The following is a 230686-nucleotide window of genomic DNA, read 5'->3' as shown; positions in this document are numbered from 1 at the left end:
ATGGTGTGATACTAATTGCTGCCTTTATTATTATCCTGACAATATTGTTAAGAGGCAGTAAAGACTTAGAAAAAGATTTAAAAGAAGGCCTACCTGAAGACGATGGCACCTCAGTCACGAAATCTCTGATTATTGCGCTAATCGGACTCACTGTATTAATAGGAAGCTCTAAGTTGCTGGTATGGGGAGCAATTGGTATTGCGACAGCACTTGGTGTCAGCGAGCTGGTAATAGGCCTTACGATTGTTGCTGTGGGCACCAGCTTACCTGAACTGGCCGCATCAGTAAGCAGTGTAAGAAAAGGCCATCATGACATAGCAATTGGTAACATTTTGGGGTCAAACATCTTCAATTTGGCCACAGTATTACCGCTACCTGCTCTTATTGCACCAGGACTGGTAGATCAAAGCGTTATACACAGAGATTTCCCTTGGGTATTAGGCCTAACAGCTGCGCTCGCCTTGGCTATCTTCATCTTTAAGAAAACAACAGGTAACAGCATCCCACGATGGGTTGGTATTCCACTTATAGCCTCTTATGGTCTTTACTTATTTATTGTCAGTACAAGTGGTTCGATTTAATGCTTTCCCTTAAGAAACTCACGCAACCTAAAAGCCTACTAATCATTGGGGCCGCTATTTTAATAGCCGCCGTAATAGGCTGGTATGGAACAGCGCCAAAAGCATACTTAGTGGAAACCGATTCACTCAGTAGCTCACCTGACTATTTCATCACCAAGGTCAAAGTAAAAGAGTTTGATAATGACGGAACACTTATTGAAACACTGGATGCTGAACAAACCCTTCATTACATTGCAAAATCCAGAACACTTTTAGAAACCCCTAGTGTCGAACGCTACTCAAAATCAGGTCATTGGAACGCAAAAGCAGATAAAGGGGTTATTGAAGATGGAAGTAATGATATTCTATTAACAGAAAATGCTAGAGCGACTAAAAAATACCTCCAGTCGGAAGATATAAAGCTCAGTGCAGATAACATACATTACTTAGACAATGACAAATCATTAACCAGCTATGGAAATGCGACACTCATCTCCACACAAGGAGAGACCTCTGCTGGCGAAATCACAACCTATATAAATTCAGAAGAAGTCGTGATGACAGGGTCTGTACGAGGAAAATATGAAACAATTCATTAACATCGGTGCGTTGCTCACTTCAGCCCTTATTGGCCAATACGCATATGCCCTACCTGATGACCTTAATAAGCCATTAGAAATACAAGCCAACGAAGCGTCATTCGATCAAAATTCGGGTGAAGCAATTTACAAAGGCAACGTTTTCGTCAAACAAGGCTCTATTGAGATACAAGCACAATACCTTAAAGTATCGACAGACCCTCAAACACGAAAATTCAACAGCCTAGAAGCGAGTGGCAGTCCAGCAAAATTCAGTCAGCAAGTAGATTGGAGCGGGAACATTGTCATCAGTAAAGGCAATGAAATTCGTTATTTAACCAGCGAATCAAAGCTAGAAATCATGGGGAATGGCTACCTAAGTCGAATGCAAAACTCCATCACGGCAGACTACATACTCTATATGATCCAAGATGGCACCTTCAGTGCCGAGAAAAAAGATTCAGGGCGCGTATCAATGACACTACAACCACAAGCGCCACAAAACGAACCAGCACCTGAGACGAAAAAATAGATGGCACTATTAGAAGCAAAACACCTTGCAAAAAGCTACAAAAAACGCCAAGTCGTAAAGGATGTATCTATCTCGGTTGAATCTGGCGAAGCTGTTGGGTTACTAGGCCCAAATGGCGCAGGCAAAACAACATGTTTTTATATGATCGTAGGCATGGTGACAAATGATGCGGGTGGCGTTTTTATTGACGGTGTCGATGTGACTGGCGATGCTATGCATACACGTGCGCAAAAAGGCATCGGCTACCTTCCACAAGAAGCATCAATTTTTCGTAAGATGACCGTTGAAGACAACATTCTAGCCATCTTAGAAACACGCAAAGAACTAACAAAAACACAACAAAATGAGCGACTGGAAGAACTTCTTGAAGAGTTTCACATTACTCATATTCGCACCAACCTAGGCATGGCATTATCAGGCGGAGAAAGACGCAGAGTAGAAATAGCCAGAGCCGTTGCGATGAACCCAAAATTCATCTTACTTGATGAACCCTTTGCTGGCGTAGACCCGATTTCGGTCGGAGATATAAAGCACATTATTAAACACCTCCAAGAGAGTGGAATCGGCGTTCTAATTACCGACCATAATGTCAGAGAGACTCTAGACATCTGTGACAAAGCTTACATTGTTGGCAATGGTTACATTATTGCATCCGGTGACGCCAATACCGTCATTAACAATGAACAAGTCAAAAAGGTCTATTTAGGTGACGACTTCCGTCTGTAACCCCTTATCATTGCTGTAGAAAGGGAGTAGTATGCACAACTCATTCCAATTCATTCAATTAGAAGAAAGAGTTGCTCTATGAAGCAGTCTTTACAATTAAAGCTCGGCCAACAGCTGACAATGACGCCTCAACTGCAACAGGCTATTCGCTTGCTGCAGCTTTCTACGTTGGATTTAAAACAAGAAATACACGAATTCCTTGAATCTAACCCGCTGCTTGAGCTAGACGACGACGAACAACTGCATAACGAAATACCAGCCAGCATAGAATCCAAAAGTGCCCCTGAGACAACCGTCGATAACAACGAAGAAGCACGCGTTGAATCAGAGTGGACTGAAAGCATCCCCGAAGAACTATCTATCGATAGTAACTGGGATGACACCTATCAAAGTTCTGCCGCTGTCAGTGATCACAATAGTTATGAAGGTGACGGAGACTTCGAAAGTCGCAACGCTCCAGCTGAAAGTATCCAAGACCATCTAATTTGGCAATTGAACTTAACTCACATGTCAGACCGTGACATTGAAATTGCTTATGCCATTATTGAATGCGTTCAACCTGATGGCTACTTAAGCATTTCTACCGATGACATTTGTGAGTCCCTTGGCATCGAATTAGAAGACCTAGAAATAGAAGAAGTCATTGCTGTGCAACATAGACTGCAACGCTTCGACCCTGTTGGCGTATGCTCAATCGACCTACGCGACTGCCTTCTAGTACAATTAGAAGCCTTCCAGAGTCATCCGCTTTATAAAAGCACATACAACCTTATTGACCATTACCTACCACTATTAGGTAATCGAGATTTCGCACAACTGAGCCGCAAAACGAAACTAAAAGACGAAGCGCTAAAAGAAGTCGTCAACTTGATTCAACAGCTTAACCCGCGCCCAGGTTCAGTGATCGACGCAGATGATACAGATTACGTCATTCCTGATGTTTCAGTGAAAAAGCGTCATGGTGTATGGCAAGTTGAGCTAAACAACGACGCCCTACCGCCAATCAAAATCAATGAAACCTATTCTGCGATGGCGAGCACAGCGGCAACTACAGAAGACGCCACTTACATCAAAACCTCTCTTCAAGAAGCAAAATGGTTCATGAAGAGCTTGCAGAGCCGCAACGAAACATTATTGAAAGTGGCCAGCTGCATTGTAAGTCGACAAATTGATTTCTTCGAACTCGGTGAAGAAGCCATGAAACCCATGGTGCTTCATGATGTTGCAGAAGAAGTGGGTATGCATGAGTCAACCATTTCACGGGTGACGACGCAAAAATACATGCACACACCAAAAGGTATTTTTGAGCTTAAATATTTTTTCTCCAGCCACGTGAATACCGCCTCTGGAGGAGAATGTTCTTCTACCGCAATACGAGCTATGATTAAGAAGCTTGTGTCAGATGAACCAGCGAAAAAGCCATTAAGTGATAACAAGCTAGCGGCTATTTTAGCAGACCAAGGCATACAGGTTGCGCGACGTACTGTAGCCAAATATCGAGAGGCGATGAACATCCCTCCTTCCAATGAACGAAAACGACTGATCTAAACGGATACCATTTTATCATGTCCTTGAAATCATTATTAAAAGCAGAACTTGTTCTCGCAAAACAAGACATTGTTAGTAAGAAACGCGTCCTTGAGAGCCTTGCTGAAGTCGCTTCCAACCGCCTTCATTGCAACAACGAAGAAATCTATGACGCACTACTTGGCCGAGAAAAACTAGGCAGTACAGGCATTGGTAATGGCATTGCTATTCCGCATTGTCGTCTAGAGTCGGCAAACCACACAGCTATCGTTGTCATGTCACTGCAAACTCCAATTGATTTTGACTCTATCGATAAACGAGCGGTCGACCTAATATTTGCGCTGATTGTGCCACCTCAAGAATGCGATCAACACCTTTCTACATTGGCTCAAATCGCTGAGTTAGCACAATCTCCAGAATCACTGGATAAATTACGTGCGGCACAAAGCAGCGAAGAACTATTCAATATATTTGACTCATTAATATAGGAAATAAGCATGCAGGAAGAGTCCGTCACAATCATAAACAAACTGGGCTTGCATGCTCGCGCAGCGGGCAAGCTGGTTGAAACAACCTCTCGTTTCTCTTGCGACATCACCATAGAAAAAGAAGGCCGCAATGTTGATGGAAAAAGCATTATGGCCATGATGATGCTGGCCGCTGGCAAAGGCACTGAAATTCGTGTCAAAACCAACGGTGAAGATGAAAACGACGCAATTAAAGCGGTGATAGAATTAATTAACAATCGTTTTGGTGAAGACGAGTAAGGAATCAATGTCAGAGCAAAACACGCTTAACCACCTGCAAACGGTCACCGAATCGCTCGAATCTGGTGCCACCATGCAAATCCGTTATTTACTTAACGGCGCTTTGCCAGCTCAGGACGTTGCTCGCCTATTAGAGTCCTCCCCTCCCAAAGAACGTAAGCTTCTTTGGGAGCTAATTGAAGCCAAAAATGAAGGCGAAGTACTGCAATATCTGAGCGAAGATATTGGCGTACAATTCATGAAAAACATGGATACAGAGCGATTAATCGCCGTATCCGAACATTTTGAAAGCGATGACCTTGCCGATTTACTACAACATTTACCAGAAAAAATAGTAAAAGAAGTGCTTGCGTCCATGACGACGCAAGACAGAACAAGAGTTGAAGCACTATTAAGCTACTCGGAAGATTCTGCCGGCGGCTTGATGAACACGGACACCATCACCATACGTCCGAATATCACCGTCGACCTGGTGTTTCGCTACTTACGCAGACACAACTCCCTACCAGACATGACAGACAGTCTACTTGTTGTCAGCCGCTCTGATCGCTTGCTAGGCACCTTGCCCCTGACCACACTATTAGTCTCTGACATCAACGCCACAGTGCGCGATATCATGGAAACAGAATTCACCGTCATTGACGCAGAAACCCAAGCCAGTGAAGTAGCACAACTTTTTGAAAAGATGGACTTGGTTTCTGCCCCCGTCATTGATGGAAAAACAAAAAAGTTACTTGGTCGTATTACCATCGATGACGTTGTTGACGTTATCCGTGATGAAGCCGAACACTCCATGTTAAGCATGGCGGGTCTTGATGATGACGAAGATACCTTCGCCCCTATCATGAAAACCACCAAGCGACGTGCAGTGTGGCTTGGCATAAACCTAATAACAGCCTTCACCGCATCGTATGTAATAGGTTTATTCCAAGACACTCTGGACCAAGTTGTCGCACTCGCCATACTCATGCCCATTGTTGCCAGCATGGGCGGCATTGCCGGATCACAAGTGCTCACTCTGGTCATTCGGGGTATCGCACTCAACCAAATTGGTTCCACCAATACCCGTTGGCTACTCAACAGAGAACTTATTGTTGGGCTCATTAACGGCCTACTTTGGGCAACCGTTATTGCCGCTCTCACCGCACTTTGGTTTGACAACATCAAGATTGCCTATATCATTGCGGGAGCTATCATAATAAATCTGCTATTTGCAGCCACCACTGGTACACTTCTGCCGATTTTGCTGAAAAAAATTGGCATCGACCCTGCCCTTGCAGGCAGCGTAATTTTGACTACCGTGACCGACGTGGTTGGATTCTTATCCTTCCTTGGTCTCGCTACTATTTTTCTAATATAGGTTCCCATGACAGACTTTGATCAATATGAAAACGAAGACGAAATCCCTAAGAGCAAAACCCAGATCAAGCGTGAAATGGAAGCCCTGCAAGATCTTGGTAAAAAACTACTTGCCTTAAGCAAAAACCAACTTAAAAAAGTAGAAATGTCTGACACATTGCGCGAAGCATTCGTTGAAGCTGGCCGAATCAAAAAACACGAAGCCATGAGAAGACACCTGCAATACATCGGCAAGGTGATGCGCACAGAAGACCACGAAGCCATAGCGCATCGCGTAGCATTGTTTGATTCCACCTCTGCAGCTTACAACAAGCTATTTCATCAGCTTGAGATAAAACGAGATGCACTAATCGGTGAAAACAGCAAAGAAGAACTGTCTCAATATTTAGAGGAAAACCCTCAAATTGAAGACATACAACTTCTTAGACAGCTCATTCGTCAATCTCAAAAAGAAGTGTCTCAAGAAGGAAACACAACAAACCGTAAAAAGCTTTTCCGCTTCTTGCGCGAGGCTGAAGAAAAGCGTCTTGGTCTGACTGAATAATCTACAAGGCACCTCAACAAAAAACCTCAGAGCCAGCATTACTAGCTAGCTCTTATGGTATCCTCTTATGTGAGAAACACGGCATTTTTTGGCGACAATCACTTAATGCCGTTTTCGTCATATTAAAAACAATATATCCCGGTTCTTCTTGTAAACTGACTAAACGTTCACCAAATGGCGAATACAGAGCACTGTGTCCGTAAGTTTGTCTGGTTTCGTTGTGCCAACCGCACTGTCCAACACCAAGAACGTAGCATTGATTTTCAATCGCACGGGCGGCTAAAAGAGTATTCCAGTGGGCCTTCCCAGTAACATAAGTAAAAGCAGCGGGAACCAATAAAACCTCTGCACCCATTTTCATTAGCTCACGATATAATTCTGGGAAGCGTAAGTCATAACAGATGCTCAGGCCGATTTTAAAGCCATCCACGTCAATGACTTTTAAATCCAACTCTCCAGGCTCAATAACATCAGACTCTTTATAAGACACTGCTTTATCGTCAACACTGACGTCAAACAAATGAATTTTGTCGTACCGTTCTAAGAAGACACCGTCAGGTCCAACAACCCAGCATGTTTGCCTAACACGTCCACTAGAGACTTGCTCACCATCTGTTCTCAATATCGAAGGATGTGAGCCAATCACAAGATAAATAGAATATTTCTGCGCTAAACCTGATATCGCTTGAAGCAATATATTTTGATCATCCGATTCAGCCAAATCCCTCATTGCCCTGCCATTGAACAAAAAAACATTTTCGGGAAGTACAACCAATTTAGCGCCGTCCAAAACGGCAGACTCAACAAGGTTTTGTACGTGACTTAAGTTTTCACGCCAATCTTTAGTACTCGTCATTTGAATCGCAGCAATGCAAAGTGAGTTCATTAATCTTTTCTCCCTATTGGCTTATAGCGAATAGGTGTCATGGTTGGGTTATTAAATGAACCTTCGACTTTGTACTGCACACTTGTTACTTTTGAAAGTTGGTCGCCTATAAGCTTATCTGTAATGTACAAAAGCCCTGCCAATTGCGGAGTTCCCCACAATAAACCGGCTAATGGCAGCGTACCAGTTAAAGGAAATGTTGCTGTCAATTTTTCATTCAAAGTCTCATTCACGATATCCGCCTCCCCAGCAACAACAAGCTCGGCAGAAGGAGCAATGATTGAAATTGGAGATACTGTTTTTAAAATACCGTTATCAAGAGAAAGTGTCCCACTGAAATCGTCGTAGGTTAATCCAGGTTCATACACATCTGAGAAATCTAATAACAAGCGTCGACTAAGAGCGCCAATATTAAAAATCCCTAATGCTTTTAAAAAGGCCGGTAACTCGTCTACCTTACTGAAGTTACCGTCTTCTGCAGAAAAGCTAATACGACCCGAAACAGATTCGCGATCAAAGTAGAATGGATGCCCTTTCCATTTCAAACCAACATCAAATTTGTACTCTTTGGAAGAAACAAATGCCTCACTAGAAAACTTTTTCGTCAACTCCGCTAAATCAGCACCGCTGGCCGCAATGGCAAGCTCAACACTTGAGTCCTCACCTTTGTCTTTCCAAAGTATACTACCCTTAAGACTGCCCGTTTTTAATTTAGATGAAATAGGATCCACACGAATAACATCACCTTCACGGGAAATAGCTAACTGCCAATCACCATAAGGGCTACCATTGAAATAAAGCTGATCAACAGACAATGTCATATTGGGAATTTGCTTGGATGATATAGGAGATTCATTTTTGCCCGAATCGGCTACCTCAGAGCCATCTTCTTTCGATGTATTCCAGCTAAGAAAACCAAAACGCAGGTCTGGTGTACCATCTTTATTAAGCAAAGAAAAATTCATTTCATCAGAACTAACAAAAAGAGATTGGTTCGTCGCTGAGTTATAAGTAACCTTAAAATTGTGCCAAGTGTTGCTGGGGTTGACCACAACCTCATCGACAATTAAATCCACTCTACTCAACCATTCAGGAACCTCTGGAACCTGAACACCTTGAGAAGACGTTGATGCATCACTAGATAAATCTGCAAAAACAGATTGCCAATCTTGAACATAAAAACGGTCAAAGTCACCGGTTAACACTAAGCCTTTAGGGATTTTGGCACTTAAAGTTTGGCTCTCACCACCATTTAAAATAATCTCGCCGCCAACAAACTCATTATTTTGCAGCAACAACCTTGCCTTAGTGAGTTCAGAATAATCAGCATCAATGACAATATCTTTTTTGTGCTGCATCACCTTAACGTGCAGAGGTTTACTTTCTACCGCAGGCTTCCCAACAGGTATTGGCAAATTAATATTCACACCAAGCAAATCACTATCAATTATCAAATCTACTTGGCCATCTTGTGCTTGGTTAACCGATAGCTGTCCAGTATAAGTCGTTTTGCCGACTATTTTTTTAAGGGCTGCATCAGGTAATTTATTCCAACGAGCGACTTGCTGAATGTCTACATCACCAGAAAAATCCCCCAAAACAGCAAGGCCACCATCTTGAGCTGCGGTAGAGGACAAAACAAGGTGAGATAAACCACCAAATGCCTGTAGGTCAAATTCAGAATTGTTGATGCCTTTATCGGAGCTGTAATTTAAATGCCCGCTATCAACTTGAACGGATAGGTCAAGATCATTTATGGCTAATGAGTTATCTTTAAGATCTAAACCCAATTGAACTTGAGGATCAACACCTTCCTTGAAAGGAATGGCAACATCAAAACGACCTTTAACCTTGCCACCCAACTGCCAATTTTCAAAAGGCTGAAGAACAGTCTCGGCTAAAGGCGTGGCTCGTAAAGTTGATAAAATAAGCAGTGCATTGTCGTTCACTTCACCCGTTAAATTTAACCAATCCGCAGAGCCATTAGAAACAGGAACCGTTAATAACAAATTGTTTATTGGTAAATCGAGCAAATTACCGGATTTTACTTGAACTGAAACGCCACTCTCGTCAAATTCAAAAAAGCCGTTTACTCTCGTTGCCGTTGGCCAATTTTTATCAAATGTCACATCAGCATCACTAACAGCCAGCTGCACACGGACATGTGGCTCAGCACCATCCGCTAACTCGCTTTGCACCAACACATCGACACTGTCTAATTTACCAGCATCAGAAAAAGCCTCTTCAATCCATGTCATTAAATCGCTACTAAGCGCTTTAGGAGGAAGATAGGTTAATCGATCAGTAACCGACATATCACGGCCATGCAAATCCAGCGCAATCCAATCAGGCTGATCATTACGCACCTCTAGACGGAAGCCACCGTTTACCGTGGCGCCATTACGCTTGACCGCCAAATCGCGACCTTCTACCAAGAAGGTATCTTGCTGCTGCCAATTAACATAACCTGATAAAAATTGAGTACGCCACGCTTCATCGTATATTGTATCAAAAGCTATTTTGCTATCTCGTCCACGAAAATCGATATACCCGCTGTCATTAGATAAGCTGAACACCGCGTTAATGTTACTCGCTTGGGGGATGCCGTTATAACCTTCAATGGAAGCAGATTGTAAATTGCTTAAAAGCTGAAATGACAAGTCATCTTTTTCACGCCAAAAGCTCACAGATCCATTTTTAGCCATACCAGTCGGATTTAACCCGCCTAGAATTTTAGAAGCATTCGTCTCTTCAGGTAAAAAGTGCGCAACGATTTTATGGACTAACCCTAAATCCGCTCTAGCAAAACTCACATTAGAACGATTCGTTACGGATGACCAATCAAATGTTAAGTCAGTTTCTGGATAACTTAAGCCATCTTGATCTTTGATTGCCATATCATGCACATCAATCCGCACGCTTGGATGCTTTTGAGAATAGCGCAACTTGACAGACGACGTTGCGTCGTATTGTTGACCATCATCAAATGCAACCTTAAGGTTTGTCGCTTCAGTCCTTACCTCAAGTTCCTTGCCAATCGTTGCGTCTAGCCAAATATCTCCCCCTATTTGAACATCAGACAGTGAGTAAGCATTCTCTTTCAACATAGTGTTTAAAGGGATAGCGAACATGGGGGCCTTAACGGAGGCTTTAACGCGATACCCCCCAAGCAAGCTACGGGCTTGATCAATACGAGCGTCTATTTGAAAAGGTGTTTTATAGTCATCTAAATAAAGTTTTGAAGTGAGCAACGACTCAAACGATTTTTGAAATATGTAAATATGAGGAATTTGCATGACATGCTTACCAAATTGCTCACTATTAACATCTAATTTGGCATCGTAGATTGAAAAGTTTTGCTGTGCAGATAAATAGTCTAAAACACGCTCTATACCCACCTCATCACCAACATTGCGTGATGGTGTCGCGCCGTTCAATCGCCATTGACCATCACTTTCTTGCAATACAACGGTAGGCCGTACAAAACGAATATAGGTAAACTGAGGGCTAAGCGTAAGCAATGACTTGACCGTATCTAGACGGACGCGCATTTCACTGACATTAATAGCCGGCTGACCGTTAGCAACGAGGTGAAAGCCGCTAACAGAAACGGTGGGATCGACACCTTCAAGACGACCATCGATGCCATCTAGCGTAACGGGGTAGCCCGTAATTTGCCGAAGGTTATGCTCTATTTGAGGGCGATAATGATCCAAGTATGGAAGAAGCTGACCAACACTCAAAGCAAAAACAGCAAGCAATGCCGAGATAGCAATTGCACCCCAAAAAGTGACTAGGATCAACTTACGTAATAACCAAGCCATTTTAAGTCCTTTTTACGCTATCGCAAAACAACATCATATTGATCTTGCGTGTATACGGAATCCACTTGGAAACGAATTGTTTTACCTATAAAAGCCTCTAGTTCCGCAACCGCCGCACTTTCTTCGTCCAAGAAACGCTCCACCACCGCACTTGCAGCTAAAACTGTATATGTTTGCGAATTATAAGCTCTATCCGCTCTTAAAATCTCTCGAAACACTTCATAACAAACTGTTTCAGGGGTTTTCACCAAGCCACTACCGCGACAAGATTTACAAGGCTCGCATAAGGTCTGACCAAGGCTCTCACGTGTTCTTTTGCGAGTCATTTCCACAAGACCAAGCTCAGAAACACCAGTAATTTTGGTTTTTGCGTGATCCGTGTCTAATATTTTTTCAAGCATCCGAAGCACTTGTCGCTTATGCTCCTCATCTTCCATATCAATAAAATCGATGATGATGATACCACCGAGGTTTCGCAGCCTCAGCTGTCGACCTATCGCCGTAGCCGCCTCAAGATTGGTTTTGTAGATAGTTTCCTCTAGATTTCGACTACCGACAAAAGCTCCCGTGTTCACATCAATTGTAGTCATTGACTCAGTTTGCTCAACCAGCAAATATCCACCCGATTTCAACTGAACTTTACGATCTAACGCCTTATGAATTTCATCTTCAACACTATACAAGTCGAAAATCGGACGCTCACCAGGATAATACTCAATACGATCTCTAAGATCAGGAATAAAATCTTCAGCGAAAGAGCGCAATTTGGCATAATTCTCTTTGGAGTCTATACGAATTTTTTCTGTCGAAAGTCCTACCAAATCACGCATAGTCCGCAAGTGCAATGGAAGGTCTTCATAAATAACAGAAGGCGCTTTGGCATTTTGCATGCGACGCTTAACAGATTGCCAAAGGCGCGTTAGGAATTTAATATCCGCTAGGATCTCTTCTTCACCAGCTCGCTCCGCAGCCGTTCGTAATATATAACCACTATTCTCATCAGCATCCGTTAGCGCTTCCGATACCAATGACTTAAGCCGCTCACGCTCCACCTCATCTTCAATTCTTTGACTAACGCCCACATGAGCCTGATCAGGCATGTAGACTAGATAACGAGAAGGAATAGACAAATGAGTAGTTAAACGCGCGCCCTTAGAGCTAATAGGATCCTTAGTAACCTGAACCACCAATGATTGCCCTTCACGCAAATAATCACCAATTTGATCACTTGGGTTAACCGCATCACGATTAACTACTTCCGATACATGAATAAAAGCAGCTCTTTCAAGACCTATATCAACAAAAGCCGCCTGCATACCCGGAAGTACTCGAACTACCTTACCTTGGTAAATATTGCCAACAATTCCCTTACGGCTCGATCGTTCAATATAAACTTCTTGCAAGACACCGTTTTCAACTAGAGCTACACGAATCTCCATAGGAGTAACATTAATGAGTACATCTTCACTCATGAGACATCTCCTCTAGAGAATGAATTCCAAATTGGGCCAGTAATTGCGCAGTCTCAAAAAGCGGCAGACCAACAACGGCAGAATACGATCCCGAAATAGAACGGACAAATACAGATCCTAAGCCTTGAATGCCATAAGAGCCAGCTTTGTCTTGAGGCTCTTTGGTTTTCCAATACTGGGCTATTTCAACATCTGAGATTTCACGAAAAAGCACTTCGCTGATAACACACTGAGTAGCGATATGTTCTTGCTCTAAATTACAAAGACAAAGTGAGGTGATAACTTGATGGGATCGGCCAGAAAGCCGTCTTAGCATTGACCGAGAGTCTTCAAGCGAAGTAGGTTTGCCAAGGATATGACCATCAACCACAACACTTGTGTCTGAGGCCAAAAAAACAGCAGAGGAATGGGCGCCAACTTGTTGATGGTATTTAATTGAAGCCGCTTTGGCTTTTTCAACAGCCATACGAACAACGTACTCTTCTGCCTTTTCTAGATGATTTGGAGTTTCATCTATGTCGGCAGGCTGTATCTCAAACTCTTTCACCAATAGGCTAAGTAGCTCTTTTCTTCTTGGCGAAGCTGAAGCCAAAATAAGCATAAGTTTTCCCTAAAAGCGGCCTAATGAATAGCATAAATACGCCGCACACTACGTAAAATAATAAATGACCAAGGCCACAATAGCCCAGTAATAACTGCCGGCATGAAAATCATTAAGGTCGGCTCTGCATGGCCAAGGTAGTGATCAATCCAGAAGTCGAGCAACTGGTTAACACTTACCAGCATGCAGATAAAAAAACCTTGTTGCCAGCGATGATACATTCGCAATCGTTTATAAAATACAGCACATGTATAGGCAATAATCACATACGTTAACGAGTGTTGACCTATTATGCCACCTTGCAACAAATCTACCATTAACCCTAGAAACCAAGCTAAGCCCACTCCCACACGAAACGGCAGAGCAATCACCCAATACAAAATAACCAACAATGCCCATTCTGGGCGGAACCAAACAAGCTCTTCAGGAAAAGGCACAGCCTCAAGCATTAAAGCAGTCAACAGAGTAATACAAAAAACAAAAATGGGTTTCATTATCGCCCTGCCTTCGGCTTTTCAATGAGCATGACATGGCGACTGCGCCCTAATTGAGCCAAAGGAACAACATCCACATCAGCATACGCTTTACCTTGCGTATACTTAACGCTCCTAACAACACCAACAGGATAACCACTAGGAAAGCGCTTATCCAAGCCGGAAGTCGTTAGAATATCCCCTTTTTTGATATCAACAGATCGAGGAACGCTCATTAATTCTAAACGCTTCAAACTTCCTGTCCCTCTCAATATGCCCCTAAACCCAGTTCGAGTAAGCTGCACAGGAACAAAATGACTTGCATCAGCGATCAATAAAACTCGACTGCTGTAGGCAGCCGTTTCCACTACTTGCCCCAGCACTCCTGTCGCATCTAATACTGGCTGCCCCACATAGGCACCAGAAGAAAAGCCTTTATCTATCATTAGTTTATGGCTATAGGCGTTCTGATCAAAACCAATAACTTCCGCCATAACGATCTTCTCATCAACGCGCTGAGACGCGTCTAGGAGCTCACGTAAACGAACGTTTTCGGCTTGTAGTGAATCAAGGCGCTGTTGACGACTTCGCAGCAATAGTATCTCTGACTGTAAGGATTGATTTTCTCTTACCAATCCCTCCCTACTCGCAAGATGCTCTCCTGCCCAATTAAGCACTTTCTGAGGAGTGTTCACCACAACCTGAATAGGCGTCACAAGCAAGGTCAAATAAGGCCTTACTTGTGAGAAAACAGAATAACGGACATCTGCAATAATCATCGCCATAGACAAAATAACTAACACTACAAAACGAGTGCTAGATATTTTACCAGTAGAATGAAGCGAATTTTTAATGGTGCGCTCCTAACGTTTACTCATTATCTGCAGTAAATAGCTCAGATGCGTGCTTATCCATTAACTCTAGGGCCATACCGCCGCCACGAGCAACACAAGTCAGTGGGTCATCAGCAATAATAACGGGCAAGCCAGTCTCTTCGCTGATCAAACGGTCGATTTCACGTAACAACGCGCCACCACCGGTTAACACCAAACCTGTTTCACCAATATCAGCTGCCAATTCTGGGGGAGATTGCTCTAGAACACCTTTGATAGCTTGAACAATCTGAGCTAGAGGCTCTTGTAGCGCTTCTAGAATTTCAGTGCTGCTCAAAACAAATGAACGAGGAATACCTTCGGCTAGGTTACGACCACGAACATCAATTTGTAACTCTTCACCAGTATGGTAAGCCATACCTATTTCTGTCTTAATTCGCTCTGCAGTTGCATCACCAATTAAGCTACCGTATTGACGACGAACATAGGTTGTAATAGCTTCGTCAAAGCGGTCACCACCAACACGAATGGATTCGGATGTCACGATACCATTCAAAGAGATAATGGCGATCTCAGTCGTACCACCACCTATATCAATAACCATAGAACCTGATGCTTCAGCAACAGGTAGACCTGCACCAATTGCCGCAGCCATTGGCTCTTCAATAATGTAAACTTCGCGAGCACCAGCACCTAACGCAGACTCTTTGATAGCACGACGCTCAACCTGAGTTGATTTACATGGCACACAAACTAAAACTCGTGGGCTAGGCTTCAAAAAGCTATTTTCGTGAACTTTAGAGATGAAATATTGAAGCATTTTTTCTGTGACATGAAAATCAGCGATAACGCCATCTTTCATTGGGCGAATAGCCGTAATATTACCTGGAGTACGGCCTAACATACGCTTCGCATCGGTACCGACTGATGCTACTGTTTTTTGATTCCCATTATGGCGAATGGCAACAACTGACGGTTCATCAAGCACAATTCCGCGGCCACGAACGTAAATAAGGGTATTTGCCGTTCCTAAGTCAATGGACAAATCGCTTGAAAACATTCCCCTGATTTTCTTAAACATGAATTCCTACACCCTGATAATACGATACGAACAGCGTCAAAATGTAACAATCACGAGACCAATGGGCAAGTTGATTCCGCGTAAAACTGAAAAAAATATCCATGTATTTCGTTGTTTACTAAAAAATTTTTAATAAATAAAAAATAAGCCTTATTTTCCTACCTCTTTGCTTTATAGCATCACAACTAAGAGATACAATGGCGGGCATTTACGATAATCAAAACATTTAGGTGGAACATGTCCATAGACAAACAAGACGTGCAAAAGATTGCACACTTGGCACGCCTCGCCCTTACCGAGGCAGACGCCGATCAATACCAGCACTCTCTTTCAAGTGTTTTATCCCTTGTTGAGCAAATGCAATCCGTTAATACCGATGGTGTTGAACCTCTTTCTAATCCACTTGAGATGACGCAACGCCTAAGAGAAGACATAGTCACCGAAGAAAATCGTCGTGACGCATTCTTAGCAAACGCACCTCAGACCGAAGCAGGCCTTTTCCTAGTACCGAAAGTGATCGATTAAGAGAGACAAGCATGTTCGAACAAAGCATCTCGACATTAGCACAACAATTGCGTAACAAAGACATTTCAAGCGTTGAGTTAACTCGCCTATTTCTAGCGCGTATCGCCAAACTTGACCCACAACTAAATAGCTACATTACCGTTAGCGAACAACGTGCACTAGAACAAGCTGCAGCAGCAGATACACTTCTTCAAAACGGCAACGGCACTAGCTTGACTGGCATCCCTATTGCCCACAAAGATCTATTCTGTACGGAAGGCACACTAACCACATGCGGCTCTAAAATGCTGAATAACTTTATTCCGCCATACGAATCAACCGTGACCAGCCGCATCCAACAAGCTGGTGCCGTGATGTTAGGCAAAACCAACATGGACGAGTTTGCCATGGGCTCTTCCAACGAAAACAGCTTTTACGGTGCCGTGAAAAACCCATGGAACCTAGACATGGTTCCGGGTGGATCTTCTGGCGGCTCTGCGGCTGCGATTGCCGCTGGACTAGCCGTTGCCGCAACAGGCACAGATACGGGCGGTTCCATTCGCCAACCAGCTTCTTTTTGCGGCATAACTGGCCTTAAACCCACTTATGGTCGAGTATCTCGTTTCGGCATGATTGCCTACGCATCCAGCCTTGACCAAGGCGGCCCAATGGCGAAAAGCGCAGAAGATTGTGCGCACTTGATGCAAGCAATGGCTGGCTTTGACGAAAAAGATTCTACATCTGCAGATACACCTTCAGAAGACTATCTAGCTAACCTCAATACTCCGTTAACAGGCTTAAAGATCGGCTTACCAAAAGAATACTTTGGCGAAGGTCTAGACTCACAAGTCGCTGACATCATTATGGCGGCGGTAAAAGAGTTCGAAAAACTGGGCGCGACAGTAAAAGAGATTTCTCTACCAAACTTACAGCTAAGTATTCCTTCATATTACGTAATTGCTCCATCTGAAGCCTCTTCAAATCTGTCTCGCTTTGATGGCGTTCGTTTCGGCCACCGCTGCGACGATCCAAAAGACCTGTTAGATATGTACATGCGCTCACGTGCTGAAGGTTTCGGCACTGAAGTACAGAAACGTATAATGGTTGGCACTTATGCACTTTCTGAAGGCTACTACGATGCTTACTATCTAAAAGCACAAAAAATTCGTCGCCTGATTAAAGAAGACTTCGTTAAAGCACTTGATGAAGTAGATGTCATCATGGGACCTGTTGCACCAACTACCGCATTCGGTCTTGGCAGCAAAACAAGTGATCCAGTTGCCATGTATCTTGAAGACATTTACACCCTATCCGTTAACCTTGCAGGCATCCCTGCTATGTCTGTTCCAGCAGGCTTTGCCAATGGCATGCCGGTTGGACTTCAAGTAATGGGTAACTATTTTGCCGAAGCCAAGCTTTTAAACGTAGCGCATCAGTATCAACAACACACTGATTGGCACATACAAACACCAACTATGGCAAAAGGAGCATAAGCATGAACTGGGAAGTTGTTATTGGCCTTGAGATTCATACTCAGCTCTCTACAAAATCAAAGTTGTTTTCAGGCGCCGCTGTTGGCTTTGGCGCAGAACCAAACACACAAACCACACTTGTTGATTTAGGTATGCCTGGTGCATTACCTGTGTTTAACAAGGAAGCGTTACGTATGGCCGTTATGTTTGGCCACGCCATCAACGCTGAAATTGGCATGTCATCTGTTTTTGCTCGTAAAAACTATTTCTACCCGGATCTTCCAAAAGGCTACCAAACCAGCCAAATGGATCATCCTATTGTTGGTAAAGGCTATCTAGATGTCATGCTAGAAGACGGCACTACTTCTCGCGTTGGCATCACTCGCGCTCACCTAGAAGAAGATGCAGGCAAGTCTTTACATGAAGATTTCCAAGGCATGACAGGCATAGACCTGAACCGCTCTAGCACACCTTTGCTTGAGATCGTGTCTGAGCCAGACATTCGCTCAGCGAAAGAAGCCGTTGCGTACGTTAAGATGATTCACTCTATCGTCACCTACCTTGGCATTTGCGATGGCAATATGGCAGAAGGCTCTATGCGTTGCGACATCAACTTGTCACTGCGCCCTAAAGGTCAAAAAGAATACGGCACACGCACCGAAATAAAAAACGTCAACTCGTTCCGCTTTATCGAAAAAGCAATCTACACCGAGATCGAGCGCCAAGCAGACATTTTAGAAGATGGCGGTCGCATCATTCAGGAAACTCGCCTGTATGACCCAGAAAAAAACGAAACTCGCAGCATGCGCTCTAAAGAAGACGCCAACGATTACCGCTACTTCCCATGCCCAGACCTACTTCCGGTAGTACTGACGCAAGAATACGTTGACGGCATCAAGTCAACGCTGCCAGAGCTACCAAGCCAAAAAGCAGCGCGCTTCCAAAGCGAACACGGTCTAAGCGAATATGACGCTAACGTGCTTTCATCCTCTCGCGCCATGGCCGACTATTTTGAAACAGCCAACAATGTCGCTAAAGATGCCAAATTAACGGCAAACTGGGTAATGGGCGAGCTAAGCAAACTCCTTAACCAAGAACAGCTAGACATCGAAAACTCACCAGTTAGCGCCGAAGCATTTGGTGGACTGCTAGTTCGAGTCAAAGACAACACCATCAATGGCAAAACAGCAAAAGACGTGCTGCAAGCCATGTGGAACGGTGAAGGTTCGGCAGACGCTATTATCGAAGCCAAAGGTCTAAAACAAGTCACAGATACTGGCGCTATTGAAGCCATGATTCAGACTATTTTAGATGCTAACGCAGCACAAGTTGAGCAATATCGCGCCGCCGACGAAGACAAGCAAAAGAAAATGATCGGCTTCTTTGTTGGACAAGTCATGAAGGCATCGCAAGGCAAAGCCAATCCAGGACTTGTTAACCCAATACTGGCTAAAATGCTGAAAGGCAAATAGATTAACATTAGCGATTAAATCCACTGTAAAAAGACAAACGCGGCCTAGGTCGCGTTTTTTATTTTCCACAAGAAGAACGAAAGATGACCGAACGAACGGAATTTGAAACAATGATCCATGGCGAAGCGTTTAACGCCATCGACCTAGACCTTCGCCTGCGCAGAGAAGCGGCACGTCTTGCCTGTGCTAAGTTCAATGCGCATCCAAGCAAGGGCAACCTTCGTCATGTGACACGTTTGTTTGCTGAGTTTGGCAGCGTGGTGATTGAACCAGGCTTTCAATGTGACTATGGTTCGCAGATTCATCTGGGCGAACGTGTTTTTATTAATTTCCAATGCATATTCTTAGACAGCGCCAAGATCCATATCGGCGACGATGTATTAATCGGCCCTGGTGTTCACCTTTATACGGTGGATCATCCTAGAGACGCTGAACAGCGCGCCTCTGGCGAGTGTTTTGCTCGTCCGATTACTATTGGTAACAAAGTCTGGATTGGCGGCGGTGCCAAGATTCTTCCCGGCATTGAAATTGGTCATAACGCGATTATTGCCGCTAATGCGGTTGTGACTCGAAATATCGCTGACAACGAGCGCTACTTTGGCTAGGCTTGGTCAGTAATATTTGTGCATAATTTCACCAAAAAACACGCTTTACAGCCTTAATTAGAGTGGATCTGAATACTTCATTCAACTAGGTAAGCAATCGGCAATTGTGAAGGAAATGCCTTTCCAAGCCCTCTCATTGCGTCTATTTTCTATATACTGAATGGAAATTAGCGAATAAAGAGGTCGCCCTATGAAAACTTGGATTATATTTTTAGCTAGCCTTATGGCGCTAAATGCTAGCGCCTCAGACGCCATTACAGATAACTCCTTGGAGGTACAAACCGTCACCCAGTTTGATGGTATCCCTTGGGGTATTTCTATCCTAAATGATCAGGAAGCCATTGTTACCGTCAAAAAAGGCTCCGCTTATAAGGTCAATTTATCCACGGGTAAAAAGCAAGCACTGACAGGTCTTCCAGAAGTCGATAACAGAGGCCAAGGCGGTTTGTTGGATGTGGCAAAATCACCAGAGTTCAAAGAGCAAGGCTGGCTATATTTCACTTATTCAAAGCCAACGGATGAGGGAGCAAAAACCACGTTAGCCAGAGCAAAACTAAGTGGTAACAAGCTGACTGCATGGCATGATTTATTAGTCACAGATTCTGCCACCAGCGAGTCTAAACATTATGGTGGCCGCATCGCCTTTGACGACAAAGGACACGTTTTCTTCTCGGTCGGTGATCGAGGTGTTCGTGATAACGCTCAAGATCTGACAAACCATGGCGGTAGCGTTATCCGTTTAAATTTAGATGGCAGCGTGCCTGCGAACAATCCGTTTGTGACTCATGCCAATATACGCAATGAAATCTGGAGCTATGGTCACCGTAATCCCCAAGGTCTATTTTACGATACGGATACAGAAACACTTTGGTCTAATGAACACGGCCCAAGAGGCGGTGATGAAATAAATCTAATTCGTCCCGGTGCCAACTACGGATGGCCGATCGTGTCTTATGGTAAAGAGTATTGGGGACCAATTAGCGTAGGCGAAGGAAACACAAAAGACGGCATAGACAATCCAGCTAAAGTGTTTATTCCTTCTATCGCACCAAGCAGCTTGATTCGTTATAAAGGCATGTTGTTCTCAAATTGGAACGGAGATTTTCTATCTACCGCGCTTGCACTGAGACACTTAAATAAAATCAGAATTGATAAAAATGGCGAGACTACCGAAACGCGTTATCTGCAACATTTAGATGAGCGTCTTCGTTCGATGGCTCAAGACTCTACCGGAATATTGTACTTAGGCACAGATTCTGGAAAGCTGTTGAAAATATCACTCGCTGTCGTGATAGAGGTAAAAAAAGCAGGCTAGGGAATACTTCCTAGCCTAGCTATATACAGGCAATAAATTACTCAGACTAACTGCTCTCTGCAGATTCATCGCCCCAGCTATCACTTGCTGATTCATCGCCCCAGCTGTCACTTGCTGATTCATCACCCCAGCTGTCGTCAGTAGCATCATATCCCCAGCTGCCGTCTTCAGGAGTCGCATTTTCAGTCGCTGTCTTTTTCTGAGGTGGATTGCCATCGTACACTTGGTAAGCTCGGTTTTGCAGATAGACATCTCTAATAAAGCTGTATCTGTCGCCGACTATCATACCTTCAGCATTTAGGTAGCGGGCTCTTGTTTCAACTACGTCTAGCGCAAAGAGCTGTAATGTCTCATCACTATCAAGGTTCAACATTTCTTTATCATCTAAATAAGCATATTGAACCACCAAACCAGAACCATCACGCACAGTCGAAGGGCCTAAAAATGGTAAAACCAAATATGGGCCAGATGACACTCCCCAATACCCTAAAGTCTGCCCAAAGTCCTCATCCTTTTCTTTTAAACCAAGCTCGTTGGCCACATCAAAAAGTCCAAACCAACCCGCGGTACTGTTAATCAGAAAACGAAAGGTAGACGATGCTGTCGCGTCCCACTTCCCTTGCAGAAGGTTATTGGTAATGTTTCCAATTTCACCTAAGTTAGAGAAAAAATTACTCACGCCCTTTTGTACTGGCGTTGGGGTAATGGCTTTGTACCCTTTGGCAACAGGCTTTAAAACAGCCCCATCTATCGCATCATTAAAGATAAACATGGAGCGATTGAAGCCTTCCCATGGATCTTCTTTGGTTTCTACTGGCACCTGCGCACAAGATTGCACAAGCAATAATATAGAACCAAAAAGTAAAGTGCCCATTACTTTAAACATTTTCACAATCCTTAACTTGTAAGACTTCACACACTGCGTCTGACTAAAAACATGATGTCTTTTTAGAATCAGACCAACTTTTTAACTTCTTGCCACTGTTTAGACAAGCGCTTATCTGAAATTGGCTCTAATGTACCAACCGACTGCGCAAATAAAGAAATACGGTATTCCTCTAACATCCAGCGATATTTAATCAACTCTGGGTCGTACAAGGCTTTTTCGTCATGAGCTTTTTTCTGTCTAGAATAGATCTGCCAAAGGCTTTCTAATTCAGACACATATTGGTTCTCTTTGTTCAAATGATTCTGAAAACGCTCTAAGCGCACCTCAATTCCTTTGAAATAACGCGGTAATTGTCCCAGCCAAAACAGCGGTGTATTGCCAATAAAGCCAGGGTAAATAAGCTGTTGTAATTGCACTTTAATGTCACCATAAACCCGCGTCCAAGGTAAAGGAATGCTGCCCTTCATTCGCTTTGCGACCCCCTGATAAGAGGACAATACGCGATAAAGCTGCCCTGCCATATCATTCGCAACGCTTACTAATTGCGGTTTATGATTAGTGACGCAGCTTTCAAATTCCGCTTTAGTACGCGGCAAAGCTCGGCCATCTAAGAAAACCTTATCTAAAACCGCATTAAGTAAATCATCCAGCAAGGTTTCTTTTTGCCCTAATGGCGAGAATATCAACATCGACTCTCTTAAATGTGGCAAGTTCTTTTGTAAGTAACGCATCTCTTTGCTCAAGGTTAGCTTAAGTAAGGTGATCACACCTTTTCGATGCGTTTCTAATGCGGTATTTTGATCATCAAACATTTTCAATGAAACATGATCGCCTTGTGCTACCAAGGCGGGAAATGCCGTGACCTTGATGCCAGCTTGCTTGATCTCTTGGCGTTCAGGAATACCCTGCTCCGGCCAAGACGTTAAACCTTCTTGTTCATGTTGCTTGGTACCAAATTTCGCAAAACTCTCTTCAACCAAGTCACTAAACTGAGCCTGAAGCTGCGCCAAGTTTTTACCCACACCCAGCACTTTGCCGCGTTCGTCCACCACCTCTAGATTCAAGGTTAAATGAGAATCCAGCTTATCGGCATTCCATTCATTAAGCGGAATATCAATCAAGGTTTCGCGTTTAATCTGCAAGCTAAGTTGCTCAAGCAAATCGCCTCTGTCTTTTGACAAATTTGGGTATACGCGATCAACAAACTGCGGAATCGGTACAAAACGACGGCGTAGCGCTTTTGGCAACGCGCGCAGCAAGGCTTCACAGCGCTCTTTGATAAAGCCGGGGACGGCCCAACCTAGATCTTCTAAGCTCAACTGACGCAACAACCCAACAGGGACCTTTAGAGTAGCACCGTCGGCTTCTTGGCCAGGATCGAACTTGTAATCAATAGGTAGCGCAACACCGTTTAGACCAAAAGAATCTGGGAAAGCATGATCATCAACACTCACATCCTGATTGATCAAATCGTCACGAGTCATCAACAGAGCATCAGGCTCGGTTTTAACGAAATGCTCTAAACTTTTAAGGTTGCGCACGTGTTCTGGCAAGCGAGCATTATAAAAAGAGAATACCGTTTCATCATCAACCAAAATATCGCGTTTACGTAATTTAGCTTCTTGGGTTTCTAACGACTCAATCAAGGCTTTATTCTTGCGATAAAAAGCCTGCTTGGTGCGAAGTTCACCTTCCACCAGCCCAGATCGAATAAAGATCTCGCGCGCTTCTTCAGGATTCACATGGCCGTAATCAATGCGACGCTTCGCCACAATAATTAGGCCATAAAGCGAGACTTGCTCATGGGCCATGATACGGCCTTGGTTACGCTCAAAATGCGGATCAAAGTATTGGCGTTTTACAAACGGTGCGGCATATTCTTCGATCCAAGCAGGGTCGATGCGAGCCGTCACTCGCGCGTACAGCTTGCTCGTTTCAACTAACTCCGCCGCCATAATCCATTGTGGTGGTTTTTTGAATAGCATGGAGCCTGGGAAAATCGCCAATTTGCGCGAACGACACCCAAGCATTTCCTTGCTGTCTTCCATTTTATTGGCGACTTGCGTAAACATCCCCGCCAGCAAAGAACGATGAATCGCTTCATAGTGACGTTCTTCATGATGCGCTTCTTTAAAACCAAGCTGCTTACAAGCAATCATGATTTGGCGATGAATATCACGCCATTCGCGTATACGCATAAAGTTCAAAAATTGCTTACGGCAATATTGGCGTAATTGATTCTGTGACAAGGCTTGGCGCTGCTCTTCAAAGCGCTCCCACAAATTCAAGAACACAGCGAAGTCAGAATCTTCGTCTTTATCGACAGCATGAGCTTGGTCGGATTGCGTTTTCTTGTCTTGCGGACGCTCTCGAGGATCTGGAACCGATAACGCACTGACAATAATCGCCACTTCTTTGAGAACACTATGTTGCTCTGCCGCAATTAAGATACGACCTAATTTCGGGTCAATTGGCAACTTAGCCAACTGACGACCAATCGGCGTGAGTCGTTCTTTATTCAGCGCCCCCAGCTCCGTCAAAGCACGATAACCATCATTGATCATGCGCTTTTCAGGCATTTCAACGAAAGGAAACTTCTCAACAGCACCAAGCTTCAAGTTGGCCATCTGCAAAATGACCGACGCTAAGTTGGTGCGGAAAATCTCCGGATCGGTAAACTCAGAACGATTGTTAAAATCATCTTCATCATACAAGCGAATACAAATACCATCCGCTACACGACCACATCGCCCTGCTCGCTGATTCGCACTGGCTTGGCTGATTTTTTCAATGGGCAACTGCTGAACTTTAGATCGCACACTGTAACGGCTAATTCGAGCTAAACCCGGATCTATAACATACCGAATGCCCGGAACGGTTAACGAGGTTTCTGCGACGTTGGTCGACAATACAATACGACGACCTGAATAGGATTTGAAAATACGCTGCTGTTCACTGGCGCTCAATCGCGCATACAAAGGCAATACTTCAGTGCCACGCAGTTCAGCACGACGAAGAATTTCGGCGGTTTCACGAATTTCTCGCTCACCGGGCAAGAACACCAAAATATCACCCGCACCACGATAGCCAGACTGACGCTCTTCCGCGATCAATAGCTCGACCGCATCTAAAACACCTTGCTCCATGCTTTGATCTTCGTCTAGCTCTTCCGAGTCAGACTTACTTAACAAAGGCTGGTAGCGAATTTCAACCGGATAAGTTCGACCAGATACTTCGATAATAGGTGCGTTTTCAAAATGCTGGGAGAAACGTTCAACGTCGATGGTCGCAGAAGTAACAATGACTTTTAGATCTGGACGCGCTGCCAACACTTGCTTTAAATACCCAAGCAAGAAATCGATGTTTAAGCTACGTTCATGAGCTTCATCTATGATAATGGTATCGTATTTATACAGGCGCTTATCTTGCTGAATTTCGGCCAACAAGATACCGTCGGTCATCAGTTTAATCAGGGTTTCTTCATTACTTTCGTCACTAAAACGAACTTGAAAACCCACTTGTTCACCCAAGCTTACCTGCAACTCATCACTGATACGTTCAGCCACGCTGCGAGCGGCGATTCGTCTTGGTTGCGTGTGCCCAATCAAGCCCGCGATACCGCGGCCAGCCTGCAAACACATTTTAGGCAATTGCGTGGTTTTACCAGAGCCTGTTTCACCGGCAATAATCACCACTTGGTTTTCTTGAATCGCCTGGATAATTTCATCGGCGCGAGCAGCAACCGGCAAGCTTTCATCGTAGGTAATTTTTGGCATGCGAGATAAACGAGCTTGATGCAAGGTCTCAGACTTTTCGATGAGTGCATTCATTTCAGATTGCATACGGTCAAAAGGCAAACCTTCCTTTTGACGCTTGGTAAGCTGTGCTTGTTTTTGGTCAATTAGATGACGATCGCGCGTCATTAGGGCATTTGTCGGCATGATAGGTAAACTTGTATCCTTTTTACGTGGCGCAAAAAAAGTAGTGGTAATAAATAACGCGCCGTTTGTATTAGAAGCTTTGGTACAGAGCTTCAAGCGAAGCTAAGTGGTTGTACGAAAACCTCTATCTATATAGTTGTAAATTCTAACATCAATCCCAACCTAAGGGTTATAGTGAACAACATTCACGGTGCATCTAATACGATGTTGCTATTACTCTCTAAAGACCAATTAACTACAGATCAACCACAAAAAGGAAATGGTATGTCTCATCAAATCTTTGAAGATAACTCTCTTACCATTGGCAATACGCCTCTTGTACGTTTAAACCGCATCGGTAATGGAAATATTTGGGCCAAGCTCGAATCTCGCAACCCTGCTTTCTCAGTAAAATGCCGCATCGGCGCCAACATGGTGTGGGATGCAGAAAAGAAAGGCATTCTGAGCAAAGGCAAATCCATTGTCGAAGCGTCTAGCGGTAACACAGGTATTGCTTTGTGTTTCGTTGCGGCGTCTCGTGGTTACCCGATTACCATCACCATGCCATCCAGCATGAGTGTGGAACGTCGCCAAGTGATGAAAGCCTTAGGTGCGACTATCGTGCTAACAGAACCCGCGAAAGGTATGAAAGGCGCTATTGCCAAAGCCGAAGAAATTGCCCAAGACGACAAGTTCGTATTGCTGCAACAATTCGAGAACCCAGCCAACCCAGAAATTCATGAAAAAACCACTGGTCCAGAAATTTGGCAAGATACCAATGGTGAAATCGATGTATTCGTTGCTGGCGTGGGTACTGGCGGCACCATCACAGGCGTCAGCCGTTATATTAAAAACACGCAAGGCAAAGCCATTATCAGTGTCGCGGTGGAACCAACCAGTTCACCAGTTATTACGCAAACCATGAAGGGTGAAGATCCAACGCCATCACCACATAAAATTCAAGGCATAGGTGCGGGTTTCATTCCGAAGAACCTAGACCTTTCGATTGTGGATCGCGTTGAGCAAGCGTCTAACGAAGACGCCATTGCCATGGCAAAACGCCTAATGCGCGAAGAAGGCATCTTGTGTGGTATTTCTTGTGGCGCAGCAGTCGTTGCGGCAGAACGATTAGGTCAATTGGACGAATTTAAAGACAAAAAAATCGTTGTGGTATTACCTGATTCTGGTGAGCGTTACTTGTCTACCGCTTTGTTTGAGGGTGAATTCACCGACAACGAATTGGTTCAATAATTCATTATCATTGATAAAACCTCGCTTCTCCCCCTCATTAAGGGGAGAAGCGCACAGTTTCCCTTCCCTAGAGCACCATCCATATATCTCAAACCATCAAGTATGGAATCACCATTTTGTTATAATGTAACATTATGATATAAATACTTATTATCGATCCGGATAAAAACTTCTTAGAAAATAGAGAGAAGCATGAAAGACATTAAAAAGGTGTTTCGCAACCTTGAACAAACTTTACGACAGTCCAGCTGGTTTAACGACGGTTGGGAAATTTATAATCGCGGTCCCTATATTCAGCTCTACAAAGAAACATGGTACAACCATAATCAAGGAGGCGTTCATTTTGAGACCTACATTGAAGGCCCGCAAATACAAAAGAAGGCCTTTCCAGTGTGTTTGCACGCAGAAGAAGACTGCCCAAACCAACAAGCATTTATTCAAGCCTTCCTCGCACTAGAAGAAGAACGCATAAGTAATTGGAAAGACTACAAAGTGATCGGCGAAGGCCATGATATTTGTTACCGCAGCTTACCTTTGAACTTTAAAAATCTAGAGCAACGGCTTCTTGAAGAATTCAATAGGCTGCGTCAGCTTGAAACCAGCATTGAGAATGCATTGCGCCAAGTGGCCTAATGCTATCGTCACACATAATTATGAGATAATGGCCAGCTCGAACGGCAACGTTACTTTGGCCACACGTTATCCCCGTCATAGCCGCCAGACAAACCAAAAAGGGACACCATGAAGGATCATATCAAAACCATTCCAACTAACATCATTACTGGTTTTCTAGGTGTTGGTAAAACCACCGCCATCAATAGCCTTCTTGCCAACAAACCCGAAAGCGAATCATGGGCCATCTTAGTGAACGAGTTTGGTCAAGTAGGCATTGATCAAGAAATGATGCCAGAGCAAGAAGGGCTGTTCGTTAAAGAGCTACCTGGAGGTTGCATCTGTTGTGCTCTAGGCTCCGCTTTAACTCCCACTTTAAAAGCACTGATTGAGCAAACTCATCCTGATCGATTAATCATTGAGCCAACGGGGATCGGTCACCCAGAAGGCATTATAGATATCTTGATGAGCGTAAGTTTTATGGACAAACTCGATCTACGCGCTACTATTTGTTTGCTCGACCCACGTTCATTGGAACAGCAAGAAGTGCTCGACAGCGAAACGTTTCACGACCAGCTTAACCTTGCAGACGTGATACTAATCAACAAATGCGACCTTGCTGAAGAATCCCAGATCGAAGTAGTCGAAAACAGCCTCAACCAGATGTTTCCACCGAAGCAGCATATTGCCCGCACTACTCGCGGCGTAATCGACTCGTCGTTATTGGACATTGTCCGTAATGGCCAACTCAAAGCTCAGTTTCCAGAAGCTCATGCTCATCACCATCATTCCCACGAGCATCAGGATAACGCGCTCCCAGAGCCACACAAGCCGATCCGGAAAACAGGCCATGGCAGCGGACTCTTCAGCTGTGGCTGGGTATTTCACCATGAGGACTGTTTTGATTACTGGGCGCTAGAGAAAATATTAAATGGATTGGAAGGCATCAGCCGAATCAAAGGCGTCATTCGAATCGGCCACGCTTGGGTGTTCTTCAACCGCGTCAAAGATGAACACGATTTCGATAAAGTTGCTTACCGCCGCGATTCTCGTATCGAAATCATCTGCCCACGAGAACTGGATTGGGAGCAAATCGAAAAAGACATGCTGGCCTGTCAAATTAGTTAAATTCACCGACAACGAATTGGTGCAGTAAAATAACCCAGCTAGAAAACTAAAATCCCTAATGTCTTCAAGGTGAGGTTCAGGAGGTCATTTCTTAAAGAAGAAAAGTCTAATTAATGCGGTTTTTTAGTACCGTAACGAACCATGTCTTTGCCATTCTCAAAGACTTCGGTCGTCACATAACGCCCTAACACCAACTGTTGATTATCATCAAGCACTGCCACAAACGGACGACCATTGGCATTGTTTGTCGCCAACGCCACACCCGATACGTTATCAAGGCCCAAACCACCAACCTCAACCAAACGTAAAAACGTCTCAAGCTCGTCTAAGGTTTCGATCACATCGTTATCATTAATCATTCTTACTACTCTGTTACACCAATAATGGCGCTAGGATAACAGTTCTGAGAGCGAGAGAAAAATGGGAAGCCCATCAAAAGTGCCGAGCACTAGCAATTCCTAACAACCGATTTAAGACTTTTTCTACTACTAGTAAGCATGATTTTTTGGAGGCCCTAGATAAACTCTAAGTGCCTGACAATACAACCACAGCAATCAAGTAACATCGAGCTACGCTTTATTATTAACCTAGGACCACTCTTCTTTCTGATTATTTACTTATTTTAACCACAAAACCTCAAATAAATTTAGTTACGGTGAAGGTGTTATATAAACAAAGTCTATTTTCCATAGGAGAAGTTTATGAGTTTTGAAAATAAAGTCGTACTAATAACAGGTGCCACTGGCGGTATTGGTATCGCTGCTGCAAAAAAGTTCGCTGCCGCTGGCGCGCATCTCGCATTGGTTGACTTATCAAAGGCAGCCTTGGAAAAAGTCTCAACAAATATCAATGGAGAAATACTACTAATAGATGCCGATGTATCTAACGAAAAAGATGTTGAAAACTATGTACAAAATACGCTAGATAAATTTGGTAAAATAGACGTGTTTGTAAACAACGCAGGTATTAATGGCGATTTCGCAAATATTGTTGACCAGACCGTCGAGAACTACAAAAAAGTCATGAACGTTAACCTAATAGGCGCCTTCCTTGGACTAAAATATGTGATGAAAGCAATGATTGAGCAAGAAAGTGGTGTCATTGTGAACACAGCATCAAATGGTGGTTTATTAGGAGCTCCTGGCATGAGCGCCTATGTATCGTCTAAGCACGCTTTAATCGGCTTAAGCAAAACCGCTGCACTTGAAGCGGCGCCTTATAATATCCGGGTCAATTCCGTAGCCCCTTCTGGCGTAGATACCGCAATGATGCGCTCCATTGAGACAAACTCTGCGAAAGGCCATGAGAATGAAGCGAGAGAAGCATTCGAAGCTGCAGTACCATTGAAGCGTTATGCAAGAGCTGATGAAATAGCCAACTTGATGTACTTCCTAGCGTCTGACGAGGCATCTTTTATCACTGGCGCCTACTACCGTATTGATGGCGGTGGCGGCGCGTCTTCCGTTTAATTCTACTGCCCAACAGAGTAAATACTGAACTAAAAACCCACTGAATGATGTAATCAATCATTATCAAAAACATTGAATACCCAAGCTTTCGGTGGATTTTTTATTAACACCCTACGCACCCTTTCAAATCTCTGAGTAACCCCCCATTAACAATGACCTATAACCCACCCTTTTTAATAAAACTAAAGGTGAAATATGTAGCATTGTATTGGTGTGTTTAATTATCTGCCTAAGTTATAGAAAAGTCAGTGCTGGCAGCTTGCATTAGAGTCGCTTTGTATATGCGTGGGGCTTGGTTAGATCGATGTTGGAGTCGAAGCACCACTTTGTTTATCCACTATAAACCTCAATGTTTCCATCAGACTCTTAGATATCTTGTAATTTTATGACATAATGTGGTGCATCAGTCGCAGGGGGTTATTTCCTTATGTCGCGACGCTTTTTTGAACTTATTCGATAGTAGAAGAATGTCACTAAATAATGGGTCTAACCCAGTAAATTCAAGCGCAGAGCTTGATCGTCGATTTTCCATCGCACCCATGATGGATTGGAACTACTTTAAAAAAAATCTATTACTTTCAATAAATTAAATATCATTAATTTTCTTTTTAGCACTTTTTTAGCATTTCATAAAAATTTTATCTCTTTTTTTTAGCATTTCGATTCAAAACGCCCTTCTGCTATGTAATGATTAATCACGTTCAAGGAATGGACGAATCCAACGTCAAGGAGACAACATGGAACAATTACAGCAACTTCTCACCGATCTAGAATGCATTTCCCTTGCTGATATCTCAGCGATACCAGAAGCCAATCAGCATGTAATAGCAGAGCGTTTAGAGCAGTTACAAGACGACCTCAAATCCGTGTTGAGCAGCAATGATGGATAGCTAACAAATCTTTTCAATTCTGTAACCTAACATTCAACAACACTGCCCTACAATCTAACCAAATAATCAATATTTAGAGGTTGGTATGTGGCGCGGTGTTTTTTTGTTTCTTATGTTTGTCTCGGTTTATGCATCGGCGGGATATTACGATGGTACAGAAGGGTTAACGGGGGAAGCACTAAAGACAAAGCTTCACACTATTATCGATGGTCAAAAGGCGCTTAAGTACACACAGAGCGGCAATACAGATTGGTATGATGGTGTGAAAGTAGATGTGTGGGAAGCTCTGGTTTACACCGATTCTGCTTGCCCTGATGACAAGCCTAAGTGTGGTTTAGTGCAAATGCTCTACCTAGATGATGTAAGGCGCATTGACCAGGCAAACAGAGGCAAGAGCAAAGACGATGCTTGGGATAGAGAACACGTATGGCCAAAATCACGCGGTTTTAGGAAACAAAGCCAAGATGGTTACACCGATCTGCACCACTTACGCCCTGCTGACCGCAATATAAACGGCGCGCACAGTAACTATGGATACGGCATGGGCGGCGAACCGGTATATGACGAGCTGGCCGACGGCAGCAAAGTGCTGTCTGGCGCCTACCTAGACAAAAACAAAGAATCCTTCGAACCAACCGACCGCGCCAAAGGCCAAATCGCCCGTATGGTGTTCTACATGGCCACCCGCTACGAAACAGGCGACAACGCCTCACCAGAAAACATGCCTGACCTGCACATCGTGAAAGGCAACAGCAAACAAAGCAAAGAACCGACCATAGGCGATCTATGTACACTGGTGAAATGGAATGAAGAGTTTACCGTCACTGACTTTGAAAAACGCCGTAACGACCGAGTGCAGGAAATACAGGGCAATCGAAACCCCTTTATCGATCATCCTGAGTTTGTGGATGTGATATGGGCAAATAAGTGCTCATAAAAACATTAAGGATGAGGGTCAGATGATACATTGCTAATTTTCATCTGACCCCAAATTCTCAAATTCTGTCGCCTCGGGCGGTGTATCAGCTGTAACTAGAGCTCCCGTATCTTTCCACCACTTGCTGAGTTGTTAACATTTATGTATGGCATCAACTCAGACTGCACCCAAACCTTTGCGCCAGTACCAGTTAGTTTCAAGTTGATTTTTTGGCCACGACTAATATAAATCGTACTTTCAGCATTTGTACTACTGACTTGAGCTCCTGAAAAAGGAGCGTCATCAGGCCCTATTAATATTTTTACTTCTGCACCAGTACCAGATACCAATAGTTCAGGGTTAGGTAATAATGATTGATAAAATGATGTTAAATTACTTGAAGCGGTATCAACGACACTGCTCGATGATGCCATGGGGAAAAGCCAAGTACCTAACGCAACAATTATGCTAGTAAACCAAAACCAAAATTCTTTCTTTTTTATCACTCTAAACTCCATGAGATATTGCACTTTTGTTATTCCTTGATACTAAGCACTTCCCCCCCTTCTGCCAATTAAAATCCCTCAAACCACCTCACTAGCCACAACCGTACACCGATACCCTGCTTTGCTGTCGCCTCTTGCGGTGACTTTGTCGATGGACCAGTTGCCTTTCATTTCGGGTGGGAAGGTGTCGTTTAGGGTGAGGATGCCTTCTGCGACGAGTTGGGTTGCCCGTACCTAGTCAATAAGAGCGTCGAGGGTTACGCTGGTGCCTTGGCGTTGGCTTTTGATGAGGTCATCTTGGCAGGCTTGTTGGGCGGTGGTTGGGTTGTCGTAGCTTTAATCTATTTGTGTAAAATGAAAAACTAATCTATTTTTCATCTGCCCCCAAATTTCTTATTAGTTTTTTCGATGCCAAACATAACAATCTAGACCCATCCCATCTAAACTATGAGTTACTTCAAGCATTTTAGAGCAACCATTGCACTTACATATATACTTAACTGAGCCACCAATTGCTTTTGAAAGCTCCGATATCTCTATTAAGCCATCATCATTTTCATTTAAAGGATCAACTTCTAAGTACTTATACCGAACGCAATAGCATTTATGTTCATTAAGATCATTCAAATATTTATTTAAATAATCCATACATCCCAATATGCTTTGCCTGTCTTCACTCGCTGCCCAAGTCTCAGGCAACGATAACTTTTTGAATGAATCAATGTGTTCACATAGAGATTTCAACACATCTATATCCGTTATACTTATTATTTCATAAGCTTCAATTTTTTCAGGTTCAATCTTAAATTCATCAGATTCACCTTCTTTCAGAAGCTTTATGAGTTTATCTGTATCCATAACTTTTCTTATAGCCTAACATTCTAATAATACACATGCGCATTTAATCTTTTATCTACAGCCTGTTATTTCTAGGCTATAAACCCTTATTCCTTGATACTAAGCACTTTCACACTTTCTGCCAACAAAAAATCCCTCAAACCACCTCACTAGCCACAACCGAACACCGATACCCTGCTTTGCTGTCGCCTCGTGCGGTGACTTTGTCGATGGACCAGTTGCCTTTCATTTCGGGTGGGATGGTGTCGTTTAGGGTGAGGATGCCTTCTGCGACGAGTTTGGGGTTGCCTAGTAAGTCGAGGGTGACGCTGGAGCCTTGGCGTTGGCTTTTGATGAGGTCGTCTTGGCAGGCTTGTTGGGCGGTGGTTGGGTTATCGTAGTCTATTGGGGTCACATGAAAATTAAGCTATTTTTCATCTGACCCCAAATTCGCATGAAAATTAAGCTATTTTTCATCTGACCCCAAATTCGAACAAAGTTAAGGGCTATTTTTCATCTGACCCCGAACTCAATGTTGTTGAGCAGTTGGTACTTGTCGGTTTCCGCTAGTGCTAGGTTGTCTGTGGTTGGTTTTGCCCGTGGAGCTGTTTGGAGTAGATGAAGACTAGGTGCTATTTTTCATCTGACCCCAAATGCCGGAGTTCAGATTGCAGGCGCTTATTAAGTGCTATTTCCAGAACTGCCACCATTTTTTAGTAGCCACTTCACCGAATAAGTCACCTTTAGTTATATCTTTGAATATTCCAATTTCTTCATCTTGATCGTCATATACCATAGATATGCTAGAACCAACTAAAACTCGATACACGATACCGGTTCCTTCAAATTCTTCCCCATTGGCTGACTGCATCATATTTTTCTTTTCAGCGCCTACATGAAAAGCAATCTGAGGACAATTTTCACCATCAATATTCCCTGAGCTGATAGTGTGATAACCACCATAATCTTGTCCGATTCGTTTACATATCTCAGTTATAAATAATTCCGTTTTAGCTATATCTAACACTTTCAACTCCTATCTCGGCACTTAGCGCCTCAAACACCGGCTTGGTAAAGTTGGCGACTTTTGCGCGCTAAGCGGAAAAGGTGACAAGGTTTGCGCAAAACTTTAAGACTAGGCACTATTTTCATCTGACCCCGAACTCCATTTTTCCGCTAGTGCTAGGTTGTCTGTGGTTGTTTTTGCTCGTGGAGCTGTTTGGAGTAGATGAAGGCTAGGCGCTATTTTTCATCTGACCCCAAACCTAAATATAACGTAGTTATACTAAGCTTTATTAGCCCGTACTTCCGATTTAGGTCGATTACTATTTTCAAAAGCATCTTTTACGATGATGGCATCATTAGAATTAGATACAACCTTCAAATCCCACAACCTATTTTCTAACAGCACCATTCTATTTCTTAAATCAGAATTTTCTTTTTCCAATTTCTTAATATTCTGCATCAAAATAATATCGTTGCTTTTTGACTTTTCTATACTCTTTGAATGTTGGGTTAAAGATTTTTTAATCGAACCAATAGTTTCTTCTAGATTACTCCAAAGTTCACCTTTTCTGAATATATCACGAATTGATATTCTCATATGCCACCACCATTTTGGGGTGACCAAGAAGAAAATTCAGAAGCAAGAATGGCGAACTCAGCATCTAGTGAACGCTCCTTCATCAAGAATTCATTGTGATCTTTATCAATAGCAGTTTTCATTTCATTGATATTTAGTACTGCTGCACGATATTCCTGCTCATCAATAAAATCGTAATCATCTTCGTTTTGCACCAGTTGTTTTTTATATGGATGTCTTACTTGAAATGTGAGCACTTTTTCCGTATCTGGTATATTTTGTGATGTATGCCTTCTTACAAATAAGGTTTGAAAATTTACATTAGGGTGATCAAGTAGGTTCCATGTATCATTTTCACTTATTTCTTTAGATTGGGTGGCATCTATCCATTTAAAGGAGTGCTCTTCATTTTGATCTTTTAAAGAGCTATTTTTTTCAATTCTACTTTCTTCAGGATCATGTTCTTGCATAATTATATCCCTGTCTATAAATCTAAACTAATATTAAAATAGTGCACATATGAATTTATAAAATTCCAAAAAATTCTGTTGTGCACCGTAAGTAACTAAATCAAAGTTACTTTATTAAATCACTCACTGAAGCTGAAAAATCGGGCATGCGCGTTTACACATTCATTGATACTAAAAGACTTTCTCGATTCCTACCAGTCTAAAAAGCAACTAAAGCCCACTAATCTGTGGGCTTTTTGTTAACCACTGCTTAGAAGTCTACAAAGTTGCGTTGGGCGATGTCTTTGACGCGGGTGATGTTGTCGTTTACCCAGTCTGGTGTTTGCAGTCGTGCTATTTGCTGTTGGTACATGCGGATGGCTTGGATTAGGTCGATGAGTTCTTTTGATGGAACGACGACGGGGTCGCTTTGTATCTGCATGGATTTGACGATGTTGTTGAGCAGTTGGTACTTATCCTTTTCCGCTAGTGCTAGGTTGTCTGTGGTGGCGGGAAGGTGTTTTTGCTCGTTGAGTTGTTTTTCCATTTGGTTGAAGGCGTTGATGTAGGCTTCTTTGAATTGGGCGGCTTTGGTGCCGGTGAAGCCCATGGCCAAGAAGACGAAGCCGTCGCGGGTGATGCGATACATAGGGCGAGTCTTGTCTTGTTCATCTTTGTATTCAGCCAACGCAAAATTGCGTTCGCTGAATTCTGCACTGCAACCAAGGTTTTCTACGCGACGTAATATGTCTGCATGTCGTTTGCCAAAATGCTTGGCGAGGTCGGTCGAGGTGGTGGTGATTTGATCGTTGGTGATTTGTACAACGGGTGCGTCATTGCTTGAGATAATGTCCATAGCCATGTTTGGCCTCCTGTGTATGAAGTTAACCACCTCGTGAGGTTCGAATCTCAATAAGGTGGTGGATCTAAATCAGGTTCGAACTACCGCCACAGGAACGGCCAACCCGAAGGTTGCCCAACAAAGACCCACCATAACAGGCAAATCTCGGCCACAAAAAAACACGCTCTGCGTGTTTTAGGCCGCTGTGTAAACGGGGTTCGAATCCCGGCACTGGATTTTGCCAGTGCAAGGAGAATGTTAGATCAAGATGCGGGTGGGGTCAATGTATACAGGATTAGTAATTTGATGAAAATAGAAATTAATTGGACTCTTTATTCCATTTTATTTTAAAAGCAACTTTATCTCCATCTAGCTTTAAAAACATAGATTCGTGAATTTTAATCTGAGTACCTATAGAATATTTTGCTTTCTCATCTATAGCTATAAAAATTTGTTTTTCTGATTCACTATAAATAGATATCAATCTTTCTAAAGCTGGAACATCCATATTCTTGAACAATATACTATCGTGAATCAGACAAGGAAGAATTGTATTTTCTAGATAGGTTAGATCTAAGCAAATCATATTAGAATAACCTTTACCCGTACCCCTATCATCTCCTCTGTGAAAAATATAATCTGTCTTCCCAAAAGAAATCTTAGGTTCAATCGGATTATTCAAATATATTCTTTTAATAAACCTAGCCATTCCCTCATTAATAATATTCTCAATGCTTTCTATTGAACTTGATATCATATGATGGATATCATTTTTAATGTTTTTTAAATCTTCATTGGCATCATCAAGCTTCATTTTAAAATCATTTTGCAACTTAAGCTCTTTATCAAAATTACCAAGCTCCATCAACCTCTCTAAAAGAACAGCAGTTTCTTCTTTAGAGCCTGCTACTTTAAGAATCTCCTCATCAATGCCTTTAATTTCCGAATCACAAAGATTTTTACTAGCAATCACCCTTTTCTTTTCTTCTAACAACTGATTCTTAAGTATTTTTGTAATACCATTATGAAACCCTTCAACTTGAGATAATTTTTCTTTGCTTATTTCAGGGAAAAATTCAATAACAGAGTTAAAACTATCACTATTTCTTACAATATTATCTGATAGATTTGACTCTAGCCTTTGTAATGTAAGGTTGAAATCATTCTTTAATTCTACCAATCTATCTTTTTCAAGTTTTAAAAGCAGATTTCTTTCATTGATAATTGATTTTATATCTGTAACATTTGACTTTAAGGATGTTTTTATTTGTTCGATTTCTCTTGAAAAGTCGTCAAGTTTCAAAAAGTTCTTTTTTAATTCAGTCTTATTAAGCTTTTTAACAGCACCTGATCTGAAAGTTCCCTCTATAGATTTCTTTTCATTTACAGCTTTAGTTTTCTTATCCTCAAGTTCTTCAATAATTTTAAATTTTCCAAATATCTTTAGCTGACGCTTTCTAATTGCCTCCCAGCTCTCTTTTCTAACTATGTCTAATGGTCGATTGTCATTGTAGTTATCTCTTTGGTAGATTCTAAAAAAACCACTTACACACTCCCTAAATGAAGCGTCTCCAAGATCATGAAGATACTTATCCTTAAGAAACGTATTATATTGTTTATTAGTTATATAATCTTGGAATTCTACTCTGTAAATCTGATCTAAGTTGTCAGTATCTCTTATAAATGAATAAACTTTGTCAAATTCGAATTCTATACCAATTTTAAAATGCCCAACATTACGTATTACATCATCGCATTTATTTGGAAAATCACTTCCACCAAAAGCAAAATCAATAAGCATAAGAATCGAGGATTTTCCAATGGAGTTGTGTGCATCATCTGCGCCCACCACAGAATTAAAACCTTTTTTAAAAACTATAGGGGTTTTAATTAACTCTTCACAAGAAATCGATTTAAGCATATTTAATCACCCCATTATCCTTATCCAAAACTATCTTCCCTAAAACAAACAACAAATCCAATACATCAATAAAATCTGACATATCTAAAAACAATTTCTTTTCCACCTCATAAATGTCTTCAACAGAAACACCATCGTTTAATCTAGAAAGTAATAATGAGGCTCTATAAACACAGCTATCATTTATTGAAATAGTTTTATTCGGAACAAACATTAGGAATAAACCTCACAATTCTGGATAAAATATGAAACTAAAACCTCAGCTTTAGATCGGTCAAAAATCCCTGTATTAGTCATAAACCACTCAGTCATTTTATCAAAAATCTGATCTTGATTAAAACCTTTCATTTCCAAAATAGCATAATAACTTTTCACTTGAGAACAAATAACTTTAGACTTAGCTTTTTCAAGTCTTTCAAGATCTTTTAGTGTTTCTTTTATTGGAACATAAAAACCAACTATATAACTAGAAACTTTCATTTCATTTATATAGCTAAATGTATCATCTTTTTTTTCATCAAGATTCAATGCATCATATGAAAGCTTAGTACTTTCAATATCTTTTGGACTTAAAGAACCAATTTTATTTGAAACAATCAAAATATCTTTATGTAAGGTCTGATCATTCCACAAAGTAGAAAGCTCTTTTATTTTATTTAATTCTTTTTTTATACTAACTAACTGTCTATATTCTTCGACTGTTTTTTTAGTATCATATATCTTGTGACAAGTTCTACACAAGACAATGAAATTCTCTTCACAATCAATATTATCAGAAAGAAGCTCTTCGTCTTTAAGGATTTTCATCTCATGTTCAGTTGCATGAAGAGGGTAAATATGTGCTACATCAAAGACCCTAACATCCTTATCATTTTTTTTTGCAAGCAAATTCCTTCTGCAAAGAGGACATGATCCATGAATATCACAAAGCAAACTCATTTTTACTGTATCGCTTACATTTGCACGCCTTGTTTTTACTGACAAACTCCAAACTCCTTCTGTAGAGCGTTATGAACTATAAATTAAAACAGTAAATTAAAAAAAGGCGTCATCTAGGCCTTTTTACTACCATAAAAATAATTTATTAACCGATAAAAATAGATATTAGTATAAAATCATTTCTATTTTATACTAAAGCCCTTCCTCCTCCAGCACCAGAAAAACCTTACAAATCACTGACAAATCTCATCACTATGAATTCCACTTATCCGTCAAGCTCCCATCGGCCCTTGTGGCAACGTCCATGTTGCCCATCATTCCCTGTACAAATTCGGCTTTGAGTCTTTCTATCACTTGGTCGCTGAGTTGTTGGTCGTATTGAGTCGATTTTTTAGATCTGCTTACATTGCACGCTACAGTTGTAGCCGCTGCGCTTTGTGATTTCGTGCTCTACTCGATCGATTAGCCATTTGGCGTTGATGCCGGTACGAAAGCCGCTGACGTTTATTGCACCGCCTGCCACCAGATACGGATTACCAACCACAGCCAATTCGAGGCGTTGCTCATTACGTTGGGTGCGTTTGTATTCTGCATCCGCAGCGGCTTGGGCTTCGTCTTGTGTCGCGTAGGTTTTGGTGAGTCGCTTGGCGGGTTCGCCTGTGCCGACTTTTATTTCGAGTGTTTTGGCCGTTTGAATGTCGCGATAGCGCGCAATGACGCTGCCCGATTTAACGCGACGGCTGATCAACAATCGGTGACCACCTGTTTGCTCGCGCGTGTAGTCCACATCAGGAATGCTGGTGCCTGTTGCTGTTGTAAGCTCGCCGCGCTTTGCGAATACGAGATAGTCTCCGCTTGGCTTGGCGATGGCGTCGTATTGTTTGGCTAGTCGAGTGAGTAACGCCATGTCGCTTTCGTTCACTTGATCGATGTGCGGCAATACGATGGTGGCCAGTTCGACGGCTATTGTTGCGATTATTCCGTGCTCTACGCCAATGATACGGACGAGATCACCCAGTATGGTTTTGGCTTCCCATGATCGCGTTTTCTGCGTCGTCATGAGTACTTTCGCGCCTTGTACTCCTTCGGTTTGCACGACTGCCCTAGCACGGATATTGACGGTATCTGGTGCGCCGCTGATCTCGATCTCGTCGATAATGTATTTGCCCATGTCAACGAGTGTACCGTCATAGCCGAGCGAGACTTGCAGCTCTGTTCCGGGGTCGGGTATTTCAAGGGGCACTTCGCCATGGTCAGATAATGTAATATCCACTTCATCGGCGCTGTCACCTGATTCGTCCGTGAGTCTTAGGCTGATTAATCGCTCGTTTATCTTGCTTGTGATGTCTGCGCCGTTGGCTTTGATTGTAAAGCTTGGGGCAACGTCTACACCGCCGATCAACATGTCGCTGATTAGGTCCATAGTCGCACCCCTTGCTTAGTCGTTGTTAATTCAAGGTCAGGAAGGTTAATAAGTACGCCTGCTGGCAGGACGAGGGGCTGGCGTGCAAGATGCGGATTGGCGTCAAACACTCGCTCCACCACGCGTGCTGTCTGTGTGCCGTAGTGTTTCCAGACGATGTAATCGACTGTGTCGTTTTCGACTGAACTATAAGAAGCTGCCAAAGCTCAAGCCCTCGTGATAGCGACGTAGTTCCATTTTGAACGTCTGTTTGCGCGGTGCTCCGCGTTCAAAAAATGGCCCCTGCTCTTCTTCCACTGATAGCACGACCCATTTACCCATCGGCACCCCAGCACCGCTGACCATGAGCTGCGGCAATCCGCTGTCGCCGATCGCGCGCAATGCTGCGAGTTGCACGGGGCCGCCCGCGTAGTGCGGATACACTACGCCCTCTAGGGAAATCACCTCTTCCCCCGGCCCCATGTATTGCTGTGCATCGCGCTGGCCGATTAAAGCCTGTGTTTGCCAATCCCACGATTTACGGCGGGTAAGCGATTGATACGCGGCGGTATCAATCGAAAATGGGAATACTCCCAGAACCATCATGATGTCCATTAATACGCCCCGCTTGGTAGATCTGATAAAGAGCTACGGCTCTTTTGTTTGAGTACACGATCAATCTCTGCGGCGAGTTGACGAGCGTCTTGGCCGGGCTGCTGATTGACGACAATTTGATTTGAGACTTCGTATCGGTTTTCTGTCTTCGTTGCCATTGCGTTGTTGGTGTTGTTGAAAGACTGGGCGACCTCTCGTGCTTTGTCGACGCTTGGCGCCACGGCGGGCTCTTCATCATCGCCGCCCCAGCCAAACCAGCCACCGCTTTTCTTTTTGGACTCTGGCTCATCGTCACCCATACCGAAAAAGTCGCCGACGGATTTGCCCATGTCGACAACAGACTGGAATTTCGCTTTGATGTTATCGACTACCGCCCCAACGCGAGCGGGGATAGCGTCGAAGAAGCTAACAATGCCCTCCCAGACCGATGCGACTGTATCGCCGATGTAACGAAACGCGCCATCAACGGCATCGCGGAACCATTCGACGTTGTCATACGCCAAATAAAGCGCCGTACCGATACCGACGACCGCAGCGACTGCCAAACCAATGGGGTTGGCGAGCGCTGCAAATTTGCCGAACGCAAACACGAGCTTGCCAACTGTGAACAGCGTCGATACAAGGCTGGCACCGAACGACATCACGGATACAATCGCTTTTCCTGCAAATACAGCCCCCACGATCATGCCGAGGTTTTCATAGCCGCCAACCATGCTAGCAATGGTGCTTGTCACTGAGCCAATCGTCTGAGCTGTTGTCGTTAACCCTTGGATGACTTGCCCGATCACTGGGATTGCATCTCGTAAGCCTGATGCCAGGCGCTGGGAGAATGCAATCACTTGGCCGCGGTTTTCCCGCATCCATGCGGACATTTCGCCCATCATGTCGGTAATCACGGGCATGATTGCAGAGCCAATTGTGTTTTTAAAACCGTACATGCCTAACTTGGCATTGAGTAATGAGTCTTGAAACGCCTCGGCATCCCGCGCCGCTTGTTCGCTGAGCACGTAGCCTGTGTCTCGAGCGTCTTTGCGTAGTTGCTTTAGCCCTGCGCTGCCGTCCTTGAGCATGTTCACCATGGAGACGCCTTCGGAGTCGAAGAATTTGAAGGCGAGGCGCACACGATCAGACTGACTTTCCACGCCTTTTAATGCGTCTGCGATTTCGTTCATGGCTTCGTCGGGCGTCATGCTCGCGAGCGCTTGAGACGACAATCCCAGTTCGTCTATTGCGTCTTTTGCCGCGCCAGTGCCGTTTTTGGCTTCTGCCAAGCGTCGCACCATACGCTGCATTGCCATGTCCATGGTGTTAGATGACACGCCAGAACGTTCAGCAGCGTAGCGTAGTTCTTGCAAGGCTCCGACCTGCAAGCCAAGTTTGTCAGCGGTTTTTGCGGCTTTGTCGCCGAGTTCGCTCGTTGAGTTCGCTATGGCGAAAAGACCACCGCCAACAACACCAAGCCCAATCGAGGTATTTCTGGCCAATGTGCCAACACGGTGAGTCATGTTGGAAAAGTTGCTGCCTACTTTACCAATCTGTTTTTGGGTGCTTTGTAGGGCTTCGCTGCGCTTGCGAAGTCGCTCGGTCTCTTTTGCTAGGTTTTTGGTATCAATCCCCTGTTTACGCAGCTCATTTCTTGCCTCTTTTGAGGCGTTGCGTTGTTCTCCAAATTGTCGATTGAGCTTTGCGGCTTCATTACGAGCGGCAAACATTTGTGATTCAAGGCCGCTCGTTTCCCGTTTAGAGTTTTTAAATTCTTTTTCTAGTCGGGATGCCTCTTTTTGAGCTTCTCTAAGTTCATGAGCTAGCGCACCTGTTGGATCATCAGCACATTTCATGGATGTAGCTAGTTCGCTTACTCGATCCGATGCGCGTCGATAAGCAAGTCCCGCTTGCTTCGACGCTTGGATGCTGGCCTCTATTTCATTCGATAAACCAGAAATGCGATGCTTCACATCTTTGAGCTTATTCCTAGTTTCCAGTAGTCCCTTGATTTCAAACCGACCAATTTGGTCCTGTTTGTGTTTGATGGATTTTAAGGCGTTGCCTATTTGTCCACTTGCTTTGTTCGTCGCTCCGACAAGCGAATTGGATACGGAGCCACCGATCTCTATGATGGTGCTAAGTTTCTGATTTAGTGCCATGCGGGAGACCTTCAACAAACCATATAAATTCGGAGACAGGCATGGCTTGGATATCACTCCAAGTCCAGCCTGTATGATTCGCTAACGCGAGTGATAGTGATCTGATGTCGTTGCGACTTAGTCTAAAAAACCCGAAAAGGCTTCTTGTAAACGTGTGTAGTTAGAAAGCGTTAAATCCATCACGGCATCAGACGAGATACCACAAAGGTTGGCGAAAAGCTGGACTTCATTTTGAGCGGGGTTGTTTGCACTTTGTGCGAGCACTTGATCACGTACCGTTGGCTCTCGCATTTCAAGTTCTTTGTATTCAACTCCATCTACTGTAATTGGTGATTTCAACGTAATTTTTTTAGTTTGCATTTTATAACCCCAGCGCTGTGCGCATTCCTGCTAATTGGTCCACACCGTTAATGATGCGTTTACTGCCTTTTACATCAATTTCAATAACCACAGTCGAGCCGTGAGTAACTTTGAAATATGGTAATGATGCTGTGATGACTACCCCTGATTTTTCACCAGCCTTCCATGTTTCCTGTTCCATCTTAGTAACACGCGCACTCATAGTATGAAGAAGCGTTGTAACAACCCCGTCATCGTTTTTAAGCGCACCGCGCGCCACAATTGGCACAGTCGTTCCTTGAGCTACTCCCCACAACTTCATAATTTCGATGTCATAACCATTCATTTTGAACGTCACTTCCATCTTCGCCATGCCCATATCAATATCTTCTGACGCGTCCATACCGCCGCCGCGAAATTCTTCTGTAAGCAGCTCTAACGATGGCGGTGTATATTCATCCACCAAACCAACTTCGCCACGCCCATCAACTGAAAGCATGAAGTTTTTTAAAATATCCATTAGACAATTACCTCGCTGGCATAATCATTCACTAGCGTTGAGCGGAATGTAATTCGCTCTGCTGGGAAGGTTGGTGTGAAATCAAAATCAATGTAGAGCTGGCCGCTCTGGATAGATTCAGGGGTGTTGAGTTCGGCATTGCCCCAGCATTTACCGCCCAAGATTTGCCCTTTGGTCGTCATGTCGCGCAACACCGCGTTTACACCTTCCACCACGTCAGATAGCAGAGTCGTCGTGATGCCACGATCAACAGCCCACAAATGTGAAACTCGCAGTGCGTCATTGATCACGTCAGCTGTGCGACGCACACAGAGATATTTCCATTTGACGTCGTCAGACAGGGACATATTGCCCCACAGGCGGTAGCCGTTTTGATAAACGATGGTGGCGACTTTTTGTTCGTTAAGCAGGTTCGCGCGTGAGCTCGCATCACCCAATTTAAAATCGACAGGGCGAGCCGTGCCGGAAATGCCGTTAATTAATTGGTTAGATGGCGAACGATGGAAACCCATTTCGTAATCCGTACGCGCAATAACGCCTGCGACACGAGCGGATGCTGGCTCTGAAACGACCACACCGTTGTCATTAAAGATTGTGACCCACGGATCAACAACATAAATGCGGTCTGATCCAAAATCGCTGGCGTACTGCACAGCAGCATCGTCGTTAGTGTTGGGACCATCGGCAATAATCACAGCAGACAAACGTTCAGCAATGCTAATTAAATCAGCAACGATAGGGTTCACTGTTGGATTGCCGTCGCCATCAAGCGGCTTTTGATGTGTAAAGCCAGGCGCACAGAGAATACGAGGCACTTTGCCATTCACCGATTCGGACGCCAATAATGCATAAGCACCTTTGTACTGCCCCGTGGCCGAATCAATACCGCCACGCACGTTGACTAATGTGTCCGTTTCCTGCGTTTCTTCTTCAACTCGAATTACTACGACCGTTGCGCCAATCTGATCAAAGATGCCTTCTAGTGCGGCTGGCAAAGTGCCGCCGCCTGTACCATCGGTCGTCAAATCCAGCTTGGCCGCTTCATAGCGGGATCCTGCCACGACGACTGGTGTATTAAGCGGGAATGCGACAGGGTCAGCACCCGGCGCTGTCCCGACGATCCCAATGATTGACGAGCTGACTTGCTCGATCGGGCGTACACCGTTTGCAATTTCCGTGACTTCAACACCATGGAGAAAACCGTTACCAGCCATTTTGGCCTCCTGAAACGAAAAAGCCCCGCAGATGCGAGGCTTGTTAGTGAAATTTAGGTACAAAAAAACCGCTTTCGCGGCCTGTAGAATTAGTTAGTGAATTAAAAAGTCTTGTGGTCCGAGCTTATCGACGAACCAAGCGTAAATCGGACGTAGCGGAAATTGATCGCGCTCTAGCACGTCGTTAAAAATCTTAACAACCGCTTGTTTGCTGATCGTTATTTTGTGGCGGAACTGGCACAGCACGTCATGAATCAAAGAAGCGTAATACGTCCATGGTTTGCCTAGGCGCAAAATGCCATCTGGCACACCAACCCACCAAACACCAAGAAACGAGACTTTCGGTGTGCAGCCGTCCCATGCGTAGTTAGCACGGATCGTAAGTGTACCGTCGCGGATCATGCACCACGCGTTTTCAAACTCGATACCATCAAATAACGCATGTTTGTAACTGTAATCATGGTCTAACTGATAGAGCCATGGTTTTTTTATGATTAATTTAGAGCTGTTCATGCGCTAGTTTCCTCGCGTCATATGCATCGTTAAACCGTTGCTCAATGTCCGCTGTTTGCAATGCTGCATAGTCCATCTCTGCGAGCTGTTCACATACATCACGCTCAGCACCAAAGCAATAAATACTGACATGCTCCACAACGGCCCGAGCAATTGGCTCAAGTTCGTTGATCGTCATTTTGCTCCAGCCATCCGCGCCCTTAAAATCTATCTCTGTCACCAGATTATTCTGCAGAGATGAGTACGCAGAGCTAATGCGATTTTGATCATCTGTCGCTGTCATAATATTCGCTCCGTTCGACAAGGCAATGCCACCCGTTTCGATGCGATAGCGCACTGACGCCGCTTGATCTTCGCTTTGCTTTAGCAGCTTTTCATGCCGTGCTTGCATTTCCGCTGCTTTATCAGCGTCGAACTGTTCTTGCGTGATAACTTCAATCCAATCCGGTAAATCATCACGATCCGTTGTACCGTAAAATATGGGTTCGGAGGTTGGGTATTGAGACTCCAACGCATACGCATAGTCGATACCAACGGGCATGGCTGGGCCATTTCGCATGGGCGATTGAGTTGCTGGGACGCCTGTTTTCGAGTCTATTTGAGTGTAAATAACGTGTTTAATCATGTAGACACCTTTTAAATAAGGATTCTGCGGACGGCTCGGACATGAGCCTCATAGATCCTATTAAAAACTCTTTGCTGACCATTTTGGAAAGACTGCCACCAGTGCAGATGCACACCTGCCCCCCCCTCTGTACTCGACCAATACATACCTGAAGCAAAATACTCAAATCCACCAAATTTAAATTCTAAAGCCACAGATTGCGCAGGTTCCACGCTGGTATATGCGATACCCAAGGGATCACTGTTTGAGTTCTCCCCCTGATTATCGCCTCCATCTCGCGAGCCTAAACTATTATTCAATGTATTTGATTTTAAGTTTCGATATAAAAGCTCCAACTCATCGCGAGCAGGAAGATACCAATCATTGAAGCCACCAATATTTAGGTTTGAGCAAAACTGTGCTGCAGGATGAAATGCGTCATTAATGGCTGCCGTGTTTGATTTACCATCCCAATGCGATAACGCACCAAGATCTTCGGTATCCGATACTTTATATTGTAGAGATTGATTCGAATGACCCGAGGATCTCGGCGCCACGATTAGAACGTATCGCAATGAACCGCTATCAATAATGCCTGCGTAGTAACCGCCACCCCATGGCTCGCCGATAACGCTTGGCAAGTATTGATCGGCGGTGGTAAACCCGACAAGAATAGACGGCTCACTATCACCAAGGATTTCACCTTCTTGCATGACATCGACATAAAAAGTCGTTGCTTCTGGCAGCACATCGGCAGGAATCGTTATAGACGTCAAATTCACAGTGTCATTAGATGATTGCCAAATTACATTAGTCATTGCGGCGTCTGTCGCGACACGCCATGTTGTTGATACATGAGTATCCGAGTCCGCTGGGTAGGTTTCAAAAGCCGATGCAACAAGTGTTGGAGTCTCTCCAACATCTAAAGCATTATGATTTGGCGCTGTTATAGAGGGTCGAAGAATCTCCATAAATCGACTCTTTGTGACAAACGAAATCACCTCTGAATGCGCGCTGCTACCGATTGCCGTCCCGCTATAAAATACATCGACATAGTATGTTGTCGACTCTTCCAGTACTTCACGTGGCAGCGTGATCGCGGTCAAATTCACCGCATCATCTACTGATTCCCAAATCACGTTTGTCATCGCGCCATCTGTCGCGAGGCGCCATGTTGCAGTTATTTGCGTATCCGCGTTCGCCGGATACGTCTGAAATGCAGACGCGGTAAACGTTGGTGTATCGCTGATGTCTGTCGCGTTGTGCTCTGGCGAGGTAATTTGTGGTTGAGCGATCGTCTGCTCACCCAGCGCGATGCTAAATGACATCGCGCCATCGTTGCGCTGCACAGTCAGAACAATGCCGTCATTTACTGCAGCATCAGCAGGAACATCGAGTGTAATCACGCCGTTTACTCGTGTTGCTGTACCCACATTGGTAGTAACAACATAATTAGAAAAGCGATCGTAATCTGTGATCGTATAGTGATTAGACGAGCCCTGATACACAAGATCGGGGCCATCAAGCGAAACACGCGCTAGTGACGCCGTCCCAACTTCTTCGTTATTGATGAATTGGACTTTATCACCATCGGTTAACGCATTATCAAGTACAACTTGCGACCCGCCGACGGCTGACCAATCACTATTGGGAAGACGCAAGCCGTTGACGTAAACCGCTAAGCCATTCGTTAGCGTTTTAGATAATGCAAAAGCTGTTTGGCCTTCAACAGCTGTGCGCTCTTCCGAGACAGAATGTATACGTAGTTGCACACCCTCAGTTGGGTCGTACCATTCATTGTCGCCATCTGTGTTGCTCGCGCGGCGAAGCTGCATTCCCACGGTGCCGCCTGTTGGCAGCACATAAGGGCGTAATTCATCGACATCAGATTTTGTCGCGTGAACGAGATAGTTATTAATCGTTGCAGTTACGTTTGATGCGTTGCCCACTACGGTATAAAGATCAAACGTCATTTCGACGATGGTCGCACCGCCAAACGCGGGTAGATAATCCGTGTATCGATCTACATTTGAGTAGCTGTACAGTATTTCAGTGTCAGTATCAGGGTCGTTAGCAAACACGCCAATTTCACGGATAAAGAAGCCTTCTGCGACATCTTTGTTGGTGAGCAAAACCTCTAGTTTTGATGTCCCGTCACCCAAAAGCTCAAATCCTGCCAAGCCGAGAGATTTTTTCTCTGCGACCAATGCTGTCAGCGGATCGAAATCATCCGGCATCGCACCATCGCCGATGGCTGCACGTGTAAAATCTAGCTTTACGCCCGTTTGTGCTTTTGCTTGCAGGTCTCGCCCTGCTGCTGTCATTTGTAATCCGGGAAAGTCAGCCATCTAACATTGCTCCAATAGAGTAACTCGCGCTGTAATGCACAGCTGTTGATATATAAAGTGGTTGGGGTTCTACGATCGCGCGTATTTGATGCTGAACTTGCGTCTCTGTCAGCGCGTGTACTGCTGTGCCAAAAAATGGGGTTTGCACACCCTTTTTTTGGACATGCAGTGAGAAAAAGTTTGAACGGGCGGCTTTGGCACTGTTGACCATTCTTACAAGTCGGTCAAAGTGCGCTTTGCTCTTGATGCTGCCCGTGTCTTGTACTCGCAGACGAAATGAATGCGGTGGCGCTTGAAATTCGCGATGCTGATCGAGATCCGCGACATCAAGAATCCATCGGGCAATTTCGAGAATTGCGCCCTTTGTGCCTTTTCGACGATGGTAATCCGCGCTTTGCGCTATCATGTCGCGTTTTTCTTGCTCTGTGAGTTCGTCGTGCCAACCTTCGACACTCAGTGCCCAAGCAAGCCAAGGCAAGTGCGTTTCGGGGCAGGTTTGCGGGTTCCAAAGCGTTCCGATCGGCACCAGCACATCACTGATACGTGACATAGATTGCTCTAAATCACGTTCGAACTGCGTGCTGTTGGGGGGTAGTAATGAACTCATTCAGCCACCCCTCCATAATCAAGGTTTATGTTGGTACAGTAGGCCGCTTCGCGCTTACCGACGATGATGTTTTCTGTGGGCGCGTGAAGCTCAACACGCTGTACGCCCCCTTGATGCAAGGCAGCATAAATGCCAGATAACGTTATGTCATAGCCCAAACGATGTGACGCTGACACATATGCATTCAGGGCTGCCGTAGCATTGGCGATGGCTTCTTCTGCACCCAAATCTGCGTAGCAATACAGCGTTGCGGATACGTCAAATTCGATAATTTGTGCGGATCGAACAAACACGGTGTCGGTCACCGGTGTTTTGTCATCTAGCGTATCTTTGACTTGATCACACAGCGCTTGATCTACTTCACCCGTTCCCGTTCGCCCCATTAGCGTCAGCGCTACATCACCCGGTTGCGGCGCAGTTAGCCCGGCGTCGTATGTCGGAACCAATACGATGGCATTCTCTGGTAAGTGCGGTACAACCAACGGCGGGACCGCGACATAATCAAACCGTGGCACATCGACAGAAACACTTTTAATCTCGCCCGAGGCATTCAGCGCATGAGCGATATATTCGTTAATTGGCCCCGCGACGGTGGCCGTTTCAAATGCGAGTTGTGTGCGTATGAGTAGTGACGCGTCGCTTTCTAATACCGCTTCAACTGGCGGATTAACCGTTAAATCGGCCTCTTTTATGATCGCGCGCGCTATGTTGAATAGCGCTGCGAGATTGTCGAGATCCGCCCCCTTTGCACTTGGCAGCATAACCGCACGAGCGTCGTCGTTGATGTTTTGACGAATGGAAAACTCACGATACGCCGCGACTTCGAGCAAAATCCACGCGGGGTCACTTTCGGCTAAATTGCCGTAATCTTCGTCTCGTGCTAAGAAATCGGCTTTGATTTCGTTAAATATGGTCTGAAAATCCAGCTCGCGCACGACGTTGGGCGCGGGCAGTTTTGTAAAATCAATCGCGTCCAGTGACATGCTATACCTCTAAATTTTCTATCGTGACCCGCTCACCCGTGGGCGTATATCGCCCCTGTAAATTAAGCGTTAACGCGCCCTGCTCGTACCGAACCAAAGACACTTTTTCTAATGTGTAGCGCGGCTCCCATTTGTCCAGCGCTTCAGCCACAGCTTGGTAAATCAACGCCTGCGTAGCGGGGTTAATGGGCTGATCAATGAGACTAAAAAGACGTGATCCATAGGTACGGTTCATCACGCGCGAACCAATTGGCGTGGTTAGTACACGCCGAATGCTCTGGCGTAAATGTGCGACACCATCAAGCTCTTTGCCCGTTTGTTCGCTCATGCCCATGTTAGCCTCCGGCGAATACGTTGGCAGAGCCTGCGGACACAACGTCGCCACAATCAATCGGGTCGCCAATACGCGCGAGCTGTAGCCCTTCGCAATACACGCTTGATGATCCAGTCAACACAGAGCCAACGTGACACGCAGGGCCGACACAATGCGGCGCGTACGTATCTGTTTGACGTAATGCGGGGATACCATTTACAAAGACTGTGCTGGCACCGCTAACACTAGGCACTGGTGCATAACCACCGTGACCCGTTGACGTTTTACCCATTTGCGCGACGGAAAGCATCGACATACTCCAGTAGTTTTAGTTTGCCAGGTGTCCAATCATGTTGGACTGTCATAGCCAGTTGTGTTGAATACACTGCGCCCGACGACGTGGTCGCAGTGACCGTTAATGTGTAGGTAAATGTGCGTAGCGTACTGGGACGAAACTCGACGATTTCGACACCCATCGGCACCTCATGCCAGAATTTAGCGAATACAGACTCGCCATCTTGCAGATAGTGAACAAACTCAATGGGAAAGAAGCCTGCTAGTGACGGAGCCGTTATTTGAACACCTGTCGCGCTGGCGGTTATGTTAAATACATCGAGTGGGTAGGCTGGGCTGATCGAGTAGCTGCAGCTGACAACAAAATCTGTTCCATCGCCATCAGAAAGCAGCGTCACATTTGCGCTGATGTTTTCCGTGAGTTCATCGTAGTCAAACAATATGCCAGTAGGCATATCCTCACCGAAGTACCACGCAGGGCTTGAGCTGTACGAAAAGGTAAAGGCCATAATCAGTTGAAATCGATACGTGAACCGTTAATTTTGACACCCGTTGAATCGAGCGTAATGCTGCTTGATCCATGGGTAAGCTTTAACTGTGACGCATTCATCTCAACAGATGCGCTACCGCCAAAACTGGCTTTGATTTCATCTTTGCTTACCGTGACATTTTGCTCTGCAACGATGATCTCGTATGTTTGATTTTCACTGTCGTAGCGAAGCTTTGAGCCGTCGTTAAACTCGGTCACGTCGATATGTTCGCTGGTTTCTTCTGGCGTGATTTCGTTGCTGTAGAGCATGCCAATGATGGCCGCTTGAGTCAGATCCCCCGCGTGTGACGCGAGCACAACTTGCTGACCAACGCGCAATGGCCGCCAGCGAATAAAATTGCCGCCCACTTCCGCTGGCCAAGGAAGCCAAGCGGTCAACATGTCACCATGGATACAGCGTAATTTGCGGGTTTCGTAATCCAGCTCGTCAATGTTGGCGATGATGATCACAGCCGCGATCGCTTGTTCTATCTCGCGAGTGTTCATATCTGCGTACCGCTCTCAACAGATTCGTAAGAGTCGATATGATCGGGGCCAACATGCGGGACCCACGCCGCAAGCGCGTCGCCTTTTGGTATTTCTGGCTCGTCGGGCAACTCGCCCAACTTTATGTTGTCGATCTGGATTTGTACTTCCCAAACGACATGGCTTGATAGCTCATCAAAGCTGGCATCTTCCATAACTTGCACTGGCGAGGCGTCGCCGCCTTCGATTTTGGCTGCACTGAATAAACGCGCCACATGCACCGCCAGTTCGCGCACTTCGCGGACAGGCTTGCGGCCTCGGACGAAGGGATAAAACACGAGGATCGAAAACGACACGGATACTTCATCAATGCCGTGATATAGCTGGCCACCATCGCTAAAATCGACGCTTTCCAACTCGACCACGCATTCTTTGCCGCTTGGCTTGCTTGTGTTTAGCTCGTCATGCACGTTGCGAAACACACCCAGCGTCTTAACTCGGTCTATGACAGCATCATAAAGGCCGTCGATTGTCGTGGTCTTCATAGCTTCGCTGCCTTTTTGGCCAATCGGCCTTTTATATCTGTTTCAAAATGATGTCTAAAAAGCTCGACAATATCGTCATAAAGCTGGCGACGAATTGCTTTTTCTGCATCGTCTTGGATTGGCGCTTTTACTTCCGAAAGCGACATACGATCTTTCGTGCGTCGAAGCCAAGCCGACTTTTTACCATTCGGCATTTTGGCAATAAACGCTTTTTCAAAGCGCTGACTACGAAACACCACGCCGTTGCTGACTTGCTTCATTCGCCCCTTTAGAGCACTGACAGGCAAATCATTCAAGCCAACAAACAGCGAGAACTTACCGCCGCGGCGTTTTAAAACGATGCGACGGCGCATGGCCTTACTATTCTTGGTTTCCAGCTCTTTAGACAGCACTTTGAGCACGTGCCTTTGTACTGCTTTCGCTGTGCGTTGGTACGCGCGATGAGCTGCTGCGTTGATCTCTTTCTGAGTCAACTCAACAGCCCCAAGCGCTGGCAAAATTTGCTTTGTATCGATATCAATTTTGATCATAAATGCGACTCACTTGGATTTCAGACCAGCCGTGAATATCTGTTTCGGGATCACGGTTAACACGGTAACGCGCGCCTTTAATCTCTAGCTCGTGATCTTGCGTGATCCAATCAATGCCTTTACCGCCTAATTTTGGCTCGCTGGCATTGATCGTCACATCACCGGACATAAGATCCAGAAAAGAGTCGTTAACATCGACTTTGATCGGTGTGACATTGCCCTCTAAATCCGTAGCGGTCCCAGCCATACCAAAATGCTCGACAACCGCGTCATCGAGCATTGCGAATGGATCACTCATCGTCTTTCGTTGGTAGACGCGCAACGCCTGCTTTTAATGCCAGTTCAGCATGTTCGTCTACGTTTTGAAGCTTTGGTGACGCGATAAACTCGACGCGGTTACCATCGCTGTCTTGTGTTCGAAACGTCTTGGTAACGATCAGATTTTTGACCACAGGCGCTTTTTCTTGCGTCTGCCCCTTGTTTTGCTCGTTTTGCTTAGCCGCATCGGCTTTTGCTTGCTCTTCAGCGGCTTTTTTCTCTTGTACAGTGGCCATGGTTTCGGCTCCTAAAATGGTAGAATTCAGAAACAAAAAAGGCGCTCAATGCGCCCTCTTTTGTGATGGTTTGGCTAGCGGTTACACTGGACCGTCGACTTCGATGTACACCCATTCATTGGCATCAGGCATGATCGGCAGTGGAGATGACTGCTGAGTCATGTATTCCATTGACGGATCATCTTCTTCGATGATTTTCGGGTAACGCTTGGACTTCACCATGCCATTTTTCATCGCTTTGATATCTTTGATCGCACCGTATGCGAACAAGCCATCGTAGTTGTAAGGGCCGATCGCCAAGCCTTCAGCTGGGAAGTAAAGCTGCTCGTTACCATCTTCGTCGTCATACTTGCCGTTGTAGACGTAGATTTCGTATTCACCCAAGAAGCCCTTGAATTGCACACCTTCTTCTTTCTTTTGCTGAGGGGAGAAAGTAATGGACGCCTCACCATTGGACTTGGTTTTATCCATCAGCTCTTTGACTTGATCAAAGCGGCGAAGATTTGCGAATGCCGTCTTGCCCATAAAGAACGCATCAGGCAGACCGCTAGACAGATCAATGTACTCTTCCAGTTCTGACATGATGTTGTAATCTGCTGGTAGCTGAGGCCAGCGAGCCGCACCGATTAGCTTGATTGTATTCGCCTCATCACGACCATAATCAAGCTCGAAAGCACCGTGCAACTCACTTTCTGCAACTTCACACTTACCCATCACAATCAAGTCAGCACACATTTTCTCTTCGGCGCGATCAATTGCCTTGTGCTGATCTTCGTTGATAATCATCACTGTTGCGTTGTAACGCTGCGCTGGCGTTAGCGGCGTCCCCAAATCTTCACCAAAAATACGCTCTGCATACTCTTCTGGGTCGATTTCGGTTTTTTCCTTAATGTAGGGAGGCGTCACAAGGCGCGTCTCAAAGCCATCTTGGCGACGAACTTTGCCCGCCACTTTAGGTGACACAAAAACCGCTTTACGCTTATTTGATGTCATTTTATCAATAGCTACTTGAGATTTATCGCTGTAACGCTCACGAGAAAAGAGCACGCGACGGAAAAATGTGGTGTGCGGCTGGAAGACTTTCTTCGCCGCAATCAGCTCACGAGATGTATACATAGCTTTCCCCTACCGAGTTAACGGCATAAAAATTGATTCATAATTTGAACGGATTGGGTGAGTGTTAGCGCACGACTGAGTGGCTAATAGGCGTACCAGCGAATGCGGCGGCTTTCTGAACTGCGGTCATGCCGTCCGGCCAATTGATCGCGGCTTCATTGAAGTAACCGCCTTTGATTACTTCTTTTTGAGCTGCACCAGCGGTGGTATCCATTGCCATGGCAGATAAGAATAGCGCTTTTTCAGCACCACCCGAGCCAGCTGGCTCCCAAACCACGATTTGAGAATCTGCGGTGCGTAATGCAAGTGGGGTAAGTTTCGGACATGTCACCCCGCTAGTTACCTGACCATTTGCAAACGTGGTCGGCTCGCTGCCTGCGGTCGTTGGGATATTTTGCTTCTGATAAACTTCAGTCACGTTTGTCTCTCCTAAATAGAGTTAGTAAATGACCGATTAGGTCGCAGTGGTGTAGGCGTAAGCTGCTGTCAATTGACTTACCCCATCATCTGACGATGCAGACTCTTCCACATCATCAGTGATCGTTGGGTTACCTTCTGCAGACATTAACTCGTCGAGTTTGTCGGCGTGGGCTTGCGCACTGGTTAGATCAGGCGCTTGTGCTGTCGGTGCTGCGGCAAGAGCCGCTTGTGCATCTTCTACACTCATGTTCGTGTTGTACGCGAAATGCTCGGCAAGTGTTTCACGGCCTGTGGCCGCTTCGCACTTCATGATACCTTTGATGCGATCACGTTCGTTCATCTGCGGCGCGGCCAATGTTGTTGACTGTGCTGCAGGTGTCGTTGGCGTGGTTGCCGCTGACTGATTTGTTTCTGTCGTGGCCATGGTCACTCCTGAAGTAGTTGATTTAGGTTGGTTGAGGTAGTCGGCAAAGATGGCGATTGCTTCATTGCCGTTAACAAGTTGATCAGCGAAACCAATATCAATGGCTTCTTGACCGCGATAGGTTTTGGCTTCAGTCGCCAGCACCGAATCGACCGATAGACCGATATGATCGGAAACTAAAGTGGCGAACTCTTGACGGAGCGTGTCTGACTTGGTTTGAAAAGCTTCCAAAGCTTCAACGCTTAAATCTTCGTACGGATTACCATCGACTTTATGCGCTCCGGAGTGGATCAGCGTCACTTTGATACCGTCCTCTTTTAGCTTGCTCGCGTAAGACTGGTGAGCCATGACCACGCCAACGGAACCCATCACAGCACTTTGTGTGATTAGGCGGTGGTCTGCGGCACTGGCAATCGCCATGCCTGCACTACACGCCATATCATCGGCAACCGCCCAAAGTGGCTTCCCGCCTTCTTTTGCTAACGATCGGATTGTTTGCGCCGCGTCAAAGCAGCCAGAGACCTCTCCCCCTGGTGTGTCCATATCGAGCAAAATACCCTTTACTTCTGGGTCAGAAATAGCCGCTTGAACGCGAGTAATAATGCCGTCGTAACCTGTCATTCCGGAATAAGGTTGAACATGGCCGAACTTATGGACTAACGTGCCAGATACAGGCACCAGTGCGACACCGTCGATCACTTGATAGGGTCGCTGACGATCACGAGAGTTCATGAAGCTGGACGCTTCAAGGTGCATCTTCTCGCCCGTCATTACCTCGCCGTTAGCGTCCACCATTTGAGTGATACCTAAGCGGTTTGATAACGCTGAAAAGAACGTGCGTGCGTATCCCGGATCAAGTAACAGCGGTTTATCTAGCGCACGGCTCGCAATGTGTTTTAAATTGGCTGACATGGTTAGGCCTCTTGGGGTTGTTCTTGTGGAGCGAAGGCTTCGACTTGCGCCCAGATCGGCGGCGTTAAGCCGGCTTTGCGGCGCTCTTCGGTTTCACGTACTTGCTGAGCAAAGACTTCTTGGTAGTCCTCACCCATGTTCGCGAGCTCTTTTTCGTAAGAGGAAAGCCCTGCTTCAATACGCAAAATGGCCTCTTTGACTTCCTTCACACCGTCAATGGCCATGCGACCCGTGCCGATCCATGTGCAATTTGTCCAAGCGGCCAGAGCGTCGTATAAATCCATCTTTGCACGCGGCAAGCGAAGCTGACCGCTAAGCACCATTTCTTCAAACCACAAACGAAAAATCATGGTGGCATCACGGGCCGCGATGATCTTGCGGCGACCTTTGTAATAACGCCAGCTCACGAGCATAGATGCGCGGTTTGAACTGTAAGAGCTCTGTCTGAAGTCGCGGGATAACTCTTCGTAAGACGAGTTGGTACCCGCTGCTAACGTACGCAGCAAACTCGATTCAAGCTCAACATAACCATTGTCGACATTGCCGGAGGTTTGCATATTGAGGTGAGTATTGGGCAACAAATGGGGGACATTGACGCCGCCCAGCTTTAAATTCACCTCGTCATAATACTGCGTTTGTTTAGATAGATAGTTTGTCATTGTGGTGCTGGCTTTGCCTGCACCCAGCATTTCGAACACCTCTTTAGAGTCCAAATCGCTTTCAACGGTTGCGGCGTACATAGCGCTCACAATGGCATTTTGAAGCTTTGTTTTTTGCATCTTGGGCATCATTTGCATCTGCTCAAGAACATTTAAAAACTGATTCGCTCCACGCGTCTGGCCCTCGCCAAACGGTTCGAAAATATGAATGAACTTGGGGCGGCCCCACCGGGTAAAGCGCGGTATACGCTCCCACTTGTAACCAAGGCCGCTGCCTAACCCGTACTCGCTTGCGTTACGCAGATGATAGGCCAAGGCTGCTCCGTGCCTATTCTGTTCAACTCCACCTTTTATACGAGGCGTATCCATGGTGCCGTCAGGGTTGCTGACGCGCTGCGGATTGATCGTTTTGATCGCGGTTCGAATAGGAGAGTCAAAGCTATCCGTCCAAATTGGTACACGCATGATTTCACCCACGCGCGTATGTGTTCCAACCCCCTCACGAATCATCATCGTAAATGTGCGTTTGCGCTCGGCATCGAGATAACAGCCCGGATCTTCTGCGATTTCATTCCAAAGCATCTCTACTTCGCGAGCAAAAGCGCGGGCTTCTTCTTCCGGAATGCCGAGGCGCTTCCAGTTAGGTTTGTAACTTAATCGAAACAAGTCACCGACAATGTTGTCGATGTGCAATTGCACGGCGTTAGCGCCGTAAGCATTGTTACGCACCACGTCTTCAGCACGGGCATTACCCAGCTCAAGGTCTGGCAAAAGTGCGGCATCGGCGGTTCGGGCGCTGGGCGACCAGCCTCGCGTCTGCCCTGCCATTCCATCGCCTGCGCCGTCATAGCCACCGGCACTTGCGATCGGGCGGTTGTTGTGGTCGTAGAACTGAATAGCTGGCCGGGTCATTGCGATACTCTCATTGGGCGGCGTTGAGTGCCGCTTATTTGCTGTTTCAATTCGTTTATGTAACGGCGTAGATCACTCATATTAGCGGCAGTAAACTCAAGGTTTTTTCCGCCGCGACTGATCTTGGCCACGCGCTTACCAAGGGATAGCTCGTGTAGAGCGGTCTCGGCTTCTTCAAGCTTTTGCTGTGGAGTCATAAATTACTTCCGACGCCGCATGATATCGGCGATAGTGGGCGTGTTGCTTTCGTCATCTTCAACATCGTCCTCTTCGACGATGCGCTGATTATTTTTGTACTGTGACAAGTCAACGCCACGGCGTTGCTGTAGTAATCGAATGGCAGCAAGGTTGTATACCGCCAAATCCCATGGCTCGTTGCGTCGACCGCCTGCGTCCCAAACAATCTCCGGACGACCTTTGATATATTTCAGCTTGCGGCGCTCGTTGAGTAGCTGCTCGAAATATTGTTTCGGGTATTCATCAGAGACAGGCCAGTGGAACATGCCAGCTGCGTGAGCTGTTTCCGCTTCAACAGTCTGAACCAAACGAGAATGCAGTGTTTCTTTCGCGGTATCCGTGCCGATCATGGCGAGATACACGCCGTGATCGTTTCGATTTTTAGGCCATGTAACGATCGGCTTACCGCTTTGACTGGCACCCTTGATCGCCACAAACTCGCGAGAACCCGACTCTTTACAGAACTGATACACTTGGTCGGTATAGTGACCACCCGAGTCAATCATGCGAATCGAGGGGTCAATAAGTGAGCCGTTTGGCGTGGTGAATGTACGCGTCAAACGCTTATATAATTGATTCCAAATGTGCGGCTGTGTCAGATCACCATAGAGTTTTTCGTAGCTGACCGAGTAGCGCTCTTCACCCTCAATCCATGCCACTGTCTCAATCTCAAAGCGGTCGTCTTGCGTATCGACTGCTTGAGTAATGATGCATTCGTTGAATGGCACCTCGGCGGCGTAGTGTTCACGACGGCGGAATAAGTCTTCGTAATTTAGCCCGTCTTCTTCGTCCACCCACACTTCTCCAAGCGTGGTATTGATAAAGGTTTTTAACCCCTCGCGGGTGCCGTGGTAACGAATCCAATCGCGTACGATCTGAGACCATGGAGAGTCATGGGAATACGCTGACCAGCAATGAAATGATATAGAGCGAGGCGCCTGTACTATTTCACCATGCTCATCAAAGAACACATAACCATCAAAGGTTTTAAGGCCGTCTTCACTAGCCCAGAAGCCTTTCTCGTCTGCTGCTAAATAGTCTTTGTAATAAAAACGCTCCTGGCATGAATGACAAACGTAGTGAACCGATTTTGCGCGCTCTTCAACCGACCCTTCTGCGTCGAAACGCAAACCCTCGCTTCCACCCTTCCCCCAGATCAGAACTTGGTGCGTATCGCAGTGCGGACAAGGAATGTAGCGGCGCATGTAGTGATCAGCTTTGCTGGCTGCTTCATGAATTAAACATGGCCATTCATCACTAATATGCTCGGATGGTGTGCTACCGCGGATCGATTTACGAAATACAGAGCCCTCTAAACGCTTATCACCCAGTGATAAGGGCGAGCCCTCTTTCTCCACGTCATTGTCGAATTTGGACAACTCGTCATAGATGCCGACATCGACTGAGATTTCGCGGAAGTTCTTGGCGGCTTTACCACCAAGCAAATAAATCTGGTTTTGCGTCTCAAATACTTTGGACGCGATTGTGTTGTTTTTGTGCTTAGCGTTGAACCAAGGAAATATCGCTCGAACCGGTTTTACATCTCGAATCATCGAATCGATGTGTTTTTTACTAAACGAATCGCGCGCCCCATCATCGGGCTGCCAAAGCGCGATATTCCGCCCTTTGTGTTCAATAAAGTAACCGATCACCGCGACAATAAGCTTGGTATAGCCAACCCGTGCGGACTTCTCCCAGTTCACCTCTTCAATATCCGCATGGCCCATCGCATTCAAGATAGCAACTTGATATGGACGCGTTTGCCATTTTCCCTTGATGTAACTAGATTCTGCGGAAAGGTAAAAGTATTTGTCAGCCCATTCAACAGCGGTTAAGGGTGATTTAATTTTGAAAAAGCTAAAAGCTCTTTCAATAGCATCACTTAATTTTGCCCTCTGCTGTGGCGACAAGATCTTCGATTTTGTCATGTAGTTTTTCCTCAAGGGTCGCAGCCACAGCACTCATCTGAGCAATCGCCTTTTGGATCTGCTCTATAACATGGCTAGGTAAATCAGAGTTATGACGCTTAATCAGTAAAGGCAGCGTCTCAAGAATGGTGACTTGCTCGGTGACGATCGAAGAAAGTACGTCAAAGACAATGTCGACTGGCATCGACTTAGATTCGAGAATGTCATTTTTAAGGGTCAGTGCTCTGATTTCCTCTCGGAGCTTCTCTGCTCGTAAAAGGTCCTCATCTAGTTGGTCTAATTGCTCGTTTTTAGCCCCTTTCTTGGGGCTGGTTTTCTGCAGGTTTTGGGTCGCATTTTCGATACGGTTTTGCACCACATCAAATACAGCATAAAAATTCTCTCGCCCCCGCTTCTCACGGGCATTGACGCCCCATTTGTCAAACGCCTGAGAACTAATTCCAAGGCTGCTGACGAGGGTGGTTTTATTGACGAGCCCAAGCTCTTTTTTAGACTTAGACATACCAAATACACCAACTTCGCCAACCTAACAAAACAACAACCAAGGAATTCAAAAATTTCATAAATACTGAGAATCTGCGGTTAGCATACCCGTAACGGTCTAAACCCGCATAAGGACCCGCTCTTATTGATAGTGAACACTAACCAAATAGGCTCATTACCCACGCAGCAATAGCTGATGTCATTGGCTCAGGTAGAGCCACGCCAGTAGCCGCTGTAACAGCCAAACCAACCACAGTTGTGATCAACTTATTCTTAGCCGCAACAGCGACCGCTTTCTTACCCTGATCTTTAATACTCATGAGACATTCTCCAGTGTTAATCCGTACAACTCAGCCGGAAAGTTTTTGACGAACTGAGCAACAGTGCCAGCCCCTTTGAAAGTGTTGTAATGCTCTTTCCAGTATTCAGCTAACTCATTGATATCATTAGCTTCTGGAAGCGTTTGAGGCTTACGCCAGTAATGAACACGGCACATCGCCACAGCGTATTTGATGTTACTCATCAGCTCTAATTCGTCCGGTACGCCACACACTTCGAACACGCTATCGGCTTCACCACTAAGCAAGGCACGAAGATCATCCTGCAGTGAGGATTTGTACTTAATGAAATTGCGCCATAAGTCCGCATGCGTTGCTGGCTCCATTTGGATCAGGCCAAGTGCTGGACCTGTGCCAAGCTGCTTAAGATGCGTCGCTCGTGACTCTTGCGTGATTGTCCCCATAACCAGCTGTTCTGCGGCTTCGCTGTACATGCCAAGGTTTGAAAGCGTTGGTAAAACGACATACTCACGCAATTGTTCTAGGTTTAAACTCATGACAGGCTCCGCTTAAATCGATTGATAAATAGTTTGATTGCTTCATCACCCATAAGCCCAGCTACGCCGGACATAAAGCCCGTCATAGCTGGCGGCATGTTCATCGACGTACACAAAAAGAACGTCAACATGCCCAAGAAGCCGCCAGTAAAAACCGCGATAAGCATATGAATTAATGAGAATTTTTTAGAATTTTGCTGAAAGTCACGAAGGTATTTCACAGCTCCACCCAGCACACCGACCATGACGAATGCCGCTGTTTGTAAAAGCTCATCCGGTAGGAATTTCATAAGGTGCGTCCAGTCCAGAAACGAAAAAGCCCCGCAAAAAGCGAGGCCCAGAAATGACAAAGCCCCGCACTTGGCGAGGCCTGATAAGTTGTGTTGCCGTCAGATACAAAACTAACAGCGTGGAGAAACTTTAACGCCTAATTCCCTGCCTCGCAAGCCTTGCGCGCGCAAAAACAAAATGTCGTTCTCTTCTTATGAAAGCGACATTTTATGGTTAAAGCCTTGTACTTATTGGCTAGAGCAAAGCACTTGATCAACTCAATGGCGGCATGTTGGCGGCAAATCACAGGTCTTTTATGATGAAAACGTTTTGTTTAGGCACAAAAAAAACCACCCGAAGGTGGCTAACAATAAGAAATTAATTAAATATAAGGTGTCGATTAATACGAGTATCAAAAGGTTCTTGAAGATTGCCATACAAATCATGATATTTAATAAAAAATTCTATTCTAAGAATCTTATCTCTCATAAATTTGCTGTCTGTTTGCTGATCATCTAGTTTAATTTCAAAGATTGGTGATATGTTTTCAACTGTTATAGCTTGTCCTTTCATAAAATTTCCAGAACCAATATCACATTTAACAATTTCTAGTCTTTCTAACGCTATATAAATATTGCTTTTATCCTGTTCTCCTTTGATTTCATTCCCATCAAGAAAAACCTTAAATTCATCAATAATAGCGGGACCTAAGCCAGTATTTCTGAACCTTGCACCGCATAAACCCTCATGAACATCATTGTAAGTTGAAATGGATAATAGAGGTTTCACACTCATCACCGCTGTTTCTTTTGCTAGTGCTGCAGCTTCCTCGGCTGTTTTCCTTGTAAATTCAGCTGTTTTCTTTGCCAGCTGAGCATCTTTTCGGCTTTGCCACCAAACCAACACAGCAACCAATAAGCTCAGCAACGCGATTGAGTTGGATGCAGCAAACCCAAACAATGCCATTAAGTTTGCGGAAACAAAATCCCATAACTCCGTACTAGTCACTATGTCATTCCTTAATTTTCAAAATTAAATCGAATATACAACAACTTACAGGCCTTCACCAAACCTTTGGCAGTTCATCCCATCTGGTCGTGTAGCCTGGCGATAGGTGTTCGCGTTTCATTGACCATTGTGGTGATACACCTTGCGAGGCGAAGAAGACGTTGCCGAGGCCGCTGTGGTTAATTTTGTCCACGACGTTCATTAGGGCTTTTGAGTTGATTTTTGTGTTGTCGGCTCTGAATAAATCTTGTTGAAAGGCGCCATGTTCGTAGAAGTCGGCGAGCATTACACCGCCTTTGGCGTAGCGATAACCGGCACGATAGATGCGACGAAACAACACCTCGGCCACTTCTAATAAGTCTCGCGTGTCGTCGGTTGGGTTGGGCAGTTCTGCAGACAGGGTTTTCGAGTACTGCGGTTCGTTTGGAATGAACGGACTGGTACGAACGAACACACTCACCACACGGCAAAGGCGTTTTTCTCCGCGTAGTTTCTCGGCCGCTCTGGTTGTGTACTTGGCGATGGCTTCCCGCAATTCTTGCTTGTCTGTCACTTTATGACCAAATGACCGACTGCAAATGATTTGCTGCTTTGTTGGCCTGACCAATTCCAGATCCAAACACGACACGCCATTTAACTCTCGAATGGTTCGCTCCAACACCACAGAAAACTCACTTCGAATCGATTTAGGATCAGCATTCGCCAGATCCAATGCGGTATGAATTCCCCTCGCCTTTAGCTTTGCCGTGGTGCGACGGCCAACGCCCCACACGTCACTTACTTCAACAATTGCCAATAAACGCTTTTGTCTGTCTGGGTCCATCAAATCTACCACCGAACCGGTGGCTGGGTATTTCTTCGCCGCGTGGTTGGCCAGCTTCGCCAGCGTCTTGGTTGGCGCGATGCCAACGCCTACCGTAATGCCTGTCCATTGATCGACCTTCGCCTTTACTCGTTTGCCAAACGCTAGCAAATCCGTCACGTGATCAACACCGGTTAAGTCCATAAAGGCTTCATCGATGGAATACACTTCCAGCCGTGGCGCTTCCTCTTCTAAGATGGTCATTACCCGATTCGACAGATCCGCATACAGCGCATAATTCGACGAAAAGCACACAATACCGTGCTTTCTTATCTCGTCCTGAACCTGAAACATCGGCACGCCCATCTTAATGCCAAGCGCCTTTACCTCTTTGGAACGCGCGACAATACAGCCATCGTTATTCGACAACACCGCAACAGGCGTGTGCTTTAAATCTGGCCGGAACAACTTCTCGCAACTGGCGTAAAAGTTATTGCAATCGACCAAGGCAAAGACTGTTTTATTGCTGCTCATACAGGCGAACCGCCCTGAGCCGCCAACTCGAACACACCAAGATAAGTCACACGCATGATCAACACCAAAATACTGTATGGATATACAGTATAGTTTTAGGCAGCGGGAATGACCAAGTGAATTTTTGTTACAGTAAAGATTTCCTACTTTTCGACAGGAAATGAAATGAGGTCAAATAATTTATGCTATCTTGACAACTTGTGTAAGTGACCAGCAACAGGATAAAACAATTACGGCATTTCAAAAGGACAAAGTATGTCGACACTGCAACAGATACAAAGCTTTTTAGATACATTAAGACAATTACCGAAACCAAATACACCAGAGGCCACTATTTTCAGCATCGGTAGTCGTGGATATTATGAAAACCCAACCACAGATATTTTAGCATTTTTCTGCAATAACAATGGCGAACATGGTTTGGGTTCACTAGTGCTAGAGGCTCTTGTCGATATATTGCCAGAGAAACTTCAATCGATTAGCTGCTCATTATCAACACCGCCAGAAAGAGAAGTAATAACATCGTCTAACAAACGTATAGACTTGATTTTTGAAAGTAAAGACTGGGTAATGATAATCGAAAACAAGATTTTTCATGAACAAAATAACCCGTTTGATGACTATCAAAACCATTTCACTAAAAACGAAGAAAAGCGCTTTAAGAATAAAGAAGCTATTTTCATTGTCCTTTCTCCTTCAGGAGCAACACCAACCGACTTCGATAAATGGATAGGTATTAGTTACCCACGTCTTATCGACTCGATCAAGCACAGACTCGCTGAGTATTTTTTTAAGCAACCACTCAATAAGTGGACAGTTCTGCTACGTGAATTTCTATTACATCTGGAGAGTATAATGAGTACTTCCTCTTACCCTGAAGAAAACATTGACTATGTTATAGCCAACTTATCTCGATTTAGAGAAGCTCAACAATTACAAGATCAATCATTAAAAGCATTTCAAGAGCAACTACAAATTCAATTAAGTACTGAGTTAGGCGTTATAATTAACGTCAAAGCAGACAATTGGGACGGCTCTCCAGTAATGAGGTTTGCTTACCAATCATGGATTTCAAACTCAGATATTGCCCTATCTTTTGGGTCTTCAGAGGATAATGAAAACCGTTACCGTATATCTTGTTATGCCGGTAACATAGTAAATGAAGAAGATCGCAATCATGCAGACAGCATCTTAAATACGAATGATTGTGATATTGCTCCATGGAATGAGCTAAAAAACACTTTTAGATGCTATAGAACGTATCTTGAAGACTTCGATAGAAAAGAAATTCTAAAAAATTTAGTCGAAAAATTAAAGCTCATGGATAGCTTTGAGAAAAGATGATCTAAAAACACAAATAACCAAGGGGCTTACACCCCTTGTCTTTCCCTGCTCTAACCCTCTCCGAAGTGTCGGCCTGTGGCGTTTTTGACGCGTTCTATGGTTTGGTCGAGCTCCGATTTTGCGACCAGAAATGAGGCAGAATCTGAGAGGGGAAAAAGTAAGTTATTTCATCTAGCCACAAATGTTTTTGAATCAAAAAGACGACCTTATGATCGCCTTTTTGGTGGAAAGATTTGGTAAGTTTTTACAAGGCCGCTACTGTTTCTCTAAGTCTTCAATATCTTCTGCGATCATTATTGCTATCCCTTCAATAAACGCATCTTCATCTGACTTGTCTCTCAACGCAAAACTGGCAATTTGCAATTTCATCATCATATTTCCAAGATAATTCAAACCGCCTTTTGATTCTTCAGTTAAAACCTTACCATCCTCTTTAACGATGATTTTATAACCAAAACTAGGATCACGAAGAGAGTCAGAAGGAAACGGGGTAGCGTCACCACCAAATTGTCTATGGTATGTTATCTCAACACTCAACGAGTTCTGGGAGCTATCCAACGTATATAAATTGTCTTCTTTTAAGCGTTCTATAAGACTATCTTGGAAGATTTTTTGCATTTCTTCTTGTGAATAATATTCAATATCTGGCTTAACGGACTCGGTTAGCGTAAGCGAAACATTCTGAAGATATAGCTGATCCGTAGTCTTAATCATCGGGCTAGAATCAATATAAACCGTACCACAACCAACTAACCCAACTACCAGCAAAGAAGCGGTAACGACTTTCAACATGACTTTATGCATTGATCATTCCTTTTATCAAACTTTCACAATAATTAAAAAAGGAAAAATAACATAAATTTACATTTATTTACATTAAATTTAACAATGCACACTCGTCAAAAACTTTGAAACACTGACTTCTTAAGATGCTTATGTACATTAATGTACAGTGGCGGGTGGAGCTTTGATTTTCCGACCAGAAATAAGGTGGGATTTCAGGAATGATGAACGTTAGGGTAAAGTAGCGAGATCAACTATTTACACACGGAAGACGCCATGCTCAAGACAGCCAAGAACACAATAAAGAAAGCAGTTAAAGACCAAGTCGAGTTTTTCCTAGTGTTACTCACAGGCGTGTTTGTAGGGTCGATTTTTACTTTGGCATACATCAAATACTGGGACACAAGCAAAGTAACCTTTGCTGACATAGGTGGAATGCTGGCGGGCGTAGGAACAATTGGACTTTTGATTCTAGCTTGTATAACCGTCAACTCTTGGAAGAATCAACTTCTTTACCAAGAGAAGCGTAAACTCGTTTCTGACTGGTATGTCGAAGCACTCAAATTAAATAGGCACATGAGCTTTCATACCAAAAAATTTGCTAAGTTCTATAAGTTTGACAAAGAACACAATGAATTAACCAATAAAACAGAAAAACTGAATGAGCAGTTATCTATTGAAGAGAATTCTGATGAACAGAATAAAATTCTAAAAGAGATAAAACGAAACAATCAAAAAGAACTAGAACTTCTCCAAATCTGGGAGAAAGAGTGCCCAGACTTTGAAGATGCATTTGAAAAAATGATGGACATAAAATTCCCTTTAGAACGCACGAAAAAGCTCATAACTTGGTCTTTCAAAAACTCTAAGTCTATACAAGAAATTTCATATATTACTGACTTGAGTATGCTATCAAATAAAGTAACCGATGCCCAATCTATCAACGATTATGAGCATCAGCTTAAACTTTATTTCGATAGACACTACTTAACTATCGAAAGGGTTTTTGATCGACTTATGAGGGAGCTAACCTAACCCTCCCCGAAGTGTCGGCCTGTGGCGTTTTTCACGCGTTCGATGGTTTGGTCGACCCATGCGGGGTTGGTTTGGATTCTGGCGAGTTGTTCTTGATAGTTTCGGATGGTTTGGATCATGGCCATGATGTCGGTGGCGGATACGACGGCGATGCTTTCTGTTATGCCTAAGGATTTGGCGACGTCGTTAATGAGTTTGAGCTTTTCGTCGTCTTGGATGGGGGCGGGTAAGGATTGTTGCACTGGTTCGGGTTCTGGCTGTTGGGCTTGGTCGAAGGCGCGGATCACTTCTAAGTTGAACTTGGGGCTGATCCACATGGCGTAAGCGTAAACCAGTTCTTTGCAAACATAGGTTCCAACACCCTGTTTTGCTTTGATAGCCGGAATTCCGGCTATTTCAATTTCAACTATCAACTCTTTCGTTTGTTGATTATTCAAGAAGTAATTTGGACGATGCTTTCTCTCTGCACCAGCCGCTTTATGAAGATCATTAAGGGAATACAATCCGTCGAGTGTGCGAATGTCTTTTGAAGAAATAATTAAATGAGCCATCTATGGCCTCCTATAGTCATATTGACCACCAGAACCAAGGTCTCAATCTCAATTAAGGTGGTGGGTCGAATAACAGGTTGAGACTACCGCCCATAGGATACGGCCTAGCCGAAGCTAGCCTGAAACCGACCCACCATAACAGGCGAATCTCGGCCACAAAAAAACACGCGGTGCGTGTTTTAGGCCGCTATGGTAAAAAACGGGGTCTCAATCCCGACACTGGATTTTGCCAGTGCAGGGTAATGGTAGTATTACACTTAATTCATTTCAAGCATTAAGCCCATTTAATTAAATAGTGTATATTTAACGGCATTAAAATTAATACGGCTATTACAGCCAATAGACAATTATAAAAGGTATGCAAAACATGAGTTTCAAGGACGTGGAATGGTGGGTATGTTGTGCTTTCATCATCACAATCAGCTACACATTAGGCACATTGACAGGCTTTCCAGCATGGCCTGCTAATACTGACAAGCTTTCAGTTGCGTTTGATTTAGCTACAATCATTGCAAGCGTAGCCACTTTTTTTGCTGCTATCTATGCCTATAAATCATTTGCAACAGGCCCAACCAGACAAAGGCAGCAACATAAACTAGAACGATCTAGTGAAAGCCTCAAAGAGCTAAGCCGAGCATACGAACAAACAATGCTTGAACTTTTTAGGTTCTGTAAACAGACGGTGAGCACTCAGGCAGCTAAAGGATTTGCTAAAAGTGGCGGACATTTTATAGGAAAATATCTGAAGCAATACGAGGAACTCATTGAAGTACAAAACAGGTTTATGGATAACCTTTCGCCATATAAGTCTGCCTACACTAACCATAAATGCATTCTTGGCGAAGATACTATTGACGTATACAGTGATAAAGAAATCCTAACCTTTTACGAGGATTTAACCAAAGAAAAAAGGCAATTTAATGATGATGATGCTCAGCGCATCACAGAGTTTCATAACAAGGGAACAGCTAAGATAGAGGCATTATTTAAAGAGCTTTACGCTACCACCTAAACAACATCATCCAGCTTGCCATTAATCCAAGGCTCAACAAATTGAGTGTACAGGCTCGTAAGATAAGCGCGCCATTGAGCATTGTTGTGGGCGTCTGGCCCTAGAATAGTTAGCAACAGGTACTTTTCTTCAAAATCATCAAAGGCATAAATCAGCCAATAGTCATTATCAGGATCCCCCATTCGGGTAGTCCGATAATAAATTTGATCAATTCTAGGGTGTCGTTTAGCCCAATGATTGGCTAGCTCTTGTGTTTGAGCGAGGTGTATATGGTGAACATGAGGGTGGCTTAATGATGCGTCACGACCATAAAAATCTGGCTGCTCACCATTAAGCTTGTAGGATTCAAAAGTATTTTTGTGAAGCTCCCAGTCAGGAGCCATTCTAAAAATAGAGGCTGTCTGTACAATCGCCAAGTTACGCCTTAGCTGGTTGCAGTTGCTCTTTAGAAGTAGGAAACTTGCCGTGCTTTTGGAAGTAAGCAAACACAGCGTCACCAACGGCAGCAGCAGACTTAACGTCTTTCGCGGTCGCTTTTGGCTTTTCTTGTCTTGCTTTAGGTAAAGGCATGATTACAATCTCTTAAATTGAGAATTTATATATAACAATACGTATAATAGTAAAACATGCTTTAGTTTGATAATGATAAATTTCTATCGGTTAGATTCAATCAATAATATTATAAAAAAGCCGCACGAATGCGGCTTTCAACACCTAACCAGAAACCATCTAACCCAGCGAATGGATCAAGATGGTCAAGCTATCCACTAGCTCATTGAGAAGCAAAAGCGCCTCAACTGCTCTTTCAAGACAAAGCTGTAACTTCATCATAGATATTCCTTCTATAACGTACAGATTAATGAAAAGGCTTCGCTGGCGTTAATAGACTCTTGAGATCCTAACCTGAGTGCGCTAGGATCTAATTTGTATTTCGTTGAGCCTGTCTCAGCAAGTGCTGATTGCTTTGGCGAGCAAGATTGCACATCGAAGCCGCTTTTTTAGTTCGCTAAAATAAGCGGTTTTTTTATGTCTGTTTCATATCAAACTCCTCTATAAAAAAATCAGTTTATCACACTCACAAAAGCGAAACCCATGATCACTAAGTATAGCCAGCGTGCACATAAGAGCTTGACCCACTCGTCAACTGAATCAAGAAAGAAATCAACTCAGTATTGAATATTTTACAATAGTCTCGATAAAGATAGCAAATCAGAAAAAACTGTAAGTTACTGTTTTAATTAAAGTTACTGCAACATGTATGACAATATTTATTGCAATAACTTTGATTATCTAATCAAAAAAAGACCTCCCCCCACTCCCCCAACGCTTTGCGCATCTGTTCTCTCGAATGGGTGTGCATGTAGCGTTTATCCAGTCCGTCCCGTTCGTGGTTGAGTAGCATTTCCCCTATTACCCAGTCGATGCCCATGTCTTGCCAGCTGTCGCGGGCGAGTTTGCGTATGTCGTGGCTGGTGAACTTGATGCCCACTTCGTCGCTGAGGCTTTGATACCAACGCTCTATGGTGCGTGTGGTGATGGGCTTAATGCCTTTGACGCTGAATATGTAGGTGCCTCGTTTGGGCAGGCTGTTGATTAGGTCCATGGCGTGTTGGGTAATGGGCAAGCGGTGCTCGGTGCCGTTTTTGGTGTTCTCTGGCGGTAGATACCACTCCAGTTGATTGGGCGAAAAGTGCTTCCATTCGGCAAGGCTGGTTTCACCCTCGCGGGTGGCGTGGAGCAGTTGAGTCATGAAGAAGACGCGGCGTTGCTTTGGTTGCTTGTGGATGACGGCGAGTAATGCGGGTAAATCGTGGGGTTTGAGTCGCCCTGGTTGGCTGTCGGGCTGGGAGGTGGTGAAGCTGCTAAGGGTGATGTTTTTGGTGGGGTTGCTGGCAATGAGGCCGAGTTCATGGGCGCGGGTGAAGGCTGTTTTCAGGGTGCCAAGCACGCCTTTTATGGTGGATAGCGCGTAGTCGCTTTGCATGGGCATGTAGAGCTGCTTGTATAGTAAGGGCTTGTCGATGTCGTTGAGTCGCACTTTGTCGAGCTGGCTCAGTAGATGGTTGCCTATGTAGCTGGACGAGGTGGAGACGTAATCCGCCGAGTAGGTTTTGTCGGCGTCGATGTGCTGCATGTACCAGATTAAGACTTCACCACCTGTTTGAAAGGCGGACACGGTAAGGCTGGCTTCCCGATCGGCCAAGGCGTTGGCACGTATGGCGGGGAGTTCGGCAAACAGGGTTTTGGCGGTGACGGCTGGCCATTTGGCAAGCTTGGTGCGCTGGCGCTTTTTGCCTTTGTAGACGACATCGTAAAAGGTGCCACCCGTCCGCGCCGCGTTGATGTGAAATTCAACACGGCGAGAGTCGTAGAGGTAACGCTTGTCGGTTTTCAGGGCGGCTTTGATGGTGGTGTCGGTTATCTTGGTGGTGCCCTTGGTCATGCAATGGCCCTTCGCTGTTCCTCTGTCAGTCGTGCGGCCAGTTCGGTTTGTAGCTTGAGCAAGAAGCGTTTGCGCCCTTCTGCTATGTTGTTGGCAAAGGTCTTTTCGCTTGGCGTGGCATGGGCGGGGCCAAGGCGTAGTTCAGCGGCGAAGGTAGGCAAAGTGGCAGCTATTCGGGCGTTGGTGAGCGGTTTGCCTTTTATGGTTTTGCGCCCTTCTGCCAGCACCGCAGCGAATAAGCAGAGCTTTTGCATGCGTGACAGGTCACAAAAGAGCCAATCAAAGCCTTTGTCTTTCACGGATAAGGCGCGTATTTGTTTGATCATCGCGGCGTTGCTGTCGCCACCACCGCCAAAGGTTGGCGTGATACCCAGTAGAGCGGACTCACAAATTCGCCCTGTGTTGCCAACGCCAGACCAACCCGCATCGGCTGAGCTGGATAGTAGGTACGTTACTTGATCGTTCACGATCCGCCATCCTAGCGCGCCTAATGTGTTGGGTTTGTCTCGGTTTAGCCAGCGCATTGTTTATTGATTCCTATATAAAACGTGTTTGGGTGGTTTGAAACCTATTATTATTTCTTAAACACCCATAGGTCGTGGGTGTGCGTTTTTCATAATTTCTGTGATTCGAATAGGGTTGGTGATTTGCTCCCATTCATGAAACTCAACATTAACTAATTCCCACAACCCTTGATCATTCACTTTTAGGAAAGCGTAGGCTCCCTTAAAAAAGTAAATGTAATTACAGTCACGTGGGGCATCACTCCAGCTCGCGGTGATCTCAGAGCCATCATCGAAGTGATAGCGAATTAGGTTTTCTGTGCTCATGTCGCGCCCCTTAACAAATCTTTCAACTGACAAACTCTTCCACGGCCAATCACTCGACGATTGAGCAATTCCTGTTCGCTTATTTCCTCGCCGTATTGCTTGGGTTGAATCACGTCTCGTTTGAATCGTTCGCCACGCATCCACGCTTTGCACACGTCCTTGTAAACTTTGGCAAAGGCTCGCTTGCCTGCTCCGGTGTCGCGGCGGCGTAGCTTGGAAAACCCGACTCGTCGCCCTGCTTCGTAAACCGTGTCATGGCTAGGCTTCCAGTGCGCTAGGTCGTGGGCGTTGTTGGCGGCTTCGAAGTACGCCGCGTCGGTTGCTGGGAATTCATCAAACAAATCGTACATGGTTCGCTCCTACCAATCTGTGTCGTGAATGTCTGTCAAGCTGTCGCTAACTTGCTGCTTGGCCACGGCTGGCGGCGTCGGTCGCTGTGCGGCAAACTTCATGGAATTTCGCATCCACAACCTCCAAGCCGCGATCCAATCAAGCATCTTCGAGCCCTTCGCTCGGTGATAATCTAAAAACTTATTCGTCTCGATCCGCCAATCGTTCGTGATTTGATTCTGCGCCAGCCAATCGAGCATTCGCTGATCGACCAAGAACTCATCGGGAACGCCAGAAGCACGTTTTGTTTTTTTGGGTTTGGGAGATTCGACCAAAGATTCATTGACTGATTCATTGACTGATTCAAGAGAGTGACTGATTCCGGGTGCAGCATTTGCACTACCCCCTGGTGCAGCATTTGCACTAGGGGGTGCAGCATTTGCACTACCTAGTGAATCTCCTGCACTAGGGGGTGCAGGATTTGCACCCCCATTGTTTGCTGGCTTTGCGTCGAAATTCAGCACATAGACGTTAGACGAATTGCCTTTCACGCCCTTACGCACTTTCTTCGAGAGATAGCCCGCTTCTATCAACGTATCAATGTGATTCATCGCCGTGCGTTTGCTTATTTCACACTGATCCGCAATGTACTGATAGCTTGGCCAGCACTCGCCTTGATCATTCGCGTTATCTGCAAGTTTCAACAAGACCAATTTACGAAGAGGATTACCCACCTTCGTTTTCATAGCCTTGACCATCAATTCCATACTCATTGGATGTCTCCAATACTCAACGCTATCGCCATTGGTTTAACCCAAACAGGTGCATTGGAAAGCAAAAAGGTCTCGCCTGATCTAGCCAATAAAATGGTGGTACCCATGACTTCGGCAATCGCTTTTGCTGCCGAGGGAGGAACCGCATTTCCAATACGTTCACGCCATGCTTCATCATTCAATCCATCAAGTTCTAGGTACTCTTCTGGCTCAATAAGTGATTGAAGAGCGGCAAGCTCTAGAGTGGTAAAAGGTCGGTGCCATGTACCGTCTAAAGAGCGAATGACAGCAAGGCATTTTTCAGTCGCTTTAGGTAAGCGAGGGTCGGCAACAGACCAGCGGCCATTATCATGAGAGGCAGCCGCCGAAACCGCGCCGCATGAACTATCCCAAGGAATGACACCATAATGACCACCGCCGTAATAACTGTCTCCTTTCTGACGCTTCATACCAGGGCGAGGATCAGCCACCGCAAAAGCACCCTGTCCCGTTGTACTTCCCGCAATAACAGTTCCTGAAGATCGATCAAAATGCGTTACGGCATATTTACTCGCGAAGCCATTGCCACGAGGATCAGCAACCGAAAAATTCCCGTTGGTCGGTTTGCTCTTTCCAGCAACGGTGCCCATGGATTCATTCCAGTCATTTACACCCATATAGCCATTTCGGTGTTCTGGCATGATTACGTAATCACGCAAGTGACCGTCTTCCATTGCTAGGCGCTCAAGGCTTCGCCAATCTTTGCCAGCTTCAACAAACGCTAGTCTTACCCATGTTTTCCATTGAAGACGCGGGACTCGATGCATCGCGCCACCGTGCTTGTCTCCTGGCAATGGCATGCGATCCAGAACAGAACCCACACTTCTTAAGCCTTTATAGGTTGGTTGGTATAAAAAAGGCGGTACTTTTTCAATATGACGAGCGACCAATAAAAAACGCTTACGGCTTTGAGCCAAACCACCAATATCACCACAATCATGGGTTGTTTCAGAAACGGCATAGCCTGCAAAAGAAAGCAGCTGATTGATTTGATCTAACAAGTGACGGCCACGAGTCGCCAAACGCGGCACGTTTTCAAAAACAATCAGATCAACAGGGTCATCTTTCCATGCTTCAATCATTAGCCACACACAACGAAGCGTCAGTTCATTAAGAGCCTGATACTTAGGCGTTACCGACTTTTGCTGAGACAGCAAGCCACTTGCTCCTTTACACGGAGAGCTAATAAACACCACATTTGGCGTTTGGTTCTTTGCAGCCTTTCGAATGTCGGCAGGCGTGGCTTCTTTCCAGTCTTTACAAGGTTCTTTGCCATGAAAACGGGTGTACTGATCACGAGTAAACAAATCCATCAAAGTACCATCCACACCTGTTAATGTTTTGAAGTCTCGAATAGCCGAAGGCTCAACATCAATGCCACCCAGGCATTCAAACTTACCTTCTAAATTACCAACCTTTGGGTTCGCTTGGTTAAATCCTTTTGCACCGGCACCAAGGCCACAGCAAAAATGAAAGTGCGTTATCGTTTCAGTCGTCATGACTCACCCCTTAATCTGTTTCTTGCTGTGTTCAAGCACGGCTTCACGAAGATCCATCAGCGCTTCGATGGCTTCTGTGATTTCGCGCTGGCATTGCTCTTGCTCACGCATGGATAACCTGCCGTCTTCCATGGATTTATGAATCACCGTCAATACATCGCCATGCTCTTTACCGGCCTTCAACACCGATTCCAAAATACCCAGTGGCGCGGCTTGCTTCGCCTTAATGCTTAGCTCCATGCCCATAGCCCGATAGATGGCATGATTGCCAGTTACCAACTGGATTGCCACGGCTTCACGCAAAGTCATTTTGTGCGTTTCAGACTGGGGGTTTGCCTTGTTGAGCAAGACTTGATGACCAGTCCCAAGTAAAGGCGCAATTTGCTTCGCGGAAAGATCCGAGTTATGCACCGTGTCGTAAATGGCTTGGTCAATGTGATCGCTGTGATCCATTGTTTTCTCCTGGAATAATTAAACGTGTTTTGATTCAAAAACGTTCGCTAAGCTGGTTTGGTATAAAGCGCTGGGTCGTACTTCAATGCGCCATTGGTCAGCTTTTCGATTCGGAGGGCTTGTTTCTCGGGGATCACATCGCCCCATTGGGAGACAGAGCTTTGTGAAATTTTTAAAAACTCAGCAAGTTTCGTCCCGCTACCAAAGTGATCAATCAATCGTTGTTTGAGCATGTTTCGTTCAATCCGCTATTTAGGTTTTCCTAAGTTTAATGTCTTAGGAAAACTTAAGTCAAGATAACTTAAGATTACTTATATAAATAATTTAGGATTCCTTACATGAAGACCTTAGGATTACGAATTCGCGAAAAGCGTAATGAGCAAAACATCACTCAATTGCAGCTATCAAAATTAGTTGGGGTTTCTCACGTCACGGTTTCTCAATGGGAAAGCGACACAACAGCACCGAAGGGGGAAAATTTATATAAGCTGGCCCAGACACTAAAAACACAAGCCAACTGGTTGATATCAGGGGTTGACTCAGTGCATGAAAGCAACGTCATCGCTCCGCCTATTCAGCAAAAAATGAAAAAGCTACCTGTTATAAGCCATGTACAAGCTGGCGCTTGGACAGAAGCTATAGATTACCAAGCACTCGGTGATGAAATTCAATGGGAAGAAGCCCCATCTTCAGTAGAAGAAAATGCTTTTTGGCTTAAAGTCATTGGTGATAGCATGACTGCTCAGAGTGGCATTAGTGTTCCTGAAGGGAGTTTGATACTAGTAAACCCCAACATACCTGCAGAGAATGGAAGTTTAGTCGTAGCTAAGCTCGATGGTACCGATGAAGTCACCTTCAAAAAACTAGTGATTGATGCTGGCCAAAAATATCTAAAGCCACTAAATCAAAGCTATAACCCCCTTGCGATCAATGGCAATTGTAGAATCGTAGGTGTAGTGACCGAGTCAAAATATAAATTTTAAAAATAAATTCAGGGATGAATAATGTCCATAATATTCGAGCTTTTCAGATTTCAATTACTCCCTAAAAATCGGTTTGCCCCACAAGTAGATTGGCTCAACGAGTTAATGTCTGTTGAGGAGTTAATCGCAAGAAAAAATGAATTCTTTTTTCAGAGCCTTCTTTCCGTAGTCTCCGACAAACCCTCACTAAAAAATATCAAAATAAAGTCACTATATTGTGATGAAGATTTCATGATTCTAAAATTAGCCAGATCTAGGCAAATTGAACGTGAAACAGAAGACTTTAAAGGAGAGGTTTTGGATGACTGGCCTTCGACTTTAGTCGTGATTTGGAACCATCCAGATAGACAATTAATAGCAGTTCAAAAAAGGCGTAAAGCATTCAAAAAATGTATATATGCCGTTAATCTATTGACAACACACATTAACAAAAGGTTAGCTACACGCCAATTGGTCTCTGAATTTGAACCGCTTTTTGAAAGTAACGAGTTTTGGTCTCTTCTAAAAAGACATGAAGGAAAAGTTACAAACGTGGAGTTTGAATTTATAACTCCTAACATGGCTAGCATGTCAAAAAGCCTTAGCGAAGATATTAAATCTTTCTCAAAGGCAACAAATGCGACTAAGAGCAAGCTAAAATTTGAAGCAGACAAAGATTCAGCTCTTCTACTAGAAAAAGACAATCCTATGCTTAGCGGTCTAGTCGACTATCATAGCAAAGGTGGCGGTAATATTAAGATCAACGTAACTGGACTTAAAAAAACACTTAGCACCTCAGATACGGTTAGAGAAGTAAGCCTAGAAGGTCTTGAAATCGAAGGGAATGAAGCTAATGTTATTAACGCTCTAAAAGAGTTAATAAATGATTAAGGATATTCTTAAAACAGCATTAATTTCTTTAGCTCTAGGGTTTCTCTTAGAGTTGTCTGGTATATGGCTCAAAACAAGCTTTCTTCAAGAGTTTTTTAAAAATAATCTAGTCACGATTCTGGTTGCTCTACTTGCAATAAATGCCACAACTATGGGCATTATCCTCTCAAAAATTAGAGACCTGATTGATAAACATGGCGGTGACGAGTTTTTTAAAAACACCAAAAAAAGCATGCTTATCAGCATACAAGAACAAATTGGACTTATAATTGCGGCGACTATTGTGCTTGCTGCCAAAAGCTCAGAAGTAATCAAACAAATTGACAATCTTCCCCTGTTACTAAACTCAATAACTACTGCAATATTCATCTATGCCCTTTTAGTGCTCTACGATATAGCTAAAGGCGTACTCATTATCGTCGAATACGATATCCCATCCGACAAGTAAACCTCACGACATCGATAGCTTTTCAGAACAAATGATTTAAGTTTTACTAAATTTGTTTGACATTAAACTTAAGTTTTACTAAGTTACGACTTAAGCAAACTTAAATAAACAAACCAAAGGATAGGAATCATGTTAATTCTAACTCGCAGACCACAAGAAGCCATCTACATTGGCGACACCATCAAAGTCACCATTTCCAGCATCAAGGGCAACCTAATCCGCGTTCGTACCGCTACACCAGAACTCCTTGTCGTCACTCGTAAAGTGGGTGAACCCATCAACATTGGCAAAGACATCAGCGTGACACCTCTAAGAATTAAAGGAATGCAAGTGCGTTTAGGCATCGAAGCACCAAAAGACATCAACGTCCATCGCGAAGAGATCTACAACGTCATCCAAGCAGAGAAAGCCCAACAAGCAACGGCCAACGCGTAAGGCAAGGAGGTCACCATGAACACAGAGTCAATAAGCTGGAACAGCGACCAAGTCGCAGGACACGACGGCAACAGCAACCCAATTACCGTGGGTGAATTGGTCGCAGCTATAGAAGGATACGAGCTACTTGTTTGCATCGCATCAATGCCAGACAGCATGCGTGACAACTTAGCCCGTGCCGCTGGGGAAAACTACCGCGTCAAAAGCAAAAACGAACAGCTAGAACGCACGGTGAAAGAACTAGAAAACCAGCTCAACACCTCTTTCTCACGAATCAGCGACTTACTGGCAGAGCGTGCAGAAGTAGACAACAGCAAGCTACTGGAAGCCCTAGCCAAATACGCCAACCCAAAACACTGGCGCAACCCATACAACCAACACGGCGAGCTAGACACGCAGCAAAGAAGCGTTTTCGCCCATGGTTACCACGGCTTTGAACTTGCCATGTCAGTACTTAAAGACAAACAACAAGCCGCTTAAGGAGAAGGATGATGAGTTCAAAAACACTATTTTTACTAATGGCAGAATTTGAAGGACGAGCAACGGTAAAGCTTGAAGATGTGTTGCACTACACCAACTTCAAAACACTGGCCGAAGCCAACAAAGCAGCGAATGCAGGTGAACTAATGATACCCGCATTCAGAATGGCTCAATCTCAGAAAAGCCCGTATCTCGTCCATTTGGAAGACTTAGCGGAAGCAATAGACATAGCAAGACAAGAAGCGAAAGAAAGAGCTCTACTACTAAGCGGTAGAGCGCCTGTCATGATCAAAGAACCAAAGAAACAAACGGTAGAGCAATCTGGGCCACTGCGACGTGGCCGACGCACTCAGCGAGAGGCTATATCGGCTTAACCAAGCCGGCCTCTCCAAGGTCCTTCACTGGTTCAAAGTCCGCGTATTTATCAAACTGCTCTAATTTACTTAAATGCGTATATCTCGATAAATTGCTCCAAGAGCGATGCCCCGAAATCATGCTTACTTGTGGAATTGAATAGCCAAGTTCAAATAAGTGACTCACACCTTCATGGCGCAAATCATGAAAGGTTAAATCTTCGATATTTGCTGCTTTGCAAGCCCTTTGAAATGCTGCCCCTATGGTACGTTCTGCATAAGGAAATATTCTTAACTCCCCGTCTATTTTAGGCTGGCGCTTTATTAGCTCCATAACGCGACCAGGTAAATGCAGCGTCATGTTGTTGCCCTTCTTTTTTCGAGGGTGTTTCATGTCTTTAATTTCGACTTGAGCTTTTTCAAAATCAATATCAGGCCATTCAATGCGGCATATTTCACCAAGGCGTCGAGTAGAAAAAATAGCAAACAGAACAATATCATCTAGGGGGGTTGAAAAAGGCGTATTTCTTCCCTGTCCATTTTTCTCTCTATGTTTGTAAGCACAAATATCACTCAGTTCATCAAGCGAAGGTCGACGTGTTCTAGCGGCTGAACGATCAATAATGCCCATCCTTCCGCCTAATTCTAAGGCGTCTTCTATCTCTTGTAGGTCGATAGGAACAGACCAAGCAACCCTAGCGTACTTTGCCAACACTCGAATAAAACATATATCTTGATTCACCGTGGCAGGCTTAGCACCATCTTCATGGTAACGCTTGCGAAGATACTTCATTAAATCTGCCGAAGTCATTTCAGATAAAAGAACACCTTTTAAAAAAGGCTCCTTACTCATCAGCAACATGGTGCCACGCTTGGTTCTGCCTAATGGATTTGGTGCATCTTCATGCTCAAACACATAACGCGCCATACCCTCAGCAACTGAAAGTTGAACAAGTGACTTGCCACTATCTAGTTTGCGCTTAACTTCGGCTTCGCGGGCATTTGCCCATATCTCAGCATTTTTCTGAGCATTACGCCCCTCGAAGGTCTCGCTTTCACTAAAGACAACTTGCCCTAATTTTTTAATGCGGATTTGAGCATAAACCACGAAAGTTCCATCTTTCTTTTGTCGTTTCCTGTAACTAGCCATACCATGAACCTGTAATTTTATGACATAATTGAGCTATTACTTTTTAAGTGCATTATTTGGCGATTAAAACACCAGTGCTAAAAAATAATTTTCAGCACTTTGTTAGCACCGTACCACCTAAAACGCCATATTTTAACCCAAAATGACCATATAAATGCTAAATAAAATCACAGATATTATAGGCGCTAAGCCAGCAAAATCAAAGGATACAGTGGATAGACGCTTTTCCATTGCACCCATGATGGACTGGACTACATCCGATTACCGGGTTTTCGCTAGAACACTTAGCAAAAATACGCTGCTTTATACCGAGATGGTGACGACGGGCGCGTTGCTGCAAGGTAATCATCCTGAAAGATTCTTACGTCATGATGGTTGCGAGCACCCTATTGCCTTGCAATTAGGTGGATCTGACGCGATTGCCTTGGGAAAATGCGCAAAAATGGCGCAGCAAGCTGACTTTGATGAGGTTAACCTTAATGTGGGTTGCCCAAGCGACAGAGTACAAAACAGTTTAATCGGTGCATGTTTGATGGCTTACCCTGATAAGGTAAAAGATGCCATGCGCGCGATGCAGGATAACTGCGATATTCCGGTGACGATCAAACACCGCATTGGTTTAGACGACCAAGAAGATTACAGCGTGGTGCGGGATTTTGTCGGCGATGTGGCGACAACTGGCGTGACGACCTTTATTGTCCATGCTCGTAATGCAATTTTGGAAGGCTTGAGTCCAAAAGAGAATCGTGAAGTTCCACCGTTAAAATATCATTATGTGCATCAGTTGAAGAAAGATTTCCCTGACCTTGAAATCATTCTAAACGGTGGCATAAAAACACTAGAAGAATGCGAAGAACAATTAGTGCACGTCGATGGTGTGATGGTTGGCCGCGAGGCTTATCACAATCCTTGGATTTTAAGCCAAGTCGACGAAGTATTATTTGGCGGTCAGGCCTTGGTTCATGATCGCTACGAGGCACTAGACGCTTTCGTTCCATATGTTGAACGCAAGCTGGAAGAAGGCGAACGCTTGATGCACCTCACCCGACATATTTTGGGTATTTTTCAGGGCGAAGCCGGCGGCAAACAGTTCCGTCGCTACCTATCTGAAAATGGTCACAAAGCTGACGCAAAGGTAAATGTATTATTAGAGGCCATTGAATTGGTCAAAAATCATCAACGCAAAGGATAAGAGCAATGAGCAATAAGTTATCTCAATTAAAAGAGTTCACGACCATTGTGGCCGACACCGGTGATATCACGGCAATCAAAGATTTTTTACCACAAGATGCGACAACTAACCCATCTTTGATGCTTAAAGCGGCACAAATTCCAGAGTATGCCCCTTTCCTTGATCAAGCGATTGCTTGGGCAAAAACACAAAGTAACGACAAAGATCAGCAAATTTTAGACGCTGGTGACAAGCTTGCCGTTATTGTTGGTACTGAAATTCTAAAATATGTACCAGGACGTATTTCTACTGAGGTTGATGCACGTTTGTCTTTTGATAAGGAAGCAACGCTAGCAAAAGCGCGCAAATTGATTGCGCTTTATGAAGAAGCTGGCGTGTCTCGTGACCGCGTTCTTATCAAAGCTGCGTCTACTTGGGAAGGTATTAAAGCCGCAGAAGAGCTAGAAAAAGAAGGCATCAACTGTAACTTGACGTTGCTATTCTCTTTCGCTCAAGCACAAGCGTGTGCTGAAGCGGGCGTTTACCTGATCTCTCCATTCGTTGGCCGTATTCTTGATTGGTACAAAAAATCTACTGGTCAAGAATACACAGCTGAGACTGATCCAGGTGTGGTTTCTGTGACTGAAATCTACAACTACTACAAACAGCACGGTTACAACACTGTTGTGATGGGCGCGAGCTTCCGTAATATCGGCGAAATCGAGCAACTTGCTGGCTGTGACCGTTTGACTATTAGTCCTAACCTGCTTGAAGAATTGAAAAAAGACGAAGGCAAACTTGAGCGTAAATTGGTGCCAACGACAGATGTGAAACCAGCTCCTGCAGCAATCACAGAAACTGCATTCCGTTGGGCAATGAACGAAGACGCCATGGCCACTGAAAAACTGTCTGAAGGCATTCGTAACTTCGCAGCGGACCAGGCTAAACTAGAAGTCACTTTGGCGTCTATGCTTTAGGTGCTTTAGGTGCTTTAGGTGCTTTAGGTGCTTTAGGTGCTTTAGGTGCTTTAGGTGCTTTAGGTGCTTTAGGTGCTTTAGGTGCTTTAGGTGCTTTAGGTGCTTTATAATGCCATAATACAAGCCTAAAATGCGACATAGATCGCGCTTTAGGCTTACACTAAAGCCCATAATTCAATCCCTCCCCACCTCAAACTGAATATACAATTGATATAATTAATTCACATACCAAATATTTTCTCCTACGAACTCACCGTGCAATTTATTGTCATACTCTGCAACGATAAGACATGACATACTTTATATCGATAACGTCCATCATAGTGACAGGAGAACAAGCCTTATGAACAAACCATACAACAAGCTGACCCCTGCAGAAGCCAGTGTCATTCTTGATAAAGGCACAGAGCGTCCCTTTACCGGAGAATACACAGACAAAATGGAAGGCGGCCTCTATGTTTGTCGCCAATGTGACGCCCCCCTTTATACTTCAGAGCACAAATTCATTTCTCATTGCGGCTGGCCAAGCTTTGACGATGAGATCCCTAATGCGGTAAAACGTGTCCCCGATGCCGACGGTCGACGCGTAGAAATCGTCTGTGCCAACTGCGAAGGCCACCTAGGGCATGTATTTGAAGGTGAAAGACTCACTGAAAACAACATCCGCCACTGCGTCAACTCCATCTCTATGAAGTTCGTTAGCCAAGGCTGATTGCTTAGCCCAAAGCACTAAACAATAAAACCGTCTTCTGGGCGGTTTTTTTTGCTTTTCTGGCTAAGTTTTTTTAAATTGCAACATAGCCCAAACAAAGAATATTAAGCTACCACAATATATCTTGACCTATATGTATGTATGAGCCATCATTTATACTAAATCACGTATAAAAATTTAATCCAGTAACAATGAGCGACAATGCCATGGAAGAATTACAATATACAAATATTTTTGATGCGATTACCGATGATCCAGCAGAGTCTGCAGACCTCGAATTTCGTGCAGATATGATGCTTGTACTGAAAAATTACTTCCAATCAAAAAATTGGACACAATCAGACATCATGGCTAAATTAGAAATCTCTCAGCCTAGAGTAAGTGAGCTATCAAGAGGAAAGGTAGATAAATTCTCTTCCGATAAACTTATTGGCTTTCTAGCAAAAATTGGCTATACGATCAAACCAACCTTTAAACTAAAGGACGATCGAACGCCCATTTTCGAATGCACTACACGGTCGCTAAACGAAGTATAATCCAATTAAAAATAGAAAATCACAGCCTTTCTTTTTTGACAATATCCATCATAACTTTATAACGCTGTTTAGCCGTATTCATAGCCTTTTTGTCGACACCATTTGTCGTTTTCACAAAGGAGTGCAGTAAAAATATTGTGTTTCCAAACTTTGCGCAATAAACAGCCCGATACGCAGGACTGCCATTCTCTATAAGCTCTACCGCCCCTTTTCCAACGCTACTCGCAATATGCTTAAAATCAACTAAGGGATCTTGCTCTTGAGCCACTGCATTTAAACTCGTCGCAAAAAGCAATTGCACGTCTTTTGGCAACTTACCAAACTCACGTTTCGCAGCAGCATTTACAAACCTAAAACCTTTCACGCAATTTCCTCCCTAACGCTTTTTATGAAATCCTTTTCCAATAATCTTAATAGACCCTAAAACCATCAATAACGGCCGGCCCGAGCCCATTTTTTCAATAGTTGCTATATATTTTTGATGGGGCTCTATATGTGGCTATAGATAAATAAGGTTTTACAGACATCACTGCTGTATCTTTTGTCAGCTTTGCAGCTTCCTCAGTGGCTTTTTTTGTAAATTTAGCTGTTTCTTTTGCCAACTTTGCATCTTTTCGGCTTTGCCACCAAACCAACACAGCAACCAATAGGCTCAGCAACGCTATTGAATTGGAGGCAGCAAAACCTAACAACTCCATTAAGTTTGTAGAAACAAAACCCAATAACTCCTTACTAGTCACTATGCTATCCCTTAACTTAAAAAATGCGATCGAATATGCAACAACCTTCCTTACTCACCAAACCTTGGGTAGTTCATCCCACCTAGTCGTGTACCCTGGCGATAAGTGTTCGCGTTTCATTGACCATTGAGGTGAGACGCCTTGCGAGGCAAAAAACACATTACCGAGACCGCTGTGGTTTATTTGATCGACTACACTCATAAGCGCTTTGGAGTTTACTTTCGTACTATCCGCTCGAAGCAAATCTTGCTGAAAGGCGTTATGCTCGTAAAAATCGGCAAGCATCACACCCGCTTTCATATAACGAAAACCGTCACGCCAAAGTCGGTGAAACAACACCTCCGCCACTTCCAATAAGTCTCGAGTGTCGTCGCTTGGGTTGGGGAGTTCAGCGGAAAGGGTTTTCGCGTACTGCGGTTCGTTAGGAATAAAAGGACTGGTACGAATAAACACACTAACCACACGGCAAAGGCGTTTTTCGCCACGTAGTTTCTCGGCAGCTCTGGTCGTGTACTTAGCAATAGCCTCCCGTAGTTCACGCTTTTCTGTCACTTTATGACCAAATGACCGACTGCAAATAATCTGCTGCTTTGTTGGCCTGACTAACTCTAAATCCAAGCACGATACCCCATTCAATTCTCGAATGGTTCGCTCCAACACCACAGAAAACTCACTACGAATGGATTTAGGATCGGCATTCGCCAGATCCAACGCTGTGCTGATCCCCCTCGCCTTTAGCTTTGTCGTAGTACGACGACCAACGCCCCAAACATCACTTACATCCAACAAAGCCAACAAGCGCCTTTGTCGCTCTGGGTCCATTAAATCCACCACCGAGCCAGTCGCTGGATATTTCTTCGCCGCATGGTTGGCCAACTTCGCCAGCGTCTTGGTTGGCGCGATGCCAACACCTACCGTAATGCCCGTCCACTTATCGACCTTGGCTTTTACTTGTTTGCCAAACGCCAGTAAATCCGTCACATGATCAATGCCCGTTAAGTCCATAAAGGCTTCATCGATGGAATACACTTCCAACCGTGGCGCTTCCTCTTCTAAGATCGACATCACCCGATTAGACATATCCGCATACAGTGCATAGTTCGACGAAAAGCACACAATGCCGAACTTTCTTATCTCGTCCTGCACCTGAAACATCGGCACGCCCATCTTAATACCCAGCGCCTTTACCTCTTTGGAACGCGCCACAATACAGCCGTCATTATTCGACAACACAGCAACAGGCGTATGCTTTAAATCTGGCCGAAACAGCTTCTCGCAACTGGCGTAAAAGTTATTGCAATCGACCAAGGCAAAGACCGTCTTCATCAACTGCGCTCATACTTACGAACCACGCCCATCACCACACCGAAGATCTCCAGCTCGGACTCTTCGGTAATCTGAATCGCTTTGTAGGCTTTATTCTTCGGACGAAGTAACACATTGGGCTTCAACTCTAACGTCTTCACCGTCATTTCCCCATGAATGCAGGCGATGACGATGTCTCCATGACGAGCCGTTAACGAACGATCCACCACCAAGACATCACCCGAATAAATGCCCGCCTCTATCATAGAATCACCCTGAGCACGCACGTAAAACGTGGCGTTCGGATGGGCCACACAGAACTCATTTAAATCTAAGGATTTTTCAACAAAGTCCTGAGCGGGAGAAGGAAAACCCGCCGACACAGAATCCACATAAAGCGGGATTCGCACACTATTGGCCGCGATAAACGCCGCCGACTCAGACACACCAAGATAAGTCACACGCATGATAAACACCAAAATACTGTATGGATATACAGTATAGTTTTAAGCAACACAAATGACCAAGTGAATTTTTGTTACAAGCAAGAAAAGCTGTCTAGTTATAAATTACCAATTTTAAAAAATAAAAAAGGACACTGTATAAATACAGCATCCTTTTAAGTGACTAGCATTAAGGTACGACTCTTCTATGGTTTAGAAGAGTCAAAGCCTGACTAGCAAAGTGTCTTTATTTCGCCGCTTTCTTGGCAGCTGAAATCCAGCCATCAAACGTCGATTGATTGGCACTAATCCAATTATCCGCATGAATAGCAATATCACGCTGAGAATCTTCACCATCAGCAATCAGCATATTCTCGGCACTCACTGCATTAATCGGTAGTTTCATGATCTCGAATAATTTTTTAGCCGCTGGGTTTGCTTCAACAAACGCTTTATTCGCGACAATTCGTTCACTATTGATATCAAAACCGTAGTTTTTGCCATTCGGTAGAGCCGTATCAGTACCATTTGGATTAGAAGAATAAGGCACTTCTAACCATACAACGTCACGACCGGGAACAAGCTTGCCAGATACCCAGTATGGCGTCCAAGTGTAATAAAAGATCGACTCACCTTCATTGAAACGAGCAATGGTGTCAGAAATAATGGCCGCGTATTGACCCTGATTATGAGTGATTTTATCACGCAATCCGAACGCATCTAGCTGATGTTCAATAACACCCTCACAACCCCAACCAGCCTGACAACCAGTTAAGTCAGCGGTACCGTCTCCATTAGTATCAAATAAAGCGGCAATTTTCGGATCTTTGAAATCGTCGATATTAGTAATATCATATTTATCAGCGGTTTTTTTATCAATCAAATAACCTTGTGCCGCTCCATCTATGTAATTACCGCCGCGAAAAAATTTGTCATCTCCACCCGCGTTTTTGTACATAGAGTTATGAAGTGGGTACCAGTTCACTGCAAGAAACTGCGTATCGCCATTAGCAACAGACGTATAGCCAGCACTGTAGTCTACTTCTTTAATTGGCTGCACATCGTAGCCTAATTTTTCTAGCGCTTTGTTAACAACAACAGTCTGAAACGTTTCTTCTGCGATTGGGCTTTGTACTGCTGTGACTTTTACACCCTCGCCTGGCAAGTGACCATCGGCTAAGACAGCACCGCTAAACAGTGTGGCAAGTGAAGTTAGTGTAATTACCTTTTTCATTGGAACATCTCCTTTGAATGAGTTTTTTGTAACCGTTTTGATTTTCATTTTTTAAACGCAAGTAATAAGCCAATTGGTCCGGTTTCATACCAATGGCGCGTACCACGCTGACGAGCATCTTGACCAAGCGACTGCGTCATGCGATCTAAAATAACCGCGAGAATGACAATACCGATACCACCAATAGTCGCGAGACCAATGTCTAATCGACCGATCCCTCGCAGTACCATCAAACCTAATCCACCAACGGAAATCATTGATGCAATAACCACCATGGATAAGCCCAACATTAACGTTTGGTTAACGCCAGCCATAATAGTCGGCATAGCAAGTGGTAATTGAACCTTGAACAACATCTGTTTCTTATCCGCACCAAACGAGTTCGCCGCCTCTATTAAGTCACTGGGTACTTGTCGAATACCAAGGTTTGTTAAACGAATAACCGGCGCGACCGCAAAAATAATGGTCACAATAACCCCAGGCACATTACCAATACCAAAGAGCATAACGATTGGGACCAAATACACGAAAGCGGGTGTCGTTTGCATAATATCCAAGATCGGGCGAATCACTTTTGCAGCACGATCACTACGCGCCATCGCAATCCCCGTAGGAATACCCAATACAATACAAAACAACACGGACGTTACAACCAAAGCCAAGGTCGTCATGGACTCTTGCCAAGCACCAATAGCACCAAGCACAAACAAGCCTATAACAGAACCTATTGCTAGGCGCTTCCCAGATAATTGCCAAGCAATTAAACCAAACAAAGCAATAACAAAAAGCGGCGGAGCGGCATTAAATGCACTATCGACTGCAGTCAGCGTCGCGTCTACAGGGGCTTTGACAGCTGTAAAAAAGGGACGAAAGTTCGTCACCACCCAACCGACGCCACTTTCGATCCAGTGATCAAGCGGAATCCAAACATCTTGGAAAGGATGAAGTAAACTAAAGTCAGTTTGCTCAACAGGTGTACCACTGGCAGACATGGATGCAGCATCTGAACCTTGCGTTGACGCAGCCCCACCCCAAGGATTACTAGCCGTTGATTCCGCGGCCCCAGTATCATCCGGCGCGGTTGTCCATGGATTTGATTCAGTACTCATGCGGTAGCCTCCCTATCCAATGTTTCTAGTAAACGCGCTTTACTGACAACACCTACGTACTTTTGCTGGTCGTCAACAACTGGTACAGCACAGGGGGAGTGAGCAACGATCGAAATAATGTCCCTGATCGACGTATCAGCCGAAATAGCCTCCACATCATTAATAATAGCCTCAGCAAGCGTCTGCTTATTCTTAATCACATCTTGCAGTGAAATAGCAGATACCACTCCTAAGAAGCGCTGGCTTTTATCAATCACATAACCATAGTCACGCTCATTTTCATTTAATAATTTCAAACCAGTTATAAGCCCCTCACTAGAATCTTTCTTAATGAGAGTGAGGCTAGATCTAGAAGCAATATCTCTAGCGCAGAAAACATTACTAACATCAACGCCTTTAAAGAAGGAACGGACATAATCATTGGCTGGGTTATGCAAAATATCATCGGGCGTTCCGACCTGAACAACTTCACCGCCCTGCATGATGGCAATTCGATCGCCTATTCGCATGGCTTCATCAAGGTCATGGGAAATAAACACTACCGTGCGCTGTTGCTCAGACTGCAAACGGACCAATTCATCCTGCATTTCTGTTCGAATAAGAGGATCGAGGGCTGAAAATGCCTCATCCATAAGTAGAATATCAGGGTCATTGGTTAACGCTCTGGCCAAACCAACACGCTGCTGCATGCCGCCAGACAATTCATCAGGATAACTGTTTGCGTGCGATTCCAAACCAACTTGAGCCAATGCGTCACGTGCTTTTTCGTGACGTTCTTTTACGTCGACACCAGAAAGCTCTAAACCAAAAGCTGTATTATCAAGCACATTCATGTGAGGCATTAACGCAAAGGACTGGAAGACCATACTAATTTTGCTGCGTCGAATATCGCGTAATGCCTTGTCATCCACTTTTGTAATGTCATGGCCATCAATTAACACTTGGCCTTGGGTAGGTTCAATAAGACGGTTTAATAAGCGAACAAGTGTGGATTTACCTGAACCAGAGAGCCCCATTACAACAAATATTTCACCCTCTTTAATCGCCAAACTGGCATTCTTCACACCAACAGTCTGACCCGTCTTTTTAAAAATTTCGTCTTTGTTTATACCTTTGTCTAGCATCTTCAATGCTTTTTTCGGATGCTCGCCAAAAATCTTGTATAGGTTCTTAACTTCGAGTTTTGTAACCATAGCGGCTCTCTGTTGTGAAACATAATGCGTAAATCGTTATCAAAGAACGACTTAACGTTTATTTAGCATAGAGACTATCTTTATTGTTTACAAGTCTAAATGTTTACGGTTTATTTAATATTCAATAACCTTGCCAACGCTAAGCGCACCCCATATAGCAATCAGAAAACACCTATGATTTGCGTTTTTTTTGCTTATATTCATGCAAAAAAGACCAGAAAACACACATAAAGCTTTCTTCAAAGAACACACCCCAAAATATTGATATATAGAGCTGTAATAAAAAATGCAAAGCGATGGATCACTGATTAGTCGTTTGCACCAAAATTGCCCACCATTATTCTGAAATTTTTAAGGAGTAAAGCTTGGTATGTCGCTTTGAAATGACACTTAAGCAAAGCGACGACAGGATCGATTTATATGGATTTGATGGTGTTGTTATGCAGCTGAAAGCCTTGAAGGAAATAGCGGCTATGGCAGTGCTCTCTGGGCGTGGGAAGGTGTTTTTATTCATTGAGTTGTTTGGAGCAGAGGAAGCTTAGGCGCTATTTTTCATCTGACTCAAAAATGCAGCCTTTCGTAAGACGCGCCTTCGTGGAGCGAAAAGACAAAGCCACCGAGCAGCATCTTTTGGCGCATGATTACGCCTTATAAAATAGAAGAACATAAACGAAAAAGCCCATCAAAGATGGGCTTGGGTAATTAAGTTTGAAAAGAATTAAGGTGTTTATTTTGTCTCTTTTAAAATTTCTAAGTCATTTTTAACGTTGTAAGTCAAAGCTTTATAAACGGCCGGATTCATAGCAGATATGTGCATTTGACTTACAACTCGTGGCGCATAATCCACAAATAACTGGCAACTTTCAGTAACTGACAATCCATTTTCTGAAGCGATGCCCTTCATGTCTACCCCCACAACCTCCATCATCTGAGGCTCCAACAGTTGATAAAGCTCCTCAATATCTGATGAATTATATGCACGGGCCTCTTTAGCTATTAGATATTCATTCCAATTCGATTTTTTAAATAAGCTTGAAAATGGAGCGATATTAACGCCCAAATCTAGACAGTACTCAACTCTAGACTTAACATTTATCAAATAGAAACCAAAAAAGATATCTGCTGCTTTTTTACGCTTATCTTCAAAAGTTTTTTGATTATTTAAATCGTCTTCTGAACGACTTATAGCAACTTTTTTCATCGCCGCCATTTCTAATTCGTCTGGATAGCTCTCTCTAGCCTCTTCTTTAATGGTATCAAGCAACTCACCTGCCATCTTTGAAGCCAAGTATTTATCATAATATGCAGCTCCATAATACACAGTACAGAACATCACCAATAATGATAAAACTAACAAAACAATTCCCTTTGGTTTCATATATAACTCCATGCTATCGCCTACTCTTTTGCTATATCCAATATATAGTTAAAGAACGTGCTTCCAATAAAAAACACTTCAAAATTATCCTTTTATCTCAATGAAAACAATAACTAAAGGCAACTTAAATAGGCTTTAGTTACCTCTTGCTTAGAAGTCTACAAAGCAGCACTTCATGTGATCGACGTTGTCATTTACCCAGTCGGGTATTCGAAGTTGGGCGATTTGAGCCTGGTACATGCGGATGGTATGAATTAGGTCGATAAGTTCTTTTGGGGGAGCGACGACGAAATCTATTAGGGGCAGATGAAGAATGGTTTGCACCCACAAAAGAAAGCTGCGCTTTCACGGCAGATTACGCTTCGCTTATCGTGCCCTACAAGTGATGTTGTTTATGTTCAGCAGCGAGGGGCAAGTTCGAGTCGGTGTGACAGCATTTCAAGACGTGAATGTACATCGTGAAAATGTTTATAGAAAAACAAAAAGATTGAAATAAGTATTGGTGTAAAAAAGGAGAGTTTAGAACTTTGGGGAGATTAAGGTGGCATCTCTACCAGCCGCACCTCGGCACACAAGTCCACCGCTGTGGCTGCTTCCTTCCGGACCTGACCAGATTAACGGTTTATCGTTGCGAGGGGACCAGCAGAGACACCATAAAGGAGGCTTGTTGACCTTGGGGCGCAATTATACGCAGCCAAATCGAAATATCAACCGCCTTTCTTATGTATTTTCAAATACTTATCAATTGCCGCTTATCACTGCCCTTTTCAACTCATCCTCTACTCTTTTGCTTCTTAGTATCGCGCTATAACGCGGCTTCTATTTACGGTAAGATACGCGCCATTAAGAATCATAGGAGTAGCGAGTTGAAGCTATTTGTTAAAAACCTAACCCATGTAGATTTTTCCTACTTTGATGCCACACGTGGTTTGTTGGGTGAAAGCTGGCAGACAGACATTGTTCTGACCGGCAAGTTAAACGATGAAAGCATGATTTGTGATTTCAGCATCGTTAAAAAACAAATCAAGAAATGGCTCGATGACCACATTGATCACATGCTGGCAATTCCTGCTGAGCACAGTGGATCAGCAGTCACACCATTAGCAAATGACCGCGTGTCATTTCATTTTGACCACAGCAAAGAAATCTCTAGCGACAAGCGTGTATTTCAGTGTGATGCACCGACTCAGGCAATTTGTGTATTGCCAATGACAGAAATCACGCCAGAAGCGGTGGCTAAATGGGTTGAGTCGCAAATTCTCAATCTGCTGCCTGCGGAATTAGAAGCGGTTAGCGTGCACTTTACTCCAGAGCACATCACAGGCGCGCAATATCAATACAGCCATGGTTTAAAGAAGCATGCAGGTAATTGTCAACGTATTGCTCATGGACATCGTTCTACGGTTGAGATTTACGCCGATGGCACACGAAATGCGGCAATGGAACACGATTGGGCAAAGCGTTGGGAAGACATTTATTTAGGCACTCAAGAAGACTTGCAGAATGAAGTCACAGAAAATGGCGTGAACTATCATTTTTTCAGCTACACCAGCCAGCAAGGTTTGTTTGAGCTAAAAATCGACAGCAATCAAGTTTACATACTGGATTGTGATACGACGGTTGAATCCCTTTCTGCACACATTGCCGATGTATTAGCAGAAGAGAATCCAGGTGTGCATATAGAAGCCCACGGTTTTGAGGGCATTGGTAAGGGCGCAATTTCAGAAAAACTTAAGGCAAGAATATGAGCTTAAAAGAATACGAGAACCTCGCCAAAGGTGAAACACTCTCTTTAGACACGGTATTAGCTAACCTAAAAACAGACGAACATGGCTTGATCGCCGCTATTGCACAACAACATGATACTGGTGAAGTCTTGATGTTGGCGTACATGAACGAGAAATCCATTCGTGAAACCTTAGAAACAGGCCAAGTGTGTTACTGGTCTCGCTCACGCCAAACTTATTGGCGTAAAGGCGAAAGCTCGGGGCACCGCCAAACATTAGTGTCTATGTCGTTTGATTGCGATGGCGATGCAATACTTATCCAAGTAGATCAAAAAGGCCCAGCTTGCCATACTAACCGTCGTGACTGCTTTTTCTTCACCGTCGAAGGAAATGAAGTGGTTATAAAATCCGCACCACAATAGATCACTCTTTCTCGCAATTTGCGCACTATATCGGTGCGTAAATTCAAATTACTTCTGTACCTTTGCTCCCATTTCACGCTATCTTAAGAGCTGGCCGCTTTTCTTGCACATTTAAGACAAGAAAAATGAGCCAATACATGACACAGAAATGACCCAATCAGTATCACTACGCCCTACTTTCTTAAATTAGTACCAAAAGCAGAAAAATACGTACCAATACATAGAGAGCTATAAGCAGGCGTTATTTCTGTAAAGTAATGTAATGGCATGACTATTGCTCATTAATTGCCATTCTCTTCCACTCTTAATATTGGATTCGCTATGATAAAACTGTCCGTGCGCACAAAAATATTGTCGCTTATTGTATTGTTCTCACTGGTTATTGTAGGAATTAGTATCAGCTCCGCTTTAACCAGTAAATCAGTCTCTTCCGAACTACAAAGCCTTTCCTCTAAAAGCCTTTTGCTGGTCAAAAATTTAGAAAAAAGCCGCCAGCTGTTACTACAACAATCCGTCGAATTTGAGCGGGGTTACTTCCAAGTCTCTATTGCAAAAACAATTGGTGGCTACGGAACAGAGTTAATAGAAGAATCAGCAGATAAATTCAAAACCTACACTGGCGAGTTAGTCACCAGTATCGAAAACGTCAAAAACATCCTAGCTACCATGCCAGCAAACGATGGCCTGAACGATCTATTAAAAGAAATACATGTACTTGAAGAAGAGCAAGCCGTTTTTCTAGAAGCCAGCACAGAAACTTACAGCTGGTGGGTAAAGCTAAACACTATGAAGGCAAACAAATCACGCCGCGTCGCTGATGCAAGTCTCATAGAGGTAAATAAGCACATGGAACAAATCATAACGGCCATCAACGAATACAGCAGTACTATTGCCGATAAGCAAAACCACAAGCTAGACCAAACTATTTACGCTAGCGGTATATTGGCAGCGGTACTTATTGCGATAGGTTTAATTGTGAGCATCATCATTGTGAATGGTATTTGTAGACCGCTGATTAAAGCCGTTCGACGGGCAGAAGACATTGCCTCTGGCAATTTAACGCAATCTAAAATCGCCAGCACACGCAAAGACGAAATCGGCATGCTAGAAACTTCCATGGACAAATTGGTCATTCAGCTTAGTAGTATTTTGCACGATGTGGCGGAATCCAGTTCCATGCTGACCAATGCGGCCAATGACCTAAATCGAATTACCGATGAGTCCTCAGAAATGGTGGATCGTCAACAAGAAGAAACCAACCTCATTTCTCAGGCAATACAAGAAATACAATCCACGGCAGTTCATGTTTCTGAGTCAACTACAGACGCAAGCCAAGCCGCCCACAATGCTGAAACAGCGGCCAATGAAGGCACAGCGATTGTGACAAAAACCATTGCCAGCATTCAGGAGCTAGCGAGCGAAATTGCCAGTTCTGCCGATACTATTAATGAACTACAGTCTAATACTCAAGAAATCAGCACCATTCTGAATACTATCCTAGGCATTGCCGAACAAACTAACCTACTTGCACTAAACGCGGCAATTGAAGCAGCGCGAGCAGGTGAGCAAGGCCGAGGCTTTGCCGTGGTAGCCGACGAAGTGCGTCACCTGGCACAGAACACGCAAAACGCCACACAAGAAATCGAGAAAATGATCGCCCTATTACAAAGCGGCACCAGCTCGGCAGTGAAAGCCATGACATCCAGCCATCAACGTTCTACGGATGCGGTAAACCAAGTGAAACACGAAGAAGACTCACTGCGTCACATCAACCAATCCGTGTCCAAGATTCGCGATATGAACGACAGAATCTCAGCGACAGCCGAAGAGCAAGCGTCAGTAACCGCTGAAGTCAGTCGCAATGTTGAAAACATTACCGAGATTGCCTCACGTACGACGAAATCGATTCACTCAATTAGCAACTCTGCAGAGCAATTAGCTTCATTGGCCACGCAGTTGTCGACAAAAATCAGCTATTTCAAAGTATAGCGCTACAGGGGTATACTTTTTTAGATTAATACCTCAGGGGAAGTTACTCACTTCCCCTTCATTCCTAGGAGAAGACCATGTGTCGTTGGATGGCGTATCAAGGTGATGCCGTTTACCTTGAGTCATTACTTTTTAAACAAGAACATTCTTTAATTCATCAAAGTTTAAGCGCCAGAAAGTCGGAAGTCACAGTAAATGCGGATGGGTTTGGTCTTGGTTGGTATGATGAACGCGAGGAACCAGGCCTTTACCATGAAGTACTACCAGCTTGGAGTGACAGCAATTTAAAAAGCTTAGCGAGACACATAAAAAGCGGACTATTCTTCGCTCATGTCCGCTCTTCCACAGGCACGGAAACCAACCGCTCTAACTGCCATCCGTTTAGTTACAAAAACTGGTTATTCATGCACAACGGACAAATTGGCGGCTACGAATCGTTGCGCTGGCAGCTGGATCGTTTAATTCCAGAGCACCTTTATCCGCATCGCCACGGTGCAACCGATTCAGAAGTGATCTTCTTATTAATGATCGCCAACGGCTTAGAGACGAATCCAGAGCGTGCGATTGAAATAACCTTGTCGCAAATTATCGACATGATGAAAGCAAAGAATATACAAGACCCGTTGCGCTTTACCGCCGTTTTTTCAGACGGAGAAGAAATCACCGCGATTCGATTTTCCAGTGATGAACAAGCACCCAGCCTGTACTACAAACAATTTGAAAAGCACATCGTCATTGGCTCAGAACCACTCGATCACTCGAGCGCCAGTTGGGCTCAGGTCCCAGCTGGTCATATTGCCAAAATCAAAGATCAAAATTATCACATTCAACCTTTGTCTGGTTTATTAAAAATGACCGCCTAGCGGTCATTTTTAATATTTGATAAGTATTTTATCTTTTATATCATTAGCGCACTTTCTTCCCATCCTTGACCTACACTTGACCTACATCATGTAACTTAATCGCTTGACTGTTAACCTACAAAGGTAAGTTATTCAATTGCATTGATTCAACTAAAGGGAGCTAACATGATCAACTACCAATTAGACAACAAAAAGGCCATGGTAACAGGCGGTGCATCAGGGATTGGGTTGGCCTGTGTTGAATTACTCGCCTATTCTGGTGCAGACGTTGCCATTTGGGACTTACACGATGACGCACTGGAAAAAGCCAAGCAGTCTGTCAGCAAATACGATGTCAAATGCATCACCATAAAAGTCGATGTCAGCAACCCAGAATCCGTAAAGGCAGCCATGGATGAAACGGTCAAGCAATTGGGCAGTTTAGACATCGCCGTCAACAACGCAGGCATTGGTGGCCCTGCTTGTAAATCTGGAGATTACACCACAGAAGATTGGTTGAAAGTGGTCGATGTGAACTTCAATGGCGTTTTTTATTGTCAGCGCGAAGCCATTGCAGCCATGCGTAAAAACGGTTCCGGCAGCATCATTAATATGGCCTCTATTCTCGGCCAAGTTGCCTTCCCAAATTCTCCAGCGTATGTCAGCGCCAAACACGGTGTTGTCGGCATGTCGAAATCTGCAGCGGTTGAACACGCCGACGAAAACATTCGTGTAAACGCAGTCGGCCCCGGCTTTATTCACACACCTTTGGTCGATGAACATTTAGATGCCGACACACTAAATATGCTCGCAGAAAAACACGCACTAAAACGCCTAGGCACACCCGAAGAAGTTGCTCACCTTGTCGCTTGGTTAGCCAGTGACGGTGCATCTTTTGTCACAGCGTCTTACTACCCAGTCGATGGCGGTTACCTAGCACAGTAATGTTTTTTCATTAGGCATTCAGTGTAAAAGTATTCGCAAGGCTGTAAAAAAGTCCCTTCGCAACACTCTTTGTTAGCCGTGTCGCGAAGGGACTTTTTATTTGAACCGAATATATTGGAACATATGAAACTCGTCTTACGCTTTTTCTTTCTCTCGATAGGCGTAAGTCGCATCAAAGCGTGACTGAATCCAGTCGCCACTCAAGATCCCATCGTATTTCGCAGGTTTGTCAGCGGTCGCACAGCTTGGCACACACTCGACGTTCGTTTCGTAGTCTGGTTCCACAAAGAACGGAAACGAGTAACGATGCACATCTGGCAAAGACGCACGCACTCGGTGCGCGGTGGAAACGTATTCGTCGTTAGTCCAACGCTGCATCAAATCGCCGATATTCACTACCAAAGCATTGTCTATTGGCGTAGCATCCACCCATTCACCTTGACGGTTTTTCACCTGCAAGCCACCAATCTGATCTTGCAACAACAAGGTGACACAGCCGTAATCTGTATGCGCACCCGCGCCATTGTCATGATCGTTCGCTGGACGCGGTGGATAATGAATCATACGCAAAACCGTCACGTGATCTTTAAAACCACGAACAAAGAAGTCGTCTTCCAAAGACAAGGCTTGCGCCATGGCAGTCAGCAGCTTCTGCGCCACCTGGAAAGCCTCTATATAGTATTCTTGCAGCACTTCCAGCGTAGTAGGATTGCTTGGATTTTGATTAGGGCCATAAGCCGTTGGATATTTAATCGCCAAAGGATGATCTTTAGGAAAGTCCAACGCCATATCAAAGGTTTCTTTCCAATCTCCTTGGTTCACTTCGTCGAGCTGCTCTTCGCCAATATTGCCGTAACCACGATGGTTAATGCTGTTTTTTATATCGATGGCGTTTTTTACGTCTTGTGGCTGGTTGAAAAAACGCTTGGCTTCGCGCATCAGCGCGGCCATCAATTCTTTTGGGATGCCTGTGTTGGTTAGGTAAAAGAAACCAATTTCACGACATGCCTTATCTAAGGCTTTAATTTCGCTCTGACGAACCGATTCGCTTTCATGAATCAGCTTCGACAGATCAATTAAGGGTATAGACATTACGTATTCCTTAAGCTCTGGAAGATACTTTAATAAGTTGTGTATGCTTGGGATTAAAACGCTTTAGACCCACTTCGCCAAAATCCACAAAAATCATTTGTTTGTCGTCGCGTTCTTGTCGTACAACAACACCCTGTCCGAACTGGTCATGACGAACTTTATCGCCAGGTTGCAGCAGACTTTTCCCTTCCACTCGATGACGAAAGGTCAGCGACGGAGAAGGATCAACCGCGTTCAAGTAACGCTGAAAAATCGAACCTTTTTCCGTATCAATTGGCGTGCCAACATTTTCAACATACCAAGCTTCGCAAATACGACTCACCGCATAAGGCTGCGCTTCAAACACAAAACGTGACAAGGACAAACTCTTCAATGCGGCGCGAGGGATATCGCCCTGCTTCATGCGTTTATGATCGTCGGCACTTGGGGATTCAAGCAATACTAGCTTCTGTTTGGCACGGGTGATCGCCACATAAAACAAACGACGTTCAGACGCCAAATCACTGGCCGCTTGCTTATCAATGACGCTCAAATCCTCGTCATAATACGGGAAGCGCCCTTCTTGTAAGCCAGACAACAATACTTGGTCGAACTCCAAACCTTTCGATTTATGGATCGTCATCAGATGCACGCCGTGACTATCGTCGGTTTGTTTTTCATTCAAAGTCGCAAGTTGTTCTAAAATCGATTTTGCATCACCGCCCACTCCACGCACATACGCCATAAACGCATCGCAAGTGGCTATCTTTTCCTGGGTCTGAATATCTTTACTACTGGTACTTTCGAAGTAGCGATAAATACCCAACTTTTCCAAAGTATGCGCCAAGCCTTGCCCTGGATCGGTGCGATAAATGTCAAGGCTGCGCAACCAATCAGCACGCTCGTAGAGTTTTTTCGCGCGCCAGCCCTCCGTAGCGTCGGCCACAGACTCGATAATCTGTGGCAACAAATGCGGTGACTGTTTTGCTTGTTGGATCAAGGTTTTGCGCTGCGCCATAGAACCACCAAGGCTCGGCACCGTCAGCAAGTATTCAATATCGTCAGGATGAAAGAAGGTGTTCGACGTTTCCAAACCACCAGCAATCACCGCGAGATACGCCATTAGCATGCGAATTTGGCGATTTTCCAACAATGGCGAATCACCATGCAATTGATACGGCACGCCTTTGTGCATCAAGGCTAATTGCACTGGAACCATGTCGCTGTACAAGCGCACCAACACCGCGGTGTCGCTTAATGCACGACCTTCATCAACCCAAGATTTTAGCTCGCCCAACAGAGCTTTACCTGTCTTCGGAGCGCGAGCAAAAGACACTCGCGTACGTTCGCCAGCGCCAATCACCAAGGCATCAGGATCGTTTTCACTGATCACGCTCGACGCCATTAACCCGACGGCATGGCCAAAGCGGAAACTGGTACTCAATGGATAAGCTGCTACATTGGCAAAATCTTGGTCAAATTGCGTCGCCATAATGTCTGGACTGGCGCCGCGCCATTCATAAATACATTGCTGCACATCGCCAACAATCATCCATTGACAAGGCGCAGGATAAAGCAATTTTAGTAGCTCGTATTGGCAAGGGTTGATGTCTTGAAACTCGTCAATTAACAAGTAGCGGAAATCTGGCACCAAGCCACGCACTCTCACACGTTCAGCTTCGTCTAATTGACTGATTAAATCGTAAGGGTCGCTAAGTAAATCGGCAAAGAAACGAATGTTATTGCGTTTGCGTAGCTTCTCCAATTCGTCATAAAGGGCAGGAAAAAACTTACGCTCTTTCGACCAACCCAAGGCTTCAAAAACAATCTGCGCAGCTTGATCAGAGGCTTTGACTTGATCGACAAATAACAACACGTCTTCCAGCCAATCTTTCTCGGCCAAAATCGCAATTTTCTCACCACTTCGAACCAGGCGCTGCAAGGCCTCGCGCAACATCTTCACCAAGCTAAAATCGTCGGTAACCAGCTTCGCAGGAGCCAACCAACCTTGCTGCTCCAAACGTCGACAGAACTTCATACCAAAGGCATGAAAAGTCATCACACTGGGGGAACGCAAATGTCCGGCCGTCATGAGTCGCTTACTTAAACGCTCGGAGAATTCTTCCTGGGCGCTTTTGTTAAACATAAACACGCCGATATGAGACGGGTCCACGCCCTGACCTAATAAATGCTCTATACGAGAAATTAAGGTGGTGGTTTTGCCTGCGCCCGCTACGGCGATTACTTTTGCTGGCAACGAAAGATCGTGATGAACAACGCTTTGCTGCTCATCGGTTAACGAGGACGTCACGTCAGTATTAGGTTGAGCTTGAATCAAAATAGTTTTGCCTTGTAAATCTTCAAAGCGCTAGTCTTCAAATAGATGGCCAATTTCACGAAACGCAAGATGCTCTCTGCCAGCGATCTTGGCAATAGATTCGCCACATACGACTAAACGTCGTTGCACTCGGGCAAAAAAGACACCATTGGTTCGCGCAACAAGAGGATAACTGGAGGTTTCCACGTCATCGTCCATTAGGTTTACCACTTCGCCAATCACCTCGCCAGCTTCCACTTCTTCGCCAATGGCTTTGTGATAACAAACAATGCCAGCACACGGCGCTTTGACTAGATCCATGGCATCCAACGGATAGTATTCCACTTCACTGTCGTTGATCGCGGGCGCTTTTCCAGCGACTACCTCTCGCAATACCAAGTAATCGAACAAAGCTTGTGCGTCTTGCTCGGCAAACTCATTGGATATGTCATTTTCGCCGCGTAATTCTACCGTTAAAGAGCGGCTTCCCCAAGGAATCAAATGGGCATAATGGGCTTTTAAATCGCGCCACACGCTGACATTGGTTTCGTCAAACGAGGCGGCACCGGTTTCTAATTCAGACAAACCGACTTTTGCACCCAACAGCGCCAATAACGGTTTAAAGTGACTTTCAAATTCTTGTGCCACATAGGCGTGCATACTGGCTTCACCCGAACAATGTAGGTCGAGCACTTCGTCTGCGTCCATAGATAGAGCCAACAAATTTTTCTTCATGCCTTGCAGTTCTGTGGTTTCTGGCAACAACACCAACTCATCGTGAATCGCTTGACGAACAATGTCTATATTGCTTTCTATATCACCCGTTATATCGCCCTTGATGCGTTTTTCTACTTTCGCACCTAGCTGAGGCCAGTTGCGGTTAAAATTACCGCCACCGTCAGAAAACGCAAAACGTCCAGGAATATAGCCGTGAAAGTTCTGCGCCAGACCAATCGGGTTCGCCACAGGCACAATCACTATCTCCCCTTGAATCAATCCTGCGTCGTCAGCTTTCTTTAATTTTCTCAGCAAGGTGTTAAGCACCAAAAATCCCGGCCATTCATCGGCATGCAATCCCGCCTGAAAATAGACTTTAGGTCGCGCACCCGCTTCACCAAAGTGATGGGCTTTTAACACACGTTGAGTGCCCGGTGTCGCGCTCGGCAATACATGAGAGTAAATTTGGTAAGACATAACACCTCGAAAAAAGCAGTAAAACATTCGACCAATTTGAGCCTGCAACATGGTACGCTAAAACCGATTCTTAATAAAAAACAATTCCTTAAATATAAAAGTTGTAAGAAACAAAGATCTATTTACGTCTAAGCTTTCGTACAGATTAAAAACATCAGGAGAAAGGAATGAAAAAATCGTTACTCGCAGCCTCCATCGCTGCCACGTTTGCGTTTACCAGCTTATCCACTCAAGCCAGCACAACTGAGACTTGGCAGGACACGCTCCAACAAGCCAAAGGCCAAACCGTGTATTTCAATGCTTGGGGCGGTGCCGACAATATTAACGATTACATTCAATGGGCCGCCGATCGTGTTAAAGAAGAATACGATGTGACGCTAAAACAAGTGAAACTGACCGATACTTCTGATGCGGTCAATCGTGTCTTAGCTGAAAAAGCCGCAGGCAAAAACACGAATGGTTCAATCGACCTCATCTGGTTAAATGGCGAAAATTTCCGCGCCATGAAAGACAACAACCTATTATTTGGCCCATTTAGCCAGTCACTGCCAAATTACATTACGTACGTGGACGAAAATGCTCGCCAAAGCTTAACCCAAGACTTCGGCACGCCTGTTGATAGCATGGAATCCCCTTGGGGCATGGCGCAGGTCATCTTTATGTACGACACAGCGACCTTGAGTAATCCGCCAAAATCGATTGCCGATTTACTCACTTACGCCAAAGCGCATCCTGGACGAATCACCTATCCTGAGCCACCGCAATTCCTAGGCTCGACCTTTTTAAAACAAGCTTTGTACGAATTAACACCTTACCGCAAAGCGCTGTCGCAACCCGCAGACAGTGTGGATTTCGACAAGATTACCGCACCTTTGTGGGCCTATTTAGATCAGCTTCATAAGGTCGCATGGCGCAATGGTCAAACCTTCCCATCCAGCTCAGAAGAAATGATGCGCCTGCTGGATGACCAAGAAATTGACGTGGCATTAAGCTTCGACATTTCCGCTGCATCGGTTCAAATCGACAAAGGTAATTTGCCAGACACGGTGCGCTCTTACGTTTTCACCAACGGCACCATTGGTAATACACACTTTCTAGCGATTCCCTACAACAGCGGCGCAACAGCAGGCGCACAAGTGGTTGCCAACTTCATGTTGTCACCTGAAGCACAAATTAAAAAACAAACGCCAACCATTTGGGGCGACTTAAGTGTTTTATCTTACGCAAAATTGCCAGCGGCTGAACAAGCCAAATTCGACGCTTTACCTCGCGGCATCGCAACGTTGAGTATTGAAGAGCTAGGACAAACGCTACCGGAACCACACAGTAGTTGGGTGGGAGCGTTAGAGAGTGAGTGGCGTAAGCGTTACGCACAATAAGGTTTGAAGGTACGAAGTGATTCCCGCGATGAGACCATCGCAATACCCCCTCCCAGCCTCCCCCTTAGCAGGGGGAGGAGCAGACTGTTTTAATTCCCTCCCCTTGTGTCTTTGAAGGGGAGGATTAGGGTGGGGCTTTAGGGCTTAATAAAGGTCTACAAAATTCGCTTAGTACCTTTAGCGACAAGCTCAAAGGCGGGAATGACAGACATTAGTGGCTATGATTATTACCCCACCAAATATATTAAGAAGCAAGATGCCGTTAAAACACGCGAAATGGATCACTGGGATAATTAGTCTGTTATTGGTATTTCCCATTGCCATTGGTTTGATCGGCACCTTGCTTCCTGCGTTTGCGTATTTCCCTCCCCTTGGTGAATACGACCTTTCCTTCTCTCCTTGGCGTGACTTGTTTACCCAAGGGGAATTTTACGCCAGTTTAAAACTCACTCTCGTGACGGGAATTGCCGCGCCTCTGCTCGCCCTTTGGTTCGCTCTGTCGCTGTTGGCTTGGGGTTATCAACGACCATTTTTCCGTAAAGTTGAAGTACTGTTATCACCGATTCTGGCGATTCCTCATGCGGCCATTGCCATTGGCTTGTTGTTTCTATTGAGTCCATCTGGTTGGTTAGTTCGGCTGTTTAGCCCTTGGCTGACAGGGTTTGATCGCCCGCCCAACTGGATTAGTGTACAAGATCCTTATGGCGTTTCGTTGATTCTCGCCCTGGTGATAAAAGAAATGCCTTATCTTTTGTTTGTTATGCTCGCCACCATGAAAAGCATCAAGGCGCGAGAAAGCTTACAAGTTGGCCAAGCTCTTGGTTACAGCCGTTTCACCTTATGGCGCAAGGTGTTAATCCCTCAACTCTATCCGATCATTCGCCTGCCTATTTTTATCGTCATTGCTTTTAGTTTGACGGTGGTGGATTTAGCTTTGGTGATTGGCCCCAATACACCGTCAACACTGGCAGTCACTTTATTGCGCTGGTTTAACGACCCAGATTTATCCATGCGATTAATGGCCAGCGCGGGCGCAGTCACTCTTATGCTCGTCATTGTTGTTGTATTGGCTGGCTGGGAACTCTCGCACTTGTTGTTTAGCCGCTTAACTCGTGCCGAACGCAGCAATGGCAAGCGCTTTGGCTTAACCGACAGTGTGCTCAAATTGGGTGTTTTTTTGGGTATGTTCGCCCTACTGAATGCCTTTGTGGCTCTGGCTTTGCTACCGATTTGGTCGCTTACTCGACGCTGGCGTTTTCCCGATGCATTACCAAGCCAATGGACATGGGATAATATCGACCGCGCCACACCACTGCTGATGGAACTCACCTCAAATACGCTGACCATTGCCTTAGTCGCAACTATCATGGCGTGCACGATTAGCCTTGTGATGCTGGAAACCAAACGTCACAACACGACAGGTGCAAACTCAAGTAAACCACATGTGTTCGATTGGCTCATTTATGTGCCGATTTTATTACCACAAATTGGCTTTTTGTTTGGTTTGCATGTGCTGCTGATTTACTCGAACCTAAATGGCGACTTGTGCGCCATTATTGCCCTGCACCTAATGTATGTTTTGCCTTATGTTTATCTAACCTTAAAAGGCCCCTATTTGGCCTACGAAGAAGAATACTTACTGCAAGCTAATCGACTTAATCATCGCCCTTGGCGTAATTACGTCTTAGTGAAAATCGCCATGTTAAAACCAGCAATATTGACGGCTTTTGCAATTGGTTTTTCCGTCAGCATCGCCCAATATTTACCAACTCTTATCGCCGGTGAAGGCCGTTACAGTACGTTGACGACAGAAGCCGTGGCACAAGCCGCATCGGGCGACAGAAAACAAGTGGGCAGCATGGCAATGCTGCAAGCCTTTTTCCCCATCATGGTATTTTGGCTCGCACAATTCATCCCACCACGTTGGACTAGGTGGCGATTGGTATTGAAAAATTTGTTTAGCAGAAGGAATACATAGTGCTCAGTGTAAATGCGTTTTCTTTGACATTGGACGGCAAGACACTTATCAAAGATTTGAGCTTCGAGATCGCCGATGGTCAAGTCTTGTCCATCATGGGGCCAAGCGGCATTGGTAAATCCAGCTTACTGCATTTTCTCAGTGGTTCTTTATCACCTAACTTAACCACTACTGGCGAAGCCTTTTTAAACAACCAAGCCTTGCACACAAAGTCTACCCAAGAACGAAAAGTCGGCTTGTTACAACAAATGCCCTTGTTGTTCCCTCACATGAGCATCATAGAAAATCTACTCTTTGCCATCCCTGCCGATATCAAAAAATCTGCACGCATCGACATGGCGCAAAACGCCTTGGAAAAACTCGGCATTCCCGACAAAGCCAACGCCCTACCAAAAGATCTTTCCGGTGGACAACAAGCCCGCGTCGCCCTGCTTCGCACACTGCTTTCCCAACCCGACTTCTTACTGCTCGACGAACCCTTCAGCAAACTCGACCCAGCCCTAAGACGCGACGTACGAGCTTTTGTATTAAACGAAATACGCAGTGCGAATATACCTGCACTGCTTGTCACCCACGACCCTGAAGATGCCAAAGCCATGGAAGGAGAATGTTTGGAGTTGGGGGTAAAAAGCCCTTTTGAATAAAACAAAAACACAGATAAACTGTTAGCAAATACCAAAATCAACAGGATGATTAACAATGAGCAAAGTCGTAGAAACGGAACTTCCTAGCAACAGCCTTCTTAGTGATCGTATCCAGCAATCTGATTTCATCGATTGCTACGCTGTTCAATCCAATTTATCACCTCGCGAAGCAGCTGAAATTATTACCGACTTTCCCGGATGGGCACGTTTTCTAGTCAGCATACGAAACTCTGTCGTTTCTAAATTTGGTTTATCAAGCGATACATCAGAAGGGACTGACAAAACAGGCTTCTTCCCTATTGAGTCTGAAACCGATCAAGAATTGATCGCTGGGTTTAATGATAAACATTTAGACTTTAGAATCTCTGTCATGTCTAAAGATGGCCAAGTATTTTTATCGACTTGGGTTCATCCCCATAATCTTGGCGGAAAAATTTACCTTAAAACCATTCTGCCCTTTCACGTTTTGATTGTTCGTAATGCACTGGCTCGCGTTCGGACGATAAGTTTGTTTACTAATGACTAAAATCTCTTATACAAAAGAATAAACAATTTCAGAAGGATCGCCGCACTTGTACCAGTTATATTATCACCCGTTAAACGCCAGTATGGCTCCTCATTTCATACTTGAAGCCTTACAAGTTGATTTCGAGTTGACCCTTGTCGATAGAAATAGCAAAGCCCAAAAGTCTCCTAGTTATTTAGCACTAAACCCCGCTGGACGCATTCCTACTTTAATAGATGATGGCTTCGCCATTTTTGAAAGTGCAGCAATCTGCATACATTTAGCTGAATCACACCCAACATCTAATTTGATGCCGCCAATAAGCGATAAAAACAGGGCATTATTTTTTCAATGGCTGATGTATTTAACCAACACCTTACAAGCAGAGCTGATGATCTATTGCTACCCAGAGAAATACACAACAGAGATTAATAGCGTCAGCGGCATTCTCGCCGCACAAGAAACAAGAATCACTGAAATACTAACGCTGCTTGACCATGAGTTGGAAAGCAAAAGCTTCCTGGTAGGAGAAACAATCAGTGTCTGTGATTACTTTCTTTTTATGCTGGCCGTGTGGGCAGACGAACTAAAAAAACCACCTCTATCCTTCAAGAACCTTTCTCGATATCTACGCCAATTGGCTCAACATAAAGCGATCATTAGAGTCTGTCAAAAAGAAGGCCTAAACCTTGCTGACTATCACTAAAGAAGGAAGCCAACATGCCAGAACTCAAAGCAGAAAGAACCATCGCGGAAAAGTTCCTCAAGGAAATGCTGGAAGCAGATGACACAGGCAACTATGATTTGTTTGTTAAACATTACGAAGTGCAAGATCTGGTCGATTTCTCTCCAGAACGTTTTGAGGATGACATTAAGCACATGCAAGCCAGAAATGGCAGGAACATGGGTTACGAATACTTTGGTGTTTTGAAGGGATATCACAATGGTAAGCGTGACGCTTGCTATCGATTCGTTTGGAAAGGCATTTATGAAAAGCGTGAAGCCCTAATTACCATTGGCATTCACTGTAAAGATGGTACTTGGCATGTCAATGAGTCGACTGTTCGCTAGAGTTAAGCGAAATACAAAATGCAGAGAATCATTCAATTAATCAAACAAGACGATATTCGTGTAAAAGCACTTGAATGCGTTTCTTCTCTTGGCTTGCCCCAATGCTACATAGCAGCTGGTTTTATCAGAAACTTAGTATGGGATTCGTTGCACAACAAGCAAACACCAACGGCGTTAAACGATGTTGATGTTATTTATTATGACGCTAACGGAAATAACCAAAATAAGTATTTAGAGTATGAAGCTCGTTTGTCGGTCTTGATGCCAGAACTAAACTGGCAAGTTCGCAATCAAGCTAACATGCATTTAAAAAATGGCGATAAGCCTTATCTAAGCTCAATCGATGCTATGAGCTATTGGCCTGAAAAAGAAACGGCCTTGGCGATTAGAAAACTCGAAAGCAAAGACTATGAATGCGTATCAGCCTTCGGCTTTGATTCACTATTTGACTTAAAGCTAAGTCACAACCCCAAACGCACGAAAGCCATATTTGAACATCGAGTCACATCAAAAAAATGGCTAGATTATTGGCCTAAGCTAACGCTTGTATCATAGTGAACTCGCAAGCATTTGAATGATGAAAAGGAGCCTTTCATAAAAATGGACTATCGACGCAATATCCTTGTTATTGATGGAATAGCCGCCTCTATGGCAGGCATTGCGATTTTGTCATTCACGAAATGGTTACAAGATTTGCATAAGCTTCCTAGCGAATTATTAGTATCCATAGCCTTAATCAATCTGCTCTACGCAATCTATTCACTCAGTCTCTCAGTACTTAAAAACCGTCTTATGATTTTGGTCACTGTATTAGTCATAGCAAATTCTATTTGGGCCATTAACTGTCTGAGGTTAGCTTTGAACTATTGGGATACGGCTAGCACATTTGGGTTGCTGCATTTGTTTGGAGAAGCTATTTTCGTCGGAACACTCGCCTATTTAGAATGGAAATGGCGCGATAGCTTAGTCAATAAACCACTACCCTCTTAGCAACTTTATATTATCGCTTTTATCACTTACCACGCCTTTAATTTAATTCAACACCACCCTTTTCTTTTATACGTAGTAAAACAATAAAGAAATAACACTACAACACTAATTGTTAGATATATAATCTTTAGTTCAACAAAACCTTACATTACTAATCATTAGACATGACACATATTTATAATTACTAATTTTAAGCTAAACGCCTATTTTCAGGGCGTTAACGCGCATTTTTGGAGCGCTTAAAGGCGTTCAATCTATTGATTAAAATGTGAATTTTTATATTTTTTTGATTTTTTTGCATATTTCTCTATGTGTTTGTTTTGAGCACTTTTTTTGATGCTTTTATCTTTTATTATTCGTCTTTTGCGCTTTTTATTGATGCTTTTTCTATTTTCCTCTATTGCAACCCATCAAATATTTAATTACTACTGTATGAAGTTTTTCAAATCTTACAAAGTTTAACGGGCTTTCAGGGAGGCGTTTATGAAACAACAATGGCAAGACAATATTCTCTTCGCTGAAAAATTGCGGAAGCAGTTACACGCTCATCCAGAACTTAGTTGGCAAGAAAATAACACCGCGTCTTTGGTGCGAGGCCAACTCGATGAATTAGATATTCCATGGCGTGCTTGTGCCGGTACAGGCACTGTGGCTTGGTTGAACAAAAACGGCGAAGGCAAAGCGATTGCTTTGCGTGGAGATATGGATGCCTTACCCATTGACGAACAGACAGGCAAGGAATGGCAATCAGTCAATCAAGGCTGCATGCACGCTTGTGGTCACGATGGCCATACAGCAACACTGTTAGCAACGGCACGTTGGTTAAAACAATTTGAAGATGAGTTACCTCAGCCCGTGGTACTCATCTTTCAGCCAGCCGAAGAAGGTTTTCACGGTGCACGTGAAATGATCAAAGACGGCGCGCTGGAAAATGTTGGTGAGATTTACGGTTGGCACAACTGGCCAGCTCTGCCTTACGGCACAATCGCTTGTCCTGACGATATTGTCATGTGCGGCAATGGCACTTTCAGCATGGAATTCAAAGGTCGTGGCGGACATGCCAGCCAACCAGAACTGTGCGCTGATCCATTATTGGCAGCAAGCGCTGTAAACGTTGCATTGCAACAAATCGTCAGTCGACGCATTGCGCCTCAAGCCACAGCGGTGATCAGTGTCACGCAAATACACGGTGGAACCGCGCCAACGGTGATTCCAGAAACAGCGACACTAAGCGGTAGCATTCGTGTTCCCGACGAAGACACTCGGCAAAAGATCAACCAGCAGATTTCTGAAGTAGCCACCTACACCGCAGCGGCCTACGGTGTGAAAAGCACGATCGAGCATGACATGCGCTATCAGGCAACGATTAACCATAAAGTCCAAGCGACATACGCGAGAGAAATTTGGCAATCCCTTTATGGCGAGCAAACACTTAATCATGGACAAGCCTTGCCTATCATGGCGTCGGAAGATTTTAGCTATTACCTACAAGCTATTCCCGGTGCGTTTGCTCTGATTGGCAGCGACGATGGCGAAGGCCATAACGTGTCTTGCCACAGCCCACATTACGATTTCAATGATCGCTTGATTGCTGATGTCTGCCGTTGGTTTTGCCAACTTGCCGGCCTTACCGATCAATCACTACCAAAGCACTGACTGCAACAGTAACAACCCAAAAACCCGAACCAAAGGTCATAGAGATAAGACCTTTTGAGGAGACGTTATGACTATTTTCGAACAACGAGAATCCAATATTAGAGCTTACGCTCGCACGTACCCAACGGTTTTTGTTACGGCAAAAAACGCTCGCCAAATTGACGAAGACGGCAAGGAATACATCGACTTTTTCGCCGGCGCTGGGGTACTGAACTTTGGTCACAATAATCCACACATGAAAAAAGCCATGATCGATTACATGCAAAATGATGGCGTGCTTCACAGTTTGGATATGCAAACCCAAGCCAAAGCCCAATTTATGCAGAAGTTTACCGACGTTATTCTTACTCCAAGAAATATGCCTCATCGCATGCAATTCATGGGGCCAACAGGCACTAACGCAGTAGAAGCCGCGATGAAGCTGGCGCGTAATGCAACTGGACGCCACAATATTGTCGCCTTTAGCCAAGGCTTTCACGGCATGACCTTGGGTGCGTTAGCAGCGACCGCCAACGAATATTTCCGTCAAGCTTCCGGCGTGCCTTTGCTGCATGTCAGCCATGAATTATTCGATCAAGAACACGATCAAGAAACGTCACTTGCGGCGTTAGATGCACTAGCGAGCCAATACCGCGACCCATCTAGTGGTATTAAACCACCAGCGGCCTTCATGGTAGAAACCATCCAAGCGGAAGGCGGCGTCAATGTTGCTAGTAAAACGTGGATGCAAAAGTTGGAAAAACTCGCCAAAGAGTTTGGCTCAGTGCTGATCGTTGATGATATTCAAGTCGGTTGCGGCCGGACAGGCTCTTACTTTAGCTTTGATGACATGGGCATCAGCCCAGACATCATTACCTTGGCCAAAGGCATTGGTGGCGCAGGTACACCGATGGCAATGAACTTGGTGCATCCTGATTTGGACAAACATTGGTCGCCGGGCGAACACACTGGCACCTTCCGCGGTCAGAACTTGTCCTTCGTCGCCGGTGAGGTCGCATTAAGCTACTTTGAAGACGATAAACTGATGAAAGAAGTCGTCGATAAAGTCAAAACCGTTCGTAGCGCACTAGAACCCTTAGTAAGCGAGAACAGCGCCAAAGAACTGCGCGGCAAAGGCCTGATTCTAGGTTTGGATATGGGCAGCGGTGAAGTGGCCGCCAAAGTAGTTCAACGTTGCTTCAAACAAGGTTTGATGCTCGGCGCCTGTGGTAGCGGCGGTCGCGTCTTGAAAATCATTCCACCATTAACCATCCCTGAGGCTGACTTGATAGAAGGCTTGGATATTTTAAAAGACGCTGTCCGTTTTGTAATGGAGGAAGCCGCATGATTGAACGTGATGATATGACCTTTACCTTTGCTGAATATCAGCGCCGACTAGGTGAATTACGCGCTCGCATTGCTGAGCGCCGCTTGGATGCAATTGTGATCACAGACCCTGAGAACATCGCGTATTTAACGGATTATCAGACTACTGGCTACTCCTTCTTTCAGGCGTTAGTGATTCCGCTCGAAAAAGAGCCTTTCATGATCACCCGAGCGTTGGAAGAATCTAATATATTTGCTCGCACATGGGTTGAACTCACTCGACCTTATCCTGATACAGGCGATGCAATTCAAATGCTAGTGGATGCGCTGCGAGAATTTGGTTTGGCAGACAAACGCATTGGCTATGAACGCAATAGCTACTTCTTCCCAGCTTACCAGCAGGACTGTATTCACACGACATTGAAAAACGCCAAGTTAATGGACTGTTTCGGCATCGTCGAAGAAGGCCGAATCTGTAAGTCTCAAGAAGAAATCATGGTAATGCGCCGTGCTGCATTGGCGACAGAAGCCGGTATGAAAGCCGGTATTGAGATCTGTCGCCCAGGCATTACGGAAAACGAAATTGGTGCAGAAATCGCGGCGGCCATGTTCCGTGCGGGTGGTGAAACGCCTGCAGTCATGCCCTACGTGACTTCTGGGCCACGAAGCATGATAGGTCATGCTACTTTCGAAGGTCGAACGGTTCAACCGAATGAACACGTCTTTTTGGAAGTCGGTGGCTGTTATCGTCGTTATCACACCGCCATGATGCGTACTGTGATTCTTGGCGAATTATCCGATGCCATGTATCAATCCCAAGAAATCATGAAGCGCGCGCTCAATGAAATACATCGCGTGGTGCAGCCGGGTATGACAGTGTCGGACGTGGATAACATGGTACGAAACATCATTATGGACAACCAAGTCGGCGCCAGTTTGATCACTCGCTCTGGCTACTCCATCGGCATCGCCTTCCCACCAAGCTGGGATGAAGGCTATATCATCAGCTTGAAACAAGGTAATTCAGCGGTACTAAAACCGGGTATGACCTTCCATATGATTCCATGGATGTGGGGCATTGAAGGCGATAAAACCTGCGGTATTTCCGATACTATCGAAATTACCGAAGATGGCTGTCGCTCTTTCTTTAACATGGATCGTGACTTTACGGTGAAATCCGGCGTGGCAGTGCCTCAGGAAAAGAAAGCTATTGACCTGTCCAGCACCTTGCCAACAAAAGAGGAAGTCAAAAAGTCCAAATCGAACACCAAGCAAACCGAGAAAGCGGCGAGCTAATTAGGAGGTGACTATGTTAACAGCAGCCAAACTAGAAACTGCAGCTCTTGAAAGCATTAACCCTACAACAGGGCAAGCCTTACCTTCATGTGCCGCGTTGTCACTTGATGAAGCACGCTCCGCCATCGATAAGGTGGCGGCAGGCTTCTCGGAATGGAAGGCGAAAAGCTTTCCAAAGCGAGCGGCTATATTAAAAGCCGTTGCCGCTTCGATGCGAGAAAACAAACACGAACTGGCCGATTTAATGGCGCTTGAAATGGGTAAGCCAATTAAAGAAGGCATAGCTGAAGTCGAGAAAAGCGCTTGGTGCGCAGAATATTATGCCGACAACGGTGAAGCATTTCTAACACCTGAAAGCTTAGAGTCGGACGCGAGCCACAGCTATGTGCAATACCCTCCTCTTGGCACGGTGTTGGGCATCTTGCCTTGGAACGCACCGGTTTGGTTGGCATTACGCTTTTTGGCACCAGCCTTAATGGCGGGTAATACTTGCGTGCTAAAAGCCGATCCAAATGTGCCTGCCACAGCCAAAAAATTGGTGGAATGTTTTTATCAAGCTGGCGTACCCGAAAACGTCGTCGCAAACTTAGCCGTCGACAACTCGGTGGCGAGTAAAATGATCGACCATCCGCAAGTAAAAGCCGTGTCTTTTACCGGCTCAAGTAAGGCGGGACAATCCATTGCTTCACAAGCGGCAGCGGGATTAAAACCAGCCGTCTTAGAGCTTGGCGGTTCTGATCCTTGCATTCTGATGGCCGATGCGGATTTAGAAAAAGCACTCGATATTATAACTCTCTCGCGCATGATAAATGCGGGGCAATCTTGTATCGCCGTAAAACGCCTGTTTGTCGAAAAATCGATTTATAACGAAGTCTGTGAAGCACTGCGTGAACGCTTTAGCAAACTTAAATGTGGTGATCCAAGAGACGAAAGTAATAATCTAGGGCCATTGGCGAGAGAAGACTTACGAGATCAATTACATCGCCAAGTATCTGCAAGCATCGACGCGGGTGCACGCTGTTTAACTGGCGGCGACTTACCTTCTCGTTCGGGCTTTTTCTATCCGCCGACGTTATTGGTTGATGTAAAACCTGGCATGACAGTATTTGAAGAAGAGACCTTTGGCCCAGTGCTCAGCGTGACGCCGATTGATACGATAGATCAAGCGCTGGAATTGGCGAACGACACAGAATATGGCTTAGGCGCCAGCATTTGGACGAGCAACCAAGTGGCCATAGATAGAGCCATTGAGACCCTAGAGTCAGGCCAAATTGCTGTGAACGGTATCGTAAAAAGCGACCCAAGACTGCCATCTGGCGGGATTGGTAAGTCTGGTTATGGTCGTGAACTTGGCCCGCAAGGCATACGGGAGTTTGTTAACGTACAGCAGATTTGGATTGCTTAACACTATATTGCTATTATGTTTAACACTCAGTAAAAGAGCCTCACTTGAGGCTCTTTTTGTATATGAGTAACCCTTAAACAAGTAACAAGAGTAATGAGCATGGAACCGCTGCCATATTTAAAAACAATCGAACTTAAACGAGATTTGATCAACTCATTTGACGTTTATCCATTCTCTATCCCAGCGGTGAAAGAACTGGATTTTATTGAGTTTGATAAAGCTGTGACTATTTTTGTTGGGGAAAACGGCAGTGGCAAATCCACCTTACTCGAAGCCATTGCAGTCAGTCTTGGCTTCAACGCAGAAGGTGGCACCAAAAACTTCAACTTCGGTACACGCAGTACTCATTCGGATCTACATAGCTACCTTCGCCTTTCGAAATCCTTTAAACGCTACCGAGACGGCTTTTTTCTTCGAGCAGAAAGCTTCTATAACGTGGCTACCAATATTGATGAATTAGATGAAGACCCCTCGCCAGGACCATTTATTAAAGATAGCTATGGCGGAAAGTCGCTGCATCATCAATCCCATGGTGAATCTTTTCTAGCTCTTATGTTGGAGCGTTTTGGTGGAAATGGGCTTTATCTCCTTGACGAGCCAGAAGCCGCGCTTTCACCAACAAGACAACTTGCTGTATTAAGTCGAATGCACCAACTGATAAACCAACAATCTCAGTTCATCATAGCAACACATTCACCCATTCTGATGGCGTATCCGGGTGCGAAAATTTACCAAATCGATAAAACTGGTATTTACCCAGTCAAATACGAAGACACCGAACATTACGGAGTGACAAGGGCCTTCCTAAACAACCCTGAGCCAATGCTGAAAGAGCTGTTTTCAAATTAATAAATGCTTAAACAAGAGCTTTCAAGGACTCCGAACAGGCTCATTGCAACAGCTTGTCCGGAATCCTAAACAGATTACTCTTTTACATATTGTCGAAAGGCCGCCAAAGCGCCTTTTGCATCAACCTTTCGATCCGCTACCGAATCTAACCAAACTTGATCAATGCCTTTCGTCAACTTGCCCATCTCAATGACACGCGGATCATTTTTATCCAAGGTAACCACGTTTACGCCGTTTTCTTTCGCATAGGTAATTCCCTTGGTTGCATCTTCTTGCCAAGCTTTACCCGCCATACGCGAAAGCTTCTCTCCAGATACGCTCATAATCGCTTTTTGATCCTTTTCACTAAGCTGATCAAAAGTATATGGATTCATCACAATACTAAACACAGTGGTATAAAGACCATTCGGGAACAGCGTTAAATCACTTGTGACTTCCGCTAAGCGATAAGATTTTTGCTCCCCCGTTGGCAAAAAAGTGCCTTCTACTATGCCTTGTTGCAGCATTTCATAAGACTTACTGGCTGGGGCGATAACAGGTGTCACATCTAAGCGTTTAGCAAGCTCATTGACCATACCGCCACCAAGCCTGATTTTCTTACCCTTTAAATCCTCTAAACTGTTAACAGGAAAAGTGGTTTGCATCTGCCCCGGTGCGTGAACAAACATACCCAGTAATGTCAGGCCATCGTATTCATTTGCAGATTTAAAGTATTCTTGCTGAACACGCCAAAGGGCACTGGAAGCGGAAGCCGCATCAATCGTTTCGCCAGGAATCTCGGCAATACTGGTCAGTAAAAAGCGCCCTGAAAGATAGGCATTCACACTAAATCCCACGTCGTAAATGCCATCTTCAACGCCGGAAAAAATAGATTTTGGATGGCCCGTGTAATTGATAATTTCTACATCCACCCGTCCTTCCGTTGCCTCTTTTACCCATTTCGCCCATGTCGGCCAAACCACCGCATTTTGTGGATTACTGTTTGGTGCCCAAGTCGCCACTCGTAATGTTGTCGTGCTCTGAGCAAGAACAGCACTGCTCGCAACGCAGCCTAGCGCCAAACCCAAAAGTGTTGTTTTAATTTTTGACATTCGATTTTCCTCATTTTTTTATTGTTGTTTTACATTCCGAAATTCAAGACGTCTTTTGTCTATTCACCTCTTATTCTTCGTAATAGAACTCAGGAAAGATGGCATTGTCATTTGGGTACTGCCCTGGTTCAACTCGGACTTCACTGGCGTTAACGCTTGGGTCTGTACCTGGTCTTGGGTCCCAAATGGCATCATCCCCTAACCAGCGAGTAGAAAACGCCAACCTGTCTTGGCTAGCTGATTTGTTACCTGGTGCACCATGTAGCGTCCAAGCCGAGAATATCAATGCATCGCCCGGCTGAAGTTCGTAACTGATGATGTCGAAGCTATCGCGGTCGGCTTCTATATCAGGGCAAGGAACGCCCTCGCCTTTTCCCGTCCAGCCAACATTGGCATTTTTGTCAGACGTTCCAAATGCCTCAGGCAAATAAAACACATTGTCATTATTCGAACCTCTGACAAACTCTAAGCCGCTGCCTTCCAGAGTCACGGGCGTTAAGGCCAACCAAATAGACGCAATCTGCTTGCCTCTAAAAGGCCAATACGGCACATCTTGGTGCCAAGGTGTAGGTGTGTTTGATTGAGTGGTTTTGATAAGAAGGTGATCAAAATAAAAACGGCTGGAGTGACTTTTCATCGCCTGGGCGGCAAGACGAGCGCAGCCAGAATCTTTTGCGTAGCGATACACAAGATCATTGGAGCGCCATAGATAACGGTCGGTAAACATACGACCGGTTTTCTGGCCGGGGTTAGCGTCGTTCGCCAGTTGACTTGGATTGTCTATTTGGAATTGACCAAACGCCGCCAATTGTTCAATCCAAATAGGATCTACTGCGTTACGCACACACACCACACCGTCTTTTTGGTATTGTGCAATCTCTGCACTCGAAAGGTTTCTATGGCTCATAATGTTTTCCTTTGTTTTTATTGTTGACCAAAATATAACCTAAGCCATATCATCAAATAACCTGATAAATTTGATATGCATTATGGAAAATTTTGATTCCGGCTCACTGAGCCTTAAAAACCTAAAGACACTCAAGCTCATTTACGAGCTGGGTTCGATAACGGCGGCGGCCGCAGCGTTAGAGCAAAATCAACCCACAGTGAGCTACACATTGGAGCAGATGCGCTTAGCATTTGCAGACCCGCTGTTTGTTCGTTCCGGCCGAGGCGTTGCACCCACCAGCCGCTGCCACCAAATCATGCCGCACATAGAAAACCTACTTAAAGGCATGACAGAGCTGTTTCAGCCAACCGATTTTGTGCCCAGCCAAGCAGAATTAAACATTACAATTTCGTGCAATCTTTACGAACTACAAGTGATCATACCCACCTTAGTTGAAAGACTAAGCACGCTCGCGCCCAATATCCATCTGATATTTATCCAATCGAATGTAAATGGTCATAAGCAACTTCAGCAGGGATTGTGCGATATATTATTGTCTCCGGTGACCCACGATTACGAGACGCTCTACAAACGATCTTTATACAAAGATCGTTATGTATGCTTGATGTCCCCGCAACACGATTTAGCTGAAAAAGACATTACGCTAAGTGACTACACCGCAGCAAAGCACATAGAGATTAGTTATGAAGGTGGCTGGAAACCGCTTTATCTGAGCATGCCAGAATTACAAGGCGCGAACCTCACCATAGCGCTTCGCCTTCCAAGTGTTTCCAATTTTATTTCAAGAATGGCGGGCAATGGGCTAGTCGCCACTCTACCAGAGCGACTTGCTCGTATTATTGGTGGTCCAATGGTTGTTAAAGATTGCCCGTTTGAAAGTAAGTTTGAACTTAGCCTTTACTGGAATAAGCTAACTCATCACTCCCAAGCCCACCAGTGGCTAAGAAGCCAAATCATTGATATCTGCTCGGAGCAACCCAAATGGTATACCTGCGTCAATTAAGCGATCTCATTTTGTCTGGCTGCTTTTGGTGAGAAGATTAAATCAGCATTTGATTGCTGATTTAATAGATTATTTTCGGTCTTTGGAGAATTTAGCAATGGATTCGATCGGCATCCAAAGTTTGGAGGTGTGCTCTTCCTTCTGAAGGAAGATGAAGCCGTGATTCTGATAGAATGTGACGAGGTCATCGATCAATCCAATTCAGTCAACTTGTTGCCATAATGGAACCAAAACTAGTGCAGCTCGGCTGTTTTGCTATTAGTAATTGATACATACGGTCGGCTCGGACTCTTGAGCCAATGAGATTTTTAAGGGTGCGGAAGATGGAGCAGTTTGGTTTGAGCAGGAATTTAACGGATTGTGGGCTGTTGCTTAGGTAAATGGCTTAAACTGTGTAGCCCTTATTGCCTATTAACGTTTCGCAATAAGGGCTATAGAAGATCAGACAATCAAAAAATGTCTGTCTGAGATGTTAAAGTGTTGCGGTAAAGACTTTAGAGAAGCTGGTTTTTTCTTGAATATCGATGTTCAGACGCAGTCTGCGCGAAATATCACTGGCTGAGAAAATACCGCGAATCTTGTGATTCTCACGATCCATAACAAGACAGTGACGTTCACCATCATTTTTAAGGGCGGTGATGACATCAGAAATGCTGGCTTTGGAAATATCCTGCCAATCCAATGCTTTTAGATTCTTTTTAGCTGTCATTAGATCAGCAACGACGATTTCAGCTCGCTCCAAACCTTCCGATACTTTTTGAACAATTTTTCGTTCGATCAGATCATCTGCACTAACAACACCAATAAAATGCTTATTCTCGTCAATGACAAATTTTAAGCGCACGTGCTCTTTTTGCATCAGCTCTTTAACGTTTAATACAGACCAAGTGGACTCAACAATCAAAGGTTTGTTGTTTTGAAAATCAGTAAAAAAACTCAGTGCTGGGGAGTCGATGGTAAGATCGTAGTTTTCTTCAGGCCAAGCCAATTCGTCGATGTCAGTTGTTGGGTAAAAATCAAGTTTTTTCATATAAAGCCGCTCCGAAGTTCTCTCTTGTAATAAATCTAATGTAGACGGTGTCTGATAACCATATCGCAATCATTATGCATAAAGTAATAGATAAGTACTAAAAATAACAATTACAAGCCTAAGGCCCGTCTTTAAAGGCAATTTTGTACTATTTCTGTCGGTTTCTACATTCAAATCATGTTGAGCTTGGTCTTTTTGTCATTGGCTATAGTCGTGCTTCGATCATATTTGCTAGGATCAAGTCATGGTGAATTGGCCAAATGATAGAGAACGTAGGACAAACGATGACGCAGCCTGAGCTTTCAATAAACGACCTCATGAATGATGTAATGACTCAATGTGAGCAATTTTATTATCAAATGGGGCCATTTAGTGCAGTAACTGAGTTCGAAAAAGCCAGTATTGAACGAGACATTCGAGTAAAAATCAGTCATCTAAGCGAGCTGTCTAAAGGCTACAGTTACGTGGCAATGATGTATTTGCAAGTCGCTCTGGGTAACCAGAAAGAATTGAGCAAAGCGTTTTTTGAAACACTGAACTATTTAGACAATGCCACTATTTATACTAACTACGCCTCCCACCTTAACAGCCTAGGCTTTCCCAAAATGGCGGTTCAGGTGCTAGAAGATTACCTAGCATCCACTCCGGCATCCATGAGCGTAATTGTCACGCTAAGCAATCTTTATAAAGGCATGGGGGCATTTGCGAAAGACGCCAAATTAATGGAGACGTATTTAAAATCCAACGTCCCTCAAGAAAACGCATTGCAAGAGTTTCTTATTAAGCACGATATTACGCCAGAAGAAACCGAAGAATATTTCACGCTTGTGAGTAATTATTTTCTTGCTCAACGTATCAAACATTACAAGATTTCACGTCACATCGAAAAAAACCATGACGGTAAAGATTGTATTACCACAGAATTCCAGATTGAAGACGATTTAAGCCCAGATCAAATTCATTCAATCAACCTAGGGCTTTCAACTTTGTTAGCCGACAGCGACCTGCCCAAAAAAGTCGCTGAACATTTCATCACCCGCATTTATCAAGTATAAAGTATCCAACAATACAAACCGTCAAATCGTTATACATAACAACGAGGTAAGAATGAACGCAGTACAGAAACAGTACCAGATGAAAGGCATGCAGATTACCGAATACGAGTTAGACGTCCCTCTGGACTGGACTTCCTGTGATCAGGACTCCGTTAATCATACTACTGGAAATACCCCAACGATTACGCTGTTTGCTCGCGAAGTGGTGGACATAAACCGCGCCGATGAAGAGCTTCCTTTATTGCTATTTTTACAAGGCGGACCTGGCGGCAAATCCCCTCGCCCAATGCCTGGTTCCCCATCTTGGATGGCGGAAGCGTTGAAAACCCATCGGGTTATTCTGATAGATCAACGTGGCACTGGCCGCAGCAGCCGAATTGATAGCAACTTGATTAGCAAGTTATCTGCTGAGGAAGGTCGTGATTATCTACTTAAATTCCGTGCTGACAGCATTGTTGCCGACTGCGAACATTTAAGAAAAACCGTTTATGGCGGCCGTTTGTTTGAAACCTTGGGACAAAGCTACGGTGGCTTTATTACGCTGGCTTATTTATCCCAAGCGCCGGAAGGGCTAGCGGCATGTTATGTAACGGGTGGATTGGCTGGGCTTGAAGAATCAGCAAAAGAGGTTTATCAGCTAACTTATCAGCGCGTGATCGAGAAAAACCAAGACTATTATGCGCGTTACCCAGAAGACGCCAATACCATGGCAAAAATCGCTCAATGCCTTACTAACGAAACGGTACTGTTACCCGATGGCGACCAGCTCACATTAGAACGCTTTCAGAGTATCGGCATTCTCTTGGGCATGGGTCCTGGAATTGATCAAGTACACTGGTTGGTGGACGAAGCCTTTGCTGGCAGTGACAAAACGCGACTCAGCGATGTATTTTTAGAACAGGTAATGAACATCACCAGCTACTATGAAGGCCCGCTATTTGCGGCGATTCATGAAAGTATCTATGGTCAACCCAATGAAAAAACCAACTGGTCAGCCCAACAACTGCGTGGGCAATTTAGTGAATTTGACGAATCACACTCGCCTTTGATGCTTACTGGCGAAATGATCTATCCGTGGATGTTTGATCAAATTGCCTCACTGCGCCCTTTTGCGGATGCAGCAAACGCCCTAGCGGAATACCAAGACTACGCGCCACTTTATGATCTCGAAAAACTTGCCAAGAACAAGGTGCCCGTTGTCGCCGCTGTGTATCACAACGACATGTACGTGCCCCGTGAATTGTCGCTAAAAACGGCGAGCCAAGTCGGACACTCTCAAGTTTGGATCACCAATAGCTACGAACACGACGGAGTTCGTCAATCGCCAGAAGTGTTCTGCAAATTACGTGAATTACTATTAGACCAAGGCGGCCCTTTAAAAAGCTAACAACACGCATAACATTAATTTATGCAATTGCTTCGCATTTCAACCAAGCATTAAACGCTATGCTTAAACGGATTTTTCGAATTGATTTTTATCATCTATAAGGGGGTTACATGAGTCACGTATTAGATTTGACAGTTAATGACATCCAAGGCAAAAGTGTTGATCTATCGACTTACCAAGGCAAAACCGTTTTGGTGGTTAACGTTGCGTCTAAATGTGGGCTAACGCCACAGTACGAAGGCCTTGAAGCCTTGTACAAAAAATACCACGAGCAAGGTTTAGAAATCCTAGGCTTCCCTGCAAACGATTTTGCAGGTCAAGAACCAGGTAGCAATGAAGAAATTCAACAGTTTTGCAGCCTTACCTACGATGTAACCTTCCCAATGTTCAGCAAAATTACTGTCACTGGCGAAGACAAACATCCTTTATACAAAGGCTTGATTACAGCGGCACCGGTTACACCAAATCGCGATGCTATGGTTAACATGTTGGCAGGTCATAAAATCGAAGCGACAAATGCACCAGAAGTAGTTTGGAACTTTGAGAAGTTTTTGATCACCAAAGATGGCAAGGTTGGGCGTTTCTCTCCCGATGTAACGCCAAAAGACGACGCACTTGTTGCATCGATTGAAGCCGATCTATAAGCGTTAAAGCAAAGTTTAGACAAAAAAGAGTCACGCCAATAACGTGACTCTTTTTTTTGCTATGAAGACCGGATTTGTCTAAGTATCTTCATGCGGTTCCATTTTTGTCTATTCAGTTTTTTATATATCCATAAACAGCCAATATCGAAACCAAAATAAAACACGCTAATGCCACTCGGCGGATTACTACTCGCAATGAAAGGCACCTTACCGAACCAGGTGTCGGGCCAAAACCAGCACTGGTAATAAGTTCCCAGTAATTCCAAATACACCACCATGAAAAACATGATAAGAAAAAACAGCTCATTGCCCGTTTTCTTTCTTAACAGCAGCACAATCACCAACATACAAAGGAAGCCAAATACATCCTGGTCGAACAGCAGCCAAAGGCTTGAATAGGTAATCATTGCCCAGTACAAGATCGAAATAATACGTGCCTTATTACGCTGGATAATTTTTTCTTTTTGGATATAAAACACAGCGGCATAAATAAGACTGTGACCAAGAGGCACATAAATAGGGACATTCTCAAGCCGATATTCATACATTCCCAAAAGAAGGGAAAACACCACCTCCCCCAGCAAAGCCAACGCAATGCCATACAACATCAGCTTTTTGATTCTTGCCGTAACACGAGAATAAACCCAGGCAAAACAGATCAATACCAAGAAATTAGTGATCCATTGATTAAACGGAATGTGCTCTGCCAATGCTTTGCTATCGAGGAAAAGCCCCAGCCATAACACAAGGAAGACAGGCAGATAAATAGCGGTAAATTGCAGTTTTGATTTCATGCTGGAATCATAGCAAACTTGACTATAGGCACCATCAAAAATAAGCCCGTTAGCGTAAGAACCTGCTTTTCATAAAACGCTTTGGCGTAATACCGGCGATTAACTGACATTCACGTGTCATGTGGGCTTGATCAGAAAAACCGTATTCGACAGCGAGTTCAGCCAGTTTGACATGATTTTCTTCCATTTTTAGAGCCAACAAAACCGCTCGAACTCTTCTCAAGCGTTGGAAGTATTTTGGAGACATACTCAAACGAGTTTGAAACTGACGCTCTATTTGCCGCTGACTAAGAGGAAGGCTATCTAACAAATCAACTCGGGAAGATTGTTGAAGCAATTCTATGGCTTTCACTACTGGGTCATGATCATATGTCGATCCTGAAGTAACGTGATCGAAAGCCTTATCCAATAAATTAATACGTTCTTCTACACTTAAAATACTTTTTAACTGAACCAATAAAGATTGGATAAATTCAGACGATTGCCATGAGCCAATATTGCCTTCCAGCGCAGCTAACTCCGTCTGCAACAAGCCACCCATTCCGGGCTGAAAACGCACACCAACTAAATTAGCACCAGTGGGTAAATGAATAATATGCGCCTGCCGATTGGTTGATTGAAATATCACTGTTTCATTCCAAACTTCTTGATCAACCCGTATCGGCTCTCCAAGATTGAACAATATTCCACTACCTGCATCAGCAACCAAGCGACGCGTAACACCCTGTTGATCCATTGGGATTTGTGCCGACCAAATAGCCTGCAACCACAAAGAAAGTCGCCCTTGTGGAAAGTGAATATCAAACAACAAGGGCGACAACATGTTAGTCCTCTCATTTACTGGTGTAAGCAAACCGCTTGTTCAGCGAAAGCTACCAACTTCAGGTTTATATACTTTTACCATTCTGTTCCAACTAGAAATAGCGTTTATTGCAGCGGTTAAATGAGTTAATCCAGATTCACCAAAATTTGCCTGCATTTCTTCATAATGACCGTCCCCAACAGAATGACCTGCGATAAGATGCTCCACCCAAGCCAAAGCCTGACGTTCTTGCTCAGAAAATAGCGGTGAATCTTGCCATGCATTCAAGGCTATCATTCGCTCGTACGTCTCACCCATTTCAAATGCTTGCGTGCTATGCATATCCAAACAAAACGCACATTGGTTTATTTGTGAGACACGAAGCTTCACTAATTCCAATATAGTTTTACCTAAGCTTGGTATATCCGCAAATTGTTTGCCTAAAATTTCTTCTTGCTTGAACAACAGCTCGAACACTTGTGGAGCAGCAGCATAATAGTTGATACGTTTTAACATATTGAGATCTCCAAAGAATAAATTTGAAGCCCAATCCTAGCGGTAGCTGATCAGCATTAATTGAAGAAATTCGACATTTTGAAGGGAAATATAAAACACACCAAATTAATGTAAAAAGGTCAATTCGGTGTGTTTTGCTTTATTTTTCTATAACTCTCTATTACCAATAATTTAACGATAGTAGAGCAACAGTTTACTGACTACTGAACAAACTGCTCAGCCCAAAATGCTACAGGTGAAGCAATGAGAATCGTTAAAGCAACACGCTGATACCAAACAATCAACATTTGTTTAATATTCAATGGGATCTCGGTCGACAAGATACAAGGAATCGATGCAGAGAAGAAAAGTATGGATGAGATAGACACTACACCAACGACAAACTTCACAACAAACACGCTTTTCGCTGCGATTAGCGCCGGTAAGAACATTTCAGCCAAACCAGTAGCCGACGCTGTCGCCACCATCATTGGATCTGGCAACTGGGCGATCCATGCGAATGGGTAAAACAGGTAACCAATCCACTCAAACACTGGCGTGTATTTCGCCAATAACAAGCCACACAAACCAACCGACATAATAGAAGGCAAAATGCTCATTGCCATTAACATGCCTTCTTTGATGTTTTGTAGGATATTACGACCGATAGGCGCGGCGTTTTTCGCCACATCCAACCCTTCCAATGCCGCTTGTTTGAAGCGCGAATGCTCGAACTTTTCGACTTCACGACTTTCTGCCGTGTCGTCCATTTTGCTAAGCGGAAAAATGCGTACTGTGATTGCTGTCACCACAAAAGTGATCAATAAAGTGGCCCAGAAAAAGACGTTCCAAACATCCATCAAGCCCAGTGTTTTCGCCACAATCACCATAAAGGTTGCCGAGACGGTAGAAAAACCAGTCGCAATAATCGCCGCTTCTTTCGCGGAATATTGACCAGATTTATAAACGCGGTTGGTAATCAACAGACCAATAGAATAACTACCAACAAAGGACGCAACCGCATCAATCGCTGACTTACCTGGCGTCTTAAACAGAGGCTTCATAATCGGCTGTAAAAGCACACCGGCAAATTCAAGCAAACCGTAACCAATCAGAAACGCTAGAAACACTGCACCAATAGGTACAATCAAACCAACCGGCACCACCAACTTGCTAAATAAGAACGGCAGCATGTCTTTTTCGAACAAGAAAGCAGGCCCGACGGAGAAAAACGCCATTATCGCAGTGACGACGCCCAAGACTTTAAAAATAGACAACACCGTTTGCGTTTTACTGGCTTTCCAGTTACCCGAGATAAAAGGATAAGCACCACCGGCCAACACAACCAAAATAGCGTAAACCTCGGCCATTTGACCGTAATCATTACGGAGCCAAGACACAATATGATCAAGCGGGATGGTTTCTTTCCCACCGATATTGATCGGAATGAAAAAGACAAAAAGGCCAATGCAGCTATAGGCAATGAGTTTAAGAAGAGACAGTGGAGACACCGCTCCTGACTTTGGATCTGTAGCATTCATATGAAGACTTCCTATGAGAAGGTTATTAATCATAAGCTAAAAAGCAACATACATACCAACATGTATATACATATTAAAATGACGTGAATTTGCTCTTCTTTCTTACGATTAAAGTGAATTTGTTTTTATTTTTAAGGCATCAACCATAGGAATATCGCACAAAATAGGCGCAATATAAAGCATTACGCGCCATTTTGATTCATAAATAATGTAGAGAAAAACAGAAACAATAAGTGCTTGATAAAATACAGATTAGCCAAGTTGTCTATACATAATCAATTTGACATCCGTGCTGATCAATAAGCTCATCATATTTTTTTAGTAAGTTTTCGGCTTGGTAATGGCTAACATCTGGCGCTTTCACATCATCCCTAACAACACGCAGAATCAAGTCCACTGCTCGCTCGGCTTCGCTCTGAATATCCTTCAAATCGCTTTGATAAAGATACAGCTTTTCGTTCAGGTGATTGCCAAACAGCTCTGGATAAACCTGTCGGTCTGGCAGCACAGGCACACAACCAAGCGCGACCGCTTCCAGCACAGCAAGACCTTGGAATTCATGTAACGCCGTCGACAGAACTATGTCTGACGAAGCAAGGAAAGCGAGATAATCCGCCCGACTTGGCGCGAAGCCAAACTGTGTGATTCGATGAGTAAACTTGGCTTGAATCTGATCAAATTCTTTTGGAATAGAACGAAACTGTTCGCCAAGAATGGCAATTTCATAGTCTAGCTTGCGGCGCTCTAATTCTTCTAACATAGCCAGCAATCGATCAGGCCCTTTGTCAAATTCCCAACGCGCCGACCAAACCAATTTAATTCGCTCTGATGCTTTGCTATTCACGCCCTGCTCGTCAGGCATTAAAACATTTTTTGCTAACTCATCTTTAGAAGTAGGCATATCCAAAGGCACAGCAAGCACTTGAGCTTTGGCTTCTATATCATTTAACCAATCTGGCGAGACATAATCAGGCAGTTTCTTTAGTAAAGCCCGCGCCCCACCAAAGAAAGAGTCTTTATTGAATGCGCTATTAAACACGCACAGGTCAGCAGCCAAGGCGCTGTACAAGGTGACCATCTGCATTTCCACCAAACCTTGCTGTTTATCACTGGCCGGGTAAGCAAATTGATTTTCATGAAAATACAGCACCCAAGGAATGTTCTGTAAGTTTGTGCAAAAGGCTTTTAAACCGACACAGTCTGTCATCGACGTCGCAATGACCAAATCGTACTCTTGCTCTATCTGAGGTTTAAATTGCGGATCAAACGCAAAACTCATGGCGTTACCGCGAATCCGCCACGCAAAATGTCGAGCAGGCAAAGACAAGTAACTCCATTCATGCTGACCTAAGCCACTCATCAAGGTATTTGCCCAGGCCTTATGGCTGCTGGCTTCGTAAGCACTGATCAATAAAATTCGCACGATTTCTTTCTACTCGTTGGTTAAATTTGGTTTTTTATCTATTTAAGAGCTTTTATGTCTATTTGGAAGCTTTGCGGCTGGCTCATCTCGGTTGGGTCGAATATCATGTAGGAAAATTACGAATTGCTTTAAGGAAAACCATGATCATTCAACGTCACGATCAAGATATTAACACGCCAACAGGCACCATGCGCTGTACGGTTTATCGCCCTCAAGCAGAAGGTCGCTTTCCTTGTATCTTTTTCTACTCTGAGATTTTCCAACAAACCGCACCAATTGCCCGCTCTGCTGCCATTATGGCTGGCCATGGTTTTGTGGTGATTGTGCCAGAAGTGTTTCATGAACTTAACCCAATCGGCACAGTGTTGGGCTATGACGATGAAGGCAAGGACAAAGGCAACGCGGACAAATTCACCAAAACCCTAGAAGCCCATGACAGCGACACCGTGGCTATGCTGGAATATTTCGAACAGCAAGATTATTGCACGGGGCAATTTGGCACCATGGGCGTTTGTTTGGGTGGGCATTTGGCGTATCGTGCGGCGTTAAACCCTCGCATCCAAGCGGCTTTTTGCTTGTACGCAACAGACATTCATTCGAATACCATTCCTTGCGATGAAGGCAATGACTCTTTCACTCGCACAAAAGAAATCCAAGGCGAAATCACTATGGTGTGGGGAAAACAAGACCCGCATGTTTCTACGGAAGGACGCCAGAAGATTTACCAGCAATTGATCGATACTGACCGCTTATTCACTTGGCATGAATTCAACGGCCAGCATGCTTTCATGCGCGACGAAGGCGATCGTTACGATCCGGCCCTAGCCTTAGAGTGTTACAACAAAGCCGTTGCGCTGTTCCAACGTACTTTGCACAAGGCTTAACACTGTAAACTGCACATTGTTGTGGTCGAAGGTGAGCTTATTGCTCGCCTCGCCACATAGGTGTCATCTGGCATTCGCCTAGCTCACCAGAAATCCACATTTCGCTGTCTTGAATGGTGACATTCAATTGCATAGAGCGAGTACAGATCTTCGCTAATGCTTCAACTTGAGCTTCTGGGAAACGCAATACTCGCATGTTATCAAAACGGCTGTTCTTGCCTTTGTTTTGTTCCCACCAAATATCAGACTTATCGTTGTAATTCACTACAACGACGTTTTGAGCGCGACCACAGGCTTTGCGCAAACGCTTCTCGTCTGGCTGACCTAACTCGATCCAAAGCAAAATTTCGTCTGAGTAATTTTTCTGCCAAAGATCTGGCTCGTCTTCAGTGCTAATACCTTTACTGAAACTCAATTGCTCTCCACCTTCTTTCTCATCAGCCAACAAGGCAAACGCCGCCAAACGCACCATCATGCGCTCTTCGGTTTCAGAAGGGTGTAATGCCAAGGTCAATTCATAACTTTGGTAGTGGTTTCGATCCATATCGGACACTTGAACCGATGCTTTATAAATTGTTGCTTTCGTTGCCATGAGGTCACTTACTACATTTGTTAACTATAAAAAGAGCACAGGAAAATCGCGAGGAATTGTACAGCAAAACACACACACAATATCGCTACATTCAGACTGTTTTTTTGACATTCAAAAAGTATTTATGCCAATTAAAAAAAGAAAAGTTATTTCAATATAAGTGATTGACATAAGTCACGAAAAAAGGCTCAATTGAGGAGCTCAAACGAGCAAATATTACACAATGCATAACGCAATCAATAAAACCCAAAGTTAAGGAGAAGCAAAATGACAATTTATACGCTAAATCATTCTACTTCTTCCATGGCGACTCGCTGTAATAATCGAGTAATTAAAACTTTGTCCACGCGTTCAATGCCTGTGTAATACACCATTGACCGCGGAATTTACGCGGTCACCTCTGTAAGAAATCACCCCGTAAGTTCCGCCAAAACACACTATTAAATGTATATTTTGGAGAAAACTTATGAGTATCATCGCCCTATTCAACGCCGCTAAAGAATACTTCGAAGCTCGTCGCACCAATCAGCTGTTTCGTCAGCTTGATGACCATTACTTAAAAGACATTGGTTTCTACCGCGACAACGGACAAATCCGCCCTTTGGCTGGCAAGCAAGACCTAGAAAGTCAAAGCAACGAGAAAGCCCAAATACCACCGGGAGAACAACCGAGTGACGGGTGACCAGATTGTCACCTCAGAGGGCTCTGAGGTGACGGTAAACCACTAGGCCGGATGGCCAAACACGCCTTTCATTATCAAATAGTGAAAGGCGTATTTTTATTAAATTAAAAATCAACCGCGCTCTAGTTGACGCACAACACTGGTGACAACACCAAACACTTCCAAGCTTGGCGCTTCACTTTCTACAACGGGCGTGACGGTCGCCGCATACGCTTTATTCTTAGGGCGAAGCAAGACATCGGGCTTCAATTGCAACGTCATTACGGCCATTTTCCCACGCTCAAACGCAATCACAATATCACCATGTCGCGCAGCCAAGGATCGGTTCACCACCAGCACATCACCGGCATGAATGCCTTCCTTGACCATAGACTCACCTTGAGCACGCACAAAAAAAGTCGCCCCTGGGTTAGGAATACACAAGGTATTTAAATCCACAGGCTTCTCTTCTGACTGTCCATTAAGATCAGAAATTGCCATAGATTCAGAATAAAGGGGAATTCGAACACTATTCGCCGCAATGAAAGCAGCAGACTCGGAGGTACCAAGATAAGAAACGCGCATAAACAAACATCCAAACTGTATATTCGTACAGTATGTTTTAAAGCATGCGAATAAACTAGCCTATTTTTGTAAAGATGAGAAATTAACTACCACGACAAACGTCAGGTTCATGGTCCTTAAGCAATTCACTTTCACTAACTTGTCCATTTGTCGCCAAAGAAATTCGCCGTATGTATTTTGCTGGCGAACGTTTATGAATGTGTAACCAGTTCCAAACGTGAGCTTGCTTAACTCCTAAGATGTGCGCGAGTGCAGTTTGGCTTCCTACAATTTCGACTGCTTTTGCAATGGCTGACATATAACCTCCTTAACAACCTTTACTGTATTTGATAACAGCTTTTATTGTTTGTCAAATACAGATAAAGTTGTAATTATTCACCTTATGAGCATCTCAGAACGCGTTAAACAAAAACGAACCGACCTTAGACTAACTCAATCAGAGCTAGCCAAGCGCGTTGGCATTTCACAGCAGTCTTTGCAAAAAATCGAAGATGGCAGAACACAAAACCCGCGAAAGCTACTCAATTTAGCCAAAGCGCTTGATTGCGACGCAGAGTGGCTGTTACTGGGCACAACAAATGAAGTAAGAGAAAACACCTCTCACTACATCAATGATGATCAAGCCTCACAGCCCTTTAAAAATAACCTAAGACCCATCATCACAGCCCAACAAGCTGCACAATGGCCAAACATAGGCGAGTTAGAATCTTTAGAGCTAAAACACCTAGAAGTACCAGATACGGTATCTGCAACGGCATTTTGGCTAAAAGTGATTGGCGATAACATGATGTCATCGTCTGGCATTAGTGTCCCAGAAGGGTATTTTATTCTTGTTGAACCTGCCTTAACGGCAAATAGTGGTGATTTGATCGTTGCGAAATTAGCAGACAGCAAAGACGTAACCTTTAAAAAATTTGTTGTAGACGCAGGTCGCACTTACCTAACACCACTAAATTCAAACTACAGGCCTATTGAAGTGGCTAATGATCTAGAGGTCGTAGGGGTTGTGACCCAAGCCCGAATAATGTTCTAAACTATGTACAAACCAACCTCTTCATAATAACGTAGAGGTTTATCTTTACAATAAAAACAACTTAGGCTGTTGACTGACAGACAATAAAAACTGTAATTTAAAATAGTCGACAACAACCAAAGGATAGGAATCATGCTAGTCATAACTCGACACCCAGGTGAAACGATTAATATCGGTGATGATATGGAAGTCACGGTATTAGGAATACAAGGCACGCAGGTGCGCATTGGCATCAAAGCGCCACAGAAAGTAAGCGTTCACAGGGAAGAAATATACAAACGCATTCAAGCCGAAAAATTACAGCAATCGAAAAGCGAGCAGCTCAGTGAAACTGAACCAGCTTAGTGCTGTATCACTTATTATCTGAATTTAGGCCTAAAATCACTCGAACAACAGCGGCTAATAAAAAAGCCCAATGCTCTAAATAGAGCATTGGGCTATTAACGTATTTTAGGACGAGACATATCAACTAAGATCAAACTCTATAGACAATATGGTGTCTATGTCATATGACCCATTAAACAGCTCAAATATTTTACCGTTTAAATCTTCTCTACTCAGAATATATAAAATTGATTTAGCAACATCGGCTCGTGGAATCTTCATTTCTTTTATGGTGGTTGGTCGTCGAGTAGTAATCTTCCCTTCACCTGCATCATTCGTTAATGGGCCGGGACGAACAATGGTGTATGGCACACCAGACGCCATCAGATATTGATCCGCCATGTGCTTAGCCACTAGGTACGGCTTAATATCAGACTCCATGGCATCTGGATCGTCAGCACCAATACTGCTCAACATAATAAACTGTTTAACATTGTTTTTTTGTGCATAGTCGACGGCTTTTTTAGCAGCCCACAAATCAATCAGCAAGGTTTTATCCGCACCTGTTGAGCCACCAGAACCAGCCACAAAAATCACATTATCAATACCATCAAATGCATGACTAAAATCTTCTTCAAGATCAGCCTCGACTATCTCCAGCTCACTGTCTTTAAATTCATCCAGCTTACTTTTATCTCGCACCAGAGCACGAGCAACTTCTTTTGACTCAACAAGTGTCTTCGTTATCAACTGACCAATTTGACCACTTGCACCTATAACGAGAGTTTTACTCATAACCTGCCTCCTTCTACGTTTCAAGGAACGAGACGCGAATATTAAAACGCCACGGCCTTTTAAAGTCTTATCTATTACTATAAGGGTATGACGCCAAGATAAAACCCCAAACGACAAGCTTGCATATTTACTGGATATTAGAGATTGATGCTTTGGAAAATGGAATGAATTACTAGATAGATGTAAAAAGGTGTCATTATCAGATCAGATTTTAGCTTCCTTCCATATCAGAAAGAATTCTGTTTTTACCTGCAAGCTTTGCTTTTTGGGCTAGCTGACCAGCCCTTTGAATTGACACTTCAAATTGATCCGTTCGCTGACAAGTTATTCCCACACTAAATGTTACGGATATTTTTGCCTCGGTAAACTCTTTCTGACGAAAAAGAACCAAAAATGCGTTTAATCTATCAATTAAATTCTGACTACCTGCAGTGGATATAATGCAAAACTCATCACCACCAAACCGACACACCAACATATCTGAAAAAGCAGCCTGAATTTCTTGCCCTACCGCCCCCAACAAACTATCACCAGCAAGATGACCATATGTCTCATTAATACTTTTAAAGGCGTCGAGATTCAATACTGCCGCTACAATTTCAACAGAGCCGTCTCGAAATAGTAACTCCCCTTGGTCAAACAAATAGCGCCTATTCTTAAGCTTAGTAAGCGGATCAATGCTCGCCAAATCACGAATGGTCTCTAGCATTTCTTGCGCCTCAAGGCTATGCACCACACGGCAGTGAAACTCTTCATGATAGAAAGGCTTTTTAAGAAAATCGTTAGCGCCTGCCTTGATAAACTTGGCAGATAAGGCATTATCCCCTTCAGCAGATAACCCTATAATCACCAGATCTTGAAAGCGAGAGTTACACCTCAACATTCTCACCAAATCATAACCGCTTACCAAAGGCATATTATGATCAGCAATAAGCATCCTAATCTCAGAGTCTTCTTCAAGCTTAGCCAAAGCCTCTTGACCATTTACTGCTTCTATAACGTTGAAGCAATACTGCTCAAGTAAAATCCTAATGAATAAACGACTTGTTGACGAATCCTCCGCCACCAAAACCTTGAGCCCTTGATTCTTATTTAGTCGCTCAATCACTTTGATGACATTATCAAATGAATATCGACTGTCTTTTGTGATGTAATCTAAAACACCTTTGTTTAAAAGACTAAGTCGCAACTTATCATCAAAATTAGCAGTCAAAACCACACATGGAATTTTTTTCGACAATACTAGATCTACAATTTCACCACTTTCTGCTTCAGGTAAATCTAGGTCCACAATAGCAGCAAAAAAAGCCTCGTCTGACTTGGCCAGTTCATCTTGCGCTTCTTCATAAGAAGCGCACAACACTGGTGTGAAAATAGAATTTTGGGAAAGCAAATGATGAAGGATCCTCAATACAACAGGACTATCCTCAACCACCAATATTCTTTTCTCTAGTACCATGAGTAAAACTCCACCCTAAAAAGTGACACCTGTACTTTTTTAACTATATTTACAATTATCCCCTATGACCCACGATTACGATACTCTAAAATGACGATCAAAATGCTGGTTTGTAAATAAACAGCAAAGTTTACAACATTAACATTACATTCAATCATTTTAAGCAAGGCTACCAATTATGCAATGTCGGTCAGGTTGTGGTGCATGTTGCACAGCACCTTCCATTACCTCCCCCATCCCAGGCATGCCTAATGGAAAGGCGGCCGGGGAGCCTTGCATACAACTACTAGAAGACTACCGTTGCGCTATATTTGGCGACCCTGCGAGACCAATTGTATGCGCAGATTTTACGGCTGAAGAATATATTTGCGGCAATAATAGAGAAGAAGCCATCAATATATTATCCCATCTTGAAGTTGCTACAAGCCCAATAAATACCCGTTCATTAAAAAGGAAATATCAATGACATCTGCGAAAAAACTACTCCCGCTACTTTGTGTCAGCTTGATACTCAGCGCTTGCTCTTCATCTGGCTCAAACAAACAGTTTGTTGTCGTACCGCCAAGCGAATCACAAATAGAAAGTAGTGTAAAAGATCAGGTGTCACTAACTCTAAACGCCTTTACTCCAGTTGCTGGACAAGCTCTCCCCAATCAGAGCGTTCTTGAAGCCTACCAAAATCGTGACTATGACCCTATATGGATAAAAGACAAAAAAATAAACATGTCTATATACAAACTGGTCGACATACTCGAACAGTCTTATACTCACGGACTTAATCCGATTCACTACCACGCAAACATTATCAAAGAATACCTAGCTCTAAAACAGCCAACACCTCAACAGCTTGCCGAAATGGATGTTATAGCAACGATCGCTTTAACCAGTTACGCACATGACTTAAGTAATGGCCGCTACGAACCATTGTTAATTGACCCTAATTGGCAGCTAGATGCCCCAAACAACAATTGGAAAGACCTGTTGTATATTGACTCGGCAACAAACATGGTTAATTCATTACCATTATTAGCTCCTCGAAGCCCTCAATACCAAGTTTTACAAAAGTGGCTAGTGTATTACCAAGATTTAGCTGAAAAAGAAAAAGACATTTTTGTTAGCGCCGGCGTTCCGCTATCCGCAGGCGATGAGGGCCCACGAGTAGCACAACTCAGAGCAAGATTAGTTCAACTCGGGGACATTCGCTTTTCAACTCGAAAAGTAAATGAAGAGCAATTTGATATACGCCTTAAAGATGCCCTAATGCGCTTTCAACAACGCCATCATATTACCGCTGATGGTGCTGCCGGCTCTAAAACGATCGAAATGCTCAATGTTCCACTAAAAACCCGCGCAAAACAAATCGCTTACAACTTAGAAAGATGGCGCTGGCTACCAAGCGAACTGGAAGCAAACCGCATCTGGGTTGATCTCACCAATTATACGGTCAATATGCACTTAAATGGCGAGCTCACCTCTATGAAAGCGGTTATCGGCAAGCCAGATAGAAAAACACCGGTATTCAAAGGCCTGATGACATATATGGTCACCAATCCAACTTGGCGTGTACCGCACCGCATCGCTAGAGAGAACCTACTCCCTAAACTACAGGTAGATCCAAATTATTTGGTTAAACATGGCTACAAGCTTTACTCAAGCTGGAGCATTGGCGCAAAAGAGCTTGATTCTACCAAAATCAACTGGAAAGAAATCCGCGAAGACAAGCTAGCCTATCGCTTCGAGCAAGAACCTGATGAGGGTAACGCACTTGGGCAGTACAAATTTATGTTTCCAAACAAAAACGAAATTTATTTGCATGACACACCGTCAAAACATCTATTTCGAGAGGAAGACAGAGCCTTTAGCTCTGGCTGTGTACGACTAGAAAACCCAGCGGAGTTTGCAAGAGAAATAACTAAAGGCAGCAAACAATTTAATGATATGAACCGCTCACTTAAAACAGGAAGCAATACGGTAATCACCCTACCAACTTATATCCCTGTTTATTTGGTTTACTTCACGGTGGTGCCAAATGCAAATGGCATGCTGGAATTCCGTAACGACATCTACGATCGAGACACTCTTATGGAAGAAGCAATGGGATATTCAGCCTTTAGCTATAGAGATTCAATCTAAGCCAAAATACAATTCCCCCTTAGAATCAGCACATAAAAAAACCCGATAAACTTTGTTTATCGGGTTTTTTAAGCAATAAAGAATAGACCCGTTCGTTATTTAACCATGATACAAACAGTCACTTCTTCTCTGTCATGATATAGATGCTTCACTTGATACTGATAACTTACACCCGCTTTTCTCAATAAATCTTCAATCGACTGTAAACACAAAGCAACTTCTTGATAGCGCTTTTTCATTGGTAGCTTTAAATTAAAAATAGCCCTTCTTGTCCAGCCACTTGCTAGCCATTTAGCCATCAATTCCGCTACTTTGATTGGACGCTCAACCATATCGCACACCAACCAATCTACGGTATAAGGCGGTTCGTATTTAAAACCATCCGCCTTCTCATGCTCAACTAAACCTGTAGACATCAGTTCTTTTTGCATTGGCCCATTATCGATTGCGATAACATGAATGCCTTTTTTAACAAATTGATAAGTCCAACCGCCGGGCGCCGCCCCCAAATCAACAGCCGTCATTCCTTCAGTCAAATCAGCTTCAAGTGTACGCTCAGGTACAAACTGTAAAAAAGCCTCCTCAAGCTTAAGTGTTGATCGACTCGGACCAGCGGCCGGAAAACGCAGACGACGAATGCCCATAGGAAACTCGCTACGGCAGGCAGCATAAGACACGCCCAAATAGGCTGCCTCGCCATCCAACATAAATACATGGTGACGAACACCTACCGCCTTATTTCGCAATACACCAGATTTTTTCCAACCCTCTCGCAAAGGCTTTTCCAGCTTTTTAATCAAGCCAGACAGAGCTTTGGCCTCATTGGTATCAGCCGTTTCAATCCAAATTTCTTCTGCTAATGGCAATTCCCTAGCCGCCTCGAGCAAAGACTCTACTCGACCGCCTTGCTCCAATTCAATAACATCATTAACAGCAATAATCTGACGAGCAAAAATCAGGCGATTAAAATTCAACTGCTGAATTAATGTTTCACCAGCATCCGATTGATCAAGGTTATACACAATGTAACCTGCATCAGGAACGACCTTAGCGTAACCATAAAAACCTTTACTACTCGCCACTTCTGACAATTCCGCCGCACAATCTTTTTCGAAACCCTGACGACAGTAAACCAAAACATTTTTCATTCAAATTCCTTCTCAACCAGAACAATCGTCTGCTGAGCTATATTAATTACTTTTTAGCAGGCCATTTCAATATCGATTCATCAAATTGAGTTGCCACAAATTCAGACAACTCAGATGAAAAGTGCTGCCCATACGTAGGAAAGCTGAGATACTGCTTCATCTCACCTTGCCAATTAAACTGCAAAGAGTAAGCATGCAAATACCCTCTGTCAGCCTCTTCTCCGCTGTACCTAAGATCTCCTAAAATAGGCGACCCTAAACTCTTCAAAGCGACACGAATTTGGTGTGTTTTGCCTGTTAAAGGCCTAACAAAAAACACTCTAAAACCTTGAAAATAATTAGAAAAAAACTGCGTAACAGCTAAATTCTCTTTGTCTTGGGTAAGTTTCCACTGACCTCTTCTACTAGGTGCCATTCCACCCGCTATTGTACCTTGCTTCTTTTTCGGTTTTTTAGAAGACAATGCCAAGTAACGCTTTTCCATTTCATGGTTTTCGAAAATAACCCCAAACTTAGCCGCTGCAACTGCATTACATGCAACAACCAATAAACCCGACGTCATTTTATCCAAACGATGAACAGGATAAAAAGTATGGCCAGGATAAGAAGCCGCGAGCGACTGCATCACTCCCAACTCCTCAGACTCGGCATGAAAACTCATACCAGCAGGCTTTTCAACAACCCAGTAATCTACTGAACGAAATAATATCTGGAGCAAACAAGCCTCATCACAAAAAATAAAGAAAAAATGGATTAGCCAACAAGTTTATCCACAGAGAAAGTGGACAACTCATATGTCAATACGGAGAAGTAAATATATTTAAGTTTGATAGTCAGATTGCACAGAAAGTCGATTTCGGCCATTACGCTTCGCTGCATACAAGCCTCTATCTGCTTGCGCTAAAATTTCCTCATATCGCGAAACAGTAGGCGCAATAGAAGCCAAACCGATACTAATAGTAACGGGAATAACAATGCCGTGTTCTGTTTCTATCAGCAAATCCTCAACAGACTGCCTCATGTGCTCCATAACAACTTCCGCTTCTTTTAAAGTAGTATTGGGCATAATGACTATAAACTCTTCACCACCATAACGACCGATTTCATCCTGAGGGCGTATAACCGACGCCATCGTCGTCGAGACTTTAGACAACACTAAATCTCCAGCCTCATGACCAAATGTGTCATTAATCTTTTTAAAATGGTCCAAGTCTACGATCGAAAAAACGCAGGACTCTCTATTAATAACCGAATCGGCAAAAATATTAACCGCATCAGCCAATACTTTTCTGCGGTTCGACAGCCCTGTTAGCTCATCTCTTTCAGCGAGTGTTCGTAAATGCGTATTAACTGATTTCAATCGGCTCATCACCAAATTAATGACCATGGCAAAATTAAACGAGAGCGCAAAAAACACAAAAATAATGACCACGCTTTGATCAAACGTCGTTAAATACATCCCTCTGGTATTTAAAAGCTCACACAATAAGAACAAAGCAATAGAAATACCGACTACCCAGCACTTGATAAAGCGCTGATCAGCCCTAAAAACCACAAAGGAATAAGCAATTACATTGACAAAAAACCAATGAAAGCCACTTTCAGTACCAAAGTAAAATAAGCTAAGAATAGATACTTGAGAAATTTTAAGAATAGGCATCAATAATTGAGCACGAGAAAAGTGCCCAATATAATTGTAGCGTAAACCAACAATACCAATTAACAGGCCTATCAATGAAAAAATAGCAACCGAAGACATCTGACGAAACGAGAACACCACAAGCATCAACAAACAACTTGCACAGAACATCATGTAAGAAAAATTCACTACATGCTTCTGATTGAGATCATTTCCAAACTCATCATCAAAGCCAATATTCAGTAGCTTATTTATGGTTTTTTTAATCATTGAAAACACAGTACCCTGCACTTATTGTCTGCACTAAAAATAATCAAGCTTGAATCGCTATATTTCCCATAAAAACAGGGCTTCTAGAATGCGGAGGCTAAACGCATTATTCTACAGAATATCAACCTCATTTCCTAGAAATTCAAACAAGGAAATTCTCCCCGCTAAATACCGCTTACAAAACATCAGCTATTTAAAAACTACGTTCAGATAAAGACAATCACTCTAAATTTACGTACTCTTGCCCACCACATTAAATCACTTCATTGGCATGAATATTGATAAACAAATCTAGTATATCTAGAAGATAATCATTTTTTTAACTAATCGGTCAAATATATCTAAAGCACACTGAACAAGCGCACAAAAAAAGAGCACAACCAAATCCAAAACAGTGCAAAAAAAACGCTCCTAGGAGTGTCAAATTTTATAGAAAAAAATGACAAAACAGCTATTCGTTAACCCAACCTATAAAAATAAGGTGCCAGAACATTGAAAAAACATAATTTGGTATCACGCCTTGAGCTTGCCAATATCACCAAACAATATCCAGGCTGCCTCGCTAACGACAACATCAGCCTTACACTGATGCCAGGGGAAATTCATGCGCTATTGGGAGAGAACGGTGCAGGAAAAAGCACTTTAGTAAAAACCATTTACGGTGTCGTTGCTCCGGATAAAGGTGACATTATTTGGGATGGTAAAGAAGTCAGTATAAAATCACCATCTATTGCCCGAGACTTAGGTATCGGCATGGTTTTTCAACATTTTTCTTTATTTGAAACACTCACAGTTAGCCAAAATATTGAACTTTGTTTGAGTAAAACCCAATTAAAAAAAATAGATAACTTAGCAGAAAAAATCACTCAGCTTTCTGAAGAATACGGATTAAACGTCAATCCAAGCCGATATGTTCACTCACTTTCCATTGGCGAAAGACAACGAGTCGAAATTATGCGCTGCCTAGTACAATCGGTAAAATTACTGATCTTAGACGAGCCAACTTCCGTTTTAACCCCACAAGAAGTCGCTGGATTATTTGATGTATTGCGTACGCTATCTGAAGAAGGCTGTAGTATTTTATTTATCAGCCACAAGCTTCACGAAGTGACTGAAATTTGTCACAAAGCAACGATTTTACGCGGAGGAAAAGTCGTTGATACTTGCGTGCCTAATGAGGAAACCCCGGCCTCCATTGCTAAAATGATGGTTGGCGACCTCGCTGAACAAGATGCAGGCTATGTAAAAAGAGAAGGCACACAGCAAATGTTCCATGTTCAGAATTTGTCACTTCCAGCTAAACAGCCTTTTGGCACTTCATTAAAGAATATTAATTTTGAATTGAAATCTGGTGAAATACTCGGCATTGCGGGTGTTGCTGGCAATGGTCAAGACGAATTGATGGCTATAATCAGCGGCGAAGATGAACGTAATGTAAAAAACAGCCTGTCACTCGACAATTTAAATATTGGTCATTTGCATGCTGGAGAGCGACGTAAACTAGGTATGGCCTACGTCCCCGAAGAACGCTTAGGTCGAGGCGCAGTTCCGGACATGAGCCTAACTGAAAATACCCTTTTAACGCACAGTGAAGGCTTTATTAAAAACGGCCTAGTCGATTGGCAGAGCATAAAAGATTACACCAGCGAGCTGATCGCCAAATATAAAGTGAAATGCCACGGTGAATTTTCCGAAGCGAAAAGCTTAAGTGGCGGTAATTTACAAAAATTCATTATGGGGCGCGAAATTGGGCAGAACCCTAAAGTGCTTATCTGCGCTCACCCTACTTGGGGAGTCGACGTTGGAGCAGCTCTTGCCATTCACCAAGCTTTACTGGAACTTCGCGACCAAGGCGCTGCTATTTTACTTATCTCGGAAGACATTGATGAGCTATTTTTATTAGCCGATCGTATGGCGGCCGTTTGCGACGGCTATTTATCCCCAGTTGTTAAAACTGGAACAACTAATATAGATCAAATAGGACAATGGATGGCAGGCACTTTTATAAACAATGCGTCAGCCTCTAACGCACAAGCACAAGAGGCAAAAGCATGATCCGTATCCAAGCCCGTACTGAGCCAAGCTCACTCATGAAAGTCGCCTCGCCATTGCTAGCCATTGCATTAACGTTAATTTTCGGCAGCATTCTCTTTTCTGCTATAGGCAAATCGCCGTCACAGGCATTGCATGTACTGTTAATTGCACCATTAGCAGACAGCTACAACATTGGAGAAATGTTTGTCAAAATGGGGCCACTACTGCTCTGCGCTGTTGGATTATCTTTGTGTTACCGAGCCAATATGTGGAATATTGGTGCAGAAGGACAACTACTAGCAGGCGCCCTAGGTGGGTCAGCAATAGCACTTTACTTTGTTGATTCAGAATCAGCGTTCGCCCTGCCTATCACATTATTAGCCGGCATTGCGTCTGGCATGATTTGGGCAGCCGTTCCTACCTTCTTAAAATTACGATTTAACTCGAACCTCATTTTAACCACCATCATGTTTAACTATATCGCCCTATATCTGCTGATTTGGGCTGTGCATGGACCTTTGCGTGACCCTCAAGGTTTTGGTTTTCCAGAGTCGGCAATGTTTGCAGATTCCACATTATTGCCAACTCTATTTGAAAGCAGCCGAATCCATCTTGGTATTGTATTCGCGATTATCTCGGCTTTTATTGCTTGGTTTATTCTAAGTAAATCCCATCTTGGCTTTCAGGTTCGTGTTTTTGGCGCCGATGAACCAGCAGCAAGGTATGCAGGTTTCAGTAGCAAAAAACTCAGCTGGTTTGTCATGCTGTTTGCGGGGGCACTCGCAGGCTTAGCTGGCGTCAGCGAAACAACAGGACCAATAGGACAGCTTGTACCCAATGTGTCTCCAGGTTATGGCTATTCAGCCATCATTGTGGCGTATTTAGGGCGTTTGCATCCACTTGGAGCAATTATTGCCGCCATGTTTATGGCAGTGCTTTATATGGGCGGAGACCTAGCCCAAATTGAAATGGGCATTCCCGTTGCCGTAGTCAGTATGTTTCAAGGCGTTTTATTGTTCTTTCTTTTGGCTTGCGATTTTTTCATTAACAATCGCCTCGCCTTTTCTAATCAAGCGACAAACTAGGAGCCTATTTTGGACTCAGATCTAATCGTACAAATATTGTTTGCCGCTGTTAAAACCGGCACACCTCTTCTTTTTATTGCCTTAGGCGAAGTCATTTGTGAAAAATCCGGCGTACTCAACCTTGGCCAGGAAGGCATGATGCTAATGGGCGCTGTAGTTGGCTTCCTAGCGGCTTACGGCACTGGAAGCGCTGGTTTAGGCGTACTTTCCGCTATGCTAATGGGTTGTGTAATGAGCTTAATCTTTGCGGTTCTTGTTCTTCATCTTGGTGCAAATCAAGTAGCCACAGGGCTTGCCTTAACCATATTCGGCACAGGGTTGAGCGCCTTTATTGGCTCAGGCGTGGTTGGTCAGACAATTCAAGGATTCCAGCCTATTGCCGTGCCATTACTGTCTGACATTCCCTATCTGGGCAAAATTTTATTTAGTCATGACATCTTGGTATACGCCTCTTTTACGATGACCTTTGTGCTCATGTTTGTGGTGAACAAAACCCGAATTGGACTAACCCTTAAAGCGGTTGGAGAAAACCCACACGCAGCCAATGCCATTGGCATAAAAGTGCTAAGAGTCCGCTATCTAGCCGTTATGTTTGGTGGTGTGATGGCAGGTATTTCTGGCGCTTACATGTCCTTGGTTTATACCCCAATGTGGGTTGAAAACATGACGGCTGGACGGGGCTGGATTGCACTCGCCCTGGTTGTTTTCGCTTCGTGGCGCGTTGGTCGAATTATGCTAGGTGCCTATCTATTTGGCTTGGCAAGCATTATGCATTTGGTACTTCAAGGCTTGGGATGGTCAATTTCGCCGAACCTATTGGCCATGTTGCCATATGTCGCCACCGTCGTGGTCATGGTGATTATAAGCGCAGATAAATTTAAAGAGAAATTACTGGCCCCTAGGTCATTAGGAAAACCTTTTGATCCAAGACAAATGGCCTGATCTTAAATAATAATTTAAACACTACATAAAACGCCCCTACACGGGCACAAAAGGAGCAAACAATGAAACTGAAAAGTTTATTAGTAAGTCTAGGGCTTTTAGCTGGAGCAAGTTTTGTCCAAGCTGAAGAGCCACTCAAAGTCGGTTTTGTCTATGTTGGCCCAGTGGGCGATTTAGGCTGGAGTTATGAGCATGATAGAGGTCGTAAAGGCATAGAAGAATATTTTGGTGATAAGGTAAAAACCACTTACGTTGAAAACGTGCCTGAAGGCGCGGATGCTGAACGAGTGATCACTCAACTAGCCAAAGCCGGTAACGACCTTATTTTTACTACTTCTTTTGGTTTCATGAACCCAACAGTAAAAGTGGCAAAACGCTTCCCTAACGTGAAGTTTGAGCATGCTACTGGCTACAAACTATCTAAAAACTTAGGCACTTATGTACTTCGTACCTACGAAGGTCGTTATATCTCAGGCGTCGCTGCAGGCATGATGACCAAAACCAATACCATTGGTTATATTGGTTCATTCCCGATTCCAGAAGTTATCCGAGACATCAATGCTGCTTACATGGGCGCAAAAAGCGTTAACCCAGATGTGAAAATGAAAATTGTTTGGGCGAATACTTGGTATGATCCAGGTAAAGAAACCGATGCAGCAAACGCGCTAATGGACCAAGGTGTTGATGTTATGCTGCAGCATACAGACAGCCCGGCTCCGCTGATTGCGGCTGAAAAACGCGGTTTACGCGCTATTGGTCAGGCGTCAGATCAAAGTAAATTTGCGCCAAATGCGCACATTTTCTCTGTTCGTGATGACTGGGCACCTTACTATATCAAACGAGTTCAAGCCGTAATGGATGGCAAATGGGACTCTAAGGACTTCTGGGGCGGCTTCCATGAAGATATGCTGTCTCTAGCGTCTATTAACCCAAACCTCCCTAAAGATGTGCGTACAAAGATTGATGCCACTCTAGCTTCTATTAAGTCTGGCGAATTCAAACCATTCACAGGCCCTATTAAAGATAACAAAGGCAATATCGCTGTCCCAGCCAACCACTCACTAACAGATCAAGAACTTGCTCAAGTTAATTGGTATGTGGAAGGCATTACCGACGAAATTCCTCGTTAAGTCCTACCATGCTTATATACAGCCAGCGCCGCTGGCTGTATATTCTGCCGTTTTTTCTAATCACTATTCTTAAACACAGCCAACCATTCTTTTTCATCCTCGGTTTTATCGCTATATTTAAGAATCAAAGGCAAAGCAACGAAAGGTAACCCCATGGAAACACTAATCGAACTATCAAAGAAAATGCCCAAAACAGAACTTCATCTACATATTGAAGGCACCTTTGAGCCAGAGCAGATGTTTGCCATAGCCCAACGTAATCAGGTTGAATTGAAATACAGTACGGTAGACGCGTTGAAAGCGGCCTATCAATTCAACAATCTACAAGATTTTCTAGACCTTTATTACCAAGGCATGTCTGTACTGCTTCATGAAGCCGACTTTTACGACCTTACCATGGCGTACTTAGAAAAAGTCCACAGCGAGAATGTCGTCCATGTAGAGATTTTTTTTGATCCTCAGGGTCACTTATCTCGTGGCGTAAGTTTTGAAGTGCAAATCAAAGGCATCTATAACGCCCTTCAAGATGCAGAGAAAAAATGGGGCATGACATCCCAGCTCATTATGTCTTTCCTACGACACCTGAGCGAAGAAAGTGCCTTTGAAACGCTTGAGTCAGCAAAACCCTATCTAAAATGGATTGACGGAATTGGGCTAGACAGCTCAGAAGTAGGACACCCACCAGAAAAATTCTTGCGCGTTTTTGAAGCCTGCAAAAACCTCGGCCTAAAAGTAACCGCCCATGCAGGCGAAGAAGGGCCGCCAGAATACGTTTGGCAAGCCATTGAGCAAATCGGTGTTGATCGAATTGATCATGGCAACAGAGCACTAGAAGACGACAAACTTATTGATACGATAATAGAGCGCAATTTAACTCTGACGGTTTGCCCACTTTCTAATTTAAAACTTTGCGTCGTTAATGACATGAAAGATCATCCTATCAGAAGCATGTTGAAACTTGGGCTAAACGCTACCGTCAATTCAGATGATCCAGCCTATTTCGGCGGTTACATGAATGATAACTACGCGTCACTTATTAATGACACAGGCATTAGCAAAGAAGAATTATTTCAACTCGCTAAAAATGGCATTATCGGCAGCTGGATGGAAGAACATCACAAAGAACAGCATTTAAAGCAATTAAATAGCCTATTTGCATAAAGCATTTTATCAACCACATTGATGACAATAAGTGTTTGAATTGGTCACTCTTTTTGGTCAATGTGGTAAGATGCCATTTTTTATATTACCTAACTGAGCCGCTCCCATGTCAAACACAATCCTTCTTGATGATACCTTCTACCGCTTACCTAGCAGCGAACGCTATGATCACGTTTTAAACCTCGTAAAGAAAGGCGCATCTGTATGGACGCTGGCTGACTCAGAAGGCTGTTTAATCATTGATCTTGGTAGCGATAAAGTACTACCAATTTGGCCAGCGCAAGCCCTAGCAACCGCTTGGGGCGAGAAAGATTATCAAGGATTTAACAGTTTAGAAATTAACGCTGCCGATTGGGCCGAGAAATGGCTTCCTGGTATGCAAGGTGATGGCTTCTCTGTTGGTGTGGCACCAAATCTTGCTGGCGAATGCATTGTTTCTTCTGCTGAAGAACATGCTGCTGACTTACAAAGCTAATCCAGAATCTTTGACTTAAGTTAAACACGCTTTGCACTTTCAAATAAAGACCCCTACTCAAAATGGTCGTCTATTAAAGAGCAATCCAAATAAACGCACGCAACTTGCTGTGTGCGTTTGCTTGTTTGCTGTTTTTCTTATTTATTTTGGCCCGCTGTTCTCGCAAGTAAGCAATGCACTTTCATCCCAACCAACCACGATGCAAATGTCGATGGAAAGTATGGATATGTCAGGGCACGACCATGCAAAAATGTTTTCCGAGCAAGCAAGCAACACACCGACAAGCTCAGCACACATTAGCCACCATGGTCATCACGGTCACGGTGAAAGCGCCAATCTCTTAGAGGCTTGTGGCTATTGCTCTCTGCTCTTCCACTTAAACTGGATCGATGCCAAAACTTTTGAGTTAATCCCCCTTACTCAAAGCCGTTACCCGAACATAGTAACGGTGACTATTTCGCACAAATACAATGTGCCCTTCACCTCCATTCTCCCCAGAGCACCACCCGTCACTCTCGTTTAAATAGAACAAATAAGTACGACGCGGGCATCCCTGATTCTCCACGGATCAGGTACTTTTGCATGCGTCATTTATGATGATAGAAAAGTGAGTTTTTTTACTCAGAGGCGTTGTTTTGCTCTTTTCTATAAGACGAGAAATTACTATGTCGACAAAAACCAACAAGACTTCCGAGTCTTCATCAAATGCATTACTGCTGCTGATTACACGATTACACTTTTACATTGGCCTGTTTATTGGACCTTTCATCTTTGTTGCAGCCCTAACCGGCACCATCTATGTGATCACGCCACAACTTGAAAACGCCATCTACAAAGATGTATTAACAACACAAAGCGTGGGTGAGAATAAACCTCTTTCCCAGCAAATCGCAGCCGCAAAATCACAACTAACAAGCGATCTGACCTTATTCGCGGTTCGCCCTGCGCCAGAGCAAGGCGATACAACGCGTATCATGTTTCTTGACAAAGAAGCTGAGTTGACAGGGGCCAGAGCCTTATTTATCGACCCTGTGACATTAGAAGTAAAAGGCAACCTGCCCGTTTATGGTACAAGTGGCGTATTGCCACTTCGAACAACCTTAGACTTTATGCATCGCCAGCTACTTTTAGGGGAAGTGGGGCGTTACTACAGTGAACTGGCAGCCTCTTGGCTTTGGATCGCGGCACTTGGCGGACTTTTCCTTTGGTACAAAGGCGGCAAAAAAAATAAAGCGGAGTTTGCTAGCAGAACAGAGCATCTACGCAAGCGTCGTCGCCATTACCAAGTAGGACTGTGTCTGTTTGTCGGTTTGATCTTTGTTTCTATCACTGGATTAACTTGGTCTAAATGGGCCGGTGCCAATATTGGCACCTTGCGCTCCAGCATTGGCTGGGTCACTCCTTCCGTAGACAGAAATCTTGCTAAAGACACTCAAACAATAGCGGCTTCAGGCGAGCATGCTGACCACCTAAATCATGCGAGCCACCAAAATCCCCCAGAAAAGCAGCCTGCAGAAAAGTTTGAAAATATCGACTTACTCTTTGATGGTGTATTAAAGGCAGCCAGAGGCGCCGGCATTGAGGCTAATAAAATTGAAATAAAACCGTCGACTACCAAAGATAAAGCTTGGTTTGTTCGAGAAATTGATCGCTCTTGGCCAACTCAAGTCGACAGTGTAGCCGTTGATGCCAGCACCATGACAGTAACCAGCCAAGCAAACTTCGAAACTTTCCCGCTGATAGCCAAACTCATCCGCTGGGGGATTGATGCTCACATGGGCATTCTATTTGGTGTAGTAAACCAAATAATATTGACCGTATTTGGACTCTCTTTATGTTTCATGATTATTTGGGGCTACAGAATGTGGTGGATTCGTCGCCCACAAGCAGGTTCAACATCCAAGCCTCTATTGCAAGCATGGTCTAAACTGTCTGCAGCCCAAAAAGCACTTACTCTCATTGTCACCATCGCACTGGGCTTAAGCCTGCCTGTAATGGGTGTGAGTTTATTAGTATTCTTATTCATTGACGCACTTCGCTGGAAGCGCCAATAATAACTCCACAAAAATCACCGAGCTTTACTTATAAGCTCGGTGATTCCTTCTATCCCCCTCAATCTAAAAGCTTTATTCTTTCCGCTTTCTTCTGGCCTCTCGCCTAGTAATCAGTAAAATATGCGTCTCATTTAATTACCCTCAAAATGCTATTTTATGACCCCACAAGCTCTCACTATTTTAACTGATCACGTTTTTAATCAGCTAGCACTGCAACCAAATGGCGCCAAAAGGCTTTTTCATGGTCGAGGACGCCGCTTTCCTGACCTAGAGCAAATCACTGTGGATTGGCTAGAAGGGCAAATTCTCATATCTCTTTTTAAAGAACCCTCTTCCGACGAATTAGATAAATTAAATAATAAAATTATCAATTGGACGATTCAAACAAAATGGAGCGACTTCAATGTACAATCCATCCTACTCCAGCATCGGAGTCGAGAACGCAGCCCGACCGAATGCCTTTGGGGACATTATCAAGAGCAGCAAGTTGTTAACGAAGATGGGCTTCTATTCCAATTAGACCTTGGCAAAAACCAAAACTCTGGCCTTTTTTTAGACATGAGATACGGGCGACGCTGGGTAAAAGAAAACAGCCAAGACAAACGTGTACTCAATCTATTCGCTTACACCTGCGGTTTTTCAGTCGCCGCTTTAACTGGTGGAGCAGACTTTGTCGTGAACCTAGACATGGCCAAAGCCGTACTGAGTCGAGGACGAGAGAACCATCGCCTGAATCAACACGATTTAAACAGCGTTAAATTTTTTGCTCATGATATTTTCAAATCTTGGGGGAAAATTAAAAAATATGGCGAATATGACCTTATCATCATTGATCCACCAACCTTCCAACGGGGCAGCTTTGCTCTAACAAAAGACTATCAAAAAATATTACGACGCCTGCCCGAGTTACTGACAGAAAATGGACAAGTGCTTGCCTGTGTTAATGACCCAAGCATTCCAGCACAATTTTTAATTGATGGCATGCGCGAAGAAGCACCTACACTCGAGTTCCAATATCGACTGGATAATCCACCCGAATTTATGGATATTAATATCGAAAGCGGCCTGAAGGCCCTAATATTTACGAAAACACCTGATAACACAGCAAACGAAGGAAGCCAGCATGTCTAAAACAACCGTTACATTCGAATACGAAAAAGAAACCAAAAACAGCGTACGCTACCAAGAAATACCAGAGGAAGGAAAAGCCCCAATCATGGGAACGCTGTATGTACAAAAATGGTTTGCTGGCAGCAGTAAGACGCTAGAAGTAACGATTGAGAAGAAAGACTAATCTATCATATAGCTAGGTAGTAATAAGCCATTATTACTACCTTCATTGGTTATTTTTCTCACAAAATTGGTCGTTTAATAGGGAGCACATTACCTATTATTGTTCCTAGGCAAATACAGATCAAAGCAACCACCAATCCTGTTGTCACCTGCTCACCAAATAAAGGAATTGCAAGCGTACTAGCCAATAAAGGCACCATTGCCATCAGAGCCCCCATCTTGGTCGCTCCTAAAATATGTACTGCTTTTCCATAACAAACAAACTGAACGGCAATCGCCATTATGGCCTGATAAAAGGCCTGCAAGGCTATCATTTCACGTGGCACACCTTCAAAAGCGTGTGATAGCTGAGTCAGATAATAGGGCACAAACAACACCGTGGTTGCAGTAATAACGCCTAATGTTGCATGCCATGGTGCAAACTTCCACCGCCTTAATAATACGGTAAAGATTCCCCAAAAAAGACAGGCGAACACAAAACTAATATCACCTATCCAATAAGATGCACTTGATAACAAGGTTTCAAATAGCAATATGATAATACCTAAACTGCTAACACCAATACCCGCCCAAGCAAATTCTGAATGCCTCTCACCAGCTAAAAAATAGGCAAGTATGGCAATCATAATGGGCATCAACCCTGGCAATAACAGTGCGGCATGTGTCGCTGGAGCTGATTGAAAACCATTAAAAACAGAAAGTGAATAAGCCAAGCCACCTATTACACCTAACAGCATCATCCTCCACTGAAAAATAGTCTTACGCTGCATCCAGATAAAGGGGAAAAACACACAAAATGCCGTGCCGAAACGAACAATCATCATATCGGCTAAAGATAAGGAGGCCAGAGCACCAGCTCTTGAAATCAAAATAAAACCAGTCCAAACCAGAATAGAAATAGAAGCAAAAATGTACCCTTTCACCATAGATACTCGACTTAATGATGATTGATATTGCATGCTTATGAAGCCTTATAGTGAAAAAAAACAGTATATCGATGAACGCCACACAGAAATAGCCAAATGAAATGGCTTATAGAAAAATTAACTAAACCTGTTATAACCCTCCAAAACAGCTTTAACAAATAGATCTCATTTCTTTTTCATGCTAAATTTGCCCCACTACGGTGCACTTTTTATGCGCAATCTACCTTTCTTCAAAGAAATATTCCGCAAAGTAACGGTGATCTTCCCCACAATCGCTGCACTCTAGTAAAAACCATAACAACTAATAATGCTCTTAGAGCGAATCATATCGAGGTCTAATTATGCAAGAATTCATTGATTTCTTGAACGGAATCATTTGGAGCCCTGCCCTAATTTATTTGTGTTTAGGTGCTGGCTTGTTCTATTCAATACTGACGCGTTTTGCTCAGGTTCGTCATTTTAAAGAAATGTGCTCTCTGTTGTTCAACTCTAACGAATCAGACAAAGGCATTTCTTCTTTCCAAGCGCTAGCTGTTTCTCTTTCTGGTCGTGTTGGTACAGGTAACATTGCAGGCGTTGCCGCTGCCATTGGCTTTGGTGGACCAGGTGCCATTTTCTGGATGTGGGTTGTCGCTTTCTTAGGTGCTAGCACCGCTTATGCAGAGTCTACCTTAGGTCAGCTTTATAAAGTAAGCGAAGGCGGCCAATACCGCGGCGGTCCAGCGTATTACTTCGAGCGCTGTCTTGGCTGGCGTTGGCTGGGGGTTTTATTTGCTTTGTCATCTATTCTTGCTTGCGGTGTTTTCTTACCAGGCATTCAAGCAAACTCCGTTGGTAATGCCGTAACGCAAATTTTTGGTGAAGGCGTTATTGTATCCAGCTCTTTTGGTGACGTTGGTTCAACTAAACTGGTTGCACTAGCGGTTATCCTAGTCGTTTTGGCGTTCATCATCTTTGGTGGCATCAAACGTATTGCAAACTTCACGCAAATCATCGTGCCATTCATGGCGCTTGGTTATATTGTGATGGCGTTGATCGTTGTTTTCCTAAACCTAGACAAAGTGCCTGGTATTTTCCACCTAATCTTCACTGATGCATTTACTGCACAAGCAGGGTTTGGCGCAGCAATCGGTTGGGGCGTAAAACGTGGTGTATACTCTAATGAGGCGGGTCAAGGTACAGGACCTCATGCAGCAGCTGCAGCAGAAGTTCAACACCCTGCACAACAAGGTCTTGTTCAGGCGTTCTCTGTTTACGTTGATACTTTGTTCATTTGTACAGCGACTGCGCTGATGATCTTGATCACGCAACAGTACAACGTACAAGGTTCTTTGGCTGATGGTCAGTTCATCGTACAGAATGTAGACCCTTCTACCATTATTGCATCCCCTGCCTTCACACAAATGGCATTGGCAAGCGTTTTTGGTCACACTGGTCCAATCTTTGTTGGTATCGCACTGTTCTTCTTCGCATTCACCACCATTTTGGCGTATTACTACATTGCGGAAACCAACGTTGCATACCTACGTCGAGCATTAAACATTAACGTGTCATTAACCTTCGTGAAGCTGCTTATCATGTTCATGGTAGCTTACGGTACGGTTAACACCGCAGGTTACATCTGGAACCTAGGTGACGTTGGTGTAGGCTTAATGGCTTGGCTAAACATTGTAGGTATTATCACAATCTTCTTCATGGCAAAACCAACCATGAAAGCATTACGTGATTATGAAGACCAAAAAGCCGCTGGCGTAAAGGATTATACTTTCAACCCGAAAGCCCTTGGTATCAAAGGCGCTGAGTTCTGGGAAAAACGTTACGACAAGCAACAAGCTGAAAAAGCAGCGGATAAATAACCAAAGCTTCACTCAGTAGAATACGCTGATATAAAAAGGGTTAGTCGAAACGACTAACCCTTTTTTCTTTTGCCAAATCACTACCTTTTTTATCCAAAAATACTCCCTACTTTCTAAAACACCTGACAATTCAATGTAAAATGCAAAACTCAGTGCTGGTAAATTTGAGTTGAAAGCTCTATCGTTTAATAATCTATACAAATCATTGTGATAGAGAATAAAGCACTCAAACGATGTCTCACTATTCTCTGCCCACTAAACGAAATACACAGAGAGCCGCGATATGATACAAAAGGACTTTCGAAAGTTAGGCTGCGCAGAATGTTCAACTGGGTGTGACTTAGGCTTTGATTTCACAATGGCGTTTCAGCCGATTATTAATAGCCGGACAAAAACGGTCTTTGCACAAGAAGCTCTGGTACGCGGCTTGAATCAAGAGAGTGCATTTCAGGTTTTTCAGAACGTTAATGAAACCAACCGATATCGCTTTGATCAAAGTTGTCGAGTGAAAGCCATCAAGCTTGCAGCAGAACTAGAAGTTCACAAACACAGCTTTCTTAGTATTAACTTCTTACCTAACGCGGTTTACAAACCAGAACTTTGCATACGAACCACGCTAAACGCCGCAGAAGAGTATCAATTTCCAAAAGAAAAGATCATTTTTGAATTCACTGAAAACGAACAAATTACGGACAGCAAACACTTAGAATCCATCATCCAGCATTATCAGCAACAAGGTTTTTTAACCGCTACTGATGACTTTGGCTCTGGATTTAATGGTCTAAACCAACTTGCCGACCTTAAAACAGACATCACCAAAATCGATATGGCGCTCGTAAAGAACATCGACCAAGACAAAAAGCGCCAAATCATCGTACGAAACTTGGTAAACCTGTTTAATGAACTGAATATGATAATCATCGCAGAAGGCGTTGAAACACAAGCTGAATACCTCACATTACAAGATATGGGCATTCATCTTTTCCAAGGCTACTATTTTGCTCGACCAAGCTTTGAATCACTGGCAGAAATTAACTGGGACTAGCTAGCAATATTTATTGATAAACAACCTTAAAGCGCTCTAACACCAACGGCATATCTTCCGTTGGCTCAATGCCTAACTCTTCGCACTCCGCAGAGAAAAAAGCCCAGTGCGCTTCACGCCACCAACCTAACGTTTTATCGCCCTCACCTTCCGCGGCGGCAAACTCAGCGTTTACTTCACAGTATAGACACTCGCTAACTGAAGTAATTTCGATGATACACATAGGTTTGCCGTCCCAATTTGTCACGACTTGTAAATGACCAACCTGAGGCATGGCTTCACCTTCGTGGCTGTACCAATGTTTCATACTACAAGAAGCTTGTTTTTCACCTTGCACAATTAAATCAGCACAAACGTTGGCATTAAACTCATCAGCACAATAATAGTCGGCACTAAAAGACGTATATTTTTCGGCAACATCTATCGGTAAGGAATGAAGAAAACTCTCCAAATACGCTTTACTTCTTTCTTCCATGACTCATTCAACCTCTTTTGCCATTTCACTATATGCTAGGGAAGGTGCGAATAAGTCTACTAAGCCTCAGTCTTTCAGAGAAATCGTCAAATAAGGCGCGACTCTGAAGGAATGTAGGTACCTTTCAAAGAGTCGCAACGACATGTGGCATTTGCTCTGAAAGACCCGCAGGGCATGGTCTAAAAGCCTGTATTCTTTGTTGAGCACCTCGAAAATAGAACCACTATTCACATTCGGCACTCGCCTCGAACAACAGGCTTTTATCCACATGCTGATTCCTACATGGATGTAGGTTATTAGGGTAATGCAGGAGCAATTACCGAGACAAGAGGACTTGTTCGCACCTTCCCTAAATATTAATAATTATTTCAATCTGGTAAGACCCACTAAAATACAAATAATCCCCCCTACCATCCCGACCCAAGCTTCTACAGGTGTCTCACCAATTATTGCCCGTGTCACTTGCGAACTAGCCGCATCGTAAATGTTATATCCCCATACCGCCAAAGCAGCACCAGCGATCACTAAAATAATACCGATAACTTTATTGTTCATCCTGACTCCAAAAGGCTCTAAATTCAGTTAAGTAAAATTGATAATGGCACATATCACAGCACAAATTGAAATCATTTAACTCTACCCCTTAAATGATTTGCACTTTGTCGTTAGAATGACGCTCATTGACCCCCCTAAATTGATTTAAGCTTTAAGAACAAGTGAGCGTTTACATGAAAATACTGATCAACTTCATCCGTAATCTACTAGGCTACATTATCATCGCCGTTGACCTTGTAACCCGCGGGAGCAAGCAGAAGCGCGCGCCAGAAAAGCAACAAGAGATCAACCAAGAGCTGAAAAACATCACTCTGTACCAATTCGCTGCCTGCCCATTTTGTACTAAAACACGAAGAGCTATGTATAAATTAAATCTACCAATTGAAAAGCGTAATGCGCCAGAAGGTTCAAAACATCGCGCTGAATTGCTAGAAGGTGGCGGTAAAGTAAAAGTACCTTGCTTACGCATTGAGCAAGACGGCAAAGTCGAGTGGATGTATGAATCTTCAGACATCATTAGCTATCTTGAAAAGCGCTTTGCTTAAAGCGAATAGAGAGATTTCTGATGACAAAACAAAACGGCTTCTGCAATAGAAGCCGTTTTTTATTGGCTGAAAAGCCAACATCACTCACTAGGTACTTGAACATAATCTCGCCAATTATGGCGCTCAATAAAGCCTAGTACTTCGCGAATTTTACGATTCGAAAACAAGGCCTCATGCTCGCCCATTTCTCTGGTAAATGGCACACTTGGAAAAAAACGCTCAGCTAATTCTTTAGCCGGAATAATTGCGCCATTGTGATCGTTTCCGGCATTAAATACTTGAAAACCTAAGCCGTCCTTTTGCAAACACAAATCAATGATTTGTCCAAGATCACGTGCATCGATGTAACAAAATGCATTTCGACGACGTACCTCCGGGTGTTTAAAATAATTCGGAAACAACTCAGCGTATTCATGGGGCTCAACCACGTTACCAATGCGCAGCGCGTAAATATCAATTCCTGAACGACGCTGAAAACTGCGTGCTGTTTTCTCATTAACTACCTTAGATAATCCGTAGCTATCCATAGGATCAACATCGTAATCCTCTTCTAATGGCAGAGAATGAGGATTGGTTTGCCCATCAGAAAAACAAATACCGTAAGTCGTCTCGGACGAGGCAATAATGACTTTCTTAATACCAAGTTTTACTGCCGCTTCGATGACGTTATAAGTCCCTACGGTATTAACTCGAAAGGTTTCATTATCTGGATTAATTAAGATTCTTGGCACCGCAGCAAAGTGAACGACAGCATCAAACGTTGGCACTCCGGTTCCAGGCTCTAACTCATCAAATCCGGAGTATGACGTCATCGCGTTAAACATCTGACCGGAATCAGTAATATCTGCGATTAAGTTATCGACTTGAGGATGATCGAGTGGCGTCAAATCTACATTAAGTACTCGATAGCCCTGCTCCAGTAGATACGCAACTGCATGCTTACCTGCTTTTCCCGATCCACCTGTAAATAATATACGTTTTGCTGTCATAAACTAACCTCCATGAATTTTAATTGTTATTAAAAGACTCTACTTCACTTTTGGACAAATAGCGCCATTGTCCGGCGTCGAGATCTAAGCAAACCTCGCCTATTTGCTCTCGATGCAAACCAACCACACGGTTCCCAACCGCTGCGAACATGCGTTTTACCTGATGAAACTTACCTTCAGTGATGGTTAAAAGTACTTCTTTTGGAGTGATAATGTCTAATTTAGCCGGACGAGTTAAACCTTGCTCACCTTGGAGTTGCAGTCCTTGTTTAAACTCAGTGACAAGATCACTACTCCGTTCTGAAGGAATGGCTTGGGACAATTGAACTCGATAGACTTTACGGCAATCATTACTTGGTAGAGTAATATTAAAAGACCAGCGCCCGTCATCGGTGATCAGCACCAAGCCCGTCGTATCAGCGTCCAAACGCCCTGCAATATGTAGCTCAGAGACGTTATCAACCTCTAGATAATTAAACAGAGACGGATACACTTCATCAATATTCGAGCACACCGTGCCCGCTGGCTTATTCATCAAAATGTAGCGAAAATCACGAGCTTTTAGCCTAATACCATTCAGTAATACCCTATTGTTTTCATGCACCTGAGTCGCTTCGCTTGTCGCAACCTCACCATTTACGAAAACTTCACCAGAATGGATACATTGGATTGCTTCCTTTCTGGTTAGCTCAGTGCTTTTGCAAACAAATTTATCAAGGCGCATAACAGGCAACATTAGATAGTGAAAGAGCCAGACATTATCCTTTCTGAGCAATAATTATCAACGCCTGACGGATTTTCGCCAATGTAGAAACACTTTTTACGTTATACTGCACCATCTTTTCTTTTCGATACCCCTTACGACAATCTGTCAGAGCACCTTATGCCATTTGCAAAACTAGGATTATCCAGTCCTCTTGTTCAAGCTATTACTGAACTGGGCTACAAAACCCCTACGCCAGTCCAAAAACAAGCGATTCCCGTCATTCTTTCAGGTAAAGACCTAATCGCTACCGCGCAAACTGGCACAGGCAAAACTGCCGCGTTTGTTCTACCGTTATTAGAGCGTTTTACTAAAGCAGGAACCCTACGCGGCAAACGCATTCGAGTACTAATTCTTGTGCCAACTCGTGAGTTAGCGGTTCAGGTTGAAGCAAGTGTTGCTCAATACGCTAAACACACTAAGCTAACGTCTATGGCCATTTATGGCGGTGTGGATACTGAAGCACAAAAAGAGCGTTTAATAGAAGGCGTAGATATTCTCGTCGCCACTCCAGGCAGGTTGCTCGACTTGGCTCATCAGCGTGCGCTGCACTTTGATGAACTGAAAGTCATGGTGTTGGACGAAGCCGACAGAATGGTCGACATGGGGTTTGTTGGCGATATCAACAAGATCATGGAGCGCTTACCTGAAAACCGTCAGAACTTATTGTTCTCAGCAACGATGACAGACGATGTTCGCGCCCTTGCCTATAATTTTTCAGACAGCAAGATGACCGACCTAGCAGCTGAAATCTCCATTTCTCCAAACGTACGCGCGGCTAAAAATATCAAGCAATGGCTAATCACCGTTGATAAAGACACCAAGTCTGCCCTATTAAGTCATTTAATTAATGAGCAGAAATGGGACCAGGCGCTTATTTTTATCGAGAAAAAACACGGAGCCGCCAAGCTTGTCGATCAGCTCGCCAAACGTGGCATAGTCGCTGACTGTATTCACGGTGATAGAAGCCAAGCTATGCGCGAAAAAATCCTAGCACAATTTAAATCTGGCGAACTAAAATATCTAGTCGCAACCGGCGTCGCTGCGCGGGGTTTGGATATCGGAGAATTAAGCCGTGTGGTCAATTACGACTTGCCGTTCAAACCAGAAGAATACATTCACCGCATTGGTCGAACAGGTCGTGCTGGTGCTTCTGGCGAAGCCATTTCTTTCGTTGCTATGGGTGACTTTAAAAACCTTTGCGCCATTGAAAGTCGACTAAAACACATCATCGATCGCAAAGAAATTGCAGGCTTTCCGGTCAGAAAAGTCGTGCCAGTTTCTATTTTAAATTACGTCCGCAAAGCAAATCGTTAACATCGCGTCTTTCTATGTTTTGTTATAGAAGATCCGCTTTAGGTAGAGTTTTATACCTAAAGCGCCTCCCTTTACATAAACCTGAAATATTTATGCATAAAAACAGCACGACTGCATACAAAAGTTTACAAAGCTAGCTGCTTTGCTGTATATCTAAGTAATGAATTATGATGTTGGTAAAAAAGTAAAACGATGAAAGACAATATAACGGTATCCATTTCTTCAGTTGATGGAACAAAGCATTTTAGTTTCGGAAAACGATCACGTCATACATTCAAGTTTATCAGCTATATTATTTTTCTTGGGCTCTTAGTGACTGGTGGCATTATCTACTACTTAGTTACTGATGCTGAGTCTTCAAAGCTCAAACTGCTCGAACTAGAAAATAAATCCTCTTCTTTAACCAAAGAAATCACCTCGCTTACCGCTCTAAAGATAAGCTTGGAGCAGGATTTAACGGATCGAGAAGAGCGAATGCAATTAGTGTCTGATCGATTAAACGATTTAGAAAAAGTTCTTGGTATGGATGATCAAGACAGTGTCGAACTTGAATCACGTTTAGATACAGCAGCAATGAACTCATCCTTACGAGTAGCCATGCTGACTCAGATTCCAAGCGGACCGCCAGTAAAGAATGCAAGAACCTCTTCTGGTTATGGTAAAAGGCAGCACCCTGTTCTAGGCATAACAAAGTTTCATCGCGGCCAAGACTTTGCTGTTAATACAGGAACGCCAATTTATGCGCCAGCAGATGGCACAGTAGAAGTCACTAGACCCAGTAAAAAAGGTTCAGGAAACTTCCTGCGCTTATTACATGGGTATGGATTTTCTAGCTCTTACTCTCACATGAGTAAGTTCGCGGTTAATAAAGGTGACTTTATTAAAAAAGGCGACTTGATAGGTTATTCAGGTAACAGCGGATTAACCTCAGGACCGCACTTACATTATGAAATACGGTTCATTGGACGAGCACTAGACCCCAAACCATTTATCGCTTGGGATGTAGATAATTTTGACACAATTTTTGAAAGTGTAAGAGGTATACGATGGGAATCTTTGGTGGACAAAATAGAGTTAAGAGTCAGTCAGCAACTACAACTCTCATCGCAGAAGGCTGCACAATTAACGGACACATAAAAGTTGCGAATCATCTACAAATTGATGGCACTGTCGAAGGCCAGATTGAAGCAAAAAATCAAATCAAAATTAGCACCTCAGGTACTGTGCAAGGCGAAATCACCACAGAACGCTTGATTATAAATGGCAATTTTGAAGGTATTTGCCATGCTACTTACATTGAAATCTTAAGCTGCGGTCGCGTCAGTGGCACGGTGTACAGTGATAACTTAAGCATTGAACCCGGCGGCAAGTTTATGGGCATTACCAACCCTTCTGACCAAATCGTAGAAGAGCAGGAACACCATGAAAGCTTGAGCAGCCTTGATGAGCTAGACCATCAAAAGGAAAAAGTGGTTTTGATTAATAACGATAAAAACGTTTAGTCTAAAATCAATTTTTAGGTTGAACGCCAATAACCAGAATATTGTTCTGGGTTGGTTGAGTATTTCTAATGATACTCAACCATAGGACAAGTCAGTCGCTTGATAATTTAATGAACAACAACCCTATTTCGGCCACTTTCCTTCGCCTCATAAAGCGCATTATCCGCTCTCTTAATCACCGTCTCTATCGTATCGCCTTGCATGGAAAAGGTTAAACCGAAACTCGCAGTTTTGTGCTCAATACCTTGAAAATCATATTGCGAAATTTCAAGCCTAACTTTTTCTATTATTAACCTAACATCGTCAATGCTTGATTCAGGAAAAATAATAATAAACTCTTCCCCACCATAACGACCAACATAATCCGTCGCTCTCAAACTGCTTTTTAAAACATCAGCAAACTCGACGAGAACACTATCACCACGCTGATGGCCATATTTATCGTTAACTTCTTTAAAATGATCAATATCCAGTATCGAAAGACAAAAACCCTGCTTCGCATGACTAGCTTTATCAATTTCAGCCTGTATAAGATTTTCTAATTTTCTCCGATTAAACAGTGCCGTCAGGTTATCGGTCAACGCCAACCGGTTCAGCTCTTTATTTTTTTCTTCAATATCCTTTTGAGCCTGTTTTAATAACCTGTTAGCTTGAGCTATTTTCCTATTCCAATACATTATAAAAGAAAGAAAAATCAAAATTCCCAGCACTATTTGCCATACAATCTTATAATTAACATCTTGTTCGTATTTTATAGGAATCCATTTTGTAAAGATGGTCCTATGGCGCTCATTCGTGATGTTATTAACCACTTTTTGTAAAACGCCTAACAGAATAGAGTCATCTTTTCTTACGGCAATAGATAACTGTAAACTTTCAGATATTTTCCCTGCTATTTTCAACTCACCGAAATATTTACTTTGAAACTCATAGCCAATACTGGCTAGCGTATCAACAAAAGCAAAAAGACTGCCGTTTTTCACCTGATCTAAACCATCATAAATATCATCTACTTCAATTATTTTTAAAGAAGGATATTTTTCACGTAAAATCTTAACAAAAGCATCCCCTTTTATAACCCCAATATTTTCACCTTCCAAGTCTAAAATCTGGTTTATAAATGGAACATCAACTTTAGTGGCGACAACTAAAGGAACATCTAAATAGTGACTTGTGAAATTTAAATATTCTTTCCTTTCCGGCGTCTCCATGCCTAAGGCAAGCATGTCACATTTTTTCTGTTTTATATATTCTACAGATTCATTCCACGTATTGGTTTTGACTAGTTCAAACTTGGCAGAAAGCATTTGCTCAAAAAGCCGATAGTAGTCTGAACTCATTCCAATGTGCTCGCCATCTTCACTTAGAGCCTCAAAAGGTAAACCACTTGGGTTAATGCAATATTTAATAGTATGAGTATTAAGATAATTTTTTTCTGAATCACTAAGGTCAATGTGCCCACCCGGATACTCTTTGATAGATCCTATCCACTTATCGCTCAAAGCTTCCATTTCTCGATTCGACATAGAAGCAAGAGTTTTTTGCATAATGGATACCAGTAAACTGTTTTCGGGCTGCAACCCGAAGCGCAAGTCTTCTCTTTTTGTATTTGGTAAAATAAGCTCACTTGCTAAAGTGATATTGTCATAAAGATTCTTTTTTATAAGATAGTTTATATTAGGTAAATTTTGCATTAGGGCATCAATTTCCCCAAACACTAACCCTTTTGCTAGCTCAGCATAACTATCATAAAAGACCAAGTTCATCGTCCCTAAATCTTCCAGCTCTTTAACGTAAAAAACCTCTTTCAGAACGCCAACTCTTTTACCAGTCAAACTTTTTAGACCATTATACTGACCAAAATTATCTCTAACAAAAACCATAATGGGTATATTGTAATAAGCACTCGTAAATACAGTAAATGGCTCACGATATTTTTTATAAGAAATGCTGCCTATCATATCGATTTCTTTATTTTTGAACGCATTATAAATAGTCATCCACTTATCAATATGCCTTTCAAATTTCAAACCGGTTTTCTTAGAAATAAGATCCAATAAATCATGCTCAAATCCAATTGGCTTACCTTCTATATAATACGAAAAAGGAGTGAAATCCGGCATTAGACCAACTGTCACAACTGGATTTTCTTTAATGTAGTTTTTTTCTTCTTGCGTTAGTTCCAAAGGTTTTGCAATAGACGTGGCTGAATACAGAAATAAGAAAATCAGTGATATAAGTAGTTTTGTCATTTCTGCCTCAGTAAAACGTTAAAAAGAAGGTTTGAATCAACCCTGAAATCTATAAAAAATCATCAAAAAAATACCAATCTTTTTAAAAAGCCTTATGTTTTCATCATTCAGTAGGTGAAAAAGCCTTTAATAAATCCGCATTGGTTGGGTATTCTTGCAACAAATCAACCAATTTTTGAGCACCATAAGCGGGCTTAAGGTTTGTTAGTGAACGACGCAAAGCACGCACTTTCTCAAGATCTTTTACATCAATAAGCAATTCCTCACGACGCGTGCTGCTTTTCGCAATATCAATAGCGGGGAAAATGCGATGACTCGCCGCTTCTCGTGATAATACAATTTCCATATTGCCCGTGCCCTTGAACTCTTCAAAGATCACCTGATCCATCTTGCTGCCTGTGTCCACCAGGATAGTCGCCAGAATCGTTAGCGATCCGCCGTTTTCTATTTTTCTCGCGGCACCAAACAGCTTACGAGGAATTTCTAAGGCTCTGGTATCAAGGCCACCAGACATGGTTCGGCCACTACCTCGTTGTTCCGCATTATGAACTCGTGAAAGCCTTGTCAGGGAGTCAATCACAATCATCACGTCTTGACCTTCACCAGCTTGCTTACGCGCAGTTGCAAGCAGCGCATCGGCCACACGAACATGTTGCGTATAACTTTCATCAGAAGACGATGCATGCACTTCAGCCGATACGCTGCGTTTAAAGTCTGTCACTTCTTCAGGCCGTTCATCTATTAATAAAGCATAGAGCTTGATGTCTGGATAAGCCTCAGCTACCGACTGACAAATATGTTTAAGCATAGTGGTTTTGCCCGACCCTGGCGGTGCGACAATCAAGCCTCGCTGCCCCATGCCAATTGGTGTGATCAAGTCCATCGCGCGAACTGTCCGCTCTGAAGAGCCAGATGCCAATTGAATACAAGGGGAAGGATGAATGGCAACGCCGTTTAAAAAACGTTTTTCAGGATCATTCGGATATAAGTCCTCGGCCACCTCATCGACAGGATTCACGTCAGAAGCGCGCTTACCTTTCAAACTTAATATTTTTCTCGTCATAATGTGGTCTTATAGTCTTGGGGGATTTAAAAATCAGTATCTTAATTTGAACACACTGATGTTACAGATCACTATTTTTTCTTTTTAAAGATCGGCCTCTCGGCTCATCGCCTTCGTACAGCACAATATCAGAATGCAAGAATTCGGCCGCTTCGGCGGAACCTTCAACTTTAACCGCGCTGCGTTCTAACATTTCGGCTTCAAATTCGGTTAATACACTTGCTCGAATACCCGCTTCGCGCCATTGGGATTTTGACCAGCAGCCTTTTGAAATTTCGCGTGCCAAAGACAGCGCATCTAACAAAGCCTGATTCGCACCCTGTCCTTTAAATGGGCTCATTGGGTGAGCGGCATCACCCAGCAAGGTCACTTTATCGCCTTTTTCCAAACGTTCTGCTGTGAGCAATTCTCGATCATACACCGGATAGCCAGACACATGAGTAGCCTGTGTCGCTGCTAAAATCTGCGGAACAGGGTCATGCCATTGTGTTCTGCGACATGCCTCTCCTTTTAAAGCCTGAGTGCCTTGGGCGCTCAATGCCTTAGCATCCTCTTCTGCCATAGGAAAACTAAGCTGCCACATCACAGAATCTGCATCATAAGGCATGATATAAATGCGTTCATTACCATTGGCAGTTTGAAATACTGTCGCTGAATCTAACAATTCGCTTTCCATGCCGTTCAGATCTGATAAAGAGCAAATCCCTAAAATGACAATACAACCAAGATAGCGTAATGGCGTCGTGTCCTCACCAATCAACAAACGGCGTACTGCGCTGCGAATACCATCCGCACCAACAACTAAATCCGCCTTTGCGTGCTTTAACTGCCCATCAACCAAAAAGCTAAGGTCGACATCATCACCCTCTTTAAAGTCGACTAACTGATGTCCCCATTGTACGGCATCGCGTCCACCCAACTGCTCAAGCAAGGCTAAACGCAACGCTTGGCGAGCAATATGAATGTTCGTTCGCTTGGGTGATGTTGTTGCGTCAGACTGCATCCACTTGCGCATGCCCCATTCACCCACGACTTTTCCTTCTGTGGTATGAACCACATGTCGTGTTGAAACAACGCCTTTTTCTAACGAAAAGATGCCAAAGCCTTCAATGGCTTTACTGGCTTGCTGCAAGGTCAATCCATAACCTTGCGAACGAGCATCAAAGCCGTGATCACGTTCATACAGGGTAAAAGGAATCCCGCGATGTAGGCAAGCAACGGCTAAAGCAACACCACCGATGCCGCCACCAATAATGGCAACATGAGGATATTTTTCAGTATCAGGTTCTGCAAAACGGGCAGATTTAATCAACCCAGAACCAAGGCAATGCAAACAAGACTCAAGATGACCTTTAGGACGAACCGGAGCTTTCCCTTCGCCCTTTAATTTTTCAAATTCGCTCAACTCTTTTAAATAGAGCAAGCGCACTTTCTTACGTAGCCTGCGGCTTCTTTTGCCTCGACCTTGGCACTCAGGACAAACCACCCAACACGCGTTTTCATTTTCCAATTTATTTACTTCTTTTTCATGTGACCTGATTGTCATTTTCTCTTTCTGTTGGGGGATATTGTAACCAATTTAAGCAATACTGCGGCGCATAGTACCCTTGTAGCGATGCTTTTTACTATTACCCCAGAAATTTAATGCGAAAAAATTAAGGTTCTTTTCTATCGACATGCCCATTTTGTGCTTTAACACGACCGAGCATTGGTACCGCGTGTTCGTCTAAGTAAAAAAGGGCTGCTACACTATTTTCACATTGATCTATGTTTTCAACACATCGCGACAGAGGATTTTCAAGACATTCATTTAAAGGACTCTAATAATCAAAGGGGAAAAAAATGAACAATAGTTTCGATACCCAACAACAGATTACTGTTAATGGCGAGCCATTTCAGATTCACTCCTTAAAAGGCTTTGGCGACAAAGCCAAACGTCTGCCATTTTCGTTAAAAATATTACTCGAAAACCTACTCCGTAACGAAGATGGCGTTAATATCAAAGAGCAAGATATTCAAGCATTATTAGATTGGGACCCAAAAGCCAAGCCCACATCCGAAGTTGCTTTCACTCCTGCTCGTGTTGTCATGCAAGACTTTACCGGTGTACCCGCCATTGTCGATTTAGCTGCCATGCGTGATGCGATGGGAAAACTAGGCGGCGACCCTGCAAAAATAAACCCGCTCTCCCCTGCCGAACTGGTTATTGACCACTCAGTACAAGTCGACGGGTACGGTAATCCGGGAGCGTTTGATTTAAACTCAAAACTGGAATATGAACGAAATAAAGAACGCTACGAATTTTTGCGCTGGGGCCAAACCGCTTTTAATAACCTAAAAGTCGTACCACCAGCCACCGGTATTGTTCACCAAGTCAATTTAGAATATTTAGCCCGCGTTGTATTTAACGAAGACCATAACGGTCAAAAATTTGCCTATCCTGACACGCTAGTAGGAACAGATTCACATACCACCATGATCAACGGCTTGGGTGTGCTGGGCTGGGGGGTCGGCGGCATTGAAGCCGAAGCCGCTATGCTCGGCCAACCCATTAGTTTGCTTATCCCGCAAGTTATTGGTGTGAAGTTAAGTGGCCGGCTACCAGAAGGCACGACAGCAACCGACCTCGTTCTTACTGTCACTGAAATGCTTCGAAATCATGGTGTGGTTGGGAAGTTTGTCGAATTTTACGGCGATGGGCTTGCCGACTTACCACTTGCCGACAGAGCCACTATTGCGAATATGGCACCAGAATACGGCGCAACCTGCGGCATTTTCCCTATTGATGATGAAACCATTAATTATCTTCGTCTAACAAACCGCGATGAAACACAACTTAACCTTATTGAAAACTACGCAAAACACCAAGGCCTATGGCGCAATGATGGCGACGAAGCCAACTATACTGATCACCTTGAACTTAAATTAAATGATGTTGTACCTAGTCTCGCTGGCCCTAAGCGCCCACAAGACAGAATAGCTCTTGATAAAGCGGGTGATATTATTCGAGATCATCTAAAAGGCTTTCAAGACGAACGCATGGCTCTCACTATTAAAAGCACAGAGGATCAGACTCGTATTGAAGGTGAAGGCCCCGTCGTACACCCAGATGAATCCGTTGATGAAGCGCCCATTAAAGGCGCCGCCATCGTTAATTTTAAAGATCAAGAATTTGAATTGAACGACGGCGCCTGTGTTATTGCCGCCATTACCAGCTGCACCAACACCTCGAACCCAAGTGTGATTTTAGCCGCAGGTTTGGTCGCTAAAAAAGCAAAAAAACTGGGAATCAATGTCAAACCTTGGGTAAAAACCTCATTAGCACCCGGCTCTAAAGTTGTGACAGACTACTTGGAAAAAGCAGAATTAATGGATGATTTAGAAGGTCTTGGCTTTAACCTCGTCGGCTATGGCTGCACCACCTGCATTGGTAATTCAGGCCCATTAGCGACGGAAATATCCGATGCCATCCAAAGAAACAAACTCATTGTTAGCTCTATTTTATCGGGTAACCGAAACTTCGAAGGACGTATTCACCAAGACGTAAAAATGAACTTTTTGGCTTCGCCACCTCTCGTAGTCGCCTATGCCATTGCGGGACGAACCGATATCGATGTCTACAAGGAGCCCCTAACTCAAGACGCAGATGGCAAAGATATTTACCTAAAAGACATCTGGCCAAGTGTTAAAGAAGTCAGTGATCTAGTAAAAGAAATTGTCACTAAAGACATGTTCGCCAAAAGCTACGCCAACGTATATAAAGGCGACAAACATTGGCAACAAATTCAAATCCCAGATGGTAAACTATACGACTGGAACGACGCCTCAACCTATATTAAAAAAGCGACCTTTTTTGATGGCATGAGTATCGAGCCTCCGGGCATTCCAACGATTAAAGCCGCGCGCTGTTTAGCCAAACTAGGAGACTCCGTCACTACCGACCATATTTCTCCTGCTGGTTCTATTAAGGCCGATTCACCCGCCGGCTTATACCTGCAAGAACATGGTGTAGAAAAAGCCCACTTCAATTCTTATGGCTCTCGTCGAGGCAACCATGAAGTCATGGTGCGCGGTACTTTTGCCAACGTTAGACTAAAAAATTTACTGGCTCCAGGCACCGAAGGCGGTGTTACTCGTACTCAACCTGACGATAACCTAGCCAGTATTTACGATGCCGCAATGACCTATCAAGAAAACAACACACCGTTAGTCATTCTTGCAGGTAAAGAATACGGTACGGGGTCATCACGTGACTGGGCGGCTAAAGGTTCGTTGCTGCTTGGGGTAAAAGCCGTAATAGCACAAAGTTATGAGCGAATTCACCGTTCTAATTTAATTGGTATGGGCGTTTTGCCCTTGCAGTTTAAAGATGGTGACAGCCATGAATCGCTTGGCTTAACAGGGCAAGAGCAATTTGACATCAATGATCTACACGACAAAACCGATGAAGTCACCCTTGTGGCAACCAATAGCGAAGGTCAAGAAGTACGCTTCAGTGCAGATGTACGAATCGATACGCCCAAAGAGTGGGATTACTACAAACACGGCGGTATTTTACAGTACGTATTACGCGGCATGCTCGACTAACTAACCTAAGTTGCAGCTCTAACTTTGCTGTTTTTTTATTTAGTAACAGAACCCATCAGCCTAGCTTAGAAATGAGCTAGGCTGATTTACTTATCTGGTTTGCTTATAAAGCAGATAACCCCTTCTCCCCTTTAAAATCTATAATTGCACCTTCACCTTCAGGCCTTTCTTTCATTACCAAAATGCGTGTCCTCTCTCAGTCCAGTTGGCTTTTATACTTCTTAATCAAAAGTGGATTCGTTATAATCTGCGTTTCCCCATATAAAAAACATATAATTTTAAAAGAGACTAGCCTAAATGAAATTTTACCAAGCAGTAATCGGTACAGCCCTTGGTTTGGCCGTGACACAACTCAGCTTCGCTCAAAGTCAAATCACATTTAAATCTGCCAAGACTAGCTCTTCTTATTATCAAATGGCGGTGGAAATTGCTCAGGCCGTAAAAAAAGATACTGATAGCAATCTGATTGTCACAGTCGAAGAAAGCCAAGGTTCCGTGCAAAACGTCATGGAAACGGCCTTTCGTGGTGCAAATTATGTCTTCACCACGCCTCCTGCGTTAGTTAACTTAGCGCAAAACGGACAGGCAATGTTCAAGAACAAGAGCAACCCTAAATTTAACGACATTCGAGCTTTGTTCCCCATTCCCTCTTTAGCCATGCATTTTGTTGTCTCTGACAAAAGCGGCATCAATCAGTTTTCAGACATAGCGGGCAAAAAAATCTTACTAGGCAAAGGCACGTTCGGAGCAAATGAGGGTGCAAAATATATCAAGCTGTTTGGTTTAGACGATAAAATTGATCTTGCTCAAGTCGAGCTGTCGAATGCCGTTCCAGCATTGAAAAATGGTCAAATTGATGGCTTTGTTACTTCTGGTTCTTTTCCGGCACCTAACGTCATCGAAGCCTCCGCGGGCACTAAGGTAAAAATTCTATCCTTTAACGATGAGCAAATAGCCCAAACAAAACGTACCAAATTGACTATTCCAGCCGGCACATACGCAGGACAAAACGAAGACATCACCACAACATCATTGCCTGTTGTCGTTTACACCAGCACCGCAATGGATGATGAAACAGCATACACCTTGACCAAAGCATTTTGGGATCAAAAGAAACAAATGTCAGATTCCTCTGCTTGGTGGAAAGGCGTCACCACTGACATGCTAAGCAACATCGATGGTAAGATTCATCCAGGCGCGGCAAAGTATTATCGTGAAATGGGCGTTACTCTTAGTGAAAAACAGCAATAATCAAAGCGTTTAATACGTATTATCAGACGTTAGAATCATGACGCATTCTTTTTCACGCATTAAAAGCAGAATCTACTAACTTGTGGATTCTGCTTTTGTAATGGTGACTGGCGATAAACACGTCTTACCCATCCAATTTTTAAAACAGGCCGTACTTTATGCCTAGTAAATATTTTTGGGCCAGCTTTGGCTTCATTAGTATCATTTTCCACCTAACGCTTATTTTCTCAGGCTTAGTGCCGAATTTAGTCAGTCGACCACTTCATATGGCACTGGCGCTACCTTGGGCGTTTATCTTCCTCAGCAATACAAGCTTTCAACGCGTTACAGGCTATGTGTTTACAGTGCTTGGTCTAATTGCCACACTCTGGGTGGCTTACAATGCCGATCAACTAGTCGATCAATACGGTTATATCAGTCAAAATTATCAACTCTGGATCGCCAGTATTTTACTTCTGAGCGTTTTAGAAATGGCAAGACGTTGTATCGGTTGGCCCTTGCCTCTCGTTGCGGCTATCGCACTTTGCTATGGGTTGTTTGGACAATACATTCCAGGAGAATTTGGCCACCCAGGAACACCCATTGGCAGTTTCTTGGGCACTTTAACCATCGCGGAAGGCGGGATTTGGGGCAAACTTACTGGCGTTTCAGTCAGTATTGTCGCTATTTTCGTCATCTTTGGCGCCGTGCTAAACGCAGGAGAAGCAGGACAAGGCTTTATGAACCTCGCCATGGCCGCGGCTGGAAGGCTTCGCGGTGGCGCCGCCAAAGTATCCGTTATCTCCTCTGCTCTATTCGGCTCTATTTCCGGTTCAGCCTCTGCTAACGTGGCCTCTACCGGTGCGATCACCCTGCCTGCTATGACAAAGCTTGGTTACCCCAAGTCTCTCGCGGGCGCGACCGAAGCAGTGGCCTCTTCTGGAGGGCAAATCATGCCTCCTCTAATGGGTGCTGGGGCTTTTGTCATGGTTGAACTAACAGGCATTCCATACCAAAGCATTATGATGGCGGCCATCTTGCCCGCTATTTTATACTTTTGGGCTGTTTGGGTTGGTATTGATGCCTTTGCCTTGCGCTATGATCTGAAAGCCGTCAGCAAAGACCAGCAGCCCAGCCGTCGACAACTGCTGATTACCTGCAGTTTCTTCATGATCCCGTTTGCGATTCTACTATGGGGGATGTTTGGCCCTGCTTATACGCCACAATTCGCAGCCAGTATTGCCATCTTTGGCGCGGCTATTTTGCTCTTCTTTAACTCGAAAGGTGTAGCAAATAAAAAGCAGATTTTTGAGCGTTTAGAAGACGTTGGCATTAACGCTGGCAAACAAATCGCTATGATCGCGGCCATTATCTTGTGTGCGTCTATTGTGGTTGGCGTTTTATCCATCACCGGATTAGGTGTCAAAATCACCTCACTGATTATTTCCGGATCATCAGGCATGCTTTGGCCAGCTATTATACTGACCGCTATTGCTTGCTTGATATTGGGAATGGAAGTACCGACGACGGCAGCTTATGTCATCTGCATTTCAGTTGCAGGCCCAGCTTTAGCTCAGCTCGGCTTATCGTCACTACAAGCACACTTATTTGTGTTCTGGTTTGCACTGCTTTCAACCATTACACCGCCTGTATGTGGCAGCGTCTTTATTGCGGCTGGCATGGTGAAGGAAAACTGGTTAAAAGTGGCGGGCGTCGCCATGATGCTAGGTGTCGGCTTGTATTTAATTCCACTGGCAATGATCGCTAACCCATCATTAATCCAGTTAGGGACAAGTCCACTACTTGCTATTGCTAGCGCCTGTAAAATCGCCCTCGCGCTGTATTGCATTTCAATGGCCTTAATTGCGCCTTTCAAGATTATAAAACGCGCACTGTATTTGTCCGTTGGGCTAGTATTAATTTTCGCGCTTCCTATCTAATACAAAGGGCTCCTAACGAACACAAACGCTAGGAGCCCTTACCAAAAAGAAAGCAATACACGGAGCCCTACTAAAATGAAATAGTCTGATTATTGCTGCAAAGTGGCTTTATGAAGAATACCCACATGCACCAGACTGATTAGCTTAATGAGGGGTTTAATAATAAGTTGAGCACTGCCAACCACGAATAGCCAAGTCCCGCTTTCGACCAATGAATCATTGAGAAAAAAGAAGCTGCCAATCAAAAACCACACAGCAATCATAAGATCGTTAAAAGCACCAAGCGCTTCATAGCGCCGCTGCACGACAATATGTCGACTACCAATGTCTATGTCTAATTCTCTTCCGTTCACTTTTATCACTGTTATTCCCACTATTGCTTAAAATATCGTGATAAAAACCCTAACCAATCGTTTTATGTTTAACAACCTTCAGACAAGACTAAAAACCTAAATGCGCTTTTAAACCTCATTAAATGGTTCAAATACACAAAATGTCTTCCCATCAATCACATCTCAGTTGGGTCAATTTTCTTCACCATGTTAATGCTCACTGTTTCATAACCCATTTCAGCATACAGTTGTTTTGCAGCGTCATTATGAGAAAACACATGCAAACCAATATTGACGATATTATGAGTAGCCGCGAAGTCTTCGATTTCTTTTAAAGCAAGCTTGGCATAGCCTTTTCTTCGATGCTCAGCCTTGATTTCTAAATCGTAAATAAACACAGTGCTTGTAGTGCTACTGCTCTCTAACGTCAGCCATACCATTCCCACTGTCTCATTGACATCAGGCACTTTTAGTTCAAAAAAGTGATTGTTGTCTGTGTCTAATCCGCGCGGTAAAAGCCTTTCTATATCACGACGAGATCGAGTTAATGAGCCTGCTTTTTGCCAACGGCCAGACTCCACATTCTCTCGTGCGTATTGAAAAACCAACTCTTCAATATAAGGTGCAAAAAACGGTTTAGACATAGGAACCAAGAAAGACATTAAAACTCCATTTAATTGAGGCAGAAGACAGTCTTCTATGAAGACCTAAATATTAACCAGCACAATAGTCGGTACGGAATTTCTTTTCAATAAAAGGCGTATTTTTTAACTCTTAATCACTTAATTTGAAGTCAGCTGTTATAAAATGGTGGCAATCAATATTTACCGCACTTTAGGATACTCTAATCATGTTCAAAGAAATCGATAGCCAAGCCTCTCCTTTAGGTGAAATATCCCTGCGCAGACGACGTATTCCCGCCTTTGGTGACAGAGACATCTATGAAGTAAAACTAGGTGAGGAATTTCTGATGTCGAGCATGTTTGTCGATGCGGAAGAAGCCTTGTCGACTCTTGGCTTAGCGCAGGTACAAGGCGAAGATTTAAGTGTCGTGGTCGGTGGATTAGGCCTAGGTTACACCGCCGTAGCGGCACTAAAAGACGAACGAATTGCAGAATTACTTGTGGTCGATGCGTTAGAAACCGTCATCAGCTGGCACCAAAAGGAACTCGTTCCACTGGGTAAAATACTCAACGCAGACAAACGTAACCGTTATGTGCTTGGTAGCTTCTTTGACCTCGCCACAGACCCAAGTACGGGATTTGACCCAAGCCATGCCGGTAAAAAGTTCGATGCCATCTTGCTAGACATCGACCATTCCCCAACCGAATTCCTTAATCCAAGCAACGCAGGTTTCTACACCACAAAAAACCTAACGCGCATGGCAGAACAACTGAAACCAAACGGCGTATTCGCCATGTGGTCACAGAACCCACCAGAAGACAACTTTATCGAATTGCTTAACACCGTATTCGCAAGCGTCGACTCCCACCTAGTGACCTTTGATAACCCGTTTCAAGGCGGACAATCGACCAACTCGGTTTATGTTTGTGTGAAGGGGTAAAACACTTCTGACGAATGGCATGACGGCTGAACTCTGCCAATTGCCGTAGCTTGTTAGAGGTATTTATTCGGATTACAATGAAAATACAACAGTCTTTAAGGAAGCCATATGTCTACACCTGCACTTGATCAGTTGCGATCTCAAATTATGATACTCCCAGAATCTGAGCGAGCTGAATTAGCTCATGATTTAATTAAAAGCCTTGATACACCAAATGACAATAGTGTTTCTAATGAATGGGAACTTGAAATAAAAAACCGTATTGCGCAAATTGATGCAGGAACCGCTAAATTTGTTGATAGAGATACATTTCGCGAGCGTATGATGTCGAAAATCAAAGGACAGTGATTTGCCAATAAACATCTTAGAAGAGGCGCTAGAAGAAGCCGCATAAGCTGCTGGCTGGTACGAACAAGAGTGCAAAGGTCTAGGTTACGATTTCTTTAATGCTGTTGAAGAAGCATTTGATGTCATTGAAGGTCACACCTTGCCTCTCAGCCCTATGCCCAACGAAATAAACCTAGTAGAAGTGAAACGTCTAATTCTAAAAAGATTCCCTTTCGACATCATTGTTTTAGAACGCCCCACTAAAAAAACCGTTATTGCCATCGCTCACCATTCTAAAAAACCTGGATATTGGCGGGTTCGTATTATTCCTTAGCGCTGCCAATATCAGAGATCCGAAACTTCAGTTCACCTTGCACCCGCCCTCCCCAACAAATTCAATAACCCTCTCAGAAAATTTCGTAATTGAAGCTATCGCCTAAAAAATCAATGATTCAGGAAGTCAAAAATAACAACAATCAGGAGTTCATGATGAGCGAGATTTTCCAAAACATCCCTTTTGTAAAATACGAAGGCGCAAGTTCAAACAACCCTTTTGCTTTCAAACATTACGATGCGAACAAGATGCTGATGGGTAAAACCATGGCGGAGCATTTACGCATGGCCGCATGCTATTGGCATAACTTCTGTTGGCAAGGTAGCGATGTATTTGGCGCCAACACTTTTAATCGCCCTTGGTCCAAGCCAAGCAATGAGATGGAAGCGGCGAAAATGAAGGCAGATGCAGCCTTTGAATTTTTCACTAAAATGGGCATTTCTTACTACAGCTTTCACGATGTGGATATCTGCCCAGAAGGCTGCTCGATCAAGGAATACATTAATAACTTTGCGCAAATGGTCGAGGTTCTACAAGCAAAACAAGAAGCCACTGGCATGAAATTATTATGGGGTACAGCCAATGCCTTTTCCAACCCAAGATACATGTCTGGCGCAGCGTCCAACCCGAATCCTGAGATCTTCACTTACGCGGCGACTCAAGTGTTTCACGCGATGAATGCCACCAAAGCACTCAAAGGCGAAAACTACGTTCTATGGGGCGGCCGTGAAGGCTATGAAACCCTATTGAATACCGATCTAAAACGCGAGCGCGCGCAGCTTGGTCGATTCATGCAAATGGTGGTTGAGCACAAATACAAAATTGGTTTCGAAGGCACTTTATTGATCGAGCCAAAACCCGCAGAACCTACCAAGCATCAGTACGATTACGATACCGCGACGGTTTATGGCTTTTTAAAAGAGTTCGGTCTTGAGCAAGAGATAAAGGTCAATATTGAAGCCAACCATGCCACTTTGGCAGGTCACAGCTTCCACCACGAAATCGCCACAGCTTGCTCGTTAGGTATTCTTGGTTCCGTGGACGCCAACCAAGGCGACGCGCAACTTGGCTGGGACACTGACCAATTCCCTACTAGTGTCGAAGAATACACACTCGTTACTTATGAAATTCTAAAATCAGGCGGTTTCAAAACTGGCGGCTATATGTTCGATACCAAGCTACGTCGTCAATCGATGGATCTGGAAGATTTATTCCACGGTCACATTGGCGCGATGGACACTTTAGCCCTATCGTTAGAACGCGCAGTTAAGATGATCGAAGACGAGAAATTGGCCAACCTTGTTGATCAGCGTTATGCAAAATGGAACGATTCTTTAGGTGCAGACATTTTGGCGGGCAAACACTCATTGCAAGACCTTGCGGAATACGCTGAGAAAAACAACATCGACCCTAAACCCGTTTCAGGTCGCCAAGAAATGCTAGAAAACATGGTGAATGGCTACATCTTTAAATAAGAGTTCACATAAGCCGTTAGATAAAAATCAAGTAGCTTAAAAGCAAAAAACACAGGCCAACGAAAGCTGACCTGTGTTTTTTAGTGTTGCATTCTACTAATTGATATTAAGAAAAGATCACACCTTTCTTCAATAAAAAACAGCCGTAACCTCTTGCTTCACCCGTGACGACAACCGCGAAGGCTTGTTTCGCTGTTTCATAAAACGCAAAACGCTCTAACGATCCCATTTCAGCATTGTCACTATCAGCGGATTTCAACGCTGCCGCGAATTCTTGCTGAACTTCTGGCATCACAGATTCGTCTTCACCCACCACTTGCATACGCGTCACTGGTTGATCAACAAAGGTATCCAGTGGCAACACTGATAAAATCGCTGTGGCCGCTTGAATGACATTCACACCATCTAAACGAATCACTGGTTTTCCAGCCGCAACAGATGCAGCAGGAAAATTACGATCAACCAGAACTATGTCATCGCCGTGGCCCATTGTGCGCAGTACGTTCAGTAACTCACCACTTAGCAAAGGATCTATATTTTTTAGCATGTTTTTTCCCTAATCACAGATAGGCTGAAAGCAAATATTGATAATCTATTTTTGCTGCACGATGGCGGCTTTATGCTGCAAGCGACTTTGTTTTTGGTCGATGATGACAGCAAGAATAATCACCACGCCTTTAATCACCATTTGCCAAAATTCACTCACACCCATCATCACCAAACCATCGGCCAAAATACCAATAACGAAAGCACCAATCAGCGTCCCCATAATGGTGCCGCGACCACCAGCCAACGAGGTTCCGCCCAATACCACGGCGGCAATGGCGTTCATTTCAAACGCTACACCCGTAGCTGGATGACTCGCAACCAGCTGTGAAGAAACAACGATGCCTGCAATGGCCGCACAAAGACCCGAAATGGTGTAAACCCATACTTTGACACTACGCACTTTCACGCCAGACAACTCGGCAGAATGTTCGTTGTCACCAATGGCAAACACATGACGGCCAAATTGCGTTCTTTTCGCGATGTAGGCAATCACACCAGCAAGGATAAACATCATCCAAATTGCGTAAGGCAGACCCAATAATTTCGCAGAACCAATCAATTCAAAACCCGTATTGCCAAGCTGCTCATTACCAGACAAGCCAGTAAAGGTTTCACCACCAGACAACAACATAGCCGCACCACGAACGATATACATGGTGCCCAAAGTACAAATAAAGGGGGCGACGTTATAGCGTGTTATCAAGACGCCATTAATGGCACCGATCAAACCACCGATCACTAAAACAATAGGTACAACCAACCAAACACTTGGGAAGATAGCGATGCCAAACATTGGCAATACAATCCCTTTTGTAATCAACCAACCCGCGACCATGCCACAAAAACCTAGGATCGCACCGATAGAAAGGTCGATACCTGCGGTAATAATGACGAAGGTAATGCCAAGCGCCAAAAAGGCGTTAATGGCAATGTGCTTCACCATAATGACGACACTACTTGCTGCCAAAAAGCCCGGCACCATAAAGGTGAAAAACGCCAGAATTAAAAACAACGCAATGAATGTGCGCATTTTTAACGCTAATAACAACAGGCTTTCGCCAGAGAAAACAGACGAGTTTTGAGATGCTGTATTTTGAGAAGTTTTCATATTAAAGTCCTTGTGCGCTTGCTGACACAAGTGCAGATTCTGTTGCTTCAGAGCGAGCGATATTGGCGGTTAATTTGCCTCCGGACATCACCAGAATGCGATCAGATACGGCCATTATTTCTTTGAGGTCGGAGGTCGAAAACAACACTCCAATCCCCTGCTCAGAAAGCTTCACCATCATATTAAATACGTCACCTTTGGCACCGATATCAATGCCGCGAGTTGGCTCATCCAATAACAAAACCTTCGGACTGGTTAACAAAGTTCGTCCAATCACTACTTTTTGTTGATTGCCACCACTCAATGCGCGTATTTCAATATCAGGAGAAGACACCTTGATAGACAAATCACCAATGGCGGACGTTACCGCTTCCGCTTCGGCTTTTTCATCGATGGAAAAGCGATTTTTGAGTCGACGCCATAAGCTAGAAATCGTCATGTTATTACTCACTGACGAAATCGGGAAAATACCATTCTTTTTACGATCTTCAGGAACAAGACAAATTCCATAACGGATGCGTTCACTGGTGTCCATTTTGGCGGGCACTTTATGCTCCGCGATTTCTACATCGCCTGAATATTCTTGCAAGCCAAGTAGACATTCCATTAGCTCGGTTCGACCTGCGCCCATGAGTCCGTATACTCCAACGATCTCGCCGGATTTCACATCCATAGATACATCATCAACCAAGGTAAGACCCATTTCATTGATCAATTTGATGTTTTTTACGTCTAGTACTGGCTCGCCAAACTTACGGCCCGGTTTCAAGAAGTTAGAAACAGGGTCGCTACCCAGCATTTCTCTGACAATCCACGGAACGTCGATGTCTTTGACTTCCGCTTCAGACTGGAAGTTGCCATCACGTAAAATCGTAATATGATCACCGATCGCCATCAGTTCTTCTAAACGATGGGAAATATAAATAATAGAAACGCCCTGAGCGGTTAAGTCTCGAATAACTTTAAACAGCAACTCCACTTCGGTTTTACTTAATGCCGAAGTAGGTTCATCCAGAATCAACACATCCGCTTCATCGGCCAAGGCTTTGGCGATTTCAATCAACTGCTGTTGACCCACTTTCAAGTTAGACAGCAATTCAGATGGCTTAATGCCTTGGTCAAGACGGGCCATTAGTTCAGCGGTGATTCGGTGTTGTTCCGCGGTATCTAGCGGCATCAGACCATGCTGTTTTTCGCGACCCAAGAAGATATTTTCCGCCACCGTTAAGTTGCCAAACAGATTAAGCTCTTGGTGAACCATGCCAATACCTTTGGCAGCGGCATCACGAGTATGCTGAAAAGAGACAGCTTCATCGTTGAGATAAATAGTGCCTTTACTGGGCTGTTGAACACCCGCGAGAATCTTCATCAAGGTGGATTTACCCGCGCCATTTTCACCAATGATGACATTCACTTTGCCGCGGTAAACTCGGTAATCTACTTCGTTTAATGCGATAGTGCCTGGGTAAATCATGGAAATTTTTTCGGCGCGAATGACGACGTCAGCGTTAACTTGGCTCATCATTTGCCTCCAAGAGTAATCTGCATTGGTACAGCATCACTGATGGTGTTTTGATCAATGGTAATCGCAGCAATAACCGTGGCTTTTTTGCCTACCCAACTAGAATCTGGTTCGCCAACAGACGCCATAGCGCGATGATTAAACTCTCGTGAGATTTGAGCAAAACGAATCTGGTTCTTGAAATCATCAAATACAACGTATTTGGACGCATCACGAATTGCATTGCCTTTGATAATACGTCCCACTTGAAGATTAATATTGGTATCGCCAACTTTAATCGTTATAGCACCTCTCATTTTGCCTAAATTAACACTGTCGATGGTGCCATCTAAACGGACAAAGAAGCTTTGCTTAGTGTTAATTTTCTGTGCATCCAGCTGGGATTTAATGCTTTCCCATGGAGTGAACGCTTGCGTTGCTTCTGGGAAGACTTTTGGCTCCCAAAGCTGATCGGCCACTTCAGACAAGGTGAAGTCTGCGAAGCTAACGACGGCATTAGGATCTTTAGGAATAATAGGATTGCCATCAGCATCTAAGTCCGTAACGGTACAGGCTGTCAGCAAATTAAGGCACGCAATGAGCCCGATAAATTGAAAGAGTTTTTTATAAGACATAATGATACCCAAGGAGCCGAAGCTCTCGAAAATGAGAGCTTCGAATCAGGTTGTTATTTTTTTAGAGCGAAGTTGCTTAGATTTTTCGCATTAGAACTATCAATCAATACACAATCCATGAGTTGTTTTTCTGGCAATCCTGTTGAGCCAGTACGAATGTATAGATCTGCCTGTTCAGCAACGCGCTGTGCTTGAGCATAAGCTGGCTGCATTACAGTTGCCTTGATGTTAGAACCTTTGATAATAGAATCTCTAACGTAATCTAGACCGTCAAAACCCACGATGAAAACGTCTTTACGACCGGCGGCTTGCAATGCTGCTTCTGCACCCAACGCCATAGAATCATTCCCCGTGATCACGCCTTTGATATTTGGATTCGCTTGTAGAATCGACTCCATACGGCTAAACGCTTCAGTTTGGCTCCAGTTAGCTGACTGACGAGCCACCATTTTGAATTCTGGGAAGTTATCCAGAATGTCGTGGAAGCCTTCACTGCGCACTTGCGCATTGGTGTCTGACTCAGGTCCTAACAACTCAACGTACTCACCACCGTCACCCATCAACTCGGCAAATTTTTCACCTGCTAACTGAGCACCTTGAAAGTTATTCGATACGATTTGAGTCACAGCAATGCCAGTTTTATTGATTTCACGATCATATAGAAAAGCGGGGATACCGGCTTTTTTCAAACGCTCTAATGAACCAATACTTGCGTCCGCGTCAGCATTATCCAAAATAACCGCTTTGGCTTGACGAGCAATCGCCGTTTCAATCAGTTGGTTTTGTTTGTTCACATCACCGTCATGAGAAGCGACCAAGGTGTCATAGCCCAATTCTTTTGCTTTCGCATCCGCGCCTTCGGCACCGGCTTTAAAAAATGGATTATCGTGGGATGGCGTGATGATGGCAATCAAACCGTTACTAGCCATAACACTGGTGCTCGCTAAGGTAAGTAGCGTTGCTGCAAAGCAAGATTTCAGGAAGGTATTTTTTTTCATTGTATGTCTCCAGTGTACTTATTTTTATTAAAATATTTGAAATAGCAAACGATTGCGTAATCGTTTGCTATTTTTATATTAAGCACATGGAAGTTGTCAATGAATTCTTGACCATTCATAAAAAAACCATATTTATCAGTCAGTTACAAAGAAACACGGCAGATAACTGGTGTAATTTAACAACAAAACACCAAGCGTCTGAATTATAAGAACTTTTTCCAAGAAAAAGCCTTACAGCCAACCTTAAAAACGAGTTCTTCACCTCGTTTCTAAGAGAATCATCAAAAAGCTGAAAGTAAAATACACAGAAAATAACAAGAAATAGAGTTAGTCTGCAGACACAAAGGCGACTGATGAACGAACCACCAAATTAGGCTCTAACATGATCATCTTGCCCTCTTGGCGTGGGTTCTCAATACGTTCAATCATGGTGCTGATCGCCAATTCCGCTAATCGCTCTTTAGGCTGGTTGATGGTGGTTAAAGGTGGGCTAAAATAGGCAGAATACATGCAGTTGTCATAGCCGATGATAGACAATTGCTGCGGGATTTTGATACCAGACAATTGCGCTTCACTCATAGCCCCCATCGCCATGGCATCATTACCAACAAACACGGCACTAGGCAAATTCTGACAGGATAATAATTGGCGCATTCCCAGCTTTCCACCTTCAAACTCGAAGTCAGATTCAATGACCCAATCCCCCTCGATGGCTAAACCTGCTTGATCCATGGCTTCAATAAAGCCTTCTAAACGCTGCTTCGCTGGCAATTTTTCTAACGGCCCACCAATATAAGCAATACGTTTATGGCCTTGCTCAATAAGATGTTGTATCGCCAAATGTGCGCCTTTGACTGAATTATCTTGAATACGATCGACATAATCGTCAGACGGGCCCCAATCCATCACCACCATTGGCAAATTACGCTGACCGATTAACGAACTAAACAACGAGTCGTCATAAGCGGTACACATCACCAAAATGCCATCGACCCGCTTTTGCGTCAGCATTCTTAAATACGAATTGGTTTTTTCAAGTTCGCCATCGGTATTACAAAGCACAAGGTTGTAACCTTCTCGGTAACAGCACTTCTCGACTTCATTGACCAATTCGGCAAAAAAAGGATTCAAAGTAGTGGTGACTAACATGCCAAGGCTTTTGGTATTCTTTACCTTTAAACTGCGTGCTACGGCGCTAGGAGCATAGTTCAGCTCTTCGGCGGCTTGCAAAACTCGTTCTTGCGTCGTTTTTGCTACAAAACGCGTTTTATTCAAAACATGAGATACGGTTGTTGTTGAAACTCCAGCCCGTAACGCTACGTCTTTGATTGTCGCAGACAAACTTGCACTCCCCTTTCATGAATTGTGTTAACTGACTTTCTTCGCAGCCAATTTATACAAACAAAGACAAATAGATCAATCGCTTACGACTTGCCTTTGTTTGCAAAAAAACGGCGTAGAATTCAATACTATTGCAGGAAGTATACTTAACGACATTATAAAAATGCATCAAGAGTTTTTTATAATGTTTGATTTACCTATCTTACTGGGCACTATTTTTTGAAAAATAGCTCTTATGAGTCTTTACTCATCCGCGATGAAACTCGATATTCCCCCGGCGTCATACCCAAGTTTTTTCGCGAAACCGTGTACATGTATTGCACTGAGGGATAGCCACAGGTTCGGGCGATTTCATCGAACGGTAAATCTGTTGAAGTGATCAATTCACAGGCTCGATAAAACTTGGTCATGTGCAGTTGTTCGTGCATTGAGCAGCCAATTTCGTCGATAAAGCGAGTTTCTAGGTTGGTTCTTGATATACCAATGTAATCGACAACTTGCGCCACTTTCACACCTCGACAGGCATTATGACGAATAAAATGCATGGCTTGAATCACATAAGGATCATGCAAGGCGCGATAATCAGACGATTGTCTTTCTGCTACACCTGTAGGGTCGACCACCACCAGCGAGTTCTCTGCAGAATAACCTTGCAACATACGATGCAACATTTTTGCCGCTTCATAACCCATTTGCTTGCTGCCCTGCTCAACAGAAGACAAAGCGGTGCGGTTTAAGTACCTTGCCATGTTCTCATTATCAATCCCTACAATGGCGACTTGCTCTGGCACCAAGATATTCAAATGATCACAGACTTGTAATAAATGGCGTGCTCTGGAGTCGGTGACGGCAACAATACCAATCGGCTTAGGAAGTTCATTAAGCCAAGTCTCTAGCTCATGCTGAGCAGTTTCCCACACATCTGCAGAGGTACAGAAACCTTGATGAACATGAGGTTCAAATCCATCAGAGCGAACTTGCTCAACAAAAGCATGCTCTCGCTCACTGGCCCAACGACTGTAAATCGTACTTGGCATCCCATAAAACGCAAACTCAGGTAAACCTTTGCGCTTCAAGTGTTGATAGGCACAACGCACTAGTGCAGCATTGTCTGTTGCCACATAAGGTAAACGTGGATAATCTTTTTTGTGAAGATATGAACCACCAACCGCTACGGTAGGAATCTTGCTGTCTTTTAAGATTTCTTCGACTTCAGGATTATCAAAATCAGCAATGATGCCATCGCCTTTCCAGTGTTTCAGGTCATCAAGGCGAAAGCGAAAATCGTCTTCAAAATACACATCCCAGTCACACTGAGCCGCTTGTAAATATTCACCAATCCCTTCAATCACTTGACGATCGTAAACCTTATTCGCATTGAAGACTAAATTAAGTCGATAACGTTTTTCAAACATACAACAGCATCTCTAATTTTTATTATTACTTGATCATACTCTTGTTGATATTGCAGGTTCTAGGTAATGATAAAAATCAGAAGGGAAATAACAGAAATCGTAATGAAAGAAAGTTGGCAATAAGAGCGGCGTATTGCTGCACCGCTCTTGCTTATTACAAGCCTTTTACTCTTTGGTATAACTCCTGAAAGCGCCTGCGTTTCTCTGTATACCAAGCGCTATTTTCTTGATTAGGCAAATAACGTTTAATGAGCGCTGGCTTGGTACAAATTTCGTTTAGCGCGCCTTGGCCTTGATCGCCAATAGCGGCTAATCGAGCCGCCCCCAAAGCAGGCCCAACTTCACCACCTGCACGGTAATCCATTGGCACATTAAAGACATCAGCTAACATTTGTAACCAATAGGTACTTTTGGCTCCGCCACCAATCACGTCTATTCCTTCGCTGATACTTTGTGCCGAGCGCACCGCATCCAATCCATCCAGCAAGGCAAAGCTCACTCCTTCAAGCACAGCATGAACCAAATCCGCTGGCGTCGTTTCGTGGGTCATCCCCCAAAAAACACCTTTTGCATTGGCATCGTTATGCGGTGTTCTTTCTCCGCTTAGATAAGGCAAAAAAGTAAGCTTACTATCGTGATCCATACGATTCTCGGCCGCCAATAAAGCCAGCTCCACACTGCTAAATTGTGCCAATTTCGTGACCCAATCAATGCAACTCGCGGAACTCAACATCACCGACATAGTGTGCCAAGTATTCGGAACCGCATGACCAAAACTGTGCAAGGCAGCAGAAGGGTTCGCTGTAAAGCCATCACTTACCGCAAAAATCACCCCTGAGGTGCCAAGTGATAGCATAGTTTGTGTAGATGAAATAATGCCCATGCCGACTGCGCCAGCGGCGTTATCACCACCGCCCGCGACCACTGGTATAACTGGCAAAGACCAACGTTTTGCCAACACCTCGTCGATCGTGCCGGTGATTTCTGAGCCTTCATATACCTTTGGCATTTGCTGTTCGTTTAAGCCTGTTGCTTGCAACATGGTCTCGCTCCAAGCGCGTTGCTCCATGTTCAACCAAAGCGTTCCTGAGGCGTCTGACACATCGGTTGCGAAATCCCCTGTCATGCGAAAGCGCAGGTAGTCTTTTGGTAACAGCACCTTGTCGATTTGTGCAAATACCTCTGGCTCATGTTGCTTCACCCAAAGTAACTTAGGCGCGGTAAAACCTGGCATAACTAGGTTCCCCGTAATAGCTTGTACTTCTGGACAGCGTCGTTGCAATGACAAGCATTCTTCGTGGGAGCGGCCATCATTCCAAAGGATAGCCGGACGCAATACTTCACCCTGCTTACCAAGCAAGGTCGCACCATGCATTTGCCCAGATAAACCTATGGCTTTCACGCCTTGCAGATTATGCTCTGAAGCAAGCTGCAACATTGCTAAGTCAGTTGCTTGCCACCAGTCTTCTGGGTTTTGCTCCGACCAAAGGTCAAAAGGACGCGACACAGAAAGAGGCGACGAACAGCTTGCCGCAACGCGTCCGTTTTCATCCATGAGAATTACTTTAACGCCAGACGTTCCGAGATCTATACCGATATACATACAATACCTATAAATAAATTCGACTTGATGAAATGCTGTTTACTGCGATTTTTTGGTTTTCACGTCCAGCCAAACGGCAAGCAACAAAATCATGCCTTTAACGATTAGTTGCCAAAACGTAGGCACATCCAACATGCTCATGCCATTGTCCAAGCTCGCCATAATCAGTGCGCCCATAATGGCACCAAATACCGCACCAACACCGCCAGCCAAACTGGCGCCGCCAATAACACAGGCTGCGATGGCATCCAGTTCAGCCATATTTCCCGCCGCAGGAGAGCCAGCACCCAGTCGAGATGTAAGTATTAGCGCAGCCACCGCGACCATCATGCCATTGAAACCAAACACCAACATTTTGGTACGTTCAACATTAACACCTGACATGCGAGTCGCTTCGATGTTGCCACCGATAGCGTAAATTCGACGACCAAACGATGTTCGTTTTGCTACATAGGTGGCGATTAGAATCAGCCCGCCCATGATCAAGATTGGCGTTGGAATACCGCGATAACTTTCCAAGATAAACAACAAGCCCATCAACACGGCAACAGCAATCGTTGCTTTGGCGTATTCAAACTTAGCCGACTGGTTTTCCACTCCGTGCTTTTGTCTTGCTTTACGTCGAGCATAAACTTTTGCCACCAAACCAAGGCACAACAAGGACACAACGCTGATCCCCCAACCAGACGGAATGTAACTTTGCCCAACAATCGCCAGAGAACTAGACGTAGGCGCAACCGTTGCCCCGTCGGTTAACCCAACCAAAATGCCACGAAACGCCAGCATGCCTGCCAAGGTGACAATAAAAGACGGCACTTTTTGATAGGCAACCCACCAGCCGTTAAACAAGCCCAACACCAAACCCGAAGCGACCGTGATTAAAACGGTGAGCATAATAGGAAAGTGAAACCAAACATCCAGAATCGCCGCAATCCCGCCCAACAAGCCCATCATAGAACCAACCGACAAATCGATTTCGGCGCTGATGATGACAAACACCATGCCAATAGCAAGCACGCCCACAATGGCTGTTTGACGAATCAAGTTCGAAATATTCCGTGGCGAAATAAACGCTCCATCGGTCGCGATAGAAAAGAAGACGACAATCAGCAGCATCGCCGCTAACATCGCAAACAGTTGTAATTGACTGGTTTTAATTGTTTTAAACATTTGCTACACCTTCTTTGATCGCGCAATTCATAATCATTTCTTGGGTCAAACCTTGATGGTCAAATTGCCCTTTCAAGCGTCCTTCGTGCATCACCAAGACTCGGTCACTGATACCAATCACTTCGGATAATTCAGACGACACCATGATGATCGACATTCCCTGCTTGACGAGCGCGAACATCAGCTTATAAATTTCGTATTTCGCGCCCACATCAATGCCACGAGTCGGTTCGTCTAGTATCAAGATCTTTGGATGCGTTAATAAACATTTGGCGATGATGGCTTTTTGTTGATTACCACCACTCAGATTTTTAATAGACAATTCAGAAGACGCGGTTTTTACTTTCAGCTGGGCAATATAACGGTCAATATCTTGGCTTTCTTTATCTTCATTCACTGCGCCAAACCAAGAAGAGTATTGCTTCAAAACCGACAAGGTAATGTTCCGTCCAACACTCATAATAGGCACAATACCGTGGCGTTTTCGGTCTTCCGGCACCATAGCAATGCCCGCTTCCAGCGCTGTGCGCTGAGAACGAATTGTTAAAGATTTATCATGCAATTCAATGTTCGCTTCGTAATGTCCGTCGTAAGACCCGTACAAACATTGCATCAGCTCCGTTCGACCTGACCCAATCAAACCGGCGATACCTAGAATTTCGCCCTGACGCAATTCGAAACTAACATCGTCTACCTGTGCTCGCGAGGCACCGGCTTGCTTCGCTGTCGCATGATTTACCTTCAATACGACGTCACCAATATCGTGCTCTTCACGTGGGAAAAGCTCATCCAGTTCGCGCCCAACCATCATGCTGATAATGTCGTTTTGCGTTAGATTATCGACAGGTCGGGTGTCTATATGGTCACCATCACGAATAACCGTGACCCAATTGGATAAAGCCAATACTTCTTCCAATTTATGGGAAATGTAAATGCAAGCGATGCCCTGCTGTTTCAGCTCGCTGACGATATTCAATAGGATTTCGATTTCTGTGGTGGTCAGAGAAGATGTCGGTTCGTCTAATATCAATAGCTTCACGTTTTTGTTTAACGCTTTGGCGATTTCGACCAATTGCTGCTGGCCCACACCAAGCTCTCGGATTGGCGTATCCGGTAAAATATCCAATTTGACTCGCGCCAACAATTCCGACGTACGACGGTGCATTTCTTCGTCATTCAGCCTCGCAAACGAACCAAGCTCATTACCCAGAAAGATATTTTCTAAGACAGTCATTTCTTTAACAAGCGCCAATTCTTGGTGAATAATGACGATCCCTAGCGCTTCGGTATCTCGAATGCTGGATGCTTTAACAAGACTCCCTTCAAAGTAAATTTCACCTTCGTAAGAACCAAATGGCCAAACGCCGCTCAGCACCTTCATCAAGGTTGATTTGCCTGAGCCATTCTCGCCACAAATGGATAAGGCTTCACCAGGTTCAAGCTGAATGCTGACGCCATTTAATGCACGGACACCGGAGAAACTTTTTACAATCCCACGCATGTCCAATAAGGGTTGCTTCATGTTTACGCCTCTTTCTACATCTTTTTTTAAACCAGAAAAGCAAACAGCACCCTTTTTCAGGTGCTGTTTATAGGAATGAACTAAGGGTTGTAAACAGAGCTACGTGAGTGATAACCATCGGCAATAACGGTGGAGTCTAGGTTATCTTTATTGACCGAAATAGGCGTTAACAACACGGCATCGACATCTTTTTTGCCGTTGTTAACAGAGCCATTCACCTTGATACTTTCACCACGGGCCAATTTTACGGCCATTTCCGCACTGGTTGTCGCCAGTTTAGAAATCGGTTTGTACACCGTCATGGTTTGGGTGCCCGCGACAATACGACGCATTGCGGCAAGGTCTGCATCTTGACCAGAAATAACCACTTTACCACTCAAGCCTTGAGCCGCTAGCGCTTGTACTGCGCCACCCGCCGTCGAGTCATTGGAAGCAACCACCGCATCGATTTTATTGGCGTTCGCCGTTAGGCCGTTTTCCATGATGTTCAATGCCGCTTCTGCAGACCAGCCCATAGCCCATTGGTCACCCACCACTTTAATTTTTTTAGAATCAATGGCTGGTTGAAGAACGTTCATTTGCCCCTGACGGAACATCTTCGCATTGTTATCGGTAGGCGATCCGCCCATTAGGAAATAATTGCCTGTTGGTTTACGCTTCAACAAGGCTTCGGCTTGCATTTCACCAACACGAATGTTGTCAAAAGATACATACAAATCGATATCTGCAAATTTGATTAATCGGTCATAAGCCAAGACTTTGATGCCTTCCGCTTTGGCTTCGGCCAACACATTGCCTAACACTTCACCGTTTTCAGGCACGATAACCAGCACATCAACACCTCGAGAAATCATGTTTTCGATTTGGGATATTTGAGTGGTGACATCACCGTTTGCAGATTGGGTATAGACTTTTGCCCCCATGGCTTCCGCCGCTGAGGTAAATAAGTCTCGGTCTTTCTGCCAGCGCTCTAGACGTAAGTCAGACATTAACAAACCAATCTTTTCGCCGTCTGCTAAAGCAGGAAGAGACGTTGCCGCACAGAGGGTTGCCAACAAACTCATAGAAACGATTTTTTTCATCTTTTCATTCCTTATTATTTTTATGAAGTGAACGATCTCCTAATGGAGTTAGACGAATGTAAATCGATGGTTTATCGAACGGTATTATCTTTTTTTGTTTCGGTTTAGCGTTTTTACAAAAAAAGCCCTTTGAACATCCATCCAAAGGGCTTCGATAAAACATATAAGCATTTTATTTATAAGTTAAGCGTTTATGCAGACTATTCTTCAACTTGATTAATAAAAATAAGCACTAAAAATAACACAACAATAAAGCGAAATGCAGAAGCTTGACCGTTCCAAATCTGCGACTGCCACATTAAGAACCATTCAGCACCAATGGTCATAAACCCAGTAAACCAAAGCAACACCCCAAGAGCTAAACCAAAATTTGCCAATGTTTTTGCGGCATTAAATTGCTTTTTATCCAGTTTTCTCTTTTGCCACATCTGCCATGCGCCTAATGCACAAAAAAGACCGACTAAAGCTTCAACCAAGATAATTAACCAGTAGAATCCATGATGCAGAGCAGGCTCGTTGACAGCTCGATATTTAAGTTCATTCCATTCAAACGTCGTATCCATGGTTAAAACATGCTGAACAAACGCAAAGTTAGACCCATAATCCACAACGTTATTAAAAGCCACCAAGCCTGCGAACAGAGCAACACAGCCGACTAACACGATTTTGATTGTTCTTAAATGACTCATCAGACCTTATCCTTATGATGTGATAAAACAGTTTTGTAATCTTAAATGCTTTTTGTTTCATTTAACACAAGCTGCGAACTTTCCCCACGTTCAATAACGAGTGAGGGTCGTTTTGCTTTTTGCTCGTTAAAATTTCGTCACTTAAGCAGCCACCATGCTTACCATCTTCCAGAGTATAAACATGTGGATTATTGATTTTTATTCCTAAACTTTGATGAATAGAAATCAGCTCCATTAGTCGTTCTGAAGATGAATAATGGACAAGTGGCAAACCTGTTACAAAAAGCGAAGAGTCCGCGCTTCGAATAAACTCCAAATGAACACCGACCTCATCGCCCACTTGCTCTCGAATACCAGCCAATTGCTCTAGCAGTTTGTCTGCTTGGTAATTCGCTTGCAAATACGTTAAAGAATCGTCTTTTTTAAGAGCATGCAAGGTTGAATGATTCCAACAATATTCCATCAAAGTATGTTGGTTTTGTTGCATATCCGCGGCAGTCTGACACCAGGCAACACGGCCATGTTTTTCTTCCAACAACTCTAACATGGGCTCTTTTGAATTTGACGAAACTATGGCAATGACCAAATGCTCGCCAGCTTTCAAATTTTCACTGGCTTCGGAAAAATGCGCGGCACTTTGAGCATCAAACACAGCGATATTTCGTTTATCAATGGCAACACTGTTGGTCATTGATTTAGCAAAGTTAACAGCATGGCTTAAATCCGCAAAAGCCAGCATATATTCGTCCCACTGTCTCGCAGGCGCAAGCGCTACCTCTAACTCAACCAGAATACCATTAGTGCCGTATGTATGATGGAAATTAAGGGTTTCATACCCTCGCAGCGCTATGATTCTAGGTGGGTTTTCTAGTGTCATTACACGTGCACCGAGCACATTTCCTGAAGCCGAAACGGGTCCATAATTAATAGATCCAATGCCACCGAAGCCGCCTGAAAATAAGCCACCCACCGTCGCCATTTTATACGTCGATGGCATACAGCGTAGCTCCCAGCCAGATTCTCGAGCGGATTCTTCTAGGCTGCCAAGCTTCATACCAGGTCGAACACTTGCAACACCGTCTTTTATCCAGTTGAGCTGATTAAAATCTGTCATATCAATAATGACACCGCCATTTAAAGGTACGGATTGACCATAGTTACCCGTTCCACCACCACGAACAGTAACTGGGATATTTAAACGAACGGTTTCACAAATAAGTTGTGTCAATTCTTCTTCACTGCGAGGACGTACAACTAAATCGGCCTTTTTGTCGGCTAATTGCGCTTTCAAAAGCGGGCTAAACCAGTAAAAGTCTTTTGATAGTCGCTTAATATGAATAGGCGATGTCAGCCAATTCAGCTCCGGTAGTGTACGTTGTAATTCTTGGGTACTTTCAATTGTAGTCATTGGAAAAACTCACATTAATCATAGTAAAATCAAACAAGACGTCGTTTCAAACTGAGAGGTTAGTTTTCACTTTCATGCCAATGTCCTATTGCCAGCTTAGACAAAATAGACATAGCCATAAACAACACGACCCCAGTTAACGAAATCAAAATCAAGGCCGCAAACATACGAGGGATATTTAGCTGATAACCGGATTGTAATATTTGATAAGCCAATCCTGTGTTACTTCCTCCTGTTCCAGCCACGAATTCAGCAACCACAGCCCCTACCAAAGACAATCCACTGGCAATTTTTAATGCAGCAAAAAAATACGGTAATGCAGAAGGAATACGCAGCCGCCAGAGGACCTGTAATCGACTCGCTTGACGTAATTTAAAATACGCCAGTAGATTTGGTGAGACACTCCTCAAACCCAAAGTGGTATTAGAGATAATGGGGAATAAAGCCACCAATGTTGAACAAACAACCAAGGCTAATACTGTGCTGTCGATCCAAATAATGATTAATGGCGCTATAGCAACAATTGGAGTGACCTGCAACAAAACCGCATAGGGGAAAAAGGCCGTTTCTATCGCTCGACTTTGAACAAATAAAAATGCAATAACACAACCAACCACCGTCGCCATCAAAAACGACAGTAAAGTAATTTTCAAAGTAAACAACAAGGATGGCCCTAATAACCCCCAATCCTCATACAAAGTATTAAGAGTGACCAAAGGGGACGGAAAAATATATTCTGGGACTTTTCCAGCGGTCACCACAGCTTGCCATAGTAGTAACAAAATCACGGCAATTGCCGCAGGCACAATAACCTTACGAATTCTCGGATGAGACAACCAAGGGCGTTTTGGATTTGGCTCTATAGTATTATTCATAGCTCATCCTCCGCTGAAGCGCTCACCAAGCAATCATGTAATTGCATGGCGTATTCCGTGAAGCGCGGCTGCATACGAAATTCTGCTTTGCGAGGAAAAGGCTCTTCGATTTTTATATCTGCAACGACTCGTCCTGGTCTGGCTGCCATCACAATGACACGCTGAGATAAAAAAACGGCTTCATGGATAGAATGTGTGACAAAAATAACGGTCAAGCCATTCTGTTGCCAAAGGTCCAACAAATCACTGTCCAATTTATAACGGGTAATTTCATCCAAAGCACCAAAAGGCTCATCCATTAACAAGAGATCTGGTTTAATAACCAGACCCCTTGCAATAGAAACCCTCATTTGCATACCTCCAGAAAGCTCCTTCGGTAACGCTTCAGAAAATTTTTCTAATCCAACCAGCTTAAGTACTTTTTCAACCCGCTCATCCGCCTCTTTACCTTTAACCCCTTCTAACTCAAGAGCAAGACGAACATTCTTTCGTACGCTATGCCAAGCCATCAAAGAGGCTTCCTGAAAAACAAAAGACAAAGTACGGCCATTATTAGCCAGCTGATTGATAGGTTTTCGCCATAACAAAAGTCGACCATCACTCGGTTCTTCAAGACCTGCCACCATTTTTAGCAAGGTACTTTTTCCACACCCAGAAGGCCCCAATAAGGTGACAAACTCCCCTTGTTTGATTTTCAAATCCACTGGCAATAAAGCTCTAGTTCCATTGTTATAAACTTTATCGGTAGATAACAATTCAATGGCGGGAGCGGCGCCATGATTTTGTGGATGCTCCTCAAGCATTTGCTCTGAATGATCAAATGCTCTGATGGCTGCATTTATACTCATGGCATCACTCTCACTGCATCAACAAATTCAGTGGTATAAACGTCTGAAAGTGTTACTTCTGAAGCACTAAACAGATTATTTTCAACCGCCATATCCCAGGTTTTTTTCATCCGGCTGTCGCTGATATATCCAATCCCTTTGGTTTGAGCATCGCCACCCGTTACGATTCCAGAGCTATTTAATAAGTTCACCGCGTATGCAATTCGGTCTTCTGTCATATTAGGGTTATCTTTTATGATTAACTCATTACCTTTAGCTGGAGAAGCCAAATACGATTTCCATCCCTGCATAGAAGCGTAAATCAAAGCTTTTATTTCTTCTGGGTGCTGCTCAATAACCTCAGTCCGACAAGCAATCGAATTTCCATAAGGTGGGTAACCTTCTTTACCAATCAGGAAGCTTTTAAAGTCTGCCCCTGCTTCTTGCATGGCATAAGGTTCAGAGGTCATATAACCTTGTTGGGCAACGGTTTTATCAAGCATAAATGGCTGAATATTAAAGGTATAAGGGCGGGTCATAGCGTCAGTGAAGCCATATTTTTTCTTTGCCCATGGCCACCAGCTCGATTGTGAACTGCTAGCAATAAGTACAGTGTGCCCTTTCAGATCTTCTAATGTATCAATATCACTGTGGGTGATAACAACCGTTGGATCAAACTGGAAGCTTGTCGCGACCATTTTTACCGGAATGCCTCTTTTCTGAGCCATCATCACGCCAATATCATCAACAATCGCACACTGGGCTTTACCGGCTGCAAGCAGTTGTAGGTTATTGACTTGCGGACCACCCATACGAATCGTCATATCAAGGCCTGCCTCTTTATAAAATCCCTCAGCAAGAGCCTGATAATATCCACCATGTTCAGCTTGAGCATACCAATTGGTTATAAAGGTAAACTTCGTCGGCGCTGCCATCACATTTGTCGTGCAGATAGAGGTAGATACTAGCGCGGCAACAGAAAGTACATTAGAAACAGATTTCTTACTTATCTCATATAAACTCATGGTTCTCTCCTGATTTCATGCTTGATAACACAATAAAAAATGATCTTACTTTCGACTCTCAATATGACCTTGATAATGGCCTCGGCCCCAAGAAACTTCTTGGCGCTTAATCCAATCTGCTTGATAGATTTCAGTGATTGCCTGCGCCCACTGCTCTCCTAATTGCGCTAACAATTGTTGGCCCTGCTCCAAAGTCGCCTTAGTAGGATCACCAATCACGCCAGTAGGGCCAAAATCATAACTAGCCCATGCCGCAGCAGGTCTTCCAGTGGTTAACGTCGGACACGGGAATGGGGGCGGATAACTTGCTTCGGCTCTTTCCATCTTCACTGAGTCTGGATCCAATGCCATCATGATGGCAGTCTCACCGTGCCCTGCGTGCATAGACAGCTGCTTCTCTTTATCTGAAAAGAAACTACTATCATGGGCCACACTCCATGCAGAACGGGCAATCACCATATAATCACCATGACGCAAGCGCAGCTCCCGAGCGGCCATTTCCAAAGGTTGAGGCTGACCGCCATGCGCATTGACCATGAGTAATTTTCTAAACCCTGCACGATAAACAGACTCTCCTATTTCTTGCACCATGTGCAGAAGCGTCTCTCCATTCAAGGTTATTGTCCCAGGGAAATGAATATGCTCATCTGACTTACCATAGATAATGGGAGGTATACCGTAAGCAGGGATGCTGTTAGGTAAAAGTGATAGCGCTTTTCCGGCCACCCCAGCAGCAACAGTGGCATCAACAGAACATGGAAGATGCGGCCCGTGCTGCTCAATAGCCCCTACTGGCAAAACAATCACAATATTTTCTTTGTCTTCTAGTGCGTCTATATCAACCCAACTCAAATAGGGTAAAAAACGCTCTTTTGGAGTAAATCCGTGTAACATAAGACACCTCTGTTTATTAACCTGCTATATAGCTTTCGTTCTTTAAATGGGTAAATAAGCCGTAGCTTCTACTTCGATCAACATCTCTTTGCTTGGCAACATGCCACTCACTTCAACAACGGTAGAAATGGGTAATTCATCCAAAAAAAAGTGTTTACGAACTTGGCTGTAATAAGGAAAATGATCTAGATTTTTAAAATACTGAACCAATTTAAATACATCCTTGATGCTTCCTCCTTCACGGATCATGTGCTCGTTAATCGCATTGAGCACATACCAGCTTTGTGCCAAAATCGGCCCCTGTTTGAAATCCGTAGAAAACTCACCTGTACGACCAATCAAGTCAGCCGCTTCAGCTGGAATGTCATCAAATCCATTCACAATAACTTGTGCTTTTGGATCTACTGCAATCACACCGGAAAGAAACACAAAGTCCCCTACTCGCTTACTGGCTGCATATTTTGCCAATGGCGCACCACCGGCTGATTCTGCTTTATCTTTCATCATTAACCTCTTTATCTTGATCATTGAAATGGGTATCAAAACGACTATGAAAAATGGATGTATTAGTTATGAACTGACCTTTTCGCATCACTAATCGCGTAACATTACTGGGCCAACTTGAGACGTTCTTAGTATCAAAAATGACGAAATTAGCCTCTTTACCTACCAGACTAAAATTTTTATCTGTCGCACTGTTCAACCAATCAAATCGACAAATCGATTGAGACCACACATCAAAAGCATGTTGTAAATGTCCGCTGTACACTCCAAGCTGAAGGGCTTTGACTGGGTCGTATTCGCCTAAATGACAAAAAGCGTCCTGAACATTATCAGTGGCGACCATGGTGGGAATGTTTCGCTGCATCGCTTCATTAACAAGCGTTAGGCCTCTATTTCGGGGTGTTCTTCCAGTATTCGCGTCTTGAAGTAGTAGATTTGTCGCAGGAAGAGTGACTAAAGTGATAGGGTGTTTTGCTACTCGATCCAATAATCTCAATGCAATGGATTCGTCTGCACAGCTTAAGGCGCAGACATGCCCACAAACGATTCTGGAATGAAAGCTCTGCCCATCCAAAATGTCTAATAACGCGGGTAAACCTTGAGGTTCATCAATGAGTTCTTCATCAATATGAAGATCTAGAATCAAGTTCTCGTTGGAAACCGCCTCAATTAAATTTTTTAACCCAATGTAAGTAAAATTACTACTATGAATGAAGCCCCCCATTTGACTGTCATCAGACAATCGAATGGTGTTAGCTATCTGCCGACTCCATGCCTTATTTTCCAACAAGCCAAGAGGAATAAGCGCCACTCTTTGAAGACGAACACGAGACTGCCATTTTTTCGCTAAATCTCCGAATACTTCCCATGCCAATGGTGTATGTTCAGACACCCAATCCACATGAGTACGTAAAAATACGACACCATTTCGATAAGCTTGCTCTAAAGCTTGTTCTGCTCGATTAAATAAATCTTCATACGTCCAATTCTTTTGATCCGATTTCATTGCCTGAATGGCATTTAACAAGCCCGGCTGCAACTCACCTAAACGATGTACGGTAAAGGTTTTATCTAAATGTGCGTGGGCTTCAACCAAACCAGGTAAAACGAGACCCCCAGACAAATTCGTTCCAGAATCATCTTGCACAGAAGGGACTACGCTATGAACCTTTCCCTCAAATATGTGAATAGTCGCCAAAGCAGGTGCCATTCCCTCCATTGGCCAGCCTGAAGGTAAAAGCCACTTTGGCAGTCTTGCATAAGTAAGGTATTGATTCTTTGTCAGTGCCATAATCAAAGCTCCAAAGTAAGACTAGAGGAGTTGCATCCAGCACAACACAAAGCGACGTATTCATCTCGCTCGTCAGGCTCCAGACATTCATCACGGTGAATAGGATTACCATCACGCCATCGCACCAGACAGCTTCCACAGATTCCCTGTTCACAAACACTTTCAACATGGATGCCAACATTTCGCAGCGCGCTCATCATGGTCATGTTTTCTTCAACAACAACACGCTGATCGCTTTCACTCAGATACAACTCAAACTGATTACTTTTTATTTCTCCGGTCTCTGCTGCGAACCTCTCCTCATGCCAATGTGCTCGCGCCAACACTTCACAGTTCTTTTTGGCCATGGACATCAGCCCCTCAGGCCCACAACAATATATATGTGGATCATCGGGCAGTGAGGACAAAATGGTGGTGAAATCAATAGACTCACGACCATTTAAGAAGTAATGGATAGGCCAAGGAGAGTTATTCAAGATGTCGAAGAATGGCAATTTTTCGCTGCAGCTAGCACAGACAACCAAGGTGAATGGTTCACCTTTAGCGTGCAAGCTGTACGCCATCGACAACATAGGCGTTAAGCCAATTCCACCAGCTATTAATAAATGATGAGAGGCTCTAGCGGCCAATGGGAAAAAGTTTTTTGGCGGACTAATGCTAAGTTCTGTCCCCACGAACACAGAATTATGCATTGACTTAGAGCCACCACGGCCAGTGTCTTCAATCTTGACCGCAATACAGTAATGAGTCGAAGCAAAAGTTGGATCACTGCAGAGTGAATAAGCGCGTGTAAATTGTGCGGAGATGTGCACTTCAATGTGTGAGCCTGCAGAAAATGAAGGCAAACTTAAACCTTCTAAAGGCTCAAGCTTATAAAGAACAATATCCTTTGTTAAATACTCACGGCAACTTACTCTAACTTTTATTCTTTCATCTAATCTCATAATCAACCAACCGGTTTGTCCAATCGGTCTAACTTTGCATTTAGTATGCCAATATTCATTATTCTTAATGAATCATTGCATAAGTAACCTTATAGGAAATGAAAAAAGAAGGGGTACTAAAAACGCTTAATCGTATTAATAATTAAAGCCCACACCCCTTTAAAATAAGGGTCGTCACTTCATTTACTAAACAGTCTTGAAGATCAGATTCATCCAAAGACGCCGACATGACTAGCTCTGCTTGGATTCTGTAATCTGCGTAATACTGTGTTAATGCCCAAATATTCATCATCAATAAACGGCCATCCAAAGATCGTATTTTTCCTTGCTGCACCCAATTATTAATTACTTCAGCATTCAATTTAGTGTTATGTAAGGCGCTTGGCCAAAATGGCGCTAAACGTTCACCACCAGATAAAATTTCCATCGTAAATACCCTTGATAAATCAGGATATTTTAAAGCAAACTGTAATTTCACATAGATGTAATGTTTTAATATTTCTGCGGGTGTTTGACTGTCGCTCTTCAGCTCAGAAAGTCGTCCCCAAGCTCTAAAAAGCTTACTAAGCACCTGATTATAAAGGTCTTCTTTATCTACAATGTAATAGTGTAATTGAGACTTTCTAAGGCCAGCCCGTTCAGCAATAGACTGAGTTGAAGTACCAATAAAACCATGTCGACTAAATTCATAAATAGCCGCCTGAAGGATATTTTTTTGAATCTCCTCTCGGGTTAATTTTACTTTCTCTACACTTTTTGTAACCTTTGTCATTTTTGCACCATACTGTTCTTTCTGATGTTTTTTTGCACACTGAGTGTGCGTTTGTTTTGATTTATCCGCTAGCAAACTAATCACTTCAGTAAGTCGCTCCCCACGGCCCACATTTTCATAGCGCTCCAAGCTAATTAAAAAAAAGCACTGTGACAAGAAATTTAGGACTTTAGATTACTGTTCATCTATAGAAGTATCACTCTTTTCTTTAATCTCACCGCTTCGCAAAAATGTGACCGTGTAATGACAGAACGCTTTCGATGAATCTAAGCAGGAAATACGCGGGGTGGTTAATATTTGGCATCTTGGTCTGATTCGCAAGTATCTCCATTTAGAAAACTCTGTCGAGAGATGCAAGGCTTGAGAAATTTTGGTTAATGGCAATTGACGTAGGCGATTTGTTTTTTGCAGAATCAAAAGGCAAGTAGATGACGTACGTGTCACCTAAAAATCTATCTTAAAGCGCTGACGAATAGGCAAAAACAGTGTTCCGTCCTGCCTGTTTAGCACGATATAAACTGATATCTGAAAGCTTAATGGTTTCATTAAAATCAACATCGGGTGAGGTTTCACACAACCCAATACTTAGAGTAATAGAAATACTAATAGTGTCATGTTCGAACGGTGTTTTCTCTACACATTCACGAACCGATTCCAACAATTCGATAGCGTCTGCCTCACGAGTATCGGGAAGCAAAAGTAGAAACTCCTCACCTCCCCAACGTGCTAATGAATCTTGCGAGCGGATACATTCACTCAGCACTTTACTCGCATGCTTTAACACCAGATCCCCCATCTCGTGACCAAACTCATCATTGATAGCTTTAAATTTATCAATATCCAAAGTGGCTATCGTTGAAACGCTATTGCTAAGCTTTCTTTGCTGATGCTCTTTATTGAGTATTTTTTGGATTCCCCGACGATTTGGCAAAAGTGTTAAATAGTCAAACTGAGCTTGATGTTCATACTTCTCTTTCATCGACTTTAGCCGCATAAACGAGTAATAACGAGCCGCTTCATAAACCCCAGATAAGGCGACTATAGTTAAAAACACATACATCAAACGCGTTTTAAATTCATAAGAATATGTCGTAGCCAAGAGAGCATCACTTGGAAAAAACAGCAAAATAGATGAAAGAACAAAAAAGACGCCATTCGCAATAACGCCCAGCTTTAAACCTAAGAATGCAAATGTCACCGAAGGAATGATATAAATCCATAGCGGACCACTGTTATTGATCCCACCAGAATGGATCAAATAAAGACCTAAAGAAAATAATCCCAGCAGAGCTATACAGCGCGAAAGATTATGAAAGCGCTTATATGTAGAAGATTTGAGTATAAGAAAAGATAGCAGCAATAAAGCGCTTACTAAAAACAAACAGATAGCTAAACTATAAAGCTGAATAACGAAACTATTTAATGCAGTAAAAAAAGCAATGATGGAGCCCATCAAACCAAAAAAACCAGCCAAAAAGCTTTGTTGATAGCCATCTTCTGTGTTCAAACTTTTATCAACTTTATACCTGTAATAACGAATCAATTTTCTTAAGAAAAACTGCATGCCTTAGCCTTTTCCTTGCTTGATGGTAGTAGCACAGAAAACATACTATGAACCAACAATACGACATTTTATAAATTATGGAAGATCATCTATACAAAATAACAATGCAAATAAGTCTAATTAATATAACTACAATATTGATACTCTCATAGCATTGAAGAATCAAACAATTAGTATAAAAAACAGTCAACTTATGCTAATGGTCAAAAAATCAACTTCGTTAGGCATGTAATAAATAGCACGCATAGCCTATTGCCGATCACCCATAGATGTATCACTATTTAGAGCTCACCTAGACGCTTACAAAAAATGCTTTAACGTAAGGACACTACAAACTCAATGAAACTCCTCAAAAAATACACAGGTTGGTTTGTACTTGGTACTTTAGTCTTTTATCTTTTTTCTGTTGCTCATTTAACCCCTGTGTTAATGCCTACTCTATTGGCGTGGGGAGCCAATATCGCTATGTGGCATACCTTAGCACGAAGTGCAAAACGACAAGTCACTTGGCTTATGGGGATAGGAATAGCGGCTCTCGTCTTTGCTGGTGCGAAAGGTACGTGGATGACTTGGCAGCAAATTTTTGCGGTTAACTTGCCTATGCTGGCAATGTTTGTGGCTGTTTCATTTTTAGATTTAACTGGCTCTAAAGATGAAAAACGCCCTTTACCAAAAGGATTAAGCGCTATATTTAATACTGCGCTTGGCGTACAAGTATTAGGCGCAGTGATTAATCTATCTGTGATTCTGGTCTTTGCAGATCGTATAAAAGGCACGATAAAATTAACGCCTGAACAGCAGTTTATACTGACTCGTAACTTTTCCGCGGCGGCTTGGTGGTCACCTTTCTTTGTGGCAACGGGCGTCGCAATTATTTATGCACCAGGTATGCAGTGGCAACAAACACTTATTCCAGGCATTGCAATGGGATTAGTTGCCATCATTTTTTCCAGCACAGAAGCGTATAGACGCACTAAAGGCGACTTCAACGGCTACCCGATTCGCCGAGAAAGCCTTTTAATCCCAATACTTCTTGCCTCTTGTGTCATATTTTTTCATTATATTTGGCCCGATATCAGCATACTGGTGCTCATTTGTGTTTTAGCACCTAGCGCGACACTATTACTAATGCGTACAGCTTCTAGAAAAACAAGCTTGCTGCATTTCGTGAACCATAAGCTGCCTCAAATTGGCAGTCAATTTGCTTTATTTCTTGCCGCGGGGATATTTTCAAACGGCATTAGCGCTATTATTCTTAGCTATCCGCAATTCTTTAATTTAGACAATTTTACATTCAGTCCGACCCTATTTTCATTTACTCTCGCCATTATGATTACTGCTGGCATCATTGGGATACACCCCGTTGTGAGTATTGCGGTAGCGAGTCCAATGCTGTTGTCATTAAATCCAGACCCAACCCAATTAGGCTTTTTGTTTCTCAGTGCTTGGGCTATTTCTGCAGGCAGTAGTGGATTAACGGGGCTTGGACTATTAATGACCAGCCGCTATCACATCCCGACTAGAACCATAGTGTCCAACAGCTTGCCTTACGCCATTTTCATGTGGCTGCTTTGCAGCTTGGTCAATGGAATATTTTTGTAAAACTTTATAAACCTATTCGATGATCAAGATGGTATTTTGCATTCTAAGCGTTCTCCCTTTAGTGTGGTAATTAAAACCAAGTTCGATTTTTAATTATACGAAAAAGGAAACAGAACAATGAAAACGAACACCACTCATAAAAATAACCAGAGCATCGCTAACTTTGCCGCGATCAAAACAGCCATCGCCAATAATGAAGAAGCATTACTCAAAGAGTTACTTGCTGATCAAGCTATACCTGAACTCGAAAAAAAATACCTCATCGATCTAGCCGATCTCAGCAACAACCCTGCAATTTCACAAATAATCAAAGACATACCTGTGGAAAGATAGGCGTTAACAGGTCGATGTCGCTTATTCGGTCATCCGTTGTGGACCTGTGCCCTTTGCGCCTAATTCATCGTATGGGTTAAGAAGCCGACATCTTTCCAGAGAAAGGCAACCGCAACCAATGCAATCGGACATCATGTTTTTTAGTTCCGTTAATTGAGTGATCTTCCTTTCCAACTCGCCTTGCCATCTTAGCCCCAGCGCCTCCCAATCTTCTAGGGTGACGCGAGTTCGATTTGGCAAACCTTCAAGCTCCAATAAAATATCTTCTAAAGAAAACCCTGTCCGCTGAGCAACCTGAATAAGAGAAACAATCCGAATGACATGCTTTGGATATTGCCTATGATTAGAGGTATTTCTTTGACTCTTGATCAAGCCTTTTCTTTCATAAAAATGCAAAGCCGACACAGACACGCCGGTCCTTTCGCTTAACACACCCACTGAAATCCACTCAGGCATTATTATTTTTCGCATTTTACGCTTGACCTCAACTTAAGTTTAGGTAGCAGAATAGACACAAATCCAAGTGAACTCAAGCTCAGCACGGGAGAAAGCACTTGGAAAAATACTGTATATTTCTAAAAAGAGAGCCTTAATGAAAATCAATCTATTAGAACCCAGAGCACTTTGCCTGCTACTGATTTCCACGCTAACGGTAATGTCCAACGCGACTATTGCCCCTGCATTACCTGGTTTGGCCAATGAATTCTCAGGAACACCTTCTGCCGATTTCTTGGTAAAAATGCTATTACCTATTCCAGCTTTGTTTGTCGTAATTTTTGCTCCAATACTTGGCTGGACAGCCGATAAATTCGGCCGCAGAAATCAAATAATCATTGCGACTATCGTCTTTGCCATCGCAGGTGCAGCTGGTGCACAACTACAAGAAATAGAAGCCATTATTATCAGCAGAGCCATTCTAGGCATATGTGTTGCTGGGCTCATGACTGCTATAACCGCGCTAATAGCCGATTATTTCTCAGGACCGAAAAGAAGCCAATTCATGGGACTGCAACAAGCCTTCTCTAACGTTGGGGGCATTCTTTTCATCGTCACAGCAGGCTATTTAGCCAGCATCAGCGCGCGACTACCTTTTTATATTTACGCCATTGCTATTCTGCTAATTCCGCTCGTGTTTCTATCTATTCGTGATACTGAGCCGACCAAGCAGCCAAGCGATAGCCAACAAGACGATATCAACACCCACTGGAAACTACCGCTCATTGGCTGCTCTCTTCTCCTTTTTTGCCACTTGATCGTCTTTTATATCTTACCAACACAAATTCCATTTTTTATGGCAGATATCGGCATCGCTGATCCAAGCAAATCAGGCTTGGCAATCGGAATGGGTACCTTAACAGCGGCCATAACAGGCGTATTTTTTGGAAAATTAGTCGCTAAAATTCAAAGTTATGGCGTGGCACTTATTGGCTTCATCGCCATGAGCATTGGTATGCTCGTACTATCACAAGCAAACTCGTTCGGCTTAGTTATCCTTGGATGCGGTTTAATGGGTGTTTGTATGGGGCTGGTGATGCCTAACTTCATGGTAAAAGGCATGGAACTCGTTCCAATCAATAAGCGTGGGCTTGCGTCCGGCGTACTCACCAGTAGCATCTTCATTGGCCAGTTTGTTTCACCCTTCATCACCTCGACACTTATCGCCAAGCTTGGTTACAGTGATTTTTACTTATTAGCAGGGGCTTTCACACTTGCTCTCGCCCTTATCGGCACCGCTACCCTTAAAAAGCAATCTAACCTCTCTACAAATCTAAACATAGGAAACTAAAATGAAAGTACTTACTTTTAGCACAAGCAACAGCAAAAACTCCATCAACAAAAAACTGGCTTTTTATGCTGCACAGCAAATAAACAACGCAGACGTATCACTAATAGACATTAACGATTTCGAAATGCCGATCTACAGCGAAGACAGAGAGAAAGAATCAGGCATTCCACAACTAGCACACGACTTTTATAATGCGATTGGCACAGCCGATAGCATCGTTATGTCATTCGCCGAATACAATGGTTCTTATACCTCGGCTTATAAAAACTTGTTCGATTGGACATCTCGAATAGACATGAAAGTCTTCCAAAATAAACCCGTAATAATGCTGTCTACTTCACCCGGCCCAAGCGGAGCACAAAGTGTTTTAGCCGCCGCACAAGCCTCAGCGCCCTACTTTGCAGCGAACGTAATCAATGCAATATCACTACCGAGCTTCTTCGATAACTTTGATGCAAATAAAGGTGTCGTAACTGATGAGACATTTAACCAGAACTTACTTACAGCAATCAGCAAACTCTAAGCTTTAAGAAAATGTATTGCGCCACGCATACTTAGATCATTAAGGGTATGCGTGGTGCTTATTATTAAAAAGCAAAAGAGTTATCATTTTCACCTAAACATTTTTAATTACTTTTATTCCGACTTGGTTCGTGAGCAACATAACGAGGTAAATTGGCATCAAAATCATCCCAATTAGCGCTTGATGACACAAAGTTATGCGATTGCGGTCTTTCATCAATATCAGAATCTAAAATACCAAGACGTAAACGCAGTTGATTCGGTGATTGTTCGTTGCTACTAAAAATTGGGGAAGCACACACCCTGCAAAAGTGACGTTTTTTCCCAGGCGAAGTCTCATAAAATGCAACCAGCTCCTGCCCTGTTTTTATCACTAACTCTTTTGTAGCGACAAACCCATTCGTCGCATATGCAGTGCCGCAGCTTTTTCTGCACTTAGAGCAATGGCAGTGAATAATGGAATCAATACCACCATGAATTTCTAATGTTACCGCCCCGCATAAACAGCTCCCGTGATACATAGAATTCCTTTTAAGCAATTATTGTGGTTTTAATTTATAGCAAAAAACTTAGAAAAATTGATCAAATGATAAAAATTCTTCGTTTGTTATGCATAAAAACACCTTAGATATCACTTTCAACTGTCACTAACGATAAACAGGCTGGTTATTATTCACAGATATATCAAATGGTGGTGGTAAGACAATCATATCGCTGATCGTTAAGTTTCGTTGACGAGTTAGGATGTACACAGCAGCATCCATCACTTGGCTTCATTAGACAGGGAACTAACGACCTTCGAACGGATGTACCTAAGCAATTAAAAGTGGCATCAGATGAGCGACTATCACGAAACAAAATAAACTATAAATATAGTATTACTTTTAGCGAAGCTTTTGAATTTAAAATATGGTTGAGGGAGTCAGTTTTCTTGATAAGAAAGGGAATCAACGAACTTTTGAAATGGTTGCGGGAGCAGGATTCGAACCTACGACCTTCGGGTTATGAGCCCGACGAGCTACCAGACTGCTCCATCCCGCGACAAGTTAAACTATTGATATAGCTTACTTTTTAGTAATGTATTTCTGAATATTTGTATGACCAAATCTGATATTTGGTTGCGGGAGCAGGATTCGAACCTACGACCTTCGGGTTATGAGCCCGACGAGCTACCAGACTGCTCCATCCCGCGACAGATTAAACTATTGATTTATATAGTTTATATGCAGAAATTAAAGATAAAAATATGTCAAGATAACTAAATTCACTTGGTTACTGGAGCCCTTTTATTAACTAAAAAGTGAACCAACGACCTATAGTAAAATGGTTGCGGGAGCCGGATTCGAACCAACGACCTTCGGGTTATGAGCCCGACGAGCTACCAGACTGCTCCATCCCGCGACAAATTAACTTTCTTTACATCACTAACAACTTCATTTGATTAGTTTTGGCTGGAGCCCTTTTCTTAATTAAAAAGTGAACCAACGACCATTTTTTAATATGGTTGCGGGAGCCGGATTCGAACCAACGACCTTCGGGTTATGAGCCCGACGAGCTACCAGACTGCTCCATCCCGCGACTAATCATCGTTAACAACAAACATTCATCAATGTCTGCTGGCTAAGCTAATTTGCTCAACCCTTGCCAACGAGGTGCGTATTATAGGTAGATTTAACTGAGAGTCAAGCACTGCAAGAGAACTAGATCGGATTAGTTGAAAAAAAATCTTTCTGCCTCATTATCTTACCTATACCAAACAGACTCAGCCTCTTATTAGATATAGAGAAGCTTAAATACTTGTATCCTACGCTACCGCAAGGTAAAAGGTAGCCATCCAATATTTTCGACCAATAGGTTAGGAGCCAAATATGCCCAGCAATATTGAAGCCATTCTTAAAAAATCAGCAATTCCCTCTGAAGCCGACGCCCTACCCGGCAGAAGCACACCTTTAACAATCTCAGGGGTACACGCTGTCAACAACGAACCTTTTGTCCGCGATGAAAATCCCAATGAAACCGAAATCATTCTAGGAATGGGTTGTTTCTGGGGGGCCGAACGCAAGTTATGGAATACCCCTGGCGTTGTAGTCACATCTGTAGGTTATGCAGGCGGCTTTACACCCAATCCAACCTACGAAGAAGTATGCTCAGGGCAAACAGGTCACAGTGAAGTGGTTCAAGTTGTGATTGATACCTCTGTCATCTCGCTAGAAGGCGTGCTTAAGGTTTTTTGGGAAAACCATGATCCAACCCAAGGTATGCGCCAAGGCAACGACATAGGCAGCCAATATCGCTCTGTTATCTATACAACCAATGATAAAGATATGGCAATCGTGGAAGCTAGCAAAGCGGCGTTTCAAAAAGAGCTACTCGGCGCAGGCCACGGCATGATCACTACCGAGATTGAACCACTCGATACCTACTACTTCGCTGAGGAATATCACCAACAGTATCTTCACAAGAATCCAAATGGATACTGCGGACTCGCCGGAACTGGCGTGAGCTGCCCTATCGGCTTAGGCGTATAGCTTTTAAGTAATTGAAATAATCACTTTCTAAACTAAACAAGTTACAAAAACGAAAAGGCCGAATCGTAAAACGATTCGGCCTTTTTAGTGGTCTATATCAGAGCAAGACTAGCCATCAATATTGATGTTGTACTCATGATCATTGTAGATGACTTTGATAGAATCAGCACTTGAAGCAGAATCTAAATTTACAGTAGCACCATGACCACTACCATCACTAACAGTTAATGAACTACTACTATCTTTAGATACATGATCTTTCAAGAAATCTGCAATAGCATCCTCAGATGCATCAGCCCCAGGGCTATCTTCTGCACTTGATAAAAGATCGGTCAAGTCAAGAATATCGTCATTGGTATTAAAGTCAGTAATAGTATCGTTTGAATCATCATCAAGAACAAATCGATCCTGACCTGAGGTACCAATTCGATCACCATTATCACTGCCACCAATTAACGAGTCATCACCAGTTGATGAACCACTAGTTGAAGAGCTATCACCTGCGCCCCCAATTAACGAGTCATCACCAGTTGATGAACCACTAGTTGAAGAGCTATCACCTGCGCCCCCAATTAAAGAGTCATCACCAGTTGATGAACCGCTAGTTGAAGAGCTATCACCTGCACCACCAATTAACGAGTCATCACCAGTTGATGAACCGCTATCACCTGCGCCACCAATTAACGAGTCATCAGCAGCTGTGTCGTCACTGGTTTCATCTTTCGATGAAGAGGCTATAGCACTAACTCTCGCTATCTCATCAGGTTGACTGCTGCTTGACTCTGCGACCATCTCCCCCGATGCATATACAGTAATATTCATTGTATTAACGATAGAATCACCGTCTTTATCAACCACGGTATATTCATAGCTGACAACTTTAGACTCATCCTTAGCTAAAGAACCAATAAGTGCAGCACTGGCAGTAAAGACATAAGTTCCATTTGCATTTGTGACAAAGGTTCCATGGCTGTCAGTAGTAGTATCCTCTAAGACTTTATCCAAACCATCAGCACCAGCATCAAGCTCTACACTACCTTTAAGGACATTTGAGTCATTTGTATTATCGACTCTCACACTTGCAACGATTGAATAAGTCTCTGAGCTGTTTTCTGGAGTGGAAATATGCTGAGTGATCTCACCATTATTTCCTGCTCGAAAACCATCTAATGCCACTTTATAAGTCACACCATTCACTTCAACAGTCTGACTTACTGATGTAAGGTTCACGGTGTCATCAGATGAACCGTTATTCGACGTTTCATCATGAGCAATAGGAACATCAAGTTCAATGGTCTTATCCACTCCCTCAATCGTTATGTCAAAACTAATCGACATAGTGACAGTTTCAAGTGACTTAGAACCACCATCAAGAGAAGTATTATTATGGGTAAACTGCCCTACAACAAAGGATGAATTAACTTCCCCCCCTGCTAACGTAGATTCTGATGTCGAATAATAAGAACCCTCAAGAGGGGCATCCTTTGAATCAGCTCCCCAATAAATAAGATCTTTACCACCATCACTATCAAGATCCTTAACGCCAGTATTCCCTGAACCGTTTGTGAAATCAGCATTATTAAAGTTAACTAAAATATCACCTATAGAAAAGCTACTATTACCAAGAGTTAAGTCAGCCGTTGTTGTCACTGCATTAGGTGAATCATCTTCAATAACAACCGACACGCCTTCTGTTGTCGTGACAGTGCCATCGTTTACAGCGATACCAAAATTAATACTAGCGTTATCTTCTGACGTCTTGTCAGTATGGTCGACAGGACCACTCAACGTAACCACATAACCATGCTGACCCTCTGTATCGGTAAGGGCTACGCGAATAATCTCAGCATCACCGGCTTTCGCTACCAAATTACCGCTACTATCAGTTGTCCAAACTAGGACTACACCATCTGATTTCATTACGTCAGTTGGAGCAACAAGTGACACTGTCAATGTATCGCTACTATCAACATCACTTATAGTAAAGACACCAGAAGCAGTCACACTGTTGGTTGTATCAGAATCACCATCAGTATCTGGATTACCATCAGCTAAACCTTCTTCGGAAATAACGGCAGAATCAGAACCATCTACAAACGTTAACTCAGGAGCAGTATTCACTCGCTCTGTTCCAGGTCCGAACACAGTAATATTAATCGTATTAACGACAGAATCACCGTCTTTATCAACCACAGTATATTCGTAACTAACTACTTTAGAATCATCCTTTTCTAAAGAGCCAATAAGTGCAGCACTGGCAGTAAAGACATAGGTTCCATTTTCACTTGTGACAAAGGTTCCATTGTCGTTAGTAGTCGTATCCGCTACTACTTTATCCAAGCCATCAGCCCCAGCGTCAAATTCGACACTACCGTTAAGAACATTTGAGTCAAGATCGCTTGAACCAGCAACCTCCACACTAGCAACGATTGAATAAGCCTCGGTCCTGTTTTCTGGAGTAGAGATATACTGAGTAATCTCATCATTAGCTCCTGCTCGGAAACCATCCAATGTCACAGTGTAAGTCACCCCATTCACTTCAACATTCTGACTTGCTGGCGTAAGAATCACGGTATCATCATCAGATGTACCGTTATTCGACGTTTCCTTATGAACGATAGGAACATCAAGACTAATAGACTTAACTTCTCCGGCAATCGTTATGTTAAAACTAATCGACATAGTGGCACTTTTAAGTGTTGCATCATTACCAGAAAGAATGTCGTTTTTATGAGTAAACTCCCCAACTACAAAGGATGAATTGATTCCAACACCTACTGACGCGCTAGACTCTGTCGTCGAATAATAAGATCCACTTTTGTTTGATGATAAGAATCCTGCCCCCCAATACACACCATCTTGATCACCATCACCATCAGCATCCCAAACGCCTTCACGGCTCCAGCTCCTGCCATAACTGAAATCAGCACCTTTAAAATCAACTGAAATACCATCAATAGCAAAATTACTCTCAGAAGCAGCATTACTAAGAGTTAATTCAGCCGCTGTTGTCACCGCATTAGGTGAATCATCTTCAATAATCACTGACACGCTTTCTGTTGTTGTGACAGTGCCATCGTTTACAGCGATACCAAAATTAATACTAGCGGTATCTTCCAACTTCGGATCAGCATGATCAACAGGACCACTAAGAGTGACCACATAACCATGCTGACCCTCTGTATCGGTAAGGGCTACACGAATAATTTCAGTATCACCGGCTTTCGCTACCAAATTACCGCTACTATCAGTTGTCCAAGCTAGGACTACACCATCTGATTTCATTACGTCAGTTGGCGCAACAAGTGACACTGTCAATGTATCGCTACTATCAACATCACTTATAGTAAAGACACCAGAAGCAGTCACACTGTTGGTTGTATCAGAATCACCATCAGTATCTTGGTTGCCAGCAGCTAAACCTTCTTCGGAAATAACGGCAGAATCAGAACCATCTACAAACGTTAACTCTGGAGCAGAGTTACCGTGCTCGGTTCCAAGACTCACTACTGTTGTAACACTGTCTCCATCATTGTCGACGGCCTTAACAGTAAATTGAATATCTTTAGTCATCTCTTGATACTGCAGAACATCCCATTTACCAGTGCCTTCGCTCATTTTAATTTCAAAAACAGGTTTATTATCGGCATCCACCGCTAAAAGTGTGTGGTTATTGTCACTAAGCGTCACGGTATAACCTAAGTTATCAACCAAACCACTTAACTCAAACCCTTTAACACCATCTGCAGAATTTGCGTCTACTTGCCCAGTTGCGCTTGCTATCGGCTGAGTGGAATCTGCCCCGACAAAAGAAATTGACTGAATAGCAAAATCACTATTAGAAGCATTCGATGAGCCAGTACCGTTATCTACAGCAACAAAACGAACTTCATCAAAGCCACCAGGTATAGACGTTAAGTCTGTAGTTAAATGGCCACCAGATGAATCAGCAATAAAATTAGTAGTAGAACCAACTTCTTCACCATTACGATAAAATACTGCTGTTGCGATTTCATTATCTGTATCACCTTGTTCACCACCGATAAAAAGAGAGCTTAATTGTGCATTAATGCCAAATGCCAAATGCCCAGGTTCAAGTTTAAATATAATTTCCTCAGATTTACCATTTCTAACTGATATTTCACTTGGCAACTCTTTAATAGAAGATGAAGCATCAGGACTGTAGACAGACAAACCACGATAATCTGTTTGGAAGACTTGCGCCTGGGTTAGGTTCCCATTTGCATCAAACCCAATAGCTTGAATAGTGAACCCATCAGCTTGATATATAGATCCATTAACAGCATGTCCTGAGTTCGCAGAATCGGAAGGGCTCCATGCCGCACCAGCTACCGCGAAGCTATAACTACCAGTGACAACTTGTGTAACTCCTTCAGTCGAAACATGATAACCCTCTTCTGGCACACTATTTTGAGAAATACTTATACCATCATCTTCAAACTTGAGATGTGCACCAAGATCTATTTTTGTCGTAGCAGTATCAGCTTCCGACGTGTTGCCATCCGCATCCGTCACCGTCACTTGCAACTTAACACCTAGGTTTGCTAACGAAATTTCTTCATTATCTTGAGTGCCATCAGGATGAGAAACCGCCTCATATTGAGTCATTGAGACCTTACCATCAGCATCAAGAGTCACTTCAAATACTTTAACCCCACTTCCTGTCAAGCCAATTAATTTACCGTCATCCAAAGACAAACTAATCGCATCGCCCGTTTTAGACATGGTGAAACCAGTAGCAACAGAAGAGTCTTCAAGTATTATTTCGTAAGTAACATCGCCACGACCATCAGTGCCGTAGTCAAAACCAAAGACCGATGAGAAATCAACTACAGAAGAAACAGACTCTTCAACAGCTCGAAGGTCAGAGTCATCCGTCGATACATTCAACTTAGCAAGACCATCATCATCAACAGTAATAGTTGGGACAGTATCCGTATCAACAAAATTGGCTGCAGCAAATCCAAGAGCGCTGCCCCCACCAACTTTCTCTGTTGACGTTGCCTCTGCTCTAATAGTGAACTCATCAGAATTTTGTGTCACAGTCACTTTCAGCTGAATTCCGGTTAGATCTTTTCCATCCGGGTTACTAATAACCCAACCCGTATCACCATGAGTCAGAGTAACGCCATCTCGTGCTTCAACAAGCTCAACATTAACACCATCAGGAATGCCAGTTAGCGCAATACCAGAAAGCGTTTCACTACCATCGGTATCAGTAAGTTCAGCAGATACATCAACCAAAAACTCTTGGCTACCTGATACCGTTTTAGTTGTTGTGTCCTCCTTGTTTGGTCCACCGAGCGTTCCATTTCCGTAGATAACCCCTTCAATTTGGTTACTACCGCTAATTAATGTTTCGTTATCATATTTAACGACAATACTATCGATGGTATTAAAATTACCATTTCTATTATTTGGCCCGAAACCTACATCAAAACCAGCAGTATCACCAGATAAGAAAATGTAATCCTTCATTGCATCAGAACTCTGCTGCGAAACAGTACCACCTAAAACAGAATTAAGATCTCTTAACTCCTCAGCCCCGCCCCAGTCAGACTGAGTGTAAAACCAACCACTATCTGGATGAACAACAAATATGTCGGCATAATCTGAAGATCCATGAGGATTGCCATCACTGTAAAACTCTACTACGCCTGGGTTACCAGAATCAGGATTTGCAATTTCAGGAACAGGATCACCCTTAGTCAACCAAACACGAACACCATCACCAACTTTGACAATTTGTCCGTTCTGAACGTCAAAACCACCAGGTTGACCACTACCACCGTTTACGAGAGTTGTCTCAGTAGTACTAGAGCTACCATTCGATTCTGAAGCAGTTATAGTAAGCTCAACATTAGGTTTATCTGCAACAGGACGAATATCAATGGCCAATGTACTTTCGTGACCTTCTGTACCATTACCATCGACAGTTTTAAAAGTAATACGAGCATAGTCAGCCTGCTGATTGCCAATACCATTGCCGCCATAACCATCAATACCAGATTCGTTAGTATCTGGTGTAAAGATAAACTTACCTTGATCAATATCTTCCTTAGTAACTATCCACCGTTGTTCGTCACGCCTGTGCCGAACGTCACGTTCGACAGGTCTGTGTTGTAGTCGTCGCTGCCCGCCGTGCCGTCTGCCAAGCTAAACGTGAACGTTTGAGCCGAGCTGCTGGCGTTGCTTAGGCTCACGGTGAACACCGCGCCTTCGCCTTCATCCACCGCGTCGCCATCCGCATTCACCGCTTGGCTCACGTTATCGATCGTCGGTGCATCGTCGTTGTCTATGATCGTTGCTGTGCCGCTCGCGCCAGTCTTGCCGCCAACCGTCAACGTGAACGTTTCATCCGCTTCGTCGATCGTGTCATCGGTCGTCGCGACCGTCGCCGTGAACTCCGTCACGCCCGCATCGACCGTGATCGTGCCGTCACCGTTGTTCGTCACGCCTGTGCCGAACGTCACGTTCGACAGGTCTGTGTTGTAGTCGTCGCTGCCCGCCGTGCCGTCTGCCAAGCTAAACGTGAACGTTTGAGCCGAGCTGCTGGCGTTGCTTAGGCTCACGGTGAACACCGCGCCTTCGCCTTCATCCACCGCGTCGCCATCCGCATTCACCGCTTGGCTCACGTTATCGATCGTCGGTGCATCGTCGTTGTCTATGATCGTTGCTGTGCCTGTCTTGCCGCCAACCGTCAACGTGAACGTTTCATCCGCTTCGTCGATCGTGTCATCGGTCGTCGCGACCGTCGCCGTGAACTCCGTCACGCCCGCATCGACCGTGATCGTGCCGTCACCGTTGTTCGTCACGCCTGTGCCGAACGTCACGTTCGACAGGTCTGTGTTGTAGTCGTCGCTGCCCGCCGTGCCGTCTGCCAAGCTAAACGTGAACGTTTGAGCCGAGCTGCTGGCGTTGCTTAGGCTCACGGTGAACACCGCGCCTTCGCCTTCATCCACCGCGTCGCCATCCGCATTCACCGCTTGGCTCACGTTATCGATCGTCGGTGCATCGTCGTTGTCTATGATCGTTGCTGTGCCTGTCTTGCCGCCAACCGTCAACGTGAACGTTTCATCCGCTTCGTCGATCGTGTCATCGTCGTCGCGACCGTCGCCGTGAACTCCGTCACGCCCGCATCGACCGTGATCGTGCCGTCACCGTTGTTCGTCACGCCTGTGCCGAACGTCACGTTCGACAGGTCTGTGTTGTAGTCGTCGCTGCCCGCCGTGCCGTCTGCCAAGCTAAACGTGAACGTTTGAGCCGAGCTGCTGGCGTTGCTTAGGCTCACGGTGAACACCGCGCCTTCGCCTTCATCCACCGCGTCGCCATCCGCATTCACCGCTTGGCTCACGTTATCGATCGTCGGTGCATCGTCGTTGTCTATGATCGTTGCTGTGCCTGTCTTGCCGCCAACCGTCAACGTGAACGTTTCATCCGCTTCGTCGATCGTGTCATCGGTCGTCGCGACCGTCGCCGTGAACTCCGTCACGCCCGCATCGACCGTGATCGTGCCGTCACCGTTGTTCGTCACGCCTGTGCCGAACGTCACGTTCGACAGGTCTGTGTTGTAGTCGTCGCTGCCCGCCGTGCCGTCTGCCAAGCTAAACGTGAACGTTTGAGCCGAGCTGCTGGCGTTGCTTAGGCTCACGGTGAACACCGCGCCTTCGCCTTCATCCACCGCGTCGCCATCCGCATTCACCGCTTGGGCTCACGTTATCGATCGTCGGCATCGTCGTTGTCTATGATCGTTGCTGTGCCTGTCTTGCCGCCAACCGTCAACGTGAACGTTTCATCCGCTTCGTCGATCGTGTCATCGGTCGTCGCGACCGTCGCCGTGAACTCCGTCACGCCCGCATCGACCGTGATCGTGCCGTCACCGTTGTTCGTCACGCCTGTGCCGAACGTCACGTTCGACAGGTCTGTGTTGTAGTCGTCGCTGCCCGCCGTGCCGTCTGCCAAGCTAAACGTGAACGTTTGAGCCGAGCTGCTGGCGTTGCTTAGGCTCACGGTGAACACCGCGCCTTCGCCTTCATCCACCGCGTCGCCATCCGCATTCACCGCTTGGCTCACGTTATCGATCGTCGGTGCATCGTCGTTGTCTATGATCGTTGCTGTGCCTGTCTTGCCGCCAACCGTCAACGTGAACGTTTCATCCGCTTCGTCGATCGTGTCATCGGTCGTCGCGACCGTCGCCGTGAACTCCGTCACGCCCGCATCGACCGTGATCGTGCCGTCACCGTTGTTCGTCACGCCTGTGCCGAACGTCACGTTCGACAGGTCTGTGTTGTAGTCGTCGCTGCCCGCCGTGCCGTCTGCCAAGCTAAACGTGAACGTTTGAGCCGAGCTGCTGGCGTTGCTTAGGCTCACGGTGAACACCGCGCCTTCGCCTTCATCCACCGCGTCGCCATCCGCATTCACCGCTTGGCTCACGTTATCGATCGTCGGTGCATCGTCGTTGTCTATGATCGTTGCTGTGCCTGTCTTGCCGCCAACCGTCAACGTGAACGTTTCATCCGCTTCGTCGATCGTGTCATCGGTCGTCGCGACCGTCGCCGTGAACTCCGTCACGCCCGCATCGACCGTGATCGTGCCGTCACCGTTGTTCGTCACGCCTGTGCCGAACGTCACGTTCGACAGGTCTGTGTTGTAGTCGTCGCTGCCCGCCGTGCCGTCTGCCAAGCTAAACGTGAACGTTTGAGCCGAGCTGCTGGCGTTGCTTAGGCTCACGGTGAACACCGCGCCTTCGCCTTCATCCACCGCGTCGCCATCCGCATTCACCGCTTGGCTCACGTTATCGATCGTCGGTGCATCGTCGTTGTCTATGATCGTTGCTGTGCCTGTCTTGCCGCCAACCGTCAACGTGAACGTTTCATCCGCTTCGTCGATCGTGTCATCGGTCGTCGCGACCGTCGCCGTGAACTCCGTCACGCCCGCATCGACCGTGATCGTGCCGTCACCGTTGTTCGTCACGCCTGTGCCGAACGTCACGTTCGACAGGTCTGTGTTGTAGTCGTCGCTGCCCGCCGTGCCGTCTGCCAAGCTAAACGTGAACGTTTGAGCCGAGCTGCTGGCGTTGCTTAGGCTCACGGTGAACACCGCGCCTTCGCCTTCATCCACCGCGTCGCCATCCGCATTCACCGCTTGGCTCACGTTATCGATCGTCGGTGCATCGTCGTTGTCTATGATCGTTGCTGTGCCTGTCTTGCCGCCAACCGTCAACGTGAACGTTTCATCCGCTTCGTCGATCGTGTCATCGGTCGTCGCGACCGTCGCCGTGAACTCCGTCACGCCCGCATCGACCGTGATCGTGCCGTCACCGTTGTTCGTCACGCCTGTGCCGAACGTCACGTTCGACAGGTCTGTGTTGTAGTCGTCGCTGCCCGCCGTGCCGTCTGCCAAGCTAAACGTGAACGTTTGAGCCGAGCTGCTGGCGTTGCTTAGGCTCACGGTGAACACCGCGCCTTCGCCTTCATCCACCGCGTCGCCATCCGCATTCACCGCTTGGCTCACGTTATCGATCGTCGGTGCATCGTCGTTGTCTATGATCGTTGCTGTGCCTGTCTTGCCGCCAACCGTCAACGTGAACGTTTCATCCGCTTCGTCGATCGTGTCATCGGTCGTCGCGACCGTCGCCGTGAACTCCGTCACGCCCGTGCATCGACCGTGATCGTGCCGTCACCGTTGTTCGTCACGCCTGTGCCGAACGTCACGTTCGACAGGTCTGTGTTGTAGTCGTCGCTGCCCGCCGTGCCGTCTGCCAAGCTAAACGTGAAACGTTTGAGCCGAGCTGCTGGCGTTGCTTAGGCTCACGGTGAACACCGCGCCTTCGCCTTCATCCACCGCGTCGCCATCCGCATTCACCGCTTGGCTCACGTTATCGATCGTCGGTGCATCGTCGTTGTCTATGATCGTTGCTGTGCCTGTCTTGCCGCCAACCGTCAACGTGAACGTTTCATCCGCTTCGTCGATCGTGTCATCGGTCGTCGCGACCGTCGCCGTGAAACTCCGTCACGCCCGCATCGACCGTGATCGTGCCGTCACCGTTGTTCGTCACGCCTGTGCCGAACGTCACGTTCGACAGGTCTGTGTTGTAGTCGTCGCTGCCCGCCGTGCCGTCTGCCAAGCTAAACGTGAACGTTTGAGCCGAGCTGCTGGCGTTGCTTAGGCTCACGGTGAACACCGCGCCTTCGCCTTCATCCACCGCGTCGCCATCCGCATTCACCGCTTGGCTCACGTTATCGATCGTCGGTGCATCGTCGTTGTCTATGATCGTTGCTGTGCCTGTCTTGCCGCCACCGTCAACGTGAACGTTTCATCCGCTTCGTCGATCGTGTCATCGGTCGTCGCGACCGTCGCCGTGAACTCCGTCACGCCCGCATCGACCGTGATCGTGCCGTCACCGTTGTTCGTCACGCCTGTGCCGAACGTCACGTTCGACAGGTCTGTGTTGTAGTCGTCGCTGCCCGCCGTGCCGTCTGCCAAGCTAAACGTGAACGTTTGAGCCGAGCTGCTGGCGTTGCTTAGGCTCACGGTGAACACCGCGCCTTCGCCTTCATCCACCGCGTCGCCATCCGCATTCACCGCTTGGCTCACGTTATCGATCGTCGGTGCATCGTCGTTGTCTATGATCGTTGCTGTGCCTGTCTTGCCGCCAACCGTCAACGTGAACGTTTCATCCGCTTCGTCGATCGTGTCATCGGTCGTCGCGACCGTCGCCGTGAACTCCGTCACGCCCCGTGAATCGTGCCGTCACCGTTGTTCGTCCCCTGCAACGTCGTTCGTGAGTCGTGCCGTGCCGTCACCGTTGTTCGTCACGCCGTGTGCCGAACGTTCACGTTTCGACAGGTCTGTGTCGTAGTCGTCGCTGCCCGCCGTGCCGTCTGCCAAGCTAAACGTGAACGTTTGAGCCGAGCTGCTGGCGTTGCTTAGGCTCACGTGCCGGTGAACACCGTGCCTTTCGCCTTCATCCGCCCGCGTCGCATCCGCATCAACGCTTGGCTCACGTTATCGATCGTCGGTGCATCGTCGTTGTCTATGATCGTTCGTCGCATCGTCGTTGTCTATGATCGTTGCTGTGTCTTGCGCCAACCGTCAACGTGAACGTTTCATCCGCTTCGTCGATCGTGTCATCGGTCGTCGCGACCGTCGCCGTGAACTCCGTCACGCCCGCATCGACCGTGATCGTGCCGTCACCGTTGTTCGTCGTCACGCCTGTGCCGAACGTCACGTTCGACAGGTCTGTGTTGTAGTCGTCGCTGCCCGCGTGCCGTCTGCCAAGCTAAACGTGAACGTTTGAGCCGAGCTGCTGGCGTTGCTTAGGCTCACGGTGAACACCGCGCCTTCGCCTTCATCCACCGCGTCGCCATCCGCATTCACCGCTTGGCTCACGTTATCGATCGTCGGTGCATCGTCGTTGTCTATGATCGTTGCTGTGCCTGTCTTGCCGCCAACCGTCAACGTGAACGTTTCATCCGCTTCGTCGATCGTGTCATCGGTCGTCGCGACCGTCGCCGTGAACTCCGTCACGCCCGCATCGACCGTGATCGTGCCGTCACCGTTGTTCGTCACGCCTGTGCCGAACGTCACGTTCGACAGGTCTGTGTTGTAGTCGTCGCTGCCCGCCGTGCCGTCTGCCAAGCTAAAACGTGAACGTTTGAGCCGAGCTGCTGGCGTTGCTTAGGCTCACGGTGAACACCGCGCCTTCGCCTTCATCCACCGCGTCGCCATCCGCATTCACCGCTTGGCTCACGTTATCGATCGTCGGTGCATCGTCGTTGTCTATGATCGTTGCTGTGCCTGTCTTGCCGCCAACCGTCAACGTGAACGTTTCATCCGCTTCGTCGATCGTGTCATCGGTCGTCGCGACCGTCGCCGTGAACTCCGTCACGCCCGCATCGACCGTGATCGTGCCGTCACCGTTGTTCGTCACGCCTGTGCCGAACGTCACGTTCGACAGGTCTGTGTTGTAGTCGTCGCTGCCCGCCGTGCCGTCTGCCAAGCTAAACGTGAACGTTTGAGCCGAGCTGCTGGCGTTGCTTAGGCTCACGGTGAACACCGCGCCTTCGCCTTCATCCACCGCGTCGCCATCCGCATTCACCGCTTGGCTCACGTTATCGATCGTCGGTGCATCGTCGTTTGTCTATGATCGTTGCTGTGCCTGTCTTGCCGCCAACCGTCAACGTGAACGTTTCATCCGCTTCGTCGATCGTGTCATCGGTCGTCGCGACCGTCGCCGTGAACTCCGTCACGCCCGCATCGACCGTGATCGTGCCGTCACCGTTGTTCGTCACGCCTGTGCCGAACGTCACGTTCGACAGGTCTGTGTTGTAGTCGTCGCTGCCCGCCGTGCCGTCTGCCAAGCTAAACGTGAACGTTTGAGCCGAGCTGCTGGCGTTGCTTAGGCTCACGTGAACACCGCGCCTTCGCCTTCATCCACCGCGTCGCCATCCGCATTCACCGCTTGGCTCACGTTATCGATCGTCGGTGTGCATCGTCGTTGTCTATGATCGTTGCTGTGCCTGTCTTGCCGCCAACCGTCAACGTGAACGTTTCATCCGCTTCGTCGATCGTGTCATCGGTCGTCGCGACCGTCGCCGTGAACTCCGTCACGCCCGCATCGACCGTGATCGTGCCGTCACCGTTGTTCGTCACGCCTGTGCCGAACGTCACGTTCGACAGGTCTGTGTTGTAGTCGTCGCTGCCCGCCGTGCCGTCTGCCAAGCTAAACGTGAACGTTTGAGCCGAGCTGCTGGCGTTGCTTAGGCTCACGGTGAACACCGCGCCTTCGCCTTCATCCACCGCGTCGCCATCCGCATTCACCGCTTGGCTCACGTTATCGATCGTCGGTGCATCGTCGTTGTCTATGATCGTTGCTGTGCCTGTCTTGCCGCCAACCGTCAACGTGAACGTTTCATCCGCTTCGTCGATCGTGTCATCGGTCGTCGCGACCGTCGCCGTGAACTCCGTCACGCCCGCATCGACCGTGATCGTGCCGTCACCGTTGTTCGTCACGCCTGTGCCGAACGTCACGTTCGACAGGTCTGTGTTGTAGTCGTCGCTGCCCGCCGTGCCGTCTGCCAAGCTAAACGTGAACGTTTGAGCCGAGCTGCTGGCGTTGCTTAGGCTCACGGTGAACACCGCGCCTTCGCCTTCATCCACCGCGTCGCCATCCGCATTCACCGCTTGGCTCACGTTATCGATCGTCGGTGCATCGTCGTTGTCTATGATCGTTGCTGTGCCTGTCTTGCCGCCAACCGTCAACGTGAACGTTTCATCCGCTTCGTCGATCGTGTCATCGGTCGTCGCGACCGTCGCCGTGAACTCCGTCACGCCCGCATCGACCGTGATCGTGCCGTCACCGTTGTTCGTCACGCCTGTGCCGAACGTCACGTTCGACAGGTCTGTGTTGTAGTCGTCGCTGCCCGCCGTGCCGTCTGCCAAGCTAAACGTGAACGTTTGAGCCGAGCTGCTGGCGTTGCTTAGGCTCACGGTGAACACCGCGCCTTCGCCTTCATCCACCGCGTCGCCATCCGCATTCACCGCTTGGCTCACGTTATCGATCGTCGGTGCATCGTCGTTGTCTATGATCGTTGCTGTGCCTGTCTTGCCGCCAACCGTCAACGTGAACGTTTCATCCGCTTCGTCGATCGTGTCATCGGTCGTCGCGACCGTCGCCGTGAACTCCGTCACGCCCGCATCGACCGTGATCGTGCCGTCACCGTTGTTCGTCACGCCTGTGCCGAACGTCACGTTCGACAGGTCTGTGTTGTAGTCGTCGCTGCCCGCCGTGCCGTCTGCCAAGCTAAACGTGAACGTTTGAGCCGAGCTGCTGGCGTTGCTTAGGCTCACGGTGAACACCGCGCCTTCGCCTTCATCCACCGCGTCGCCATCCGCATTCACCGCTTGGCTCACGTTATCGATCGTCGGTGCATCGTCGTTGTCTATGATCGTTGCTGTGCCTGTCTTGCCGCCAACCGTCAACGTGAACGTTTCATCCGCTTCGTCGATCGTGTCATCGGTCGTCGCGACCGTCGCCGTGAACTCCGTCACGCCCGCATCGACCGTGATCGTGCCGTCACCGTTGTTCGTCACGCCTGTGCCGAACGTCACGTTCGACAGGTCTGTGTTGTAGTCGTCGCTGCCCGCCGTGCCGTCTGCCAAGCTAAACGTGAACGTTTGAGCCGAGCTGCTGGCGTTGCTTAGGCTCACGGTGAACACCGCGCCTTCGCCTTCATCCACCGCGTCGCCATCCGCATTCACCGCTTGGCTCACGTTATCGATCGTCGGTGCATCGTCGTTGTCTATGATCGTTGCTGTGCCTGTCTTGCCGCCAACCGTCAACGTGAACGTTTCATCCGCTTCGTCGATCGTGTCATCGGTCGTCGCGACCGTCGCCGTGAACTCCGTCACGCCCGCATCGACCGTGATCGTGCCGTCACCGTTGTTCGTCACGCCTGTGCCGAACGTCACGTTCGACAGGTCTGTGTTGTAGTCGTCGCTGCCCGCCGTGCCGTCTGCCAAGCTAAACGTGAACGTTTGAGCCGAGCTGCTGGCGTTGCTTAGGCTCACGGTGAACACCGCGCCTTCGCCTTCATCCACCGCGTCGCCATCCGCATTCACCCTTGGGCTCACGTTATCGATCGTCGGTGCATCGTCGTTGTCTATGATCGTTGCTGTGCCTGTCTTGCCGCCAACCGTCAACGTGAACGTTTCATCCGCTTCGTCGATCGTGTCATCGGTCGTCGCGACCGTCGCCGTGAACTCCGTCACGCCCGCATCGACCGTGATCGTGCCGTCACCGTTGTTCGTCACGCCTGTGCCGAACGTCACGTTCGACAGGTCTGTGTTGTAGTCGTCGCTGCCCGCCGTGCCGTCTGCCAAGCTAAACGTGAACGTTTGAGCCGAGCTGCTGGGCGTTGCTTAGGCTCACGGTGAACACCGCGCCTTCGCCTTCATCCACCGCGTCGCCATCCGCATTCACCGCTTGGCTCACGTTATCGTCGGTGCATCGTCGTTGTCTATGATCGTTGCTGTGCCTGTCTTGCCGCCAACCGTCAACGTGAACGTTTCATCCGCTTCGTCGATCGTGTCATCGGTCGTCGCGACCGTCGCCGTTAAACTCCGTCACGCCCGCATCGACCGTGATCGTGCCGTCACCGTTGTTCGTCACGCCTGTGCCGAACGTCACGTTCGACAGGTCTGTGTTGTAGTCGTCGCTGCCCGCCGTGCCGTCTGCCAAGCTAAACGTGAACGTTTGAGCCGAGCTGCTGGCGTTGCTTAGGCTCACGGTGAACACCGCGCCTTCGCCTTCATCCACCGCGTCGCCATCCGCATTCACCGCTTGGCTCACGTTATCGATCGTCGGTGCATCGTCGTTGTCTATGATCGTTGCTGTGCCTGTCTTGCCGCCAACCGTCAACGTGAACGTTTCATCCGCTTCGTCGATCGTGTCATCGGTCGTCGCGACCGTCGCCGTGAACTCCGTCACGCCCGCATCGACCGTGATCGTGCCGTCACCGTTGTTCGTCACGCCTGTGCCGAACGTCACGTTCGACAGGTCTGTGTTGTAGTCGTCGCTGCCCGCCGTGCCGTCTGCCAAGCTAAACGTGAACGTTTGAGCCGAGCTGCTGGCGTTGCTTAGGCTCACGGTGAACACCGCGCCTTCGCCTTCATCCACCGCGTCGCCATCCGCATTCACCGCTTGGCTCACGTTATCGATCGTCGGTGCATCGTCGTTGTCTATAATCGTTGTCGTTGCACTATCAAAGGCGACAACTCCTGAAACGCCCTCTACATTAATAGTAAATTTCTCGTTACCTTCATGAATAGAATCTTCAATAGTGGGGACATTTAATATGACTTTAGTAACGCCAGCAGGAACAGTAAGAGTCCCATCAACATTGATTGTTAATGACACTGTACCGCTGTTTGAGTCTTGGTAGCTTGCTGTCATAGTACCAATATCATCAGCACTTGCCGTATCAAAAGAAGTAGAAAGCTTAACAGTAACATCCGCTAGAGAAGCTTGATTAAGCGACAGGGTGAAAATTGCATCTTCGCCTTCAGGAGTGAATCCATTATCATCAAGACTTGCAACTACCATACTTTTATCTTGATAAACTCCATCTGTGGAACTTGATGTAGCTGTGAACTCATTACCAGCAGCATCGGTACCGGTCACGCTTGCCTGTACAATACGGTTATTAACTAAGTCACTGCCTTCAACATCGATACTATAAACTAACCTACCACTTTCATCTGCATTAACTAGACCAGTGTATTTTGAACTGTCACCATTAATAGTTAAGGTAACTGTGTCACCAACTGCAGCATCACCTGTGACGATTCCAGAAATCACGACAGTACCACCAGCTTCTAATGCACTAAGCACATCATCACCAGCAATCGTATCAATGGTAATTTCTGCATTTGCTATAGTATCTAGCGTAACAACAAGAATATCTGAAGTCGCTGTATTGCTTGCAGCGTCAGTCACTTTAACAGTAAGAGAATTAGCCTCTTCCACCAATTGCCCATCAGCAGCTGTAAAACTCCAACTACCATTTTCGGCTTGTATTGCATCACCTAACTTTGTCGTACCGTTGAATACTTCAACAAGAATTACATCAGCATCAATATTCGAAAGGCTAAACGTCGAAGTTCTGTCATTGGTGAGGTTATCTGTTGACTCATCACCACTGTCGCTTTCCGATACTAAATCAATGATTGGCTTATTAATTGAAGTATCAGCTGTAGGTGTTGGCCCAGGTGTTGGTGGCTCTGGCGTTGGCTCTGGCGTTGGCTCTGGCGTTGGCTCTGGCGTTGGCTCTGGCGTTGGCTCTGGCGTTGGCTCTGGCGTTGGCTCTGGCGTTGGCTCTGGCGTTGGCTCTGGTGTTGGTGTTGGTGTTGGTGTTGGTGTTGGTGTTGGTGTTGGGTCTACAGTAGATGAGTCCCGAGAAAGGCTTTGTGCGGTTTCCGTCGGTACAAATTGCTCACCATTATTTTCACTATCATTACCAAAGGTTGGAAGCGTGAAGTCGTCATTTCGTTCAATATCAACATCAACACGATTTTGCCCATCCAATTCTTCACCCGCTGCCGGTGCCTCTTGAATTAAGGTAGGATCATCGCCCGCCAAAATAGCCTGTTGCAGTGCATCAAAATCTGTAGAGGAGTCTGCGACTAGGGAATCATTGTCATTCGTATTGTAAATTTCATCGGTAATTTCAACAACCGAGTTATCACCTATCTCGAGCTCCGAACCATCAACAAAAGCAATTACCACACTGCCATTAGGACCAGTCAAAACCGTCTCACCAAAGAATATCGGATCACCGATTTTTACCACGCGTTCTTGACCATCAATAGATTGAATCATCACAGAACCAGTTAACTTAGTGATAAAGCCGATCGTATTACCTGTTGTTGCAAATGGTACTTGACTGTCGCTCATGATACGTTCCCTAAAAAAAGAAGACTAAAAGTAAGTCGTAATAGTTCTATAATTACTTCCAAGATAGGGCAAAAAAGACAAGGCAGCTATTGTACCTTGGTACAGTCCAGCCCTTTTTTTGACATTTCTTACCCTTTTTTATGCTTTTTTCTAGCCGCCTCTGAATACACCTGTATCTTCTGCCCTATTGTCATTGCCATGCATAAGTCAACTCTTTATAATTTGCGCACTTTCGGGCACAGATCTTAAGCACTTAAGAGTGAAACGCTGCTCGATGTCTCTTTCAGAGTCTCTGACTCACTCAATGCGCCTATGGGGAGTGTTTTGCACCGTCCTTGTCATGGCACAATATTCAGAACATATTTTTATAAAACGGCTAACAAGATAAAAGCCCATAAAGCAAACTGCTAAAAATAGCGTCTGCCTATTTGCTCTAATTTATTCAGAAGGTAATACATGATCGACACGATAAAACGAGACTGGTTCTCAAACATTAAAGGCGACTCTCTCGCCGGTACAGTGGTTGCGCTTGCTTTGATTCCAGAAGCCATTGCTTTTTCCATCATTGCAGGTGTTGACCCTAAAGTGGGCTTGTATGCCTCTTTCTGTATTGCCGTTGTCATTTCATTTGTTGGCGGTCGCCCCGGTATGATTTCGGCAGCAACCGGTGCCATGGCACTGTTAATGGTGACCTTGGTAAAAGAGCATGGCTTAGAATATTTACTTGCTGCCACCTTACTTACCGGTGTTTTTCAGATAATAGCGGGGTATTTAAAACTCGGGGCTTTAATGCGGTTTGTCTCACGGTCTGTTGTAACTGGCTTTGTAAACGCCTTAGCCATTTTGATTTTTATGGCACAGCTACCAGAACTAACCAATGTCACCTGGCATGTCTACGCGATGACGGCAGCCGGCTTGGGCATTATTTATCTGTTCCCTTTGCTTCCTGTCATCGGTAAAGCCCTTCCTTCCCCATTAATATGTATCGTCGTACTGACAGCCTTCGCAATGATGTATGGCTTAGACATTCGAACTGTGGGTGATATGGGCGAACTACCAGATACCCTACCTATTTTCCTTTGGCCTGATGTACCGTTAAGTCTAGAAACACTGATGATTATCTTGCCTTATTCACTTGGGCTGGCAGTAGTAGGTTTGTTGGAATCCATGATGACAGCCACTATTGTGGATGAGTTCACTGACACAAGCAGTGATAAGAACCGCGAATGCAAAGGACAAGGTGTTGCCAACATCGCATCAGGTCTGTTGGGCGGCATGGCAGGTTGTGCCATGATTGGACAATCTGTTATCAACGTAAAATCCGGTGGTCGTGGTCGTCTTTCTACTTTTATCGCTGGTTTCTTATTGTTGATCATGGTGGTTTTCTTAGACGACCTGATTAGTCAAATCCCAATGGCCGCTTTAGTTGCCGTGATGATCATGGTATCGATTGGTACTTTCTCTTGGGAATCTGTCATCAACCTGAAAAAACACCCACTATCAACTAATATTGTAATGTTGGCGACGGTTTCTATTGTGGTTGCCACACACAACTTAGCAATCGGTGTTTTTGTCGGCGTGCTGCTGGCATCTTTGTTCTTTGCCAATAAGATCGGCCGCTTTATGGTTGTGAAGAATGAACAAGGCACACAAACAGGTCATCGAACTTATAAAGTAATCGGGCAAGTGTTTTTTGCGTCGTCAGATCAATTTAATGCGTCTTTTGATTTTAAAGAAGCGGTTGAAAGCGTTACGATTGATCTAACCGAAGCGCACTTTTGGGATATAACCGCTGTATCCGCTTTGGATAAGGTCGTGATCAAATTCCGTCGCGAAGGCGCCGAAGTTGAACTGGTAGGAATGAACGAAGCCAGCGCAACCGTTGTCGATAAATTTGGGGTTCACAACAACCCTGAGGAAGTCGAAAAAGTCATGGGTGGCCACTAGAACACCCTAGAATAATAACAAGGAGTGCAACATGAATAATGTAATAGCTTGTATTGATGGTTCTTCTCTATCTGAGTGTGTCACCAACGCATCCGTGTGGGCAGCCAAGCAAATGGGCTCACCATTAACCTTGATGCACTCCTTAGAAAAAGAAACAGCTAGAACCGACGAAGACCTTTCTGGCTCAATTGGCCTAGGCAGTAGAGAACATTTACTAGAAGAACTCGTTGCTTTGGACACCCAGCGCGCCAAGCTAGCTTTAGAGCATGGCAAACTGGTACTTGAAAACGCAAAAGAGTTTGCTCATAAAGCGGGCGCTAAGCAAATTGAGCTATTGCAGCGCCATGGCGACCTTGTCGAAAACCTCATAGATCTTGAGGAAGACACTCGCCTCATCGTCGTAGGGCGTTGTGGCAGCGGCCATACTCAAAGCGCCCACACTATTGGTTCGCACATTGAGAGAGTAGCACGCACTCTTCATCGCCCAATCTTAATTAGCGTCGATGAATTTAAAGCGCCAAAGAATTTTATGATTGCGTATGACGGCCGAGAAGCCGCAGACAATGCTATTGAGCGTATTGCACAAAGTCCATTATTACTTGGTCTGCCTTGCCACCTTGTAATGGCTGGCGAAGCAACACCAGAAAAACGCGCCAAGCTCGAAGAGGCACACCGAATACTTGAAGAAGAAGGCTTCGACGTCACCGCCTCTATCATACCGGGTAAAATTTACTCTGTATTAACCCAATACCGTGAAGAAAATCAGATAGAGCTTATGGCAATGGGCGCCTATGCCCATTCTAAAGTTCGTCAATTCTTCGTTGGTAGCAATACCAGTAAGATGATTATTGAGAGCGACATCCCTCTCTTAATTTTGCGCTAGAGCATTCGACTTTTATCAAACAATGCTCATGAAGCAAGATACATCAAGGGCGAACTCTTCGGAGTTCGCCCTTTTTTATTACCACCAGACCTTTCCACTTAAAACCAAACCCTAGATGAACTTTTTGTTAAATGTTTAACAAACTGGACATGTGGTTTTACATATATACGATTTTACATATACACTGCAATTATTATTCACTGATGCGCTTTTAAACATGACCCCCGATACCTTCTATAAAGCTCTTGCCGACGACACTCGCTTGCGTTGCTTGCTATTAATCACCCAATACCAAGAACTATGCGTTTGCGAGCTAACCGAAGCACTAAACGAAACGCAGCCCAAAATATCTCGCCATCTTGCTCAATTGAGGAAAAACGGCCTTTTGAGCGACCGAAGACAAGGACAATGGGTGTTTTATCAACTACACCCCGAACTAGCCAATTGGTCGAAGAGTGTTCTACAAACCACGTTAGACAACCAAGTTTTGTGGTTAAAAGACAATGTAGATCAACTCGAAACCATGGGCGGCCGCCCAAAACGCACAGGCAGTTGCTGTTAACGCATTTTTATTAACCAATAGGAATTCATAACTATGACCATAAAAGTAGGAATAAATGGCTTTGGCCGCATGGGAAGACTGTCGTTTCGCGCCGCCTTTGACTGGGACGATGTGGAGTTTGTGCAGATCAACGACCTAAAAGGCGATGCTGCCACCCTCGCTCACCTAGTCAACTTCGATTCAGTTCACGGCCGTTGGCACAATGAAGCAAGCAGCACTGGTAATACCATTGTTATCAACGGCAAAGCCATTGCCTGCACGCAAAACAAAAACATTACCGATACCGATTGGTCACAATGCGACGTGGTAATTGAAGCCTCTGGTGTGATGAAAACCAAAGCCTTGTTGCAGGCTTATTTAGATCAAGGCGTAAAGCGTGTTGTCGTTACCGCTCCTGTAAAAGAAGATGGCGTACTCAATGTTGTGATGGGGGTTAACGATGGCGACTACGATCCTAGCCTGCACCCTATCGTTACCGCCGCTTCATGTACCACAAATTGCCTTGCGCCTGTGGTGAAAGTGCTACAAGAAACTATTGGCATCAAACACGGTTCCATGACCACCATTCACGACATTACCAATACCCAAACCATTATCGATGCGCCACACAAAGACTTACGCCGCGCTCGCTCTTGTGGCACTAGCTTGATCCCAACCACTACTGGTTCAGCCACCGCCATCACTCACATATTTCCAGAGCTAAAAGGCAAATTAAACGGTCACGCCGTACGTGTACCTTTAACCAATGCTTCGCTTACCGACTGTGTGTTTGAAATGAACCGCGCCACGGACGAACAAGAAATCAATCAATTGTTAAAAGCTGCTAGCGAAAGCGGCCCACTAAAAAACATTCTGGGTTATGAAGAGCGCCCTCTCGTGTCCATCGATTACAAAACAGATCCGAGATCAAGCATTATCGACGCTCCTAGCACCATGGTCATTAACGGCACTCAAGTAAAACTCTACGTGTGGTACGACAACGAGTGGGGCTACGCCAATCGCACAGCGGAATTAATGCGTAAAGTCGGCATACTAGACCAAATAATCTAAACAAACAACAAAGCAAAGCGGAAACACACATGCTGTCACAACTTCCTAAAAGCGTTCGTCAGTATCTTATTGTTACTGGCAATTATTGGAGCTTCACCCTCACCGACGGCGCACTGCGTATGTTGGTTGTGCTGTACTTCCACCAGCTAGGTTATGGCGCACTAGACATCGCTTTGCTCTTCTTGTTTTACGAATTTTTTGGCGTCATTACCAATCTTTTTGGTGGCTGGCTTGGGGCCAAATGGGGCCTCAACCGCACCATGAATATTGGCCTTGCCATGCAAGTCATTGCTTTATCTATGCTCCTACTACCCACTAGCTTTTTAACCATCCCTTGGGTGATGGCAGCACAGGCTTTGTCTGGTATTGCCAAAGACCTCAACAAAATGAGCGCCAAAAGTGCCATCAAAACACTCGTTCCCAAAAACGCCAGCGGCACCTTGTACAAATGGGTTGCCCTACTAACTGGCTCGAAAAATGCTCTTAAAGGTGTGGGATTTTTCTTAGGTGGTTTTCTACTCAGCACCATCGGCTTTCATAACGCTATCCTAGCCATGGCAGTAGCTCTGGCCATCGTATGGCTCGCCAGTTTGTATCTACTTCGAGAGGATTTAGGCAAGTCGAAGAACAAGCCGAAGTTCTCACAAATGTTTTCCAAGAGCACTGAAATCAATATTTTATCGGCGGCACGTCTCTTCTTGTTTGGTGCTCGGGATGTATGGTTTGTGATTGCTGTTCCGGTGTATTTATCCAGCCAGTTTGACTGGGATCACTGGCGCGTCGGCAGCTTCCTCGCCTTGTGGGTCATCGGCTACGGCATAGTCCAAAGCCTTGCACCACACATCACAGGAAAAACCAAACAACAAACACCGACAGGCACACAAGCCAAATTCTGGGCAATACTACTCACCGCCATTCCTGCAGCCATCGCCATTGGCTTAACAAACGTAGATCAAGGCTTATGGATTCTGTTGAGCGGGCTCATAGTATTCGGTGTAGTGTTCGCGATTAACTCTTCGCTGCACAGCTACTTAATCGTTCATCATGCCAGCGAAGATGGTGTGTCTTTAGATGTGGGCTTTTACTACATGGCCAACGCCATGGGACGGCTCATTGGCACGATTTTGTCAGGCTGGATTTACCAAGACTTTGGCTTAATAGCTTGCCTTTGGGTGTCTTGCGGATTTCTTGTTCTAACCAGCGTTATTTCTTTCTGGTTACCACAGAAAGCCACCAGCACAGAAAACACCAATTAACGTCTGCTCGACCAATAGTCTGGATTTTTACTGTTATGCATAATGGCAACAACATACAGGTTACCAGCGTGAATCTGATAAATAACCGAGAAAGGGAAACGAGATAGTAAAAATCGATGATGGTTTGCGCCGAACTTAGGTCAAGTTCGAGGAAGTGACTGGATAGTTTTGAATGCAGATTCAAGCTCTTTCATAAAGTCATCACCAAGCCCTTTGGCTTGAAATTGATACCAATTATAAGAAAATTTAATTTCCTGACTGACATCTGGGTGAAAGGTTAAATTCAGCATCTTATTTTACAACTTGTGCCTTAATCTCCTCCCAACTTACTGCTTTTACATCACCAGATAACAAAGCATTACTGCGCTCTTCCGCTAATGCCAACCAAGCAGACTCAACATCATCACTCGGCTCACCTTCAAGAGAAGACAAAAGACAATGAGCTGCCAAAGCTTTTTCACTCGGCGTTAAATGCTCCATATTATCCAATACGGTTTTTAATGCGTCAGACATATGCATCACTCCTATTCACGTTACCAGCAAGTCTATCACTGAATGTTAGCTTTTGCCTCCCATCCAAATCCATAAAAAAACGCCAAGCATGTTCGGCTCTACAACCGACACTCTTGGCGTTTCTTTGATCAGGATCTAAAGAAGTTTACTTAGTGCTAATGGCTTTGATATGCAATTTACCTACTTCTGCTTCAGTAACTTCTACTTTCGTTCCAGCTTCAATGAACTCGTCGCTTACCAAAGACCATTCAATACCAGAATACTGGTATTTAGGTGACTGAGTGGGTGACACAGGCTCTTGCAAATAAAACTGGTGATCGGTGAATTCACTTTTGGCTTTTTTTGTACTCACCTTTGACTGCATACGCTTCAATGGCTTCCACAATACTAACGCGGCCAATATAGTCATTACGCCAGTACTCAACAAAGCACTCAGCAAACTATTCGGCAGTATTCCAACATAAACCAAAGCGCCTGTAGCCATAGCAGCCAAGCCAACGAAGAAGAGTACAAAAGTTGCAAAACCCAGCACAGTCACTTCGACGACCAATAGAATCAAACCAACAATAAACAAGCTCTGAGCCAGATTATTGGCAATGATATCCATACTTAGCTCCCTTTTGTCATTTGCTGAATAATGGTCATGGCTTGTGCTACCACCGCAGACGGCTCTGTCGCGCCATCAGGCAACAAGACAACAGAAGACTCTTTAGCAATTGCACGTTTCGCTTCAATTGCCTTGCTTGCAAGATCAAGCTGAATGGCTTTTTGACCTTCTTCGGTCGCCGCTGCTTCACCAACCTGACGAAGTGCTTCCGCTTGCGCTGATGCCACAGCAACGATGGCTTTTGCTTCACCTTCTGCGCGCAACACTTGCTCTTCTTTATCCGCTTCTGCCGCCAAAACCACAGACGCTTTTTGACCTTCGGCACGGTTAATCGCAGCTTGACGATCCCCTTCCGATTCCAAAATCTGCGCACGCTTAACACGTTCCGCTTTCATTTGGGCTTCCATTGCTTCCATCACAGATTGTGGTGGAACAATGTCTTTTATTTCATAACGCAACACCTGAATACCCCAAGGACCTGCTGCATCATTGATCGACGCCACAATATTGGTGTTGAGCACATCACGCTCTTCAAATGTTTTATCCAATTCCATTTTACCTAACTCAGAACGCATAGTAGTTTGCGCCAACTGAGTCACAGCGAAGACGTAATCATCCACACCGTAAGTCGCTTTGTACGGGTCTAATACGCGGAAATACAACACGCCATCCACATGCAAAGAAATATTATCTTTCGTAATCGCACTTTGTTCTGGCACATCCACCGCTTGTTCTTTTAAAGAGCGATCCGCAGAAATACGATCAATAAAAGGCAGAATGAAGTTTAAACCCGCCTCTTTCGTCGATTGGTATTTACCAAAACGCTCAATAACGTATGCCTGATTCTGCGGCACAAACTTAATCGAACCCTTTAATAAAAAGATAACCAGTACGAGAACCAGCGTTTGTACGCTCAAGATATAGCTAAGTAACTCTTCCATAACAATGAATCCTTAATTTTCAAAACACACCCAACTTATATTTTCACCAAGATGTTATGAATCACCACGCACAAAAATACAAGCAGAACGACTATTTTATCGCTACCATAGTAAGCACTGTTAAGGTGCAAAAGTCACCAATAAAACCAGATTAATTGAAGAAGCAGTGAGATCTTTACACAATGCCGAGCGATGACTTTTTTCACTACCAGCACATTGAAGAACTACCCGGCGTGGTTATTAGTGAAGCAAAGCTCACAGAGTTTCATTTTCAGCCACACTACCATTTGGATTACCATATAGGGCTTGTTACTCAAGGCTCGCAACACCAGAAAGTTCAACATAAAACTCTGGACTTAGTTCCAAAGCAAATTTGCCTAATGCCACCTGGCGAAGTTCACGATGGATCAGGACGAGACAATACAACACGCCACTTAAAAACCTTTCGCATTCCAACAGAATTAATGCAAGCCGCGCTGCTCGACAGCCAAGCCCGAGACACCAATCTTCTGCTTGCCCCATCGATAATCGATCAGCCCGCGCACAACCGCTCGTTTTTACAGCTTGCTCAAGCATTCGATCCAAACCAATACGCCAGCCAGCTTCACAAAGACAGTTTATGGACCAATGCACTATCAAATTTACTGCTGGCGGCAGAGAAAAAGCCACTAATCCAAGAAACATTTGCTCTAACAAATCAGCAACTAAAACGCGTTAGAGAATATTGTGAAGCCAATCTATCCAGAAAAATTTCCTTGAATAACCTAGCAGAACTTTGTGGATTAACCCGCTTTCAATTCATTCGACGCTTCCAAAAGCAAACCGGACTGGCGCCGCACGCTTGGCTAATGCGCCTAAGATTAGAACGGGCTTGCACGCAATTAGCCAGATCGAATGCGATGATTACCGACATCGCGGCCGATGTCGGTTTTTATGACCAAAGCCACTTTAATCGAGCCTTTAAACAAGCCTTTGGCGTTGCACCATCAAACTATCGCTGTTAGTTAAAGTTCCTCGTAACAAAACTATTGTGCTGCAAACGCTTTCGCAGATGCGATAAAGGCTTCGACACCCTCTTTTGGAGTTCTGAACGACGTCACCAATCGAATGACGCCTTCTTCCCAGCGCCCACCGTAAAAGCCAAAACCTTCTGCCTGCAAATGATCAATCATCGGCAATGGCAAGGTACAAAACAACATATTGGCCTGAGCGGGCGTATTGATTTTCACACCCGGAACGGTTTTCAAACCGTCTTGCAACAGCACCATCATAGCATTGGCATGAGTCGCATTTGTACGCCACAAATCATCCGTTAAATAAGCAATCATCTGCGAAGACAACAAACGCATTTTGGAATGCAAATGCCCGCCACGTTTGCGACGATAACCGAGCTCTTTTGCTACCTTTTCGCTAGAAATCCCTTTATCTTCCAAAGCTTGTTTGAATACCACAATGGCTT

239 protein-coding genes, 4 tRNA genes and 1 other RNA gene (2 of these 244 running past the window's edge) are annotated in these 230686 nt (G+C 44.5%); 95 read left to right on the top strand and 149 right to left on the bottom strand.

Translation table 11 applies throughout. The annotated features are described in order from the left end of the window. The 9 genes from KDW99_RS09235 to yjgA all read left to right on the top strand — a co-directional run. A protein-coding gene (locus KDW99_RS09235; RefSeq protein ID WP_370646888.1) for a calcium/sodium antiporter crosses the window boundary here: on the top strand, window positions 1-581 show its 3' portion. 400 nt of this gene lie to the left of the window's left edge; only the last 581 of its 981 coding nucleotides appear in the window; its start codon lies beyond the left edge, outside the window; the stop codon is at window positions 579-581. Continuing rightward, on the top strand, window positions 581-1159 hold the full coding sequence (gene lptC / locus KDW99_RS09230; RefSeq protein ID WP_255829010.1) for an LPS export ABC transporter periplasmic protein LptC: 579 nt from the start codon (window positions 581-583) through the stop codon (window positions 1157-1159). The genes KDW99_RS09235 and lptC overlap by 1 nt, the downstream gene beginning before the upstream one ends. Continuing rightward, window positions 1143-1670: a lipopolysaccharide transport periplasmic protein LptA gene (gene lptA, locus KDW99_RS09225; protein ID WP_255829009.1), complete on the top strand. Its 528-nt coding sequence runs from the start codon at window positions 1143-1145 to the stop codon at window positions 1668-1670. Before lptC ends, lptA begins: the two co-directional genes overlap by 17 nt. Then, the gene (gene lptB, locus KDW99_RS09220) at window positions 1671-2396 is read left to right on the top strand and encodes an LPS export ABC transporter ATP-binding protein (RefSeq protein ID WP_255829008.1); all 726 of its coding nucleotides are present in this window, start codon (window positions 1671-1673) and stop codon (window positions 2394-2396) included. Between the two features lie 78 nt (window positions 2397-2474). Then, window positions 2475-3944 carry an RNA polymerase factor sigma-54 gene (locus KDW99_RS09215; RefSeq protein ID WP_255829007.1) on the top strand — a complete coding sequence of 490 codons (1470 nt, stop codon included), beginning with the start codon at window positions 2475-2477 and terminating at the stop codon, window positions 3942-3944. A gap of 17 nt (window positions 3945-3961) precedes the next feature. Further along, entirely contained in the window at window positions 3962-4411 is a 450-nt protein-coding gene (ptsN, locus tag KDW99_RS09210) for a PTS IIA-like nitrogen regulatory protein PtsN (protein WP_255829006.1), read from the top strand. 9 nt (window positions 4412-4420) lie between these two features. Beyond that, window positions 4421-4690, top strand: a complete 270-nt coding sequence (locus KDW99_RS09205; protein WP_255829005.1) for an HPr family phosphocarrier protein — start codon at window positions 4421-4423, stop codon at window positions 4688-4690. A 7-nt stretch (window positions 4691-4697) separates the two neighbouring features. Further along, complete coding sequence (gene mgtE, locus KDW99_RS09200; protein ID WP_255829004.1) at window positions 4698-6050, top strand: magnesium transporter; 1353 nt, start codon at window positions 4698-4700, stop codon at window positions 6048-6050. A gap of 6 nt (window positions 6051-6056) precedes the next feature. Beyond that, window positions 6057-6593, top strand: a complete 537-nt coding sequence (yjgA, locus tag KDW99_RS09195) for a ribosome biogenesis factor YjgA (protein WP_255829003.1) — start codon at window positions 6057-6059, stop codon at window positions 6591-6593. Window positions 6594-6645: 52 nt separating this feature from the next. Here the strand turns inward: yjgA and KDW99_RS09190 are convergent, their stop codons facing one another. The 7 genes from KDW99_RS09190 to KDW99_RS09160 form a co-directional block, all read right to left on the bottom strand. Next, complete coding sequence (locus tag KDW99_RS09190; protein WP_255829002.1) at window positions 6646-7479, bottom strand: carbon-nitrogen hydrolase family protein; 834 nt, start codon at window positions 7477-7479, stop codon at window positions 6646-6648. Further along, on the bottom strand, window positions 7479-11303 hold the full coding sequence (locus KDW99_RS09185) for a YhdP family protein (protein WP_255829001.1): 3825 nt from the start codon (window positions 11301-11303) through the stop codon (window positions 7479-7481). Before KDW99_RS09185 ends, KDW99_RS09190 begins: the two co-directional genes overlap by 1 nt. 17 nt (window positions 11304-11320) lie before the next feature. Continuing rightward, on the bottom strand, window positions 11321-12775 hold the full coding sequence (gene rng / locus KDW99_RS09180) for a ribonuclease G (RefSeq protein WP_255829000.1): 1455 nt from the start codon (window positions 12773-12775) through the stop codon (window positions 11321-11323). Beyond that, window positions 12768-13376, bottom strand: coding sequence for a Maf family protein (locus tag KDW99_RS09175; protein WP_255828999.1), 609 nt, complete (start codon window positions 13374-13376; stop codon window positions 12768-12770). The genes rng and KDW99_RS09175 overlap by 8 nt, the downstream gene beginning before the upstream one ends. Before the next feature lie 20 nt (window positions 13377-13396). Continuing rightward, entirely contained in the window at window positions 13397-13870 is a 474-nt protein-coding gene (gene mreD / locus KDW99_RS09170) for a rod shape-determining protein MreD (protein ID WP_255828998.1), read from the bottom strand. Beyond that, window positions 13870-14652 carry a rod shape-determining protein MreC gene (mreC, locus tag KDW99_RS09165; protein WP_255828997.1) on the bottom strand — a complete coding sequence of 261 codons (783 nt, stop codon included), beginning with the start codon at window positions 14650-14652 and terminating at the stop codon, window positions 13870-13872. Before mreC ends, mreD begins: the two co-directional genes overlap by 1 nt. Before the next feature lie 67 nt (window positions 14653-14719). After that, complete coding sequence (locus KDW99_RS09160; RefSeq protein ID WP_012069640.1) at window positions 14720-15763, bottom strand: rod shape-determining protein; 1044 nt, start codon at window positions 15761-15763, stop codon at window positions 14720-14722. A gap of 237 nt (window positions 15764-16000) precedes the next feature. Here KDW99_RS09160 and gatC point away from each other — a divergent pair, with 237 nt between their 5' ends. The 5 genes from gatC (at window position 16001) to KDW99_RS09135 (ending at window position 21131) form a co-directional block, all read left to right on the top strand. Further along, entirely contained in the window at window positions 16001-16288 is a 288-nt protein-coding gene (gene gatC / locus KDW99_RS09155) for an Asp-tRNA(Asn)/Glu-tRNA(Gln) amidotransferase subunit GatC (RefSeq protein WP_205114911.1), read from the top strand. 11 nt (window positions 16289-16299) lie between these two features. Next, a complete protein-coding gene (gatA, locus tag KDW99_RS09150; protein ID WP_255828996.1) occupies window positions 16300-17760 on the top strand; it encodes an Asp-tRNA(Asn)/Glu-tRNA(Gln) amidotransferase subunit GatA in 1461 nt (486 codons plus the stop codon). A 2-nt stretch (window positions 17761-17762) separates the two neighbouring features. Then, entirely contained in the window at window positions 17763-19211 is a 1449-nt protein-coding gene (gatB, locus tag KDW99_RS09145) for an Asp-tRNA(Asn)/Glu-tRNA(Gln) amidotransferase subunit GatB (RefSeq protein ID WP_255828995.1), read from the top strand. A gap of 83 nt (window positions 19212-19294) precedes the next feature. Continuing rightward, window positions 19295-19816 (top strand): sugar O-acetyltransferase, encoded by a 522-nt coding sequence (locus KDW99_RS09140; protein ID WP_255828994.1) that lies wholly within the window; start codon window positions 19295-19297, stop codon window positions 19814-19816. 190 nt (window positions 19817-20006) lie between these two features. Further along, a complete protein-coding gene (locus tag KDW99_RS09135; RefSeq protein ID WP_255828993.1) occupies window positions 20007-21131 on the top strand; it encodes a PQQ-dependent sugar dehydrogenase in 1125 nt (374 codons plus the stop codon). A gap of 46 nt (window positions 21132-21177) precedes the next feature. Here the strand turns inward: KDW99_RS09135 and KDW99_RS09130 are convergent, their stop codons facing one another. Continuing rightward, complete coding sequence (locus KDW99_RS09130) at window positions 21178-22017, bottom strand: MlaA family lipoprotein (RefSeq protein WP_255828992.1); 840 nt, start codon at window positions 22015-22017, stop codon at window positions 21178-21180. Window positions 22018-22085: 68 nt separating this feature from the next. Further along, window positions 22086-25961 (bottom strand): ATP-dependent RNA helicase HrpA, encoded by a 3876-nt coding sequence (hrpA, locus tag KDW99_RS09125; protein WP_255828991.1) that lies wholly within the window; start codon window positions 25959-25961, stop codon window positions 22086-22088. Between the two features lie 264 nt (window positions 25962-26225). Between hrpA and cysK the strand changes: the two genes are divergently transcribed. From cysK to KDW99_RS09110, 3 genes are all read left to right on the top strand, one after another. After that, on the top strand, window positions 26226-27191 hold the full coding sequence (cysK, locus tag KDW99_RS09120) for a cysteine synthase A (RefSeq protein ID WP_255828990.1): 966 nt from the start codon (window positions 26226-26228) through the stop codon (window positions 27189-27191). Between the two features lie 192 nt (window positions 27192-27383). Beyond that, window positions 27384-27824, top strand: a complete 441-nt coding sequence (locus KDW99_RS09115; protein ID WP_255828989.1) for a hypothetical protein — start codon at window positions 27384-27386, stop codon at window positions 27822-27824. 108 nt (window positions 27825-27932) lie between these two features. Continuing rightward, window positions 27933-28931, top strand: a complete 999-nt coding sequence (locus KDW99_RS09110) for a CobW family GTP-binding protein (RefSeq protein ID WP_255828988.1) — start codon at window positions 27933-27935, stop codon at window positions 28929-28931. Between the two features lie 110 nt (window positions 28932-29041). Here the strand turns inward: KDW99_RS09110 and KDW99_RS09105 are convergent, their stop codons facing one another. After that, entirely contained in the window at window positions 29042-29290 is a 249-nt protein-coding gene (locus KDW99_RS09105) for a hypothetical protein (protein WP_255828987.1), read from the bottom strand. A gap of 342 nt (window positions 29291-29632) precedes the next feature. Here KDW99_RS09105 and KDW99_RS09100 point away from each other — a divergent pair, with 342 nt between their 5' ends. From KDW99_RS09100 to KDW99_RS09090, 3 genes are all read left to right on the top strand, one after another. Continuing rightward, window positions 29633-30400: an SDR family NAD(P)-dependent oxidoreductase gene (locus KDW99_RS09100; RefSeq protein ID WP_255828986.1), complete on the top strand. Its 768-nt coding sequence runs from the start codon at window positions 29633-29635 to the stop codon at window positions 30398-30400. 737 nt (window positions 30401-31137) lie between these two features. Next, entirely contained in the window at window positions 31138-31290 is a 153-nt protein-coding gene (locus KDW99_RS09095; RefSeq protein ID WP_255828985.1) for a hypothetical protein, read from the top strand. 85 nt (window positions 31291-31375) lie between these two features. Continuing rightward, complete coding sequence (locus tag KDW99_RS09090; RefSeq protein ID WP_255828984.1) at window positions 31376-32227, top strand: endonuclease I family protein; 852 nt, start codon at window positions 31376-31378, stop codon at window positions 32225-32227. A gap of 95 nt (window positions 32228-32322) precedes the next feature. Here KDW99_RS09090 and KDW99_RS09085 read toward each other — a convergent pair whose 3' ends face one another. The 42 genes from KDW99_RS09085 to umuC (KDW99_RS08880) form a co-directional block, all read right to left on the bottom strand. Further along, window positions 32323-32712, bottom strand: coding sequence for a hypothetical protein (locus KDW99_RS09085; protein ID WP_255828983.1), 390 nt, complete (start codon window positions 32710-32712; stop codon window positions 32323-32325). A gap of 396 nt (window positions 32713-33108) precedes the next feature. Next, window positions 33109-33570, bottom strand: coding sequence for a hypothetical protein (locus KDW99_RS09080; protein ID WP_255828982.1), 462 nt, complete (start codon window positions 33568-33570; stop codon window positions 33109-33111). Between the two features lie 136 nt (window positions 33571-33706). Next, a complete protein-coding gene (locus KDW99_RS09075; RefSeq protein WP_255828981.1) occupies window positions 33707-33964 on the bottom strand; it encodes a hypothetical protein in 258 nt (85 codons plus the stop codon). Window positions 33965-34237: 273 nt separating this feature from the next. Next, window positions 34238-34576, bottom strand: coding sequence for a hypothetical protein (locus tag KDW99_RS09070; RefSeq protein WP_255828980.1), 339 nt, complete (start codon window positions 34574-34576; stop codon window positions 34238-34240). Between the two features lie 258 nt (window positions 34577-34834). Beyond that, window positions 34835-35152: a hypothetical protein gene (locus KDW99_RS09065; protein ID WP_255828979.1), complete on the bottom strand. Its 318-nt coding sequence runs from the start codon at window positions 35150-35152 to the stop codon at window positions 34835-34837. Beyond that, window positions 35149-35601 (bottom strand): hypothetical protein, encoded by a 453-nt coding sequence (locus tag KDW99_RS09060; protein WP_255828978.1) that lies wholly within the window; start codon window positions 35599-35601, stop codon window positions 35149-35151. The genes KDW99_RS09065 and KDW99_RS09060 overlap by 4 nt, the downstream gene beginning before the upstream one ends. 250 nt (window positions 35602-35851) lie before the next feature. Further along, window positions 35852-36442 (bottom strand): Rha family transcriptional regulator, encoded by a 591-nt coding sequence (locus KDW99_RS09055; protein WP_255828977.1) that lies wholly within the window; start codon window positions 36440-36442, stop codon window positions 35852-35854. A gap of 298 nt (window positions 36443-36740) precedes the next feature. Next, a complete protein-coding gene (locus KDW99_RS09050; protein WP_255828976.1) occupies window positions 36741-38342 on the bottom strand; it encodes a DUF2326 domain-containing protein in 1602 nt (533 codons plus the stop codon). After that, window positions 38335-38556 carry an ABC-three component system middle component 7 gene (locus tag KDW99_RS09045; RefSeq protein WP_255828975.1) on the bottom strand — a complete coding sequence of 74 codons (222 nt, stop codon included), beginning with the start codon at window positions 38554-38556 and terminating at the stop codon, window positions 38335-38337. The genes KDW99_RS09050 and KDW99_RS09045 overlap by 8 nt, the downstream gene beginning before the upstream one ends. Next, the gene (locus KDW99_RS09040; protein WP_255828974.1) at window positions 38556-39326 is read right to left on the bottom strand and encodes an ABC-three component system protein; all 771 of its coding nucleotides are present in this window, start codon (window positions 39324-39326) and stop codon (window positions 38556-38558) included. The genes KDW99_RS09045 and KDW99_RS09040 overlap by 1 nt, the downstream gene beginning before the upstream one ends. A gap of 346 nt (window positions 39327-39672) precedes the next feature. Then, window positions 39673-40377: a contractile injection system protein, VgrG/Pvc8 family gene (locus tag KDW99_RS09035; RefSeq protein WP_255828973.1), complete on the bottom strand. Its 705-nt coding sequence runs from the start codon at window positions 40375-40377 to the stop codon at window positions 39673-39675. A gap of 317 nt (window positions 40378-40694) precedes the next feature. After that, the gene (locus tag KDW99_RS09030) at window positions 40695-40907 is read right to left on the bottom strand and encodes a tail protein X (protein ID WP_255828972.1); all 213 of its coding nucleotides are present in this window, start codon (window positions 40905-40907) and stop codon (window positions 40695-40697) included. Then, window positions 40891-41298, bottom strand: a complete 408-nt coding sequence (locus tag KDW99_RS09025; RefSeq protein WP_255828971.1) for a phage tail protein — start codon at window positions 41296-41298, stop codon at window positions 40891-40893. The genes KDW99_RS09030 and KDW99_RS09025 overlap by 17 nt, the downstream gene beginning before the upstream one ends. After that, window positions 41298-43442: a hypothetical protein gene (locus KDW99_RS09020; RefSeq protein WP_255828970.1), complete on the bottom strand. Its 2145-nt coding sequence runs from the start codon at window positions 43440-43442 to the stop codon at window positions 41298-41300. Before KDW99_RS09020 ends, KDW99_RS09025 begins: the two co-directional genes overlap by 1 nt. 117 nt (window positions 43443-43559) lie before the next feature. Beyond that, a complete protein-coding gene (locus KDW99_RS09015) occupies window positions 43560-43802 on the bottom strand; it encodes a phage tail assembly protein (protein ID WP_255828969.1) in 243 nt (80 codons plus the stop codon). A gap of 1 nt (window position 43803) precedes the next feature. Further along, window positions 43804-44301, bottom strand: a complete 498-nt coding sequence (locus tag KDW99_RS09010; protein WP_255828968.1) for a phage major tail tube protein — start codon at window positions 44299-44301, stop codon at window positions 43804-43806. Beyond that, entirely contained in the window at window positions 44301-45515 is a 1215-nt protein-coding gene (locus KDW99_RS09005) for a phage tail sheath subtilisin-like domain-containing protein (RefSeq protein ID WP_255828967.1), read from the bottom strand. The genes KDW99_RS09010 and KDW99_RS09005 overlap by 1 nt, the downstream gene beginning before the upstream one ends. A gap of 93 nt (window positions 45516-45608) precedes the next feature. Beyond that, a complete protein-coding gene (locus KDW99_RS09000; RefSeq protein ID WP_255828966.1) occupies window positions 45609-46028 on the bottom strand; it encodes a hypothetical protein in 420 nt (139 codons plus the stop codon). Further along, entirely contained in the window at window positions 46015-46653 is a 639-nt protein-coding gene (locus KDW99_RS08995) for a DUF4376 domain-containing protein (RefSeq protein ID WP_255828965.1), read from the bottom strand. The genes KDW99_RS09000 and KDW99_RS08995 overlap by 14 nt, the downstream gene beginning before the upstream one ends. 11 nt (window positions 46654-46664) lie before the next feature. Next, entirely contained in the window at window positions 46665-48980 is a 2316-nt protein-coding gene (locus tag KDW99_RS08990; protein ID WP_255828964.1) for an Lcl domain-containing protein, read from the bottom strand. Then, window positions 48973-49587 carry a phage tail protein I gene (locus KDW99_RS08985; RefSeq protein ID WP_255828963.1) on the bottom strand — a complete coding sequence of 205 codons (615 nt, stop codon included), beginning with the start codon at window positions 49585-49587 and terminating at the stop codon, window positions 48973-48975. The genes KDW99_RS08990 and KDW99_RS08985 overlap by 8 nt, the downstream gene beginning before the upstream one ends. After that, window positions 49584-50570, bottom strand: a complete 987-nt coding sequence (locus tag KDW99_RS08980; RefSeq protein WP_255828962.1) for a baseplate assembly protein — start codon at window positions 50568-50570, stop codon at window positions 49584-49586. Before KDW99_RS08980 ends, KDW99_RS08985 begins: the two co-directional genes overlap by 4 nt. 1 nt (window position 50571) lies before the next feature. Next, complete coding sequence (locus KDW99_RS08975; protein ID WP_255828961.1) at window positions 50572-50898, bottom strand: GPW/gp25 family protein; 327 nt, start codon at window positions 50896-50898, stop codon at window positions 50572-50574. 7 nt (window positions 50899-50905) lie between these two features. After that, window positions 50906-51193, bottom strand: coding sequence for a PAAR domain-containing protein (locus KDW99_RS08970; RefSeq protein WP_255828960.1), 288 nt, complete (start codon window positions 51191-51193; stop codon window positions 50906-50908). Next, entirely contained in the window at window positions 51168-51632 is a 465-nt protein-coding gene (locus tag KDW99_RS08965) for a hypothetical protein (protein WP_255828959.1), read from the bottom strand. Before KDW99_RS08965 ends, KDW99_RS08970 begins: the two co-directional genes overlap by 26 nt. Before the next feature lie 56 nt (window positions 51633-51688). Next, complete coding sequence (locus tag KDW99_RS08960) at window positions 51689-52213, bottom strand: phage baseplate assembly protein V (protein WP_255828958.1); 525 nt, start codon at window positions 52211-52213, stop codon at window positions 51689-51691. Next, window positions 52210-52737, bottom strand: coding sequence for a hypothetical protein (locus KDW99_RS08955; protein WP_255828957.1), 528 nt, complete (start codon window positions 52735-52737; stop codon window positions 52210-52212). Before KDW99_RS08955 ends, KDW99_RS08960 begins: the two co-directional genes overlap by 4 nt. Then, on the bottom strand, window positions 52734-53267 hold the full coding sequence (locus KDW99_RS08950; protein WP_255828956.1) for a hypothetical protein: 534 nt from the start codon (window positions 53265-53267) through the stop codon (window positions 52734-52736). The genes KDW99_RS08955 and KDW99_RS08950 overlap by 4 nt, the downstream gene beginning before the upstream one ends. Then, a complete protein-coding gene (locus KDW99_RS08945) occupies window positions 53254-53565 on the bottom strand; it encodes a head-tail joining protein (RefSeq protein ID WP_255828955.1) in 312 nt (103 codons plus the stop codon). The genes KDW99_RS08950 and KDW99_RS08945 overlap by 14 nt, the downstream gene beginning before the upstream one ends. Then, the gene (locus KDW99_RS08940) at window positions 53558-53821 is read right to left on the bottom strand and encodes a hypothetical protein (protein WP_255828954.1); all 264 of its coding nucleotides are present in this window, start codon (window positions 53819-53821) and stop codon (window positions 53558-53560) included. Before KDW99_RS08940 ends, KDW99_RS08945 begins: the two co-directional genes overlap by 8 nt. Window positions 53822-53902: 81 nt before the next feature. Beyond that, on the bottom strand, window positions 53903-54937 hold the full coding sequence (locus KDW99_RS08935) for a major capsid protein (protein WP_255828953.1): 1035 nt from the start codon (window positions 54935-54937) through the stop codon (window positions 53903-53905). A gap of 64 nt (window positions 54938-55001) precedes the next feature. Then, entirely contained in the window at window positions 55002-55355 is a 354-nt protein-coding gene (locus KDW99_RS08930; protein ID WP_255828952.1) for a head decoration protein, read from the bottom strand. Window positions 55356-55391: 36 nt separating this feature from the next. Beyond that, window positions 55392-56693 carry a S49 family peptidase gene (locus KDW99_RS08925; protein ID WP_255828951.1) on the bottom strand — a complete coding sequence of 434 codons (1302 nt, stop codon included), beginning with the start codon at window positions 56691-56693 and terminating at the stop codon, window positions 55392-55394. Window positions 56694-56695: 2 nt separating this feature from the next. Beyond that, a complete protein-coding gene (locus KDW99_RS08920) occupies window positions 56696-58264 on the bottom strand; it encodes a phage portal protein (protein ID WP_255828950.1) in 1569 nt (522 codons plus the stop codon). Then, window positions 58261-58461 (bottom strand): gpW family protein, encoded by a 201-nt coding sequence (gene gpW, locus KDW99_RS08915; RefSeq protein WP_255828949.1) that lies wholly within the window; start codon window positions 58459-58461, stop codon window positions 58261-58263. Before gpW ends, KDW99_RS08920 begins: the two co-directional genes overlap by 4 nt. A 3-nt stretch (window positions 58462-58464) precedes the next feature. Then, entirely contained in the window at window positions 58465-60429 is a 1965-nt protein-coding gene (locus KDW99_RS08910; RefSeq protein WP_255828948.1) for a phage terminase large subunit family protein, read from the bottom strand. Next, window positions 60380-60931, bottom strand: coding sequence for a terminase small subunit (locus tag KDW99_RS08905; RefSeq protein ID WP_255828947.1), 552 nt, complete (start codon window positions 60929-60931; stop codon window positions 60380-60382). The genes KDW99_RS08910 and KDW99_RS08905 overlap by 50 nt, the downstream gene beginning before the upstream one ends. 139 nt (window positions 60932-61070) lie before the next feature. Continuing rightward, window positions 61071-61232: a hypothetical protein gene (locus tag KDW99_RS08900; protein ID WP_255828946.1), complete on the bottom strand. Its 162-nt coding sequence runs from the start codon at window positions 61230-61232 to the stop codon at window positions 61071-61073. After that, a complete protein-coding gene (locus tag KDW99_RS08895) occupies window positions 61229-61747 on the bottom strand; it encodes a hypothetical protein (RefSeq protein ID WP_255828945.1) in 519 nt (172 codons plus the stop codon). Before KDW99_RS08895 ends, KDW99_RS08900 begins: the two co-directional genes overlap by 4 nt. Beyond that, complete coding sequence (locus tag KDW99_RS08890; protein ID WP_255828944.1) at window positions 61744-62037, bottom strand: phage holin family protein; 294 nt, start codon at window positions 62035-62037, stop codon at window positions 61744-61746. Before KDW99_RS08890 ends, KDW99_RS08895 begins: the two co-directional genes overlap by 4 nt. A 358-nt stretch (window positions 62038-62395) precedes the next feature. Further along, on the bottom strand, window positions 62396-63025 hold the full coding sequence (locus KDW99_RS08885; RefSeq protein WP_255828943.1) for a hypothetical protein: 630 nt from the start codon (window positions 63023-63025) through the stop codon (window positions 62396-62398). A gap of 55 nt (window positions 63026-63080) precedes the next feature. After that, window positions 63081-64361, bottom strand: coding sequence for a translesion error-prone DNA polymerase V subunit UmuC (gene umuC, locus KDW99_RS08880; protein WP_255828942.1), 1281 nt, complete (start codon window positions 64359-64361; stop codon window positions 63081-63083). Window positions 64362-64616: 255 nt separating this feature from the next. Between umuC (KDW99_RS08880) and KDW99_RS08875 the strand changes: the two genes are divergently transcribed. Continuing rightward, complete coding sequence (locus KDW99_RS08875; RefSeq protein ID WP_255828941.1) at window positions 64617-65705, top strand: PDDEXK-like family protein; 1089 nt, start codon at window positions 64617-64619, stop codon at window positions 65703-65705. Window positions 65706-65960: 255 nt separating this feature from the next. Here KDW99_RS08875 and KDW99_RS08870 read toward each other — a convergent pair whose 3' ends face one another. Then, a complete protein-coding gene (locus KDW99_RS08870) occupies window positions 65961-66509 on the bottom strand; it encodes a hypothetical protein (protein ID WP_255828940.1) in 549 nt (182 codons plus the stop codon). A 255-nt stretch (window positions 66510-66764) separates the two neighbouring features. Here KDW99_RS08870 and KDW99_RS08865 point away from each other — a divergent pair, with 255 nt between their 5' ends. Beyond that, window positions 66765-67523, top strand: coding sequence for a hypothetical protein (locus tag KDW99_RS08865; RefSeq protein WP_255828939.1), 759 nt, complete (start codon window positions 66765-66767; stop codon window positions 67521-67523). Here the strand turns inward: KDW99_RS08865 and KDW99_RS08860 are convergent. Continuing rightward, window positions 67520-68074, bottom strand: coding sequence for a KilA-N domain-containing protein (locus KDW99_RS08860; RefSeq protein ID WP_255828938.1), 555 nt, complete (start codon window positions 68072-68074; stop codon window positions 67520-67522). The two genes, KDW99_RS08865 and KDW99_RS08860, sit on opposite strands and share 4 nt — an antisense overlap. Before the next feature lie 367 nt (window positions 68075-68441). On the opposite strand from KDW99_RS08860, the gene KDW99_RS08855 reads away from it, so the two are divergent. Beyond that, a complete protein-coding gene (locus KDW99_RS08855) occupies window positions 68442-69086 on the top strand; it encodes a hypothetical protein (RefSeq protein ID WP_255828937.1) in 645 nt (214 codons plus the stop codon). Here KDW99_RS08855 and KDW99_RS08850 read toward each other — a convergent pair. The 10 genes from KDW99_RS08850 to KDW99_RS08805 all read right to left on the bottom strand — a co-directional run bounded on the left by KDW99_RS08850 (window position 69083) and on the right by KDW99_RS08805 (window position 75686). Beyond that, window positions 69083-69502 carry a type II toxin-antitoxin system YafO family toxin gene (locus tag KDW99_RS08850; protein ID WP_255828936.1) on the bottom strand — a complete coding sequence of 140 codons (420 nt, stop codon included), beginning with the start codon at window positions 69500-69502 and terminating at the stop codon, window positions 69083-69085. The two genes, KDW99_RS08855 and KDW99_RS08850, sit on opposite strands and share 4 nt — an antisense overlap. A gap of 1 nt (window position 69503) precedes the next feature. Next, entirely contained in the window at window positions 69504-69656 is a 153-nt protein-coding gene (locus KDW99_RS08845; RefSeq protein WP_157789907.1) for a hypothetical protein, read from the bottom strand. Window positions 69657-70380: 724 nt separating this feature from the next. Then, window positions 70381-71529 carry a tyrosine-type recombinase/integrase gene (locus tag KDW99_RS08840; RefSeq protein ID WP_255828935.1) on the bottom strand — a complete coding sequence of 383 codons (1149 nt, stop codon included), beginning with the start codon at window positions 71527-71529 and terminating at the stop codon, window positions 70381-70383. Beyond that, the gene (locus KDW99_RS08835; RefSeq protein ID WP_255828934.1) at window positions 71526-71996 is read right to left on the bottom strand and encodes a hypothetical protein; all 471 of its coding nucleotides are present in this window, start codon (window positions 71994-71996) and stop codon (window positions 71526-71528) included. Before KDW99_RS08835 ends, KDW99_RS08840 begins: the two co-directional genes overlap by 4 nt. 114 nt (window positions 71997-72110) lie before the next feature. Then, window positions 72111-72359: a hypothetical protein gene (locus KDW99_RS08830; protein WP_255828933.1), complete on the bottom strand. Its 249-nt coding sequence runs from the start codon at window positions 72357-72359 to the stop codon at window positions 72111-72113. Then, entirely contained in the window at window positions 72356-72709 is a 354-nt protein-coding gene (locus KDW99_RS08825) for a hypothetical protein (protein WP_255828932.1), read from the bottom strand. The genes KDW99_RS08830 and KDW99_RS08825 overlap by 4 nt, the downstream gene beginning before the upstream one ends. A gap of 9 nt (window positions 72710-72718) precedes the next feature. Then, window positions 72719-73462, bottom strand: a complete 744-nt coding sequence (locus KDW99_RS08820; RefSeq protein ID WP_255828931.1) for a helix-turn-helix domain-containing protein — start codon at window positions 73460-73462, stop codon at window positions 72719-72721. Further along, the gene (locus tag KDW99_RS08815; RefSeq protein ID WP_255828930.1) at window positions 73459-75000 is read right to left on the bottom strand and encodes a DNA cytosine methyltransferase; all 1542 of its coding nucleotides are present in this window, start codon (window positions 74998-75000) and stop codon (window positions 73459-73461) included. Before KDW99_RS08815 ends, KDW99_RS08820 begins: the two co-directional genes overlap by 4 nt. A 3-nt stretch (window positions 75001-75003) precedes the next feature. Next, the gene (locus KDW99_RS08810; RefSeq protein ID WP_255828929.1) at window positions 75004-75453 is read right to left on the bottom strand and encodes a phage regulatory CII family protein; all 450 of its coding nucleotides are present in this window, start codon (window positions 75451-75453) and stop codon (window positions 75004-75006) included. Between the two features lie 47 nt (window positions 75454-75500). After that, window positions 75501-75686: a Cro/CI family transcriptional regulator gene (locus KDW99_RS08805; protein WP_255828928.1), complete on the bottom strand. Its 186-nt coding sequence runs from the start codon at window positions 75684-75686 to the stop codon at window positions 75501-75503. A gap of 105 nt (window positions 75687-75791) precedes the next feature. Here KDW99_RS08805 and KDW99_RS08800 point away from each other — a divergent pair, with 105 nt between their 5' ends. The 6 genes from KDW99_RS08800 to KDW99_RS08770 all read left to right on the top strand — a co-directional run bounded on the left by KDW99_RS08800 (window position 75792) and on the right by KDW99_RS08770 (window position 79043). Then, window positions 75792-76436 carry a LexA family protein gene (locus tag KDW99_RS08800; RefSeq protein ID WP_255828927.1) on the top strand — a complete coding sequence of 215 codons (645 nt, stop codon included), beginning with the start codon at window positions 75792-75794 and terminating at the stop codon, window positions 76434-76436. Between the two features lie 21 nt (window positions 76437-76457). After that, window positions 76458-77306: a hypothetical protein gene (locus tag KDW99_RS08795; protein WP_255828926.1), complete on the top strand. Its 849-nt coding sequence runs from the start codon at window positions 76458-76460 to the stop codon at window positions 77304-77306. Next, a complete protein-coding gene (locus KDW99_RS08790; protein WP_255828925.1) occupies window positions 77299-77754 on the top strand; it encodes a hypothetical protein in 456 nt (151 codons plus the stop codon). Before KDW99_RS08795 ends, KDW99_RS08790 begins: the two co-directional genes overlap by 8 nt. Window positions 77755-77883: 129 nt before the next feature. Further along, entirely contained in the window at window positions 77884-78189 is a 306-nt protein-coding gene (gene csrA, locus KDW99_RS08780) for a carbon storage regulator CsrA (RefSeq protein ID WP_370646887.1), read from the top strand. Window positions 78190-78204: 15 nt separating this feature from the next. Beyond that, entirely contained in the window at window positions 78205-78669 is a 465-nt protein-coding gene (locus KDW99_RS08775) for a hypothetical protein (RefSeq protein WP_255828924.1), read from the top strand. Between the two features lie 11 nt (window positions 78670-78680). Then, the gene (locus KDW99_RS08770) at window positions 78681-79043 is read left to right on the top strand and encodes a pyocin activator PrtN family protein (RefSeq protein ID WP_255828923.1); all 363 of its coding nucleotides are present in this window, start codon (window positions 78681-78683) and stop codon (window positions 79041-79043) included. On the opposite strand, the gene KDW99_RS08765 is transcribed toward KDW99_RS08770, so the two are convergent. Continuing rightward, a complete protein-coding gene (locus KDW99_RS08765; protein WP_255828922.1) occupies window positions 79030-80172 on the bottom strand; it encodes a site-specific integrase in 1143 nt (380 codons plus the stop codon). The genes KDW99_RS08770 and KDW99_RS08765 overlap by 14 nt on opposite strands. Window positions 80173-80326: 154 nt before the next feature. On the opposite strand from KDW99_RS08765, the gene dusA reads away from it, so the two are divergent. After that, window positions 80327-81364: a tRNA dihydrouridine(20/20a) synthase DusA gene (gene dusA, locus KDW99_RS08760; RefSeq protein ID WP_255828921.1), complete on the top strand. Its 1038-nt coding sequence runs from the start codon at window positions 80327-80329 to the stop codon at window positions 81362-81364. Window positions 81365-81369: 5 nt separating this feature from the next. Continuing rightward, window positions 81370-82320 (top strand): transaldolase, encoded by a 951-nt coding sequence (gene tal, locus KDW99_RS08755; RefSeq protein ID WP_255828920.1) that lies wholly within the window; start codon window positions 81370-81372, stop codon window positions 82318-82320. On the opposite strand, the gene KDW99_RS08750 is transcribed toward tal, so the two are convergent. Continuing rightward, window positions 82310-82459, bottom strand: a complete 150-nt coding sequence (locus KDW99_RS08750; RefSeq protein ID WP_255828919.1) for a hypothetical protein — start codon at window positions 82457-82459, stop codon at window positions 82310-82312. The two genes, tal and KDW99_RS08750, sit on opposite strands and share 11 nt — an antisense overlap. A gap of 204 nt (window positions 82460-82663) precedes the next feature. Between KDW99_RS08750 and KDW99_RS08745 the strand changes: the two genes are divergently transcribed. Together KDW99_RS08745 and KDW99_RS08740 are read left to right on the top strand one after the other, a co-directional pair. Continuing rightward, entirely contained in the window at window positions 82664-83032 is a 369-nt protein-coding gene (locus KDW99_RS08745; RefSeq protein ID WP_255828918.1) for a methionine-R-sulfoxide reductase, read from the top strand. 206 nt (window positions 83033-83238) lie between these two features. Beyond that, a complete protein-coding gene (locus KDW99_RS08740; RefSeq protein ID WP_255828917.1) occupies window positions 83239-83568 on the top strand; it encodes a helix-turn-helix domain-containing protein in 330 nt (109 codons plus the stop codon). A 19-nt stretch (window positions 83569-83587) separates the two neighbouring features. Here KDW99_RS08740 and KDW99_RS08735 read toward each other — a convergent pair whose 3' ends face one another. The 7 genes from KDW99_RS08735 to proV all read right to left on the bottom strand — a co-directional run bounded on the left by KDW99_RS08735 (window position 83588) and on the right by proV (window position 89592). Next, complete coding sequence (locus KDW99_RS08735) at window positions 83588-83932, bottom strand: type II toxin-antitoxin system RelE/ParE family toxin (protein WP_255828916.1); 345 nt, start codon at window positions 83930-83932, stop codon at window positions 83588-83590. A gap of 94 nt (window positions 83933-84026) precedes the next feature. Beyond that, window positions 84027-84308, bottom strand: coding sequence for a hypothetical protein (locus tag KDW99_RS08730; RefSeq protein WP_255828915.1), 282 nt, complete (start codon window positions 84306-84308; stop codon window positions 84027-84029). A gap of 54 nt (window positions 84309-84362) precedes the next feature. Continuing rightward, the gene (gene umuC, locus KDW99_RS08725) at window positions 84363-85634 is read right to left on the bottom strand and encodes a translesion error-prone DNA polymerase V subunit UmuC (RefSeq protein ID WP_255828914.1); all 1272 of its coding nucleotides are present in this window, start codon (window positions 85632-85634) and stop codon (window positions 84363-84365) included. After that, the gene (umuD, locus tag KDW99_RS08720; protein WP_255828912.1) at window positions 85634-86080 is read right to left on the bottom strand and encodes a translesion error-prone DNA polymerase V autoproteolytic subunit; all 447 of its coding nucleotides are present in this window, start codon (window positions 86078-86080) and stop codon (window positions 85634-85636) included. Before umuD ends, umuC (KDW99_RS08725) begins: the two co-directional genes overlap by 1 nt. Window positions 86081-86303: 223 nt before the next feature. Then, window positions 86304-87290 (bottom strand): glycine betaine/L-proline ABC transporter substrate-binding protein ProX, encoded by a 987-nt coding sequence (gene proX, locus KDW99_RS08715; RefSeq protein ID WP_255828911.1) that lies wholly within the window; start codon window positions 87288-87290, stop codon window positions 86304-86306. Between the two features lie 44 nt (window positions 87291-87334). After that, complete coding sequence (gene proW, locus KDW99_RS08710) at window positions 87335-88399, bottom strand: glycine betaine/L-proline ABC transporter permease ProW (RefSeq protein ID WP_255828910.1); 1065 nt, start codon at window positions 88397-88399, stop codon at window positions 87335-87337. Then, window positions 88396-89592, bottom strand: coding sequence for a glycine betaine/L-proline ABC transporter ATP-binding protein ProV (gene proV, locus KDW99_RS08705; RefSeq protein ID WP_255828909.1), 1197 nt, complete (start codon window positions 89590-89592; stop codon window positions 88396-88398). Before proV ends, proW begins: the two co-directional genes overlap by 4 nt. 365 nt (window positions 89593-89957) lie before the next feature. Here proV and KDW99_RS08700 point away from each other — a divergent pair, with 365 nt between their 5' ends. Further along, entirely contained in the window at window positions 89958-90134 is a 177-nt protein-coding gene (locus KDW99_RS08700; protein WP_255828908.1) for a hypothetical protein, read from the top strand. Between the two features lie 185 nt (window positions 90135-90319). Here KDW99_RS08700 and KDW99_RS08695 read toward each other — a convergent pair whose 3' ends face one another. Together KDW99_RS08695 and ffs are read right to left on the bottom strand one after the other, a co-directional pair. Next, window positions 90320-90970, bottom strand: a complete 651-nt coding sequence (locus tag KDW99_RS08695; protein WP_255828907.1) for a hypothetical protein — start codon at window positions 90968-90970, stop codon at window positions 90320-90322. 548 nt (window positions 90971-91518) lie between these two features. Next, window positions 91519-91615, bottom strand: an RNA gene (gene ffs / locus KDW99_RS08690) — signal recognition particle sRNA small type. Between the two features lie 221 nt (window positions 91616-91836). Between ffs and KDW99_RS08685 the strand changes: the two genes are divergently transcribed. The 5 genes from KDW99_RS08685 to KDW99_RS08665 all read left to right on the top strand — a co-directional run bounded on the left by KDW99_RS08685 (window position 91837) and on the right by KDW99_RS08665 (window position 96895). Then, entirely contained in the window at window positions 91837-92718 is an 882-nt protein-coding gene (locus KDW99_RS08685; RefSeq protein ID WP_255828906.1) for a 6-carboxytetrahydropterin synthase, read from the top strand. Beyond that, window positions 92715-93119: a phosphoribosyl-AMP cyclohydrolase gene (gene hisI, locus KDW99_RS08680; RefSeq protein ID WP_255828905.1), complete on the top strand. Its 405-nt coding sequence runs from the start codon at window positions 92715-92717 to the stop codon at window positions 93117-93119. Before KDW99_RS08685 ends, hisI begins: the two co-directional genes overlap by 4 nt. A gap of 321 nt (window positions 93120-93440) precedes the next feature. After that, window positions 93441-95108 (top strand): methyl-accepting chemotaxis protein, encoded by a 1668-nt coding sequence (locus KDW99_RS08675; RefSeq protein WP_255828904.1) that lies wholly within the window; start codon window positions 93441-93443, stop codon window positions 95106-95108. Between the two features lie 77 nt (window positions 95109-95185). After that, the gene (locus tag KDW99_RS08670) at window positions 95186-95971 is read left to right on the top strand and encodes a class II glutamine amidotransferase (protein WP_255828903.1); all 786 of its coding nucleotides are present in this window, start codon (window positions 95186-95188) and stop codon (window positions 95969-95971) included. Window positions 95972-96136: 165 nt separating this feature from the next. Then, window positions 96137-96895: an SDR family NAD(P)-dependent oxidoreductase gene (locus KDW99_RS08665; protein ID WP_255828902.1), complete on the top strand. Its 759-nt coding sequence runs from the start codon at window positions 96137-96139 to the stop codon at window positions 96893-96895. A gap of 135 nt (window positions 96896-97030) precedes the next feature. Here the strand turns inward: KDW99_RS08665 and KDW99_RS08660 are convergent, their stop codons facing one another. Genes KDW99_RS08660 through KDW99_RS08650 form a run of 3 tightly spaced genes read right to left on the bottom strand, consistent with a single transcriptional unit; the run spans window position 97031 to window position 101477 of the window. After that, complete coding sequence (locus KDW99_RS08660) at window positions 97031-97987, bottom strand: isopenicillin N synthase family dioxygenase (RefSeq protein WP_255828901.1); 957 nt, start codon at window positions 97985-97987, stop codon at window positions 97031-97033. 10 nt (window positions 97988-97997) lie between these two features. After that, on the bottom strand, window positions 97998-100304 hold the full coding sequence (locus tag KDW99_RS08655; protein ID WP_255828900.1) for an ATP-dependent helicase: 2307 nt from the start codon (window positions 100302-100304) through the stop codon (window positions 97998-98000). Between the two features lie 30 nt (window positions 100305-100334). After that, entirely contained in the window at window positions 100335-101477 is a 1143-nt protein-coding gene (locus KDW99_RS08650; protein ID WP_255828899.1) for a succinylglutamate desuccinylase/aspartoacylase family protein, read from the bottom strand. A gap of 167 nt (window positions 101478-101644) precedes the next feature. Here KDW99_RS08650 and KDW99_RS08645 point away from each other — a divergent pair, with 167 nt between their 5' ends. The 13 genes from KDW99_RS08645 (at window position 101645) to KDW99_RS08585 (ending at window position 114555) form a co-directional block, all read left to right on the top strand. Continuing rightward, a complete protein-coding gene (locus tag KDW99_RS08645) occupies window positions 101645-102856 on the top strand; it encodes an ABC transporter substrate-binding protein (protein ID WP_255828898.1) in 1212 nt (403 codons plus the stop codon). A gap of 256 nt (window positions 102857-103112) precedes the next feature. Beyond that, window positions 103113-104834, top strand: a complete 1722-nt coding sequence (locus tag KDW99_RS08640; protein ID WP_255828897.1) for an ABC transporter permease — start codon at window positions 103113-103115, stop codon at window positions 104832-104834. Further along, window positions 104834-105478, top strand: coding sequence for an ATP-binding cassette domain-containing protein (locus KDW99_RS08635; protein ID WP_255828896.1), 645 nt, complete (start codon window positions 104834-104836; stop codon window positions 105476-105478). Before KDW99_RS08640 ends, KDW99_RS08635 begins: the two co-directional genes overlap by 1 nt. Window positions 105479-105533: 55 nt before the next feature. Further along, window positions 105534-106004, top strand: a complete 471-nt coding sequence (locus KDW99_RS08630; protein ID WP_255828895.1) for a DUF2867 domain-containing protein — start codon at window positions 105534-105536, stop codon at window positions 106002-106004. A gap of 46 nt (window positions 106005-106050) precedes the next feature. Next, window positions 106051-106689 (top strand): glutathione S-transferase family protein, encoded by a 639-nt coding sequence (locus KDW99_RS08625; protein ID WP_255828894.1) that lies wholly within the window; start codon window positions 106051-106053, stop codon window positions 106687-106689. 14 nt (window positions 106690-106703) lie between these two features. Next, window positions 106704-107054, top strand: coding sequence for a hypothetical protein (locus KDW99_RS08620; protein ID WP_255828893.1), 351 nt, complete (start codon window positions 106704-106706; stop codon window positions 107052-107054). Window positions 107055-107072: 18 nt separating this feature from the next. Next, window positions 107073-107609: a nucleotidyltransferase family protein gene (locus KDW99_RS08615; protein WP_255828892.1), complete on the top strand. Its 537-nt coding sequence runs from the start codon at window positions 107073-107075 to the stop codon at window positions 107607-107609. 45 nt (window positions 107610-107654) lie between these two features. Continuing rightward, a complete protein-coding gene (locus tag KDW99_RS08610) occupies window positions 107655-108044 on the top strand; it encodes a hypothetical protein (protein WP_255828891.1) in 390 nt (129 codons plus the stop codon). A 483-nt stretch (window positions 108045-108527) separates the two neighbouring features. Beyond that, window positions 108528-109700, top strand: a complete 1173-nt coding sequence (doeB2, locus tag KDW99_RS08605; RefSeq protein WP_255828890.1) for a N(2)-acetyl-L-2,4-diaminobutanoate deacetylase DoeB2 — start codon at window positions 108528-108530, stop codon at window positions 109698-109700. 67 nt (window positions 109701-109767) lie between these two features. Beyond that, window positions 109768-111027, top strand: a complete 1260-nt coding sequence (locus tag KDW99_RS08600) for an aspartate aminotransferase family protein (protein WP_255828889.1) — start codon at window positions 109768-109770, stop codon at window positions 111025-111027. Then, window positions 111024-112301 carry an ectoine hydrolase gene (gene doeA / locus KDW99_RS08595; RefSeq protein WP_255828888.1) on the top strand — a complete coding sequence of 426 codons (1278 nt, stop codon included), beginning with the start codon at window positions 111024-111026 and terminating at the stop codon, window positions 112299-112301. Before KDW99_RS08600 ends, doeA begins: the two co-directional genes overlap by 4 nt. 13 nt (window positions 112302-112314) lie before the next feature. After that, window positions 112315-113706 carry an NAD-dependent succinate-semialdehyde dehydrogenase gene (locus tag KDW99_RS08590; RefSeq protein WP_255828887.1) on the top strand — a complete coding sequence of 464 codons (1392 nt, stop codon included), beginning with the start codon at window positions 112315-112317 and terminating at the stop codon, window positions 113704-113706. Between the two features lie 99 nt (window positions 113707-113805). Beyond that, window positions 113806-114555 carry an AAA family ATPase gene (locus KDW99_RS08585; RefSeq protein ID WP_255828886.1) on the top strand — a complete coding sequence of 250 codons (750 nt, stop codon included), beginning with the start codon at window positions 113806-113808 and terminating at the stop codon, window positions 114553-114555. Between the two features lie 74 nt (window positions 114556-114629). Here KDW99_RS08585 and KDW99_RS08580 read toward each other — a convergent pair whose 3' ends face one another. Both KDW99_RS08580 and KDW99_RS08575 read right to left on the bottom strand, forming a co-directional pair. Then, on the bottom strand, window positions 114630-115646 hold the full coding sequence (locus KDW99_RS08580) for a TRAP transporter substrate-binding protein (RefSeq protein WP_255828885.1): 1017 nt from the start codon (window positions 115644-115646) through the stop codon (window positions 114630-114632). 70 nt (window positions 115647-115716) lie between these two features. After that, complete coding sequence (locus tag KDW99_RS08575) at window positions 115717-116553, bottom strand: phytanoyl-CoA dioxygenase family protein (RefSeq protein ID WP_255828884.1); 837 nt, start codon at window positions 116551-116553, stop codon at window positions 115717-115719. A gap of 82 nt (window positions 116554-116635) precedes the next feature. Here KDW99_RS08575 and KDW99_RS08570 point away from each other — a divergent pair, with 82 nt between their 5' ends. Next, window positions 116636-117559: a LysR family transcriptional regulator gene (locus tag KDW99_RS08570; RefSeq protein WP_255828883.1), complete on the top strand. Its 924-nt coding sequence runs from the start codon at window positions 116636-116638 to the stop codon at window positions 117557-117559. 472 nt (window positions 117560-118031) lie between these two features. Here KDW99_RS08570 and KDW99_RS08565 read toward each other — a convergent pair whose 3' ends face one another. After that, window positions 118032-118589 carry a CBS domain-containing protein gene (locus KDW99_RS08565; protein WP_255828882.1) on the bottom strand — a complete coding sequence of 186 codons (558 nt, stop codon included), beginning with the start codon at window positions 118587-118589 and terminating at the stop codon, window positions 118032-118034. 260 nt (window positions 118590-118849) lie between these two features. Here KDW99_RS08565 and KDW99_RS08560 point away from each other — a divergent pair, with 260 nt between their 5' ends. The 3 genes from KDW99_RS08560 (at window position 118850) to KDW99_RS08550 (ending at window position 121675) form a co-directional block, all read left to right on the top strand. Further along, entirely contained in the window at window positions 118850-119644 is a 795-nt protein-coding gene (locus KDW99_RS08560) for a hypothetical protein (RefSeq protein ID WP_255828881.1), read from the top strand. Window positions 119645-119696: 52 nt separating this feature from the next. Next, complete coding sequence (locus KDW99_RS08555; protein ID WP_255828880.1) at window positions 119697-121031, top strand: alpha/beta fold hydrolase; 1335 nt, start codon at window positions 119697-119699, stop codon at window positions 121029-121031. Window positions 121032-121141: 110 nt separating this feature from the next. Beyond that, window positions 121142-121675, top strand: a complete 534-nt coding sequence (locus KDW99_RS08550) for a glutathione peroxidase (protein WP_255828879.1) — start codon at window positions 121142-121144, stop codon at window positions 121673-121675. Between the two features lie 59 nt (window positions 121676-121734). Here KDW99_RS08550 and KDW99_RS08545 read toward each other — a convergent pair whose 3' ends face one another. From KDW99_RS08545 to KDW99_RS08525, 5 genes are all read right to left on the bottom strand, one after another. Next, the gene (locus KDW99_RS08545) at window positions 121735-122469 is read right to left on the bottom strand and encodes a hypothetical protein (protein WP_255828878.1); all 735 of its coding nucleotides are present in this window, start codon (window positions 122467-122469) and stop codon (window positions 121735-121737) included. Window positions 122470-122518: 49 nt separating this feature from the next. Further along, entirely contained in the window at window positions 122519-123292 is a 774-nt protein-coding gene (locus KDW99_RS08540; RefSeq protein ID WP_255828877.1) for a helix-turn-helix domain-containing protein, read from the bottom strand. A 39-nt stretch (window positions 123293-123331) separates the two neighbouring features. Continuing rightward, a complete protein-coding gene (locus KDW99_RS08535) occupies window positions 123332-123787 on the bottom strand; it encodes a carboxymuconolactone decarboxylase family protein (RefSeq protein WP_255828876.1) in 456 nt (151 codons plus the stop codon). 200 nt (window positions 123788-123987) lie between these two features. Next, window positions 123988-125307 (bottom strand): YjiH family protein, encoded by a 1320-nt coding sequence (locus tag KDW99_RS08530; RefSeq protein WP_255828875.1) that lies wholly within the window; start codon window positions 125305-125307, stop codon window positions 123988-123990. A 265-nt stretch (window positions 125308-125572) separates the two neighbouring features. Further along, the gene (locus KDW99_RS08525; protein ID WP_255828874.1) at window positions 125573-126730 is read right to left on the bottom strand and encodes a tRNA-queuosine alpha-mannosyltransferase domain-containing protein; all 1158 of its coding nucleotides are present in this window, start codon (window positions 126728-126730) and stop codon (window positions 125573-125575) included. A 140-nt stretch (window positions 126731-126870) separates the two neighbouring features. Between KDW99_RS08525 and KDW99_RS08520 the strand changes: the two genes are divergently transcribed. Continuing rightward, window positions 126871-127614 carry a dienelactone hydrolase family protein gene (locus KDW99_RS08520; RefSeq protein ID WP_255828873.1) on the top strand — a complete coding sequence of 248 codons (744 nt, stop codon included), beginning with the start codon at window positions 126871-126873 and terminating at the stop codon, window positions 127612-127614. A gap of 37 nt (window positions 127615-127651) precedes the next feature. On the opposite strand, the gene KDW99_RS08515 is transcribed toward KDW99_RS08520, so the two are convergent. Further along, window positions 127652-128206: a YaeQ family protein gene (locus KDW99_RS08515; RefSeq protein ID WP_255828872.1), complete on the bottom strand. Its 555-nt coding sequence runs from the start codon at window positions 128204-128206 to the stop codon at window positions 127652-127654. A 466-nt stretch (window positions 128207-128672) separates the two neighbouring features. Here KDW99_RS08515 and KDW99_RS08510 point away from each other — a divergent pair, with 466 nt between their 5' ends. After that, window positions 128673-128888, top strand: a complete 216-nt coding sequence (locus KDW99_RS08510) for a hypothetical protein (RefSeq protein WP_255828871.1) — start codon at window positions 128673-128675, stop codon at window positions 128886-128888. A gap of 111 nt (window positions 128889-128999) precedes the next feature. On the opposite strand, the gene KDW99_RS08505 is transcribed toward KDW99_RS08510, so the two are convergent. Together KDW99_RS08505 and KDW99_RS08500 are read right to left on the bottom strand one after the other, a co-directional pair. Further along, on the bottom strand, window positions 129000-129452 hold the full coding sequence (locus KDW99_RS08505) for a S24 family peptidase (protein ID WP_255828870.1): 453 nt from the start codon (window positions 129450-129452) through the stop codon (window positions 129000-129002). 82 nt (window positions 129453-129534) lie between these two features. Next, the gene (locus tag KDW99_RS08500; protein WP_255828869.1) at window positions 129535-129750 is read right to left on the bottom strand and encodes a helix-turn-helix domain-containing protein; all 216 of its coding nucleotides are present in this window, start codon (window positions 129748-129750) and stop codon (window positions 129535-129537) included. Window positions 129751-129834: 84 nt separating this feature from the next. On the opposite strand from KDW99_RS08500, the gene KDW99_RS08495 reads away from it, so the two are divergent. Together KDW99_RS08495 and csrA (KDW99_RS08490) are read left to right on the top strand one after the other, a co-directional pair. Then, window positions 129835-130485 (top strand): LexA family protein, encoded by a 651-nt coding sequence (locus KDW99_RS08495; RefSeq protein WP_255828868.1) that lies wholly within the window; start codon window positions 129835-129837, stop codon window positions 130483-130485. A gap of 132 nt (window positions 130486-130617) precedes the next feature. Beyond that, complete coding sequence (csrA, locus tag KDW99_RS08490) at window positions 130618-130830, top strand: carbon storage regulator CsrA (RefSeq protein ID WP_255828867.1); 213 nt, start codon at window positions 130618-130620, stop codon at window positions 130828-130830. 120 nt (window positions 130831-130950) lie between these two features. Here the strand turns inward: csrA (KDW99_RS08490) and KDW99_RS08485 are convergent, their stop codons facing one another. Both KDW99_RS08485 and KDW99_RS08480 read right to left on the bottom strand, forming a co-directional pair. Then, window positions 130951-131604 carry an SDR family oxidoreductase gene (locus KDW99_RS08485; RefSeq protein ID WP_255828866.1) on the bottom strand — a complete coding sequence of 218 codons (654 nt, stop codon included), beginning with the start codon at window positions 131602-131604 and terminating at the stop codon, window positions 130951-130953. A 211-nt stretch (window positions 131605-131815) separates the two neighbouring features. Beyond that, window positions 131816-133063, bottom strand: coding sequence for a GGDEF domain-containing response regulator (locus tag KDW99_RS08480; protein ID WP_255828865.1), 1248 nt, complete (start codon window positions 133061-133063; stop codon window positions 131816-131818). A gap of 178 nt (window positions 133064-133241) precedes the next feature. Between KDW99_RS08480 and KDW99_RS08475 the strand changes: the two genes are divergently transcribed. Together KDW99_RS08475 and KDW99_RS08470 are read left to right on the top strand one after the other, a co-directional pair. Further along, window positions 133242-133529 (top strand): YkgJ family cysteine cluster protein, encoded by a 288-nt coding sequence (locus KDW99_RS08475; RefSeq protein ID WP_255828864.1) that lies wholly within the window; start codon window positions 133242-133244, stop codon window positions 133527-133529. After that, a complete protein-coding gene (locus KDW99_RS08470) occupies window positions 133526-135196 on the top strand; it encodes a L,D-transpeptidase family protein (RefSeq protein WP_255828863.1) in 1671 nt (556 codons plus the stop codon). The genes KDW99_RS08475 and KDW99_RS08470 overlap by 4 nt, the downstream gene beginning before the upstream one ends. A 95-nt stretch (window positions 135197-135291) precedes the next feature. Here the strand turns inward: KDW99_RS08470 and rlmM are convergent, their stop codons facing one another. From rlmM to KDW99_RS08455, 3 genes are all read right to left on the bottom strand, one after another. Beyond that, window positions 135292-136344 (bottom strand): 23S rRNA (cytidine(2498)-2'-O)-methyltransferase RlmM, encoded by a 1053-nt coding sequence (rlmM, locus tag KDW99_RS08465; RefSeq protein ID WP_255828862.1) that lies wholly within the window; start codon window positions 136342-136344, stop codon window positions 135292-135294. A gap of 46 nt (window positions 136345-136390) precedes the next feature. Beyond that, on the bottom strand, window positions 136391-137062 hold the full coding sequence (locus KDW99_RS08460; protein ID WP_255828861.1) for a TIGR01621 family pseudouridine synthase: 672 nt from the start codon (window positions 137060-137062) through the stop codon (window positions 136391-136393). Window positions 137063-137164: 102 nt separating this feature from the next. Continuing rightward, complete coding sequence (locus tag KDW99_RS08455) at window positions 137165-138253, bottom strand: GGDEF domain-containing protein (RefSeq protein ID WP_255828860.1); 1089 nt, start codon at window positions 138251-138253, stop codon at window positions 137165-137167. Window positions 138254-138745: 492 nt separating this feature from the next. Between KDW99_RS08455 and KDW99_RS08450 the strand changes: the two genes are divergently transcribed. From KDW99_RS08450 to KDW99_RS08405, 10 genes are all read left to right on the top strand, one after another. After that, window positions 138746-140308 (top strand): ABC transporter ATP-binding protein, encoded by a 1563-nt coding sequence (locus KDW99_RS08450; RefSeq protein ID WP_255828859.1) that lies wholly within the window; start codon window positions 138746-138748, stop codon window positions 140306-140308. Then, window positions 140305-141372 carry an ABC transporter permease gene (locus KDW99_RS08445; protein WP_255828858.1) on the top strand — a complete coding sequence of 356 codons (1068 nt, stop codon included), beginning with the start codon at window positions 140305-140307 and terminating at the stop codon, window positions 141370-141372. The genes KDW99_RS08450 and KDW99_RS08445 overlap by 4 nt, the downstream gene beginning before the upstream one ends. A 9-nt stretch (window positions 141373-141381) precedes the next feature. Beyond that, entirely contained in the window at window positions 141382-142314 is a 933-nt protein-coding gene (locus tag KDW99_RS08440) for an ABC transporter permease (protein ID WP_255828857.1), read from the top strand. Between the two features lie 62 nt (window positions 142315-142376). Beyond that, a complete protein-coding gene (locus tag KDW99_RS08435) occupies window positions 142377-143444 on the top strand; it encodes a BMP family ABC transporter substrate-binding protein (protein WP_255828856.1) in 1068 nt (355 codons plus the stop codon). Window positions 143445-143597: 153 nt separating this feature from the next. Then, window positions 143598-144605 carry an adenosine deaminase gene (locus KDW99_RS08430; RefSeq protein ID WP_255828855.1) on the top strand — a complete coding sequence of 336 codons (1008 nt, stop codon included), beginning with the start codon at window positions 143598-143600 and terminating at the stop codon, window positions 144603-144605. A gap of 106 nt (window positions 144606-144711) precedes the next feature. Continuing rightward, the gene (locus tag KDW99_RS08425; RefSeq protein WP_255828854.1) at window positions 144712-145080 is read left to right on the top strand and encodes a DUF2750 domain-containing protein; all 369 of its coding nucleotides are present in this window, start codon (window positions 144712-144714) and stop codon (window positions 145078-145080) included. A gap of 109 nt (window positions 145081-145189) precedes the next feature. Beyond that, entirely contained in the window at window positions 145190-145603 is a 414-nt protein-coding gene (locus KDW99_RS08420) for a DUF2946 domain-containing protein (protein ID WP_255829269.1), read from the top strand. A 142-nt stretch (window positions 145604-145745) separates the two neighbouring features. Further along, window positions 145746-147134 carry a PepSY-associated TM helix domain-containing protein gene (locus tag KDW99_RS08415; protein WP_255828853.1) on the top strand — a complete coding sequence of 463 codons (1389 nt, stop codon included), beginning with the start codon at window positions 145746-145748 and terminating at the stop codon, window positions 147132-147134. Between the two features lie 156 nt (window positions 147135-147290). After that, a complete protein-coding gene (locus KDW99_RS08410; protein ID WP_255828852.1) occupies window positions 147291-148265 on the top strand; it encodes a class I SAM-dependent methyltransferase in 975 nt (324 codons plus the stop codon). Further along, window positions 148258-148428: a hypothetical protein gene (locus KDW99_RS08405; protein WP_255828851.1), complete on the top strand. Its 171-nt coding sequence runs from the start codon at window positions 148258-148260 to the stop codon at window positions 148426-148428. The genes KDW99_RS08410 and KDW99_RS08405 overlap by 8 nt, the downstream gene beginning before the upstream one ends. A gap of 58 nt (window positions 148429-148486) precedes the next feature. On the opposite strand, the gene KDW99_RS08400 is transcribed toward KDW99_RS08405, so the two are convergent. Next, complete coding sequence (locus tag KDW99_RS08400) at window positions 148487-149386, bottom strand: DMT family transporter (protein WP_255828849.1); 900 nt, start codon at window positions 149384-149386, stop codon at window positions 148487-148489. Window positions 149387-149694: 308 nt separating this feature from the next. Here KDW99_RS08400 and KDW99_RS08395 point away from each other — a divergent pair, with 308 nt between their 5' ends. Further along, on the top strand, window positions 149695-151209 hold the full coding sequence (locus tag KDW99_RS08395) for an alanine/glycine:cation symporter family protein (protein ID WP_255828848.1): 1515 nt from the start codon (window positions 149695-149697) through the stop codon (window positions 151207-151209). 283 nt (window positions 151210-151492) lie between these two features. Then, window positions 151493-152254 (top strand): EAL domain-containing protein, encoded by a 762-nt coding sequence (locus tag KDW99_RS08390; RefSeq protein ID WP_255828847.1) that lies wholly within the window; start codon window positions 151493-151495, stop codon window positions 152252-152254. A 10-nt stretch (window positions 152255-152264) separates the two neighbouring features. Here KDW99_RS08390 and KDW99_RS08385 read toward each other — a convergent pair whose 3' ends face one another. Together KDW99_RS08385 and KDW99_RS08380 are read right to left on the bottom strand one after the other, a co-directional pair. Further along, a complete protein-coding gene (locus KDW99_RS08385) occupies window positions 152265-152729 on the bottom strand; it encodes an ASCH domain-containing protein (protein WP_255828846.1) in 465 nt (154 codons plus the stop codon). A 363-nt stretch (window positions 152730-153092) separates the two neighbouring features. After that, window positions 153093-153284, bottom strand: a complete 192-nt coding sequence (locus KDW99_RS08380) for a DUF3185 family protein (RefSeq protein ID WP_255828845.1) — start codon at window positions 153282-153284, stop codon at window positions 153093-153095. 173 nt (window positions 153285-153457) lie between these two features. Between KDW99_RS08380 and KDW99_RS08375 the strand changes: the two genes are divergently transcribed. Further along, window positions 153458-153829 carry a glutathione S-transferase N-terminal domain-containing protein gene (locus KDW99_RS08375; protein ID WP_255828844.1) on the top strand — a complete coding sequence of 124 codons (372 nt, stop codon included), beginning with the start codon at window positions 153458-153460 and terminating at the stop codon, window positions 153827-153829. A gap of 80 nt (window positions 153830-153909) precedes the next feature. Here the strand turns inward: KDW99_RS08375 and KDW99_RS08370 are convergent, their stop codons facing one another. Together KDW99_RS08370 and KDW99_RS08365 are read right to left on the bottom strand one after the other, a co-directional pair. Further along, window positions 153910-154818 (bottom strand): NAD-dependent epimerase/dehydratase family protein, encoded by a 909-nt coding sequence (locus KDW99_RS08370; protein WP_255828843.1) that lies wholly within the window; start codon window positions 154816-154818, stop codon window positions 153910-153912. Window positions 154819-154837: 19 nt separating this feature from the next. Then, a complete protein-coding gene (locus KDW99_RS08365; RefSeq protein ID WP_255828842.1) occupies window positions 154838-155542 on the bottom strand; it encodes a pseudouridine synthase in 705 nt (234 codons plus the stop codon). Between the two features lie 159 nt (window positions 155543-155701). Here KDW99_RS08365 and KDW99_RS08360 point away from each other — a divergent pair, with 159 nt between their 5' ends. The 3 genes from KDW99_RS08360 to KDW99_RS08350 all read left to right on the top strand — a co-directional run bounded on the left by KDW99_RS08360 (window position 155702) and on the right by KDW99_RS08350 (window position 158400). Beyond that, window positions 155702-156898, top strand: a complete 1197-nt coding sequence (locus tag KDW99_RS08360) for a DEAD/DEAH box helicase (protein WP_255828841.1) — start codon at window positions 155702-155704, stop codon at window positions 156896-156898. A 192-nt stretch (window positions 156899-157090) separates the two neighbouring features. After that, window positions 157091-158035: a M23 family metallopeptidase gene (locus KDW99_RS08355; RefSeq protein WP_255828840.1), complete on the top strand. Its 945-nt coding sequence runs from the start codon at window positions 157091-157093 to the stop codon at window positions 158033-158035. Beyond that, the gene (locus tag KDW99_RS08350; protein WP_255828839.1) at window positions 157945-158400 is read left to right on the top strand and encodes a bactofilin family protein; all 456 of its coding nucleotides are present in this window, start codon (window positions 157945-157947) and stop codon (window positions 158398-158400) included. The genes KDW99_RS08355 and KDW99_RS08350 overlap by 91 nt, the downstream gene beginning before the upstream one ends. A 107-nt stretch (window positions 158401-158507) precedes the next feature. Here KDW99_RS08350 and KDW99_RS08345 read toward each other — a convergent pair whose 3' ends face one another. The 3 genes from KDW99_RS08345 to KDW99_RS08335 form a co-directional block, all read right to left on the bottom strand. Next, window positions 158508-160652, bottom strand: a complete 2145-nt coding sequence (locus KDW99_RS08345) for a transporter substrate-binding domain-containing diguanylate cyclase (protein WP_255828838.1) — start codon at window positions 160650-160652, stop codon at window positions 158508-158510. A 103-nt stretch (window positions 160653-160755) separates the two neighbouring features. Next, window positions 160756-161715 (bottom strand): transcription termination factor Rho, encoded by a 960-nt coding sequence (gene rho, locus KDW99_RS08340; protein WP_255828837.1) that lies wholly within the window; start codon window positions 161713-161715, stop codon window positions 160756-160758. Window positions 161716-161776: 61 nt separating this feature from the next. Beyond that, entirely contained in the window at window positions 161777-163261 is a 1485-nt protein-coding gene (locus KDW99_RS08335; RefSeq protein ID WP_255828836.1) for an FAD-dependent oxidoreductase, read from the bottom strand. A gap of 296 nt (window positions 163262-163557) precedes the next feature. Here KDW99_RS08335 and acnA point away from each other — a divergent pair, with 296 nt between their 5' ends. The 3 genes from acnA to KDW99_RS08320 all read left to right on the top strand — a co-directional run bounded on the left by acnA (window position 163558) and on the right by KDW99_RS08320 (window position 169472). Then, complete coding sequence (acnA, locus tag KDW99_RS08330) at window positions 163558-166302, top strand: aconitate hydratase AcnA (protein ID WP_255828835.1); 2745 nt, start codon at window positions 163558-163560, stop codon at window positions 166300-166302. 297 nt (window positions 166303-166599) lie between these two features. Further along, complete coding sequence (locus tag KDW99_RS08325; protein ID WP_255828833.1) at window positions 166600-167553, top strand: TAXI family TRAP transporter solute-binding subunit; 954 nt, start codon at window positions 166600-166602, stop codon at window positions 167551-167553. Between the two features lie 158 nt (window positions 167554-167711). Next, the gene (locus KDW99_RS08320; protein ID WP_255828832.1) at window positions 167712-169472 is read left to right on the top strand and encodes a TRAP transporter permease; all 1761 of its coding nucleotides are present in this window, start codon (window positions 167712-167714) and stop codon (window positions 169470-169472) included. 89 nt (window positions 169473-169561) lie between these two features. Here the strand turns inward: KDW99_RS08320 and KDW99_RS08315 are convergent, their stop codons facing one another. Together KDW99_RS08315 and KDW99_RS08310 are read right to left on the bottom strand one after the other, a co-directional pair. Further along, window positions 169562-169834: a YrhK family protein gene (locus tag KDW99_RS08315; RefSeq protein WP_255828831.1), complete on the bottom strand. Its 273-nt coding sequence runs from the start codon at window positions 169832-169834 to the stop codon at window positions 169562-169564. A gap of 146 nt (window positions 169835-169980) precedes the next feature. Beyond that, window positions 169981-170466 carry a GNAT family N-acetyltransferase gene (locus tag KDW99_RS08310; protein WP_255828830.1) on the bottom strand — a complete coding sequence of 162 codons (486 nt, stop codon included), beginning with the start codon at window positions 170464-170466 and terminating at the stop codon, window positions 169981-169983. Between the two features lie 188 nt (window positions 170467-170654). Here KDW99_RS08310 and KDW99_RS08305 point away from each other — a divergent pair, with 188 nt between their 5' ends. The 3 genes from KDW99_RS08305 to xylA all read left to right on the top strand — a co-directional run bounded on the left by KDW99_RS08305 (window position 170655) and on the right by xylA (window position 173504). Further along, window positions 170655-171368: a spermidine synthase gene (locus KDW99_RS08305; RefSeq protein ID WP_255828829.1), complete on the top strand. Its 714-nt coding sequence runs from the start codon at window positions 170655-170657 to the stop codon at window positions 171366-171368. A gap of 108 nt (window positions 171369-171476) precedes the next feature. After that, window positions 171477-171716: an addiction module protein gene (locus tag KDW99_RS08300; RefSeq protein ID WP_255828828.1), complete on the top strand. Its 240-nt coding sequence runs from the start codon at window positions 171477-171479 to the stop codon at window positions 171714-171716. A gap of 468 nt (window positions 171717-172184) precedes the next feature. Then, window positions 172185-173504 (top strand): xylose isomerase, encoded by a 1320-nt coding sequence (xylA, locus tag KDW99_RS08295; protein WP_255828827.1) that lies wholly within the window; start codon window positions 172185-172187, stop codon window positions 173502-173504. A 106-nt stretch (window positions 173505-173610) separates the two neighbouring features. Here the strand turns inward: xylA and KDW99_RS08290 are convergent, their stop codons facing one another. The 22 genes from KDW99_RS08290 to KDW99_RS08185 form a co-directional block, all read right to left on the bottom strand. Then, the gene (locus tag KDW99_RS08290) at window positions 173611-174051 is read right to left on the bottom strand and encodes an RbsD/FucU family protein (RefSeq protein WP_255828826.1); all 441 of its coding nucleotides are present in this window, start codon (window positions 174049-174051) and stop codon (window positions 173611-173613) included. Between the two features lie 45 nt (window positions 174052-174096). Further along, window positions 174097-175161, bottom strand: coding sequence for an ABC transporter permease (locus tag KDW99_RS08285; RefSeq protein WP_255828825.1), 1065 nt, complete (start codon window positions 175159-175161; stop codon window positions 174097-174099). A gap of 1 nt (window position 175162) precedes the next feature. Next, a complete protein-coding gene (locus KDW99_RS08280; protein ID WP_255828824.1) occupies window positions 175163-176683 on the bottom strand; it encodes a sugar ABC transporter ATP-binding protein in 1521 nt (506 codons plus the stop codon). Then, complete coding sequence (locus KDW99_RS08275) at window positions 176683-177297, bottom strand: DUF2291 family protein (RefSeq protein ID WP_255828823.1); 615 nt, start codon at window positions 177295-177297, stop codon at window positions 176683-176685. Before KDW99_RS08275 ends, KDW99_RS08280 begins: the two co-directional genes overlap by 1 nt. A gap of 53 nt (window positions 177298-177350) precedes the next feature. Further along, complete coding sequence (locus KDW99_RS08270; protein ID WP_255828822.1) at window positions 177351-178295, bottom strand: D-ribose ABC transporter substrate-binding protein; 945 nt, start codon at window positions 178293-178295, stop codon at window positions 177351-177353. Between the two features lie 327 nt (window positions 178296-178622). Next, window positions 178623-179636, bottom strand: a complete 1014-nt coding sequence (locus KDW99_RS08265; RefSeq protein ID WP_255828821.1) for a substrate-binding domain-containing protein — start codon at window positions 179634-179636, stop codon at window positions 178623-178625. Window positions 179637-179869: 233 nt separating this feature from the next. Next, window positions 179870-181051: a XylR family transcriptional regulator gene (locus tag KDW99_RS08260; protein ID WP_255828820.1), complete on the bottom strand. Its 1182-nt coding sequence runs from the start codon at window positions 181049-181051 to the stop codon at window positions 179870-179872. Window positions 181052-181205: 154 nt separating this feature from the next. Next, a complete protein-coding gene (gene xylB / locus KDW99_RS08255) occupies window positions 181206-182654 on the bottom strand; it encodes a xylulokinase (protein WP_255828819.1) in 1449 nt (482 codons plus the stop codon). 39 nt (window positions 182655-182693) lie between these two features. Next, window positions 182694-183824 (bottom strand): sugar ABC transporter permease, encoded by a 1131-nt coding sequence (locus KDW99_RS08250; RefSeq protein ID WP_255828818.1) that lies wholly within the window; start codon window positions 183822-183824, stop codon window positions 182694-182696. Continuing rightward, the gene (locus KDW99_RS08245; RefSeq protein ID WP_255828817.1) at window positions 183817-185346 is read right to left on the bottom strand and encodes a xylose ABC transporter ATP-binding protein; all 1530 of its coding nucleotides are present in this window, start codon (window positions 185344-185346) and stop codon (window positions 183817-183819) included. Before KDW99_RS08245 ends, KDW99_RS08250 begins: the two co-directional genes overlap by 8 nt. 80 nt (window positions 185347-185426) lie before the next feature. Continuing rightward, window positions 185427-186428, bottom strand: a complete 1002-nt coding sequence (xylF, locus tag KDW99_RS08240) for a D-xylose ABC transporter substrate-binding protein (protein WP_255828816.1) — start codon at window positions 186426-186428, stop codon at window positions 185427-185429. 200 nt (window positions 186429-186628) lie between these two features. Further along, window positions 186629-187117 carry a DUF2165 family protein gene (locus KDW99_RS08235; protein ID WP_255828815.1) on the bottom strand — a complete coding sequence of 163 codons (489 nt, stop codon included), beginning with the start codon at window positions 187115-187117 and terminating at the stop codon, window positions 186629-186631. 61 nt (window positions 187118-187178) lie between these two features. Further along, window positions 187179-188525, bottom strand: a complete 1347-nt coding sequence (locus tag KDW99_RS08230) for an FAD-binding oxidoreductase (RefSeq protein ID WP_255828814.1) — start codon at window positions 188523-188525, stop codon at window positions 187179-187181. Between the two features lie 59 nt (window positions 188526-188584). Then, the gene (locus KDW99_RS08225; protein WP_255828813.1) at window positions 188585-189400 is read right to left on the bottom strand and encodes an ABC transporter permease; all 816 of its coding nucleotides are present in this window, start codon (window positions 189398-189400) and stop codon (window positions 188585-188587) included. Continuing rightward, window positions 189397-190248 carry an ABC transporter ATP-binding protein gene (locus tag KDW99_RS08220; protein WP_255828812.1) on the bottom strand — a complete coding sequence of 284 codons (852 nt, stop codon included), beginning with the start codon at window positions 190246-190248 and terminating at the stop codon, window positions 189397-189399. Before KDW99_RS08220 ends, KDW99_RS08225 begins: the two co-directional genes overlap by 4 nt. Next, window positions 190245-191252 (bottom strand): ABC transporter substrate-binding protein, encoded by a 1008-nt coding sequence (locus KDW99_RS08215; protein WP_255828811.1) that lies wholly within the window; start codon window positions 191250-191252, stop codon window positions 190245-190247. Before KDW99_RS08215 ends, KDW99_RS08220 begins: the two co-directional genes overlap by 4 nt. Window positions 191253-191297: 45 nt before the next feature. Further along, window positions 191298-192146 carry a creatininase family protein gene (locus KDW99_RS08210; RefSeq protein WP_255828810.1) on the bottom strand — a complete coding sequence of 283 codons (849 nt, stop codon included), beginning with the start codon at window positions 192144-192146 and terminating at the stop codon, window positions 191298-191300. A 42-nt stretch (window positions 192147-192188) separates the two neighbouring features. Next, complete coding sequence (locus tag KDW99_RS08205; RefSeq protein ID WP_255828809.1) at window positions 192189-192650, bottom strand: RidA family protein; 462 nt, start codon at window positions 192648-192650, stop codon at window positions 192189-192191. Continuing rightward, window positions 192640-193941 carry an amidohydrolase family protein gene (locus KDW99_RS08200; protein ID WP_255828808.1) on the bottom strand — a complete coding sequence of 434 codons (1302 nt, stop codon included), beginning with the start codon at window positions 193939-193941 and terminating at the stop codon, window positions 192640-192642. The genes KDW99_RS08205 and KDW99_RS08200 overlap by 11 nt, the downstream gene beginning before the upstream one ends. A gap of 2 nt (window positions 193942-193943) precedes the next feature. Beyond that, entirely contained in the window at window positions 193944-194885 is a 942-nt protein-coding gene (locus KDW99_RS08195) for a PDR/VanB family oxidoreductase (protein ID WP_255828807.1), read from the bottom strand. A gap of 142 nt (window positions 194886-195027) precedes the next feature. Beyond that, window positions 195028-195732 (bottom strand): TetR family transcriptional regulator C-terminal domain-containing protein, encoded by a 705-nt coding sequence (locus KDW99_RS08190; RefSeq protein ID WP_255828806.1) that lies wholly within the window; start codon window positions 195730-195732, stop codon window positions 195028-195030. Window positions 195733-196114: 382 nt separating this feature from the next. Next, the gene (locus KDW99_RS08185) at window positions 196115-197221 is read right to left on the bottom strand and encodes a GGDEF domain-containing protein (protein ID WP_255828805.1); all 1107 of its coding nucleotides are present in this window, start codon (window positions 197219-197221) and stop codon (window positions 196115-196117) included. Window positions 197222-197560: 339 nt separating this feature from the next. Here KDW99_RS08185 and KDW99_RS08180 point away from each other — a divergent pair, with 339 nt between their 5' ends. Next, a complete protein-coding gene (locus KDW99_RS08180) occupies window positions 197561-198823 on the top strand; it encodes a hypothetical protein (protein ID WP_255828804.1) in 1263 nt (420 codons plus the stop codon). Window positions 198824-198940: 117 nt separating this feature from the next. Next, a complete protein-coding gene (locus KDW99_RS08175; protein ID WP_255828803.1) occupies window positions 198941-199156 on the top strand; it encodes a hypothetical protein in 216 nt (71 codons plus the stop codon). 21 nt (window positions 199157-199177) lie between these two features. Here the strand turns inward: KDW99_RS08175 and soxR are convergent, their stop codons facing one another. Further along, a complete protein-coding gene (gene soxR, locus KDW99_RS08170) occupies window positions 199178-199627 on the bottom strand; it encodes a redox-sensitive transcriptional activator SoxR (protein ID WP_219701819.1) in 450 nt (149 codons plus the stop codon). Between the two features lie 121 nt (window positions 199628-199748). Here soxR and KDW99_RS08165 point away from each other — a divergent pair, with 121 nt between their 5' ends. Continuing rightward, the gene (locus KDW99_RS08165) at window positions 199749-200942 is read left to right on the top strand and encodes an MFS transporter (RefSeq protein ID WP_255828802.1); all 1194 of its coding nucleotides are present in this window, start codon (window positions 199749-199751) and stop codon (window positions 200940-200942) included. A 1-nt stretch (window position 200943) separates the two neighbouring features. Continuing rightward, complete coding sequence (locus KDW99_RS08160; protein ID WP_255828801.1) at window positions 200944-201465, top strand: NADPH-dependent FMN reductase; 522 nt, start codon at window positions 200944-200946, stop codon at window positions 201463-201465. A gap of 103 nt (window positions 201466-201568) precedes the next feature. Here the strand turns inward: KDW99_RS08160 and KDW99_RS08155 are convergent, their stop codons facing one another. From KDW99_RS08155 to KDW99_RS08135, 5 genes are all read right to left on the bottom strand, one after another. Continuing rightward, entirely contained in the window at window positions 201569-201985 is a 417-nt protein-coding gene (locus KDW99_RS08155) for a GFA family protein (protein ID WP_219701816.1), read from the bottom strand. Window positions 201986-202428: 443 nt separating this feature from the next. Continuing rightward, a tRNA-Met gene (locus KDW99_RS08150) sits at window positions 202429-202505 on the bottom strand. Window positions 202506-202579: 74 nt separating this feature from the next. Continuing rightward, window positions 202580-202656: transfer RNA gene (locus KDW99_RS08145), tRNA-Met, on the bottom strand. A 132-nt stretch (window positions 202657-202788) separates the two neighbouring features. Then, window positions 202789-202865 (bottom strand) — tRNA-Met (locus KDW99_RS08140). 100 nt (window positions 202866-202965) lie between these two features. Then, window positions 202966-203042 (bottom strand) — tRNA-Met (locus tag KDW99_RS08135). A 290-nt stretch (window positions 203043-203332) separates the two neighbouring features. On the opposite strand from KDW99_RS08135, the gene msrA reads away from it, so the two are divergent. After that, entirely contained in the window at window positions 203333-203992 is a 660-nt protein-coding gene (msrA, locus tag KDW99_RS08130) for a peptide-methionine (S)-S-oxide reductase MsrA (protein WP_255828800.1), read from the top strand. Window positions 203993-204100: 108 nt separating this feature from the next. Here msrA and KDW99_RS08125 read toward each other — a convergent pair whose 3' ends face one another. The 13 genes from KDW99_RS08125 to KDW99_RS08065 all read right to left on the bottom strand — a co-directional run bounded on the left by KDW99_RS08125 (window position 204101) and on the right by KDW99_RS08065 (window position 221468). Next, window positions 204101-209911 (bottom strand): DUF5801 repeats-in-toxin domain-containing protein, encoded by a 5811-nt coding sequence (locus KDW99_RS08125; RefSeq protein WP_255828799.1) that lies wholly within the window; start codon window positions 209909-209911, stop codon window positions 204101-204103. Between the two features lie 167 nt (window positions 209912-210078). Next, window positions 210079-211077 carry a Calx-beta domain-containing protein gene (locus KDW99_RS08120; protein WP_255828798.1) on the bottom strand — a complete coding sequence of 333 codons (999 nt, stop codon included), beginning with the start codon at window positions 211075-211077 and terminating at the stop codon, window positions 210079-210081. Continuing rightward, a complete protein-coding gene (locus KDW99_RS08115; RefSeq protein ID WP_255828797.1) occupies window positions 211074-211715 on the bottom strand; it encodes a Calx-beta domain-containing protein in 642 nt (213 codons plus the stop codon). The genes KDW99_RS08120 and KDW99_RS08115 overlap by 4 nt, the downstream gene beginning before the upstream one ends. A 14-nt stretch (window positions 211716-211729) precedes the next feature. Continuing rightward, entirely contained in the window at window positions 211730-213664 is a 1935-nt protein-coding gene (locus KDW99_RS08110; RefSeq protein WP_255828796.1) for a beta strand repeat-containing protein, read from the bottom strand. Window positions 213665-213778: 114 nt separating this feature from the next. Further along, window positions 213779-213958 carry a hypothetical protein gene (locus KDW99_RS08105; RefSeq protein ID WP_255828795.1) on the bottom strand — a complete coding sequence of 60 codons (180 nt, stop codon included), beginning with the start codon at window positions 213956-213958 and terminating at the stop codon, window positions 213779-213781. Between the two features lie 31 nt (window positions 213959-213989). Beyond that, window positions 213990-214250 (bottom strand): hypothetical protein, encoded by a 261-nt coding sequence (locus KDW99_RS08100; RefSeq protein WP_255828794.1) that lies wholly within the window; start codon window positions 214248-214250, stop codon window positions 213990-213992. 29 nt (window positions 214251-214279) lie between these two features. After that, entirely contained in the window at window positions 214280-214747 is a 468-nt protein-coding gene (locus KDW99_RS08095; RefSeq protein ID WP_255828793.1) for a Calx-beta domain-containing protein, read from the bottom strand. A 301-nt stretch (window positions 214748-215048) separates the two neighbouring features. Further along, a complete protein-coding gene (locus KDW99_RS08090; RefSeq protein WP_255828791.1) occupies window positions 215049-215180 on the bottom strand; it encodes a hypothetical protein in 132 nt (43 codons plus the stop codon). Between the two features lie 59 nt (window positions 215181-215239). Then, a complete protein-coding gene (locus tag KDW99_RS08085; protein WP_255828790.1) occupies window positions 215240-215542 on the bottom strand; it encodes a hypothetical protein in 303 nt (100 codons plus the stop codon). Window positions 215543-215654: 112 nt separating this feature from the next. Further along, window positions 215655-216125, bottom strand: coding sequence for a hypothetical protein (locus KDW99_RS08080; RefSeq protein WP_255828789.1), 471 nt, complete (start codon window positions 216123-216125; stop codon window positions 215655-215657). Window position 216126: 1 nt separating this feature from the next. After that, on the bottom strand, window positions 216127-216423 hold the full coding sequence (locus tag KDW99_RS08075) for a hypothetical protein (RefSeq protein ID WP_255828788.1): 297 nt from the start codon (window positions 216421-216423) through the stop codon (window positions 216127-216129). Window positions 216424-216481: 58 nt separating this feature from the next. Beyond that, window positions 216482-218896: a beta strand repeat-containing protein gene (locus tag KDW99_RS08070; protein ID WP_255828786.1), complete on the bottom strand. Its 2415-nt coding sequence runs from the start codon at window positions 218894-218896 to the stop codon at window positions 216482-216484. Window positions 218897-219104: 208 nt separating this feature from the next. Further along, window positions 219105-221468, bottom strand: coding sequence for a retention module-containing protein (locus KDW99_RS08065; RefSeq protein WP_255828785.1), 2364 nt, complete (start codon window positions 221466-221468; stop codon window positions 219105-219107). Window positions 221469-221924: 456 nt separating this feature from the next. On the opposite strand from KDW99_RS08065, the gene KDW99_RS08060 reads away from it, so the two are divergent. The 5 genes from KDW99_RS08060 (at window position 221925) to arsJ (ending at window position 227166) form a co-directional block, all read left to right on the top strand. Further along, the gene (locus tag KDW99_RS08060; protein WP_255828783.1) at window positions 221925-223415 is read left to right on the top strand and encodes a SulP family inorganic anion transporter; all 1491 of its coding nucleotides are present in this window, start codon (window positions 221925-221927) and stop codon (window positions 223413-223415) included. Window positions 223416-223446: 31 nt separating this feature from the next. Continuing rightward, entirely contained in the window at window positions 223447-224298 is an 852-nt protein-coding gene (locus KDW99_RS08055) for a universal stress protein (protein ID WP_255828781.1), read from the top strand. A gap of 217 nt (window positions 224299-224515) precedes the next feature. After that, window positions 224516-224860, top strand: a complete 345-nt coding sequence (locus KDW99_RS08050; protein WP_114410933.1) for an ArsR/SmtB family transcription factor — start codon at window positions 224516-224518, stop codon at window positions 224858-224860. Window positions 224861-224893: 33 nt separating this feature from the next. Continuing rightward, window positions 224894-225910, top strand: coding sequence for an ArsJ-associated glyceraldehyde-3-phosphate dehydrogenase (locus tag KDW99_RS08045; RefSeq protein ID WP_255828779.1), 1017 nt, complete (start codon window positions 224894-224896; stop codon window positions 225908-225910). Window positions 225911-225939: 29 nt separating this feature from the next. After that, window positions 225940-227166: an organoarsenical effux MFS transporter ArsJ gene (gene arsJ / locus KDW99_RS08040; protein ID WP_255828778.1), complete on the top strand. Its 1227-nt coding sequence runs from the start codon at window positions 225940-225942 to the stop codon at window positions 227164-227166. Window positions 227167-227457: 291 nt separating this feature from the next. Here arsJ and KDW99_RS08035 read toward each other — a convergent pair whose 3' ends face one another. From KDW99_RS08035 to KDW99_RS08025, 3 genes are all read right to left on the bottom strand, one after another. Next, a complete protein-coding gene (locus KDW99_RS08035) occupies window positions 227458-227679 on the bottom strand; it encodes an addiction module protein (protein WP_255828777.1) in 222 nt (73 codons plus the stop codon). Between the two features lie 145 nt (window positions 227680-227824). Further along, a complete protein-coding gene (locus tag KDW99_RS08030) occupies window positions 227825-228286 on the bottom strand; it encodes an NfeD family protein (RefSeq protein ID WP_255828776.1) in 462 nt (153 codons plus the stop codon). A gap of 2 nt (window positions 228287-228288) precedes the next feature. Beyond that, a complete protein-coding gene (locus tag KDW99_RS08025) occupies window positions 228289-229227 on the bottom strand; it encodes an SPFH domain-containing protein (protein ID WP_255828775.1) in 939 nt (312 codons plus the stop codon). A 182-nt stretch (window positions 229228-229409) separates the two neighbouring features. Between KDW99_RS08025 and KDW99_RS08020 the strand changes: the two genes are divergently transcribed. Next, on the top strand, window positions 229410-230231 hold the full coding sequence (locus KDW99_RS08020; protein ID WP_255828774.1) for an AraC family transcriptional regulator: 822 nt from the start codon (window positions 229410-229412) through the stop codon (window positions 230229-230231). 21 nt (window positions 230232-230252) lie between these two features. Here KDW99_RS08020 and KDW99_RS08015 read toward each other — a convergent pair whose 3' ends face one another. Then, window positions 230253-230686: the end of a threonine aldolase family protein gene (locus KDW99_RS08015; protein WP_255828773.1), read on the bottom strand. The gene runs 634 nt beyond the window's last position; only the last 434 of its 1068 coding nucleotides appear in the window; its start codon lies beyond the right edge, outside the window — the gene reads right to left on this strand; the stop codon is at window positions 230253-230255.

It is taken from the genome of Marinomonas rhizomae, assembly GCF_024397855.1.
Classification (GTDB): domain Bacteria; phylum Pseudomonadota; class Gammaproteobacteria; order Pseudomonadales; family Marinomonadaceae; genus Marinomonas; species Marinomonas rhizomae_A.
The sequence above is the reverse complement of the archived record's forward strand: the minus strand, read 5'-3'. Positions and strand labels throughout refer to the sequence as shown.

Excerpts from the sequence above, each read along its gene's own strand:
- proW (WP_255828910.1), bottom strand. The coding sequence starts at position 88,399 with ATGAGTACTGAATCAAATCCATGGACAACCGCGCCGGATGATACTGGG.
- gatA (WP_255828996.1), top strand. The coding sequence starts at position 16,300 with ATGTTCGAACAAAGCATCTCGACATTAGCACAACAATTGCGTAACAAA.
- arsJ (WP_255828778.1), top strand. The coding sequence starts at position 225,940 with ATGCTGTCACAACTTCCTAAAAGCGTTCGTCAGTATCTTATTGTTACT.
- KDW99_RS08405 (WP_255828851.1), top strand. The coding sequence starts at position 148,258 with ATGTCTAAAACAACCGTTACATTCGAATACGAAAAAGAAACCAAAAAC.
- xylA (WP_255828827.1), top strand. The coding sequence starts at position 172,185 with ATGAGCGAGATTTTCCAAAACATCCCTTTTGTAAAATACGAAGGCGCA.
- gpW (WP_255828949.1), bottom strand. The coding sequence starts at position 58,461 with ATGACTCCACAGCAAAAGCTTGAAGAAGCCGAGACCGCTCTACACGAG.
- KDW99_RS08280 (WP_255828824.1), bottom strand. The coding sequence starts at position 176,683 with ATGAGCCAAGTTAACGCTGACGTCGTCATTCGCGCCGAAAAAATTTCC.
- KDW99_RS08430 (WP_255828855.1), top strand. The coding sequence starts at position 143,598 with ATGGAAACACTAATCGAACTATCAAAGAAAATGCCCAAAACAGAACTT.
- KDW99_RS08900 (WP_255828946.1), bottom strand. The coding sequence starts at position 61,232 with ATGAGTATTAAAGATCAGGGTAAGAAAGCGGTCGCTGTTGCGGCTAAG.
- KDW99_RS08830 (WP_255828933.1), bottom strand. The coding sequence starts at position 72,359 with ATGAGCACAGAAAACCTAATTCGCTATCACTTCGATGATGGCTCTGAG.
- KDW99_RS08355 (WP_255828840.1), top strand. The coding sequence starts at position 157,091 with ATGAAAGACAATATAACGGTATCCATTTCTTCAGTTGATGGAACAAAG.
- KDW99_RS08895 (WP_255828945.1), bottom strand. The coding sequence starts at position 61,747 with ATGAGTTTAAACCTAGAACAATTGCGTGAGTATGTCGTTTTACCAACG.
- KDW99_RS08815 (WP_255828930.1), bottom strand. The coding sequence starts at position 75,000 with ATGACGACTGAAACGATAACGCACTTTCATTTTTGCTGTGGCCTTGGT.
- KDW99_RS08220 (WP_255828812.1), bottom strand. The coding sequence starts at position 190,248 with ATGAGTATAAATGCAGCCATCAGAGCATTTGATCATTCAGAGCAAATG.
- KDW99_RS08975 (WP_255828961.1), bottom strand. The coding sequence starts at position 50,898 with ATGAGCGAACAAACGGGCAAAGAGCTTGATGGTGTCGCACATTTACGC.
- KDW99_RS08210 (WP_255828810.1), bottom strand. The coding sequence starts at position 192,146 with ATGTTACACGGATTTACTCCAAAAGAGCGTTTTTTACCCTATTTGAGT.
- KDW99_RS08470 (WP_255828863.1), top strand. The coding sequence starts at position 133,526 with ATGACATCTGCGAAAAAACTACTCCCGCTACTTTGTGTCAGCTTGATA.
- KDW99_RS09105 (WP_255828987.1), bottom strand. The coding sequence starts at position 29,290 with ATGATTAATGATAACGATGTGATCGAAACCTTAGACGAGCTTGAGACG.
- KDW99_RS08335 (WP_255828836.1), bottom strand. The coding sequence starts at position 163,261 with ATGACAATCAGGTCACATGAAAAAGAAGTAAATAAATTGGAAAATGAA.
- KDW99_RS09100 (WP_255828986.1), top strand. The coding sequence starts at position 29,633 with ATGAGTTTTGAAAATAAAGTCGTACTAATAACAGGTGCCACTGGCGGT.
- KDW99_RS08630 (WP_255828895.1), top strand. The coding sequence starts at position 105,534 with ATGAGCAAAGTCGTAGAAACGGAACTTCCTAGCAACAGCCTTCTTAGT.
- KDW99_RS08495 (WP_255828868.1), top strand. The coding sequence starts at position 129,835 with ATGAGCATCTCAGAACGCGTTAAACAAAAACGAACCGACCTTAGACTA.
- KDW99_RS08615 (WP_255828892.1), top strand. The coding sequence starts at position 107,073 with ATGCAGAGAATCATTCAATTAATCAAACAAGACGATATTCGTGTAAAA.
- KDW99_RS08890 (WP_255828944.1), bottom strand. The coding sequence starts at position 62,037 with ATGAAATTCCTACCGGATGAGCTTTTACAAACAGCGGCATTCGTCATG.
- KDW99_RS08060 (WP_255828783.1), top strand. The coding sequence starts at position 221,925 with ATGATCGACACGATAAAACGAGACTGGTTCTCAAACATTAAAGGCGAC.
- mgtE (WP_255829004.1), top strand. The coding sequence starts at position 4,698 with ATGTCAGAGCAAAACACGCTTAACCACCTGCAAACGGTCACCGAATCG.
- KDW99_RS08540 (WP_255828877.1), bottom strand. The coding sequence starts at position 123,292 with ATGTTGTCGCCCTTGTTGTTTGATATTCACTTTCCACAAGGGCGACTT.
- KDW99_RS08285 (WP_255828825.1), bottom strand. The coding sequence starts at position 175,161 with ATGAAAACTTCTCAAAATACAGCATCTCAAAACTCGTCTGTTTTCTCT.
- KDW99_RS08195 (WP_255828807.1), bottom strand. The coding sequence starts at position 194,885 with ATGAGATTAGATGAAAGAATAAAAGTTAGAGTAAGTTGCCGTGAGTAT.
- KDW99_RS08435 (WP_255828856.1), top strand. The coding sequence starts at position 142,377 with ATGAAACTGAAAAGTTTATTAGTAAGTCTAGGGCTTTTAGCTGGAGCA.
- soxR (WP_219701819.1), bottom strand. The coding sequence starts at position 199,627 with ATGCGAAAAATAATAATGCCTGAGTGGATTTCAGTGGGTGTGTTAAGC.
- KDW99_RS08385 (WP_255828846.1), bottom strand. The coding sequence starts at position 152,729 with ATGGAAGAAAGAAGTAAAGCGTATTTGGAGAGTTTTCTTCATTCCTTA.
- KDW99_RS08270 (WP_255828822.1), bottom strand. The coding sequence starts at position 178,295 with ATGAAAAAAAATACCTTCCTGAAATCTTGCTTTGCAGCAACGCTACTT.
- KDW99_RS08050 (WP_114410933.1), top strand. The coding sequence starts at position 224,516 with ATGACCCCCGATACCTTCTATAAAGCTCTTGCCGACGACACTCGCTTG.
- KDW99_RS08620 (WP_255828893.1), top strand. The coding sequence starts at position 106,704 with ATGCCAGAACTCAAAGCAGAAAGAACCATCGCGGAAAAGTTCCTCAAG.
- KDW99_RS08800 (WP_255828927.1), top strand. The coding sequence starts at position 75,792 with ATGAAGACCTTAGGATTACGAATTCGCGAAAAGCGTAATGAGCAAAAC.
- KDW99_RS08765 (WP_255828922.1), bottom strand. The coding sequence starts at position 80,172 with ATGGCTAGTTACAGGAAACGACAAAAGAAAGATGGAACTTTCGTGGTT.
- KDW99_RS08740 (WP_255828917.1), top strand. The coding sequence starts at position 83,239 with ATGGAAGAATTACAATATACAAATATTTTTGATGCGATTACCGATGAT.
- KDW99_RS08230 (WP_255828814.1), bottom strand. The coding sequence starts at position 188,525 with ATGACTACAATTGAAAGTACCCAAGAATTACAACGTACACTACCGGAG.
- KDW99_RS08660 (WP_255828901.1), bottom strand. The coding sequence starts at position 97,987 with ATGTCTATACCCTTAATTGATCTGTCGAAGCTGATTCATGAAAGCGAA.
- KDW99_RS08310 (WP_255828830.1), bottom strand. The coding sequence starts at position 170,466 with ATGTCTTTCTTGGTTCCTATGTCTAAACCGTTTTTTGCACCTTATATT.
- KDW99_RS08245 (WP_255828817.1), bottom strand. The coding sequence starts at position 185,346 with ATGAAGCAACCCTTATTGGACATGCGTGGGATTGTAAAAAGTTTCTCC.
- KDW99_RS08400 (WP_255828849.1), bottom strand. The coding sequence starts at position 149,386 with ATGCAATATCAATCATCATTAAGTCGAGTATCTATGGTGAAAGGGTAC.
- csrA (WP_370646887.1), top strand. The coding sequence starts at position 77,884 with ATGTTAATTCTAACTCGCAGACCACAAGAAGCCATCTACATTGGCGAC.
- tal (WP_255828920.1), top strand. The coding sequence starts at position 81,370 with ATGAGCAATAAGTTATCTCAATTAAAAGAGTTCACGACCATTGTGGCC.
- yjgA (WP_255829003.1), top strand. The coding sequence starts at position 6,057 with ATGACAGACTTTGATCAATATGAAAACGAAGACGAAATCCCTAAGAGC.
- KDW99_RS08445 (WP_255828858.1), top strand. The coding sequence starts at position 140,305 with ATGATCCGTATCCAAGCCCGTACTGAGCCAAGCTCACTCATGAAAGTC.
- KDW99_RS08570 (WP_255828883.1), top strand. The coding sequence starts at position 116,636 with ATGGAAAATTTTGATTCCGGCTCACTGAGCCTTAAAAACCTAAAGACA.
- KDW99_RS08855 (WP_255828937.1), top strand. The coding sequence starts at position 68,442 with ATGAGTTTCAAGGACGTGGAATGGTGGGTATGTTGTGCTTTCATCATC.
- proX (WP_255828911.1), bottom strand. The coding sequence starts at position 87,290 with ATGAAAAAGGTAATTACACTAACTTCACTTGCCACACTGTTTAGCGGT.
- KDW99_RS08965 (WP_255828959.1), bottom strand. The coding sequence starts at position 51,632 with ATGCCTACTGGCATATTGTTTGACTACGATGAACTCACGGAAAACATC.
- KDW99_RS08370 (WP_255828843.1), bottom strand. The coding sequence starts at position 154,818 with ATGACAGCAAAACGTATATTATTTACAGGTGGATCGGGAAAAGCAGGT.
- KDW99_RS08020 (WP_255828774.1), top strand. The coding sequence starts at position 229,410 with ATGCCGAGCGATGACTTTTTTCACTACCAGCACATTGAAGAACTACCC.
- KDW99_RS08985 (WP_255828963.1), bottom strand. The coding sequence starts at position 49,587 with ATGAGTTCATTACTACCCCCCAACAGCACGCAGTTCGAACGTGATTTA.
- KDW99_RS08410 (WP_255828852.1), top strand. The coding sequence starts at position 147,291 with ATGACCCCACAAGCTCTCACTATTTTAACTGATCACGTTTTTAATCAG.
- umuD (WP_255828912.1), bottom strand. The coding sequence starts at position 86,080 with ATGCGTGTGACTTATCTTGGTGTGTCTGAGTCGGCGGCGTTTATCGCG.
- KDW99_RS08345 (WP_255828838.1), bottom strand. The coding sequence starts at position 160,652 with ATGACAAAACTACTTATATCACTGATTTTCTTATTTCTGTATTCAGCC.
- KDW99_RS08035 (WP_255828777.1), bottom strand. The coding sequence starts at position 227,679 with ATGTCTGACGCATTAAAAACCGTATTGGATAATATGGAGCATTTAACG.
- rng (WP_255829000.1), bottom strand. The coding sequence starts at position 12,775 with ATGAGTGAAGATGTACTCATTAATGTTACTCCTATGGAGATTCGTGTA.
- KDW99_RS08585 (WP_255828886.1), top strand. The coding sequence starts at position 113,806 with ATGGAACCGCTGCCATATTTAAAAACAATCGAACTTAAACGAGATTTG.
- hisI (WP_255828905.1), top strand. The coding sequence starts at position 92,715 with ATGAGCTTAAAAGAATACGAGAACCTCGCCAAAGGTGAAACACTCTCT.
- lptC (WP_255829010.1), top strand. The coding sequence starts at position 581 with ATGCTTTCCCTTAAGAAACTCACGCAACCTAAAAGCCTACTAATCATT.
- KDW99_RS08505 (WP_255828870.1), bottom strand. The coding sequence starts at position 129,452 with ATGCGCGTTTCTTATCTTGGTACCTCCGAGTCTGCTGCTTTCATTGCG.
- KDW99_RS08510 (WP_255828871.1), top strand. The coding sequence starts at position 128,673 with ATGAGTATCATCGCCCTATTCAACGCCGCTAAAGAATACTTCGAAGCT.
- KDW99_RS09050 (WP_255828976.1), bottom strand. The coding sequence starts at position 38,342 with ATGCTTAAATCGATTTCTTGTGAAGAGTTAATTAAAACCCCTATAGTT.
- msrA (WP_255828800.1), top strand. The coding sequence starts at position 203,333 with ATGCCCAGCAATATTGAAGCCATTCTTAAAAAATCAGCAATTCCCTCT.
- xylF (WP_255828816.1), bottom strand. The coding sequence starts at position 186,428 with ATGAAAAAAATCGTTTCTATGAGTTTGTTGGCAACCCTCTGTGCGGCA.
- KDW99_RS09055 (WP_255828977.1), bottom strand. The coding sequence starts at position 36,442 with ATGGCTATGGACATTATCTCAAGCAATGACGCACCCGTTGTACAAATC.
- KDW99_RS08675 (WP_255828904.1), top strand. The coding sequence starts at position 93,441 with ATGATAAAACTGTCCGTGCGCACAAAAATATTGTCGCTTATTGTATTG.
- KDW99_RS08825 (WP_255828932.1), bottom strand. The coding sequence starts at position 72,709 with ATGTACGATTTGTTTGATGAATTCCCAGCAACCGACGCGGCGTACTTC.
- KDW99_RS08865 (WP_255828939.1), top strand. The coding sequence starts at position 66,765 with ATGCTCAAGACAGCCAAGAACACAATAAAGAAAGCAGTTAAAGACCAA.
- KDW99_RS08275 (WP_255828823.1), bottom strand. The coding sequence starts at position 177,297 with ATGTCTTATAAAAAACTCTTTCAATTTATCGGGCTCATTGCGTGCCTT.
- KDW99_RS08665 (WP_255828902.1), top strand. The coding sequence starts at position 96,137 with ATGATCAACTACCAATTAGACAACAAAAAGGCCATGGTAACAGGCGGT.
- KDW99_RS08215 (WP_255828811.1), bottom strand. The coding sequence starts at position 191,252 with ATGAGTTTATATGAGATAAGTAAGAAATCTGTTTCTAATGTACTTTCT.
- csrA (WP_255828867.1), top strand. The coding sequence starts at position 130,618 with ATGCTAGTCATAACTCGACACCCAGGTGAAACGATTAATATCGGTGAT.
- KDW99_RS08485 (WP_255828866.1), bottom strand. The coding sequence starts at position 131,604 with ATGAGTAAAACTCTCGTTATAGGTGCAAGTGGTCAAATTGGTCAGTTG.
- KDW99_RS09000 (WP_255828966.1), bottom strand. The coding sequence starts at position 46,028 with ATGAACAGCTCTAAATTAATCATAAAAAAACCATGGCTCTATCAGTTA.
- KDW99_RS08805 (WP_255828928.1), bottom strand. The coding sequence starts at position 75,686 with ATGCTCAAACAACGATTGATTGATCACTTTGGTAGCGGGACGAAACTT.
- KDW99_RS08905 (WP_255828947.1), bottom strand. The coding sequence starts at position 60,931 with ATGTCTAAGTCTAAAAAAGAGCTTGGGCTCGTCAATAAAACCACCCTC.
- KDW99_RS08575 (WP_255828884.1), bottom strand. The coding sequence starts at position 116,553 with ATGAGCCATAGAAACCTTTCGAGTGCAGAGATTGCACAATACCAAAAA.
- KDW99_RS08795 (WP_255828926.1), top strand. The coding sequence starts at position 76,458 with ATGTCCATAATATTCGAGCTTTTCAGATTTCAATTACTCCCTAAAAAT.
- KDW99_RS08165 (WP_255828802.1), top strand. The coding sequence starts at position 199,749 with ATGAAAATCAATCTATTAGAACCCAGAGCACTTTGCCTGCTACTGATT.
- KDW99_RS08425 (WP_255828854.1), top strand. The coding sequence starts at position 144,712 with ATGTCAAACACAATCCTTCTTGATGATACCTTCTACCGCTTACCTAGC.
- KDW99_RS08565 (WP_255828882.1), bottom strand. The coding sequence starts at position 118,589 with ATGAAAAAACTTGATTTTTACCCAACAACTGACATCGACGAATTGGCT.
- KDW99_RS08645 (WP_255828898.1), top strand. The coding sequence starts at position 101,645 with ATGAAAAAATCGTTACTCGCAGCCTCCATCGCTGCCACGTTTGCGTTT.
- KDW99_RS09190 (WP_255829002.1), bottom strand. The coding sequence starts at position 7,479 with ATGAACTCACTTTGCATTGCTGCGATTCAAATGACGAGTACTAAAGAT.
- doeB2 (WP_255828890.1), top strand. The coding sequence starts at position 108,528 with ATGAAACAACAATGGCAAGACAATATTCTCTTCGCTGAAAAATTGCGG.
- KDW99_RS08055 (WP_255828781.1), top strand. The coding sequence starts at position 223,447 with ATGAATAATGTAATAGCTTGTATTGATGGTTCTTCTCTATCTGAGTGT.
- KDW99_RS08350 (WP_255828839.1), top strand. The coding sequence starts at position 157,945 with ATGGGAATCTTTGGTGGACAAAATAGAGTTAAGAGTCAGTCAGCAACT.
- KDW99_RS08745 (WP_255828918.1), top strand. The coding sequence starts at position 82,664 with ATGAACAAACCATACAACAAGCTGACCCCTGCAGAAGCCAGTGTCATT.
- KDW99_RS08960 (WP_255828958.1), bottom strand. The coding sequence starts at position 52,213 with ATGAACACTCGCGAGATAGAACAAGCGATCGCGGCTGTGATCATCATC.
- KDW99_RS08045 (WP_255828779.1), top strand. The coding sequence starts at position 224,894 with ATGACCATAAAAGTAGGAATAAATGGCTTTGGCCGCATGGGAAGACTG.
- KDW99_RS08415 (WP_255828853.1), top strand. The coding sequence starts at position 145,746 with ATGTCGACAAAAACCAACAAGACTTCCGAGTCTTCATCAAATGCATTA.
- KDW99_RS09115 (WP_255828989.1), top strand. The coding sequence starts at position 27,384 with ATGAAAGACATTAAAAAGGTGTTTCGCAACCTTGAACAAACTTTACGA.
- KDW99_RS09135 (WP_255828993.1), top strand. The coding sequence starts at position 20,007 with ATGAAAACTTGGATTATATTTTTAGCTAGCCTTATGGCGCTAAATGCT.
- KDW99_RS08670 (WP_255828903.1), top strand. The coding sequence starts at position 95,186 with ATGTGTCGTTGGATGGCGTATCAAGGTGATGCCGTTTACCTTGAGTCA.
- KDW99_RS08920 (WP_255828950.1), bottom strand. The coding sequence starts at position 58,264 with ATGACCCGGCCAGCTATTCAGTTCTACGACCACAACAACCGCCCGATC.
- umuC (WP_255828914.1), bottom strand. The coding sequence starts at position 85,634 with ATGAAGACGGTCTTTGCCTTGGTCGATTGCAATAACTTTTACGCCAGT.
- KDW99_RS09090 (WP_255828984.1), top strand. The coding sequence starts at position 31,376 with ATGTGGCGCGGTGTTTTTTTGTTTCTTATGTTTGTCTCGGTTTATGCA.
- KDW99_RS09025 (WP_255828971.1), bottom strand. The coding sequence starts at position 41,298 with ATGGACATCATGATGGTTCTGGGAGTATTCCCATTTTCGATTGATACC.
- KDW99_RS08155 (WP_219701816.1), bottom strand. The coding sequence starts at position 201,985 with ATGTATCACGGGAGCTGTTTATGCGGGGCGGTAACATTAGAAATTCAT.
- lptA (WP_255829009.1), top strand. The coding sequence starts at position 1,143 with ATGAAACAATTCATTAACATCGGTGCGTTGCTCACTTCAGCCCTTATT.
- KDW99_RS08390 (WP_255828847.1), top strand. The coding sequence starts at position 151,493 with ATGATACAAAAGGACTTTCGAAAGTTAGGCTGCGCAGAATGTTCAACT.
- KDW99_RS08260 (WP_255828820.1), bottom strand. The coding sequence starts at position 181,051 with ATGTTTGAAAAACGTTATCGACTTAATTTAGTCTTCAATGCGAATAAG.
- KDW99_RS08500 (WP_255828869.1), bottom strand. The coding sequence starts at position 129,750 with ATGTCAGCCATTGCAAAAGCAGTCGAAATTGTAGGAAGCCAAACTGCA.
- hrpA (WP_255828991.1), bottom strand. The coding sequence starts at position 25,961 with ATGCCGACAAATGCCCTAATGACGCGCGATCGTCATCTAATTGACCAA.
- KDW99_RS09065 (WP_255828979.1), bottom strand. The coding sequence starts at position 35,152 with ATGAGAATATCAATTCGTGATATATTCAGAAAAGGTGAACTTTGGAGT.
- KDW99_RS08480 (WP_255828865.1), bottom strand. The coding sequence starts at position 133,063 with ATGGTACTAGAGAAAAGAATATTGGTGGTTGAGGATAGTCCTGTTGTA.
- KDW99_RS08925 (WP_255828951.1), bottom strand. The coding sequence starts at position 56,693 with ATGTCAGCCAATTTAAAACACATTGCGAGCCGTGCGCTAGATAAACCG.
- dusA (WP_255828921.1), top strand. The coding sequence starts at position 80,327 with ATGCTAAATAAAATCACAGATATTATAGGCGCTAAGCCAGCAAAATCA.
- KDW99_RS09185 (WP_255829001.1), bottom strand. The coding sequence starts at position 11,303 with ATGGCTTGGTTATTACGTAAGTTGATCCTAGTCACTTTTTGGGGTGCA.
- KDW99_RS08030 (WP_255828776.1), bottom strand. The coding sequence starts at position 228,286 with ATGGATATCATTGCCAATAATCTGGCTCAGAGCTTGTTTATTGTTGGT.
- KDW99_RS09080 (WP_255828982.1), bottom strand. The coding sequence starts at position 33,570 with ATGGATACAGATAAACTCATAAAGCTTCTGAAAGAAGGTGAATCTGAT.
- KDW99_RS09095 (WP_255828985.1), top strand. The coding sequence starts at position 31,138 with ATGGAACAATTACAGCAACTTCTCACCGATCTAGAATGCATTTCCCTT.
- KDW99_RS08395 (WP_255828848.1), top strand. The coding sequence starts at position 149,695 with ATGCAAGAATTCATTGATTTCTTGAACGGAATCATTTGGAGCCCTGCC.
- KDW99_RS08365 (WP_255828842.1), bottom strand. The coding sequence starts at position 155,542 with ATGCGCCTTGATAAATTTGTTTGCAAAAGCACTGAGCTAACCAGAAAG.
- KDW99_RS08180 (WP_255828804.1), top strand. The coding sequence starts at position 197,561 with ATGAAACTCCTCAAAAAATACACAGGTTGGTTTGTACTTGGTACTTTA.
- KDW99_RS08380 (WP_255828845.1), bottom strand. The coding sequence starts at position 153,284 with ATGAACAATAAAGTTATCGGTATTATTTTAGTGATCGCTGGTGCTGCT.
- KDW99_RS08945 (WP_255828955.1), bottom strand. The coding sequence starts at position 53,565 with ATGAGTGATCCATTCGCAATGCTCGATGACGCGGTTGTCGAGCATTTT.
- KDW99_RS08980 (WP_255828962.1), bottom strand. The coding sequence starts at position 50,570 with ATGTCACTGGACGCGATTGATTTTACAAAACTGCCCGCGCCCAACGTC.
- KDW99_RS08820 (WP_255828931.1), bottom strand. The coding sequence starts at position 73,462 with ATGAGTATGGAATTGATGGTCAAGGCTATGAAAACGAAGGTGGGTAAT.
- KDW99_RS08935 (WP_255828953.1), bottom strand. The coding sequence starts at position 54,937 with ATGTATACATCTCGTGAGCTGATTGCGGCGAAGAAAGTCTTCCAGCCG.
- doeA (WP_255828888.1), top strand. The coding sequence starts at position 111,024 with ATGATTGAACGTGATGATATGACCTTTACCTTTGCTGAATATCAGCGC.
- KDW99_RS09215 (WP_255829007.1), top strand. The coding sequence starts at position 2,475 with ATGAAGCAGTCTTTACAATTAAAGCTCGGCCAACAGCTGACAATGACG.
- KDW99_RS08025 (WP_255828775.1), bottom strand. The coding sequence starts at position 229,227 with ATGGAAGAGTTACTTAGCTATATCTTGAGCGTACAAACGCTGGTTCTC.
- KDW99_RS08290 (WP_255828826.1), bottom strand. The coding sequence starts at position 174,051 with ATGCTAAAAAATATAGATCCTTTGCTAAGTGGTGAGTTACTGAACGTA.
- KDW99_RS09060 (WP_255828978.1), bottom strand. The coding sequence starts at position 35,601 with ATGCAAGAACATGATCCTGAAGAAAGTAGAATTGAAAAAAATAGCTCT.
- KDW99_RS08650 (WP_255828899.1), bottom strand. The coding sequence starts at position 101,477 with ATGTCTTACCAAATTTACTCTCATGTATTGCCGAGCGCGACACCGGGC.
- KDW99_RS09110 (WP_255828988.1), top strand. The coding sequence starts at position 27,933 with ATGAAGGATCATATCAAAACCATTCCAACTAACATCATTACTGGTTTT.
- KDW99_RS08770 (WP_255828923.1), top strand. The coding sequence starts at position 78,681 with ATGAGTTCAAAAACACTATTTTTACTAATGGCAGAATTTGAAGGACGA.
- KDW99_RS08455 (WP_255828860.1), bottom strand. The coding sequence starts at position 138,253 with ATGATTAAAAAAACCATAAATAAGCTACTGAATATTGGCTTTGATGAT.
- KDW99_RS08200 (WP_255828808.1), bottom strand. The coding sequence starts at position 193,941 with ATGGCACTGACAAAGAATCAATACCTTACTTATGCAAGACTGCCAAAG.
- cysK (WP_255828990.1), top strand. The coding sequence starts at position 26,226 with ATGTCTCATCAAATCTTTGAAGATAACTCTCTTACCATTGGCAATACG.
- KDW99_RS08235 (WP_255828815.1), bottom strand. The coding sequence starts at position 187,117 with ATGAGTCATTTAAGAACAATCAAAATCGTGTTAGTCGGCTGTGTTGCT.
- KDW99_RS08325 (WP_255828833.1), top strand. The coding sequence starts at position 166,600 with ATGAAATTTTACCAAGCAGTAATCGGTACAGCCCTTGGTTTGGCCGTG.
- KDW99_RS08970 (WP_255828960.1), bottom strand. The coding sequence starts at position 51,193 with ATGCTTTCCGTCGCGCAAATGGGTAAAACGTCAACGGGTCACGGTGGT.
- KDW99_RS08955 (WP_255828957.1), bottom strand. The coding sequence starts at position 52,737 with ATGAAGACCACGACAATCGACGGCCTTTATGATGCTGTCATAGACCGA.
- KDW99_RS09045 (WP_255828975.1), bottom strand. The coding sequence starts at position 38,556 with ATGTTTGTTCCGAATAAAACTATTTCAATAAATGATAGCTGTGTTTAT.
- KDW99_RS08160 (WP_255828801.1), top strand. The coding sequence starts at position 200,944 with ATGAAAGTACTTACTTTTAGCACAAGCAACAGCAAAAACTCCATCAAC.
- KDW99_RS08560 (WP_255828881.1), top strand. The coding sequence starts at position 118,850 with ATGATAGAGAACGTAGGACAAACGATGACGCAGCCTGAGCTTTCAATA.
- KDW99_RS08535 (WP_255828876.1), bottom strand. The coding sequence starts at position 123,787 with ATGTTAAAACGTATCAACTATTATGCTGCTGCTCCACAAGTGTTCGAG.
- KDW99_RS08515 (WP_255828872.1), bottom strand. The coding sequence starts at position 128,206 with ATGGCAACGAAAGCAACAATTTATAAAGCATCGGTTCAAGTGTCCGAT.
- KDW99_RS08750 (WP_255828919.1), bottom strand. The coding sequence starts at position 82,459 with ATGTCGCATTTTAGGCTTGTATTATGGCATTATAAAGCACCTAAAGCA.
- KDW99_RS08640 (WP_255828897.1), top strand. The coding sequence starts at position 103,113 with ATGCCGTTAAAACACGCGAAATGGATCACTGGGATAATTAGTCTGTTA.
- KDW99_RS08320 (WP_255828832.1), top strand. The coding sequence starts at position 167,712 with ATGCCTAGTAAATATTTTTGGGCCAGCTTTGGCTTCATTAGTATCATT.
- KDW99_RS09140 (WP_255828994.1), top strand. The coding sequence starts at position 19,295 with ATGACCGAACGAACGGAATTTGAAACAATGATCCATGGCGAAGCGTTT.
- KDW99_RS09015 (WP_255828969.1), bottom strand. The coding sequence starts at position 43,802 with ATGCAAACTAAAAAAATTACGTTGAAATCACCAATTACAGTAGATGGA.
- KDW99_RS08065 (WP_255828785.1), bottom strand. The coding sequence starts at position 221,468 with ATGAGCGACAGTCAAGTACCATTTGCAACAACAGGTAATACGATCGGC.
- KDW99_RS08590 (WP_255828887.1), top strand. The coding sequence starts at position 112,315 with ATGTTAACAGCAGCCAAACTAGAAACTGCAGCTCTTGAAAGCATTAAC.
- KDW99_RS08205 (WP_255828809.1), bottom strand. The coding sequence starts at position 192,650 with ATGAAAGATAAAGCAGAATCAGCCGGTGGTGCGCCATTGGCAAAATAT.
- KDW99_RS08550 (WP_255828879.1), top strand. The coding sequence starts at position 121,142 with ATGAGTCACGTATTAGATTTGACAGTTAATGACATCCAAGGCAAAAGT.
- mreD (WP_255828998.1), bottom strand. The coding sequence starts at position 13,870 with ATGAAACCCATTTTTGTTTTTTGTATTACTCTGTTGACTGCTTTAATG.
- proV (WP_255828909.1), bottom strand. The coding sequence starts at position 89,592 with ATGGTTACAAAACTCGAAGTTAAGAACCTATACAAGATTTTTGGCGAG.
- KDW99_RS08475 (WP_255828864.1), top strand. The coding sequence starts at position 133,242 with ATGCAATGTCGGTCAGGTTGTGGTGCATGTTGCACAGCACCTTCCATT.
- KDW99_RS08610 (WP_255828891.1), top strand. The coding sequence starts at position 107,655 with ATGGACTATCGACGCAATATCCTTGTTATTGATGGAATAGCCGCCTCT.
- KDW99_RS08375 (WP_255828844.1), top strand. The coding sequence starts at position 153,458 with ATGAAAATACTGATCAACTTCATCCGTAATCTACTAGGCTACATTATC.
- KDW99_RS08870 (WP_255828940.1), bottom strand. The coding sequence starts at position 66,509 with ATGCATAAAGTCATGTTGAAAGTCGTTACCGCTTCTTTGCTGGTAGTT.
- KDW99_RS09130 (WP_255828992.1), bottom strand. The coding sequence starts at position 22,017 with ATGTTTAAAGTAATGGGCACTTTACTTTTTGGTTCTATATTATTGCTT.
- KDW99_RS08580 (WP_255828885.1), bottom strand. The coding sequence starts at position 115,646 with ATGTCAAAAATTAAAACAACACTTTTGGGTTTGGCGCTAGGCTGCGTT.
- lptB (WP_255829008.1), top strand. The coding sequence starts at position 1,671 with ATGGCACTATTAGAAGCAAAACACCTTGCAAAAAGCTACAAAAAACGC.
- KDW99_RS08185 (WP_255828805.1), bottom strand. The coding sequence starts at position 197,221 with ATGCAGTTTTTCTTAAGAAAATTGATTCGTTATTACAGGTATAAAGTT.
- KDW99_RS08305 (WP_255828829.1), top strand. The coding sequence starts at position 170,655 with ATGTTCAAAGAAATCGATAGCCAAGCCTCTCCTTTAGGTGAAATATCC.
- KDW99_RS08990 (WP_255828964.1), bottom strand. The coding sequence starts at position 48,980 with ATGGCTGACTTTCCCGGATTACAAATGACAGCAGCAGGGCGAGACCTG.
- KDW99_RS09160 (WP_012069640.1), bottom strand. The coding sequence starts at position 15,763 with ATGTTTAAGAAAATCAGGGGAATGTTTTCAAGCGATTTGTCCATTGAC.
- xylB (WP_255828819.1), bottom strand. The coding sequence starts at position 182,654 with ATGTATATCGGTATAGATCTCGGAACGTCTGGCGTTAAAGTAATTCTC.
- KDW99_RS08910 (WP_255828948.1), bottom strand. The coding sequence starts at position 60,429 with ATGACAAAATCGAAGATCTTGTCGCCACAGCAGAGGGCAAAATTAAGT.
- KDW99_RS08840 (WP_255828935.1), bottom strand. The coding sequence starts at position 71,529 with ATGACCAAGGGCACCACCAAGATAACCGACACCACCATCAAAGCCGCC.
- KDW99_RS09020 (WP_255828970.1), bottom strand. The coding sequence starts at position 43,442 with ATGGCACTAAATCAGAAACTTAGCACCATCATAGAGATCGGTGGCTCC.
- gatC (WP_205114911.1), top strand. The coding sequence starts at position 16,001 with ATGTCCATAGACAAACAAGACGTGCAAAAGATTGCACACTTGGCACGC.
- KDW99_RS08175 (WP_255828803.1), top strand. The coding sequence starts at position 198,941 with ATGAAAACGAACACCACTCATAAAAATAACCAGAGCATCGCTAACTTT.
- KDW99_RS08875 (WP_255828941.1), top strand. The coding sequence starts at position 64,617 with ATGTCGACACTGCAACAGATACAAAGCTTTTTAGATACATTAAGACAA.
- KDW99_RS08695 (WP_255828907.1), bottom strand. The coding sequence starts at position 90,970 with ATGAAACCAAAGGGAATTGTTTTGTTAGTTTTATCATTATTGGTGATG.
- KDW99_RS08860 (WP_255828938.1), bottom strand. The coding sequence starts at position 68,074 with ATGGCTCATTTAATTATTTCTTCAAAAGACATTCGCACACTCGACGGA.
- acnA (WP_255828835.1), top strand. The coding sequence starts at position 163,558 with ATGAACAATAGTTTCGATACCCAACAACAGATTACTGTTAATGGCGAG.
- KDW99_RS08555 (WP_255828880.1), top strand. The coding sequence starts at position 119,697 with ATGAACGCAGTACAGAAACAGTACCAGATGAAAGGCATGCAGATTACC.
- KDW99_RS09010 (WP_255828968.1), bottom strand. The coding sequence starts at position 44,301 with ATGGATATTTTAAAAAACTTCATGCTTTCAGTTGATGGGCGTGGCGAA.
- ptsN (WP_255829006.1), top strand. The coding sequence starts at position 3,962 with ATGTCCTTGAAATCATTATTAAAAGCAGAACTTGTTCTCGCAAAACAA.
- rlmM (WP_255828862.1), bottom strand. The coding sequence starts at position 136,344 with ATGAAAAATGTTTTGGTTTACTGTCGTCAGGGTTTCGAAAAAGATTGT.
- KDW99_RS08845 (WP_157789907.1), bottom strand. The coding sequence starts at position 69,656 with ATGCCTTTACCTAAAGCAAGACAAGAAAAGCCAAAAGCGACCGCGAAA.
- KDW99_RS08810 (WP_255828929.1), bottom strand. The coding sequence starts at position 75,453 with ATGGATCACAGCGATCACATTGACCAAGCCATTTACGACACGGTGCAT.
- KDW99_RS08995 (WP_255828965.1), bottom strand. The coding sequence starts at position 46,653 with ATGATTAAACACGTTATTTACACTCAAATAGACTCGAAAACAGGCGTC.
- KDW99_RS08225 (WP_255828813.1), bottom strand. The coding sequence starts at position 189,400 with ATGAATAATACTATAGAGCCAAATCCAAAACGCCCTTGGTTGTCTCAT.
- KDW99_RS08600 (WP_255828889.1), top strand. The coding sequence starts at position 109,768 with ATGACTATTTTCGAACAACGAGAATCCAATATTAGAGCTTACGCTCGC.
- KDW99_RS09005 (WP_255828967.1), bottom strand. The coding sequence starts at position 45,515 with ATGGCTGGTAACGGTTTTCTCCATGGTGTTGAAGTCACGGAAATTGCA.
- gatB (WP_255828995.1), top strand. The coding sequence starts at position 17,763 with ATGAACTGGGAAGTTGTTATTGGCCTTGAGATTCATACTCAGCTCTCT.
- KDW99_RS08940 (WP_255828954.1), bottom strand. The coding sequence starts at position 53,821 with ATGGCCACTGTACAAGAGAAAAAAGCCGCTGAAGAGCAAGCAAAAGCC.
- KDW99_RS09175 (WP_255828999.1), bottom strand. The coding sequence starts at position 13,376 with ATGCTTATTTTGGCTTCAGCTTCGCCAAGAAGAAAAGAGCTACTTAGC.
- KDW99_RS08520 (WP_255828873.1), top strand. The coding sequence starts at position 126,871 with ATGATCATTCAACGTCACGATCAAGATATTAACACGCCAACAGGCACC.
- KDW99_RS08360 (WP_255828841.1), top strand. The coding sequence starts at position 155,702 with ATGCCATTTGCAAAACTAGGATTATCCAGTCCTCTTGTTCAAGCTATT.
- KDW99_RS08545 (WP_255828878.1), bottom strand. The coding sequence starts at position 122,469 with ATGAAATCAAAACTGCAATTTACCGCTATTTATCTGCCTGTCTTCCTT.
- rho (WP_255828837.1), bottom strand. The coding sequence starts at position 161,715 with ATGACGAGAAAAATATTAAGTTTGAAAGGTAAGCGCGCTTCTGACGTG.
- KDW99_RS08775 (WP_255828924.1), top strand. The coding sequence starts at position 78,205 with ATGAACACAGAGTCAATAAGCTGGAACAGCGACCAAGTCGCAGGACAC.
- KDW99_RS08300 (WP_255828828.1), top strand. The coding sequence starts at position 171,477 with ATGTCTACACCTGCACTTGATCAGTTGCGATCTCAAATTATGATACTC.
- KDW99_RS09205 (WP_255829005.1), top strand. The coding sequence starts at position 4,421 with ATGCAGGAAGAGTCCGTCACAATCATAAACAAACTGGGCTTGCATGCT.
- KDW99_RS08250 (WP_255828818.1), bottom strand. The coding sequence starts at position 183,824 with ATGTTTAAAACAATTAAAACCAGTCAATTACAACTGTTTGCGATGTTA.
- KDW99_RS08530 (WP_255828875.1), bottom strand. The coding sequence starts at position 125,307 with ATGAATGCTACAGATCCAAAGTCAGGAGCGGTGTCTCCACTGTCTCTT.
- KDW99_RS08950 (WP_255828956.1), bottom strand. The coding sequence starts at position 53,267 with ATGATCAAAATTGATATCGATACAAAGCAAATTTTGCCAGCGCTTGGG.
- umuC (WP_255828942.1), bottom strand. The coding sequence starts at position 64,361 with ATGAGCAGCAATAAAACAGTCTTTGCCTTGGTCGATTGCAATAACTTT.
- KDW99_RS08790 (WP_255828925.1), top strand. The coding sequence starts at position 77,299 with ATGATTAAGGATATTCTTAAAACAGCATTAATTTCTTTAGCTCTAGGG.